A 230,686-nucleotide genomic window follows, 5' to 3' on the forward strand; every position below is an offset into this window, starting at 1 on the left:
GGCCGGATACAAGGCAGCAGCCGACTTCTTCACAAAGCATTGCGGGTTACTACTCATGGCTGGGAGGCATCCATACAAGGTAGTTCATGTACTCATACGCAGACAGGATTCGTGCAGTTGAGCTTTATATCAAGCTTGGCTTGCGTGTCAGAGCCACGATTCGCCAGTTGGGATACCCAACCAAGAACGCATTGAAAGGCTGGTATCAGCACTACCTGAAGCATCAGGATTTGCCAGCGAGCCAAGCACCAAGAGCACCAAAATATTCGCTACAGCAAAGACAGGTGGCGGTTGCTCATTACCTCGCCCACGATCGCTGTATTGCCGCCACGATGAGGGTTTTGGGTTACCCGGGTCGAGGAACGTTGACTGCGTGGGTTCGGCAAGACTGCCCTGAGATCAGTAAATCGATGGTCGGCAGGTCTTGGCCGACTACAAAGCCTGATGCCTTGATGTGCGAGGGCGTGGTGCAACTGTGTACCCGTCAATCAACTGCGCAGGAGATAGCGGTCAAGTTTGGGGTATGCAGAGGGACCTTGTACAACTGGAAAAATCAGTTGCTTGGCCCTTGTGCCCCCACCTCGATGAAACACAGTCCAAAGCGATCGCCTGTGTTGGATGCAGCAGCGCTCAGGCGCCAAGTTGAATCATTGCGCCAGGATATTCGGCGACTAAAGATAGAGCGTGAGCTTCTCAAGCAGGCCCATGAAGTCTTAAAAAATGGGGCTGGCATTGATCTGCATAGGCTGGCAAACAAAGATAAGGCTGTGCTGGTTGAAGCGTTGCGCGGTCAGTATGAATTACCAGAACTGCTTTCTCTTGTTGGCCTTGCTAGAAGCTCGTACTTTTACCATCGTGCCCGGCTGAAGCTGGCTGACAAATACTTGGATGTACGCCGAAGCATCACAGAGATCTTCGACAACAACTACCGTTGCTATGGGTACCGCAGGGTGCAGGCATCTCTGCTCAAGGAGTGCACGGGCATCTCAGAGAAGGTGGTTCGTCGGCTGATGAAGCAGGAGGGCTTGATCGTGGCCAAGCCCAAACGCCGCAGATATAACTCCTACCTTGGAGAGATAGGTGCCGCCCCGCAAAACCTCATCAATCGAGACTTCCGTGCCGCTGCGCCCAATGAGAAGTGGCTCACCGACATTACTGAATTCCAGATTCCTGCTGGCAAGGTTTACCTGTCGCCAGTCATTGATTGCTTTGACGGGCTGGTGGTGAGCTGGTCGATTGGGACTCATCCCAACGCACATCTCGTCAACACAATGCTGGATGCGGCCATTGATGCTGTTCAAGGCAGCGAGAGCCGCCCTGTGATTCATTCTGATCGTGGAGCTCACTACCGCTGGCCAGGCTGGCTCTCGAGGGTCCATGATGCAAAGTTGACTCGCTCGATGTCTCGCAAAGGGTGCTCACCAGACAACGCTGCGTGCGAAGGCTTTTTTGGAAGGCTAAAGATGGAGCTGTTCTATCCCAACAACTGGCAATCAACAACGATTGAGCAGTTCATTGAAGCTGTCGATGCGTACATTCGTTGGTACAACGAAAAACGTATCAAGGTATCTCTGGGACTTTTAAGTCCTGTGGAATACCGGCACAAGCTTGGCCTAGCCGCATAAAACCAGTCCAAGTTTTTATCCGCCCCCCCCCAACACAAGGACTCAGCCCTGCGAAATACAGACTGAGAAACACCTCCTGCTCGGCAGCACGGTAACCGTCCAACTCCTAGAACAGTTCAAATCCAGGGCGAATCGCTGCCACGGCATGAGATCAGGCAAGGGATGTAAAGTGAATTCGGCCCAGACGGCCAGCTTTCCTGATCATTCGATCAAGCTTATGGTGCTCAGGGCCGCGGCAACACATCGCCGCCTAGTCGCCGACAAGGACTGTCTGTTTCTCGACCAACCGCAGCGCGCTCGACAGTCGCCCCGCCTTTAGCAACTCCCGCGTGAGGCTTCGCGCGGCAAGGAGAACATCTCTTTGGCCGAGCCATATTCCGCGATTTTTCCACGCTACATGACCGGCACTTCATCGACAATCGACTCCATCACATTGAAGACGTGGCCGGTGAAGATCAGCATCAAGTCTCGCTCCTTGCACAGCTTGGTAAGCAAGGCCAAGACTTGATTACGCACTGTGGCGTCCAGAGCTGACACGAGTTCGTAGCAGACTGGCAGGCGCGGATTCATGGTCAGTGCGCGCGCAATGACTACACGCTACCGCTAGCCACCTGATACCTGATGCGGAAGTCGCGCCAGGAGGGCTGGATTCATGCCGACCTCTTCCAGCATATCCATGTAGCGGCGGGGCCGTGCGTGCTAAGTGGATCAAGTCGAGCAACATCAAGCTGGATTGCCAGCCTCTGATACAGCATCCCAAGCCCTTCCGGAGAATTTCGAGAGGGCTTTGTTTCATGTCTCTCAATCAAAGGTTTGTGATTGGCCACAGGCCGCCCCCATCGAAGCCACACAATCTTGTCAAACAGGCTTGTCAATATAACTAGATCTCTAATATAATTAAGTACCCCTACTGCTGAAGGCGAGTAATCGCCAGGAGACAACGATGCTGACTCATGAAGAAAACGAATTGCTGTGCCGCGTAGAAGGCGAAGCCCCCATGGGCAAGCTGATGCGCGAACACTGGACCCCGATCTGCCTGATTGAAGAGGTCCGTGAACCGGACGGCACGCCGGTCAAGGCACGCATCCTCGGCGAAGACCTCGTCGTGTTCCGCGACAGCGAAGGTCGCGTCGGCGTGGTTGGCGAGTACTGCCCACATCGCCGCGCCTCGCTGGTCTACGGCCGCAACGAAGACGGCGGCCTGCGCTGCCTGTACCACGGCTGGAAGTTCGACGTGCAAGGCAACGTGCTCGAAATGGTCTCCGAGCCCGCCGCCAGCAGCATGGCCGAAAAGGTCAAACACACTGCCTATCCGACCAAGGAATGGGGCGGCATGGTCTGGGCCTACATGGGTGCTCAGGACGCCATCCCCGAATTCGTCGCTCCAGCCTGGGCACCGACTGCAGACACCCGTGTGAGCATCGGCAAGGTACTGCTGCCATGCAACTGGGCACAGATCCTCGAAGGCGCCATCGATTCCGCACACAGCTCTAGCCTGCACTCGTCGGATTTTGTGCCGGCACGCGTGACCGGCGCCGAAGCCACGGACAATAACTGGCTGCGCCCCTCCACCGACAAGGCTCCCCGCCTGCAAGTCCAGCGCACCGAATATGGTTTCCGCTACGCCGCCCTGCGCCGCCCGATCTTCAATGCCTCCACGCACGACTATGTGCGCTCGACCGTGTTCGTCGCACCCGGCACTGTGCTGATTCCGCCGAACAACCTGTACAACGTCGCCAACGTCAACGTTCCGATGGACGACACCAATACGGTGTTCTACTTCATCGCCTGGGGTGATGCAGCTACCACGCCGGAAACCGAAACCTGGCGCAAGTTCCTGCATACTCAAGTCGGCCCAGACCTTGATGAACGCTACCGTCCTCTGCGCAATCACGAAAACCGCTTCTGGCAAGACCGCCAAGCTATGAAGGCCGGCAACTTCACCGGCATCACCGGCTTCCCGAACCAGGACATCGCCATGTGGGTCACGATGGGCCCCATCGCCAACCGCTCGGACGAACGCCTGGGTGCCAGCGATCTCGCCATTGTCGAGTTCCGTCGTCGCATGCTCGATGCCATCGCCGAATACAAGCAGGACGGCAAGGCCATCGGCACCGGTGCCAAGACAATCCCTGGCACGATCTGCTCATACCAGGCTGTGGTGCCGAAGGAAACCGACTGGCGTGAATACCAGGTCCGCTACGTGAGCGCCAAGCATGCCGTGTCGGACGAACAAGCCGCCGAGGCCGCGACCGACTACCAGGTCAAGCAGTAATCAACGGATGGAACTGGCCATGGAACAGCGCCGTTTACGGATCGGGGTTGCAGGACTGGGGCGGGCATTCTCGCTGATGCTGCCCACCTTCCTTCAGGACCCCAGGGTCCAGCTCGTTGCCGCGTGTGACCCGCGCGAGGAAGCTCGGCAGCAGTTCGCTGCCGACTTCAACGCAAGGACTTACACAGACGTGCAGGACCTGGCCGAAGATCCGAATGTGGAAGCCATCTACGTGGCCAGCCCGCACCAGTTCCACGCCCAACACACCGAGATTGCCGCAGCCAGGGGCAAGCATGTGCTGGTCGAGAAACCGATGGCGCTCAACGCGGCTGACTGTGATCGCATGATCGCGGCCTGCCGCGCCGCGAACGTGCATCTGATCGTCGGGCACTGCCACAGTTTCGATACGCCGTACCGGCGCACGCGCGAGCTAATCCGCTCGGGCGATTTCGGTGCGGTGAAGATGATCCAAGCTTTCAACTACACCGATTACCTGTATCGTCCGCGCCGGCCCGAAGAACTGATGACGGCCGAAGGCGGTGGTGCCGTCTTCAGCCAGGCTGCGCACCAGGTCGATATCGTGCGAATGCTCGCGAGCTCGCGTGCCACGCGCTTGCGCGCAAGCGTCGGTCGCTGGGATCCGCTGCGCCCGACCGAAGGCGCCTATTCCGCCCTGATCTGGTTCGAGAACGGCGCCTATGCCTCGCTCTCGTACAACGGCTACGGTCACTTCAACAGTGACGAGTGGACTGGCTGGATCGGTGAAATGGGCGATCACCTGAATCCGGATGCCTACGGGAGTGCGCGCAAGCGTCTGGCCACCATTGCCTCGGCAGAGGACGAAGCCAAGCTCAAGGCTGCCGGTACGTACGGTGGTGCCGCCTACAAGCAGCCCTCGTGGGCAGCAGAAGAGCCGGCACGCAGTCATCAGCATTTCGGCCCGGTGATCGTGTCCTGCGAACGTGCCGACCTGCGCCCCCTACCCGATTCCGTCGTCGTGTACGGCGACAAGCAGCGCGAAACGCTTGCGCTTTCGCGCCCGACCGTGCCGCGCGCCGAGGTGATCGACGAACTATACGATGCCGTCATCCTGGGCCAAGCCCCCCTGCATGATGGGGAGTGGGCAAAAGGCACGCTGGAAATCTGCATCGCGATTCTGAAGTCGAGCGAAACGGGTACGGACGTACTGCTCTGACAGCAGGCTCCAGGAAAGAAAAAACCTCGCAATGCGAGGTTTTTTCTTTCCTGGAGCCTGCTCAACAGTTTTCGCACTCCTCGCCGCGAGCGGCAATCAGGTGCCCCATTTCCCGGGTGGAAGGAATCCGCAGCACGGAGTCATGCACCTTCTCTGCTTCGTCGCGTGCCATGTTTTCGATGATCGTGAGCAGCACCTTGCGCGCGATATCGATCTCCGAGCCTTTCAGGCCCTTGACGCTGATCTCGTTCACTTCTTCGGCCAATGGAACCAGCTTGCTTTCCAGGCTGCGACCGCGAGGCGTGAGATACACGTGGGTATTCTTGCGATTGCCGGGCGCATAGCGGCGTTCGACGTATCCCAGCTTCTCCATCGCCGACACCGCACTGAAAGTGGTCGGCGTGGTGGTACCTGCCTCGTCACTTAGTTCCTTCTGCGTCAGTCCATCGGTGACCCACAGAATGCGCAGAAACGCCCAGTGACCGAAAGAAACTTCATACTGAGCCAGGCGCATCTGCAGCCCCCGAACCATCGCCCGGCCTGCATCCTTCACCAGGTGAGCGAGACGATCATCCGGTACGGCCTCGCGCCAATGCCGCAGGATCGGGTTCTCTTTGGAATCCGGTGCCTTGCTGGAAGAGGGTCTGGCTGTCATGCTTTCTCCTTCACGGCCATCGTCAGACTGCTTGAAATCATAGTGCCTTCACAAGTGCACGGACCGCTTCCCCGGTTCTGCACTCATGCTTTGTCAATTCAAAAGGTATGCCAACCACACCGATACGAACAAGCCGAGCACCACGGTATCGGTACGGATACCTTGCGCCATCGCAGGGCGAGTGCATTGTAGACGTGATGCTGCGGCTAACGGAAAAGCAGACTGTACATACAAAACGCCGCGCACTTGGTCGACCAAGTGCGCGGCAATATCCGCAGCAGCTGATGAGATCAGATCTTGAAGCTCTCCAGGCTGGCCGGGTGGAACAGCTCAGCAGGCTGGAGGCGGCGGCTCGACAGTCCTTCGGCATGGTGCTGCGCGAGGAAACGGTCAACCACATGGGCATTCTCGGCAAAACCATACGACCAGAAATCCTGGCCCATCAGGCGGCGCGCATTGCGCAGTTGGTCCTCGATGAACGGAAGCGTGACCTTGGTAGCCGAAGTGTCGCTCAGGCGCGTCAGTGCCACCGCCTTGGAATGCTCGAAGGCCTTGACCAGTGCGCCGGGCAGCCAGGGATGCTGCTCTGCCAGGGTCTTGCGCACGCCTAGCGTGTGCATGATCGGGAACAGCTTGCGACGCTCATACCATTCGGCCGCAGCCTTCTGCGGGTCCTCGAACAGGTACTTGACCTGCGGGTGACCGCGGTCGAAGCACGACGGGGCACGCGGCCCGATCACGCCATCGATTTCGCCATCGGCCAGCAGGTTCGAGATGGTACGGCCTTCCGGCGCATTCACCAGCGACACACCTTCGGGCAGCTTCAGCGAGATCTTCTCGATGCGGGTCGGATCTTCGTAGCCGCCGCGCACCCACTGGATGTCGGAGGCCTTCACGCCGTACTCCTCTTCCAGGAACATGCGCACCCACACATTGGCGGTCAGCTGGTATTCGGGCACGCCGATGCGCTTGCCCTTGAGGTCGGCCGGGCTGTTGATGCCGCGATCGGCACGCACGTAGACCGAGCTGTGGCGGAATGCCCGCGAAGGGAACACCGGCACGGCAATGTACGGCGAGGTGCCGGCTGCGGTCTTCACCGAGTAGCTGCTGAGCGACAGCTCGCAGATGTCGTAGTCGGCGGTGCGGAACGCACGGAAGAAGATTTCTTCCGGATCCTGCAGCATGAACACCGGGTCCACACCGTCGATCTGGACGTCGCCGTCGATCAGCGGACGCATCCGGTCGTAATTGCCCACCGCGATGGACAGTTGAAGCTTGCTCATGTTGATTCCTTTGTGACGATCAAAATCGATTCGGAGCGCATTGTCATGCGCCTGTTTGTGACGCCTGCTGGCGTGGCACGCCAAAGAAGACGGCAAGGCCTCCGATGAAGACCAGCGCAGCCACCAGCAAAATGCCAGCCGAGAAACTGCCGGTAGCGCTTTTCACCCAACCCAGGACGATGGGCGCAAAAAAAGCTCCGACCTGCCCCAGACTGCTGATGACGCCAATCCCGCCTGCTGCAGCCTCACCCGTGAGATAGTTCGGCGGAATGGTCCAGACAATAGCCGCCGCAGCGAAATAGCTCACCGAAACCAGGCTCAGGCATACAATCGCAGCCACCGGGCTTTCTGTAAACAACGTCAGCATCAACGCGCCAATGGCACCAGCGGTGGTCGACAGGGCGAAATGCCAGCGGCGCTCCAATCGCAGGTCGGAGCTGCGGGCAATAAACAGCATGGCAACGGCACCGACCAAGTAAGGCAGAGCCGACAGAAAGCCGATGTGCAGCATGTTGGAAACGCCCGTCTGCTTAATGATGGTGGGCGTCCAGTAGTTCAGGATCGTGCCGCAAATGGGTACCGTGGCCCAGCCTGCAGCAATCACATAGACGCGCGGATCACGCAAAGCGGCCATCAGGCTGCTCGGAGCGTTCTCCGGCTTCTGGCGGTTCTCTTCTTCCAGGGCGTTCAGGACGATGAGCTTTTCCTGATTGGTCAGCCACTTCGCATCCTGTGGTTTGTCGGTCAGGTAGAACCAAGCCACAATGCCCGCGACCACGGCCGGCAGGCCTTCTAAGAACAGCAGCCACTGCCAGTTGCGAAAGCCCCAGACTTCATGGAAGTTCTCGAGGATCAGACCCGACAGCGGACCGCCGATGATGCCGGCCACAGCAATCGCCAGCAGGAACCGCGACGTGATGCGGGCGCGGAGCTTGGCGGGATACCAGAACGAGAGATAAAGAATGATGCCGGGCCAAAAGCCTGCTTCCGCCGCGCCAAGCAGCGTCCGGGCCAGATAGAACTGCCACGGGGCGTTCATGAATGCCATGGCAGTAGAAATCCCCCCCCACAAAAGCATGATCCGCGTGATGGTCTTGCGTGCGCCGATGCGCCTGAGCAGCAGCGTGCTCGGCACCTCCAGCAGGATGTAGCCAATGAAGAACAGACTCACGCCCAGACCGTAAGCGGCATCGCTCAGACCAAGATCGTGCTTCAGATGCAACTGCGCAAAGCTGATATTGACGCGATCAAGATAGTTGAGCACCCAGCAGAAGAACAGAAAGCTCATCAGCCTGAGAGTGATCTTGCGATAGGTTGTCTCGACGGTTGCCGGGTCGGAAGTTTGATGCGGAAGCGCACCCACGTAGTTCAACGTGGAATCTGTCATTTCGGAGTCTCTTGGAGGCGTTTTGTCTGCTGCCGGCTTGAGCTGGCGGAGCAGCGAACACGTCTGAGTTCGCTTTACCGGCCGCCGCAATCAAGCCTTTATTGCTAGAAATCTATTCATTAGATATCTATTTATTAGATTACGAGGCTTCGAGAGTAGCGACAAGCAGGGTTTTCCCCTGGCGCGAAACCGTGCGCAAGTCAACTACTCCGCTTGCATAATTAGATCTCTAATAATAGAATTGCAAATATTGTCGAGCAAGTAAAGGAAGACAGGCATGACCACCCAGGAAAGCGGCTTTCTGCGTCTGAAGATCGCGGAGAAGGAAAAGATTGCACGCGACATCTGGCGCTTTGAACTTACCCATCCAGAGGGCGCGCCGCTGCCCCCGTTCGAGGCTGGCTCGAATCTGACGCTGGTGGCCCCCAACGGCATGCGCCGCAGCTATTCGCTCTGCAACGACTCGCAAGAGCGCAATCGCTATGTCATCGCCGTGAAGCGCGACAGCAATGGCCGTGGCGGCTCGATGAGTCTGGTCGACGACACATCCGCAGGGGATTCGATCGAAGCCTCTCTGCCGCGCAACGAATTTCCGCTTGATGAACGCGCCAAGTCGTTCATTCTCGTGGCTGGCGGCATCGGCATCACGCCCATGCTGTCCATGGCACGCCAGTTGAAGGCGGAAGGCCTGCGGGACTTCAAATTGTATTATCTGGCTCGGGATCCAGAGGGCACGGCCTTTCTCGACGAGCTCAGCAGCGACGAATGGCGCTCGTTGGTGAAGATCCACCACAGTTTCGGCGACCCGGCGAAAGCATTCGACTTCTGGGCCTTATTCGAGCGTCCCAAGGCTGCACATGTCTATTGCTGCGGACCGCAGTCGCTGATGGATACCGTTCAGGACATGACAGGCCACTGGCCGTCCGGCACCGTTCACTTTGAAAGTTTCGGCGCCGGCAATGCCAACACAAAGGAAAACACGCCATTCACGGTGCAGCTTAAGCGCACCGGCACCTCATTGGAAATTCCGAGCGACCGCTCGATTCTGGACGTTCTGCGTGCCTCGAACGTGCGCGTGGCAAGCTCCTGCGAAAGCGGTACCTGCGGCTCCTGCCGGGTAGGATTGTGCTCGGGCGAAGCGGACCACCGGGATCTCGTGCTACGGGACGATGAAAAGGATGCACAGATTATGGTCTGCGTATCGCGTGCAAAATCTGCGGAATTGGTACTGGACCTCTGAGCCACCAGCCACTTCGGTTGGCACGGCCAGGCATTGGCCTACCAACATAACAAGGGACATTGAACATGGATGAGCAGACTTCTACCTCAGCCACCAGGGCTCGGGATGCCAGTGCACCCACGCCGGTCGACGACAACAGTCTCGCCTGGACCGATGCACGCTTACTGGGATTTACGCCCATGGATGATGTGCATGAGGAGTTCTACGCGACTGCGCTGAAACTGGTGACCTGCACGGAGAAGAATGCCGCCCAGGCCATCGAACAGTTCGAGCAGCATGCCATCAGCCATTTCGAGCAGGAAGATGAATGGATGCGCACCACGAACTTCCCTCCTCGGGACTGCCATCTCGACGAGCATGCAGCAGTGCTGAAGTCGGTCCGCGAGGTCAAGGAAGCTGTTGCACAAGGACAAGCCGGCGCCGACATAGTCCAGGATATCGGCATGGCCCTCTTCCAGTGGTTCCCAGGTCATGCAGACTATCTGGATTCCGCACTGGCCGCCTGGATGACCAAGCTGAATATGGGCGGCAAGCCCATCGTGTTGCGACGCAAGCTTTGACAGTGCTCCAAGGAGCATCCGAGACACCCCTCTCCCCAAGCCAAGACCCAGATATCCCCACCAGAACGCGGGATCCATGCTCTATTTGATCCCAGGTTTTGATGGTGCAATCTTTTACCTTGAATGGAAGGAAGCACTATGGGCCAGGTTCTGCACGGGAGCGCCACAACGGCAGAGGCAGTCCGTCGAGCAATACAAAATAGTCAAGAGAGCCTGAGAGCGCTTTCTGCGCGCTATGGCATCAATCAGAAGACGGTGGCGAAGTGGAAGAAGCGGGCCTCGGTCACCGATCTACCAACAGGGCCGAGGCGGCCGCGCTCCACCGTTTTATCCGTTGAGGATGAGGCTGCGATCGTCGCCTTTCGCAGGCATACCTAGCTGCCACTGGACGACTGCCTTTATGCACTGCAACCGACCATCCCGTATCTGACGGCTCCTCGCTGCATCGATGTCTGCAGCGTCATGGCATCTCGCGGCTACCAGAGGTGGGTGGCGGCAAGCCTGCCAAGAAGAAGTTCAAGATCTACCCCATCGGCTACTTTCACGTCGACATTGCCGAGGTGCAAACAGCCGAAGGCAAGCTCTATCTGTTTGTGGCCAATGACCGAACTCCATGCCAAGGCCGGCAAGATGATTGCTGCACAGTTCTTGCGCAATCTGATCAAGGTAGTGCCATACGCCCTCCATACGGTACTGACCGATAACGGTATCCAGTTTGCGAACCGTGCCTGCGATCGGTACGCTGGCGATCACATTTTTGGCCGCGTCTGCACTGAACATGGCATTGGACATCGCCTCACCAAGATTAAGCATCCCTGGACTAATGGCCAGGTTGAGCGAATGAATCGGACCATCAAAGAAGCTACCGTCAAACGCTTCCATTACGACGATCACGAGCAGCTACGACAGCATCTGGCGGACTTCATCGATGCCTACAACTTCGGCCGAAGACTCAAGACGCTCAAGGGCTTGACCCCGTATGAATTCATTTGCAAGCAGTGGACATCCGAGCCCAAACGCTTCAGGATTGATCCAATCCATCAAATGCCGGGACTAAACAACTAGGACGTGTCATCTAATACGATAGTTGCTACGTTATCAGTAGCGTCATTCGTAGACATGCACTGACCAATGCCCAATGGGAGCAAATCAAAAGCCTACTTCTTGGCAGGGCCGGGCATGTGGGCGCTCCTGCCAAAAATAGCCGTCTCCTTGTTGACGCTGTGCTGTATCGCTATCGCTGCGGTATTGCTTGGCGCGATCTGCCCCAGCGCTTTGGCGACTTTCGAGTCGTTCACCTGCGCCACATGCGCTGGAGCCGCTCGGGCGTGTGGCTGCGGGTGTTTGAAGCACTCAGTGCGCTGCCTGATAACGAGTACGCCATGATCGATGCAACCATCGTGCGTGCCCATCAGCACAGCGCGGGTGCAAAAAGGGGGCAAAGCCAAGCCATCGGTCGCAGCCGAGGAGGTTTGAGCACCAAGATCCATGCCACCGTTGACGCTCTTGGCAACCCCACTGGTTTCCATCTCACAGCAGGGCAGGCATCGGATTTGGAAGGTGCAGATGTCTGGCTTGCGCGCACCGACGCGCAAGCCGTGATTGCCGACAAAGCGTATGACGCCCATGAACGCGTGGTTGAACCACTGCTGCGCCAGGGCAAGCAGGTTGTCATTCCCAGTATTCGGACGTGCAAAACTCAGCGCGGGTATGACCGCCATGTCTACCAAGAGCGGCATCTCATTGAGAACTTCTCTGCGCGGTTGAAGCAGTACAGGGGCATTGCCACGCGTTATGACAAAACGGCAGCGGCATTCTTGGGAGGGATCCACCTTGCGGCCGCTGTCGTCTGGCTCAATTGATGACGAGCCCTAGGGATATCACCGACCAAAAATCACGCTAGCCCTCTAATAATAATTTTAGACGTCTAATAAAATAGAGGTGAGGCATGTCAATGAAGAGAAGCAGTTGCGACGCAGAGAACAAGATTTTGTGCGCCGCAGCCGAAGCTGCCTCCACCATCTAGAAGAGGTGGCCAAGCCCGACTTCGCATCAATCTGCGTCGCCCGCATGCCGACATCGTTGCTGCTGGCTGCAAATGTGCATGTCATTTTTTAAACAGGAATTGTGCGGACATCTTAATGCCGGTACATGAGCGGATGGCGTCGGTGCCGTAAGAAATCACAAAAATCAGGAGACATGTCATGACAAGAGGAACTTTCTTGAAAATATCGGCTGCAATTGCCCTCCAGGCGTTGTCAATCTTTGCCTATGCTGATAGCGATTTCCCGAACAAGCCCGTAAAGCTGGTCATACCCTACGCTCCAGGGGGACTGCCGGACACCGTGGCCCGGGTTCTAGCCGAGAAAATGCAGGCAGACCTCAAGCAGCCGGTAATTGTCGAAAACAAGCCCGGCGGCGGCGGCGGCGTCGCCGTCACGGCCATCAAGCAATACCCTGCTGATGGTCATACCCTCCTGGTTACGGACGGCCCTCTGCTAGCGGTTTCTCCGATCATTATCAAGAACCTCAAGTACGATGCCCAGAGAGATCTGGATCCCGTTTCCCTGGTCGGTGTGGCCCCTCTGCTCCTGGTAACGAACTCTTCCGCCCCCTTCAAGAACATGCAGGATTTCATTCAATATGCGAAAGAGCATCCTGGCGAGTTGAATTACGGGTCTTCCGGAATCGGTTCAATCCACCACCTGACGGCAGAGGCCATGGCCCATTCGCTGGGCATCAATGTCAAGCATGTCCCATTCAAGGGTAGCTCCGCCTCCATTCCGGCACTGATCGGCAACCAAGTCGACATAACATTCGCCTCCCCCCCGAACCTGACGGGCTTCGTCCAAAGTGGCAAGGCCAGAATACTGGCGACCAACACCTTGGCTCGCAGCAAGGCCAATCCGGACATTCCTGCCATTTCCGAGTACGCCAAGAACTTCGACTTTGGCTTTACCGTGGTCATGCTGGCCAAGAAAGGAACGCCTGAGGCGTATCGGAACAGGATCAGCGATTCGGTCAAGAAAGCCGTCAACGATCCCGAAGTGAAGAGCAAACTGGAAAAAGCAGGAGTCGACTCCATTGCTGGAGGTCCTGCCGAGTTGGCGGCAAAGCTCGCATCTGAAAATAGCCGGGTCATTGCAGCGGCCAAGCTGGCCAACCTGAAACCGGAATAGAACCGGAAGCCTATTGCGACGACCTCGCAAACGCGGCTGTCGGGCCTGCTCAGGCTCATTCCGACCACCGCCGAGGGACGGGATCCGAGCGTGGCGACCAAGAGCATCTATGGCTTCTGGGCCACCAGGGATTTGCCTGCGGCGGAATTCGCCCATCTGAGCGATGCCCTGCGCAAAGTCACCGAACTGCCCGACGTAAAGCAGCGCCTGGAAACGCTGGGCGTGCTGCCGACCAGGGAGTCCCCAACAACCTTTGCCCAGAACATCGAAGAAGAGCTCAAACAAACTCGTGCGGTGCTGACACGGGCAGAAGTCCAACCAGAGTGATGAGCTAACAGCCACTCATGCGGATGCTGGAAGGTTGCGCGTAGGGCTGCCCGTAAAGAATCAAGCGCATTGTGAAGAAGAGGAATTGGGGCAAAGGCCCCAAACAAAATGAAGGAGGCACCAATGATCGGACTAGCCAAGCATGCTGTGGCATGCGCTGTGTTGCTCAACGTTTGCGGAGCTGCAAACGCGCAAGGAAATGTCACCATTTATGGACGCATGGACTCCGGCGTCGACTCGCCCCGCTCGGGCGGCTCCAGCATCAGTCGCGTGTATTCGGGCGGCAGTGCTGGTAGTAACCTAGGTTTCCGAGGTGTAGAGAACCTGGGAGGAGGGCTCTCCGCCGTTTTTCGCCTAGAGCAAGGCTTCTATCTCGATGAAGGTACATTGGCCCAAGGCGGCCGTGCGTTCGGGCGCGAAGCATCGGTTGGCCTCAGCGATACAAGGCTCGGTACCGTGCAGATGGGGCGCATTCCTACGCCCTACTATTCAGTACAGGGTAATGTGGATGCCTTCATCTGGGAGGGGGCGGGCGGGCTGCTGTCGCTCACCCGAAACATCAACACAACAACGCAGCGTCAGGTGTTGCCGATGGGGATAGCGGCGCGCCAGGACAACGCCATCAGTTATGTATCCCCACGTTGGGGTGGCCTTGAGGTGCGCGGGCAGTATTCCTTTGGCGAGAAGTCCGCGACGATCGGTCGCGGTTACGGAGTATCTGCACGCTATCAGGTTGATAGCTTTGACCTCAATGCTGGCTTCCAACAGCAGGATGGCGCGGACAACGCTGCTTCAGGCAAGGTCTCGGCAATGGTGCTTGGGGGGTCCTATGATGCCCGCTTCGCCAAGTTTTTCTTCGGTACGACGGTTGAAAAGAACTCCTGCAGCACCTGCACCGGCACCATCGCCCGAATGCCTGGGACTTCAAGGAGCGAGTTCAGGCTGACCAACGTTGGCGTACGCGTGCCATTCGGGCCGTTCACCGCCATTGCCCAGTTCACTCGAGTTAACGACCGTTCCGACTACACGACCTCGACTGGCAATCGCGATGCCAATTGGATTGCCCTTGGCGGTGACTATGACCTGTCTAAGCGAACGCGTCTCTACTTTGGCGCCGCACGGATTACCAACAAGAACGGATCGCAGTATGTACTGGGCACCGGAACTGCTCAAGCTCCAGCAACTTTAGTCGGCTCGGCGAACGGAAGCTCGCGCAATATCTACATGGGAGTCCGGCACAACTTCTGAGGGCCGCCCTAGGCGCAACAAAGCATCCTTTCAATGCTTTGTTGCGCCTAGAGGTGCGCCGTCCTGCACAGGGCATCCCGCCTCCTTAGCATGGCAAGAACAGGCGTGATGCCGATCCCTCCGGCCACCAACACGCTATGGGAGGCAGTCTCGACCAGGGGGAAATGATTGTGCTGTCCGCTAATCTGGATGACGTCCCCGACCCTCAGCTTTTGATGGACAAAGCGTGAACCGCCACGACTGGCTGGGTCCAGGGACACCGCCACCACATAGCGACGGCGTTCGCCGCCTGCGAGAACGCCAAGGTGACGCACATCAAAAAGACCAACGGCTATGAAGAGGATGGTCATTACCGTGTCGAATTCACGTACGACATCGAGCTCAAGGACCCCGACACCTTGAAGCGCATGCGCCAGACCTACCAGGAGGAGCGTGACCGCGTGAAAGCCTGGGAGGATGCCGGAAAGGCCGACCAGCAGCAAATCGCAACGCTCAAGACTGAGATCCTGGCGTTACGCAAGGAACACAACAGCAGCGCCCCCCGTCGCGAAGACTTCAACTTCAACAATCCACCGGGAATGGGTTTCCTGGAAGAAGACGCATATCGGAAAGCGCTGATCCAGTGGGAAAACGAGCATCCGCTGCCAAGCAGCCTGCGCCAGAAGATGCAGGCGCTCGATGCGATGGAGCAGGAAGCACGGCAAAAGCAAGAGCGCGACCAGCCCACGAACACCATCTACAACAAGGTGACAGACAGCGTCTGGTCCATGTACGTTGCAGGATGCCCGAATGGAGGCTCCACCAAGTTTTTGTATCCTGCGCTGCTTCAGATCCGCAACGATGCCGCCAAGGCACAGGACGTCCTGTACTGGCTGCAAGATCAGCAGCTTCAGATGAAGGGCAAGATCACCATGCGCAAGACTGAGAACGGTTGGCGAGCACTCAGCGAGGGCTGAGCCCTAAAGCACACCCGTTATGGATGCCCAGCGCCTAGTGCGCTGGGCATCCATGAATACACTTCTTTTTTTTTATATTAACGTGTGGCATGTGCGGAAACAGGTTCGCGCAACTGTCGATATACCTCTGCCACTAACAGATTCGCCAAGCCCTTGAACACCTTTTCATGTCGCAAAGCTTGATCGACCATACTGTAATGACTCTCTAAAGCGTCCACCACTGCATTATTGAGTTTGGTTTCGTATGCGCCATTAGCAAATGGCATCCACCGTATCGTTGGCCTGCGCTTGCTCCTGAAGGGATGGGTCATCAACCATCTTGCCGATCAACATGGTGATGTAGCCCTTGAAATCGGCATCTGAAAGGTTTCCCGAGAACACTTCGTTCATCTTTTGATGATGACGGAGAGTCGGTCTTCCGGGTCTTCCCAGGCTTGCCCCCGCCCGTGCCTATGGACTTCATCGGTTCGCCCGTGCCGGATTCCAGCCGCCGGGCAATCGGCATATGCCCGAGGCTTCCTGCCTCCTCGGTTGCGCACAATCGGTCCTCGAATGCAGGACCGCGCAATGCTCGACCCCAAGACGCTGCAGGCGATGGATTCCGCGGCGATGGCCGAGGTCCCCAACCGCATGCTGGCCGAGTTGGTCACCAAGAACCACCAGTTGCAGCCCAGTCGCTGGTCGCCGCGGGCTCCCATGAATGCGGTATTTGGTTTACAAAACGTCCAGCTAGATTCTGGCCGTTCCTAGTTGGAGGCAATGAGGATGAGGGTCTGTTACCTACTTGCAATCGCAGTATTGCTTTGGACCGGCTTACTAGTTCACGCATCCCCCTCAAATGACATTTCTCATGCGTCGCCTCACGGCTGCGAAATCATGGCCAAAGATTTGGAGGGAATGAATAGCCTTCCGAATACCCCTGAGGTAAACACTGCGCGTGCCGCGAAGTTGTACGCATACGCCAACAGAGGCTGCGGAAAAGCCACAGAGGCTCACAAAAAAGAATTTCTCGACTCGTATCGCCAACTTTCATCAGAATGCAAGCGAGCCCGGGGCAGAAACTGCGACCCGTTGAAAGACGCTGAACGCCCGTCAGCTCAGGCGAGCAGCGCGAATCCCCTCTCCCCGGATATCAACGGGAGCGGCCGCAAGGCCGCGCGCCCAGTGACAAATGCCAACGATAGCGTGCGCCCCATTTGGCCTTCGGACATGGAGCCCGGCAACATCTATTTCGTCGTTGAGAGCGGCTTCGAACAGGACGCTCCCATTATGGTTTCAGCCTCCAGTGGACAAGAGGCTGTGGCTCGGGTTCAAGCCGCTCGGGCAAACGACCGTTATCTGCGCCCCGCCACCTATCAACTCTTGGCAGGCCGGGAGTGCATTGGCCCGGCCTGGGGAGCTGTAGTTAGCAACGCGGGCGGTTCTCGTTGGGGTGGCGCTTGCGCCAAGACACCAGCCGCGGCCATCGAAGGGGCATTTGCCGGATGCCGGCAAGAGAACCCGCAAAGCCAGAATTGCGAGCTTGAAGTTTCCGTCGTGCTGGCACTGAGTGGCAATACCTCATGGAGCCCCGGAATCAGTTCCGGTGGTCACAATGGCCTACGCGGTAGATTTGGCTCATACAACGCACAGACCTGGATGGAGCAGTACACACAGAGTCCCGTCAAAAGCATGCAGCAGGCGCTTACGGGTTTTGACAAAGCATGCGCCGATGGACGGCCATGCTACAAGACCTCATCAAATATGGGCTGCATCCACACAACCCCACATTCAGAGACGCTCGAAAAGTGCATGGACAGGAAGCTGACACCTGCTGGATTGAGCGGCTCGATACGTAGCCGCATACGCTAAGAAAATTCTGAACGCAGAACTACTGGACGACCTGGTTCGCTATGTCACCCGGCAATCCCTCATTGAAGTGTGCACGGGCTACATAACCATTTCAGGCCGGGGCAGTAGGCTGTCAGCGCCGGTACCACCTCAGCTTCTACTGTTGCCTCCCAACCACGCAACCTTTGATTGCGAGATGGTGCAGTACAGTGGGAGAGCAAAAGGTGGCTTTGAATCACTCCGACCCGGGGCGATTCAGGGCTCACTTGCCACGCCATCAGCAAACATCGCCTCAATGACTGACTCATCCACCCCGGCCTGAGCGAGAAGCGCGCGCGAATCCGTTCCGCGGCGTACCGGGGTACGCAACTGGGGAGCTAAAAGCTCACTGGAGGTAACACCGACCCCGGGCACGGGTAGCCACGCAGCACGTCCAAGATGAACTTCTCTTCAATGGCTTGGCGCACAGAATACACATGGAAGGGCACGGGCGTGCCGTCCGTGCCCGTTCGCCCAAACAGCTCCATGATCTGGGGTTTAGGCGTCGCCGTAAAAGCGTAGTACGACACATTGATCGGTCGCGGGCGCAAAATCATGCTGCTAAAGCATCCACTCATAACACACAATCCAGTGCCCTATTCGCTGGCTTGTCTCACATAACTTTGTTTTTTTGTGGAAACTCGATCACGGCAGCACCCTCGCGCAAGCGATCCAAGTAATCAGCCCACTGCTGAACCTGATCGAAGCGCTTTGCCAAGTACTTCGTCCGGTTGTAGCTACGTCCGTTGGCATCCTTGACGGCATGCGCCAGATTGGCCTCAATCGCCAGCGGATCAAGGTCAAGCTGATCGACCAACATGGTTCTGGCACTCGCTCGAAAACCATGCCAGCTTTGCTCTTCGCCAACTCCCAGGCTGTACAGAGCTGTACGCACAGAGTTATCGGACATTGGGCGGTCGTGGTCACGTTGACCAGGGAATACATATCGTCCACGGCCACTAAGCGGCAGCAATTCACGCAGCATCGCCACAGCTTGCTTTGGCAGTGGCACCACATGCGGTTCCCCATTTTCTTTTTCCTGCACGCTACGCTTCATCTTGGCGCTAGGGATCTTCCAAAGCGCTGCATCCAGATCCAATTCTGCCCACTCCATCATCCGAAGATTACCTGGGCGTTGATAAAGCAAAGGAGCTAACAAAAGAGCTGTGCGTACAAAGGGTCCACCTTTATAGGCGTACATGGCTCGCAGAAGCTCCCCAAAGCGCTGGGGCTCCACAATCGCAGGAAAGTTCGTGCCTCGATATGGAGTCAATCGAGCTTTCAGGCCTTCGGTGATGTCACGTTGAGTATTGCTGGCTGTTGGTAGCCAGTAGCGCCAGACCTGCCGCGCCAACATCAGTGCACGGTCAGCGGTCTCCACAGCCCCGCGCGCTTCCACTTTCTGTAGCACAGCGAGTAACTCCATGGGCTGGATCTGCGCCATTTCCCGTTCACCAATCCACGGGAACAAGTCGCGCTCCAGTTGACGATGCATTCGCTCAGCATGACCTGGGCTCCAGCGCGGCACCTGCTTTTCGTACCATTCCAGCGCCACCGCTTTGAATGTGTCAGCTACCCCAGTTGGGTTGACCAATTTTTCCAGCTTGCGTGCCTTAGCGGGGTCGATGCCTTCTGACTTCTGCAACCGAGCAGCATCCCTAGCTTTCCGAGCAGCAGTCAAACTAACTTCCGGATAGCGGCCTAACGCCAGGCGCCCCTCTTTACCATCTTTTCGATACTTCCAGAACCAGCGTCGAGAGCCTGCAGGGCTGACCTCAAGGTAAAGGCCGCCTGCGTCAGAAAAACGCTCTCGCTTGGCACCGGGGGAACAAACTGCGTTTCGGCACTGTGCATCAGTCAACATAGGGGGAACAAATCCTCTCACAAAGGCCTCCCCCAGAGGGGAAAGGGGGAACAATAGTGGGTAAATTTACCATTACCCCCGCTTGTTCCCCCAACTGTTCCCCCTCTATGCATTGGCAGCAATGAAATCACTTAAGACATAAAAAGACGATAAGTCATTGATTTCTCAAAAGAAAAAGGGGTTCAATGAACTTCATTGAACCCCTTTGTACAGGTGGATGGTGGAGCTGGCGGGAATTGAACCCGCGTCCGTAAGCCTTCGCCGGACAGATCTACATGTTTAGTGCTCTGTTTTAAATCTCGCCACCCAAACCCCGCAGGCACACGCTGCTTGGGTAGCCAGCTTCCTAAAATCTCGCCAAATACCAAGAAGCCCGGTATCCAGCCAGCTAATGTAAATTCCCTTGCAGCCGGGAGGTATTGCTACCCCCTTGCCCAGCCCACTAGCGTGCTGTTGCAAGGCTCACCGGATTAAGCGGCGAGTGCGAAACGTTCGTCGTTTGCAGTTAGTTTTTTGAATGGAGATTTACGAGCGTCACTCAAGCTCGACATGCACCGCACCGGTCCCGAACCCACGTCGAAACCAGGACAGCCCCTTAGTTGCCTATTCTAGCCTCATCCCAGCAACTTCAACAGCTCAAGCGGTGAATTGATATGTGCATCGGCACCCCAGTGAACCGTATCTGCTGTCGCACCCAGGTAGCCATAGCGTGCAGCTACGGTTTTCATACCCGCTGCTGCACCGGCCTGGATATCGCGCTCGTCATCTCCGACATAGATGCAATGCTCGGGAGCAATCTGCATGCGTCGTGCGGCTTCAAACAGAGGCTCGGGGTGAGGCTTGGAATGCGGCGTCGTGTCCCCGCTCACCACGGCCGCAGCCTGAGCAAACAAAGGCATCTGACGGGTCAACGGGTCGGTGAAGCGCATGGACTTGTTGGTCACCACCCCCCACAACAACGGGCCGGCTTCCAATGCCCGGATCAACTCGGGCACGCCGTCAAATGCATAGGTGCGCTCGGTCATGCATTGCTCGTAATTGCGAAAGAACTCCTCGCGCATTTCCGCAAAGCCTGCAGACTCAGGCGTCATGCCGAACGCAATACCCAGCATTCCACGAGCCCCAGCCCCGGCCATATGGCGGTAGGCATGGAGCGGCAGAGATGGCATGCCGCGATCCACACGCATCTTGTCTGCTGCAGCTCCCAGATCAGGAGCGCTATCGATCAAAGTGCCATCGAGATCGAAAAGAACGGCTCTAACGTGCTTCCACATGGCTGTCACTCCTGAGGGCGGCGTGTCGCCAGCATGTAATTGACCGAGGTGTCGTTGCTGAGCCAATAGCGGCCCGAGATCGGGTTGTGCTCCATGCCTTTGCTGCCTTGCACATCCAGGCCGGCTTCGCGCGCAAAGCGAGCCAACTCGCTTGGGCGCAGCAACTTGGCGTACTCATGAGTCCCTTTGGGAATCATCTTGAGCATGTATTCGGCAGCCACGATCGCCAGCGCAAAAGCCTTGGCATTGCGATTGATGGTGGAAAAAAACACCCAGCCACCAGGCTTGACCAGCTGGGCACATGCCCGCACGATGGACGCAGGATCGGGCACATGCTCCAGCATTTCCATGCAGGTCACCACATCAAAACTGGCCGGCTGCTCCTGCGCCAGTTGCTCGACGCTGACCTCATGGTATTGAATATTGGGCGTTCCCGCCTCCAGAGCATGCAACTGCGCAACGCGCAAAGCCTTGGTTGCCAGATCGATACCCACCACCTTGGCCCCTTTGCGCGCCATGGAGTCTGCAAGAATGCCACCGCCACAGCCCACATCCAGCACACGCTGGTTCGCCAATGGGGCCTGGGCGTTGATCCAGTCCAGTCTCAGGGGGTTGATCTGATGCAGTGGCTTGAATTCACTCTCGGGATCCCACCAGCGATGGGCCAGGCTGGAGAATTTTTCCAGTTCTGCCGGGTCGGCATTGATAGTGTTGCTCATGGTGCAATTGTCCGCGATTACCGCAATGGATCAGGCATAAAAAAAGCCCCGTTGCCGGGGCTTTTTGTGTAGCAATCGAAAGATTACTGAGCAGCCTTGGTGCCCACAACTTCGATTTCCACGCGACGGTTTTGAGCGCGACCAGCAGCAGTCTTGTTGTCTGCCACGGGTTGCTTCTTGCCCTTGCCTTCGGTGTACACGCGGCTCTTTTCGATGCCCTTGGACACCAGATAAGCCTTCACAGCTTCAGCGCGACGCACCGACAGCTTCTGGTTGTAAGCATCGGAACCGATGGAGTCAGTGTGACCCACGGCGATGATGACTTCCAGGTTGATGTCCTTGATCTTGCCGGTCAGGTCATCCAGCTTAGCCTTGCCTGCGGGCTTCAGCACGGACTTGTCGAAGTCGAAGAAAGCGTCAGCAGAGTAGGTAACCTTAGATGCCACTGCAGGCTGGGGAGCCACAGGAGCGGGAGGCACAACGGCGGGAGCGGGAGCAGCAACCTGGGCCTTCAGAGCACCGTCGCAATCAACAGCGGCAGTAGCAGGAGTCCAGTTGGCATCGCGCCAGCACAGTTCGTTCGTGCCGTTCTTCCACACCAGTTCGCTGGTGCCGTTTTGCCAGTTGTCGATAGTCTTGCCACCGTCAGCAGCCTTCACTTGTGCGCCAGCGGCTGTCACGAGGGCAGCAGAGGCAAACAACATCGCCACTTTGTTCAGTTTCTTCATGGTTCTCCTCTTGGGGAAAAAGCCGCAGCAGGGCTGCGAATCTGTGGACGTCATCAGTGACCATCACCAAAAACGTTGAAATGATTGTGCCATACGTAACATGCAAGAGTGTTGTCAACTAGGCACCAACAAGTAGGACAGCTATGTAATTCCTCAGTTATGTTGCTCTGCTGCCACACGCCATTCGACCTAAAATGGCTGTTTTCCAGCCGTCAAAGTATCACTAGACATGACCCAGTTTGCTAAAGAAACTCTGCCCATCAGCCTTGAAGAGGAGATGCGTCGCAGTTATCTCGATTACGCCATGAGCGTGATCGTGGGCCGGGCGCTTCCTGATGCGCGTGATGGCCTCAAGCCCGTGCACCGCCGCGTTCTGTACGCCATGCACGAACTCAATAACGACTGGAACCGCCCTTATAAGAAGTCGGCGCGTATCGTCGGTGACGTGATCGGTAAGTACCACCCTCACGGCGACAGCGCGGTCTACGACACTATCGTGCGTATGGCGCAGGACTTCTCGCTGCGCCACATGCTGGTCGATGGTCAGGGCAACTTCGGCTCGGTGGACGGTGACAGCGCCGCCGCCATGCGTTACACGGAAATCCGCCTCTCCAAGATCGCTCATGAAATGCTGGGCGACATCGACAAGGAGACTGTGGACTTCGGACCCAACTACGACGGCTCCGAGAGCGAGCCGCTGGTGCTGCCAAGCCGCCTGCCTAACCTGCTGGTCAACGGCTCCTCGGGTATCGCCGTGGGTATGGCCACGAATATCCCGCCGCACAACCTCAATGAGGTGGTGGACGGCTGCCTGCATTTGCTGCAGAACCCCGAAGCTTCCATCGACGAGCTGATGGAGATCATTCCCGCGCCCGACTTCCCTACGGCCGGCATCATCTACGGCATCAACGGCGTCAAGGAAGGCTATCGCACCGGTCGTGGCCGCGTGGTGATGCGTGCCAAGTGCCACTTCGAGGACATCGACAAGGGCCAGCGCCAGTCCATCATCGTTGACGAGCTGCCCTACCAGGTCAACAAGAAGACGCTGCAGGAGCGCATGGCCGAGCTGGTGCACGAAAAGAAGATCGAGGGCATCAGCCATATCCAGGACGAGTCGGACAAGTCCGGCATGCGCCTGGTGATCGAATTGAAGCGCGGCGAAGTGCCCGAGGTGGTGCTCAACAACCTCTACAAGCTGACCCAGCTGCAAGACACCTTCGGCATGAACATGGTGGCCCTGGTCAACGGCCAGCCCAAGCTCTGCAACCTGAAGGATCTGATCCAGGTCTTCCTGGAGCACCGCCGCGAAGTGGTGACCCGCCGCACCGTGTTCGAGCTGCGCAAGGCGCGCGACCGCGGCCATGTGCTGGAAGGTCTGGCCGTCGCACTGGCCAATATCGACGACTTCATCGCCATCATCCGCAACGCTCCCACACCTCCCGTGGCCAAGGCCGCGCTGATGGAAAAATCCTGGGACAGCAAGCTGGTGCGCGAGATGCTCACCCGCACGCGCACCGACGGCGGCGTGGTCAATGCCGACGACTATCGCCCCGAGGGCCTGGAAGTCGAATTCGGTATGCAGCAAAACGGCCTGTACCGCCTGTCCGAGACCCAGGCCCAGGAAATTCTGCAGATGCGCCTGCAACGCCTGACGGGCCTTGAGCAAGACAAGATCGTGGCCGAGTACAAGGACGTCATGTCGGTCATCGAAGACCTGCTGGACATCCTGGCCAAGCCCGAGCGCGTCTCCATCATCATTGGTGAAGAACTCAACGCCGTGAAGGCCGAGTTCGGTCAGTCCAAGAAGGGCGAGCGCCGCTCCACCGTGGAGTACAGCGCGCAGGACCTGTCCACCGAAGACCTGATCACGCCCACCGACATGGTGGTGACGCTCTCGCACACCGGCTACATCAAGAGCCAGCCCCTGTCCGAGTACCGCTCGCAAAAGCGCGGCGGCCGCGGCAAGCAAGCCACGGCCACCAAGGAAGACGACTGGATCGACCAGCTCTTCATCGCCAACACGCACGACTATCTGCTGTGCTTCTCCAACCGCGGCCGCATGTACTGGCTCAAGGTCTGGGAAGTGCCCTCGGGTTCGCGCGGCTCGCGCGGTCGCCCCATCGTCAACATGTTCCCGCTGCAGGAAGGTGAGAAGATCAACGTGGTGCTGCCGCTGACCGGCGAAAACCGCAGCTTCCCCGAAGATCACTTCGTCTTCATGGCCACCAGCATGGGCACCGTCAAGAAGACGGCGCTGACCGAGTTCAGCAACCCGCGCAAGGCCGGCATCATTGCCGTGGGCCTGGACGAGGGCGACTATCTGATCGGCGCTGCGCTGACCGACGGCAAGCATGATGTGATGCTGTTCAGCGACGGCGGCAAGGCGGTGCGCTTTGACGAGAACGATGTGCGTCCCATGGGCCGCAATGCGCGCGGCGTGCGCGGCATGAACATCGAAGAACATCAGAACGTGATCGCCATGCTGGTCGCCGAGGCCGACGACGGCACGGGCAACGTGGTGGCGGGTTCGCAAAGCGTGCTGACCGCCACCGAAAACGGCTACGGCAAGCGCACGGCCATCAGCGAATACACGCGCCACGGCCGCGGCACCAAGGGCATGATTGCAATCCAGCAGTCCGAGCGCAACGGCAAGGTCGTGGCTGCGACCCTGGTGGCGCCCGAGGACGAGATCATGCTGATTACCGACACCGGCGTGCTGGTGCGCACCCGGGTTGCGGAGATCCGCGAGCTGGGCCGTGCCACGCAGGGCGTGACGCTGATCAACCTGGACGAAGGTGCCAAGCTCATCGGCCTGCAGCGCATCGTCGAAAATGATGCGAACGACAATGCCGGCGAGGACGGCGAAGCCGATGACTCCGGCAGCGCCGGCGCCGAAGGCGCGCCCGAGTCCGGCGACGCCTCCTGATCGGCCAGCCCCGGCTGCCCCGATACGGACCGGACGCCACGGGCATGGCCCCATGCCCGTGGCCCAATGTTTTGATAGCTGAAAGCGCAAGCCAGACAAGCGCTTTCACATGTTTTGAGCGTAAATCTGATGAACCGCCCTTTTAACTTCTCCGCAGGCCCCGCCGCCATCCCTGAAGAAGTGCTGCAAACCGCAGCCGCCGAAATGCTGGACTGGCACGGCTCCGGCATGGGGGTGATGGAAATGAGCCACCGCGGCAAGGAATTCATCAGCATTTACGAAGCCGCCGAAGCCGATCTGCGCGAGCTGCTGGCCGTGCCCGCGCATTTCAAGATCCTCTTCATGCAGGGCGGCGGCATTGCCGAAAACGCCATCGTGCCCATGAATCTGTCGCGCGCCGGCGTGGTGGACTTTGTGGTGACCGGCAGCTGGAGCCAGAAGTCGGCCAAGGAGGCCGCCAAGTACGCCAGCGATGCCAATGTGGCCGCCAGCGCCAAGGACAGCGACTACACCACCATTCCCGCCGCCAGCAGCTGGAATCTGAGCCGCGGCGCCAGCTATGTGCATATCTGCAGCAACGAGACCATTCACGGCGTGGAGTTCCACGAGCTGCCCGACCTCCAGGCTCTGGGCTCGGATGCTCCGCTGGTCATCGACTTCTCCTCGCATGTGGCCTCGCGCTCCATCGACTGGAGCCGCGTGGGCCTGGCCTTTGGCGGCGCGCAGAAGAACATCGGCCCCGCCGGCCTGACCATCGTCATCGTGCGCGAAGACCTGCTGGGCCATGCCCTGCCCGTCTGCCCCAGCGCCTTTGACTACCGTATCGTGGCCGACAACGGCAGCATGTACAACACGCCTCCCACCTGGGGCATCTACATGGCCGGCCTGACCTTCCAGTGGCTCAAGCGCCAGACCGAAGGCGGCCTCAGCGGCGTGGCCGCCATGGAAGCGCGCAACATCGCCAAGGCCAAGCTGTTCTATGACTATGTGGACCAGTCCTCGTTCTACGTGAACAAGGTGGCCGCGAACTGCCGCTCGCGCATGAACATTCCGTTCTTCCTTCACGATGAGTCGCGCAACGACGCCTTCCTGGCCGGCGCCAAGCAAGCCGGCCTGCTGCAGCTCAAGGGCCACAAGTCCGTGGGCGGCATGCGTGCCAGTATCTACAACGCCATGCCCATAGCAGGCGTGCAGGCGCTGGTCGACTACATGCGTGACTTCGAGCAACGTCAGGCCTGAGCCCCACCCTTAGCCTTGTAAAAAGATGAGCTGCCACCGCTTGATCTGCAAGTACTTCACCAAGGTATTGGTTTGAATTCCTTGTGCAAAAAGCGCCAGCAGCTACGACATTTGAGAGATTCATGAGCCAAGAACCCCAAGCCAGCCCCGAGCTGTTGTCGCTGCGCAACCAGATCGATTCCCTGGACCGCCAGTTGCTGGAGCTGGTCAATCAGCGCGCCCATGTGGCCGAGCAGGTGGGCGAGCTCAAGAAGAAGGAAGGCTCGGCCTTCTTCCGCCCGGACCGCGTGGCCCAGGTGATCGAGAAGATCAAGTCCAACAACCCCGGCCCGCTCAAGGGCGCGCATGTGGCCGCCATCTGGCGCGAGATCATGTCGGCCTGCCTGGCGCTGGAATCCCCCCAGCGCGTGGCCGTGCTCGGCCCGGCCGGTACCTTCTGCGAGGAAGCGGCGATCCAGTACTTCGGCGGCGCGGCCGACCTGATGTACTGCAACAGCTTCGAGGAAGTCTTTCACGCCACGGCCGCCGGCAGCGCCCAGTACGGCGTGGTGGGCGTGGAGAACTCCAACGAGGGCGTGGTCACGCGCTCGCTGGACATGTTCCTGCACACGCCCTGCCATGTGGTGGGCGAAGTCAGCATGCTGATCCGCCACAATCTGATGCGCACCAGCAACACGCTGGACGGCATCGAGGTCGTGGCCGCCCACCCCCAGGCTCTGGCTCAGTGTCAGGGCTGGCTGTCCAAGCACCTGCCGCATGCCGAACGCCGCCCCGTGGAGAGCAATGCCGAAGGCGCACGCCTGGCGGCCCTGCATCCCAACTGGGCCGGCATTGCCGGTGAGCGCGCCGCCCAGCAGTTCGGCCTGCACATCGTCAGCCACGCGATCCAGGACGATGCCTACAACCGCACGCGTTTTGCCGTCATCTGCCTGCCGCACACGCTGGCCACGGCCGCGCCCAGCGGCAGCGACTGCACCAGCCTGGTGGTCTCGGTGCCCAACACCGCAGGCGCCGTGCATGACCTGCTGGTGCCGCTCAAGAAGCATGGCGTCTCGATGACGCGCTTCGAGTCGCGTCCCGCCCGCACCGGCCAATGGGAGTATTACTTCTACATCGACATCGAAGGTCACCCAGCCCAGGCCAATGTGGCCGCCGCCCTGCAGGAGCTGCAGGGCCTGTGCGCGTTCTACAAGGTGCTGGGCACCTACCCGGTGAGCAAGTGATGGCAGCTCAGGAATTGCAGCCGTTCGAGCAGCTCGGCTTGATCGGCTGCGGATTGATGGGCGGCTCCTTCGCGCTGGCACTCAAGAAAGCAGGCCTGGTCAAGCGCGTGGTGGGCTACAGCAAATCGCCCTCGACCACCGAACGTGCGCGCCAGATGGGCGTGATCGACGTGGAAGCGCCCTCCGCCCTGCTGGCGGCGGCCGGCGCCGATCTGGTGCTGCTGGCCGTGCCCGTGGCGGCCACCGAGGCCACGCTCAAGTCCATCAAGCATCTGGTCACGCCCCAGATGATGATCATGGACGTGGGCTCCACCAAGGTCGATGTGGTGCAGGCCGCACGTTCGGCGCTGCGCGACCAGATCGGCAGCTTTGTGCCCGCCCACCCCATCACCGGCAAGGAAGTGGCCGGCGTGGAGCACGCCGATGTCAAGCTCTACCAGGGCGCCCAGGTCGTGCTGACCCCTACGGAGCGCACGCTGACAGCGCATCTGGCCAAGGCCCAGGCGCTGTGGCAGGCCCTGGGATGCAAGGTCACGGCCATGTCGCCCGAAGCCCATGACAGCGCACTCGCCACCGTCAGCCACCTGCCCCATCTGCTGGCATTTGCCATGATGCAAAGCGTGCTGAACCAGCCCGGTGCCGACGATATGCTGGCGCTGGCCGGACCCGGCTTTCGCGATTTCACGCGCATAGGCGCGGGCGACCCCAAGCTCTGGCGCGATGTGCTGCTGGCCAACCGCGATCAGGTGCTGGCCCAGTCACGTCAGTTTCGCCAGGCGTTGGAGCAGCTCGAAGGGCTGATGCAAGCCAACGACGGCCAGGGACTGCAGGACCGCCTGACCCTGGCCAGTGCCGCACGCGCCGAATGGACCATGGGCGGCAAGCGAGGCTCTTAAACTAGCGGCGTCGATCTATTCACCCAACCGCCAGAGACACCGGGCAGAGGCAGCCGCGCAGCCCTGGTGTCGAAGCAGCCAGGCTGCACAGGGGGTTACGAGAGTTTTATGTTCACCACTGAATTTCTGGACCTGCCCGCACTGGACTCCGCCAACGGCAGCGTCAGCCTGCCCGGCTCCAAAAGCATTTCCAATCGCGTGCTGCTGCTGGCGGCGCTGAGCCAGGGCACCACCACCATTCACGACCTGCTGGATTCGGACGACACCCGCGTCATGCTGGCCGGACTCAAGCAGCTGGGCTGCAGCATCAGCCCGGATGCCGTCACACCCGGCCAGGCGATTGACGTCACCGGCATCGGGGGTCAGTTGCCGGCCGGCACTGCGGCCACGCTGTTCCTGGGCAATGCCGGCACAGCCATGCGCCCGCTGACTGCGGCGCTGTCGGTGCTGGGCGGCGACTTCGAGATGACGGGCGTTCCCCGCATGTACGAACGCCCCATCGGCGACCTGGTCGATGCGCTGCGCCAGCTGGGCTGCAAGATCGACTATCTGAAGGATGAAGGCTTTCCGCCCCTGAAGATCGGCCAGCCCGACTTCAGCCAGTTGGGCAGCGAATCCATCAAGGTGCGCGGCGATGTCTCCAGCCAGTTCCTGACCTCGCTGCTGATGGCCTTGCCCCTGCTGGCCAATGTCCCCGGGGCACAGCGCGACATCACCATCGAGGTGGTGGGCGAGCTGATCTCAAGGCCCTATATCCACATCACGCTGGAGCTGCTGGCGCGCTTCGGCATTGCCGTGAAGAACGACCGCTGGCAGCGTTTCGTGATCCCCTCAGGCAGCCGCTATCAGTCGCCGGGCGCCATCCATGTGGAGGCCGATGCCTCGTCGGCCAGCTATTTCATCGCGCTTGGCGCGATTGCCACCGGCACCACCGATGACGCCGATGCCGACAACGTGCCGCAGCCCAAGAGCATCCGCATTCTGGGTGTGGGCCAGGATTCGATCCAGGGCGATATCCGCTTCATCGAGGCCGCCCAGGCCATGGGCGCACAAATCGAAAGCGGCCCCAACTGGCTGCAGGTCAGCTGTGGCAGCTGGCCTCTGAAGGCCATCGACCTCGATTGCAACCATATTCCCGACGCGGCCATGACGCTGGGCACCATGGCGCTGTATGCCGACGGCGTGACCACGCTGCGCAATATCGCCAGCTGGCGCGTCAAGGAAACCGACCGCATTGCCGCCATGGCGATCGAGTTGCGCAAGCTCGGCGCCTCGGTGGAAGAAGGGGCTGACTACATCCGCATCACGCCGCCCGCCGGCAAGACCACCTGGAAAGCGGCCAGCATCCACACCTATGACGACCACCGCGTCGCCATGTGCTTCTCCCTGGCGGCCTTCAACCCGGCCAAGCTGCCGGTGCGCATAGAAGACCCCAAATGCGTGGCCAAGACCTTTCCCGACTATTTCGAGGCGCTGTTCTCCGTCAGCGAAGCCGAGCGCGAGCATATTCCCGTGATCTGCATCGACGGGCCCACAGCCTCCGGCAAGGGCACGATTGCTGCAGAAGTCGCCAGGGCACTGGGCTACCAGTTGCTGGACTCCGGCGCGCTGTACCGCATCACCGGCCTGGCCGCATCGCGTGCCGGCATGACGCTTGACGAGTCGAACGAGGAAACCATTGCCGAGATGGCGCTGGACATGCCCGTGCGCTTCGATGCACAGCAGCGTGTCTGGCTCGGCGACGAGGACATCAGCCTGGCCATTCGCAGCGAAGAAGCCGGCATGAATGCCTCGCGCGTATCGGCCCTGCCTGCCGTGCGCACCGCGCTGGTGGATCTGCAGCTGTCCTTCCAAGCCCTGCCTGGACTGGTTGCCGATGGCCGCGACATGGGTACGGTCATCTTCCCTCACGCCCCGCTGAAGGTCTATTTGTGGGCGTCTGCGCAGTGCCGCGCCGAGCGCCGATATAAACAGTTGATTTCCAAAGGAATTTCAGCTAATATGTCCACCCTTTTGGCAGACCTTGAGGCGCGCGACGCCCGCGATATGAATCGCAGCACCGCTCCGCTCAAGCCCGCCGAGGATTCTTTGCAGCTCGACAGCTCCGAGATGACCATTGAAGAAGTGGTTGCCCAGGTGCTGTCGTGGTGGCAGGAACGCCAGCCGTTCGGTCGTCCTTGAAATTTCAAGCTTGAAGTTTCAAGGCCAGCCCTGCATCTGGCTTGTTGGCCCTTGATGTCAGGTTCTCGCAGACCGCGGACCGGCAGCAAGGTTGTTAACCTTTAACCCCCGTGGGCCTCAAACCCACAACCTCCGCAATCAGTCTTAAAAACGCTTGGCAATGGTGCCGACGGAAACCTGGTTGCGGGCAAGGAACTACATGTCTGAATCTTTTGCCGCCCTTTTTGAAGAGTCGTTGACACGCACCGAAATGCGTCCTGGCGAAGTTATCACCGCTGAAGTCGTGCGCGTTGAGCACAACTTCGTGGTGGTGAACGCCGGCCTGAAGTCGGAAGCCTACGTGCCCCTCGACGAGTTCAAGAACGACCAGGGCGAAGTCGAAGTCCAAGTGGGTGACTTCGTGTCCGTGGCCATCGGCTCCATCGAAAACGGCTACGGCGACACCATCCTGTCCCGTGACACCGCCAAGCGTCTGGCTTCCTGGCTGTCGCTGGAAAAGGCTCTGGAATCCGGCGAATTCGTGACCGGCACCACTTCCGGCAAGGTCAAGGGCGGCCTGACCGTTTTGGTCAACGGCATCCGCGCTTTCCTGCCCGGTTCGCTGATCGACACACGTCCCATCAAGGACCTGACTCCCTACGAAAACAAGACCCTGGAATTCAAGGTCATCAAGCTGGATCGCAAGCGCAACAACGTGGTGCTGTCGCGCCGCGCTGTGGTGGAAGCCTCCATGGGCGAAGAGCGCGCCAAGCTGATGGAAACCCTGAAGGAAGGCGCTATCGTTCAGGGCGTGGTCAAGAACATCACCGAATACGGTGCGTTCGTGGACCTGGGCGGTATCGACGGCCTGCTGCACATCACCGACATGGCATGGCGCCGTGTGCGTCACCCCTCCGAAGTGGTGACTGCCGGCCAGGAAATCACTGCCAAGATCCTGAAGTTCGACACCGAAAAGAACCGCGTGTCCCTGGGTCTGAAGCAAATGGGCGACGATCCCTGGATGGGCGTGGCTCGCCGCTACCCCTCCGCCACCCGTCTGTTCGGCAAGGTCACCAACATTGCTGACTACGGCGCATTCGTGGAACTGGAACCCGGCATCGAAGGCCTGGTGCACGTTTCCGAAATGGACTGGACCAACAAGAACATCGCTCCCACCAAGCTCGTGTCCCTGGGCGACGAGGTGGAAGTCATGGTTCTGGAAATCGACGAAGACAAGCGTCGCATTTCCCTGGGCATGAAGCAGTGCAAGGCTAACCCCTGGCAAGAATTCGCCCAGAACACCAAGCGCGGCGACCGCGTGAAGGGCCCCATCAAGTCCATCACCGACTTCGGCGTGTTCGTGGGTCTGGCTGCCGGTATCGACGGCCTGGTGCACCTGTCTGACCTGTCTTGGAACGAAGCCGGCGAAGCCGCTGTTCGCAACTACAAGAAGGGTCAAGAAGTCGAAGCCATCGTGCTGGCCGTGGACGTTGAGCGCGAGCGCATCTCCCTGGGCATCAAACAGCTGGACAGCGATCCCTTCACGACCTTCGTGACCGTGAACGACAAGGGCCAGGTTGTGACCGGCAAGGTCAAGACCGTGGACGCCAAGGGCGCTGAAATCGACCTGGGTGAAGACATTATCGGCTACCTGCGCGCTTCCGAAATCTCGCAAGACCGCGTGGAAGATGCTCGTTCCGTCCTGAAGGAAGGCGACGAAGTGACGGCCGTGGTGGTGAACGTGGATCGCAAGAGCCGCAACATCCAGCTGTCCATCAAGCAAAAGGATCACGCTGAACAGCAAGTCGCCATGGCTTCCCTGTCGGCTCAGTCCTCCAAGGAAAACGCTGGTACCACCAGCCTGGGCGCTCTGCTGCGCGCCAAGCTGGACGCTGACAAGTAAATCTTGCATCAGCCGGTCAGCCAGCTCGTCTGACTGACCGCCAAGCGTCAAAGACAACGGGCGCCCTGTGCGCCCGTTGTTGTTTTCAACCTAGAGCCTCCGTCACCCGATGACCCGATCCGATCTCGTCGAAGAACTTGCCGCCCAATTTGGCCAACTCAACCAACGTGATGCCGAGCAGGCCGTCAAAACCATTCTGGATGCCGTCAGCGATGCCCTGGTGCGCGGTCACCGTATTGAAATTCGCGGCTTTGGCAGCTTTGCCATCAATCACCGCCAGCCCCGCATAGGCCGCAACCCCCGCTCCGGCGAGTCCGTTCAGGTTCCTTCCAAGCGCGTGCCTCATTTCAAGCCAGGCAAGGCCCTGCGCGAAGCCGTGGACAATCTCAAGGCCGAAGACTCCGCTGCCCAGCAGCCGCAGATCGCCTGAAGTCCATGGGCACCGTCAGCCACATCAGGGCTGACCACGCCGTCCGTTTGCCAGTCCGAGCATAGGCTGGCCTAAAATCTTCCCGTCACACAAGGCGCATAAAGGGAAGCATGAAATACCTGCTGTGGCTGCTCAAGGCAGCCATTTTTTTCACTCTGTTCGCATTCGCACTCAACAACCAGCAAGACGCCACCGTGCATTTTTTCTTTGGCACGGCATGGACGGCACCTCTGGTTCTGGTGGTTCTGGCTGCTTTCGCACTGGGCCTTTTTGTCGGAGTGCTGGGCATGGTGCCACGCTGGCTCAAGCATCGCAGCGCAGCGCGCGAGGCACAGGCCACTCAACAGGCACCGAACGCCGCAGCCAGCGCCACCAGTGCAGCACCTGCGGTGAAGGAACAGAACTCTTCTTCGATCATTGCGCCGGGCGACGTGCATGGAATTTAATCTGACTTGGATTTTGCTGGGCCTGCCTGCAGCCTTTGTGCTGGGCTGGCTGGCCTCCCGCTGGGATTTGCGCCAGGTGCGTGCCGACAACCGCCAGGCTCCCAAGGCGTACTTCAAAGGCCTGAACTTTCTACTCAACGAGCAGCAGGACAAGGCCATCGATGCCTTTATCGAGGCCGTGCAGAACGACCCCGACACCACCGAACTGCACTTTGCACTGGGCAATCTGTTTCGCCGCCGCGGCGAATACAACCGAGCAGTGCGCGTCCACGAGCATCTGCTCAGCCGCGCCGACCTCACCCGCCCCGACCGAGACCGTGCCCAGCATGCGCTGGCACAGGACTTTCTCAAGGCCGGCCTGCTGGACCGCGCCGAGGAGGCTCTGAACCGCCTCGAAGGCACGCAGTACGAAGGCGAAGCACGCCTGGCGCTGCTGGCCATATACGAGCGCTCGCGCGACTGGGCCCAGGCAGCGGCCATCGTGCGCAAGATGCAGGCCGCCGGCCAAGGGGACTTCAGCACCCGGCTGGCCCACTATCTTTGCGAAGACGCGCAATCCCAGGTCGCCCATGGCCAGCTCGACAAGGCGTTTGCGCAGCTGCAACAGGCCCTGGAGACTGCGCCGCAAGCTCCGCGCCCCCGACTGGAGCTGGCCCAGCTCCAGCATCGACAGGGCCGGTCCGCACAGGCTTTGTCAAGTCTTCAGGCCCTGGCACAGAACAGCCCCGCAGCCCTGCCCCTGGCGGCCAGCCTGCTTGTGGAAGTGGCCGAGGCAACGGGCGCGCTCGCCGAGGCTCGCGATCTGCTGCTCAAGCACTATGAGCAGGCACCCTCGCTGGATCTGCTGCAGGCACTGGTCGCAGTCGATCAGAAAAGCGGAGATGCAGGAGCCCCCGGCCGCCAGCGCCTGGTGCAACACCTGGAGCATGAATCTTCCCTGGTGGCTGCTGCCCAATGGCTGGAAGGCGAGACCCTGACCGAAGAGCAGTACCATGCCACCGTGCAGAAGGCGCTGAACCACGCCACCAAGCCCCTGACCCGCTACCGCTGTGCGGCCTGCGGCTTTGAAGCCCGCACCCATTTCTGGCATTGCCCCGGCTGCCAGAGCTGGGACAGCTACCCGGCACGCAGGGTCGAAGAGCTGTAAAGCACTTCCAGAAGACAAAAGAGCGCCCTGGGCGCTCTTTTTCAATGCATGCAGGCGGCCCGGTTAATGGCCGACCCACTCATCGCCCGGCATATCCTGCTTGCCGATCAGCCAGGGCAGGCGCGAGGACACTCCGACCAGAACCCCCACGGCCCAGAACAGGGCCGAGACACCGACCACGGTGCCCAGCGAGCCGAACAGCACCGGCATCAGCACGCTGGAGCCATTGATGGCCATCATGCGCAATCCCAGCGCCTCGCCATGGCGCTCGGGTGGCGTGATCTGATGGATCATGCTCATCACCATGGGCTGCACCGATCCCAGCACCACGCCCAGCAAGACCGAACAGGCGCCCATGCTCCAGGCACCGGGCATGAAGGGATAGGCGATGAACAGGGCGCAAGCGGCAACCATGGCCCCCAGCACCACTTGCGATTCGGCCATATGGCGTGTGATGATGGGCATCAGCATGCGGATCACGGCTGCAGCAATCGCAAAGGCGCCCAGGATGCTGCCTATCACCGAGGCAGGCAGTCCGCGCTCATGGCCCAGAATGGGCACGACAAAGGTGTGCACGTCCCAGCAAGAGGAAAGCGCCCAGTTCAACAGCAACAGGCGCCTGAAGCCCCGGTTCTGCACCAGGTCCCAGGCCGTTGCCTTCTGGTTCGCACTCTCGGTCTGCAGTGCGGGCAACTCCTGCACCGTTCTTGCCCAGAACCAGGCCGCCAGAGGCATCAGGGTCAGCAGCAAAAACGCCGCCCTGAAGCCCGTGGTGCTGGCCGCTTCGCCGCCGGCATAGTCGATCAGCAACCCGGCCGCGAAAGGCCCCAAAAAATTGGAGATGGCCGGCCCGATCGCCAGCCAACTGAAGACCTTGCGCAACTCGTCCTTGTTGTGTGCCATGCGCCCCACATGGCGCTGCAGGGCGATCAGTGCCATGCCGGCGGCGCCGCCCGTCAGCAAAGCGCTCAGGCATAGCACCGGATAAATCGGGAACAGCACGGCCACTCCCGCTCCGGAACAGGCGGCCGCCACACTGATGATGAGCGGGCGCTTGAGCCCGTGACGGTCCGCATAGCGCCCCGCCGGCAGGGACAGGAACACCTGGGTCAGCGCAAACAGCGCCAGCAGCATGCCGACCGCAGCCGCGCTATAGCCCTCCTTGAGCGCCAAAAGCGGCGTGGCCATGCGCATCCCGGTCATGGTGCCGTGAATACAGACTTGCGCGAGGATCAGGCGCAGCAGGGCCGCATTCATTCTTCGTCCTCGCTGGCGGTCTGATCACCTCCAGACGAGGTGGCCGGAAACAGGGGCTGCTCCTGCCCGGCTTCATTCGGCAGCTCCTGCACATTGCGCAAATGGCGCTGAATGGCGCGCGTGCGCACACCCACCTGATCAAACTTGCGCGCAGCGGCATCGATGGACTTGCGCGTAGCCTCCACCACCTCGCCGAACTTGCCGAACTCGGTCTTGACCTGACCGAGCACGCCCCAGACTTCGGAGGAGCGCTTCTCGATCGCCAGCGTCTTGAAGCCCATCTGCAGGCTGCTGAGCATGGCGGCCAGATTCGCGGGACCGGTAATCACAATCCGATGCTCATTCTGCAGCGCCTCGACCAGCCCCGGGCGGCGCAGCACTTCGGCGAACAGGCCCTCGGTGGGCAGATACATGACGGCAAAGTCCGTGGTGTGCGGCGGTGCGATGTACTTGCTCGCGATCTTTTTGGCTTCGCCGCGAATCGATGTCTCGAAGGCATTGCCTGCTGCGGCAATTGCCACCCTGTCGGCACTGTCCTGGGCATCCTGCAGGCGCTGGTAATGCTCGACCGGATATTTGGCGTCGATGGGCAACCATACGGGCTGCTCGTCGTTGCGGCCCGGCAGCCGGATGGCGAACTCGACCAGCTCATCACTGCCAGGCACGGTCTTGACGTTTCTCGCGTACTGCTCGGGCGTGAGCACATTGTCGATAATGCTGCCCAGCTGCAGCTCGCCCCAGGTGCCGCGCGACTTCACATTGGTCATCACGCGCTTCAGATCGCCTACGCTGCCCGCCAGGGTCTGCATCTCGCCCAGCCCCTTGTGCACCTGCTCCAGCCGATCGCTGACCAGCTTGAAGGACTCGCCCAAACGCTGCTCCAGCGTGGCATGCAGTTTTTCATCGACAGTGCGGCGCATCTCGTCGAGCTTGAGGGAGTTTTCGCTCTGAATCGTGGCCAGTCGCTCGTTGAGCGTTGCGCGCAGCTGCTCGGCCGTGGTCTGCTGGCCCTGTGCCAGCGCAGCCAGTTGCTGGCTCACCGCATCCTGCAACACGGCAAACTGATGGCGCAGTTGCTCGCCATTGCTTCCCAGCTGATCCTTGAGCGCAGCCCCCATATTGGTACTCATATGCGTGAGCTGCTGCTGGATATCGCCCTTGAGCGAGTCCAGCGTACCGCGCGTCGTCTCGGCCAGGGCTTCGAAGCGCTGCTGGACATGGACTGCCTGCTCGGCACTGCTTTGGGCCAGTGCCGCGCGGGCTTGCTGGCTGTCGCCCGTCAGCCGCTGCGCTAGCTGGGCAACGTCTTCACGAAAAGATGCCAGCGCCGCCGCCTGCTCGCGCCGTGCGGCCAGTGCATCTTGCTGGGCCTGGGCCAACTGGGTCTGCACATGCTGGGTGACACGGTCCAGGGCTCCATCGCTCTTGGCCACCGTCATCTGGGTACTCTGGCTGCTGCGCTCCAACTGCTGCAGCCTGACATCCAGCGCCTGCAATCCCTGCAGCAGCTGGGCTTGCAGCCTCATCGCATCAGGGCCGAGAGCAAGTTCCGTCTGACGGCGCAGCCCCTGCAGCCACCACAGCAGCACCAGAAGCAGGCCCACCATCAATACGGCCAGCGCCGCCAACCCAAGCCACCACGTAGTCACTGTCTTGCCACGCCTTTCGCACTCTTTTTTTCATAGCTGCAAGCGCTTATCAGGAGATCGCCACAGACCTATTCATTGAATTTCCGCCCTGGGCATTGCAGACTGAAGTTTGCAAGCACTAGCGCGCAGGCAAATTATCAGTCCTCAGAGCCACGAAAAATTCAATGCGATCAAAAGTGCTGCTTCCGGTTGCAGCCTTGGTGACAGCTAGGCTGCAATCGGTTGACGCAAGAATCAGGCGTCGGGGCCCACTTGCTGGGCAATGGCCATGGCGAACTTGCCGCCGCCCACGGACCAGTCGGAATAGTCGTTTTCGTGCGTGAAGATGAACACATCGCTGGGTGCGACGTCCGCATCTTTCTCCAGATTGGCGGCGATGTTGGCATACAGCGCGCGCTTCATGGCATCGCTGCGCCCACGGCGCATGGTGATCTCGACCACGACCACGCGGTCCGAGCGCTTGTAGCCGTTGAAAGTGCGGCTGAAGAAGAACTTCTGCTCGTCATATTCCTCAACCATGTTGAACAGCTCATCGGCGGGCATGCCGATGCCGTCGATCAGGGCCTGATGAATACCGTTGACGATGGCCTGGCGCTGGGCGGGCATGGTGTCCTTGTGGACGCTGGTGCGGATAAAAGGCATTGCTGTCTCGCTTGATATAAAAAAGCCCGCTGTGCGCACAGACGCCAAGCGGGCAGAAATTATCAAAGCCGACAACGCACTCAGAGCACGTATTCGCCCTCAAACTGATATGACGTGATACGGCCTAATCGCGGCATCAGGCCAGCTGATTGACGGGCGTCAGCGGCCCCTTGCCAGCAAAGAACGAGATCAGGTTGTCAGCCGCCAGCCCCGCCATGGCCGTACGCGTACCCTTGGTGGCGCTGGCGATATGAGGTGTCAGCACCACATTGGGCACGGTCAGCAGATCGGGATGCACGACAGGCTCACCCTCGAACACGTCCAGCCCCGCTGCGGCAATGCGCTTATCCTTGAGTGCCTGGGCCAGAGCCGCATCATCGACGATGCCGCCACGCGCAATATTGATCAGCGTGGCTGTGGGCTTCATATGCGCAATTTCTCCCGCGCCTATGGTATGGCGGTTTTCGGGGGTGAATGGCAGCACCAGCATCAGATGGTCTGCACGCTCGAGCAGCTCCTGCTTGCCGACATAACTGGCCTTGCACTCGGCTTCCAGCGCAGCATCCAGACGCGAGCGGTTGTGATAGATCACCTCCATGCCAAAGCCGTAAGCCGCACGGCGTGCAATGGCCTGACCGATGCGGCCCATGCCCAGGATGCCCAGCGTGCTGCCATGCACCTCGGCACCCGCAAACAGGTCGTAATGCCAGTCCTTCCAGAGCCCGGCACGCAGATAGTGCTCGCTCTCGGCAATGCGGCGCGCCGTGGCCATCAGCAGGGCAAAGCCGAAATCAGCCGTTGTCTCGGTCAGCACATCGGGGGCATTCGTGCCCTGCACGCCCGCGGCCGTCATCGCGGGCACATCGAAATTGTTGTAGCCCACCGCCATATTGGCCACGATCTTGAGCTGCGGGCAGGCGGCCAGCAACTCAGCATCGATGCGCTGCGACCCCGTGGTCAGTACGCCATCCTTGCCCTGCAACTGCTGTGCCAGCTCTGCCGGAGACCAGACCACATCCTCCTGATTGGACTGCACTTCAAAATGCTGCTGCAACCGCTGCACCACCTCGGGTGAAATGGCGCGGGCAATCAAGATACGGGGCTTTTGACTCATCGCGTTGTCTCCTCATTCATCTTTTTAGAACATTTCAGCTCGCCCGGCACAGCCCGAGCTATCAAGCAAGAGCCGTCCCGCAGCAATGATGTCGTCCCCCTCAAGGGGAGAGCCATCACCTAAACCAAATCCAGGTAATCAAAACCAGCAGAGGTACCAGCACGCAGACCGACCAGAGCATATAGCCGAAAAAGCCCGGCATCTTCACGCCGCGATCTTCAGCAATCGCCTTGACCATGAGATTGGGCGCATTGCCAATGTATGTGTTCGCACCCATGAACACGGCACCGGCAGAAATGGCTGTCAGCGTCAGCGCCATCTCGGTCATGAGGTGAGCGGGGTCGCCGCCGGCGGTATTGAAGAACACCAGATAAGTCGGAGCGTTGTCGAGGAAGGAAGACAGCAGACCCGTGGCCCAGAAATACATGGCCGGGTTGGGCGTGCCATCGGCATTGGTGACTGCGCGCACCACGGCACCGAACGGGCCATCGACACCTGCCTTGAGCATGGCGATGACGGGAATGATGGTCAGGAAAATACCTGCAAACAGCTTGGCCACTTCCTGCATGGGTCCCCAGCCGAACTCATTGGCCTGATGCACACGAGCGGGTGTGAGTTTGAGCGAAAGCAGCACCACGGCAAGCAAACCCAGATCACGCACCAAACCGGGCAGGCCCACATGGGTCCCGGCGATCTCGATACCCGCAGGAGTGCGCCAGATGCCGCTGACCAGCACCAGAGCCACCACCACCATCAGCAGCACAAAGTTCACGCGGCCTTCAAAGCCCAGGCGGCTTTGAGCCCCGGTCACATCCATGCTGGGCGTGGGATCGGGCAGATCGGTCTCGCCCTTTTGCCCCATCAGCTTGTGATCTATCGCATAGAAGATGGCCAGCAGCGCCAGCGTGAGGAACAGCATAGGGCCCCAGATATGGCTCACCGTCCAGAAGAAGTCCACCCCCTTCAGAAAGCCCAGGAACAGCGGCGGATCTCCGAGCGGCGTCAACGCCCCCCCAGCATTGGAGACGATGAAGATGAAAAACACCACCACATGAGCCTGATGACGGCGGTTATCGTTGGCGCGCAGCAAGGGGCGTATCAGCAGCATCGAAGCCCCGGTCGTTCCCATGAAGCTGGCCAGCACCGCTCCAATGGCCAGGATGGCGGTATTCAACCCCGGCGAACCACGCAGATTGCCGCGCACATAGATGCCTCCGGCCACCGTGTACAACGCGGTCAGCAGGATCACGAATGGCAGATACTCGGCCAGCAAGGCATGCACCAGATTCACGCCCGCCGCGCCCAACCCGTAGACCAGCGCAAAAGGCAGCAGGAAGGCCAGCGCCCAGCCGGCAGTGACCTTGCCGAAATGGTGATGCCAGAATTGCGGAAGCAGCAGCGGCAGCAGCGCAATGGACAGCAGCATGCCCACAAACGGCAGGCCCCAGGCCACGGACATGGCTGCGCCGTCAATGTCTGCGGCCTGCGCGGTGGCCGCTGCCAGCGTCAGCAGCGCGGCCGCCGCGGCTTTCATAAAAGATTTGCTGTTCAAACGCCCATCCTCTCTGCTCTTTGCCCTGCAACAGGCATAACTCCCGCCAATGATTCTTTGATTTCTATGCCGGCGAAACCGGCGCCGGCGGCGCAATGCTGAACACCTGGCGCAGATAGGCCAGGTATTTTTCATCGTCACACATGCTCTTGCCCGGTGTGTCCGATAGCTTTGCCACGGGCTGGCCGTTGCAGCGCGTCATCTTGATCACGATCTGCAATGGCACATGCTCGGGGGGATTTCCCAAATCGTTGGTCAGATTGGTGCCGATGCCGAACGCCAGCTGGCAGCGACCGTTGAAGCGCTCGAACAGCCCGATGGTTTTGGGGATGGTCAGCCCGTCGCTGAAGATCAGCACCTTGCTCAGCGGATCGATCTTGTTGGCCTTGTAATGCGCGATCAGGCGCTCGCCCCAGTCAAACGGGTCGCCGCTGTCATGGCGCGCACCGTCAAAAAGCTTGCAGAAGTACAGATCGAAATCACGCAGAAAGGCCGACATGCCATAGACGTCGGACAGCGCAATCCCCAGATCGCCCCGGTACTCGCGCGCCCAGGACTCGAAGCCGAAGATCTGGCTGTCGCGCAGGCGCGGGCCCAGCGACTGGCAGGCCTGCAGATATTCATGGGCCAAGGTGCCCAGCGGGATCAGGCCCAGCTTCATCGCATACAGCACATTGCTGGTGCCCGCCAGTTGCCCCTTGCGCTGGCCGTTAACGCGCGCCGCCCCCGAATGACCCAGCCTGGCGCAAAGCACCCGCAGCACCTCTTCATGCCAGGCCCTGGAAAAGCGCCTGCGGGTGCCGTAATCGGCAATCTTGAGCGACTCAAGGCCAGGCGCCTGCAGCAGCGCGATCTTCTCGTCCAGGCGCTTGCGTCCTTCCAGAAAGTTGGGTACGGGCTGGGTATTGCGGAAATACACCTCGTTGACGATGGCCAGCACTGGAATCTCGAACAGGATGGTGTGCAGCCAAGGGCCCTGGATGGTGATGTCGATCTCGCCGCTGGCCAGGGGCGTGACCGTGATGTATTTGTCGTTGAGCTGGAACAGGCTCAGGAAATCGACAAAATCGCTCTTGATGAAGCGCAGCGAACTCAGATAGGCCAGCTCGGCATCTTGAAAGCGCAGCTTGCACAGAGAGCGGATTTCTTCACGAATTTCATTGACGTACGGAGCCAGTTGCACGCCAGGGTTGCGGCATTTGAAGCGGTACTCCACTTGCGCGCCCGGAAACTGATGCAGCACCACCTGCATCATCGTGAATTTGTACAGGTCGGTGTCTAGCAGACTGGTGATGATCATGGACGACGGTGGGCCTGACGGTCCGTTCAGTCATGGAACAAGGCTGGCTCAAATACAGGCTGCGCCAGCCTCAACAGAGACTGACGAGTGTAGGCTATTCCACACCCTGCACCGTACTCACGGCCCCTAAGCGCTTCTTGCAGATGCGGGCTTCGGATTTGCCGCCAGATATATCAATCGGATCAGAATCAAACCTTTGATACACATACGCGAGAAGCTATCATTTTTGCTATTCACCAGCAGGCTCTGCACGCAGCAGTGACTGTAGCGCCGCCCGCAAGGGCTCGGGCAAAGGCACAGGCCGGCGCGTCTGCCTGTCGACATAGACATGCACAAAATGCCCGGCAGCAGCCGACTGGCTCGCACCCCTGGCAAACAGACCCACTTCATAGCGCACGCTGGAGCTACCCAGATGGGCCACGCGAATACCCGCTTCCACGGCTTGGGGGAAAGCCAACGAGGCAAAGTAATTGCACTGGGTCTCTATCACCAGGCCAATCGTCTGCCCATCATGAATATCCAACGCGCCCTGCTCTATCAGATACGCATTGACCGCGGTATCAAACCAGCTGTAGTAGATGACGTTGTTCACATGACCGTAAACATCGTTGTCCGACCAGCGGGTGCTGATTTCACGAAACACGGGATAGGAGTCGCGCGCCTGCGGCTGGGCGCGCAAAGGTTTGCCATGAGATAACGATGCAGTCATGCAGTCATTTTGCAGAGCTGCCCCGGCGCCGCCAGCACCACCGCGACAGGGCTTGCAGGTTGTCACTCATCAACGCATGACGCACCGCACAAAGAAAACACGCCACTTCAATTTTTGTCAGTTATCAGACACAACAAAGTCTTTTAAAAATCAGATACTTATCAAAAACAAAGAGTCATTAATTTTTTTGCTGCAGCGCAACAAATTAAAGCTTGCATTGCCACAAATTCTCTTTCACAATGCACCCATGCTGCACTGCAACATGCGACTGACAAAGATAGCGGTCATGTCAGGGCAGACGTTTCCTCCGGTCCGATCCCTTTGTTAGATCCGTAATTTTGGAGAATTGCCATGAGCCTGACCCCTGACCAAATCCTGAGCGCACAAAAAGCCCACTTCGAGACACTGTTCGGCCTGACCAGCAAAGCTTTCGAAGGCGTGGAAAAGCTGGTGGAACTGAACGTCACCGCCTCGCGCGCCGCACTGGCCGAAGCTGCCCAGCACACCCAGGCCGTGCTCAGCGTCAAGGACGCCCAGGAACTGCTGACTCTGCAAGCAGGCCTGTTCCAGCCGCTGGCCGAGAAAACAGCTTCCTACAGCCGCCACCTGTACGACATCGCCAGCAACACTGCCGGCGAATTCAACAAGACGCTGGAAGCCCAGTCCACCGAAGCTCGCAAGAACTTCAATGCCCTGCTGGACAACACGACCAAGAATGCTCCTGCCGGTTCCGAATCCGCTGTTGCCATGGTCAAGAGCGCAGTCTCCGCCGCCAACAACGCTTTCGAATCCGTGCAAAAGGCGGTGAAGCAAGCCTCCGACATGGCCGAAGCCAATTTCAACGCAGCCACCAAGACAGCAACCGAAGCTGTCAAGGCCACGACCGCTGCCAAGCGTTAAGAACATGGTTATTGACATGCTTGGCAAAGACTAGGGTTTACCCTATAATCACCAGCATGTCAGGTCGGCATACATTGAATCAGATGCTGACCTTGCGCAAGTTGTCTCCTTGGATCCTCCTGAAACCCCCGTTTCATGGATCCCTTCAAAGCCCAATCTTCCCGATTGGGCTTTTTTTTATGCGCGCTTTCCTCAGGTCACCAGTTCCTTCACTCTGTGCATAATTGACGTTTACGTCAACGTCAACAGACATCGAACAAGGAGACAGTTCATGCAGATTCAGGATCGCGTATTCATCGTGACCGGTGGCGCTTCAGGCTTGGGCGAAGGTACGGCGCGCATGCTGGCCGCCAACGGCGGCAAGGTCGTGATTGCCGACATGAATGCAGAGCGCGGCGAGGCCGTAGCCAGTGAGATCGGCGGCGCCTATCTGCGCTGCGATGTCAGCAATGAGGCCGATGGTCAGGCCGTTGTCGCCAAAGCCACCAGCCTGGGCAAACTCGCCGGCCTGATCAACTGCGCCGGTATTGCACCGGCCGAGAAAACCGTAGGCAAGAGCGGCCCGCACAGCCTGGCCGTCTATACCAAGACCATCATGGTCAACCTGGTCGGCACCTTCAACATGATTCGCCTGGCAGCGGATGCCATGAGCAAGAATGAGCCAGAACCTACCGGCGAGCGCGGTGTGCTGATTTCTACCGCCAGCGTCGCAGCCTATGACGGCCAGATCGGTCAGGCCGCCTACTCAGCCTCCAAGGGCGGCGTGGTCGGCATGACGCTACCCATTGCTCGCGACCTGGCTCGCAACGGTATTCGCAATATGACGATTGCTCCCGGCATCTTCGGCACCCCCATGTTGTTCACCATGCCGCAGGAAGTTCAGGATGCACTGGCCGCCAGCGTGCCCTTCCCCAGTCGCCTGGGCAAACCCGAGGACTACGCCAAGCTGGTCAAGCAGATCCTGGAAAACGACATGCTCAATGGCGAAGTCATCCGCCTGGACGGCGCCATTCGCATGGCCCCGAAATAATGGGTAAATCAAAGGCCTTGCCGCAAGGCCTTTTCTCGGAATCCCGGGCAAAGAAAAAGCCGCAATCAATTGCTTGATTGCGGCTTTTTGAATCTGGCGGAGTGGACGGGACTCGAACCCGCGACCCCCGGCGTGACAGGCCGGTATTCTAACCAACTGAACTACCACTCCTGGCAGGAAGCTTTGCTACATATCATGTAGCTGCAAGCGCTTCAAACTTGGCGACCCTACGGGGATTCGAACCCCGGTACTCACCGTGAAAGGGTGATGTCCTAGGCCTCTAGACGATAGGGTCAATTCCTAGAACGATTCGAGTCTCGCGACTCGCCGTCATTAATTTTGGTGGAGGTAAACGGGATCGAACCGATGACCTCTTGCATGCCATGCAAGCGCTCTCCCAGCTGAGCTATACCCCCCAAAGCAATGAAACAGTGTTTCTCTGCTGCAATGCAAAAATTGTAGCACAGGGTTTTCGCCAGTTTTTCCAAACCTCCAACATTTTGTCGAAAGCATGAAAAAAGGGATGCAGAGAGCATCCCTTTTTCTTTCAGTGCCAAGCCTGATCAGCTCACGGCGCCGCCGTCACGGATACGGTGCATCTCGCCGATATCCACCGTCCAGACCAGACCGTCGCCGATCTGCCCGGTGCGGCAGGCCACGACGATGGCTTCGCGAATCGCCCCCACCATGGATTCCTCCACGATTACGCAGACCATGAGCTTGTCCGAAAAATCGGTCAGCTCATCCTTGACCGTACGCTTGTCCACGGCTGCGGGGGCCGTAAAGCCCTCGGCCTTGAAAATCGTCACACCCGGAAAGTTCGGAATCGCACGCAGCTCGGTACGTAGGCGCTCCAACCGGCTGGGACGCACGATGGCGCGGATTTCTTTCATCGTCATCGGATCACTCCTTTCTCAAATCAAGCCTCGGTCGGCTTCTCGTCAAACCAGCGGTACAGCGTGGGCAGCACCACCAGCGTCAACAAAGTCGAGGTAATCAAACCACCGATCACCACGATCGCCAAGGGACGCTGAACTTCGGAGCCAGGACCCGTCGCAAACAGGAATGGCACCAGACCCAGCAAAGCCACGGTTGCGGTCATCATCACAGGGCGGAAACGCTGAGTACAACCTTCGCGCACGGCTTCGGCCACGTCCATGCCGTCCTGACGCAGTTGGCGAATGCTGGATACAAGCACCACGCCGTTCAGCACAGCAATACCCCACAGGGCAATAAAGCCCACCGATGCCGGCACGCTCACATATTCGCCAGTGACAAACAAGCCAATCAGGCCGCCAATCGAAGCAAAGGGCAGCACCAGAATGATCAGGCTTGCCAGCTTGATGGAGTTGAACAGCAGGAACAGCAGGAAGAAGATGGCCACGATGGTCAGCGGCACGATCACCTGCAGCGTGCCCATGGCGCGCTCCATGTTTTCGAACTGACCGCCGAACTTGAAGTAATAGCCGTCGGGCAGCTTGACTTCCTTGTCCAGGCGCTGCTCGACCTCGGCAACAAAGCCAGCCAGGTCACGCCCTTCCACGTTCGCGCCCACCACCACGCGGCGCTTGCCACCTTCGCGGCTGATCTGCGCGGGGCCATCGACCAGTTCGATCCTGGCCAGACTGCTCAGCGGCACTTGCGCGCCAGCCGCCGTGGTCAGCAGCGTTGCGCCAATGGCTTCAGGCGATCCCCGATAGGACTCGGGGAAACGCACCACGACCGAGTAACGACGCTCACCCTCATACAAGGTCGTCACGTCCTTGCCGCCAATGGCGGACTCCAGCAGGCTTTGCACATCGGCAACGTTCAGACCGTGACGAGCAATCGCCTTGCGGTCGATATCCACCGTCAGAGCCTGCTGACCCGAGAGTCGCTCGATACGTATGTCCGTACTGCCGGAGACGCTCTTCAGAATGCGCGCCACCTGCTCGGAGACTTCCTTGAGGTCTTCAAGCTCGTCCCCGAACACCTTCACGGCCAGTTGCGAGCGCACGCCGGTCACCATTTCATCCACACGCTCGGAGATGGGCTGGGACAGCACAATCTGCACGCCGGGAATCTTGGACAGGCGCTGACGAATCTCTTCGTCGATCTCATCCTGGGTACGCTCGGACTCGGGGTCCAGCAGCACGATGGGGTCAGACTCATTGGGGCCAGCAGGATCGGCTGGCGATTCGCCACGTCCCAGCTTGGACACCACGGACTTCACGCCGGGCACCTGCGCCACTTCCTTCATGGCAGCCATTTCCATGCGAATGGATTCATCCAGGGAAATGCTGGGCACGCGGTTGATCTGCGGTGTCAGCGCGCCTTCCTTCATGGTCGGCATGAAAGACTTGCCCAGGAACGGGAACAGGCCCAGCGATCCGATCAGCAAAGCCACGGCCACGGCCAGCGTCAGGCGGTTGCGTGCAGTCGCACCGTCAAGCAGACGCAGATAGTGGCGCTTGAGGAAGCCAATCAGCTTGGTATCGTGATCGGCACCGCCCTTGAGGAAGTAGGAGCACAGCACGGGCGACAGGAACAGCGACACGGCCAGCGAGATCGCCAGAGCCATGGCAATGGTCAGCGCCAGCGGTCCGAACATCTTGCCTTCAATACCTTGCAGCGTCATCAGCGGCAGGAACACCAAGATGATGATGGCAATACCGAAGATGGTGGGGGTAGCAACTTCCACGGTGGCCGACAGCACGGTGCGAATGCGCTCGCCGCGCGAATTGCCCGCCTGCCCCAGCTTGTGGAAGACGTTTTCAACCACCACCACGGTGGCATCCACCATCAGACCAATGGCAATCGCCAAGCCACCCAAGGACATCAGATTGGCCGAAATGCCGTACTTGTTCATCATGATGAAGGTGGTCAGCGGCGTGATGATCAGCGTCGCCACCACAATCAGGCTGGAACGCACATCGCCCAGGAAGATGAACAGCACCACCACCACCAGGAAGATGCCCTCAATCAGCACCTTGCCCACGGTCCAGAGAGCGGAATCCACCAGATCGGTACGGTCATAGTAAGGAACGATCTGCAGGCCGCCAGGCAGCATGCCCTTGGAGTTGATCTCCTCCACACGCTCCTTCACGCGGGTCACGACTTCCTTGGCATTGCCGCCGCGCATCATCAGCACAATGCCCGAAACGCCCTCGGTATAGCCGCCCTTGATGATGGCACCCTGTCGCACCTCGGCATCAATCTGCACCTTGGCCACATCACGCACATAGACCGGCACTCCTCCCTGCTCCTTGAGCACGATGTTGCCGATATCGTCCAGCGTGCGGATCATGCCCACGCCGCGAATCAGATACTGCTCGGTCACCTGCGGCAGGATGCCGCCGCTGGCATTGGCATTGTTGTCCGCCACGGCTTGCACCACCTGACGCACGCTCAGGTTGTAGTGACGCAGGCGGGCAGGATCGACCAGCACCTGGTACTGCTTGACATATCCGCCCTGAGAGTTGATTTCAGCCACACCGGGAATGGATCGCAGCAACGGACGCGCCACCCAGTCCTGAATGGTGCGACGCTCCGTCAACTCGGCCTGGGTCAGCTCACGCTTGCCATCATCGGGGTGGTCCAACGTGTACTGGTAGACCTCACCCAGGCCAGTGGATACCGGCCCCAATACCGGCACGATGCCTTCAGGCATGCGTGGCGTGACTTCGATCAGACGCTCCGTCACCAACTGCCGGGCAAAGTACACATCGGTCGCATCGGTAAACACCAGCGTGATGATGGACAGACCGCTCTTGTTGAGCGAGCGCATCTCTGCCAGCCCGGGTAGCCCCGTCATGGCGATTTCGAGAGGCACGGTCACAAAACGCTCGATCTCCTCGGGCGAACGACCAGGGGCTTCGGTGGCAACCTGAACCTGCACATTGGTCACATCGGGGAAAGCATCCACCGACAGATTCATGGCGGCACGCAGGCCAAAGCCACACATCACCAGCGCCAGCACGACCACCACCAGCCGCTGCGATAGCGCGGCACGAATCATGGAGGCAATCATGGGCTTACTCCAGTTCTGCGCGCTTGCGCTCGTTGTTCAGGTGGAATGCACCTTCGACCACGATCTGGGAGCCTTCGCTCAACCCCTTGAGCACAGGTCGCAGACCACCGCTGGCCGCCCCCAACTCCACCGGAGTCAGGCGATAGTGGTTTTCGGCTTTCTTGACGTAGACATGATCCTTGTCGTTCTCGCGAACCACCGCCAGCGACGGGATTGCCAGAGTCTTCTCCATGGCCCCCTGGATCTTCATGGTGGCCAGCATCTGGGGCTTGAGCGCCAGATCTTTGTTGTCCACCTGAGTGCGAATGGTCACGGTGCGGGTTTCGGGGGACACGGTGTCACCCACGTAGATGATCTTGCCCGAGATGGGTGTCTCCTCGACGGTCAGCCCCAGCGCCGGCACATCGATCTGCACGTTCTGGCCAGTCTGCACGCTGCGCGCAATTTGCTCGGGCAGGGCGCCCACCACCCAGACATTGGAGAGATCTGCCACAGTGAACAGAGGGTCCCCCGGCTGCGCCACCTGACCCTGGCTGACCTGGCGCTCGATCACAATACCTGCAGCAGAAGCCGTGATGGCGGCATTCGGGGCCACATTGCCCTTGGCGCGCAAACTGCTCAGCGCATCGGCGGACAAGCCCATCAGCTTGAGCTGATCGCCTGCCGCCCTCAACTCTGCGCGCGCAATCTGCACTTCCGATTCGCGACGCAGCAGTTCTGCAGAGCCGATCACATCGGCAGCAATCAGCTGACGCGCCCGCTCTACGGAGCGCTCTGCCAGAGTTGCCGTGGCGCTGGCACGCATATAGGCCAGTTGAGCCGTGGTCAGCTCGGGGCTGGCGACGCGCGCCAGGGTCTGACCAGCTTTGACGCGATCGCCGGTTTCGGCCAGCACCTCAGTCACACGCCCTGTCACGGCCGCACCGATGCGGGTGACCTTGCGTTCGTTGGCTTCAATGCGACCGGCAACTTCCTGCACCGATGCAACCTCGGCCTGCGTTACCGCGGCGGTCTTGAAGTTGGTTGCCATTTCGGCTGAGACAACCACCTCCATGGGGTCAAGCTCGGCCTTGGTATCTGCTGCAGCAACCGCAGCAGCCGGCTCCTCCTTGCCGCAGCCAGTCAGGGTCAATGTTGTCAGCCCGGCCAACGCCAGTGCCAGAACCAGAGAGGCGGGACGCGCAGTCCTGGAGTGATGATGAGAAGACATAAAGCGAATTCAAAAAATACGAAAACGTGGTCTTGACTTTGAAAGCTCAAAGCGAGGAAGGCTGGGCATAGCGGCCAGCCAGAAAATCCAGTTCAATCCGGGCGGATTGCAGCTGATAACGGGCTTCAAGCAAATCGGCGCGTACCGTGCGCAGCACGCGCTGGGCGTCCAGCACATCCAGAATGCCGCGCTCGCCGAAGCGGTAGGCAGCCTCGGCTACGCGCAAGGCCGATTCGGCCTCGCGCACCGCGCCCTCGCTCAGGGCCTTGGTGCGCACCTGCGCCATTTCCATGACCTTCCAGGCCTGCAACATTTGCTGCTCAAGTTCGGCCTTGCGACCTTCCATGCGCAGGCGAGCACGCTCGGCTTCCGAAGCAGCCTCATCAATCGGACCGCGACGCTGGTCGAACAGCGGAATCTGCATGCTCACGCCGATGGTGTTATTGCGGATATCGGGCTCTCGCGTCTGCGCGTAACGCAGCTCAAGACCCGGCCAACGGCTGGCTTTGGCACCGTTCTTCTGCGCTTCGGCCTTGTCCACCTCGGACTGCAGCTGCAGCAGCTCCGGATGGGACTGCCAGTTGATGTTCTGCAACTGCACTGTCTCCACCGGATCCTGCAGAGACAGGGCCAGATCAAAGCGATTGGGCAACTGGCCTGCCGCCAGACGATTGAGCGTGAGCTGGGATTGCTCGGCCAGCAAACGGGCAGACTGCTCCTGCTGACGAGCGTTGATCAGTTCGGCATCGGCCTTGATGATTTCGTAACGCGCCGCCTCACCGCTGGAAACACGCACGCGTACACGCTCATGGGCCTGTTCCAGCAGCTTGACGGCATCGTAGGCGGCCTGTGCCTGCGCCTGTCGCAGCACCACCTCGTAGGCCTTGAGCTTGACCTGGGCCACGAGTGCATTGCGCGACGCAGCAATCTGGTGCACGGATGCTCGCTGCCCGGCTTGCGCCGCCTCGATACGAGCAGCGCGCACGGAAGGCATTTCTATGGGAACCGAGATCCCCATGGTCTGCACATTGCCGGGCGTGGCCGATGCCAGACGCGCCTTGTTGTCGCCGCGACTCCACTCCAGCTTGGGGTTGGGCAGCGCGCCAGCGCTGACCACGGCGGCCTGAGCCGTGAAGCTCGACTGCTGCACTGAGCGCAGTTCGGGATTGTTGTCCAGCACGGTCTGCACCAGCTGCGTCAAAGTCAGCTTGGGCTGCACCTGATCTGAAATGGTGCTGCTGATTTGTGGTGTGCCATGAGCATTGGTCTGAGCATGCGCAGCCAGAGCTGCAGCGAGACACAGGCCGAACACGGCCACGCGTTTGGGGCTTCGCAATGGTGTATGGCCAGAAGAATTCTTACTGGCCTTGGCCGGTAAAGAAGCCGGCACTATCGATCTATTGAACATAGAACACAGCTGCCTTCTTGAGGGCAGATAAAGTGAGGAAAGGGTCGGAAACCCGTCATGCACATGCGGCGGCCGCCGCATGCGATGCAGGATCAGTTACACCTGAGCAGGTGAAGCCGCCCCAGACCTGTCTCAGAGCCATGCTCTGCAGACAAGCACATTCCAGGCCAGCAGGCGCTGGAATAACGGGCGGCAGGTATCGGGGGTCTAAAAAGCCCAGCGCAAACGTTCTGACGTGATGACGTCAGCTGAGCTGGAGCTTGCCTGCCTGCGGCAGGCCGAGACTTGGCGGACGCAACATGCTTTCCGGCCAGGGATGAGTCGGGTGCACCACATGCCCCTGAGGAGGCACCCGGACATCGGCCACACCTACAGCTACCGCTTCAGGAGGGCCAAACAATTCATTGCGATCATCCTGGGCCGGATTGAGCTCGGCAGTGCGATGTGGACGGTGAATGGAGAACTCCACCGTATCTTCTTCCACATCGTCCTCGAACTCCTGCAGCACATCGACACCGTATTCGTGCGGCTCTGCGTCGAGTACATAAGCCATGGCCACCACATCTTGCGAACCTGCCGGCCACATGGCGATGAGTTGCACCCCGATGATGGAGGCAAACATCAACAGCGACAGCAGAAAGGAAGACGCCGGACGCATGGATCGAAGGAGCTGTGGTTAAACGAACAACAATGAAGGGATGAGACAGTCACCGGGAAGCAGGCCCAATGGTGACAAGATGGTGTACCGATTGGCAGCAAAAGTTCCCGCATGGAAAACTTTTGTCAACATCTGTAAGGGTGAACGATAGCGTATCGCCATAGCACTTGCATGGCAAGGGTATCTTGCTAGAAAGTCAGGAGCACATCAAATCTGCCAGAGCGCCACAGACAAGAAAAAAGCCGCAATCAATTGCTTGATTGCGGCTTTTTGAATCTGGCGGAGTGGACGGGACTCGAACCCGCGACCCCCGGCGTGACAGGCCGGTATTCTAACCAACTGAACTACCACTCCTGGCAGGAAGCTTTGCTACATATCATGTAGCTGCAAGCGCTTCAAACTTGGCGACCCTACGGGGATTCGAACCCCGGTACTCACCGTGAAAGGGTGATGTCCTAGGCCTCTAGACGATAGGGTCAATTCCTAGAACGATTCGAGTCTTGCGACTCGCCGTCATTAATTTTGGTGGAGGTAAACGGGATCGAACCGATGACCTCTTGCATGCCATGCAAGCGCTCTCCCAGCTGAGCTATACCCCCAAAAACTGTGGCGGAGTGGACGGGACTCGAACCCGCGACCCCCGGCGTGACAGGCCGGTATTCTAACCAACTGAACTACCACTCCTGGCAGGAAGCTTTGCTACATATCATGTAGCTACAAGCGCTTCAAACTTGGCGACCCTACGGGGATTCGAACCCCGGTACTCACCGTGAAAGGGTGATGTCCTAGGCCTCTAGACGATAGGGTCAATTCCTAGAACGATTCGAGTCTTGCGACTCGCCGTCATTAATTTTGGTGGAGGTAAACGGGATCGAACCGATGACCTCTTGCATGCCATGCAAGCGCTCTCCCAGCTGAGCTATACCCCCAAAAACTGTGGCGGAGTGGACGGGACTCGAACCCGCGACCCCCGGCGTGACAGGCCGGTATTCTAACCAACTGAACTACCACTCCTGGCAGGAAGCTTTGCTACATATTATATAGCTACAAGCGCTTCAAACTTGGCGACCCTACGGGGATTCGAACCCCGGTACTCACCGTGAAAGGGTGATGTCCTAGGCCTCTAGACGATAGGGTCATAACCTAGAATCTTTGCTTTCGCACCGATTAAAAAAGCGCCTTCTGAAAATAAAGGCGCTTTTTTAATCAAGCGACTAGCCAAACTGGCGGAGTGGACGGGACTCGAACCCGCGACCCCCGGCGTGACAGGCCGGTATTCTAACCAACTGAACTACCACTCCTGGCAGGAAGCTTTGCTACATATCATGTAGCTACAAGCGCTTCAAACTTGGCGACCCTACGGGGATTCGAACCCCGGTACTCACCGTGAAAGGGTGATGTCCTAGGCCTCTAGACGATAGGGTCAATTCCTAGAACGATTCGAGTCTTGCGACTCGCCGTCATTAATTTTGGTGGAGGTAAACGGGATCGAACCGATGACCTCTTGCATGCCATGCAAGCGCTCTCCCAGCTGAGCTATACCCCCAAAAACTCTCTGCAAGACAACCTTTTAATCAGTCGCGTTTTGCAGAGACTCGAATTATAGACAGGTTTTTAGCGATTTTTCAAACGCGCGATAACTTTTTCACGTCCGAGCAATTCCAGCACCGCATCGACCGAGGGAGTATGGGCCGTGCCCACGGTCAGAACACGTACGGGCATGGCCAGCATGGGCATCTTCACGCCCTGCGCCTTGAGCAGCTCCTTGATCGCAGCCGCAATGGCTTCCTTGGTCCATTCCACGTTTTCCACCACGGCCGCAAATGCATCCAGCACGGGGTTGGCCGCCTCGGTCACATGCTTGGCGTAGTCTTCCGCATTGCGCTCCACGCTGTCCGCATAGAAGACCTTGGCCCAGTTGGCCAGATCCACCAAGGTCTCGCAACGGTCCTTGAACAAGGCAGCAATGCGCACCAGACGGTCATCGGCATCGATCAGGCTCTCGGCCACACCCGCCTTGACGACAAAGGGCTTGACCAACTGGGCCAGCTCGGCGTCGTCCATGGCCTTCAGATGCTGGGCATTGACCCAGCGCAGCTTGGCTTCGTCAAACTGGCCGGCACTGCGGCCCAGGTGATCCAGGTTGAACCACTCCAGGAACTGGGCGCGACTGAAGATTTCGTCGTCGCCATGGCTCCAGCCCAGGCGGGCCAGATAGTTCACCATGGCATCGGGCAGATAGCCTTCATCGCGGTACTGGGTCACGGCCTTGGCACCGTTGCGCTTGCTCATCTTTTCACCTTGCTCGTTGAGCACGGTGGGCAGGTGGGCAAAGGTAGGCACGGTGGCACCCAGCGCTTCAAAGATGTGAATCTGGCGCGGCGTGTTGTTCACATGGTCGTCGCCACGGATGACATGGGTGATGTTCATGTCCATGTCGTCCACGCAGACGCAGAAGTTGTACGTGGGCGTGCCGTCGGGTCGGGCAATCACCAGATCGTCGAGCTCGGAGTTCTGGAACTCGATACGGCCCTTGCACTTGTCGTCCCAGCCCACCACACCGGTTTGCGGAGTCTTGAAGCGCAGCACGGGCTTCACGCCTTCGGGAATCGCGGGCAGGACCTTGCCCTCCTCGGGACGCCATGTGCCGTCATAGCGGGGCTTTTCCTTGGCAGCCATCTGCTTTTCACGCAGCGCGTCCAGTTCCTCCATGCTCATATAGCAGGGGTAGACATAGCCTTTTTCCTGCAAGGTCGCCAGCACCTGCTTGTAGCGATCCATGCGCTGCATCTGGTAGAACGGGCCTTCGTCATGGTCGAGCTGCAGCCACTCCATGCCTTCCAGGATCACGTCCACGGACGCCTGGGTGGAGCGCTCCAGATCGGTGTCCTCAATGCGCAGCACGAAGTCGCCGCCATTGGCGCGCGCAAACGCCCAGGGATAGAGGGCCGAACGAATATTGCCCAGATGGATGAAACCCGTGGGCGAAGGGGCAAAGCGGGTGCGAATTTTGTTGTTTGTCATATCAGAAATCCTTGTACGACATTCCTCGCGCCAAGGCTGCGGCGCTTGATACGCACGCAGTCTCGGCCAGAGATGCCGAGCAAGAGCCGCCTCGCAGCGCAGGCATAGTCCCCCAGGAAGGGGAAGGCTCGAAGCGACTCAGGGAGTGTTTCACAGCGTATCCAGTCCGCGAGCCAGGTCGACCTTGAGGTCTTCCAGATGCTCAAGACCCACGGAAATACGAATCAGACCCTGACCCACGCCGGCAGCCTGACGCTGGTCCTCGGTCAGACGACCATGCGAGGTGCTGGCCGGATGGGTGATGGTGGTCTTCACATCACCGAGGTTGGCCGTAATCGAGCACAGACGCGTGCTGTCCACGACATGGAAGGCATTGGCACGCAGTTGCTCGGCACCCTCGCCCACCACATCGAAGGCCAGCACCGCACCGCCCATGCCATTTTGCTGGCGCATGGCCAGCTCGTGCTGAGGATGGCTCTTGAGGCCCGGGTAGTACACACGCGCCACCTTGGGATGGGCTTCCAGCCAGGCGGCAAACTCCAGCGCTGCTGCGCTTTGCGCCTTGACGCGCAAAGCCAGGGTTTCCAGACCCTTCATCACCGTCCAGGCATTGTAGGGAGCAATGTTCAGACCGCCGCTGCGCAAGAAAGTGCCCATGACCTTGTCCACGAGGGCAATGGTGCCGCAAACCGCACCGGCCATGACGCGGCCTTGGCCGTCAAGGAACTTGGTGCCCGAGTGCACGACGAGGTCGGCGCCGAACTTCACGGGCTGCTGCAGCACGGGAGTGGCGAAGCTGTTGTCCACGGCCAGCAGCGCGTTGTTGGCGTGCGCCAGCTCGGCCAGTGCGGCGATGTCGCAGAGATCGGTCAGCGGGTTGGTGGGCGTCTCGGCAAACAGCATGCGCGTGTTGGGCTTGATGGCCGCCTTCCAGGCTTCGATATCGGTCTGCGAGACAAACGTGGTTTCCACGCCGAAGCGTGCCATTTCGGTTCCCAGCAGCTTGATGGTGGAGCCGAACATGGACTGCGAGCAGATCACATGATCGCCCGTCTTGAGCGCCGTCAGCGCCACCAGCAAGATGGCCGACATGCCGGTGGAGGTCGCTACCGCACATTCCGTGCCTTCCATGGCCGCCAGACGCTTTTCAAAGCTGGTGACCGTGGGGTTGCCAGTGCGGCTGTAGGTGAAGCCCGGCTCTTCATTGGCAAAGCGGCGCGCTGCGGTCGCCGCATCGGGCTGCACAAAGCTGCTGGTCATGTACAGGGCTTCGCAATGCTCGCCCCACTGGCTGCGCTCGACCGCTTCGCGCACGGCCAGAGTTTCAGGATGCAAACCTTCGGGTAATGTCTTGTTGGTCACAATCGTCAAATCCAGATGGTTGGTACCGGTCATGAGTCCGCTGCAGACCGCCAATCAGGCCCGCACGCATGCTGCTCTACCAGCTTGACCGGCGGCACTCGCCGTGCCGGTCTTTGAATATGCTTTGCTCGCACATCATGAAATTTGAGTCGTATCAGGCTCAAACCCTTAATGAGCATACGTCAACAGCTCACTTTTAAAGAGCACACCGACCGCACAGCTCTGCCATTGTCCTCCCGAATGAAAAGGGTTGCCTAAGCAACCCTTTCCGACTCGGTCATTCGCTGCGCTTTAACGCCAGCGCTCAGCTTTCCTGAGCATTCGGCAGGGACAGGCGCGAAGTGTCTTCGCTCTCCTCTTCGCTGCCGCGGTTGCGGCCTTCGTTGAGCGCCGTCACCTCTTCATCGGAGATATCACCGGTGATGTAGATGCCGTCGAAACACGAGGCCTCGAAACCGCTTACCTGGGCATTGATCTTGCCCACGGCCTGCTTCATGGCTTCCACGTCCTGATAGATCAGCGCGTCGCAGCCGATGACCTGGCGAATTTCCTCGACCGTGCGGCCGTGAGCCACCAGCTCGGAGCGCGTGGGCATATCGATGCCGTACACATTGGGGTGACGCACGGGGGGCGCAGCGGAGGCCAGATACACCTTGTTGGCACCTGCATCGCGCGCCATCTGCACGATTTCCTTGGAGGTGGTGCCGCGCACGATGGAGTCATCGACCAACAGCACATTGCGGCCCTTGAACTCGCTGCTGATGGCGTTGAGCTTCTGGCGCACCGACTTCTTGCGAGCGCCCTGACCCGGCATGATGAAGGTACGGCCCACATAGCGGTTCTTCACAAAACCTTCGCGATAGGGCTTGCCCAGCAACTGTGCCAATTGCATGGCGCTGGGGCGGCTCGATTCGGGAATGGGAATCACCGCATCGATTTCATTGGGCGGCACCATGGAGATCACGCGCTTGGCCAGCGTTTCCCCCATGTTCAGGCGAGCCTGATAGACCGAAATGCCATCCATGGTGGAGTCGGGACGTGCCAGATACACATACTCGAACACGCAGGGATTGAGCTGGGTCTTTTCAGCGCATTGCTGGCTCTCGACGCGGCCGTCGTTGTGCACGAAGATCGCTTCGCCGGGAGCGATGTCGCGCTCGAACTGATGGGTCGTACCTTCCAGCGCCACGGACTCGCTGGCCAGCATGATGGTGCCATCATTGCCGCACCCCATGCACAGCGGACGAATGCCGAAGGGATCGCGGAAGGCCAGCAGGCCGTAGCCGGCGATCAGCGCGATCACGGCGTAAGAGCCCTTGATGCGCTTGTGCACCGCACGCACGGCCTTGAAGATTTCCTCGCTCTGCAGCGGAGCGCCGCTGGAGGCGCGACCGATCTCGTGCGCCAGCACGTTGAGCAGGACCTCGGAGTCGCTTTCGGTGTTGGTGTGGCGGTGATCGGTATCCGCCAGTTCGCGGCGCAGCTGCTTGGCATTGGTGAGGTTGCCGTTGTGCACCATGACGATGCCGAAGGGCGCATTCACGTAGAAGGGCTGAGCCTCTTCCTCGCTGGAGGCATTGCCCGCCGTGGGATAACGCACCTGACCCAGACCCACATCACCGGGCAGAGCACGCATATTGCGGGTGCGGAACACATCCTTCACCATGCCCTTTGCCTTGTGCATGAAGAACTTGCGTTCCTGCTGGGTCACGATGCCGGCTGCATCCTGCCCACGGTGCTGCAGCAGCAGCAAAGCGTCATAAATCAGCTGATTCACGGGTGTGGTACTCACCACACCAACGATTCCACACATAGTTGCGTTCCATCTGTTCGCGAAAGTCGCCCTTCGCCACACTCGCCTGCTTCGCCACCCATTGGCTAGCCTGCGCTTTGATATCCGGCATGGCGGATCACGCCAACACCAAACTCTCGTCAGCACCCACTGCGTTTTACAGCAAGCACCTTAGCCACTTTCAACCCTTAGGTAAATTGCGGCAAAAAACTTCGCTTCAAGAGGAAGCCTTGGGCAGATACTGCCCCCACTCCTCTGGCAGAGCCGGCAGCACCCAGCCCAGCGCCTCGGTCAACCAGGGCGCCAGCATCGAGTCCTGCCACCACAAAGCCTTGTGCAACGGCGTGTACTGGATCACCAGAGCCAGCACCAGCAGCAGCAGGCCACCACGCAAGACACCGAACAATGCGCCCAGGGTGCGATCCACAGGCCTCAGACCCACGGCTTCAATCAACTGCTTGGACAGCCAGGAGATCACTCCCCAGGCAAACATGGACCCCACCAGCAGCAGCACAAAGCCCGCCGCATAACGCAGCTGCATGTCCCAGCCATCCAGCGGCAGCCACACCGCCACCTCTTGCGCCCAGGTCCGCGCGACCATGAAGGCTACCAGCCAGCCCAGCAAGGACAGGACTTCATAGACCAGACCGCGCCAGGCCCCCAGCAACAAGGAGCCCAGCACAACGACCACAAAAATCCAGTCCAGCGTGCTCATCAATCAAACCGTTGCCGGAAAACCGGTCTCAAGCCTTGAACACCGATGCCGGCAAACCCAGGGCCTTGGCTCTGGCGGCAGCCTTCTCGGCTTCTTCGCGGCTCTTGAAAGGCCCCATGCGAACACGTGTGCGCTTGCCGTCCTTGGTATCCACGGTCTGGGTAAAGGCTCCGGTCCCCAGCTTGCCCTTGATTTCGTTGGCCTTGCCGACTTCGGCAAAGGCGCCGATCTGAACGATAAAGCGCTCGTTAGTCGCTGCAGCCTCCTTGGCCGGTGCTGCTTCCGAGGTACTGCGCCCCTCCAGCAGTGCACGGGCACGAGCGGCTTCGTCCACCTTGGGCGCCTCCGGCTTGTGCTTGGGCTCGGGTTTGGCTTCCGGCTTCTTGATCTCGGGTTTGACCTCTGGCTTGACCTCGGCCTTGGGTTTTTCAGGCTTCGGTTCCGGCTTGCGCTCGGGCTTTACTTCCGGTTTGGGCTCCGGCTTGGGCTGAGGCTTGACCTCTGGTTTGGGCTCGGGCTTGACCTGAGATGCCACCGCAGCGGCAGTGCCGACGGCAGCAGCCCCGACCACCGGCGCAGCAGGCGCCACAGCGGCCGCCGCAGGAGCTGCAGGCCTGGCCGAAGGCGCAAGCACTTCTTCGCCATCATCCAGAGAAGCATTGGCAGCAACACGCCCTGACGGTGCAGCCGTCTGGCTCGCCACCTGAGTGCCAGGCACGACCTCGGGAGCCGAGTTGGCCTGATCGGGAATTTCAATCGGAATATTGACCGGAATGGGACGTGGCTGCGTATCGAACAGCAGCGGGAAGCCCACCACACCGATCAGCACCAGCACGGCCGCCCCGATGAGGCGATGACGTGCGCGGCGGCGCATGGCTTCCACGCTTTCGCCCTGGGCCAAGCGGCTGGGGCGCTTGGCTCCGGCCACGGACTCGGCTTCGTCTTTTTTGCCAGGCCAACGGAAATTGAAAAATGCCATGAGTGAGGACTTGTTGAGGCCTGCCACCCGACAAAAGCCGGGGCGGCAGGCCGCTGACTCAGTGAGTCAGGTGTTTGGCGTTCAGACGAGGCGTGCCGTTTTGCAACACTCCGCCCACAGTGAAGAACGATCCAAAGACCACGATTCTATCAGCCGCCTCCGTTGCCGCCACTGCGGCATCCAGGGCCTGCTGGGGATTGGCAAAGGTCTGCATGCTCACATCTTTGCGGACCACGCCCTTGGCCTGCAACTGCTGCAGCTTGGCCTTGAGGTTTTCTGCCGAATCCGCACGCGGCGTCGGCAGATCGGTGAAATACCAGCGATCAACCAGCGGACCCACCTTGGTGAGCATGGGCTCCCAGTCCTTATCGGCCATGGCACCGAATACGGCATGCGTGATCGGAAAGTAGCCCATGGCATCGAGATTCGCAGTGAGAGCTGCCACCGAGTGCGGGTTGTGCGCCACATCCAGCACCAGCGTAGGCTGGCCGGGAACGATCTGGAAGCGACCGGGCAGCTCCACCATGGACAAGCCCGTGCGCACGGCCTGTGCCGTCACCGGCAGCTTGCCGCGAATGGCTTCATAGGCGGCCAGCACGCCGGAAGCATTCATCAGCTGATTGGCGCCGCGCAGCGCCGGATAGGCCAGCCCCGCATAGCGGCGGCCACGGCCAGCCCAGCCCCATTGCTGCTTGTCGCCGTCGTAGTTGAAATCCTTGCCGAAGCGCCAGAGGTCGGCACCGATTTCGGCCGCGTGATCGATCACGCTTTGCGGCGGCACGGGGTCGCTGACGATGACGGGACGACCGGCACGCATGATGCCGGCTTTTTCCCGGCCAATGCTTTCGCGATCGGGGCCCAACAGTTCCATGTGATCGAGATCGATGCTGGTGATGATGGCGCAGTCGGCATCGATGATATTGGTGGCATCGAGCCGGCCTCCCAGACCCACTTCCAGAATCGCCACATCCAGCCTGGACAGACTCATCAGGCGCAATATCGCCAGCGTGGTGAACTCGAAGTAAGTGAGTGCAACCTCTTGCCCTTCCTTCACCCTGGCCTGCTCCACCGCCTCGAAATGCGGTATCAGCTCCTCGGCCTTGACGATCTCGCCGCCCACACGGCAGCGCTCTTCAAAGTGAACCAGATGCGGCGAGGTATAGACACCGGGGCGATAGCCGGACTGCAGGGCCACGGCCTCCAGCATGGCACAGGTCGAACCCTTGCCATTGGTGCCGGCCACCGTGATGACGGGGCAGTCGAATTGCAGGCCCATGCGCTGTGCGACTTCACGCACGCGATCCAGACCCAGGGCGATGTTCTGGGGATGCAGGCGCTCGCAATAAGCCAGCCAGGCATCCAAGGTGGGGAATATGGTGTGCATACTGGGCGCTATTGTCGCCCACTGTCAGAGGCCCTATGGCTGCCGGCACTTGGCAAATGCGTTACATCTGACTCCAACCGTTTCACCGCTACCGAACACCATGAGCAAGATCACCACCGTCTACGGCATCCCCAATTGCGACACCGTCAAGAAAGCACGCAGCTGGCTCAGTGAGCAAGGTATTACTTACCAATTCCACGACTTCAAGAAACAAGGCGTTCCCGCCGAGCGTCTGCCCCAGTGGATGCAGGCTCTGGGCTGGGAAAAGCTGCTCAACCGCCAGGGCACGACCTGGCGCAAGCTCGATGACGCGACAAAGGCCTCTGCCGTGGATGCGCCCAGTGCCGCCGCCGTGATGCAGGAGCACGCCAGCACCATCAAGCGACCCGTGGTGGAATGGGCCGACGGGAAAATCACCGTCGGTTTCAAGGCCGATGAATGGGATACGCTGCAAAACACATAAGCAACCGCTCACATTTACACATGGCTTTACCTAGTTTTACGGTGCCGAGTGCTGGAATTTACGCAGATCCCCTAAACTTTTCGGTGATCTGATGCGTTAAAGCTTCAGAGACAGGAGAGATGTTGATGAAAACTCTGGCAGTTTTGACTTTGACCGCCGTGGCCGCCACCGGGGCCTATGCCCAGGAGCGCGGTCGCGTGCTGTCCTCGACCCCCATCACCCAGCAGGTCGCCGTGCCGCAGCAGGTCTGCAGCGACCAGCCGGTGGCGGTCGCTCCTCGCCCCACCGGTGCAGGTGCCGTGGTCGGAGCCATTGCCGGCGGCCTGATAGGCAATGCCATCGGTGGCGGTGGCGGCCGTGCCGCTGCCACGGCAGCCGGCGTGGTCGGCGGTGCCATGCTCGGCAATCAGGCCGAAGCCTCGGGCCCGGTGCAGTACCAGAACATGCGCCAGTGCAGCACGCAGACCTTCTACCAGAACCGTACCGTGGGCTACAACGTGACCTATGAGTACAACGGTCGCAACTACACCACGCAGACCACCAACCCGCCCGGCCAATGGATTGCGCTGAATGTGCAGCCCGTGGCCAACGACCCGGTCTACAGCAACGACGGCTACTACAGCACCCAGACGCCTCCTCAGGGCGCCTACAGCACCAGCTATCCGCAAAACTACGACAGCGGCTATTACGCCCCTCAGCCCGTGGCGCCCACCTACTCGGTAGGCTCGACCTACTCGGCGTCTGACTATGTGGCGCCGCTGCTGATCGGCGCAGCCATTGGTGCGGGCGCCTATTACGCCACCCGCCCCCATTACTACCGACCCGGCTACCGTCCGGGCTGGCACGGTGGCCACGGCGGCCATGGCTGGCGCCGCTGATCCAAGCCGATCCGGCCTTGCGAGCCGCTCAGGAGCCCCGTCACGGGGCTCTTGTTTTTCCTGCCTTTGCTGGGCATTCGCGCAGGTGCAAATCCCGTGGCCTAAAATCAATGCTTTTGATCTTCGACCACGCACAGCGTACCTCTTCCATGACCACCGAAACCATCGCAGGCGTCAGCCTCACCACCAAGGCCAATGTTTACTTTGACGGCAAGTGCGTCAGCCACAGCTTCACGCTGGCCGACGGCACCAAGAAGTCGGTGGGCGTGGTGCTGCCTGCAACGCTGACCTTTGGCACCGCAGCCGCAGAAATCATGGAATGCGTGGGCGGCTCCTGCGAATACAAGCTCGACGGCAGCGACGAGTGGAAGAAGTCCTCGGCCGGCGAGAGCTTCCGGATTCCCGCGAACTCCAAGTTCGACATCCGCGTGACCGAGGCTTACCACTACATCTGCCACTACGCGTAATCCGCGCCTGGCCCGGCTTCGGGCCAGACCCGAGAATTTCAAGCCTTTTCAGCCCCAATCGTTTACCCATCAAGCGATTGCAGCTATCACTTTGAAGAGAAATCTCATGGAAACCATTCTGCAACATGTTCCCGTCGGCCAGAAGGTCGGCATCGCCTTCTCCGGCGGCCTGGACACTTCTGCCGCTCTGCGCTGGATGAAGAACAAGGGTGCCCTGCCCTACGCCTACACGGCCAACCTGGGTCAGCCCGACGAAGCCGATTACGACGAAATCCCCCGCAAGGCGATGGAATATGGCGCAGAAAAGGCCCGTCTGATCGACTGCCGTCCCCAGTTGGCCAACGAAGGCATTGCCGCCATCCAGTCCGGCGCTTTCCACATTTCCACCGGCGGCATCACCTACTTCAACACCACGCCCCTGGGCCGTGCCGTGACCGGCACCATGCTGGTGGCCGCCATGAAGGAAGACGACGTCAACATCTGGGGCGACGGCTCGACCTTCAAGGGCAACGACATCGAGCGCTTCTACCGCTACGGTCTGCTCACCAATCCCGCGCTGAAGATCTACAAGCCCTGGCTGGACAGCAACTTCATCGACGAGCTGGGCGGCCGTGCAGAAATGTCGGCCTTCATGACCAAGGAAGGTTTCGGCTACAAGATGTCGGCCGAGAAGGCCTATTCCACCGATTCCAATATGCTGGGCGCCACCCACGAAGCCAAGGATCTGGAGTTCCTGAACTCTGGCATCCGCATCGTGAACCCCATCATGGGCGTGGCTTTCTGGAAGCCCGAAGTTGAAGTCAAGGCAGAAGAAGTCTCCATCACCTTCGAAGAAGGCCGCCCCGTGGCCATCAACGGCAAGGAATACACCGATGCCGTGGAAGTCTTCCTGGAGCTGAACCGCATCGGCGGCCGCCACGGCCTGGGCATGAGCGACCAGATCGAGAACCGCATCATCGAGGCCAAGAGCCGCGGCATCTACGAAGCCCCCGGCATGGCCCTGCTGCACATTGCCTACGAGCGTCTGGTGACCGGCATCCACAACGAGGACACCATCGAGCAGTACCGCATCAACGGCCTGCGCCTGGGCCGTCTGCTGTACCAGGGCCGCTGGTTCGACCCCCAGGCCATCATGCTGCGCGAATCCTCGCAGCGCTGGGTGGCCCGCGCCGTGACCGGCACCGTGACGCTGGAACTGCGCCGCGGCAACGACTACTCCATCCTGAACACCGAGTCGCCCAACCTGACTTACGCTCCCGAGCGTCTGTCCATGGAAAAGGTCGAAGACGCGCCTTTCAGCCCCATCGACCGCATCGGTCAGCTGACCATGCGCAACCTGGACCTGATCGACACCCGCGCCAAGCTGGCCATCTACTCGCAAGCCGGCCTGCTGAGCGTGAGCAGCGCCAACGCCCTGCCACAGCTGGGCAACGACAAGAAGTAATTCGGTTCGCCTGCGTGAAAAAGCCGCTGCAGTGCAGCGGCTTTTTTCATGCCGAATACGCCTCAATCGCTTGTAGGCAAAGCGATTGAGGCTATCAGTATTGAGGCATCAGCGATTGATCTGGTGCACCTGCTGTTCCAGCTGCCCCACATAGGCTGCCGTGCTGTTGTCCGACTCCTGGGCGCGCTGCACCAGATGCGCTTCCAGCACATCGAGCCGAGCCATCACCTCTTCCTTGTCCCTAGCATGCAAGGCTTCGAGCACGCTGCGCAGCTCCGTGAAACGCGAAGCCTCGGCCTTGTCGGCCAGATCGCGCTGGGCCTGCATCTCCTTGGCGTGGCGGCGTGCCTCCAGCAGCACCGAGCCTTGCATCCACAGCACATAGGCGATGAAGAACACGCTCAGCAAAATCGTCAGCGCCAGCATGAGCACGCCCAGCGGTGCCTGGATTTCGGTCAGGCCCAGCGAAACCGTTGCAGGTGTGGACAGCGCCGTCCAGTTGAAGGCTGCCAACACGGCAATCAGGGCCACGATGATGGCAATGCAGATGGTGCGAAAGTTCATGCTCTTCTCCTTGTACTCCGGAATGCCTTGTTTTAACCCAAGATCGCATCGGCTTGCGTCAGCAAGCGCCAGAAATGGCAAAGCCGCTGTTGCCAGCGGCCCTGTCGTCATGATGCGTTCAGATCAGCGGCATGCGCCGGCTCAATTGGTCTCCGACAATTGCTCGAGGATCGCGGGATTCTCCAGAGTGCTGGTGTCCTGGGTAATCGCTTCTCCCTTGGCCAGCGAGCGCAGCAGGCGGCGCATGATCTTGCCGCTGCGGGTCTTGGGCAGGTTGTCGCCGAAGCGGATGTCCTTGGGCTTGGCAATCGGGCCGATCTCCTTGGCCACCCAGTTGCGCAGCTCGGTCGCAATCTGCCTGGCTTCCTCGCCCGTGGGCTTGCCGCGCTTGAGCACCACAAAGGCGCAGATGGCTTCGCCGGTCAGGTCGTCGGGACGGCCGACCACGGCGGCCTCGGCCACCAGATCGGTCTTGGCCACCAGGGCCGACTCGATTTCCATGGTGCCCATGCGGTGGCCCGAGACATTGAGCACATCGTCGATACGGCCCGTGATGCGGAAATAGCCGCGATCCTCGCTGCGCACGGCGCCGTCGCCGGCCAGGTAATAGCCCTTGAGCTCTTCGGGGAAGTAGCTCTTCTTGAAGCGCTCGGGGTCGCCCCAGATGGTGCGAATCATCGAGGGCCAGGGCTTCTTCACCACCAGGATGCCGCCGGCGCCATTGGGGATCTCGTTACCGGCCTCGTCGACGATGGCCGCCGTGATGCCGGGCAGGGGTAGGGTGCAGGAGCCGGGCACCAGAGGCGTGGCACCGGGCAGCGGCGTGATCATGTGGCCGCCGTTCTCGGTCTGCCAGAAGGTATCCACGATGGGGCAGCGCTCGCCGCCCACATGCTTGTGATACCACATCCAGGCCTCGGGATTAATGGGCTCGCCCACCGAACCCAGCAGACGCAGGCTGGACAGATTCCAGTTCTTCGGGTGGACGCTGGGGTCGGAGTCCGCCGCCTTGATCAGCGAGCGTATGGCCGTGGGTGCCGTGTAGAAGATGCTGCACTGGTGGCGCTCTATCATCTGCCAGAAGCGGCCCGCATTGGGGAAGGTCGGCACGCCTTCGAAGACGATCTGCGTGGCACCGGCCGCCAGCGGGCCATAGGCCACATAGCTGTGGCCGGTGATCCAGCCGATATCGGCCGTGCACCAGAAGACATCGCTGTCCCTGGCATCGAAAGTCCATTCGAAGGTCTGCTTGGCCCACAGCACATAGCCGCCGGTGGCATGCTGCACGCCCTTGGGCTTGCCGGTGGAGCCGCTGGTGTAGAGGATGAAGAGCGGGTGCTCGGCATTGACGGGCACGGCTTCGCACTCGGTGGACTGGCCGGCCAATGCCTCGGTGAAGCTGATGTCGCGGCCCGCGACCATATTGCAGGCAGTGGCCGTGCGCTCATAGACCAGCACGCTCTTGACGGCTTCGCAGCCGCCCAGCGCAAGCGCGTCGTCGACGATGGCCTTGAGCGGCAACTCCTTGCCGCCGCGCATCTGGTAGTTGGAAGTGACGACCAGACTGGCACCCACGTCCACAATGCGCTCCTGTACGGCCTTGGCCGAGAAACCGCCGAACACCACGGAATGCGTGGCGCCGATGCGTGCACAGGCCTGCATGGCTACCACACCCTCGATGGTCATGGGCATGTAGATCAGCACGCGATCGCCCTTTTGCACGCCGCGCGCCTTGAGCGCATTGGCGAACTGGCTCACACGGGCGAGCAACTCTTTGTAAGTGACCTTGGTGACCTCGCCGCCGTCGGCTTCAAAGATGATGGCCGTCTTGTTCTCCACGGGCGTGCCCATGTGCTTGTCCAGGCAGTTGGCGCTGGCGTTGAGCTCGCCGTCGGCAAACCATTTATAGAAAGGCGGGTTGCTCTGGTCCAGCACCTGGGTGAAGGGCTTGGTCCACTGCACGTTCTCGCGGGCCAGCCGTGCCCAATAGCCTTCATAGTCGCGCTCGGCTTCATCGCACAGGGCCTGGTATTGCGCCATGCCCGAGATGCGGGCCTTGGCGGCGAAATCCGCAGGGGGCGGGAACACACGGTTTTCCACCAGCACGGATTCGATGGTTGATGTCGCAGCGCTCATCGTTTTGTCTCCTGATGCATAAGCAATGAAATAATTGTGGGTGTACTGTCAAGGCTCGGTCTTACACCCCACTGACTGAAATTGAGAAGCGGCTTTTGCGCGCCGTCAAGCCCGTCATTCGCTCCCATTTTTGCAGCAGAAAGTGCCTGCTTGGTGTTGATTTGCTTGCATTTTTTCAAAACACCCTGGAACAAACCCTTAGAATCGCGCACCTGCTGCTGCAGAGGCCTGAGCCCACATTACGGCCTGCTCTCGAAGGCGCAGGCAGTCCGGGACGCGGCCCCAGCAAAACCAGTCTTACAAGGTGGCGGCATCCCGTTGCCCACCCATCGCATACAGTCCGCCCCGAGCACACATCATGAGCCGCACCCCTTCCGACGAAGCAGGCAACTCCACCCACCACACGCCGCATGGCGGCTTCCAGCCCTCCGGCGCATTGCGCCCCCTGCCCTCGCTGATCTTTGCCAGCCGCTGGCTGCAGCTGCCGCTGTACCTGGGTCTGATTGCCGCCCAAGGTGTCTATGTCTGGCACTTTCTGCTGGAGCTCTGGCATCTGGTGGAGGCAGTCTTCGGCAATCAGGAAGCCCTGCATGCCCTGATCACCAATATTGGCTACAAAAGCGATGTCCAGATCACCCATCTGAACGAAACCATCATCATGCTGGTGGTACTGGCCTTGATCGATGTGGTCATGATCTCCAACCTGCTGATCATGGTCATCGTGGGTGGCTATGAAACCTTTGTCAGCCGCATGGGCCTGGAATCCCACCCCGACCAGCCCGAGTGGCTGAGCCATGTGAATGCCTCGGTACTCAAGGTCAAGCTGGCGCTGTCCATCATCGGCATCAGCTCCATCCACCTGCTCAAAAGCTTTATCAACGCCGGCAGCTATGAAGTGCAGGTGCTGATGTGGCAGACCATCATCCACGTGGTCTTCCTGCTCAGCGCCCTGGCCATTGCGCTGACCGACAAGCTCACCCAAAGCGCTCATCATTGAGACAGCACGTCCTCCTCAAAAAGCCCCGCATGGTTGACCATGAAGGGGCTTTTTTCATGTCCATGGCAGCGGCAAAACGCGTCAAAAGCTGACAACCGGCAAAAAAAAGCCCTCGGTAGGCTGCCACGCCTTATCTATCAAGCACTTGCGCCTCCTGTTTTTGCGTATGCAAATGTTTCAATGGCGCGATTTCCGGCGGATGCGGGCGGCAAAGCTTACAGTTTGATTTGACGCATAAAACCCAATTCGATATATTAAAAAGTCATTTACAACCTGCCGTGCAGGTCGTCACCGCATTGTTGAGATGCGGTTGACTCACTTCCCGGCGGATCGTTGTGTCAATTCATGAGCGCTTGCCGCTCTTTGGCGCAGCCCCGTCAACCGGGCCGAAACACGGCCCTGATGTAGGGGGCTCTCCCCGGCCGATATTGCCGGGGTTGGCCTGACAAGAAGCCGTGCAGACGCGTGCCAGTCGGTACCCGCTCTGCCAGCCAGCTGCTTCTTCCAATTTGCCAGCTCTTGCGCACACCTGGCTGTGCCATCCGGGCTGAAAACTCGGCGCCATCGCTGCGCCATCTGCATTGCGCAGCCCTGTCCACAAGGCCGGGCTGAGCTGCGGCATCAGGGCTTTTATTTTGGCTTGTGCGCCAGCGCCCACCGGCATTGCCGGCTGTGAGCGCTGGACTGTGTTCCATCTCATCAAAAAGGAGAACGCCACAGTGGCCAAGCAAATCGCTATCGATCATGTCTTCAAGGTCTTCGGCAACGATCCGAAAACCGCGCTCAACCTGGTGAAACAGGGCCGGAGCAAGCAGGAGATCCTCGCCCAGACCGGGCAATCCATCGGCGTGTTCGACGCCGACTTCACCATCGAGGCCGGTGAAATCTTTGTGGTCATGGGCCTGTCGGGCTCGGGCAAGTCCACCCTGGTGCGCATGCTCAATCGCCTGATCGAGCCCACCAGCGGCCGCATCCTGGTCGACGGCCAGGACATCAATACGCTCAATGACAAGGAACTGCGGGCGCTGCGCCGCAAGGACATCTCCATGGTGTTCCAGTCCTTTGCCCTCATGCCCCACCTCACGGTGCTGGACAACACGGCCTTTGGTCTGGAGCTGGCCGGCGTGGACCGCGCCACGCGCCAGCAGCAGGCGCAGGATGCCCTGGAGCAGGTAGGCCTAGGTGCCTGGGGCGCCAGCTATCCGGACGAGCTCTCCGGCGGCATGCAGCAGCGCGTGGGCCTGGCCCGCGCGCTGGCCTCCGACCCGTCCATTTTGCTGATGGACGAGGCCTTCTCTGCACTGGACCCCATTATCCGCACCGAGATGCAGTCCGAACTGTTGCGTCTGCAGGAAATCAAGCGCCGCACCATCGTCTTCATCTCTCACGATCTGGACGAAGCCATGCGCATTGGCGACCGCATCGCCATCATGAAGGACGGCATGGTCCAGCAGGTCGGCACGCCCGACGAGATTCTGCGCAATCCCGCCAACGACTATGTGCGCACCTTCATTCAGGGCGTGGATGCGGCAGCCGTATTCAAGGCCTCCGACATCGCTCGCCAGGCGCTGACCGTGATTTCAGAGCACAGCGACCGCGGTTGCCGCGCCGCGCTTCGCCTGCTGGAGGACTCCGACCGCGATTACGCCTATGTGCTCAATGCACGCAAGCGCTTTCTGGGCGTGGTCTCGTCGCAGTCGCTGCGCGATGCGCTGCACGGCCACGAGGGAATGCTGGGCCTCAAGCACGCCTTTATCTCCGATGTGAAGCCCATCGCCAGCAGCACGCCGGTGGCCGAGCTGTTCGGCACCGTGGCCACTCCGGCCTACCCGCTGCCTGTGGTGGATGAAGAAGGCAAATACCTGGGCGTTATCAGTCGCACCACCATGCTCAAGTTCCTGGATCGAGCCACCCCGCCGGTGCCGCCACCCCAGAAGGAAATTCCGCCCATCAAGCTGGACCAGCACTTCCAGCCCAAGTCCAACACGCAAGCTGCCCAGCACGCAGCGCAATAAAAGAAGGGAGCCGATTTGAACGATAACGCACTGAACAACCCCAACACAGAAACCACCAGCACGGCTTTTGACGACCCGTGGGCCGCAGCCTCTGCGCCCGCCACCGAGCCAGCCAGCACCAATGTCACTAGCTCGGCAGCAGATGCCGATCCCTGGGCTGCCTCCTATGCCGATGCGGATGCCGGCTCAAGCACCGATGCCTGGAGCAGCGGCGATGCTGCCAGCCAGGCCAGCAGCACCGACTGGCTCAGCGCTCCCTCGCCCACCGATGTGCCCGAGCATGACGGCGGCATAGGCCAGCTCTGGCACCAGATCACCACCGAAGGCCTGCCCGTGCAGGACTCGATCAACAACGGCCTCACCTGGGTGGTTGATCATTTCCGCCCCTTCTTCCAGGCTGTTCGTACCCCCATCGACGCCACGCTCAACGGTGTGACCGATGTGCTGCAGACCATCCCCATGCCCGCACTGGTGCTGCTGATTGCCCTGCTGGCCTGGCAGTTTGCAGGCCGCAAGCTAGCCATTGGCTCGGCAGTTTCGCTGCTGATTGTTGCCCTGCTGGGCATCTGGTCCGAAGCCATGGTCACGCTGGCCCTGGTGCTGACCTCGCTGTTCTTCTGCATCGTGATCGGCCTGCCCGTCGGCATCTTGCTGGCCAGCAGCGACCGTGCCCAGCGCTGGACGCGCCCACTATTGGACGCCATGCAGACCACACCGGCCTTCGTGTATCTGGTGCCGGTGGTCATGCTGTTCGGCATTGGCAATGTGCCCGGAGTGATCGTGACGATTGTGTTTGCCCTGCCGCCGCTGATCCGCCTGACCAACCTGGGCATTCGCCAGGTACGCCCCGACCTGATCGAGGCAAGCCGTGCCTACGGTGCATCGCCCGCCCAGTTGCTGTGGAAAGTCCAGCTGCCGCTGGCCATGCCCTCCATCATGGCCGGTATCAACCAGGCGCTGATGCTGTCCCTGTCCATGGTGGTGATTGCTTCCATGATCGCCGTCGGCGGTCTGGGCCAGATGGTGCTGCGCGGCATCGGCCGTCTGGACATGGGTCTGGCCACCGTCGGCGGCCTGGGCATCGTGCTGCTGGCCATCGTGCTGGACCGCATCACCCAGGCCATGGGCGAGCCCAAGCGCGGCAGTGCCCGCTGGTGGGCCACCGGCCCAGCTGGTCTGGCCGTGCGTCTGCTGGGCAACAAGCGCTCGGCACCGGCTCCCAAGCCCGGCAGCGAAGCCACCAAGCCAGCAACGATCTGAATCAAGAACAAGGAGAACGCATGAATACAGCCACCAACACTGCCAGCATCCGCCATGGCCTGGGCCACTGGCTGCTTGCCAGCACAGCCGCAGCCTCCATGGCCCTGTCCATGGTGAGCACCGCTGCTTTCGCTGCCGACGAGCTTCCTGGCAAGGGCGTCAAGGTCCAGCCGCTCAAGAGCTCGATTGCCGAAGAAGCCTTCCAGACCCAGCTCGTCATGAAGGCCCTGGAGAAGCTGGGCTACGAGGTCCAGCCCATGAAGGAAGTGGAATACCCCACGGCCCATATTGCACTGGCCAACGGCGATGCCACCTTCATGGCCAATCACTGGAACCCGCTGCACGCCGACTACTACAAGAATGCGGGCGGCGACGCCAAGCTCTACCGCAAGGGCGTGTTCTCGGCCAATGCGGCCCAGGGCTATCTGATCGACAAGAAGACGGCCGATGCGTACAAGATCACGAATCTGGGTCAGCTCAAGAGCCCCGAAATTGCCAAGCTCTTCGACACAGACGGTGACGGCAAGGCCGATCTGACGGGCTGCACGCCGGGCTGGGGCTGCGAAGCCATGATCGAGCACCAGCTTGGCGCCTACAAGCTGCGCGACACCGTCATTCACAAGCAAGGCACCTATTCGGCGCTGATGGCCGACACCATCACGCGCTACAAGGCCGGCAAACCCATCCTCTACTACACCTGGACGCCCTACTGGGTGAGCAATGTGCTCAAGCCCGGCAAGGACGTGGTGTGGCTGGAGGTCCCGTTCTCCGCGCTACCCGGCGAACAGTCCGGCACCGACACCAAGCTGGCCAACGGCAAGAACTACGGCTTCATTGCCAACAACCAGCAAATCGTGGCCAACAAGGCCTGGGCCGAGCAAAACCCTGCGGCAGCCAAGCTGTTTGAAATCATCAAGCTGCCCGTGGGCGACATCAACGCCCAGAACTACATGATGAGCCAGGGCCAGAACAAGGCCTCCGACATCGAGCGTCACACCGACGGCTGGATCAAGGCCCATCAGAAGACTTTCGACGGCTGGATCAGCCAGGCGCTGGCGGCTGCCAAGAAGTCCTGATCACAATCCCCGAATCACGGCGACCGCTTGCGCGGCCGCCGTTTTTTTATCACCGGGCCGCCCCAAGATAAAACGCCCCTCCTGGAGGGGCCGCGAACCACACGCAGTGGGGAGCGTGGGGTGTCATTTGCAATCGGGCCGCAGGCCCACCCAAGCCAAGGAGAGACAAGAACAATGAGCAAGTCTGTGCAGACCCTGACCCCAAACCGACGCACCAGGCGCCAGCTGCTGCTGGGCACGGCCGGAGCCGCAGCGCTGAGTCTGGGCCAGTCACCAAGCTGGGCAGCCGGCCAGAATGTGTCTGGCGATGCGCTTCCGGGCAAAGGCATCACCGTGCTGCCCGTCAAGAGCGCTCTGGCCGAGGAGAACTTCCAGACACTGCTGGTGATGAAGGCGCTGCAGCAACTGGGCTACACCGTCAAGCCCTGGGAAGAGCTGGACTACCCGCTGATCCACGTGGCCGTGGCCAATGGCGATGCCAGTTTCATGGCCAACCACTGGAACCCGCACCACGCCGAGTTCTATCAGCAGGCCGGCGGCGACGCCAAGCTCTCGCGCAAGGGCGTGTATGCAGCCGGTGCGGCCCAGGGCTACATGATCGACAAGAAGACGGCCGACGAACACAAGATCACCCATCTCGACCAGCTCAAGGATCCTGGACTGGCAGCCCTGTTCGATATCGACGGCGACGGCAAGGCCAATCTGATCGGCCCCAACGCCGGCTGGGGCGGCGAGGCCGTGGTGGCCCACCAGATCAAGGCTTTCGGTCTGGAAAACACCGTCAGCTACACCCAGGGCAACTATCCGGCCCTGATTGCCGACACGCTGGCGCGCTTCAAGGCCGGCAAGCCCGTGCTGTACTACGCCTGGACACCGTACTGGCTCAGCAATGTGCTGCGCCCCGGCCAGGAAGTGGTGTGGCTGCAAGTACCGCGCTCCTCCATGCCCGGCGTGCAGGCCGGCACCGACACCCGGCTGCCCAATGGCCGCAACTACGGCTTTCCGCTCAACAACGAGTACATCGTGGCCAACAAGCTCTGGGTCGAACAGAACCCCGCTGCCGGCAAGCTATTCGAGATCATGCAGATTCCCATCAGCGACATCAGCCGCCAGAACCAGCTGCTGCGCGAAGGGGAAAGCAAGCCCGCCGATATCCACCGCCATGTGGACGCCTGGATCAAGGGCCACCAGAAGACTTTTGACGCCTGGATTGTCCAGGCCAAGGCCGCAGCCCTGAAATCCTGATTCGCCAACGGCGCACCGAACCGGGTTCGGGCGCCGTTTCTTTCATCAACCCTCTCGCTTTTTTCATGCTGATTTCGGGGTAGGCACCCAGCATCCAAGGAGTACTCATGCACCGCGACACGCCCGCACATTCCCCTCTCCCAACCCTGCAGCCCCGATACCGCTATCTGGTTGCCATCGCCTTGCTGAGCTTTGGTGCTGCTGCCGCTCAAGCACAAACGAGCTCTGGCGATCTGCCCGGCAAAGGCGTCTCGGTGCAACCGCTCAAGGGCACGGTGGATGAGGAAATGTTCCAGACCCTGCTGGTTTCGCGTGCTCTGGAGAAGCTGGGCTACCGGGTACAGCCCGTCAAGAGCCTGGAAAACGGCACCCAGCATGTGGCCGTGGCCCAGGGCGATGCCACCTTTACCGCGACTCACTGGATGCCTCTGCACCGTGCCTTCTATGAGAACAATGGCGCAGACAAGGCCTTCTATCGCTCTGGCACCTATTCGCGCAATGCGGTCCAAGGCTATCTGATCGACAAGGCCACGGCCGAGAAGTACGGTATCACCAGCATCACGCAGCTCAAGGACCCCAAGCTGGCGGCGCTGTTCGACACCGACGGCGACGGCAAGGCCGACCTGACGGGCTGCAACCCCGGCTGGGGCTGCGAGCTGGCCATCAACAAACATCTCAAGGGACTGGATCTGGAGTCCAGCATCACCCACAGGCAAGGCAATTACCAGGCCTTGATTGCCGACACCATCACCCGCTACAAAAGCGGCAAGCCCATTCTCTACTACGTCTGGACCCCGTTCTGGGTGAACACCGTGCTGCGCCCGGGCAAGGAGGTCAGCTGGCTGGAGGTACCCAATGTCCCCGGGGCACAGGGCGAGGACCAGACCCAGCTACCCAATGGCAAGAACTACGGCTTCCAGCTCAATCAGCAATACATCCTGGCCAACAAGGCCTGGGCCGAGAAAAATCCGGCCGCTGCCAAACTGTTTGCCGTGATGCAGCTGCCCATCGAGGACATCAATGCCCAGAACATGCGCATGCGCCAGGGCGAGAGCAGCTCGGCCGACGTCAGCCGCCATGTGGACGGCTGGATCAAGGCCCATCAGCAGACTTTTGACAGCTGGCTGGAGCAGGCGCGCGCCGCTGCCAGATAAGGATCAAAAACGGCTACAGCGCTTTATGACAAAGCGCTGGCAGCTATCAAAAGTGCTTTCGGCAGCGGGCCGCTGCCTACCAGTTGGCCTTGGCATTGCGGCAGGCCGCCTGGCTGGACAGGGCGACAAAGCGCTCCACCCGCAGCGCCAACATCTTGCGCCCCTGTCGAGCCAGCACCGGATCAGCCACGGCTCGCTCCACCACCCTGCCCTGTACCTCGGCCAGCATGGCGACAGTGGCGCTGCTGCGCGTGTTCAGATAGGCCTGCTCCAGCAGCACGCTGTCTCCCTCGGGCAGCACGCCGATGATCTGGCCGCTTTCGCATTCCTGAAACCGGGCCGTCTCGCCGTCCAGGCTGTACAGCCCCTGCCAGCGCCCGCTTTCCTCGCTAGGCTTGAGGCCTGCGGCGGCAGGGCCGGCCTGCCTGACCTCGGTCTGGGCCTGGGCCTGCTTCTTGCCCGTCAGACCGGTCCAGGTCTTGTCCCAGGTCTGGGAAACCTTGTCCGTCATGCCGGACAAGCTCGAACAGGCGGTCAAACCCGTCACCACAATGACACTGGCCGCCAGGCGCCACAGCTTGCTCTGCATGAATACCTCTGATTTTCCAAAAGCAGGCACGTTAACAGACAGCGGCAGCCTTCAATTGCTGCAGATATCTCTATGCAACAAAGTGTTGCATACATAATCAGCGATCTCTTGAACCAATGCAGCCATGAGCCAACCCACCGCCCCCATCGTCCACGGCACCGAAGATGTGCTGATTGCCCTGTGCAACTCCGTCTCGCGCGTGCTGCAGGTGGCCACCCAGTGCCCGATCCAGTACTCGGGCATGGTGCAACGCATCACCAAGACCAGTCTCAAACCCGATATCGGCTGCTTTGTGCTGATCGATGGCGGCTTTTCTGCGCTCATCATCATCAACTTCTCGGCCGATGCGGCCATGGAACTCTACCGCAGCTATCTGCTGTCCATGGGCATGGCCGAGAGCGATCTGGCCAGTTCCTATACCTCGGACGATGTGAGCAACGTCATGGGCGAACTGATGAACCAGGTCGTTGGCGACTTCACCAGCAAGGTGCAGCGCGAGCTGCAGACCCATATCGCGCAAAGCCAGCCCAAGATGATCCGCCTGAACAAGCAGGTCAATCTGAGCGTGGATGCCAATCTGGATGCCCCGGAAGCGCGCCGCGTGACCTTCTACACAGGCAACAACAACATCTTCTATCTGGAGATGGCGGTGGATCACATGGAGTTCATCAAGATCAAGGACTTCGAGGCCCAGGAAAAACCGGACCCTGATCTTGTCATGGCCCAGGCCCGTGAAGCCCAATCTGGACAAGCACCTGCCGCTATCAATACTGCTGTAGCCTCCAGCGACACCGACGACCTGCTCAAGTCGCTGGGCCTCTAAGGCAAGAGCGACGGCCCGGGAGCTCGCGTTTGCACGTGATCGGTCCTGCGTCGGCGGCGCTTACCTGCCTTTTTCTGCCGGCAGGCCCGGTCTTACCGCATCGGCCATTGCGAGAATAAAGGCGCGTAGCTTTTGCACATCGTCGTCGCTGAGCTTGCCCGCAAAATCGGGCATGCCACGCGAGGTGGCCGGGCCGTTGATGATGAAGCTGCCCAGATTGTCAATCATGGCCGCAGGCAGATAGGTCAGGCTGGGAAGGGCTCCGCCCTTGCTGATGCCAGGATAGCCGTGACAGGCAATGCAGTTGCTGTTGTAGAGTGCGGCACCGGCCGGCACCAGTTGCTGGTCGTACTTGAGCCCACCGATCAGGGCATTCATCTGATAGGCCACCCGTTCCGGCATCGGGGCCTTGCCTCCCAGCACAAAGGTATAGACCGTGCCGGGGCTCTTGAAGTCGGCCACGCGGTCACCCAGGCCAAAAGCACCACCCCAGCCCACTGCAATCGAGACATATTGCCGGCCGTCCAGTTCATAGCTCACCGGTGCCGCAATCACGCCGCTGCCCATGGGAGCCGCCCAGAGCTTTTTGCCGCTTCTGGCGTGATAGGCCACCAGCCGCGCGTCGGCCGTTCCCTGAAAGACCAGATCGCCGGCCGTCGCCAGCGTTCCGCCATTCCAGGGCGAGACATGCTTTTGATGCCAGGCTTCCTTTTGCCGCACCGGATCCCAGGCGATCAGGCGGCCAAAGGGCAGGCTGCTGGGCTCCAGCATCACACGCCCCGTATTCCAGCCGGTATTGCTCATGAGCTGGCCCGGCGTATTGCTGTTGAAGCCGATCCAGTTCGGATCGTCGGCCATGGCCGTGGGAATATGCTGGGCCGGAATATAGGCCAGCCCTGTCTGCGGGCTATAGGCCATGGAATGCCAGTTATGCGCCCCCAGAGGGCCGGGAATGATCTCGGCCTTGCTGGCTCTGCGCACGGCCTCCTCCATGATGGGACGGCCGTTGCCGTCATAGCCCCTGGCCCAGTTCACGGGCACAAAGTTCCTCGCGGAGATGAATTTTCCGCTCTGGCGGTCGATCACAAAAAAGTAGCCGTTCTTGGGCGCATGCAGCAATACCTTGCGCAGCTTGCCGTCAATTCTGATGTCAGCCTGCACGATATCCTGGGCAGAAGTGAAGTCCCAGTTATCGCCCGGCGTTTCCTGGTAGTGCCATTTGTAGGCACCCGTGTCCGGGTCCAGCGCCACGATGGAGCCCAGATAGAGGTTGTCTCCCCCCGCAGGACTGCGCTTGCGGTGCGCCCAGGGTGAACCATTGCCCACGCCGATATACATCTGATCGAGTTCTGGGTCGAACACCAGCGAGTTCCAGACCGTTCCGCCACCGCCGCTCTCCCAATACCTGCCTGCCGGGTCCCAGGTTTTGGCCGCCTCCTCCAGCGCCTTGCTCTCATAAGCCCGAGCCGGATCGCCTGGCACGGTATAAAAGCGCCAAACCTGCTTGCCGGTCTCGGCGTCATAGGCCGTCACATAACCGCGAGCACCATATTCGGCGCCGCCATTGCCGATATAGACCTTGCCCTTGAACACTCGCGGAGCGCCCGTGATGGTGTATGAAAAATTCTTGTTGTCTATGGTGTCCGTGGACCAGACCTGCCGGCCCGCGGCAGCGTCCAGCGCAATCAGCCGCCCGTCGAAGGCAGCCACAAACACCTTGCCCTTGTAGACGGCCACCCCGCGGTTGACCACATCGCAGCAGCCCTTGTAGGCCATCTCGCGCGGCACCTGTGGGTCGTAGGTCCATAGCGCCTTACCCGTGCGCGCATCCACCGCATGCACCACGCTCCAGGGGGCGGAAACATACATCACGCCGTTCACCACGATGGGGGTGGCTTCCACGCCGCGCGACGAATCGAGCTTGTACGACCAGGCCAGGCCCAGTTGGTCCACATTGCCACTGTGGATCTGCTTGAGCGGGCTGAAGCGATTTTCCTGATAGTTCAGCCCATGGCTGGGCCAGTCCTTGCCGGTCCTGGCATTGGCTTCGATATGAGCGTCATCCACCTGCTCCGCAGCCAGCGCCAGTATGGACAGCCAGCCCAGCAATCCTGCAACGGCCAGGCTCATCAAACGCCGGTTTGGCCGGTGGTGGGATCGAATGCATGCAGGGCTTTGCATAGGGTCTGTCTCCTGTGGTGATTTGTCGTTTTGCCGCAGCGCTCCCGTCAGCAATCAGGAAATTGTTGAACAAGCAGGAGCAGCTCGCAGCACAGGCAAATCCGCACTCCGTTTGGACGATGCGTCGCACGCCTGACAAGGTGCCATGTCCGACGACAGCAGGTCACAGCATCCTTGCCTAAAACCCTGTTAACAAGATAAATACTGTTTGCGCAATAATTTGAATACCAACTATTTGAATGCATTCGGAATGTCCAGCACCGCCTCACTGTCCAGTCGTCAGCGCCAGCTCATGTTCGTCATGGCGCAGGTCAACAAGCAATGGCGCCGCACGCTGGACAAGGTCCTGGCACCCTTGGGTCTGACGCAGGCGCTGTGGCTGCCCCTGGTCCACCTGGAGCGCAGTGCGGGTGCCATGCGGCAAAAGGACCTTGCTCTGGCGCTGGCGTTGGACAGCTCTTCCATCGTGCGACTGATTGACGGCCTTCAGGCCCAAGGCTGGGTGGAGCGCATCGACGATGCCGATCGGCGCGTCAAGCGCATACAGCTCACGGCGGCCGGACTGCTTCAGGTCGAGACCGTCAAGACCATCGTGGCGGATGTCCGCAGCGAAGTCATGCAGGAGCTGCCCCCCGATCTGCTGGACGCCACACTGGATGCACTGGAAACCATGCTGGAAAAGATGGCTGCGCTGGAAGCAAGCGCCAGCGAGGGCTCCCAGCCCGAAAGCTGAACTAGCGCCGCACGCAACAGAACCCTCACAGCCAGTTCCGGATTTCACTTGTATGCAAAGTCCCGTCACCCCTGTACGCAAAGCGCCGCTCTGGCTGCTGGTCATGGTCACCATTGCCGGCACCATGGCCATGCATATGTTCATCCCGGCTCTGCCCGATGCTGCTCGCCACTTCGGCGCCAGCAGCGGACAGATGCAGCAGACCATCACCGTCTACATCCTCGGCCTGGCACTGGGCCAGCTGATCTACGGCCCCATGTCGGATGCACTGGGTCGCCGCCCTCTGTTGCTGGTCGGACTGTGTCTCTACACCGTCGCCAGCCTTGCGGCCTTTCTGGCCCCCAGCGCGAATATGCTGATTGGCGCGCGCCTGATTCAGGCTCTGGGCGGCTGTGCCGGCCTGGCACTGGGCCGCGCCATTGCCCGCGACACTGCGACACCGGAAACCGCCGTGGGCAGTCTGGCCTTGCTCAATCTCATGATGATGATTGGCCCGGGCATCGCCCCCTCCATAGGCTCGGGGCTGGATGCCCTGTTTGGCTGGCGCATCATTTTCGCGGTGCTGGCGCTCATGGGCGCGCTGACGGCCATCGGAGTCTGGCGCCTGCTTCCTGAGACCGGTCACCCCACCGGCAAGCTGAACTGGCGCACCGTGCGCAATGACTATCGAACCTTGCTGGGTTCCCCCCAGTTTCTGGGCTTCGCCATAGGCGGCGGTAGCGCCACCACATCCATGTACGCCTTTATTGCTGCAGCGCCGTTCATCTTCATCGAGCAGTTGCACACCAGCAAGGCGCAGCTTGGAATCTACCTCGGGGTGCTGATGGCCGGCATGGCAGCAGGCAATGCGCTGGCACGCCAGCTCATCAAACGCTGGCCACTGGAGCGGCTGATACTGGGCGGCAATATGTTGAGCCTGGGCTGTGCGGCTGCACTGGTAGTCCTGACGCTGCTGCAGCTGATCAACGTACCCGCTGTCGTGACATTGATGCTGCTGTTTACCTTGGGTTCCGGCATGACCAGCCCCGCCGCACTCTCCAAGGCTCTGGGCGTGCACAGCGATTTGACGGGATCGGCCGCCGGAGTCTATGGCTTCACGCAAATGGCCGTGGGCGGTCTGTGCACGCTGGGAGCCAGCCTGGGTGGCAGCCCGGCGCTATCGGCTTTTACAGTGCTGCTGATTGCCTGCATCGTGGGTCAGCTGGGCTTTCGCAGCGCGCTCAAGATGAAACCGGCCTCTAGCGCTTGATGGAAAATCGTAAACAGCTATATATTCAGTAGCAAACAGATTCAAGGAGCACCATGTCATCCATCGCCCAAAGCTGGCAGCGCATCGGCGCCTGGTATGCCCAGAACACACCCAAAGACACTCTGGTCTTGGCCGATGGCGCCAGCGAGGCAGAAATTGCCGAGCTGGAAGCCGCCCTGGGTCAGCGCCTGCCGGACGATGTGCGTGAGTCACTGGCCCTGCACAACGGCGCGGCCAATGAGGCCTATCTGCTGTACTTTGGCGAGCTGCTGTCCACACAGCGCATGCTGGAGGTCTGGCAGATGTATGCGGACATGCAAAAGAGCGAAGGCTGGGGGCTTGGCCCGGACTACAACCCCGACTATCTGCAAGGCCCCCTGCGCCCCGTGTACTGGGATGCACTGCGTATTCCCCTGACCGACAACTGCGGCGATGGCGCCATGCTGGACCTTGCGCCAGCGGCTGGTGGCCATGCGGGCCAGATCATCGAGTTTGATCACGAGGGCGGCCCCAAGGGCGTGTTTGCACCCAGCTTCTCAGCCTGGCTGGCGCTGCTGGCCGACGAGCTGGAGCAAGGCAAGCATGTCTATATCGAAGACGCAGGCTGTGTGGCACCGCCGGGCACCTGGTGAAAATCGGCGGTCAAGGCCTGCACGGCATCGTCCACGCTCCAGGCTGAATAGCAGTCGGGGTTGAGCCCCGGCATCTGCACGCGCTGCAGCAGCTCGCGCAGACTGTCCTTGACGCGGGCCAGCCGCAGCAGCACCCCGGCTTGCTGCAGCTGACACGCCAGCTCGCCCATTGCCTCAATGCCGGTGCTGTCGAGATCAGGGCTTTCTTCCAGACTCAGCACCACGGCATGCACATCTGCAGCTTGCGCCACGCGCGCGCGGATATCGCTCATCACAGCCTCGGCATTGCCAAAGAACAGGCTTTCCTCGGGCCGCAGAATCAGCAGACCCGGCACAGGTTGCGCTTCTGGGTGGCGCTGGCGGTCCACAAAATCATGGCTGCCCACCAGCCGCCCTAGCTCGCTGACATGGGACTGGGCCATGCGCTTGAGCAGCATCACAATGCTGACCACCATGGCCAGCAGCAGGCCATCAAGCACACCCAGCACAATCACGGCAGCAAAAGCTGTGAGCGCCACGGCGCGATCACGCTGCCAGATGAAATAAGGCTGCAGCGTGCGCCAGTTGAGCGAATGTGCCACCGCATGAATGACGATGGCGGCCAGCAAGGGCTCAGGGATTCGCTCCATCCAGGGCAGCAACTGCCACACCAGCACGGCCACCACGGCGCAAGCAATCAGGCCTGCGGCCTTGGTCTGCGCGCCAGCCACCTCATTGGCCGAGCTGGCCGAAAACCCTGCACCCACAGGCAGGCCCTGAAACAGGGCCGAGGCCATATTGGCGCCGCCCAGCGCCAGCAGATCGCGGTTGCTGTTCACCCCATCGCCATGGCGCAGCGCCAGCGAGCGGATGGAGCTGTATGACTCGGCATACAGAATCAGGGCCAGCGCCACAGCCAGCTGCCCCACGCGCAGCCAATCGCTCCAGTCCAGCGCAGGCAGGGCCAGATGCGCAGCACCCAGTTGCAGCGAACCCACAGGCGCTATGCCCCAGCTCCTGCAAAAGCCCAGTGCATCGAGCGCAATGCCCGCCGCAATCACCAGCAAAGCACCGGGCACGGCTTTCCACCGCGCCAGAAGCCGCAGCGCCAGCAAGGCCACAAGCAGCATGGTCAGGCCATACCAGTTCCAGCGCGGTAGCAGCGCGATCAAGTCCCAGCTGAAATGCAGAAAGTCGCTGTGCGCGGGATGCACGCCCACAGCCAGTGGCAGTTGCTTGACCACAATGGTCAGCGCCAGACCAATGGCAAAGCCGCGCAGCACGGGCTTGGCAATGAATTGCGAGATGCCGCCCAGCCGCAGCAGGCCCGCCAGCACAAACATCACCCCAGCCACCAGCACCATGGCCACACCCATGAGCGCGCGATGATCGGCCGAGACATGCAGCACCGAGCCCGTGGCCGCCAGCAGCACAGCCGCTGAGGATGAGGTCGACGACACAATCGCAAAGCGGCTGGTACCGAGCAGCCCATAGACCAGCAAGCCCGCAAACAGCGCAATCACCCCGGCCTGGGGCGGCGCACCGGCAATGCCAGAATAGGCCACGGCCTCGGGCAGCAGCAGCCCCGCGATAGACAGGCCCGCAATCCAGTCCGCGCCCGCAAGCATCCAGCGTGCAGTCATAAAGGCTTGTGCAGATTGCTGGTCACACCTGACCAGCCGGGCAAGAACTGCGCCTTGACGCTACGGGCCAGCGCAACAGCCTCCACGACCGCAGACTCAGGCAAGCCCAAACCGCCACTGCTGCGCAAATCCGCCTTGCGAAACAGAGGCCGGTAGAAATCAGCCCAGAGGAACTCGGCATAAGGCGAGGCATCCTTGGCATAACCACCGGCCTTGCGCACCTCCCCCGCCAAGCTGCGATACGGGTCATCCCTAAGCTGGCTCAGTTGCTGGGGGATCTGCGAAAACTCGCAACGCCGCCCCTTCTCGTCATAAGGGTGCGCCCAGTGGTGGAACTCCATGACGCGCCAAAACATCTCCGCGCCCTGTTCGCTCAGATCGGCCAGTTGCATGACCCAGACGGTTTTGACCGCTTCATGCATCAGCGCCAGTCCCAGATGATGGTGATCCACGATGAAAAACCGGCCCTGAGGACCTTTCACGGCTGGAAACCAGTGACTGAGCAACAGTTTGTCGCGAGCCTTGGATTTCAGCTGAGCCCATTGAGAGCGTTTGAGCGACACTTCGGCAGCCCCCACCGTCATCTGCGTGGGCCGTAGATCCGAAACCGAAACCTGCTCCAGGTGCTGCTGTGCGGGCATGCCGACTCCAGTCATCAACGATGTCGCATTGTGTGCAAACCCTGGGCAAAAAGAAAAGAGCCCGGCAGGCGGGCTCTTTTCAGTACGGAAACGGCTTACAGATTGCCGACCATCTGCTCGGGCACGACCCACTGGTCGAACTGCTCGGCCGTCACATGGCCGCTGGCAATGGCCGCGTCTCGCAGGCTGCTGCCCTCCTTGTGCGCCTTCTTGGCAATATAGGCTGCCTTGTCGTAACCGATATGCGTGTTGAGCGCTGTCACCAGCATCAGCGAACGGCCTACCAGTTCGTCAATGCGCGCACGGTTGGGCTCTATGCCCACGGCGCAGTGATCGTTGAAACTGACCATGCCGTCGGCCAGCAGGCGCACGCTTTGCAGGAAGTTGTGCGCCACCATGGGGCGGAACACATTGAGCTCGAAGTTGCCCGAGGCTCCGCCGAAATTGATGGCCACATCGTTGCCGAACACCTGGGCGCAAAGCATGGTCACGGCTTCGGACTGCGTGGGATTGACCTTGCCCGGCATGATGGACGAACCCGGCTCGTTCTCCGGGATCGAGATTTCGCCCAGGCCGCTGCGCGGCCCGGATGCCAGCCAGCGCACGTCGTTGGCGATTTTCATCAGGCTTGCAGCCAGCGTCTTGAGAGCGCCATGTGCATAAACCAAGCCGTCGCAGCTCGCCAGAGACTCGAACTTGTTGGGCGAGGTGACAAACGGGGAGCCTGTCAGTCTGGCCAGTTCCGCCGCCACGCCTTCGGCATAGCCCTTGGGGGCATTCAGCCCCGTACCCACGGCCGTCCCCCCCAGGGCCAGCTCATACAGATGCGGCAATGCAGCCCGCACATGGGCTTCGCCATGGGCCAGCTGGGCCACCCAACCGGATATTTCCTGACCCAGCGTCAGCGGCGTGGCATCCTGCAAATGCGTGCGACCGATCTTGACGATATCGGCAAAGGCTTCGCTCTTGGCCAGCAGCGTGACACGCAGCTTGGCGATGGCAGGCAGCAACTTGTGCTCGATGGCCGTCACCGCCGCCACATGCATGGCCGTGGGATAGACATCGTTGCTGGACTGGCTTTTATTCACGTCGTCATTCGGGTGCACCAGACGGGCTTCACCGCGCTCGCCGCCCATCAGCTCGCTGGCCCGATTGGCCAGCACCTCGTTGACGTTCATATTGGTCTGGGTGCCGGAACCTGTCTGCCAGACCACCAGGGGGAACTCATCGGGGTGCTTGCCCGCGAGCACCTCATCGGCGGCCGCATTGATGGCTCTGGATTTTTTCTCGTCCAGCAGACCCAGCGCCTGGTTGACGCTGGCGGAGGCCTTTTTGACCTGCGCCAGCGCAGCAATGATTTCACGCGGTTGCTGCTCGCCGCTGATGTCAAAATTCTGCAGCGAGCGCTGCGTCTGCGCGCCCCAGAGCTTGTTGGCGGGTACATCGATCAGGCCAAAAGTGTCTTTTTCCTGGCGGGTGACTGTCATGGAATCGCTCCTTGCAATACAACTCGGCGCAGCTGGCTGGAGAAATCTGGCTGCCGTTGGCCGCAAACGGAAGTCGACCCACCGCCAGGCAGGCCACTCCCACAACCGGCCCATGCTAGCTCAGCCCGGCAGGCGGCAAGCACAATCGAGGCAACACCCCTGCGCCGGCAAGGCCAGAAATACATAGTTACATTAAATCAATGTCGGACAAAGAATCCGACCGGCCTTGCTGGCCCGCCACATCAATGTTCACTGATCTTTCCACCCCCATCGCCACCACCGTCATGACATCAAGTTACAGCACGATGATGGTGTGTGTCTCCATCGTCATCGCGGTATTTGCCTCTTTTGTGACGCTGGGTCTGGCCCGTCGCATGCGCATGGCCTCGGGCAGAATCGGACGCATCTGGTGGGCCATCGGCGCCATGGTGATGGGCACGGGGGTCTGGGCCATGCACTTCATCGGCATGCAGGCGTTTGAGCTGCCCATCACCCTGGGTTACAGCGGTGCTCTGACGCTGGCATCCTGGGTCGCGGCAGTCGCGGCATCGGCATTGGCCTTTGGAGTGGCAACCAGGGCCGAATACCGCTGGCCTCATTTTCTGGGCGCCTCGCTGCTCATGGGCGGCGGCATCTGCGCCATGCACTATCTGGGCATGCTTGCCATCGAGATGTCCATCCCGATTGCCTGGGACTGGCCGCTGGTGGCGGCCTCCGCTCTGATCGCAGTACTGGCCTCGGCCACGGCGCTGACTCTGTTTCGCGCGCTGTTTTCGCTCTCCGGCAAGCGGCTATGGCTGTTCCAGACATTGGCGGCACTGGTCATGGGCTTTGCAATCTGTGGCATGCACTACACCGGAATGTCGGCAGCCAGCTTTGCCAGCGGCTCGGTCTGCCTGAGTGCGGAAGCCCTGAGCGGCCCCGAGCTCACCACCATCATCATCATCACCACGGTCATGCTGCTGATTGCGGCGATGTTCAGCACCTTGCTCGATGCGCGCCTGCAAAGCACTGCCTTCAAGCTCAATCAATCGCTGCAGGAAGCCAATGCCAAGCTGCAGCTGGCCAATACCGAGCTGCGCCAGCGCGCCTTTGCCGATCCGCTGACCAATCTGCCCAACCGGCTGCTGTTCGAAGACCGCCTCATCCATGCCCTGCTGCGCCTGGAGCGCGCCAACCGCTCGCGCACCAAGGAGAGGCTGGGAATCTTGTTTGTGGATCTGGACGGCTTCAAGCCCATCAACGACTCCTTCGGTCATGCAGCAGGCGACCAGATCCTCGTCAGCGCGGCCGAGCGCCTCATGGCGGAAGCCCGCAGCAGCGATACCGTGGCCCGCGTGGGCGGGGATGAGTTCCTGGTGCTGCTGGAGGACACCCAGGACGTGGCCGCCTGCATGGCGGTGGCCAATCGCATTCTCAAGGCGCTTAGTCAGCCCTTTCGCCTAGGCAACAAGGAGCTGCAGATCACCTGCTCCATCGGCATCGTGGCCTTTCCCGACCATGGTGACCGCGACCACCTGATCGCCAACGCAGACGCCGCCATGTACGCAGCCAAACGCAATGGTGGCAACGGTTTTGCAGTGTTCGAGCCGCATATGGGCAGCGATGCATCCGAGCAGCTGGAGCTGCAAAACGACCTGCGCCACGCCATTCAGCGCGGTCAGATGGAGTTGCATTACCAGCCCAAGATCGACAGCGAGCGCGGCAACATCATCGGGGTCGAGGCGCTGCTGCGCTGGGCTCACCCCGAACGCGGCATGATTGCCCCGGACATCTTCATTCCCCTGGCCGAGCGCTTCGGCATCATCAACAGCCTGGGCAACTGGGTGATCGAAGAAGCCTGCCGCCAGCTGGCCCTGTGGCGCGATATGGGACTGCAGATGCGGGTGGCGATCAATCTTTCCGTGCACCAGCTGCGCGAAAGCGGCCTGGCAGATCGCATCACCCAGACGCTGCTGCGCCACGACGTACAGGCCAGCCAGCTGCTCTGCGAGATCACCGAATCCGTGGCCATGGAAGACACCCAGGCCACGCAGCGCGCAATCGAGGAGTTGCGCGACATCGGCATCTTTCTCTCTATCGACGACTTTGGCACCGGCTACTCCAGCCTCAACTATCTGCGTCAGTTGCCCGCGCAGCAGCTGAAGATCGACCGCAGCTTCATCCGCGACCTGGAAACCGAGGAAGATGCCCGCGCCGTGGTCCATGCCGTCGTGCGCCTGGCCCATGCCCTGGGCCTGCGCGTGGTGGCCGAGGGTGTGGAAACTGCGGGTCAGCGGGACATCCTGATCGACATGCAATGCGATGAGCTTCAGGGCTACTTCTACGCGCGCCCCATGCCGGCGGACAGCCTGCTGGCCTGGGCAAGAGGCGATCGCCGAGGTGGTCAGGCCGATTTCTCGGCCTCCATCCTCGGCGCACTGACCGGCTGAACGCCACACAGCCCCCACCAGTCATATATAAGACCGGTGGGTTATGGCTGCAAGAATTGTCGTCTGGACCGATAATCGATGGGTTTACCGTGCGCGCCCCACGCGTACAGATTGCAACCCCCGAGAAGCTTCACGATGACCACCTCCATCCGCCAGCAGGACCTGATCGATTCGATCGCAGGTGCCCTCCAGTACATCAGTTACTATCACACACCGGATTTCATCCAGCATCTGGCCCGCGCCTATGAACGCGAGCAAAGCCCTGCGGCCAAGGATGCGATGGCACAGATCCTGACCAACTCCAAGATGGCGGCCACCGGCCAGCGCCCCATCTGCCAGGACACCGGCATCGTCAACGTGTTCCTGAAAGTGGGCATGGACGTCAAGTGGGAAGGCTTCACCATGGGGTTGGAAGACGCCATCAATGAAGGCGTACGCCGTGGCTACAACCACCCCGACAACACGCTGCGCGCCTCCGTCGTGGCCGATCCCCAGTTCAAGCGCAAGAACACCAAGGACAACACCCCCGCCGTGATCAATGTGCAGATCGTGCCCGGCGACAAGGTGGACGTGACCGTGGCCGCCAAGGGCGGCGGCTCCGAGAACAAGTCCAAGATGATCATGATGAACCCTAGCGACAACATCGTGGACTGGGTTCTGAAGACCGTCCCCACCATGGGCGCAGGCTGGTGCCCGCCCGGCATGCTGGGTATTGGCATCGGCGGCACGGCTGAAAAGGCCGTCCTGCTGGCCAAGGAAAGCCTGATGGAAGACCTCAATATGTACGAGCTGCAGCAAAAAGCTGCCAGCGGTGCAGAGCTCGATGACGTGGAAAAGCTGCGCCTGGAACTGTTTGAAAAGATCAACGCCCTGGGCATAGGCGCCCAAGGCCTGGGCGGCCTGACCACGGTGCTGGACGTCAAGATCAACATGTACCCCACGCACGCGGCCTCCAAGCCCGTGGCCATGATTCCCAACTGCGCCGCCACGCGCCACGCCCACTTCGTGATGGATGGATCAGGCCCCGTGCACCTGGATGCCCCCTCGCTGGACACCTGGCCCAAGATCGACTGGCACCCCGACTACAACAAGTCCAAGAAGGTCGACCTTAACAATCTGACCAAGGAAGAAGTGGCCAGCTGGAAGCCCGGCGACACACTGCTGCTCAATGGCAAGATGCTGACCGGCCGCGACGCCGCCCACAAGCGCATCCAGGACATGCTGGCCAAGGGCGAGAAACTGCCTGTGGACTTCACCAACCGCGTGATCTACTACGTAGGCCCCGTGGACCCCGTGCGCGACGAAGTGGTCGGCCCAGCAGGCCCCACCACGGCCACCCGCATGGACAAGTTCACCGACATGATGCTGTCGCAGACCGGCCTGATCTCGATGATCGGCAAGTCCGAGCGCGGCCCCGTCGCCATCGAGGCCATCAAGAAGCACAAGAGTGCCTATCTGATGGCCGTGGGCGGCGCCGCCTACCTGGTCTCCAAGGCCATCAAGCAAGCCAAGGTCGTTGGCTTCGAAGACCTGGGCATGGAAGCCATCTATGAATTCGACGTGGTCGACATGCCTGTGACCGTGGCCGTGGATGCCGGCGGCACCAGCGCCCACATCACCGGCCCCGCCATCTGGAAGGAAAAGATCGCGACCGGGGAATTCAAGGGCATTGAAGTGGCCGGCGTGTAATCACCCGTCAGGCCCTGCCTTGAAGAACCGCCTTCGGGCGGTTTTTTCATGCCCGATCGCCTGGACAGCGGCTGCAGCAGGGCCATTGGCCGTTTCCCCGGCTCTTTCTCTGTTTGCGGCATAGTCGAGGCAGAATTTTTGTGAACCCATTCCAAGCCATGCAAATCCGAGCAGAACTCCCCGCCGACGCCCAGGCCATCGAGCAAGTGACGATACAGGCCTTCAAGGACGCACCGCATACCGACCACACCGAGCAATTCATCGTGCGTGAGTTGCGCGCAGCCGGGGCGCTTGCCCTGTCCCTGGTCGCAGAGATTGACGAGCAAATCGTCGGGCATGTCGCCATCTCTCCCGTCACCATCAGTGACGGCAGCCTGCACTGGTTTGGCCTGGGCCCCATCTCCGTCATTCCCCAAGAACAGCGACAGGGTATCGGCAGTGCACTCATGCAGGCAGCCATCAGCGCTCTGCATGCGCAGTCTGCGCGGGGATGCGTGCTGATTGGCGATCCGGACTACTACCGGCGCTTTGGTTTCCGGACGGTGCCGGGCCTGGTGCTGCCCGGAGTGCCTGCCGAGTACTTTCAAGCCCTGACTTTCGAAGGCCTGCCGCCGCAAGGCCAGGTGAGTTATCACAGGGCCTTCAACGCCCGGGACTGAGCCTGCCGGTTTTTACCGTCTGTCAGCTCGGCGGCGAGGCGGCATCCGCTCTCGGCCATCGGCGCAGCACCGATGACAAAGCCGATGTGCTGGCCAATCCGACATTGGGCACACAGCCGCCATCAGCAAGCAAAGCTTTCGGGGTTCACGGCAACGCGATGCCTAGTCTTCATCGAAATCAGGGCTTCTTGGTAAATACGAGACACAGATACCAAGCATGCTAATTAAGATATGCGACAGAGTGGGTATTTGTCTGACGCCGTCCAGAATGATTTGCATCGCAAGCACAAGGAGTTCAGCATGAGCCATGTCGCAGCAAAGATGGTGACCGGTGCGCTGGTGGCGCTCTCGGGCTTTGCTTCCGCACAGACTCAGCAGCCATCGGCTGCGCCCAAACCGCTGCCCTCCCCTGCGACTCAGGTACTGGTCCCCCAGGGAGTCTATGCGCAGATCGACACCAGACTGGGGCAGGAGGCTCTTCGCTTGCTGTCGCAGGGGACGCCTCAGCAGCAGCAAGCCGTGCTCGAGCGCGTACGCGCCGCGCCCGAGCGCTTTCAACCGCCCGTGTTCTATGTGCTGTCGCAAATACTGTTCAAGGCAGGTCTGCGGGACGAGGCTGCCTTCTGGTTCTACGCCGGCCAGCTGCGTGCCCGCTTCGACGCCAATCGCTGTACCGACGCCACTGCCAGACAAGCGGTCGATGTGATGAATCAGAGCTATGGAGCCCCCATCAACCGCCATCTGTTTCAGGATCTGGACAAGGCTCAGGAGTTGATCGCCAAGGTTGTGGACTGGGATCGCCGCACACCCCACGCCTACGACCCGCACTGGATCAATCTGCACGGTATGCAGGCGGTGCAGGCCTCCCGGGACCCGCAACTGGCCGCCAGGCTGACGATGGAATCGCTGAGCCTGCCAGCCGCGCAGTGGCCTAGCCTGGCCGAGCAGACGCGCACCAAGTATCTACAGGGCTTTCAGGAAGCCATCAGCCAGCTCAAAGCCGAATCAAAATCCAAGTGAACGATCGCTGCCGACCCGCCGAAATCAAAGTCCAAGGGCCTATATCCCTTATGTAGAAATCGCTTGCGGCCACTCTTTTTGAATAATCTTCCGGCAAGACTCCACGCAGGCTTGATAGCGCCCCCTATTGGCGCATGCCCTGTTTGCTCTACGATGACTCAGACCTCTGCACCCAGGGCCACTTCAATGCCACTCAAAAGGAGTCCTCATGCACAAGCTTTTTGCGCTGTCGACGACCACCGCCCTCGTCGCCTTGCTGACCGCCTGCCTGGTACCTGAGCGCTTCTCCGCCAACGTGGAAGTGCAGGCCGATGGCAGCTACAGCTACCGCTTTGACGGCACGGTGGTGAATGCCCTGGCCGTGATGAAGCTCAGAAAACAAGGTGTGCTGAGCGAGAAAGACCACCAGGAGCTGGCGGCGCAAGCGCAGCAACTGAGCAGCGAACCCGAGGTCAGGAAAGCCGTCTACAAAGGCAATGCGCGCTATGCGCTGGAGATTGCCGGCCAGCGAAAGCCCGGTGAAGGTCTGCGATTGCTGGACATGTTCACCGTGCAGATCGACAGGAATGGCGTGATGACGATTGCCGCCAAACCGCTCAAGGACAAGGAAAAGAGAGACTTCGCGCAACTGGGTATCACCATGAATGGCAGCCTGAAAGTCAGCCTGCCCGGCAATGCCGAGGTGCTCTCGCAAAACGCCAGCTCCACCCCCATGCTGGGCATGGGCGCATACAGCTGGAAAATCGGCGGCCTGAACGTGCGACCCGAGATCAGGCTGCGCTTCAGGCCGTGAAGGCTGTCGCAGTGCTCGGACTTGGCATTTCGGGAGAAGATGCCTGTACGATTTCCCGTGTCTGCCCGCCAAGACCCTCATGACCCCAAACCCTCCATCGACAGCCCCGCAACGGCCTTTTTCCCAGGCCTGCGAAAACAATCAGGCCCCTATTTTCGAGGTGCTGAAGTCCGCTTTTCAGCACAGCCGGCATGTGCTGGAGATAGGCTCCGGCACCGGGCAGCACAGCGTGTACTTCGCTCCGCGCCTGCCGCAGCTGATCTGGCAGACCAGCGACCTGGCCGACAGTCATGCAGGCATCCAGGCCTGGCACGCCGCCCATGGAGCACCCAATCTGCTTGCTCCGCTGGAGTTCAACCTGGCGACCGATGCCTGGCCCGCAACCAAGAATCCATCAGGCTTTGATGCCGTCTTTACCAGCAACACATGCCATATCGTGGCCTGGCCGCTGGTGCAGCGCATGTTTGATCTGGTGGGCTCGCACTTGCCCGAAGGCGGCGTGTTTGCCATCTATGGCCCGTTCAACTACGGCGGCCACTTCACCAGCGACAGCAACCGTGCCTTCGACGCCTGGCTGCGCCAGCGTGATGCGCGCAGCGGCCTGCGCGACTTTGAAGCCATCGTGGCGCTGGCCGCAGAGCACGGCATGGAGTTGCAGCTCGACCAGGCCATGCCGGCCAATAACCGTACGCTGGTATTTCGCAAACGCTGAACTCCTACACCATGGCCGCCATCTTTGCCTACCAATGCAGCAACTGCGATCAGATTCACGAAGGATCGCCGAGCTTTGCTTTCGATGCCCCAGCACCCTACCGACGCCTGAGCGAGCAAGAACGCGAGGCATGGGCCGAGCTGACCGACGAGCTCTGCGTCATCGCCCACCCCGAAGGCACGCAATACTATGTGCGCGCCATTCTGGAAGTGCCGATCCATGGCCTGGACGAGCCCTTTCTCTGGGGCATCTGGGTGTCGGCCAGCGAAGCCAGTTTTCACCGCTATCTGGACTCCTTCGACAAACCTCCCGAAGACCCGATTTTCTTTGGCTGGCTGTCCAATCTGATTGCCGTCTACCCCACGCAGGAATCACGCCCGGCCGATGTGCATATCCAGGCCGACGGCACACGCCCGCGCGTGGTGCTGCACCGCTGCGATGAGGGAAGCGATGCACTGGTCGTCGATCAGCATGAAGGCATTTCGATCGCGCGTGCCCAGCAACTGGCCGAGCAGTCGCTGCATGGCATTTAAGCCGAACCAGGCCCAAGCACTGGCTCATCAAGAACTATCTTCATGCATTGATGGGCAACAAAAAACCGCCAGAGGAAAATCTTCTGGCGGTTTCTGGCCGTTTGGTGATCAGGCGTGACTGCTTATCCGTTGTTCCAGCCGGTCTGGTAGAACTGCTGAATGAAGGACCAGGCCTCGGCCGGATCGTCGGTGTAGCGGAACAGGTTCAGATCCTTGGCAGAAATGGTGCCCTCTTCCACCAGCACATCGAAGTTCAGCACCCGCTTCCAGAACTCCGTGCCGAACAGGATCACGGGCACGGGCTTGCTCTTGTGGGTCTGCACCAGCGTCAGCACTTCAAAAAGCTCGTCCATGGTGCCGAAGCCGCCAGGGAAGGCCACCAGCGCCTTGGCGCGCATCATGAAGTGCATTTTGCGCAATGCAAAGTAGTGGAACTTAAAGCTCAGCCCCGGCGTGATGTAGGGGTTGCCATGCTGTTCATGCGGCAGATAGATGTTCAGCCCCACATTGGGAGCACCCGCATCATGCGCGCCGCGGTTGGCCGCCTCCATGATGCCGGGGCCGCCGCCCGTGCAGATGTAGAAGCGCTCGCTGGGCGCCTGCTTCATGCCTTCGGTCGCCACGATGCGCGCGAAGGCGCGTGCCGCCTCATAGCGCTCGGCATTGCGCATGCCGCGTTCGGCCAGCGCCATGCGCTGGGTATCGCCGCTGGCCTTGGCTTGCGCAAGCTGCTGACGCGCCTGCTCCATATCCACAAAGCGCGCGCTGCCGTAGACAACCACAGTGTGCTCGATGCCGCGCTCGATCTGGGTCAGATCTGGCTTGAGCATTTCCAGCTGCATGCGGATGCCACGGGTTTCGCGGCGGAACATGAACTCCGGATCGGCGAATGCAAGGCGGTTGGATTGAGGTTCCAGCTCTTTGCCGTTATGGGCCTGGTTGTGCAGCTCGGCCCAGGCATTGGCCAGATCGGTATCGGACAGGGGTGAAGAAATTTGCATGGACCCTCGGTTCTTAGAATGCTGAGCAGCACGGACTACAGCCATCCCTAAAGATTTCGTAGCGCTGACCGCCCATCCGTCAAGTACTTCAAGCTCAAATGCACCTGTAGTGCAGATGATGCTTGCACTATACGCTCACAAAGCTATAGCCCTGGAGAGTATTTCGCCTCTAAACGCTGAAGCAGTTTGCCGCAATAGTGGCAAATGGTCTGCCAGCTTAACGGCTGAACCCGATGCTCCAGCTGAGCATACCCATGTAGGTCATGAACAGAGAGCCGACCAGATGCACACAGGCCCAGCCCAGAGCAGCGACCAGGCGCTGCTGCTGCAGCAGGCCGATGACCTCGGCCGAGTAGCTGGAAAACGTGGTCAGAGCACCGAGAAAGCCGGTGATGATGGCCAGTTTCCAGGCCGGATCCAGCTGGGGCATCGCCTGAAACAGCGCGATGAAGACGCCGATCAGATAGCCGCCGATCAGATTGGCGGCAAGAGTGCCCCAGGGCATGCTGGCTCCGGCGCTCAGCCACAGTCCCAGCCCCCAGCGCGACAGGGCGCCCAGGCAGGCACCGATGCAGATGGCAACAATATTGAGCATGGCTGCCAATCTAGCGCAAGACGGCCGCCCTGAAGGGCTTGGACTCCAAGGATTTCAGACTTTGTTCGCCACCGGCTTTTCGTCGGCCTCGGCGGCCTCTTCTTCGTCCAGGGGTTCGTTGCGCACCAGGTTGCTGAGCGTGGGCGGTACGCTCTCTCCTGCCCGGCGCGAGCGAAACAGCGCTGCGCGCATGAGGAAGATGGTGGTGATGGGCACGGTCACGGCAATGAAGATGGCAATCAGCACCGAGTGCATGACAAAGCCCTGGCCGCTGACGGAAAAGTAGATCCAGGTGGCATGCATGATGAGCCAGCAGCCCATGGTGGCGATGATGGAGGGCGCATGCACGCGCTCGAAATAGCTTTTGAGCCGCAGCAGTCCTACGGAGCCCATGAGAGCAATCAGCGAACCACCGAAGACCAGGGCCGCCACCAGAATCTGGGCCCACAGCGGCAGATCCACGCCAATGACCTCGGTACTCATTCGATCACCTCGCCGCGCAACAGGAACTTGGCCATGGCCGTGGAGCCGACGCAGCCGAACAGAGCCACCAGCAAGGCCGCCTCGAAATAGTTGGTGCTGTCATACAGAATGCCCATGACCAGCATGGCCAGCATGCCGTTGAGATACATGCAGTCCAGCGCCAGCACGCGATCTTGCGCATGCGGCCCCTTGAGCAGGCGCAGCACCGAGCAGCCCATGGCCGCCAGCAGCATGACCAGAGATGCCATCAGCACCCAATAAAACCAGGGATTCATTCAAAAATCTCCATCAGCAGGCTCTCGTAGCGGGACTTCACAAAGTCGGCCAGCTGCTTGGCATCCTCCACCTCCAGCGCATGCAGCAGCAGCATGGAGCGGTCACGCGAAATTTCGGCCCAGGACGTGCCCGGCGTCAGGCAGACGATCATGGCCAGTACTGCCAGCCCGTTGGGATCGCGCAGCTCGAGCGGAATATGGACAAAGGCCGCCGGGTGCTTGCGCATGCGCGGCAGCAGCAGAAAACGCACCACATTGAAATTGGAGACCGAGGTGTCGCAGACCACACGGAATGCCAGCTTGAGAATGCTCAGCGGGTGGCTGACCCGCACCGGCAAGGGGCGCAGGCCGCGCAGCAGCACGGGGATCAGCAGGCCCAGGATCAGGCCCAGCAAGATCTGGCCGGCACTGACCGAGCGGTTGAGCAACAGCCACAGCACCAGCAGAGCTACCGACAGCAGCGGTGCCGGGAAGATGGATTTCATGATGTTCTTCATGGGCGGCCCTCCTCTTTCTGAGCCGAGGCTGCGGTCTGGGTAGCAGCCTCCTGTGCAGCTTCGCTTTCATCGCCGATACCGGGGACGGGCTCTGCCTGCATTTCCAGTGCTGCAGCACGTGCCGCCGCCTCGGGACCCGCAGCCTCCTGAGCCTTCTTCTCCTTGGGCGCAGGTACCGGAGCAAGACCCAGGACGGTACGCACATAGACATCGGGCGAATGCAGTGCATTGGCCGCTCGCTGGGTATAGCGCATCACATCATCGGCCTTGACCGTCAACACCACACAGCACAGCAGCAGTGCAACGATGGGCAGGCCTTCCGCCACCTTGAGTGATGGCGCGCTCTGCTCCGGATTGGCCCAGAAATGTCGGATGCCGGCGCGCGTGAGTGCCACCAACGCCATCAGACCGGTGATGATGAGCAAGGCCACCATGCTCCAGCCCAGCGGACCGGCCTTCACACCACTGGATGTCCCCATGCCCAGCGGGTTGAGCAGGCTGGTCAGCATGGCGAATTTGCCGAGAAAGCCGGACAGAGGCGGCAGGCCCGAGATCAGCAAGGTGCAGGCCATGAAGCTCAGACCCAGAAAAGCCGCCGCTGCCGGGAAGGCCCGGCCGATCATGAGCTCTTCATCATCGTCGAGATTGAAGCCTTCGGTGGGCAACAGCTCTGCATTGAGGAATGGCGCTTCATCGTCCTCATAGGGCTCGCCCGCGTCATCATCCACGCGCCAGCGGTCCACCACATCGGCGATCAGGAACAGGGCCGCCACGGCCAGCGTGGAGCCCGGCAGGTAATACAGCAGGCCGGCTGTCAGCAGATTCTGGCCAAAGCCCGTTGCGGCCAGCAGGGTGCCGGACGAAAGAATGGCAGCGAAGCCCGCCAGATGGGTCAGCCGTTGCGAGCCCAACATGCCTATCGCACCAAAGGCCATGGTCAGCATGCCGCCCACGATCAGCCAGGTACTGCCAAACAGGGCAGATGCCCCGGCTTCCGAGCTGAACAGCAAGGTCCACAGGCGCAAGATGACATAGACCCCCACCTTGGTCATGAGCGCAAACAAGGCGCCCACCGGCGCAGTCGCCGCACTGTAGCCAGGCACCAGCCAGAAATTCAGCGGCCACAGCGCTGCCTTGATCAAAAATGCCGTTCCCAGCACGCCTGCAGCCGCATGCAGCAGGCCGCGGTCGGCGTCCTGCACTTGCGGAATGGCGCGGGCCAGATCGGCCATATTGAGCGTTCCGGTAATGCCGTAGAGCATGGACACGCCGATCAGGAACAGCGAAGACGCGGCCAGATTGATGGCGATATAGTGAAGACCGGCCTGAATGCGCGTGCTGCCGGAACCATGCAGCAGCAAACCGTAAGAGGCTGCCAGCATGATCTCGAAGAACACAAACAGATTGAACAGATCGGCCGTGATGAAGGCACCGCTGAGCCCCATCAGCTGCAGCTGGAACAAGGGGTGGAAGTGCACCCCGGCCTTGTGCCAGCGCGCAGCGGAAAACACCAGCGCAGCCAGTGCCACCACATAGGTGACCAGCAGCATCAGAGCAGTCAGCCTGTCCAGCGCCAGCGCGATGCCAAAGGGCGCCGGCCAGTTGCCGGGCATATAGACCGACATGGTGACGGCAGAGCCCGCCTGGTTGGTCCAGCCCAGCAGCATGACCACGATCACCAGACTGATCGTGGTGGACAGGATGTTCATGCCCAGCTTCAGGCGCTGACGCTCTTCACGCAAAAACAGCATCAGCGCTGCCGTCAGCATGGGCAGCATGATGGGAGCCAGCATCAGGTGCGGCATCAGATGCTCAATCCACCCGGTCATAGCATTTCCTGTTCGGTACGCGAGTGCACGCCATCCACATGGTCGTTTCCAGAAGCGCCGCGCGATGCCAGCAGCACGACCAGGAACAGCGCCGTCATGGCAAAGCCGATGACGATGGCGGTCAGCACCAGGGCCTGAGGCATGGGGTCTGCATAGTGCGACAAATCGGTCGGTACACCGTTTTGCAGCACCGGCACCTTGTTGATCGACAGGCCCTGACGCCCCATGGAGAAGATGAACAGATTGACGGCATAGGACAGCAGCGCCAGCCCCATGATGACCTGGTAGCTACGCGGGCGCAGCAGCAGCCAGACGCCCGAGCCGGTGAGCACACCGATGGCAATGGCCAGAACGATTTCCATTACATACCTCCCCTTGCCAGTGCTGCAGCTGTGGCTGCCTGCACCTCGGCCTCGGCCTTCTTGGCCTCTTGTTCCTGCTCTTCCAGCAAGCGCGCATGAAAGCGGTGTCCGCGCACCGATTGGTGGGCTATCGCCGTCAGGATCAGCATGGTGGAGCCCACCACCAGCGCAAACACGCCAATATCGAAGAAGGTGGCGCTGGCGAGATGCACATGCCCCACCAATGGCAGCGAAAAGTCAAAGCTGTGGCTGGTCAGGAAGGGGTAGCCAACGGCCACCGACCCCAGGCCCGTGCCCAGTGCAAAAAGCAGGCCCGCGGCAATCCAGCGACGCGGATACAGCGGCAGATGCGCCTCCACCCAGTGCGTGCCCGAGATGATGTATTGCATCAGCAAGGCGACCGAAAACACCAGCCCCGCCACAAACCCGCCGCCGGGCTGGTTATGGCCGCGCACAAAGATATAGGCCGCCACCAGCGTCGCAAACGGCAGCAGCAGTCGCACCAGCACGGCTGGCACCATCAGGTAGCCCACGGCTGTATCGCTGGCATTGCGCGGGTTGAGCAGGTCGGTCTGCAAATCGCCAGGCACATAACGCTGCTGCTCCGGGATGTCCATGGCCTCGCGTGCCGGACGGAAGCGGCGCAGCAGCGCATAGATGACGATGGCCACAATGCCCAGCACCACGATTTCGCCAAAGGTGTCGAAGCCGCGGAAGTCCACCAGCATCACATTGACCACATTGGTGCCGCCACCGCCGCCCAGCGCGTTTTCGAGGAAGAAGGTGGAGGTGCTTTCATAGAAAGGCCGGCTCATCATGGCAAATGCCAGCCAGGCCATGCCGCCGCCGGCAATCAGCGACAGCACCAGATCGCGCAGGCGGCGTGCCTTGGCCCTGGCATCGGCGTTATCGGCCGTGCGCATATTCTTGTCCCGCTTGGGCAGCCAGCGCAGCCCCAGCAGGATCAGCACCGTGGTGGCGACTTCCACCACCAGTTGAGTCAGAGCCAGATCGGGGGCCGAGAACCAGAGGAAGGTCAGCACCGTGCACAGGCCCGTGCCGCCGAGCATGATCAATGCGGTCATCCGGTGGTACTTGGCTTTCCAGGCCGTGCCCAGCGCACACAGGCAGCCAATTGCCCAGAGCAGGACAAAAGCCGAAGACACGGGCAAAGTGCCGCGATTGCCCAGCTTCATGCCCCATAGCCACATTGGCAATGCTGCCGCCACAAGAGCAACGCAGACCAGCCACAGCATCTGCCACTGCAGGCGGCGCGTGGACAGATTGCGGCGCCCCGCCCGGCCCAGCCAGGTGATGCGAGCCAGCAGATTCTCAAAAATCCTGCGACCGCTGACACGGCCCAGCACGGGCGTCGTATCAAAGTGTCCGACCGTGCGCTGCCAGCGCAGCATGGTGTAGAGCAAGATACCACCGGCCAGCGCCACCAGACTCATGATGAGCGGCATATTCCAGCCATGCCAGATGGCCAGGCTGTACTGCGGCAAGTCACCTCCTACGACTGGAGTTGCAGCGACAGCCAGAAAACCGCCCACCGCCCAGGCCGGGAAAATGCCGACGATCAGGCAAGCCAGCACGAGCAGCTCCACCGGTACACGCATCCAGTGCGGCGGCTCGTGCGGCTCGTGAGGGAGATCGTTTGCCTGGGGCCCAAAAAAGACATCGAACGTAAAGCGCAGCGAATAGGCCACGCTGAACATGCCCGCCACGGTCGCAACCACGGGCAGCACAGTCTTGACCCAGGGTGCGGCATCCAGATAGACGGTCTCGGCAAAGAACATCTCCTTGGAGATGAAGCCGTTGAGCAAGGGCACACCGGCCATGGCGGCACTGGCCACACAGGCCAGCGTGGCCGTGATCGGCATCATGAAGCGCAGACCCGACAGGCGCCGGATGTCACGCGTGCCGCTTTCATGGTCCACAATGCCCGCCGCCATGAACAGCGAAGCCTTGAAGGTCGCATGGTTCATGATGTGAAACACTGCCGCCACGGCAGCCAGCTTGCTGTTCAGGCCCAGCAGCAAGGTAATCAGCCCCAGATGCGAGATCGTTGAATAAGCCAGCAAACCCTTGAGATCATGCTGGAACATCGCGCAATAACCGCCAATCAGCAGCGTCATGGCGCCGGCTCCACCAACCAGCCAGAACCATGCATCGGTGTCTGCCAGCACCGGCCACAGCCGTGCCAGCAGAAACACGCCGGCCTTGACCATGGTGGCCGAGTGCAGATAGGCCGACACGGGCGTGGGAGCCGCCATGGCGTTTGGCAGCCAGAACTGAAATGGAAATTGGGCACTTTTCGTTAGTGCACCAAGCAAAATCAGCACCAATGCCAACAGATAGAGGTGACTATCGCGAATCTGCTGCCCTGCCGCCAGCACGTTGTCGAGGTCATAGCTGCCTACGATATGACCCAGTACCAGCATGCCCACCAGCATGGCCAGCCCGCCCGTTCCCGTGACCGTCAAAGCCATGCGTGCCCCCCGGCGCGCATCCTTGCGGTGATACCAGTAGCCGATCAGCAGGAACGAAAAAAGACTGGTCAGTTCCCAGAAAAATACCAGTTGAATGATGTTTCCCGAGAGCACCACCCCCGCCATGGCCCCCATGAAGGCCAGAAAAAACGAGAAAAAGCGCGGTACAGGATCAGTGGGCGACATGTAGTAGCGCGCGTAAAGCACCACCAGCGCACCAATGCCGAAGACCAGCATGGAGAACAGCCAGGCGAACCCGTCCATGCGGATCACCAGATTCAGCCCCAGCGCCGGCAGCCAGGAAATCTCCTGCCTGAGCACCGCTCCATCGGCCATTTCCGGGAACAGCATCCCTACCTGAATTGCGCATATCAGCGCAATGACACCCGCGAGTGTTGATTCAGTATTGCGCGCATTCGCCGGCAATAAAGCAGCCAGAAGGCTGCCTGCAAAAGGTAGGAGGATGAGGTATATCAAGGGCATGGGCGGATCATTCTAGAGGTTGACGTTATTTTTTCCGCTATAAAAACCTGAGCATTTCACAGACTTTAGACCACCGTTCATCCTTAATTGATGACAGAAAATTCATCAAAACAGCGGGTTGCATGCAGATAAAGAAGTGCTTCCACAGCCGCCCTTGCGCGCTGCACCGATGTCATACCTCTGCTGCTGCAAAACATTTTTGCCAAACTCAATCAATCTGCCAACCCATGCATGTACGCAGCTATCGTCCCGGAGATGAAATCGCGCTATGGCAGGTGTTTCACGGTGCTGTTCATCAGCTGGCAGTGAATCACTACAGCCAGGCGCAGCTTGACGCCTGGGCGCCCCAACATCCCGACTGGATGGAGTGGCGCCAGCGCATCCAGGCACTCAAGCCTTTTGTCGCCGTCTGCGCCAATGACTTACCCATGGGTTATGCCGATCTGCAGACCAATGGCTATATCGACCACTTTTTTGTAGCTCCGCAATACGCGCGCCAAGGCGTGGGCCGATTGCTGCTTGCACATATCGAACTAGCAGCACGGCAAAACGGCCTGCCTGAGCTGACCGCCGATGTCAGTCTCAATGCCCAGGCTTTCTTCGCACATTTCGGCTTTGAGCTACAGCGCCGTCAAACCCCTGTCGTACGTGGCATTGCCCTGAGCAACGCGCGTATGCGAAAAACTCTTTGAGCCTGGCTCAGATCAAACTACCGACAGCACCCCAACAGATGCAACAAGCATGAACTGGCTCTGGAAACCTGAAACCTCCAATCCACAGAAATGGCTGATCGTCGCTTTCATGGCGGTGATGATGGGCGCACTCGCCCCCATTTTCTGGCGCAGCTTCATACCCGATGCGCATTGGCAACTGATCGCGCTGTATCTGGCGCTGGCATTTACCGCAGCAGCCGGCATCTGGTTGCGACGACTCCATAGGCTGGGACTTTGGCAACCCGCAGGCCCCTGGCTCAGCTACGGCCCCATCAAGCGCTGGCTGATGGCCTTGCTATGCACCGCTTTCATGGCTTTCATGCTCTGGCTCAACCTGGCAGCCACCCTGCCCATGGCCTACACGGCGATCCTGGGAAGCAATATCAGCATGCAGACCATGGCCGAAAAAAAACGGGGCTCGGGCCGCCACGCCTGCCGCCATCAGCTCAAGCTACCCGAAGTTGACTACCTGTTTTTCGAATTCTGCATTGATGAAGATGGCTACGACAGCCTGCCATCTGCCCCATTGCCCGCTTCGCTGTCCATGCGCAAAAGCTACTTTGGCAGGCTTGTGGACAGCATTCGTCTGGCGGCCTCACAGCAAAAAAGATGAGCACTGACCGCTGTGCCACAATAGAAAAACATCTTATTTAATGCTGAAACCATCAGTAAATAAGCGCTTTCAGCTCCTTTTTTCTTCTCAAGCCGCCATGCAAATTCTTCTGCCACCACTGATGCTGATTTCCGGAATGGGCTTTGCACTCAGTGCAATCACACATTTGGCAGCATTTGCAGGGCAGATCGATGTACTTGAAACACACTTACCTCAAGATGTCCTGGAGACATTCACAAGCGCCATGACCATCGGGATTTTTGCCGTCTGGATGCCTGCGGCACTGATTGCTCAGCGCATCAACAACGGCAATCGCCTGCAGTTTTCCTGGAAGAAGGTGCTCGCAGGCTGCCCCTCCTGGATGCGCAACACTGCCTATGCGGTCTTCATTTACGCTTTTGCCAACTTTTTTCTCGGCATTGCGGGAGGCATGGCCGAGCAGCAGCACGGCTTGCGCGTGTTCTCGGGCCACTGGATGATCTTCTACGGCATGGCGTTTTGCATCTTCTTCTCGAGCTGGAACCTGCCTGCCATGCTCAAGATCCGCCACTGCCCGGCCGGGCATAAAGTCGGTCATGGTGATAATTTCTGCCCGGTCTGCGGCTTGCCTGCAGACCAGGACAGCCCGAATCCCTGATAAACCATAGCCCTGGAGGCGCCGCCGGCACCCAAAGCGGCGCATACTGACGGCCGCACCATCGCCTCCACCTACCTCTTGCACCATGCCCACTCCTCACTCCCCCATCGGTATTTTTGATAGCGGTGTGGGCGGCCTCAGCGTGCTGCAGGCACTGCGCCATGAGCTGCCGCACGAGCAGTTTGTCTATCTGGCCGACAGCGGCAATGCACCCTATGGCGATGCACGCGGCGATGCGTTTGTGCAGGAGCGCAGCCTAGCCATTGCGAAATACCTGCTGGAGCAGCACGACATCAAGATTCTCGTGATTGCCTGCAATACTGCCACCGCTGCGGCCGTGGAACTGTTGCGCGAACGCCTGCCGCAACTGCCCGTCATTGGCGTGGAACCGGCTATCAAACCTGCCTCTTTTTCCAGCCAGACCCATCATGTGGGAGTGATGGCCACCCGGGGCACCATCTCCAGCCAGCGTGTGGCACGCCTGGTGTCGGAGCATGGGCAACGCGCCGAGTTTCACCTCCAAGCCTGCGACGGCCTGGCCAGGGCGATCGAGCAAAGCACGGAGCAGGCATTGCCCGAGGATGCAAGCGCCACGGAAATCAGAGCGCTGTGCGCAAAGTACACAAGCGCTTTAGGGAGTTTCGGCCTTAAGACAGGACAGATGGATACGCTGGTGCTGGGCTGCACCCACTATGTGTTCGTCAAGGATGATTTGCGTGCCCTGCTGGGGCCCGATATTCAGCTCCTGGACACGGGTGCCCCCGTGGCACGCCAGACCCGGCGCATGCTGGAGCAGCGCAATCTGCTGGGAGCCGAGACCGATGGATCGCTGCAGCTGGCCCAGGCCGATCAGATTCAGCTCATGACGACCGGCCGCCTGACGGCCATGCAAGCCGCAGCCCAGCGTTGGCTGGAGCTACCCGAAGGCTGCAGCCTGGCCGTCAACGTGTGCTCGCCCAGCGCAGTGCCCACCCCCGCCTGATCTGCGCCATCAGCTCCAGAGCAGCTCGCCGCCCTGATCCAGATAACTGAGATAAAAACGCACATCGAACTCCAACTGATGGTAATCAGGCTCCATATGCGTGCATAACTGATAAAAAGCCTTGTCGTGATCCATGATGCGGATATGCGCGAGCTCATGCACGCAAATCATGCGCAAAAAGGCATCTGGCGCCTGCTTGAACATGGCCGCCACATGAATCTCGTGCCGAGCATTGAGCCTGCCGCCATGCGCAATCGCACGCCGCGTATGCAGACCCAGGGCATTGCGCACCACATGAATCTTGCTGTCGTAGGCCACCTTGTGCAACTGCCCTGCATTGCGCAGATATTGCGCCTTGAGCGCATCGACATAGTCATAGAGCGCCCCGTCCGTGCGAACCGCGTGGGCCTGCGGATATTTGCGCAGCAGCCAGTCAGCGGCCCTGCCCGCGAGCAGCCAGTCGCGCACCTGATTCTGCAGCGATGGCGCGTAGCCCGAGAGATAGGGCAATGCCAGAGGCATGGATGCATTCACCCCTTCTTCGCCCATGCTGGCGCGCGCAGCCCTGTCCTTGCGCAACTGCTGGGTCACGGCTCCTGAATACTTGGGTGTAGGAATGGGCTTCATGACAAAAGACAAGCCCTCTGCCACAGTCTCGGGACTGCAGCACAGAGGGCTTTGACAGCAGATGATCGAAGGAATCAATGCAGATGGCGCGGGCGGCGATTGCCGCCATGACCGGAGGCCGAGCCCCCCGATCCACCACGCGGCGGCTTGCCCAGCTCCAGCGAGCTGACCAGGGCTTCGAAGCGCTGCGAGAACAGCTTGTCGATCTCCTGCACCACTCCGCCGAGCTCTGCACCGTCAAAGTGACGCTCCATCATGTTGATGACATCCTGCACCAGCAGATCGCGCTGCACCTGCATGATGGCTGCGGGATTGGGACCGACAAACAGCATCAGGAAGTCATCGCGACTCTGGGCCTCGGCAGGAGCCTCTTCCTCGTCGAACTCGGTGTCATAGAAGGTCACCTCGATGGGCGAGCCCTGCTCGGCCAGCTCGTTCAGGCCCATGCACATATCGTCCAGGGACTGACGAAAATCATCGTCACCACGCACGGTCCAGCACATCTGCAGCAGATGCTCCTTGGCGTCGAACTGAATGCCGGGCTCTTCTTCATAGAGACTTCCCTCGCCGTCGGTCAATGAGCGCGCACCAGCATAGGCCCACAAGGGACGCAATGCATCTTGCAGCTGCTCATACGTAACATCAGCACGGAGCAGAACCTGTCCGTGGACATGAATTTCAAAAGCAGCGTTGTAACTAGACATCTTTTTTCTCTGGGAGTGCAGGCCTCGTCAGCATGACAGAACTGCAAGCCATATTGCATCGAAGCCAGGACTTTTCCAAGCGCCTTGGCCAAGCCTTGACGCCCACAGCCCTACGGCATCGCAGTGAGTGAATTTTCCCACCTTCAGCAAGACTGCGGGCAGCAACGGCTACTCAAGTCACAAATAAAAAAGCCCGCTACACAAGATATAGCAGGCTTTTCAATTCTGGTGCCCCGAACCGGAATCGAACCGGTACGCTTCGTTAAAAGCGGCAGATTTTAAGTCTGCAGTGTCTACCAATTTCACCATCGGGGCCCACTTCACAACCGGCGCAGGGCGCCAGCGAGAAGTATTGCATCAGCCATGCGACCAAAGCAATAAAAAAGGGAAGCTTTTGCTTCCCTTTTCAAAATCTGGAGCGGGAAAACGGGTTCGAACCGTCGACCTATACCTTGGCAAGGTATCGCTCTACCAACTGAGCTATTCCCGCATTTCTGCAAAGCCGTTCGCCTTACAGAGCAGACTTGAATTATAGCCACGATTTTGAGCCGGTTTTCGAAAACCGTATGGCTTTTTCAGATAGCCCTGTTCAGGCAGGCTGAGGTACAGACTCAAGCCTGCCCTTGACGATCTGCAGCAGATCGCGCTTTTGCACCTTGTTGGATGCGTTGACGGGCAGGCCATCGAGCTGGAGGACAAAGCGCGGTACCTTGTAGTTGGCCATATTGGCGCGGCACCAGGCGATGAAGGCCTCCTGGTCCAGTGTCACGCCGTTGCGTGTCACCACGCAGGCACAGCCTACCTCGCCCATGCGCTCGTCGGCCACCCCGACCACGGCAACCTGTGCCACATCGGGGTGGTTGGACAGCATGCGCTCGATTTCTGCTGGGTAGCAGTTGAAGCCGCCCACGATGAACATATCCTTGAGGCGGTCGGTAATACGCAGATAGCCGCGCTCGTCAAGCACTCCCACATCGCCTGTATGCAACCAGCCATCGGCATCAATGGTTTCTGCCGTGGCCTTCTCATCCTCGAAGTAGCCCTGCATGATGTGGTAGCCGCGCAGCAGCACCTCCCCCGCTTCACCTGGGGCAACAGGCTGCCCTTGCTCATCCACACAGCGCACCTCGGTCCCCGGCAGGGCCTTGCCACAGGTATTGGCCACGGTTTCCACATTGTCGGAGGGCTCGCAGAGCGTGGCACAGCCACCGCACTCCGTCAGGCCGTAGGCCGTGGTGACATTCACGATGCCCAGCTCCTCGCGCATGCGCTTGATGAGAATGGGAGGTACCGTGGAAGCACCGGTCACGGAGGACTTCAGCGAACTCAGATCGAAATTCTTGAGCCCCGGATGCGCCAGCATGGACAGAAACAGAGTGGGCGGCCCGGGCAGAAAGCTGATACGGTCGCTCTCGATGCGATGCAAGATCGCTTGCGCATCAAATACCTGCTCGGGATAGACGGTAGAGCCCTGCAGCAAGGCTGCCACCCAGCCGGCCTTGTAGCCAAAGGTGTGAAAGAACGGATTGACGATCAGGTATCGGCTGCCTTCGGTCAAACCCACCACATCCGACCAGGCCTTGAAAGCCAGGATCGTCGGGCGGTGCGCGCACATCACTCCCTTGGGGCGTCCCGTGGTGCCGGAAGTGAACATCAGATCGGCCGTATCGTCAGGCTTGATCCGGGCTTCACGCTGCTGCTGGGCTTCGGCAGTCGTGTCATCGGCCCTGGCCATGAACTGCGCCCAGTTCATATCCGCGCTGGGCAGCACCTTGTCACCGAGTACCACCACCTGCTGCAATGTGACAGGACGCAGGCCGTTCAGCAGATCCGGGTAGTAGTTGTTCAGAAAGTCGCCCACGCACACCAGCACCCTGGCACGGCTGCGCTCGAGAATATCGGCAGCCTCGGCGCCCTTCATGCGGGTGTTCAAGGGCACCAGCACGCCGCCCGCAGCATGCACACCGCAGGCGGCAACGATCCACTCGCTGAGATTCGGTGCCCACAGAGCCACACGATCGCCAGCCTGCACGCCCAGACTCATCAAGGCACGTGCGGCCAGGCGGCTCAGCTGCTGCAGCTGGGCATAGCTGATGGATTTGCCGTTTTCGACAATCGCCGCGCGACCGGCAAAGCGGCTGACCACGTCAGCCAGCATGCCGGGCAAGGTCAGCGAAGACTCGGGCATCGCGTTCTGGTTGGTATTCGACATAAGTTACTCCGGAAATTTGACGCGCAGCTTTTCGCTGGTGGGCACGGATTGACAGGCCAGCGTCCACTTCTTGGACAGATCCTTGGCATCCAGCACTTCGTTGTGTCGCAGATGTACGCTGCCGTCCTGCACCTGGCACATGCAGGATGCGCACATGCCGGCCTGGCAGGAGTAGGGCACATTGATGCCGGCGCGCAGTCCGGCCTCCAGAATGGTCTCCGTGCCACTGCAGTTGAATTCGTATTCCTCGCCGTCCAGACGCAGCTGCACCAGTGCCTGGTCGACAGCAGCCTCCACGGGAGCAGTTGCCTCCTGCATCAGATGCAGAGTCTCCTCGTCAGGCAGAGAGACAAAGCGCTCCACATGTACCTGCTCGGCAGGCATGCCGGCCTCGATCATCGCGGCCTGCGCGGCATCCATGAAGGGGCCCGGCCCGCAGATAAAGGCCTGACCTGCATCGGCCACCCAGGGCGTGGCCCAGGCTGCGAGCTGCTTCTGCGAAGGCGCGCCTTGCACAGAGTCCAGCCAGTGAATGACCTGTAGGCGATCCGGATACTCGGCCGCCAGCTGCTGCAGGTCCTTCTTGAAGATCACCGAGCGCTCATCGCGGTTGGCATAGAACAGCACCACATTGCCCTGATGCTGCTTGAGTACGGTGCGCAAGATGGAGAACACCGGTGTGATTCCGCTGCCACCGGCCAGCAGCAAAAAGTTCTGAGACAGATTCCGGGGCGAGAACAGGCCCGAGGGAGGCATCAGCTCGATGGAGTCACCCACCTGAACCCTGTCGCAAACCCAGTTGGAGCCTCGTCCCTTGTCGACGCGCTTGACAGTCACCCGCAAGGCATCGTCGAGCATCGGGGCACTGGACATGGAGTAGCAGCGAGGCACATAGCGGCCCTCGATAGGCAGTCGCAGAGTCAGAAACTGGCCGGGACGATAGCTGAATTGCTCAGCCAGAGCCTCTGGCACCTCGAACACAATTGACTTGGTATCGTGCGTCTCGTCAATCACCGCGCGCACGCGCAGCGGGTGATACCGCGATGCGGTTGTTGTGGCTTCACTGCTCATTTCTTCTTACCCCTTACTCACTCACTCTTTTGTGCAACCTTGCACTGGCGCCCCGGCACAAGATCGTCCCCAATCCACGGGGTCAGGAACTGACGCTCTCCACAGCGCTTGCCTGCGGACACGCTGCCTGGGCAGCAGGGGGCTCGCCCCCTTCCAGTGCAGCCGCCTTGCCCGCTCGGCGGCCCGAGAACACGCAGTCGGCCAGGGACAAGCCGCTCACATAACGCGAGGAAGCCACACCAATGGCGGTGCGCCCCGCGGCATACAGCCCGGGAATGTCATAGCCGGCACCGTCAATCACTGCACCGTTGTCCTCGTTGACCTTGAGGCCCCCCAGGCTCAGGACGGCCAGCGGGAACATCTTCTGGCTGATGGAGATATCGATGGCAAACAGCGAGCCGCCCTTGAACTCATGGCGCATGTCCTGGGACTTGCCCAACGGGTCTTCGATCTCACCGCGTGCAGCGGCATTGGCGCGATCGAACTGGAGCTGCAGCACTGTTGCATCCATGCGAAGCTTTTTGGCCAGATCGGCGACAGATTTGCCCTTGATCGCGACCTTGTACATCAGCGCCAGCGCGGGCATGGACTGGAAGGCCCACAAACCGCCAAACAGGCACTGCCACGCAGCCTGCCTGCGCAGCTTGCTATCAATGATGAGCCAAGCCTGTCCCCCCTGCTTTTCCATCATCTCGTAGCCGAGCTTGGCACCGTAGACCTGTTCATTGCAGAAGCGCTCGCCTTTGGTGTTGACCACCAGACCCTTGGGCCAGACCGAGGGTGGGGTGATGAAGCGCCAGGCCGAGATATTGTTCAGATCCTGAGCGATCCCTCCCACGGATTGCCCGAGGCGCAGACCAGAGCCATCGCAGCCCGCAGCACCGGTCAGCCAGCCGGGCTTGTAAGCCGGCGCATGCCGTTCCAGCAACTCCGAATTGAAGATATAGCCGCCAGTGGACAGCACCACACCTTTGCGAGCACGGATGTAGCGCTTCTCGCCGATCTCGCTTTCGATCTGCGCAGCTTCACGACGACCCGCCTGGGCACGTGGTGCCTGATACAAACGCCACTTGGCCACCAGCTCATCGAGCTTCTTGTGGCGTTCGGTACGTGGATCGCCTTCGGGCAACACCATCACCTCCACGCCCAATACACGGCCACTGTCCTTTTCGCGCACCAGACGCTGGACGCGGGCCTGCGTCAATGTGCGGGCTCCGTGCGCCAATGTGGATTTTTGCAGCGCGGCAAAGAACGTCGCTCCCGACTGCCCCTTGGCCACCACGCGATGACCGCGCGGAGCAGGCTTCTTGACCAGTTGCGGGTTGCCGTAGGCGGGCACCACCTCGTTGCCCGAGTAGTACAGATACAGGCCATCGGTCGGATAGGAGGTCTTGTACGCAGGCATGGTCGACGCAAAGGTAGCGCCCTGCTTTTCCAGCCAATTCAGGTTGGCCACGCTGTCGCGGCTGAAGCGAGCCAGTGTCTCGTCACTGACCACACCATTGACCTCATGCTTGAGGTAGGCAGTCATGGCTTCGGGTGAGTCCTCGAAGCCCGCCTCCTTCTGGTACCTGGTACCGCCACCGGCATAGACCACACCACCTGACAGCACACTGGCACCGCCGCCGCTGAAGCGGTCTATCACCAGAACTTCGGCCCCCTGCTCGCGCGCCTCAATCGCTGCACTGGCACCTGCGCCTCCCCAGCCGACCACCACCACATCGCTGGCATCGGACCACTGAACCTCATCGGCCGACCGCACATCCAAGACTGCACCCACAGGATTGATGGTGCTGACATGCTTTTTGAAATTGGACATTTCCGCGCCTCCTGATCAAACCGTCTTGCCCAGCAGATGCGGGTTCTCAAGCGGCAAGGGTTTGCCTAGCATGTCGGCCACGGCGCGAAAGGCAAAAGTCATGGCAGGCCCCAGGGTGGAGCCAGCGCCGGCGTAGGCCGGCCCCATGACGGAGGCGGAGTTGTTGCCCACGCAGTACAGCCCCTCGATGATCCTGCCTTGCGTGTCGAGCACACGCCCCTCTCTATCGGTAAGCAGCCCCCCCTTGGTGCCGATCTCGCCGGGCCACAGGCGCATGGCGTAGAACGGACCTTTCTCGATGGGGCCGAGGTTGGGATTCTTGAGACGCGGATCGCCGTAGTAGCGGTCAAACACATTGCCGCCCCGGTCAAAGTCCAGATCCTTGCCAGCTCTGGCGTATTCGGTCATGCGGCGCGCACTGTCCTGCAGGCCAGCGGCGTCCACGCCGATCTGGCGCGCCAGATCCTCCAGCGTCTCGCCCTTCCAGTAGACATTGTTCAGCCAGCTCTTGCGCACCTTGCTGTCCGGCACGGCCGAGCCAGGCATCAGCGGCCCCATGGGGTTTTGCGCGCGGAAGCTGGCGTCGAACACAATCCATGCAGGCACGCCGCCATTGCCCTTGGCATGTTCGGCCAGCATGGCCTGCTGAAACTCCGGATAAGGGCCGGACTCGTTGAGAAAGCGCTGCCCCCTGCTGTTGACCACCATACACCCCGGCAGCGAGCGCTCCACGAAAATGCCGCGAAAGGCCGGCTCCTTGGGAACATCCATGGTGGGCACGCCCCAGGACCAGTCCATCAGCGCCAGCTGCGCGCCCACGGCCTGACCGGCCCGGTGAGCATCGCCGGTATTGCCTCCCACTGGAGTGGCCGTCCACTCTGCCTTGGTGGGCTTGTTCAGATACTGGTCGCGCATCTCCTGATTGCGCTCAAAGCCACCAGCACCCAACAACACGCCACGTCTGGCGTTGATCTGCTGGCGCTGACCATTCCTTTCAACGATGACACCCGTCACACGGCCCGATGCATCCTGCACCAGCTCCCTGAGCGGAGAGTTGCGCCACATCTCGACACCGACCTTGTTGGCAGCAGTCAGCAGGCCTGCCACCAGCGCCTGGCCGCCCGTCATGCGACGATCGCGCCTGGTCTTGTTGCGCCAGGGGTAGTCCAGAAAATACTTGAGCATGATGCCCAGGATGGTGAAGCGCGACTTGAGCTCGCGCGAGAGCATGGAATGCGCCTCGAAGGCACTGATGCTCATGCGGCCGAACAACTGGTTGCCGGGAGGGCCGGGGCGCATGGTTTCCAGCGCCGCCAGACCTAGTCTGGCGGCATTGAAGTCAACCGGATCCATGGTGCGGCCGCCGGGCCTGGAGCCTTCGATATGGGGGTAGTAATCCGCATACTTGGCCATGGCGCGATAAGGGATGCCGATCTGGCGCAGGTACTCGGCCATCTTGCTGGCGGTTTCCACATAGGCCAGCACGCGGTCGTCCGTCGCCATGCCGCGCACACAGCGCTTCATATAGCCAAATGCGGTTTCCAGATCGTCCTTGATGCCAGCGGTCTTCTGATCGTAATTGAGCGGGATCCAGATGCCGCCCCCCGACAGGGCCGAAGTGCCGCCAAACAGCTCTGTCTTCTCCACCACCAGAGTCTTGAGGCCCTGCTCCTGCGCGCGAATGGCGCCCAACATGGCACCTGCCCCCGACCCCACGACGATCAGGTCATATTCTTGTTCTGCCATACCTTGTCTCCGTCAATCTTTTGTTCTATGGATGGACTGTCGCAAATACACGCTGGCGGCAGCCTCCGTTGTGAGAGCGCTGCCGCAGCCTGGCCTGAATTCAATCAGACAAAGGGTTCCTGGTTGGGAATGCCCAGCACATGCGAGCCATAGGCGCGCACATAGGCATCCGTGTTGTTCGCAATGTGGGTACGTCCCTGATGGATGTCGCGGAAGATGCGCTCGATGGGATTGTTCTTGAAAGTACCGCTGGCTGCGCAGGCACGCATCAGCTCATTGGCATGAAAGCCCGTCAGCTTGGGAACGTATGACGCCTGAGCACGCTGCAGCAGACGCTCTTCCAGCGTCAGCTGAATACCAGTCTTGGCCGCATCCACAATGCGTGCGTAATTGCGGAACAGCACCATCTTGAGCTGGTCCAGCGCAATCGTGGCTTCGGTCACGGCCGTCTGGGCGTTCACGTCCTCGGCCATCCTGTTGCCATGCTTTCCAATGTGCGCCGTCGCGCGCTCGGTGAACGACGCGATGGCGCTTTCCAGCGCGCCCAGGCAGGCGGTGGACACCGCACGCTGGAACACATGGGTAAAGGGGATGCGGAACAGCCAGCTGGTGTTTTCGGTGCGGCCGGGGCAGCCCACATCGCTGTGGTCGTTGGTGTACTGGATGCGATGTGCCGGGACAAACGCGTTTTCCACCACGATGTCATGACTGCCTGTGCCGCGCAGGCCCAGCACATCCCAGTTGTCCTCAATGCGGTAGTCCGCCTTGGGCACCAGAAAAGTCACATGCTCCAGGCCAGGCGTGCCATCACGCTTGGGCAGCAGACCGCCTAGAAACAGCCAGTCGCAATGCTTGGAGCCGGTGGAAAAGCTCCAGCGACCGTTGAACCTGAATCCGCCTTCCACGGGCTCGGCCTTGCCAGTAGGCATATAGGTCGAGGCGATGCGCACGCCGTTATCCTTGCCCCACACATCCTGCTGGGCCTGGTCGGGGAAGAGCGCCAGCTGCCAGGGGTGAACGCCGACCACCCCGTAAATCCAGGCCGTGGACATGCAGCCCTTGGCCAGCTCCATCTGCACGCTGTAGAACACACGGGGATCCATTTCATAGCCACCCCAGCGCTTGGGCTGCAGCACACGGAACAGACCCGCCTCAGCCATCTCCTGAACGGTTTCGTCGCTGATCTTTCCTTCGCGATCCGCCTGCTGCGCGCGCGCCGCCAGCTTGGGCGCCAGGGCCTTGGCACGCTCGATCACGGCCAGCGCATCAGGGGTGAGGTAGTTATCTGTCATTGTGTTCATTCAGGTCTCCAGTTGCCGCTCCACCGGACGGCTTGTGGTGTGGTGGGCAAGGCCTTTTCGCCTATGACAGAAATGCTCTCACCATGCAATTTTCCGTTCATCGTCCGATCAGACTAACGATGAAGCAGGCGTTTGCGGACTTCTCCAAAGCCTGATCCCGCACAGCAAAAACACGGAGCCTAGGACAAACACCAAGCCCTGTTTTGCGCTGCTAGTCCATGTGAAGGATTCATAAAAGCCCTGTTCGCAGCACTCTTGCACCAAGGAGACATTCACCCCATGCAAAGCACTGCAGCAACCTTCGACCCCAAAGACTTTCGCCGCGCCCTGGGCATGTTTGGCACCGGGGTCACCATCGTCACCACCCGTGCAGAGAATGGCGAGCCTGTAGGAATCACGGCCAACAGCTTCAACTCGGTTTCGCTGGAGCCCCCCATGGTTTTGTGGAGCCTGGCCAAGAACGCCCGCAGCCTGCCTGTGTTCCAGAACGCCGACACCTGGAATGTGCACATCCTCTCCAACGAGCAAGAGGCCCTGTCGAACCGCTTTGCCCGTGCTGGCGAAGACAAGTTCTCCGGCCTGCCGCTGGACTCCGAGGCGGCCCATGCCCCGCTGCTGCAGGACTGCAGCGCGCGCTTCAGGTGCAAGACGGCATTTCAGTACGACGGCGGCGACCACATCATCTTTGTGGGCGAGGTGACCGACTACGACGCCAACCCACACCCTCCCCTGCTCTACGTGACCGGCGGTTACGCCCTGGCTTCACGCAAGGCCAACGCCGTGGCCAGCGAACCGGCCGCAGACACCAATACCGCCTACTCGGAAAACCTGATCGGATATTTGATGGGCCGCGCGCACTTTCAATTCCTGAGCGGCTTGCGCAAGCCCATGGCGGCTTACGGCATGACCGATGCCGATTTTTACGTGCTCTCGCTGCTGAGCATCCAACAGCCTCAGTCGCCTGCCGAAATTGCGTCTCACATGGCCTACACCGGCACCGACATCGGAGCCGTGGCCCTGCAGTCGCTGATCAGCAAGGGCTGGGTGGAAGAAAGCCGCGAGCGCGCCGAGTCGCTGCAGCTCACGCCCCTGGGCAACGAAGCCATCTTGCGTGTGCTGGCCGCAGCCAAAGCCGTGGAAACCGATTTGATAGCAAGCCTTGGCGAGATGGAAGCAGCCACGCTGCGCAATCTGCTCAAAAAGGCGATTGCCGCCACCGATCCCGGCCTGCCCAAGCTTTGGCAAGCCAGGGCTTGATAAGCCTCGTCATCCAAGATTCCTCACCCGAAGGCAGGAGACAGCCTTCGTCTATCCACTCCAAGCATAAAGAACAGAGATGAGCCAATTTTCCATCCCAGAAGGCAAGTATGTGGACATCGGCAATGTGGCCGGTCAACCTCAGCGCGTTCACTACCATGAGCAAGGCTCTGGCGATCCCGTGATCTTTTTGCACGGCGCCGGCACTGGTGCCAGCGGCTACAGCAACTTCAAGGGCAACTACCCCGAGTTTGCTGCGGCCGGCTTTCGCTCCATCGTTCCCGACCTGCTCGGTTACGGCCTCTCGTCCAAGACCGAGGAGCCCAGGCAGTACGACATGGATTTCTTCATCGCCGGCGTCAAGGGACTGGTGGAGCAGTTGGGCCTGAAAAACATCACCCTGCTGGGCAACTCGCTGGGCGGTGCGGTGGCGCTGGGCTATGCGCTCAAGTACCCCGAGGACGTCAAGAGCCTGATCCTCATGGCACCCGGTGGCGTGGAAGAGTTTGAAGCCTATATGGCCATGCCCGGCATTGCCAATATGTTCAATGTCTACAAGTCGGGCAAGACCGGCCCCGAAGCCATGCGCGCCGTCATGAGCATGCAGGTGGTGGACCAGTCGCTGCTGACGGACGAAATCATCAATGAACGCGCCCCGATTGCGTTGACCCAGACCGAGGCCTCGCGCCAGCGCCTGTACATCCCCAATATGACCGAGCAGCTGCCTGAACTCAGGTGCAATGTGCTGGGGTTCTGGGGCATGCAGGACGCCTTCAACCCCGTGGGCGGTGCCGACAAGCTGGCCAAGGGCATCAAGAACTGTCGCGTGGTGCTGGTCAACCAGTGCGGCCACTGGGTGCAGGTCGAGCATCGCGAGATGTTCAACCGCACCTGCATAGACTTCATGAAAAACGGTTGAATCCATGAGCACCACCGAACTTGATCTGTCATTCACCGAAACCCAGGGTCGGCGCCTGTATGACGCGCTGCGCACCGCCAGGACACTGGCACCGCTGACCGACAGCCACCCCGAAATGACGGTGGAAGACGCCTATCACATCTCCCTGCACATGCTGCGCCTGCGCGAAGCATCGGGCGAACGTGTGATCGGCAAGAAGATAGGCGTGACCTCCAAGCCCGTGCAGGACATGCTGAATGTGCACCAGCCCGACTTCGGCTTTCTCACAGACAGCATGCAGTTTGAAGACGGCGCAGCCGTCTCGCTCAAGGCATCCGGCCTGATCCAGCCCCGCGCCGAGGGCGAGATCGCCTTCATGCTCAAGAAGGATCTGCAAGGCCCGGGGGTGACCAAGGAAGACGTGCTGGCCGCCACTGAGTGGGTCGCCCCCTGCTTCGAGATCGTCGATTCGCGCATCAAGGACTGGAAGATCAAGATCCAGGACACCGTGGCCGACAACGCTTCCTGCGGCGTCTTCGTGATCGGCAAGCAGCATACAGATCCGGCTTCGCTGGATCTGGCCGCTGCCGCCATGGAGATGCGACGGAACGGCCAGCCAGCAGGCTCTGGCCTGGGCAGTGCCGTGCAGGGCCACCCTGCTGAAGCCGTAGCCTGGCTGGCCAACACATTGGGCGCTTTTGGCATTCCTTTCAAAGCCGGTGAAGTGATTCTCTCTGGCTCTCTCGCCCCCCTGGTGCCCGCCGCCGCCGGCGACCGTTTCGACATGGTCATCGAAGGCATGGGTACTTGTTCCATTCAATTCACCGAGTAAGAAACCATGACGCAAAAAAAGATCAAGTGCGCACTGATCGGCCCCGGCAATATCGGTACCGATCTGCTCATGAAACTGCAGCGTTCCCCCATACTGGAGCCTGTGTGGATGGTCGGCATCGACCCTGAGTCCGATGGTCTCAAGCGTGCCCGCGAGATGGGCATCAAGACCACTGCCGACGGTGTGGACGGCCTGCTGCCCTTCGTCAAGGAAGACGGCATCCAGATCGCCTTTGACGCTACCAGCGCCTATGTCCACGCCGAAAACAGCCGCAAGCTCAACGAGCTGGGCGTGCTGATGATCGACCTGACGCCTGCAGCGATCGGCCCCTACTGCGTGCCCAGCGTGAATCTGGCCGAGAAGGTTGCGGAAAAGGCCATGAACGTGAACATGGTCACCTGCGGCGGCCAGGCCACCATCCCCATGGTGGCGGCGGTTTCGCGCGTGCAGGCCGTGAGCTATGGCGAAATCGTGGCCACGGTATCGAGCCGCTCGGTCGGCCCCGGCACGCGCAAGAACATTGACGAGTTCACGCGCACCACATCGGGTGCCGTGGAAAAGATTGGCGGCGCGCAAAAGGGCAAGGCCATCATCGTCATCAACCCCGCCGAGCCGCCGCTGATCATGCGCGACACCATCCACTGCCTGACGGTGGATACGCCCAAGCCTGCCGAGATCGAAGCCTCGGTGCACGCCATGATCAAGGAAGTGCAGAAATACGTGCCCGGCTACAAGCTGGTCAACGGTCCCGTGATCGACGGCAACCGCGTCTCCATCTATATGGAAGTCGAAGGCCTGGGCGACTACCTGCCCAAGTACGCGGGCAATCTGGACATCATGACCGCCGCTGCGGCGCGCACGGCCGAGATGTTTGCCGAAGAAATCCTCGCCGGCCGTTTCGAGTTGGCCGAAGCCGCTGTTGCTGTCTGATCCAGGAGAAGAACATGTCCCTCAAAGGTAAGAAGATCACCGTTCACGACATGACGCTGCGTGACGGCATGCACCCCAAGCGCCACCAGATGACCCTGGAACAGATGAAGTCCGTGGCCACGGGACTGGACGCCGCTGGTGTGCCCCTGATTGAAGTGACCCATGGCGACGGCCTGGGCGGCAGCTCGGTCAACTACGGCTTTCCTGCTCATACGGACGAGGAATACCTGTCCACCGTCATCCCGCTGATGAAGCAGGCCAAGGTCTCGGCCCTGCTGCTGCCCGGCATCGGCACCGTCGACCACCTGAAGATGGCCCACGAGCTGGGCGTCTCCACCATCCGCGTGGCCACGCATTGCACCGAGGCCGATGTCTCCGAGCAGCACATCGCCATGGCCCGCAAGATGGGCATGGATACCGTGGGCTTTCTGATGATGGCGCATATGAACAGCGCCGAAGGTCTGGTCAAGCAGGCCAGGCTAATGGAGAGCTATGGCGCCAACTGCATCTACATCACGGACTCGGCCGGCTACATGCTGCCCGACGACGTGAAGGAACGCCTGTCCGCCGTGCGCCAGGCTCTGAAGCCCGAGACCGAACTGGGCTTCCATGGCCACCACAATCTGGCCATGGGCATCGCCAACTCGCTGGCCGCCATCGAAGTCGGAGCCAACCGCATCGATGCGGCAGCCGCAGGCCTGGGAGCCGGTGCCGGCAATACCCCCATGGAGGTGCTGATCGCCGTGTGCGCACGCATGGGCATTGAAACCGGCGTGGACGTGTTCAAGATCCAGGACGTGGCCGAAGACCTGGTCGTGCCCTTGATGGACTTCCCCATCCGCATCGACCGCGACGCGCTGACCCTGGGCTATGCCGGCGTGTACGGCAGTTTCCTGCTGTTTGCCAAGCGTGCCGAAGCCAAGTACGGCATCCCCGCGCGCGAGCTGCTGCTGGAGCTGGGCCGCCGCGGCATGGTGGGTGGCCAGGAAGACATGATCGAAGACACGGCCCTGACCATGGTGCGCAAGCGCCAGAAGCAGGCTGTGGCGGCCTGATACGTATCACTTCAGGTTCTTATTGCCACTTTGTTCGGGTTCAGCGGCTGCTTGGGGCGGCTGCTGAACCCTTTTTTGCGGCATCGGTTTGAGCATCAGGCCTCTATCCATCCAGGCCGTCGCCACTGGCAGCGGCTGGAGTCAAGGTCCGCCTGCCCGAACCCCCATGGCACACCTTTTCTAGAAGCGATAGCGCGCCACCACCTGGGCCGAGCGCGGTGCGCCCGGCAGATTGAGGTTGGGCACACTGCCATGACCGGCCACGATGTAGCGACGATTCAGCAGATTGTTGAGCTTGAGCTGCACATCCCAGGGGCCCACGCGGTAGTAGGCCATGGCATCCACCGTGGTATAGCCCGGCAAGGTCACGGTATTGCCAGGATTGGCGAACCGGGCACCGACATAGTTCAGCCCCCCGCCCAGGCCGAAGCCGTGGCCCAGTGCCTTGGTCACCCAGAGGTTGGCACTTTGCCTGGGCGTCAGCGTGGGGCGCTTGCCCTGGACCGGCTGGCCGGCATCGACGGCTGGCGATGTGGTCATCTCTCCATCGAGGAATGCATAGCCAGCCCAGACCTGCCAGCTCGGAGCAATCTCTCCGGCAAAGGTCAGCTCCAGCCCGTTGGTGCGCTGCACACCCAGAGGCACCACGGTGTTGCTTGTGGAATCGACGCTCTTGATATTGGTGCGCTCGAGCTTGAACAGCGAGGCCGTGACCGAGGCTTTGCCATCAGGCAGATCCCATTTGACGCCGACTTCCTGGCTGGTTGTTTTCTCCGGAGCCAGCTGTGCATTGTTGGCCGCCAGCGCAAAGGTTTCGCCCGAGGGCTGGAAGGACTTGCTCCACGACGCGTAGTAGGACCACGCCGACGAGGGCTGATAGACCAGCCCGACGCGCGGACTCCAGGCCGTGTCCGTACGGCTCAGATCCGGCTTTCCGGGCTGGCGCTCATGCGTTTCCTGCTGGAAGCGGTCGTAGCGCACACCGGCCAACGCCTTCCACTGAGGACTGATGGTGACCAGATCCTGCAGGTAGGCGCTGGCCACCTTGAAGACGCTGTGATTGTCCGCCGCAGGCTTGCCGTCGATGCGCAGCGGCAAAGTCGGCAGCACCGGATTGAAGAGCGAGACCGTTGCCACATTGGCTCGGCTGTATGACAGCAGATCCTTGCTCTGTCGGCCGAATTCAAAGCCGTACAGCAATTGGTGCTTCATCCCTGCAAGCTCAAGCTTCTGGGTCAGCTCGGTCTGGTTGAAAAAGCCGTTCTCGTCGCGCTGGACATTGCCCCGGGTCAACGATGCGGTCAGGGCCTTTTCGTTGACCGATCCAACGAGCGTGTTGTTTCTATCCAGCGAGTAATCGTAGAAACGCAAGGCATTGCGCAAGGACAGGCTGTCGCTGATACGGTGATTCAGTGTCGCACCCAGCGATGCCACTTCGGCACGGCTGACATCCACATCCCTGGCATTGGCCGCACCGTAGTAGGTGCCGGGCGACACATTGACGGGTCGGCCCTGGTACGCGGGGATACCGAAGTCCGTCAGGCGGCTGTCCTTCAGATAGTCGGCCTGCAACAGCACGCTGGTATCCGAGCTGGACTTGATCAGCACCGATGCCGCAAGCGCCTTGCGATCGAGAAACTGCTGGTCTCGGTAGCTGTCGGCGCGCTCTATGGCGCCGGTCAGACGATAGGAGACCACACTGTCCTGCGGCGCACGCGCCAGGTCGAACTCGCCACGGCGCTGGTTCCAGCGTCCCAGAGTCAAGCCCACTTCGCTGAGATTGACGCCGGGCTTCTTGGTGATGCGATTGATCAGGCCGCCCGACGAGCCGCGCCCGTACAGCACCGATGCCGGGCCCTTGAGCACTTCGATCTGCTCGATATTGGACAGATCGCGAAAATACAGCGCGTCATCGCGCAGGCCGTCCACGAACTGGTCGGCAATCGCCGAGAAGCCGCGAATGGTGACCTGATCGCGCTGACCGTCACCATGAGAAAAGCCCACGCCGGGCACGGCCTTGAGAGCATCCTGCATGGATTGAGCGACCTGATCGCGCAGCAGGCTCTGCGGCACCACATTCACGGTCTGAGGAATATCACGCAACGGTGCCTCGATCTTGGTGGCGCTCGTTGCCGTGGGTGGGTTGTAGCCTGAATCGGGCTGGCGATCGCTGCGGACCTGTACTTCGTCCAGCACCACCTCTGAAGCTTGCTGCGCCCACGCTGCACCGGAAAAAGCCAGCCCCAATGCCGCTGCCAGCGGCGAATACCTCAATGCCATGAATGCCTCGTTATACGGAGTTTTAATTCGGCTTGGCGGGTATCGTCCGCAGCAGGGACTACGGCATCAATTGGCTACAACCTGTGTGCTGTGCAAAAGCGTGCGCATCATAATCGAGAATCAGTCTCATTTACATATACTTTACAGTACAGAAATTATCTGGAGATCAAAGTCATGTAGATGCTTTGAAAGCGGCAAGAGTCCATGGCTTAACAAGGCCGTATCCGCCCCTCCGAGGCGGACTGGAGGCGATGCCGATGCAACGGCAACTCGCTGCCATCAGGCCGCCGATTTCAGGACCGATCAAGGGAAAACGAGAGGGCCCGACCGGCAGAGCTTTCAGCCCAGGGTTCAATAGCCCGATGCAAAAACTGCGTTCCAGGAGGTCTGGGCACTGGCCAGCACGATGCCAGCGGGCAGCTTGACCTCAGACTCCGCCTGCCCTGCCACAGCGGTACCCTGCGGCAGATCCATGGCAGGCAGGTACAGCGCCAGTGCGGCAGCCACCAGCGACACTGCGCGAAGCGCATTCATCCAGCGAAAAGAGGTTTTCATGCTTGTCTCCTTTACAGGCTCTATGGCCTTTCTGGTTTGCAGTATGGCCTGCACGGAAAACGCAACATCGTCCATTTTGATGAGCAGGTATTTACTTAGGTGGCAACCCCAGATCGCCGACCCGATGGCGCCGCCGCACGGCTTTGACTCCTGCCAGGCAGAGTTTCAATAATTTGATAGCTGCCAGCGATTTTCAGACATAGGTATAAAGCCAATTTGACTGATATTTCTCGCATTCCAACAGAGCCAGGATCCCATCTGTGAACGGTCGCAAAAAAAGGGCTTTGCTTGCGCAAAGCCCCAACCCTTGAAGAAACTGAAACACCCGCCTTCACCGGGCGGGCAACGGCGATTACATGTAGAGAATCACCAGGTCGTTGATAACTGCAGGACGATCCTGGCCGACCACATGGATGTTGAGCTCCATCGTGGCCTGCATGCCGCTCTTGACCTGCTCCACAGCCTTGATGCGAGCCCGCGCACGGATCTTGCAGCCGGAGGGCACGGGGGTCGGGAAGCGCAGGCGGTCCGAACCATAGTTGACCATGTTGTTGAAGTCCACCACCTCGTAGTCCAGCGGAATCCTGAGCTGACTGGCCAGCACCTGCACCAGAGCGCCGTGGGCGATGGTGGTGCCGAACGGGCTTTTCTCGCGCGCCTGCACGGGGTCGGTGTGAATCCAGTAGTCGTCGCCGGAGAGCCTGGCAAACTCGTTGATGACTTCCTGGCTTACAGTGAACTCGTTGGACCAGGGGCTGTACTCCTCGGACACCAGCGACTTCATGGCCTCGATGTCCTTGACGGAAATCCTGCGCTTGGCTGCGGCAGCCTCCTCCACCACGGCAACCGCAACTGCGGCCTCGGCGTCGGCCTTGATGACGGTCGGGTGGCTGCCCGCGTGGGCGGTAAAACGCAGCAGGGTGACCTCGCCGGGGCGCTCGTCAAACACGGGACGCACCTCCATGCCCACCTTCAGCGCCTCGGGATCCACGCCGACCATGGTGGTGTTGATGCGCACGCCTTCACGGAGTTCGACCACGGCCAGGGCCTGGGGCATCTCGTCCGTGAATTCGGGCATGGTGGGAATGCGCGCGATGGTGAAGCTGTAAAGCGTGCCTTCGCCCGACACTTTGCTCCACTTCAAGGAGCGCGATCCGCAAGTGGGGCAATGGGTCCGCGGAAAAAACAGCGAATGTCCACGATCACATTGCTGAATGCGCACTTCGTGGGCCTTGAGACCTTCCCAGTACGGCGCAGAAATTTCCGTGGGATGGGGCAGAGGTTTGTTCCAAGCCATGTTCTTATGCTCCCCGCAGGATCAAGGCGCCCTGCTCGCTCATCACGCCACCGGTGCCGGACACATAGGCCAGATCGTTGCGACCCAGCTGCCTGTCGCCGGCACGCCCCTGAATCTGGTGCACCGCTTCAATCACCTGGGACATGCCGCCCGCCGTGCCGGACTGACCGAAGCTCAGCTGGCCACCATGGGTATTCATGGGGAAGTTGCCCTTGAAGGTGAAGTCGTTGTTGCGCAGAAAGTCCATGCCTTTGCCCTTCTCGCAAAAACCCGCGTCTTCCAGCGTCAGCATCACGGTGATCGTGTAGCAGTCATAGATCTGCGCCATATGCATGTCTGAGGGACGCATGCCCGCCATTTCGAAAGCCTTGGCAGAAGCCAGGCCGATGGGGGTCTGCAGCATGTCGGCCATATAGGTGGGCGACTTGCTGCTCACATGCTCGCCGCAGCCGACGATGCTGACGGGGCGGTGTCTGGTGGTTTTGGCGCGATCGGCGCGCGTGACGATCATGGCGCCGCCGCCCGCAGCCGGCAGCACGATTTCCAGCACATGCAAAGGGTCGGCCACCATGCGCGAATTCAGCACGTCATCCACCGTGATGGGCTGACCGTAGAACATGGCGTCGGGGTTGTGGCAGGCATTGAAGCGCTGGTCCACGCTGATGCGTGCCAGAGCGGCCACGTCGTAGCCATGGACCGCGCCATAGCGCTGGGCAATCATGGCATAGCCGGTGTTCTGCGCCATATGGCCATAGGGCAGGTCCATCTCGGCCTCGGGCGCTCCAAAGCGAGTGCTGTGGCCGCCGAAGCGGCTGGCCTTCATGACTTCCTTGATGTGGTCGTCATGTTCGGAGATCGGTGCCATGCGCGACGGCAGCACGCAGACCACGGTGTTGCACAGCCCCAGCTCGACCGCCGCCGCCGCGCGCCAGACCATGGCCACGGAACTGGCTCCCCCCAGGTCCACGACTTCGGCAAAGTTCAGGCGCACGCCCAGGTATTCGCCGGCCATGGCGGGCACAAAACAGCTGGCTTCATGAAAGTGCGGAGCGCTGGTGATCAGACCGTCCACCTCGGACAGCTCCATGCCGGCGTCCTCCAGAGCCTGCAGCGTCAGGTCGGCCACCTGTTCCAGATGGAACATGCGCGGCGCCGTTGCGTACTTCTCCGGCTTGTACTGCGCGACGCCAACCAGCGCCGCTTTTCCTTGCAAACCCATATGTCTCCCTTACCAAGAAAGTGTGCATTCATTGTGTAAATGAAGCAGACCGAATCCATCGTCTGTAGAGACTAAAAAGCCGGCCCCGTACATACCCCTAATTCTCCAGGCAAACGTCCATTCGGACGATGTTGCAGAAGCTCCAAATCAAGAACCTGCACCCGTGTTTGCAATACATGCACAGCGTGTACGAATCAATAAGGAGACAACGTGAAAACAGCCGTCGGTATAGGCGCAGCAGCATTGGTGGCCTTTGCCTCAGCGCTCGCCTTTGCACCCCGCACACCGCCCCCCCTGGCCCCTACCACCATTGGCATCGAGCGCAGTCACTTCAACACCATCACGCAGGCGGGCGATCGTCTGCTGACAGCCGGCGCACTCGGTGAAATCCTGTACTCGGACGACAAGGGTGCTCACTGGCAGCAGGCACAGATCAAGGAGCAGCGTCAGGCGCTCATCGTCAGCATGGCTTTTGCGCCCGACAGAAAAACCGGCTTTGCCGTGGGGCACGAAGGCTGGATTCTGCGTACCAAGGACGGAGGCAGCACCTGGGAGGAGGTCGCTTTCTCCAAGGAAAACGGAGAGCCTCTGATGTCGATCGCGCGCCTTCCTTCGGGCGACTGGATCAGTGTCGGCGCCTTCGGCCGTGCCATCACCTCCAGGGATAACGGTCAGACCTGGGAGCAGTTGCCCCTGCCCTCAGAGGTGGAGGACAAGCACATGAACCGCATTGCCAGCTCCGAAGATGGCAAGCACTGGCTGATAGTGGGCGAGCGCGGCCTGGTCATCAAGTCCGAGGACTCCGGCGCAAGCTGGCAGATCGAGCCCGGGTTCTACAACGGATCTTTCTACAACGCCATGGCTACACGCGACGGCGGCTGGCTGATCTATGGCATGCGCGGCAACGCCTTTGTGCAGGCCGCGCCGGGCGCGCAATGGGTCAAGTCGACGATTCAGGCTCCGGTCTCCTTCTTTGGCCATGCCCAGGAAAAGGACGGAACCATCATCCTGGTAGGACAGGGCAGCATGCTCGGCCTGAGCAAGGACGGCGGCAAGAGCTTCAGCCTGCAACGCGCCAAGGGCCGCGCCACCCTGACCGACATTGTGCTTACCGGCCCCGACAGCGGATGGATGTCCAGCGACGCAGGCCTGCAACCCTTTCCCCCACCACAACAAGCCAAGGCAAACGCTCAGGCTGCCCCAGGAGCGACTCAATGACTCTGAGCGAACCCATCAGCCGGCTGGACCGGTTTATTGCATCCACGGCACGCTGGCTGATCTCGTGGAGCAAGTCCATAGTCGTGCTGACGCTGATTGCCACGGCACTGCTGGCTGTCTCGGCCATGCGCACGCACCTGGATCCGGGCTTCAACAAGTTGATCCCCATGCGTCATGAGTACATGACGGCATTTCTCAAGCATTCAGCCACCTTCTCCGGAGCCAACCGCATTCTGGTGAGCGTGGAATGGAAGGGCCGGCAAGGCGATATCTATAACAAGGAATTTCTCGAAGCCCTGCGTGGCGTGACGGACGAGGTCTTCTTCACGCCCGGCGTCAACCGCGGCCAAGTGTATTCGCTGTTCACACCGAACGTGAAATACATCGAGATCACCGAAGACGGCTACGTGGGCGAGGTGCTGATTCCTTCGCGCTTCGAGGCCAACGAACAAGGCCTGGCCCAGGTACGCTCCAACGTGGCCAAGTCCGGTCAGATCGGCTCGCTGGTCAGCAACGATCTGAAGTCCGCCATGGTGCGCGCCGACCTGCTCGAGGTCGACCCAAAGACCGGAGAAAAACTCGACTATCACAAGGTTGCGCAGCGCCTGGAAGAGATCCGCAGCAAGTTCGAAGGCAAGGACATCTCCATCCACATCATTGGTTTTTCCAAGGTGCTGGGCGATGTGATGGACGGCCTGACCACGGTGATGACCTTTTTTGCCATCGCCTTTGTCATCACGGCCATCATGCTGCGCCTCTACACCAAGTCAACCAACATCACGGTGGTCGGCTTGGCCGTGGCACTGCTGCCCGTGATCTGGCTGCTGGGCATTTTGCCGCTGATCGGCTACGGCATCGACCCCATGTCGATCCTGGTTCCCTTTCTGATCTTCTCCATCGGTGTATCCCATGCGGTGCAGATGACGGGAGCCTGGAAGCATGATGTGCGCGCCGGCCTAAGCTCCAGGCTGGCTGCCGAGAACGCGATTCGCAAGCTGGCCATTCCCGGAGCTCTGGCGCTGCTGACCAATGCTCTGGGCTTCATGGTCATCATGCTGATCGACATCCCCATCGTGCACGAGTTGGGCGTGACCGCCTGCATGGGCGTGCTGCTGATGATCATCACCAACAAGGTGTTCCTGCCCGCGGTGCTGGCCAATCTGCGCCTGGAAAAAAAGGCCATGCAAGCCCCCTCCTCCTCAGCCAATGGCCGTAACCCCATCTGGTGGAAGCTGTCGGCACTGGCCGAAGGCAAGCCCGCCATGCTGACTCTGGTGGTATCGCTGCTGCTGGCCGCCGGCACCTACGAATCGCGCAATCTGCTGACAGGTGATGTGGGCACGGGCGCTCCCGAGTTGCGCGCCGAGTCGCGCTACAACCGTGATAACGACACCATCATCGGCAGCTATTCCATAGGCATGGACGTGCTGTCCGTCTTCGTCGAAACCTCCAAGCTCGACGAAGGCTGCCTTAACTGGCAGGTGATGAACGCCGTGGAGCGCTTTGAGTCGCGCATGCGCCGGGTTGACGGCGTGCAATCTGTCTCCACCGTCTCCGGTCTGGCCAAGATCGCGGCCTCCAGCAACAACGAGGGCAACCCCCGTTGGGCAGCTCTGCAGCGCACCGAAGCCGCGTTGCGTTCGGGCGCCAAGGCACTATCTCCCGATCTGGGCCTGAACACAGAGGGCTGCAAGGTCATCAATCTGCAGGTCTTCCTCAAGGACCACGAAGGCGCCACGCTGACCCATGTCGTCAATGAAGTGCGTGATTTCATCGCCGCAGACAAGACGCCCAACGTCAAGTTCCTGCTGGCTGGCGGCAACGCCGGCGTGGCGGTCGCGACCAACGAGGCCGTGGAACATGCCGAAGTGCAGATGCTGGGCTCCATCTTCGGCGCCATCACGCTGCTGTGCTGGCTGACCTTCCGCAGCTGGCGCGCCGTGCTGTGCATCGTCGTGCCCCTGGCCATCGTCTCCATACTCTGCAATGCCTTGATGGCCATGCTGGGCATAGGTCTCAAGGTCCCCACACTGCCCGTGGTGGCGCTGGGCGTGGGTGTGGGCGTGGACTACGGCATCTATCTGTTCGAGAGCATGCAGCATGAGCTGCGCGAGCGAGACATCACGCTGCGCGAGGCTTTCTATGAAGCCATGCGCCAGCGCGGCAACGCCGCCATCTTCACGGCGCTGACCATGTCCATAGGCGTGGGCACCTGGGCGTTCTCGGCACTGAAGTTCCAGGCCGACATGGGCATCTTGCTGGCCTTCATGTTCCTGGTGAACATGCTGGGCGCGATCTTCCTGCTGCCTGCCATGGCCTATTGGCTGAATGTGGGCGCGGCGGAAGCCAGGGCACGCGTCAAGCGCCTGCACCGGCAGCCCAGACACGCCCATGCGACAGGCAGCGCAGGCGGCATCAGCCACGCGGGCGGCATGCTCAAACCCGAGCCCCAGTCATCCGTGAACGGCAAAGTGTGATGCAGACCGCCGCAAGCACGCTGGAGCAGGTTCTTCTTGAACATGCTCTGGCCCAGACCCTGACCCGCTACGCCACGGCCTGCGACACCCGCAACTGGGACTTGCTGCAGCAGGTGTTCACACCTGACTGCACCACGGTCTACGGTGGCAGCTACATCTGCGAAGGGGTTGCCAAGGTCCGCCGCATGATCAGCACCCACCTTGACGGCTGCGGCCCCACCCAGCATCTGCTGGGCAATCTGGAAGTCGATGCAGCCGACCCGCAGCGCCCGCGCAGCAGGATTCAGGTGCGAGCCGCGCATCAGGGACTGGGCGAGCGCAGTCATCTGCGCTACGACGCCATCGGTTTCTATGAAGACGAATGGGTAAGGCTGCCCGAAGGCTGGCGCATCCAGAAGCGCAGCATGACCATGTTGCTTGAGGTCGGTGAGCGCTCCGTGCTGCAGCCCGGCACCTGAGCAGCCACACTCCATCAATCAAGCCGCGCGGCCACGCTGCGCGGCTTTTCTGTTTCCGGACGATTCAATTGACAAAAGCCTACGCTCCATCAAGAAACGAACTTTGGGCAAATTTGACACGTGAAAAAGGCCAGCATTTGCTGGCCTTCTGCTTTTCCGCCGAGTCCTGTCTACTGCTCGAACTTCACCTTAAGAAACTGCAGCAACTGCTTGCCGGCCAGACTGCGTGCGGTTTCATCACGTCCGGCGATATAGCCCACCTTGACGCAGTCCCTCAGCGCTTTGCCGCTCTGCACCCGAATTCTGTAGCGGGTCTGGCGATCGGACTGGGCCCCGGCGGGAATCAGCGGCTGGCCGTTGAGGACGGGGAAGTCCTTGTCATTGAACTCTATCGTGCAGCCGGACAGGTAGGGGCGATTCGTCATCTCTCGTGGCTTGTCGCTTTCCCAATCATGGCCTGCTCTGGCATAAACCACGGTACTGACTTCGGAGCCCGCCTCACGCAGGATTTTTTCCTGCTGCGCACAGGCCACCAGATCATTCGATGCATCCTCCCCCGCTCTGAAGCTGAGCAGAGGCGAACCCGTGGTTTTGCGTGACTGCAGCAGCGCATAGCAAGGCCCGTAAAAGTCCACATGCAAGGCAAAGGGCTGAATGAAAGGCGCCAGCTTGTCGCGAATGCGCGCATCCAGGCTCATGCGTGCCGCAATTCCGCCTTTGGAAAACCCCATCACCCCGATACGCCAGCCATCGATGGCCGGGTGCTTGTTCAAGGCCTTGAGGGCGGCATAGGCATCGGCCACGGCATCGAACTCGGAGGTACCCATGATCTTGAGCGCATAAGGCATGTCTTCGCTGATGCCACGCGGCTTGAAGTTATCGACCAACAGCGCAGCTATGCCGTTGTCGGCCAGCATCTGGGCCGTTTCGCTCTCGCGCCCGGGGATGGCCCCCGCGCCACCTGGCAGGACAACCATGGCCGGCACCTGCTTCTTTTCGCTGGCCCCCTTGGGCAGGAACAGCTTTCCCATACCCATGGTTGCCTCTGCCTTGGCAGGCTGACTGAGCAGCACATCGAGGTCGTACGGACTGCTGGACTTGAAGCGGATATCGCCCTGTGTATCACCATGCAGCTCCGTGGGGGCCATCAAGGGAGCCACCTTGGGCAAAGGAGGCAAGGCGTCCAGCAGATACTGCCCCGATGCGGCACTGCTCATCAATCCCAGCGCCATGGCCCTCAAAGGGGTGATCCATTTTCCGGTCGTTATTTGCATGTACTCAGACCTCTTTCAAACACAAAAGCCCGGAGAGCCGGGCTTTTGTGGTGTTGGCTCGTTGGTGTGGTTCAGAACGAGTACTTGGCGGTAACAGACAGCTGGTCGCGGTCGGCCAGCGGGCGTGCACGCAGGGAATCGGCAGAAGGATTGCCCAGGTAGTTGATGTAGGCCACGTTGATCGAGAAATTGCTCTTGCGAACAAAAGTCGCGCCAATGCTCAACCGGCTGTCGCTCTGGCCGCCGCCGAAGGTGCCGACCAGAGAACGGCCGCGCAGTTGCGACTGGTAGCTGATGGGGATGCTCAGATCCCAGCCTTCGAAGATGCCGGGGTAGCCCAGCGTCAGGGTCGCACCGGCCACCAGGGAATTACGGGTCTTGAAGCTCAGGTTATCGGTAGAGCTGCCATCGGCCACACTGATCACGCGAGAGCCGGAAATTTCGGCAGCCAGGGACATGTCGTCCGCGATACCGGTGCGGCCGATATTGAAGATACCGCCGACGTTGCCCTGCACCACATCGCCACGCACCGCCACACCATTGCCGTTGAGCACCGGCGTACCTTTTCGATAGCTCGCTTCACCAAATGCAGAGAACTTACCGAAGGTCGTGCTGACCGTCGTTCCCAGCATCTTGATGTCGTCGAAATAGCGAACCTGATAGCCGGTAGGTATCGCACCATTCATGTTCACGACCAGCGATGGAGTGCGGTCGTTGTAGTTCAGGTAGTACAGACCGACTTCCGTCTCGTCGGTGACGCGGTAGCGACCGCCGATACCCCACTGACCCGAGCTGCTGGGCCGGATGTCGGTACCGCGTCGCAGGCCGCGACAGGTCGCACCGTTGTAGACGCCAAGACAGGAGGCGCCGGGACCCAGGGCATTGCTGGTGCTGGTGTACATGCCGGGAGCCGGCAGCAGCGTTTCATGGAAGCCGAACTGGTAGTGGCCCAGCAGCGAGAGTTTGGGACTGACTTCCAGCGAAGCCGAGATCTGATCTTCCGGCAGAAGGATTTCCTTGACCTCAGCGCCAGGCGAAGCTGCCTTTGCTGCATCGCTGGGTCCCTGGGCCGCAGCGATATTGGCAAAGTACATGGACTCGCCCCAGTTCACCACCTGCTTGCCCAGGCGTACCGTGGCGCGGGCCTCGCCCATGTTGAAGCTGGTGTAGGCGTAGGTATCCAGAAGGCGCGAATAGCCGCCACCATAGCGTTTGGCAGCAGAGTTGAACTCATTGACGGGACCTGCCGTGCTGATCGGTCCCTTGTTGTCGTTGCGCTGGTGATATACATCGTCATAAAAGGTGCTGGCATTCAGCACAAAGCCGCTGTCACCTTTTGACAGCTTGCTTTCCCAGACGGCACCCAGTCGGTTCGCCGTCAGAGCACCTTTCTTGAAATTGTTGTTGCCGTCTGTGTTCAGCACCGGAGACGGGTTATCCAGACGAACACCCAGGCCATAGCTCACGTTCAGACGCCAGTCGAACTTGAGGCCATCTCCCAGCTCGACAGTCTCCCCCGCCTGAACTGCTCCCATACCCAAGGACAGCAGCGCCGCCACTGCGATGGGCGTGAGTTTCTTCATATTGTTTTTCATAATGAGTCGCTCGTTGATAAAACTTAGTTGCCCGCGTTGCGTGCGGCTTCTGGTGTGAACATGGCGGGCACGAGATCACCCTTGTTCAGGATGGGGCCCTGGGGACGCTCCTGAAAAAGGTTGTAGCCCATGTAGCCGCCGGAATTCAGGTCGTGATAGAAGGACGTGCCTGCATGCCAGGCCTTGATGTCAAAGGAGTAGTAGTAGTTGATGAAGGCGTGCTGCCACAACTGGCCACGCGCGTCGTACATGTCCGCGGCCACGGCCTGGCCGGTGTCCTCGTCCACGAACAGCACACGCTTGCCATAGACATGCCGGAAACCGTCCTTCAGCGTGCCTTCCACCGCCCAGACTCTGCGCAACTCGTAGCGCATGAAGTCGGGGTTGGCATGACCGGGCTTGAGCAGGTCGGCATACTTCACCGTGGGCTGATGGATCTTGTAGTTGTTGGCGGGGATATACATCTCCTTCTTGCCCAGCAGCTTCCAGTTGTAGCGCTCTGGCGAGCCATTGAAGAGACGATCCGAGTCGATGGTCATCTTGCCGCCGGTGCCAGCCATGGGCTGGTCAAAGCCATACTCGGGCACCTGGCGCACGCGGCGTGTACCGGGGTCATAGCTCCAGGCCAGACGCTTGTCCTTGCCGAAATTGACGGGCTCCACCGAGTGGGTCACACCGCCCTTTTCACGCTCGGGAGCCAGCGTTCTGGTGCGGGTATAGGCCATCACGCCCTCGACCGGCTTGCCAAGCATTTCAGGCTTGTTGACCATGTCCAGGTTCAGGTTCTGCATACGGCCAAAGCTCATGCTGCCGTCTGACAGCACATTCGCCATGTCACGCGTGATGGCCTCGGTGTAGGCACGCGTGGGCAGCAGGTTGTTCCAGATCACTTCCTGCCCGGTCTTGGGAATCGGGAAGTTGATCGCACCAAAGCTGCCCTTGATTCCCATGCCGTTATCGACGACCTCGGACTCCAGTGCATTCTTCTTCAACACTGCGCAGACCTCATCGGTGTAGCGGAAATCGCGATGTCCCTTGTAGACCGGCATCTGCATGGTCTTGGAATACTTCTGGAACATGGCTTTCTGACCAGCACTGAGCTTGTCGCCATACTTCTCCATGTTCTCTGCAGTGATCACGAACAGTGGTTTTTCATCGGCATAGATATCCACGGGGTGCTTGCCGCTGGATTGCACATGAGCCACGCCAGCAGGGGCTCCGACCCATTTGCCTGTGAACTCTGGAATCGTGCCTTCCTTGTTGCCGGCCTTGATGGCACCCACGCATGTCAATTCCTTGCCCAGCTGTTCTGCCTCGTTCGCCGGCACCTTCGCCCATACCGACGTCGCCACCATCAAACCCACTGCCGCTGCGAGTGGAGTCTTGGCTGTCACAAACTTCATCTCTGTCTCCTAGGTTCTAGAACTTATTTTTGGCGGGTGCTACAAACGAGGTACATTGCCTCGCATCACCCCATTGGTTTTGCCGTTTGCAGGCAGTTGCATACTGCGCCAGCAGGTCTCTTCAACCATCGTCTGAGTTGACTACTGACAGACCCTAGCGACCTAGTCCACATGGGTCACCTGAAGCGCCGCCCCGAATGAAAAAAGCCTGCTGGTGCACGAAGCAGCAGCAGGCTTTCGGAGCGTGATCGGGAAAGTCCCAGGACCACCCAATTCCGTGAATCAGGTCAGCAGGTGAGCGCACTCCTTGCGAATCGATGCCTTGAGCATCTTGCCTGCGGGATTGCGAGGCAAAGGCTCGGCACGAACAACGATCCGACTGGGAACCTTGTAGCCCGCCAGGCGCTGTGCCACGAACTCGCGAAGCAGCTCGGGAGTCACCTGACTCCCGGTCTTCCCGACCACCACGGCAACGACCTGCTCGCCCGTTACCTCATGCGGCATGGAGAACACAGCAGCCTCCTCCAGTGCCTCATGCTGCAGCAGACAGGCCTCGACCTCCGCCGCAGCAATCTTTTCACCGCTGCGGTTGATCACGTCCTTGATGCGATCGACGATGGTCAAAAAGCCTTCATCGTCCAGAACTCCTATGTCTCCGGTGTGGAACCAGCCGCCCTGCATGGCTTTGGCTGTGGCCTCTGCATCACCGCAATAGCGCTCCATCAGGGTCACGCCACGCAGCCAGATCTCACCGGGCTCACCGATAGGCAAGGCTGTGCCATCCAGGTCTGCGATTCGTACCTCGATGATGGGCGACAGCACCCCCGAGCTGCGCGGATGCGCCTCGAACATGCGCCCCGAGCTGCCTGCGCAGACGCCATTGGATTCGGTCAGTCCAAATCCAATGCCTGACATGCGCCCCTTGAACTTGGCCAACACCTCATCGATCAGGCGCGGGTGCAGGCCCGCTCCGCCAAAGCCCACACCGGAGAGATTGCCAGAGCTTTCAGGCTGCTCGAAGCCGGGCAGTCCAATGAGCTGCTGCACCATGCTGGGCGCACCATTGAACTGCGTGACCTTTTCCTTGCGAATCAGCTCGGCAGCCTTCTCTGGCTCCCAGCGGTGCACGAAGATCAGGCGGCGACCATGGCGCAGGCTGACCAGCAGCTGGGCATGCAGGCCGCTGACATGAAACAGAGGAACTGCCGACAAGATCGTGGGCTGCAGCTGTCGCGCCATGATGGCGGCGATGGCATCCGGCGAAGTCATGGCTGCCACTGCACCGATGAAGTCAATATTGAAGATGCCCTGGCAAACGGCGCGGTGGGTGGATTCCACGCCTTTGGCTCGGCTGGTGGCGCCCGAAGTGAACAGAATCAGCGCAGGCTCATCGGCACTCAGCTGCGGCGACACAAAGCCATCATGACCGCCTGCGGTCAACTCCGACCAGCTGATATCGCCCCCCTCGCCATCCACCACCACCACCTTGATAGCCGTCTGCGCAATGGCCTGGCTGATGCGAGCATGGCGGTCCGCGTCACAGATCAGCATCACCGGCCGGGTGTCCTCCAGATTGGCCATCAGCTCGCTGCTCAGGCCAAAGCTGTTCAAAGGCACCGGCACTGCGCCAAGCAAGGCAATGGCAGCAAAAGCCACGGCCCATTCGGGACGGTTGCGCATGGCAATCGCCACCCGGTCGCCGGGCTTGATACCGCACTGCTTCTGCAAACGACTGGCCAGTGCATCGGCTGCTGCAAAGAACCTGTCAAATGTCCATCGATCCTCGCCATAGACCATGAACTCGGCCGCACCATGAACCCGACCGGCGTCAATTACCTGTGCCAGATTCTGAAAGGCGTTGCGATAGGCTGCCACGCTGCGCCCATCGGACAGCGTGACCTGCTGCACTTCAAAAGGTGCGCCCTGCGAAGTCAGCTGCGCACGAATGTTCCTGATCTTTTCACCCATAGAAACCAAGGCATCGCTCATCTCAGAAACCTTTCAGTTGTGCAAAGCGGTTGCGGTGATAACCACCGTCGCCCAGCAGGCGTTGCAGAACGCGTGCCCGCTTGAAGAACAGGCCAATATCCAGTTCATCGGTCACCCCGATGCCGCCATGCAACTGGATCGCCTCGTTGCACAGCTTCTCGCACAAGTCAGATGCCTTGGCCTTGGCTGCGCTGACCAGCTCGGGCACCTTGGCTTCCAAACCTGAATCAATGGCTTCGAAAGCTGCCAGCACACAGCTCTCCAGCAGCTCAAGCTCCACATACAGACGTGCAGCACGGTGCTGCAACGCCTGGAATGAGCCGATCTGTACGTCGAACTGAACGCGCTCCTTCAGATAGCTAACCGTACGATCAAACACCTCACGCATCAGACCCAGAGACTCTGCGGCCAGGCAGGCACGGGCTCGGTCCAGCACTTCATCAAGCACCTGAGCAGCGGGCCGGGCCACCAACGCCATATCGGCGCTCAGCTCCACCTTATCGAACTGCACGCGGGCCATGTTACGGCTGTCAATCATGCACATGGGTTTGATGCTGACGCCTGGTGCATCAGCTGGCACCAGCCACAAACCGGGAGCACCTTCGCCAGACGCCGCCAGCACCAAAAAGCCATTGGCGCCCACTCCATCCATCACAAAGGCTTTCTCACCGCTCAGGCACCAGCCCGTGCTGGTCTGCTCGGCTAACGTGCTCAATCTGGCTGAAAGATGCTGGCCGGACTTTTCATCCAGAGCCAGTGCCAGCCTGGCCTGCCCGCTGCCCAGCAGGGGCAGCCACTGCGCCTGCTGAGCTTCGGAGCCGGCGCGAATCAGCAGCTCAGGTGCGATCACGGCCTGACTCAGCAGCGGCTGTGCCGACAGGTTTCGGCCGATGGCTTCAAACACGGCGCCCATGCCCAGATAGCCCGCAGCCAGCCCGTCATGCGACTCGGGCAGCACCGCCACGGGCCACCCCATCTCCACCATCTGCTGCCACAGTTGTGTATCAAAGCCCTGTTCCACCTTGTCATCCCGCAGACGGCGCTGCTGGGCCACGGGTGCTTCCTGCGCGAGAAAGGCAACAGCACTGTCCTTGAGCAATTCCTGCTCTTGCGACAAAAGCATGGTCATATTCTTGTCTCCATTTCAATTCGTTATCCTCAGCCTGCGCGACCACCACTGCCCAGCTCAGAGACGGCAAGCAAGAGCCCAGACAGCCCCTCCTCCCGCAGCGAGGCTGTCGCCGCACAGCGGCTCAGGGGGTCAAGGCAATTCCAGCACTCGCTTGGCAATGATGTTCAGTTGCACTTCCGAACTTCCGCCTGCAATCGTGTAGCTCTTGGAGCGCAGCCATGCACGACCTATATCGATCTCATCGGCTGTGAAATCATCGCCAGCCTCCCAGCCCAGACCGCGTAGGCCCAGCACCTGCTCCAGCAGTTCGTACTTGGCAACTTCCTGCTCGGTCTGCACCAGCTTCATGATGCTGGAGGGGCCTGCAACGTCCTGACGCGCCAGAGCCTTCTCGGTCACCCGACGATGGGTCAGGGCGAAAGACTGTGCATCCATCAGCAGTCCTGCCAGCTTCTCGCGCAGCACACCATCGCTGATCCGCCCCTGCTCGTCCACCATGTAGGGCAAGGCGGTCTTGAGTGCATCGTGCGACGGCGCACCACCTTCCGTGAACTTGGACATGGCTGCACGCTCATGCTGGAGCAGCTTTTTGGCCAGCGACCAGCCTTCGCCTTCCTTGCCCACAAGCTGTCGCACAGGCACCCGCACATCGTCGAAGAAGACCTGACAGAAACTGGACTTGCCGCTGATCAGTTCTATGGGCTTGACCGTGACGCCGGGACTCTTCATGTCGATCAGCAAAAAGCTGATGCCGTCTTGCTTCTTGCCTTCGCTGCTGGTGCGCACCAGCGCATACATCCAGTCGCCCTTGTCTCCGTCCGAGGTCCAGATCTTGCCCCCGTTGACGATATAGGCCTCGCCCTGCTCGTCCGTCACGCGCCTGGCCGAGGTCTTGAGGCTGGCCAGATCCGAACCGGCATTGGGCTCCGAAAAGCCCTGACACCAGCGCTGCTCGCCGCGCATCATGGGAACCAGATGCTCAAGCTTTTGCTCATGCGTCCCCACCTCCACCAGAACCGGCCCCAGCATCCACACGCCCAGGTTGTACTGGGGCTGACGGCAGCCAAGACGGGCCATCTCCGTGTCCAGGATACGGGCTTCCCTCGGGGAGAGTCCACCGCCGCCGTATTCACGCGGCCATGACGGTGCAAACCAGCCACGGTCGCGCATGCGCTCGAACCACAGCTTCTGATCCTCGTTCAGAAACTGCAGCTTGGAGCTGCCCCAGACCATCTCCTCTGAAACAATGGGCCGGCGCATGCTCGCAGGACAGTTCTCCTCCAGCCACTGCGCCACTTCTTGTTTGAATGTTTCGAGTTCCGTCATGGCTTCCTTACCTCAGGCCAACGAGAAATATGCAATCTTGCCCTCACCCGGGGTACGCAGCAGCGTTCCATCCTGGTGAAGCAGGTTCAAATGGGCTATCGTTTCCCCTAGGGCCATCAGGCGATCCACGGGGCTGCGCAGCCTGGGAAAGAGCACGGGCACCAGCTCGGCAGCCGTTGCCCGTCCTACCTGGCCCAGATGTCCGGTCAGCAGTGCAAACTGCTCGGCATGGTGCTCGAGCACCTGCACCAAGCGCTCATGCAGGCCGTAGAAAACGCCCTGGTGCGATGGAAGCACCAAGGTCTCGGCCGGCAGCTCACGCAAACGATGCAGCGAATCGATCCAGAGTTTGAGCGGATTGCCTTCGGGCTCGATGGGGCTGACCATCACATTCGAGGTGATGCGCGGCAGCACCTGATCACCGGCCAGCAGAATGCCGTCTTCCTCGCAATACAGACAGGCATGCTCGGGCGAGTGCCCCTCGCCCAGCACAATGCGCCACCGACGCTCCCCGATCTGCAGCACCTCACCCGGATGAATGCGCTGGTAATGGCTGGGCTGCCTGGGCATGAACGGATCCTTGCGCATGGCAGCCAGCATGTCGTCCAGCTCTTCGCTGCTCACCCCGGCACGCGCATAGAAATCGCGATGCGCCTCGGGCAGAGGATCGGGCGGCGGCCCCATCAGCGAGCGCAGCATCATGAACTCGCCATAGCTCATGAGCAGCGGCACGCCAAAGCGCTCCTGCAACCACCATGCCGCACCCGCATGGTCATAGTGACAGTGGGTGCAGATCACACGGGTCAGCGGCTGGCCGGCCAATTTCTCCGTGAAGATCTTCTCCCACAGCTCGAAGGTGCCGGGAATTCCCAGCCCCGTATCGACCACCGCCCAGCCGTCGCCGTCCCTGAGCAGATAGACATTAATATGGTCCAGAGCCATGGGCATGGGCATGCGCAGCCACAGCAGACCGGGGACGATCTCCACATGGCTGCCATCGGCTGCAGGCGCCGCAAAGGGATAACGCAGCACATCTGCGGGCTTGGCCCGTACGCGCTCCTGCGCGACGGCGCTATCCACGCAGAGCCTCTTCAAGCGTTGCAGCGGTCAGCGGCACATAGGTCTGCAGCTTGTCATTGCGTATAAACAGCGGGTCGCCAGTCTGAGCGCTGTCATAGCCCTGCTTTTGCAGATCCACCTTGCGCAGCTTGTAGTTGCCGGTCATGTCCGGCGTATCCATCAGACGCACGAACAGTGGTGCCGCATAGCGCGGCAGACGAGCGATGGCCATCTTCCAGAAGGCCTTGGGATCGAATTGGGCTCCCTCATGCATCACCAACGCTGCCATGCCCGCACGGCCACCGTGACCGGGAACCTGCACACCATAGACGGTAATCGCATCCAGCCCCAGGTAGTCTCCGAGTGCGTCGCTGACTTCCATGGTCGAGACGTTCTCGCTCTTCCAGCGGAAGGTATCGCCGATACGGTCCACAAACCAGCAGTAGCCGTCTTCGTCGCAGCGCAGCAGGTCGCCCGATGTCCACCACACATCGCCCTGCTGGAAGACATTGCGCAGCAGCTTCTTTTCGGAGGCCTCCTCGCTGGTATAGCCTTCAAAGCGCCCAGCAACCACACCGGGATACTGGATGACCATGCCGATGGCCTCGCCGGGCTCGTTCACGCCGGCCAATTGCAAGAAGCCGTTTTCATCTCGGATGTAATCGCCTTTTTCCTGGTCGTAGCGAACCAGGCGCAAATTGGTTTTTTCCCAGAAGGGAACGCGGCCGCAGGAGCCGATGCGATTGTCCAGATTGATGGTATTGGTGTTGGACTCCGTGCCTCCCCAGCCTTCATAGATCTGGAATACGGCGCCAAAGCGCGATGTCCATTGCTGCCAGATCTCCGGCGTGAGACCGGTTCCGGCCATCTTGCGCAAGCTGTGCTCCCGGTCGCAGTCCGTCGCGGGCACGCTGAGCAGGAAGCGGCAGATCTCCCCCACATACTGGCAAAAGGTAATGCCATGTGCGCGGATATCGCGCCAGAACTCGCTGCGGCTGAACTTGCGGCGCACCACGATGCGCGCTCCTGCAGCCATGGCGGTTGCCGTCAGCGACATGGAAGCCGCGCCGTGGTAGAGCGGCAAAAAGCAGTAGAAGCAGTCATCCTGGGTGATCTCCCACAGCAGCTGCATGGAGTCCCCCGCCATCAGCCAGCGTGCATGGCTGATGACCGCGGCCTTGGGCAGGCCGGTGGTGCCGGAGGTGAATATGTACTGCGCCGTATCGCCGGCCACCACGCCCTCGCGCCATGCAAGCGGTACGGGGGAGCCGTCCTGGCTCATGGCCAGTGCCTGCAGATCCGGTCCGAATTGCGACAGGACTTCCGCTGCCGCGGGCCTGTCCTCATCCGGCCAGTGCCAGTAGCTCAGCGCGGTATTCAGCCCTTCGGTCTGCGCAAAGCGCTCTGCACACTCCTCGCCCACGATCACATGGCTGGCGTTGGTCACCTCCAGTGCATGCGTCAGAGGCTTGCCCATCACATGGGTGTTGATGAAGGCCACCACGGCACCCAGCTTGGCCACGCCAAACCAGGCAAAGAAAAAGGCTGGGCGATTCTCGATGGCCATGGCCACCACATCGCCCTTTCTCACACCCTGCTCGTGCAACGCACGTGCCACTTGATTGGCGCGCTGGTTGAATTGCGCATAGGTGTAGCGCACATCGCCTTCGATCAGAAAAATGCGCTCGCCGAAATCTCGCGCACAGTCCTCCAGACGATCAGCCATGGTGTAGGGCGTATCGGCCAGGTACTTGGCCGCAATGGGCGCGCGACGATCCAGCTTGAGCTGGGTCTGCTCGCGCGACACCACAGTCGTGTCGCTCATCACATGTCTCCTTGGTATTTGTTATGTGTGAGATGTCTTCGATCAGCGCTGGGGGCGCGGCATGCCGAGTCCGAACTGGGCAATCAGCTCGCGCTGAATCTCGTTCGTGCCGCCACCGAAGGTGTTGATGGTGGAGGCGCGCAGCTCATACTCCAGCTCGCCCATCAGATAGGAAGCCGCCGAGCCACCACGCACCAGAGCGCTGCTGCCCACGATGTCCATCAATCGATGCAGCACCTCGACCACGCCTTCCGAGCCATAGACCTTGGTGGCAGATGCCAGGCTCACGTCCATGGCACCGGCTTCCAGACTGGCCGCGATGCGGAAGTTGGTCAGTCGCATGGCTTCAAGGCGGGCATAGCACTCCGCAAGACTGCGTCGCACCCAGGCCTGATCGACAGCGCGACGGCCCTGCTCATCCTTGGCCTTGGCCCATTGCAGCACCTTGACGAAGGGAGCAAACACCTTGTCCGACCAGGCCCCCAGACCCAGGCGCTCGTGGTTGAGCTGTGCAGTGATCAGCTTCCAGCCCCCATTGAGCTCGCCGATCAAACGTGCTGCCGGCACTTCAACGTTGTCGAAGTACGTGGCTGCCGTGTAGTTGCCCACGGTCTGAATCAGCGTATGCGAAAAGCCCTTGTCCCTGGTATCCACCACCATGATGGAAATACCCTTGTGGCGAGCCAGTTCCTGGTTGGTACGTGCGGCCAGCCACACATAGTCGGCAGATTCGATGCCCGAAGTCCACAGCTTCTGGCCGTTGACCACGAAATGCCCGGTCTGAAGATCGCCCTGCAGCTGAGCCTGTGTCTTGAGCATGGCGAGGTCGGAGCCAGCACCGGGCTCGGAGTAGCCAATGGCGAAAATGATGTCGCCGCTGGCCATGCCGGGCAGAAACTCCTGCTTCTGCGCCTCGGTGCCATGCTCCATCAGCGCGGGGCCGACGGTGCTGATGGTGACGAAAGGCAGGGGCGCTCCGGCAATATTGGCTTCTTCAAAGAAGATCAGCTGCTCGGTGGCCGACAGGCCCTGGCCGCCGAATTCCTTGGGCCAGCCTATGGCCAGCCAGCCGTCGCGCCCCATCTTGCGGATCAGTTCGCGGTATTCGTCGCCGCCCTCGGCACCGCGCATGCGGGCCTTGAGCTCGGGCGTCATCAACGCCTGAAAGTAGTCACGGCACTTCAGGCGCAGCGCATGCTGCTCGGGAGTCAGGTCAATGAACATGAATGTCTCCCTTGCCATCAGGCCTCGTCGCCCAGAATCAGGCCGCTGGTGGGCACGCCGGTACCGGCGGTCACCACCATGTTGTGCACGTCCTTGACCTGATTGACGGAGCTGCCGCGGATCTGGCGCACGGCTTCGGCAATGCCGTTCATGCCATGGATATAGGCTTCGCCCAGCTGGCCGCCATGGGTGTTGATGGGCATGGAGCCGCCGCGTGCATGCTCGCCGGAGCGAATGAAATCCTTGGCCTCGCCGCGCTTGACGAAACCGAACTCCTCGAGCTGAGGCAGCACAAAGGGCGAAAAATGGTCGTACAGCACTGCGCTTTGCACATCCTTGGGAGTCAGGCGGCTTTGCTGCCACAGCTGGCTGGCGACATGCCCCATTTCAGGCAGGCCGGTGATGTCCTCGCGGTAGAACGAGGTCATGGACTGCTGACCGTCAGAGATGCCCTGGGCCGCCGCCTTGATGTAGACCGGCTTGGCCTTCATCTCACGGGCACGGTCGCTCGATGTGATGACCATGGCCACGGCCCCGTCGGACTCCTGACAGCAGTCCAGCAGGTGCAGCGGCTCGCAGATCCAGCGGCTGGCCTGGTGCTCCTCCAGTGTGATGGGCTTGCCGTAGAAGAATGCGTTGGGATTGGTGGCGGCAAAGTCGCGCACGGCCACGGCCACACGGCCGAAGTCCTCGCTGGTCGCACCGAAGGCATGCATATAGCGGCGGGCAAACATGCCCACCCAGGATGCCGGCGTGTGAAAGCCGTGGGGCATGTACCAGCCATAGTTCACATTGTCAAAGAATGGCGCGCTACCAAAACCATAGCTACCGGTGCCAAAGCGGTACCAGCTGCGCTCATTCATGGCGCGGTAGACCACGACGGTCTTGGCAATGCCCGTGGCCACGGCCATGGCCGCATGCAGCACGGGGCCGCAGGCCGCGCCACCACCATGCGGAACCTGCGAGAAAAAGCTCACATTGCGAGCCCCGAGCAGGCGGGCGATTTCATACTCGGGGACCTTGTCAACGGAGTACGAGGAAAAGCCGTCCACCTCCTTGGGGTCGATGCCGGCATCGCTCAGCGCAGCCAGCGTGGCTTCCATGGCCAGACGCAGCTCGGTACGGCCCGAGTTCTTGGAAAATTCTGTTGCACCCAGACCCACAATGGCGGCGCGACCGGAAATATTCATATCGTTCACAGGAATGTCTCCGCTTGTTGTTCTTAGGCCAGGGCCACTTGCACAGTGCCGCTGACGTGAGAGCCCATGGAATTGCTGCCCTTGAGCGTGATCTGAACGCTGCGCGTGGCCTCGTTCTTCTCGGTCACGGAGCCCGTGAATTTCATGGTGTCGCCGGGATAGTTGGGTGCGCCCAGGCGAATCTTCAGATCCATGAGGCGCGCATCGTCGCCAGCCCAGCTCTCGACAAAGCTCTGCACCAGACCGTTGGTGGTCAGGATGTTCATGAAGATATGGGGCGAGCCCAGCTCGCGCGCGGCATCGCGGTCATGATGTCCGGGGAAATAGTCACGCGTGGCGATGGCACCGCCGGCAATCAGCGGCACGGTAATGGGCACGCTGACAGGCTGCAGTTCGTCACCCACGTTCACCGACTCGAAGCGAATAGATTGGTTTGCCATGTTGTTGTCTCCTTAGCGGTCTTCGGGCAGGTCGTACTTCCAGCCGAGCGTGTCGTTGTCTGCGAGCCACTGGCCCAGCGCTTGCAGGTGCTGCTCGGCGCTGCCGAGCTCGGCAGCCAGCGCACGGCACCAGAACATGAAGCGGTGAATGTGATAGGTCACATCCACGCCCATGCCGCCATGCACATGCTGTGCAACGCGGCCTACCTTCAGGCCCAGCTCGTTGGACTGGGCGCGCACCGCGCGGGCCTGCGGCGTGCAAGGCAGGCCGGCATCCAGACGCCAGACCAGTTGGCTCAGCGCGCTGCGCTGCACCTGCATGAGGATGTAGCCGTCGGCCATCTGGCCCTGTACCAGCTGGAAAGTACCGATGGGACGGTCGAACTGCTTGCGCTCGCTCACATACTCCACGGTGCGGCGCAACTGCTCCTGTGTCACGCCCTGCTGCAGGCTGGCCAGGCAGGCGATTGCCATTTCGTTGACCCAGTCCAGCGCACGGCCGCCCAGCACGGCCAGCACCGGCGTGTTGCGAAAGCTGATGTCGGCCACCGCACAGTAGTCTTCGCGCATGCCGGCCACGCGGCTGACACCATCCGCCTGCAGGCTCACCAGCACCAGCTTGATCTCATCGCCCGCCGCCGCGGCCACCAGAGCCACCCGGGCCTGCTCGCCCAGTGGCACGGCTTGCAGCTGGCCTTTGAGTCGCTCACCCTGCAGCTCAAGCGCCGGCCCGCGTGTAGCCACGGCAGCCTGCAGCGACAGAGCCAGCAACTCGCCCTGCATGGCTGACTGAACGACTGCACCCTGTCCCTCGGCAAACCTGGCAATCGCGGCCGCAGCGACCTGCTGCTGCCACAGCGGAACCTGCGCCAGCGCACGGCCTTGCTGCTCCAGCACAGCCAGCATCTCGCTCATTCCCAGACCCAGGCCGCCTGCAGCTTCCGGCACCAGGATGCTGTGCAGGCCCGCAGCCACGCACTGCTGCCACAGATCCTGCATGAAAGGCTGGCCCGAGGCATCGTGCTCGCGCAGCTTGTCGTCGGTGCAATAGTCTGCAAACAGGCTTTGCGCCATGTCTGCGAATGCACGTTGGTCTTCACTGAGTTGAAAGTCCATGACGGTCTCCTCGCATCAGCCCACGGGACGGAACTGGGCCAGAGTCAGATCACCGTCGAAGGTGTTGAACTCAACCCGCACCTTCTGACCGATCTGCACCTCGCCGGGCTTGACGCCGACCAGCTGGGCAATCAGACGCACGCCCTCCTGCAACTCCACCAGACCGATGGGATTGGGGTGATCGAAAGGCGGTACTTCGGGGTAGTGCATGACCACGAACGAGTACACCGTGCCCTTGCCGCTGGCCTCCACCGTGTCCCAGTCGAACGAATGGCACTTGGGGCAGACGGGACCCGGTGGATGGTGCAGATCGCCGCAGCTCTTGCAGCGCTGAATCAAGAGCTTGCCTTCCTTCAGGCCTTCCCAGAAGAAACGGTTGTCATCGCTCACGCCTGGTGCGGGTCGCTTGATCTTCGGGGCGGCAGCCTGCGCGGGATCGGCCTTTTGCGCATTGGCGGGGCGGAACTTGAAGACGCGGAACATCAACTGGCCGACCTTCTCGTCTTCGCCGTTCGCTGCCTTGATCGAGAAGTACTCCATGATCTGCGTGACAAAGTAACCCGTGCCCAGGGCCGTGGTCTTCTCTTCGCTGATGGCTTCCAGGCGTGTCGTGTAGTACAGGTCTTCACCTTCGAGCACATCGCGCTCGAAGCTCAGCTCGGAATTCACCGCCACGGTGGAAGGAAAGTCGTGCGCTTCGATCAGCTTCAGAACTTCATAAGGATTCTCTGTCGTGGAGCCTGGCGGGTAGTTGTTCTGCACCGGCCCTTCCATGCACCAGACCTGCAGCATCGCGGGAGGTGCAATGGTCTTGCCATCCTTGTTAGTCTTTACGGCCACCCCCATCAGCTCGCTCCACTGACGAATCATGGGGCTGTTGACTTTGTCCCAGGCATAGACACGCCCGTATTGCTTGCCCACGTATGCGCGGACCCCTGCCATCCAGTCTTGATCGGTCAAGATTGTCTCCTTTGAAATTCAGTGTTTTTGTTGCACGGATTCCGAGTTCGATGCGCTCAGAAATGCGGGGCGCTCACCACCGCCATGCAGCAGCAGATTGGTACCGCTCATGTAAGAGGCGTTTTCGGAAGCCACATACAGACAGGCATTGGCAATGTCCTGCGGCTCGGCCAGGCGACCCGCAGGAATGGTCCCGGCGACAGAGGCAATTCCAGCCTCATCCCCGAAATGCAGGTGTGACTGCTCGGTGCGCACCAGGCCGGGGCTGACTGCCACCACACGCACCTTAGGCGCCCACTCCACGGCCAGAGAACTGACCAGGCTCAGCACCGCCGCCTTGGCCGCGCCGTAGGCTGCCGTACCGGGGGAAGGACGCAGCGCGCTGATGCTGCCGATGCAGACAATCACGCCACCGCCGTCCTGCTGCTGCATCACGGCATTGGCGGCCTGCGAGGCATGCAGGGTCGAGAACAGATTCAGGCGCAGCACGCTTTCGTGAAAGCGCGGCGACACCGTGGCGGCATCCACATGGGGAGCGCCACCGGCGTTGTTGACGAGAACGTCCAGACGGCCATGGCGGCGCTGCACCTCATCGACCATGTCCTTGACGGCCTGGGCCTCGCGCACATCGCATGCAACGAAGTCTGCGCTGCTGCCATTGATGCTTGGCAACGCTTCAGGTTGCTGACGGCCGCACACCACCACCGTGGCACCTGCCGCGAGAAACGCCTGGGCAATGCCCTTGCCGATGCCCTTGGTGCCGCCAGTGACCAGCACTACCTTGTCTTGAAAGCTTTTGTTCGTATCCATGCCTGCCAATTTAGGTTTCGGCACCGGCAGCAGATACGTCCAAAAGGACGATGTTGGTCCATCCCTTGAAAACGACCATCGTCCCTGTTCAACTCCCAGGGAATCCTTATGTCGGCATCGCTTTCCGCTATTGAAAACATGGACACCGCGCAGCGAGAGCTACTGGTTCGGCATCAGGACCATGGCGTGGCCATCGTTCAGCTCAACCGCCCCGAGGCAACGAATGCGCTGAGTCTTTCTCTGCAGGCTGCGCTGTCCAGAACCTTCGCTGAGCTGAGCGCAGACGCCAGCGTGCGCTGCATCGTTCTGACCGGCGGCGACAAGGTATTTGCGGCAGGCGGGGACATCAAGAGCATGGACTCCTGCGGCCCCATAGAGATCATGAAGCGCCACACCGAGCGCGTCTGGGCCCCCATTGAGAAGTGCCCCAAACCCATCATTGCAGCGGTCTGCGGCTATGCCTTTGGCGGCGGGGCCGAGCTGGCCATGCATTGCGACATCATCATTGCCGGGCAAGGGGCCAGCTTTGCACAGCCCGAGATTCGCATCGGCATCATGCCCGGTATCGGCGGCACCCAGCGGCTGGTGCGCGCCGTGGGCAAGTTCCAGGCCATGCGCATTCTGCTGACCGGCAAGCCCGTCAGCGCCGACGAAGCCTATGCCATGGGTCTGGTCAGCCTAGTCTGTGCAGACGATCAGGTAATCCCTGAGGCGCTGAAAATGGCAAAACTGATTGCCAATATGCCGCCACTGGCCGTGGAGCAGATCAAGGAAGTGGTGATTGCCGGCATGGACGCGTCGCTCGATGCCGCCCTGATGCTGGAGCGCAAGGCCAACCAGATCCTGTTTGCGACCCGCGACCAGAAGGAAGGCATGAATGCGTTTATTGAGAAACGCCAGCCGGTGTTCAAGGGGGAGTGAACGCATCAACATCGCCTTGCACGAGGCCGGTGCAGCAGCCCGAGGGGCTAAGGCGGCCCTCATTCATTGCGCATGCAGCCACCGGCAAAGCTTGACCACAAAGGCTGCGACTCCAGATGCGCATGCTTTTGCTTGAGCGCCGAAAAAGGCGAGTCCAGCGTGCCCAGTGCGATACATATCCAGTCGGCCCAGTCACCGGCCTGTCTGGACCAGAACAGGGATGAACCGCAGTGCTGGCAAAACTGCCTGTGCACGGAAGCCGACGATGCATAGGACTTGATATCGCTTTGCCCGGAGACTATGCACAAATCCTTGCGCGGCACGGCGCCATAGCTCGCGAACGCGGAGCCATGGCTTTTGCGGCACTGCCCGCAATGGCAGTGGGTCACGGCCCTGGGCGGCGACAGCAGCCGATAGCCGACTCTTGCACATAAACAGCTTCCCAGATAGTTCTCCGGCACGACTCAGTCTCCAAATCCTCTATCCCCAACACCTGGTCCGCAGGCATCGAATATCTGCCGCTGCGTGTCTGCATGCATCCCTAATATGCCTTGACCGCCCCGGCGCTGCCGGGCAAGGCCGCGTTCCGAATGGAGTTGCCCAGCATACGCTCAGAGCATCATGCCACCAGAGACTTCAATGCGCTGGCCCGTGACCCAGTTGTTGCCATCGGCAAGCAATGCGGCAACCGCGGCACCCACATCGTCGGGGCGCCCCGCCCGGCCCATGGCGGTCAGGCCGCTGATATGGGCGTTGAGCTGCGCGTTGTCGCGCACCACGCCGCCACCGAAATCAGTCTCTATGGCGCCGGGTGCAATGGTGTTCACGGCGATGCCGCGTGCGCCAAGCTCCTTGGCCAGATAGCGCGTCATCACCTCAATGCCGCCCTTCATCACCGCATAGGCGGCGTAGCCGGGGAGGCTGAAGCGTGCCAGCCCGGACGAAGTATTGATGATGCGTCCGCCGTCCCGGATCAGGGGCAGCAGTGTTTGCGTCAGAAAGAACGTGCCCTTGAGGTGAATATCGACGAGCAGATCGAACTGCTCTTCCGTGGTTTCGGCAAACGGCGCCACCAGGCCGATACCGGCATTGTTCACCAGATAGTCCAACTGTTCGCGCTGCCAGGTATCGGCCAGCACGCGCCTGACGCTGTCGGCAAATGCGGCAAAGCTCTTGCTTTCACCAACGTCCAGGCGCAGCGCCACGGCGCGACTGCCCTGTGCCTCGATGCGGGATACCAGCTCCTGCGCATCGCTTTCGCTGTCCTTGTAAGTGATGATCAGATGAACGCCGAGCTCGGCCAGCTTGAGGGCTTCGCTACGGCCCAGGCCACGGCTTGCGCCGGTGATCAATGCGATACGGGGTGCAGATGCTTGCATGTCGGTCTCATGGAGGATGTCAACAAGCCAGCACTTTAGGTGTTCTCCATTCATGAATAAACACTTTGAAAAAGATCGCACTGTTCACTTTGAAAATACAATAAAGCCATGGATTTCAATGCGCTTCATGTGTTCACCCGCGTTGCCGAACTCTCCAGCTTCACCCAGGCCGCAGAGCAGCTCGGGCTGACCAAAAGCCGTGTGTCTACCGTGGTGCAGCAGCTGGAAAAGCAGCTGGGAACCCGTCTGCTGCAACGCACCACGCGGCATGTCCGGCTGAGCGCCGATGGCGAGCAGTTCCTTGAGCGCAGCAAGGAACTCATGGCCGACCTGGAACAGCTGCAAGCCATGTTCCAGCCTGCCGCCAGCGGGCTGCGAGGCAGTCTGCGCATCGATATGCCCAACTCTCTGGCCCGGGATGTCGTCATTCCGAAACTGCCCGAATTCCTCTCGGCCCACCCTTTGCTGGAAGTAGGCATCAGCACCAGCGACCGCCGCGTGGATGTGGTGCAGGAAGGCTTTGACTGTGTGGTGCGCATTGGCCCGCTGGCAGATACCGACCTGATCGCCCGCACCATCGGTGCAATGGAGATGTGCAATCTGGCCAGTCCCGCCTATCTGGAGCGCCACGGCACGCCCGCAACACTGGCCGATCTGTCACGGCACTGCATCATTCACTATGCGAACCAGCTCGGTCGGCATGGCGCGGGCTGGGAGTACCAGCGCGGCAAGGAGATCGCTCTACATCCCGTGCGCAGCGCCCTGGTGGTCAATGGCACGGATGCCTATCAAGCCGCCTGTGTTGCCGGTCTTGGCATGATTCAGGCACCCGTCCGGGGTGCGCGCCATCTGCTGGATCAGGGCCTGCTGGTCGAGGTCATGCCCGACTTCAGGGCGGCGCCCATGCCGGTGTCCCTGCTGTACCCGCATCGCAGGCATATCGCGCCACGGGTCACCGCCTTCCTGAACTGGATCACCGAGGTGCTGGCGCCCCATCTGACAGGCATGGACCGCTCTTGATGCCAGTCCCCGGGACAGGCATGCTTGATGTACATAATCCGGCGATGACTTCCATTCGAGCTTCCCGCCCCGACGAAGGGGCACGAGCGATCGAGATCTGGCGCCAGGCCGTTGATGCCACGCATGACTTTCTGAGCCCGCAGGATCGCTTCGAGATTGATGAGATGGTGTGCGGATTTCTGCCACACGCCCCGCTGTGGTTCGCCGTCGACGAGCAGGACCATCCCCTGGCCTTCATGCTCATGGACCAGGGCCATATGGAAGCGCTGTTTGTGGACCCCGCTTTCAGACACCGGGGCCTCGGTGCGGCGCTGGTGCGCCACGGCCTGGCACTGCATCCCGAGATGAGCACCGATGTGAACGAGCACAACGCTCAGGCAGTGGGCTTTTACGAGCGCCTGGGCTTCAAGCGCACGGGCCGCTCCCCGCATGACGGACAAGGCCGCGCCTACCCGATCATCCATCTCAAATACGCCGATCCCTGAATGGCCGGCCTGGCTGGACTACGCGCGTCGACCCGGCACGGATCGCAATATTCAGCGCTTCAAATGCTATCTAAATAAGAGCATCTTGCGCCTGTCTTTTATTGATCATGACCATAAAGCATTCGAAGTTCGAATGCAGTCAAGCGCAAGCAGCTTCTGAATACAGAGCATCGACAGCCGTCGGCAGTTGCTGTGTTGCAGCGCCGGCGCCATGGCTTCTCCGGCTCCGGGGCAAGCACCGCACGCCACACCGCTGGCTTGCCATAGACCGAGCAAAGAGATGCGAGATCAGCGCTGCGCCTGCGCAGCAGAATCTGCTTGCCTAGAATCGGCGACTGTGTCGAAAGAACCGTCATGGCCCGCGCCGTGGCCATGAAAGGCTTTCATTCTTGCAACCGACGGTGTTGAAGATGAGCAAGCCTTTCATATCCCTGTGCCCGGAAATCACGCGGGCCAATGCACTGAATCTGATGGACTGGCTGAGCGACGAAGACGTCGTGCGCCACCTCAGCGATTCGCGCCATGTCTCACGTCACATAGAGCAGCTCATCGACCGGGTTCAGCTGCCCATACTCACCCATCTCTTCAATCAGGGCGGCCGCTTCTTCATGGCCTACGACCGCGACGACCTGCCCGTGGGCTTCGTGCGCCTGATCCGCAATGGACCGGACTGCGAAATCGTGCTGGTCATCGGCAAGCGCGACAACTGGGGGCGCAAGCTCGGCGCCAGCGCCTTGCACGAGGGCATGAAGCTGGCCTTTTTCGACATGCGTGCCGAAAGACTGATTGCGAGGATCCATGCCGACAACACGCGCTCGCTCAAAGCCTTTGCGCACAACGGCTTTGTGCTGGAGAGTGAAACGCCTGCACTCAAGTCCTATGCGATGACGGCGCAGCGCTACCTCCAGCGCTTGCGCGCCGGGCTACCGGGAGCGGCGGGCGGCATTTGCATCACCGCCGTGGATCAGGCACGCCTCAGAGATCTGCTCGCCCTGGAATGGGAGTCGCAAGCGGTCGATCTGGAGCATGAAATCGAGCGTGCCGCCGTCGTCGATGCCCGGCAGGTGCAGCGCAATGTGGTCACGATGAACTCCAAAGCCTTGCTGCGCCTCGATGAGATGGCCGTCGAAGTGGCTCTGGTCTACCCCGAGGATGCCGATGACAGTGCAGGAAGGCTCTCGGTTTTCTCGGGCGTGGGCACGGCCATTCTGGGCTGTCGGGAAGGAGACCGCATCGACTGGCGGATTCTCGATCGCACCTGCCATATCCGGATCGAGAAAGTGCTCTACCAGCCCGAGGCAGCCGGGCACTTCCATCTGTAAGCCGGCTCAGGCTGGGGCATTCGCTGCACCGCCTTGAACAACAAAATCAATAGCATCTCCCGCTGTATATCAATGGATTTCAGATTCAAAGAGTCTTGTAATCCTTTTAAATCAGGCGAAGACAGCTTCCATATCCGAAGCAGTCAAGCGCCTGACTCTCATCAGATGGCGGCGTGAATATTCTTCTCGCCAAACAAGGCGCGCATGCTCACCACCTTGCCCGCGCCATTGAAGCGAAAGTGATCGATGGGCGCAATCACGGTCTTGCGGCCCTGATACTCGAAACTGACGGTGAAAGCGAAGGCCGCCTCGTCGGCAACCGCGCGCACCTCCTGCGTCAGCTCCACCGCTAGCGGCAGCTTGAGCGAGTTGGCGTAAAACGCACGAATCGCAGCCGTGCCACGCCTGGGTTCGGAGCCCACGGGGTCTTCCACCGTGGCGTCATCGGCAAACAGCGCGACGATGCCGTCCAGATCGCCGGCATTGAGCGCAGCCACATAGTGCTGCACCACGGCTGTCATATGTTCTGGAGTATTCATCTCAAATCATCCTTTTAGCAAGTGCCGTTGAAAACCGGCAATGCCCAAACGGGGGCAGCAAGCAAAAAAACCGCCTTGCGGCGAGGCCGTCGTTGCCCTCCTGCAGAGAGAGGAAAGGCGCAGGAGCACCAAGGCAAAGCGCCTCAGGAGATGTCAGAACTGTGTCGGACGCATCACAGCATCAATGCCGCCATCAATGACGATCTGCGCGCCATGCACATAGCTTGCGGCCGGGCTCATCAAAAAGGCGATGACCGACGCCATCTCGGACGGCTCGGCTCGGCGGCCCATGGGAGGCACAAACTTGGCAATGGATTCGCCATAGCGAGGATCCTGCAGGCCCGCCTGCAGCAAGGGAGTCTCGGTCGCGCCGGGGGCGATGGTATTCAGACGCACGCCGGCCTGGCCCCAGGCTGCGGTGCGTTTGCGCACAGCCACCGTCAAGGCATTCTTGCTGCCCGCATAGGCCAGATTGCCGCCCTGCTCTCCCGCTTGTTCGACAATGGCGCGGGCCTTGGCTTCCTCGCCGGCCTCCAGTGCCGGTGCCAGTGGGTTCTTGTCAAAAGCCAGATGAGCGGAAGCCACGGACGAGATGACGACGGCTGCGGGCTGATGGCCTTTTTTCAGCTCTGGCAGAAAGGCATCCAGCAGCTCGGTCGCGCCAAAATAATTGACCGAAACCACATTGCCAAGCACCTTGGTCTGCGGTCCCAGGCCGGCGCACAGCACCAGGCCGTCCATGCCCTTGCTGCACTTCGCCAGTACATCGGCAATCGCCTGCTTTCGACCTTCGGCCGTCGAGAGATCGGCAATCACTTCCGCATCGCGTATATCGATGCCTACGATCTGGTGACCGGCCGCTTCCAGGACCTTGCGCGTAGCGGCACCAATGCCGGTGGCGCAGCCGCTCATCACGATGATGGACATGTCTTGTCTCCTTTTGTCTGGGTGGTGATGGCGCACATCAAAGCCCATCATGAACAACCAGACTACATGCAAACGGACGATGTAATTCCCCTAGGGAAAATTTACCGTGGCCCTTCCTACACTGGCGCAACGTTTGCGTGTGAGGAAACCAGCCATGTACCCCCATCTCTTCCAGCCCATCACCATTGGCCACATCACCCTGAAGAACCGGATTCTGATGGGCTCCATGCATACCGGGCTGGAGGATCAGGCGCAGGGTTTCGAGAAGCTAGCCCTCTTCTATACCGAGCGTGCCCGGGAAGGGCTGCAGCTCATCGTCACCGGCGGCTTCGGCGTCAACGAGTGGGCGCTGGGCATGCCCGAGCATGCCGAGTTCTCGACGCTGTGCACGCCCGAGCAGGCGGCCCGGCACCGCCTCATCACCGACGCCGTGCATGCCGAAGGCAGCCATATCCTCATGCAGGTACTGCATGTGGGCCGCTACGACCACGGCAGCGGCGGCGTCTCGCCCAGCAGCGTGCTGTCCAGGCTCAGCAACCGCAGCTCGCGCGAACTCAGCGCGACCCAGATCGAGCAGATCATTGCCGACTATGTGCGCTGCGCCTGCCTGGCCCGCGAAGCCGGCTATGACGGCGTGGAAGTCATGGGCGGCGAGGGCTATCTGATCAACCAGTTTCTGGCGCCGCTGACCAACTTCCGCACCGACGAATGGGGCGGCGATGCCGCCGGCCGCAGCCGCTTTGCGCTGCGCATCGTGCAGGGCATACGCGCGGCTGTGCCCGAGAACTTCGTCATCAGCTTTCGCCTGTCTCTGATGGACCTGGTCGAGCATGGCAGCCACTGGAAGGAAGTGCTGGACCTGGCCCGCCAGCTGGAAGCCGCTGGCGTGAACCTGTTCAACACCAGCGTGGGCTGGCATGAGGCGCGCATTCCCACCATCGCCATGATGGTGCCGCGCGCTGCATTCAGCTGGGCTGCCGAGCAACTCAGGCAGGCAGTCAGTGTCCCCGTGGCGGCCAGCAACCGCATCAACACCCCCGAAGTGGCCGATGACCTGATTGCCCAGGGTCATGCCGACATGGTGGCCATGGCTCGCCCCTTTCTGGCCGACCCGGCCTTTGTGCGCAAGGCGCAGGCGGGCCAGAGCAGCGCCATCAACACCTGCATTGCCTGCAATCAGTCCTGTCTGGATCGCATCTTCACGCGCCAGCAGGTCAGCTGCCTGGTCAACCCCAGAGCCTGCCGCGAATGGGAATGGCCGCAGGAAAAAGCCGCAGTTCCGCGCAAGATCGCCGTACTCGGTGCCGGACCTGCAGGACTGGCCTGCGCGCGCGAGGCGGCCGACCGAGGCCACAAGGTGACGCTGTTCGAGCCCGGCATCCGCGTCGGCGGCCAGTTCTTTCTGGCGCAGAAAGTGCCCGGCAAGCAGGAGCTGGGCGAGACGCTGCGCTATTTCGAGCATGAAATCCAGCGCCTGGGCATAGAGCTGCGGCTCAACACCACACCGGACATCGACACCCTGAGCGGATTTGATCATGTGGTCGTGGCCACGGGAGTGACACCGCGACGCAGCGGCATCGAGGGCGAGAACAGCTCCAAGGTGGTGGACTATATCGAGGCCTTGCGCAGCCCCCGCTTTGTCGGCGAACGCGTGGCCATCGTGGGCGCAGGGCCTCTGGGCTTTGACATGGCCGAGCTGCTGGCCCATCACAAGTCCGACGACGGCAGCGTGGCCGCCTTTGACCGCGAATGGGGCATCGATCCCGAACGCGAGCTGCGCGGCGGCATCAAGGCCAGCAAGAAAGCCGATTCGCCACGTCAGATCTGGCTGCTTCAGCGCAGCAAGGCCGCCATGGGCAGCAGCCTGCCCACCACCACGGGCTGGATTCGCCGCACCCGGCTCAAGAACAAGAGCGCACGCATGTTCAACGATGTGGAGTACATCCATATCGACGACAACGGCCTGCACCTGCGCATACGCGGAGAGCAGCGCTGCCTGAGCGTGGACAACATCGTGGTCTGCGCCGGCCAGGAATCACATGACCCCTGGTCATCAAGGCTTCAAGCACAAAACATTGCGCACACTGTGATTGGGGGCGCGCGCAATGCTCACAAAATTGATGCAGCGCGCGCCATCGAAGAAGGGGCCGAACTCGGCCGAAAACTATAGGAGACAGCGAAACAAAATGAGCAATCCCCACGCATCAATGCTGGAGCCGGGCCGTATCGGCACCATGGAGCTGAAGAACCGCATCATCATGGCCCCCATGGGCGAGAACTACGGCGGCATCGACGGTATCTGCGGCGAACGCGCCCAGGACTATTACGAAGAGCGTGCCAAGGGCGGCACCGGCCTCATCATCATGGGCACGGCCGCCATCTCCTGGCCCACCGGCACCAGCGAGCCGCACCAGCTGGGCATCTCCAATGACAGCTTCATCCCCGGCCTGGCGGAAGTCACGCGCCGCGTTCACTCGCACGGCGGCAAAGTCGCCATCCAGATCAATCACAGCGGCAAGGTCGCTGCCAATGACCGCACCCACGGGCGCGAGATGTGGGTGTCCTCGATTCCGCCCGACGGCCCTGTGGCCGAAGCCATGCGCACCGTCACGCCCAAGGAGTTCTCGACCTTTGTGGGGGTTAGCCCCTACCCCGACCGCTACCGCGTGATGGACAAGGCCGATATTGCACAGATGGTGGAATGGTTTGCTGCGGCCGCCCTGCGCGCCAAGCAGGCCAACTTCGATGCTGTGGAAGTGCACTGCGCGCACAACTACATGATCGCCAACTTCCTCTCTCCCTTTTTCAACAGCCGCAGCGATGAATACGGCGGCAGCTATGAAAACCGCAGCCGCCTGCTGCGCGAGGTGCTGACTGCCGTGCGCGAGCGCGTGGGCGCTGACTTCCCCATCTGGGTCCGCATCGACGCAGAAGAAATGCACACGCCCGGCGGCATCACCATGGACGAGGCGCTCAAGACCGCCAAGCTCTGCGAAGAGCTGGGCGTGGATGCCATCAACGTCTCGGCCTATGCGCGCCTGCCCACAGGCACGGCCTTCACCGATGCACCGATTCCGCAAAAGCAGAATGCCTATCGCGAATTTGCCACCGGCATCAAAAAGGCCGTCGGCATTCCCATCATCTCGGCCGGCCGCTGGGAGCTGGATGCCGCCGCCGCCGCCATCAGCAATGGCGAGATTGACTTTGTGGCCATGGGCCGCAAGCTGCTGGCCGACCCCGACCTGGCCAACAAACTGCAAGCCAACGCCGCCCAGAGCGTGCGCCCCTGCATTTATTGCTATGCCTGCGTGAGCGAGATTTTCATCAACAAGGGCATCAAGTGCGCGGTCAACGCACAGACCGGCCACGAGGCGACCAAGACCATCACCTTTGCCGAAAAGCCCAAGCATGTACTGATCGTCGGTGGCGGCCCTTCGGGTATGGAAGCCGCCCGCGTCGCCGCCCTGCGCGGCCATCGCGTGACGCTGGTCGAGCGAAGCGACCGCCTGGGCGGCACGCTGTTCTTTGCCGCACTGGCCTATCCCGAGAACGGCCGCCTGCTCGACTATCTGGTGCGGCAGATGGACCACCCGAACATCCAGCTGCGCTTGAACACCACAGTCGATGCCGGGCTGCTGGCCGAGCTGCAGCCTGACGAAATTCTGGTGGGCACCGGCGCCAGGCGTGCCGCGCCCGCCATCGAAGGCGCGCAGCAAAGCCATGTCTGGAGCGGCGACGAACTGCGCCGTCTGATGACGGGCGATCGCGCCGAAGAAATTGCCAAGGCCAAGCTGAATCTGGCCGAGCGCGCGCTGTTCAAGGCCGGCGGCATGTTCAAGGTGACGGACAGCACGGCAGCGATCCAGAACCTGTCCAAGCTGTGGATGCCCCTGGGCAAGCGCGTGGTCATCATCGGCGCAGGCCTGGTCGGCCTGGAACTGGCCGAGTTCCTGCTCGATCGCGGCCGCGAAGTCACCGTGCTGGACCCTGGCACCCATCCCGGTACCGAACTGGCCATCGTGCGCCGCTGGCGCGTGTACGACGCCGTGAAGAAGCACGGCAAGCTGCTGATGCAGTCCAACGTCACGCGCATCGAGCGCAAGGAAGTCGTCTGGACGGACAAAAAAGGCGAGGAATACCGCACGCCAGCCGACTCCGTGGTGCTGGCCATTGGAGCCGAGGCCGACTCCGCCGTTGCCGACCAGCTGCAATCCCTTACCCGGACTCCCGTGCGCCGTATCGGCGACTGCCAGGATCTGGGCTATATCGAAGGCGCCATGCATTCAGGCCATCAGGCCGGGCGCGAAGTCTGAAGATACTCCTTGATAGCTGAAACCGCCTGCGTGCATGGAGCGCACAGGCGGTTTTCCATTGGCATCACAGTATTTCGGCAGCACCAGGCCCTTTGCCGATTGCCGGCATGCAGCCAGCCGGAGCGAGAGGCTTCCTTTGGCCGGAAGCGGGTTTTCGCAACCGAAGCAAAATAGGCTCGAACCTGCCTCTCACTTTTGCTCCACCAAGGATTGACTGTCCCGATGCCTACGCCTGAGCGCTTCGTTGCGGATGTCCTCCAAAATAGCAACAATCGTACGATTCTTGAACGCTGGGATGATTTGAATCTTCCAGACGGCTGGCTTGTTGCAGGCTGCTTATTTCAGACAGTTTGGAATTTGCAGGCGCAGCGGAATCCAGAGGATTCCATCAAAGACTACGATCTCTTCTACTTTGATCCATCGAGCACCACTGACGGTGCGGAGCAGAAGATGCAAGCACATGCCGATCGCGTTTTACGCGACCTTGGCATCAAGATTGAAGTCACGAACCAAGCTCGGGTTCACCTGTGGTACGAGTCATATTTCGGTCGCCCATATGAGGCACTGCGAAGCTCTTGCGAGGGAATAGACCGGTTCCTGATCCCAGCTACCTGCGTGGGTCTTCGCCCAGGCGGCCTCTATGCACCGAACAGCCTGGATCTGATCTATGACGGAGTTTTGGCACTCAATCCATTGACGCCGCATCGTGAGCTTTTCCAACAAAAGGCCGAGTCTTACCAAGCGCGTTGGCCATGGCTGCGAATCGTTGCCCAGGGTCATCAGCCTCAGAGAATTGTTGCACGCTGATGTGTGCATGCATGTCCGCCCTGGATCGTGCCGGGACGGTGGCCTAGCGGCCACGAGCAGACCTTACACTTCGGTGCAGACCGTTCAATTTACTCACGGCTCGTACTATGAAAAGTCTTTCCCATGTCTAAAAGTAACGCTGCAACAACTGTAGTAGTAAGAGAAGTCCAACCACATGACTTTGAAGCCTGGCTTTCGCTCTGGGATGGCTATAACGCTTTCTATGGAAGGTCCGGAGCTACCGGACTGGCGAAGGAAATTACCCAAAAGACCTGGGAGCGATTCTTCAATCCCATCGAACCTGTATTTGCGCTGGTCGCTGAAGATGCAGGAGAAGTGGTTGGCCTAGCTCATTACATTTTTCACCGTAGTACTACGAGACTTGGTCCGGTCTGCTATCTGCAGGATCTTTTCACGGCCCCGAAAAGGCGTCAGCTTGGAGTTGGCAAGGCCCTGATCAGCAGCGTCTATAAGCAAGCAATACTGGCTGGCTCAAATCGCGTCTATTGGCAAACACAAGCAACCAATGAAGCCGGCCGAGCGCTCTACGACAAATTAGCCAAACATAGCGGTTTCATCGTGTATAGCCATGAACTGTAGTCTCTCACTCCAAATGGACGAATGAGGTTCGTCAATTGATGGTGGCTTTGGGTTGACTCGATGCTCGAATGCAGCCGCTGCTTTCAACCTGGATGGTCTTGCCCAATGCCGGCCTCCGCATCGACCTGGTCAGGGCAGGCATGGCCCACAGCGCCCAAGCTTGAGATAAACCCAGCCTCACAAACTGTATAAAGAAACAGTAGACTTTGGACTTGATAGCTCCAGGAAAAGTCCAGACATGCCAGCAGAACTCGAACCAGAAGACGTATCCATCTTCGAAGACCGCCTTTGGCACCACAAGGGCTGGGAAGCCCGCGTCATCAAGAATGAAGACGACGATGGCTGGGCAGTGTCAATGACCCAAGACGGCCAGGCGGAACCAGCTCTGGTCGGCCCATGGACCATGGGGCGCGACAAGAAGAATCCCAAGCCTCTTGATGTGTCGGCCTTCAACACGCTGGTAAAGACTGCCAGCGAAGTGATACGTCGCCATGAGCAGCACCAGGCGGCGCTGTTGCACAAAGCCATACAGATTGAAGTGCGCGGATTGCGCGTGACGGTAGCTCTCGATATTGAGCCCGATGAGGACAATCCCACGGCGACTCTCACTGCCACCGCGGCGGACGGCAGCGAATTGGCCAGGGTACGAGTCCGGCCGGACCATAGTCTCACCCGTGCGTCTGCACAGCGCTGGGCAGACGCAGGCTACCCGCGTGAGAGCGAGGACTGAACCTCAGGACAAGACCCTTGCTCAGAAGTCGAGGGGACCTTTCAGGGCAACCAATGTCCGTAGCATGGCCTTGGCTGCTTGCGGAAGCTGGCTTGAGCACCGGAAGAAAGTAATGCCGGAGAAATTGAGCACACCACCCAGCCAGCCTTGATAGGCATGCCCGACACTCCGGAGCCCCGGTCAAGGAGCTGCATTGAGCAGTTGAAGCCACAGTCGTCAGCGGACATTGGATACCGCACCACACCTTCGGATTGCATGAGTTAGCTCGAAAATCAGCCAGATGCCCCACCTCGACCTGTTTGATATCCATCTCCACCGCTGGAGTGCGAAGGCGGCTGGTGACCCCTTCACAACTCATACAAGTGACCTTCTGCCAGTCATCCTTGCAAGGAACTTGGCAGATCTTCCAGCGATGATCAAGATCACGCGAAACCTTGACGAGCGCATCGGCGGCAGAGTGCTTCAATGGTGGGACGGCAATGGAGCAGCGCGAGTCTATGCTTGCGACCAAGATTCAGGAGCGCTACTGATGGAGCGCGCAACCGGCTCCAAGCATTTGCTGCACATGGCTAGAGAAGGCGAAGATGATGCAGCGACAAGCTGTATCTGCCACACCATCGAGCAACTGCATTCAAAGAGATCCTCCGCACCACCTGAAGAACTGCTGACGCTGACGGATTTTTTTAGGTCACTCGCGTTGATGGCGCAGCAGGAAGGCGGCTTGATGGCCGAATGCGCAACGGTGGCAGCTGAGTTGCTGAATGAGCAGCGCGAGCCTGTCGTCCTGCATGGCGATACGCACCATGGCAACATACTCGATTTCGACAGACGTGGATGGCTGGCGATAGATCCAAAGCGCGTCACAGGTGAGCGGTACTACGACTACGTTAGCGTGCTGTGCAACCCCGACCTGGAGACTTGCACCGACCCGGGGCGCTTCGCGCGGCAGCTTGCAGTAGTCATCAATGTCACGGGGCTGGAACGTCGGCGTTTACTCAAATGGGTTATGGCTCACGCCGCTTTGTCGGCAGCCTGGTTCCTGGAGGACGGAGAGCGCACCAGGGCCAACAGGCAGCTGGCCGTTGCGCATCTTGCGAGGCAGGCACTGGGATGAGGCTTCCAGCTCTGCCGCCAAAAGGCCGGCTCTCGGACGGCCGGCCTCGGGTTCACGCGCCGGACCGAGCGCGCAGCGCCGCTTCGAACCGGGCCAGCTCCTGCTGCAGCGTGCCGCGCTGCCTGAAGCGCAGCCCTGCCCGCTCATACCAGTTCTCGGCGTCCTCCAGATCGCCTTCCTGCAGATGCAGCAGTCCGTGCAGCCAGGCCGCGAGCAGGCCTTCATGTCGCTGCACGGCATCGTGCGCGGCATTCCATTGCCCGGCCCGCATCAGCGACAGAATGGCTTGCAGCTGCGCATTGACTTCGCTCATGGCAGGACTCCGTCGCGCTCAGGCCAGCAGCGCCTGCTGCACCAGGTGGCTGTCCACATACTGCTCCATGCTCGTGATCCTGCCCTCCTTGAGCCGGTACAGGTGAGCGAAGCCCGCCGTCATCGCCTTGCCCGTCTTGCGGTAGGTTCCCGAATAGACGCCGAAGGCTGCCACACGGTCGCCATCGGCCAGGTAGGTGTGGACCTTGGCGCTGTAGCCGTCCCACTCCGTCGCCAGCCGCTGGAACACGCCCGAGGCAATCTGCTGCGGGCCGACATAAGTTCCGGCATAGGGAAAGCCGGCGGCCTCGGTCCATCTGGCATCGGGCGCCAGTGCCGCCAGCAGATTCCTGCCGTTCTCCTCGGACGAACCTTCGTAGGTCGCGCGGATGATATCCAGATTGGTGGTCATGGTGTGCATCCCGGGCTTCAGCCCCACTTCATCTCACCCGTGGCCACCTTGGCGCCGATCTGCAGCGCGGCGGCCAGGCCGGCGTCAGGATAGCGCTTGTTAATGGCTGCGATCAGCGCGTCGCCATTGGCCGCCCTGGCCAGCTCCTGCTCGAAGGCCAGCAGGTACTCGCGGGTGTAGTTCACTGCCGAAACATCCAGCGCTCCATGGGCGCCCAGGTGGCCCGGCACGACCACGGCCGGATTGCGCGCAGCGATGGCTTCCAGGTTCTTTACCCAGGCCGCGCGAGAGGCTGCCGTCGGGGTATCGGCCGTCCACACATGCAACCCGGAGAAGATCAGCACGCCACCGAAGACTGCATTCAGCGAGGGGACCCACAGGTAGCGGCGGTTCTCCAGTCCTTGTGCGTTGACGATTTCGATGGTGTTGCCTTCCAGCATCAGTGCAGGGCCGTCATAGGCTTCAGGAAAGACGATGTCGACGAGCTTCTGCGGACCGTTCTCCTTGAGCTGAGGCGCCCAGGTAGCTATCTTCTTTTGCACGTTGGCGCGGATGGCGGCAATGGTGTCGGAGGCGGCCAGCACCCTGGCAGCGGGGAAGGCTGCCTTGATCGGGCCCAGGCTGAAGTAATAGTCCGGGTCGCTCTGGCTGACGTAGATGGTGGTCAGCTGCTTGCCCGATGCCTTGATGGCTTCGGCCACGGCACGGCCATCGGGCAGGGAAAAGCCGCCGTCGATGAGCATGGCCTCCCTGTCGCCCGATAGCAGCACGGGCGCACGGAAAAAGCCCTTGTCGCCTGCGGGAAAGTGCTTCCATTGCAGCCTGGAATGGCCGCTCACAGCTGCGGCGCAACCAGCCAGGCCTGTGGCAATGCCGGCAGCGGCGGCGGCTTGGACAAAGTCTCGGCGATTCATCATGATGGTCCTTCAGTGAATTTCAAGAATGGCAGGGGTCAGACGCGAAAGGTTCAGGCCGCGCTGAGTTGCTCGGCAAAGGCCTGCGGGTTGGAGTAAGCGGCACTGGAGTTCAGCAATTGGCGCTGGCCATTGGTTTCCAGGATGAAGCTTGGAACGCCACGCGCGCCAAGCTGGCTCTGCAGCGCCTTTGCGCCTTCGATGCGGGCGCGATTGGCAGCCAGCAGCTCGCCATCGGACCGGAGCAGGCTTGCAGCAGCCTGCTCCAGCCCCAGGGCCTGCAGAACCGCCATCAGTGTGTCCGGTTGCGTGATGTCCTCGCCATTGACGTAGCGGGCATGCTGAATGGCCTCAAGGGCGTCAAGCTCACGCTCTGGGGTGCACAGACTGACAGCGCTCAGCGCAAGGGTGGCCGGGCCGCTGTCGAACAGTTGCTGACGATCCGACAGCACATGGCTGCGGTAGCGCTCGCTAAAGCGCTGGCCCGTTAGGCGCTCGATGCGCTGATCGTTGCTCCAGGCATAGGCGGCAAAGCCATCGTCCATGAGACGTGCACCCGCGCCTGCGAAAAGGCCGCTGGGCAGCAGCCGCAGTTCGACCTCAGGCACTTTGCCCAGAGCCGCCACCGCTGCGGCGGCACCGTAGCACCAGCCGCACAGAGGGTCGAATACGTAATGCAGGGTCTTGGTCACCGAGGGCTCCGTTGCTTCAATACCGTGATCGTAGGAACAAAGCATTGACAGAAAAAGCCTGATCGAATAGATAAACTGTATGTCAATGGCAAACAATTTAGAAGAATCCGTCGCCGGCAGGCTTGCCAATCTCAAGCGCCTGGCCTACTTCGCGGCCGTGGTGGAAACCGGCAGTTTCACGGCTGCTGCGGACCGGCTGAGCATCACCAAGGCCGTGGTCAGCCAGCAGGTCGCAAGGCTGGAGCGCGAATTCCACACGACGCTTCTGACCCGCACCACCCGCAAGGTCGTTCCCACCGATGCAGGCCGGATCTTTTATCAACGCTGCGCATCCATCCTCAAGGAAGCGGGCGATGCTTTCGACGAGCTGGGGGAAGTGGCGGCCGAGCCTTCGGGAACCTTGCGTCTGACCGCCCCGCTGGACTATGGCATCACGGCAGTGGTGCCAGCCATCACCGAGTTCACGCGGCACTATCCCCAATGCAAGGTGGACGCAGTGTTCAGCGACCAGCCGCTTGATCTGATGTCGGGGCAGGTCGAGCTGGCAATCCGCGTCGGCTGGCTTTCCCACTTGAATGTGCAGGCCCGTCAGATCGGGAGCTTCAGGCAATTGCTGGTCGCAGCTCCCTCATTGCGCCGGCAAGTGACGCAGCTCAAACAGCCACAGCACATCAGCGAGCTGCCCTTTGTCGCGAACACGGCCTTGCGTGAACCCTGCAACTGGAGCTTCTCGCGAAGCGAGCTGGAGTGCCAGAGCGTGACGGTACACCCTGCGATCTCGCTTGATGCGACACTGGCCGTGCGCGAAGCCGTGCGTCATGGGGCGGGCTTGTCGGTACTGCCCGACTTCGCCGTGGCCGATGATTTGAAGAGCGGCGCGCTGATACAGGTGCTGCCCAGTTGGTCGCTGCCATCGGGGGGCGTTCATGCCGTGTTCCCGACTGCACGATTCCGACCGGCAAAGGTCAAAGCCTTCGTGGACCTGATGCAGGAGCAAATCCGCTCCAGGGCATGACCAGGGCAGGCCATCAGGCAGCTGACAAGCGGCTCGGGCGATGGCATGCTGAAGCCACACCGGACCACTACCGCACAGCAGCCACGCCATCCGGGCAGCAGCTTGCAGACCTTGCCATTGCGCTTGACCGGGAACGCAGCGGCTCGATTCCTGCTGCGGATCGAGCTCAAGCGACATCGTCAAGAGTGCATAGAAAAAGGGAGCCGAGGCTCCCCTTTTCCTGAGCAATGCCATCAGACTCAGAAGTTGGGCGCCTCCACACCTCCGTCCACCCCCAGCACTTTGCCAGTCACCCAGCTCGATGCGGGGCTGGCCAGAAACAGCGCGGCACTGGCAATGTCTTCGGGCTGGCCCATGCGTGCCATGGGCGTGGTTTTTTCCATGCGTTCCTTGCGATCCGGCGTGAGAAACGGTGCCAGTGCATCGGTCATGATGGTGCCGGGCTCGATGGCGTTGATACGCACCCAGGGACCGAAGTCCTGCGCCAGGCAGCGTGTCATCTGGTTGAGAGCGGCCTTGGCTGCACCATAGGCGCTGAAGTACTTTTGCGAGTAGCGTGCCGCCGTCGACGAGATATTGACCACGGCTCCGCCGCCCGCAGCTTCCATGGCCGCAGCCGCCTTCTGGATCAGCGTGTATGCAGGCACCACATTGAAGGCCAGCATGTCGCCCACGGCCTTGCCCGCCACCTTGCGCGGGTCGTTGGGGCCGCCACCGCCCACATTGTTGATGAGCACATTGATCTTGCCCAGCTCCTCCACAGTGCGGACGATGAGCTTGTCCAGATCTTCTTCCTTGTTCACATCGCCCTGCACGGCAATGGCGCGGCGGCCCAGCGCTTCAATTTCGGCCTTGACGGCCTGCAGATCCGCCTCGGTGCGCGCAAACAGCGCCACATCGGCACCGGCCTTCGCCAGCGTGACAGCGCATGCACGACCGATACCCTTGCCCGCGCCGGTCACCACGGCCACCTTCCCCTCCAGCGAAAACTGGCGAAAAATCTCGTTCATGTCTCTTCCTATGATTGCGTTCAGACCCGCCCATGCTCTGTACGAAACGCTTTCAGGGCATCAGCCAAACAGACCATGGGACAAGCCCCATGGCCAGCCCCTGCAGCTTGCGTCAACACGCAAGAATTGAGCCCTTGAAATGGATAGCGCTGCACCAGGGCAGAGCCGCGAATCAGGCAAAGTCCAGATCAGGGACAGCGAGCAAGGGCCAAAGCTGCCCCGCAGCGAGGCTGTCGTCTTCCTCAGCGAAGCACAGCGGCTCAGGGGGTGACTGCGGCCTGCAGCATCTGTTCGAACTGCGGGTTGTAGGGCGGCAGCATGCCCCACTCGCGGCGCGGGTCGTGGTTGCCGGCCTTGTAGACGGAGCGGGCATGGCTGAACTCGAGAAAACCCTCGCGGCCATGATAGTGGCCCATGCCCGAAGCGCCCACGCCGCCAAACGGCGCATCCTCCAGCGCCGGATGCATGACCACATCATTGATGGAGACACCGCCGGACAGCGTGTTGTCCAGCACCCAGTTCTGCTCCGTCTCGTCGCTGCCGAAGTAGTACAGGGCCAGCGGGCGCTCACCGGCATTGATCGCGGCCACGGCGTCGCGGATGTTCAGGAAGCTGCGCAGTACCACGGCCGGGCCAAAGATTTCGTGCTGAGAGATTTCAGCTTCGGCTGGCGGGTTGACGACCAGCGCCAGCGGCAGGCGGCGGTCTGCGCCGGCTTGCGCGGCGCCGACTTCCAGCACGGTCAGACCGCGCGCCTTGGCATCATCGACATAGGCTTTCACACGTGCGTGGTGGCGCTCGTTGATCACGGGCGTCATATCTGCGTTGCCTGTCACCGAGGGATACAGCGCCTGGTATTGCGAGGCAATGCCATCGGCCAGCGCCTGCAGGCGCGATTCATGGACCCAGACCACATCGGGTGACACGCAAAGCTGGCCGGAGTTGAGCGATTTGCCTACGGCGATGCGTTCGGCCGCATTGGCGATGTCGGCGGAATCACCCACCAGCACGGGAGACTTGCCACCCAGCTCCAGCGTCACGGGCACCAGGTTTCTGGCGGCTGCAGCCATGATGAGCTTGCCCACGCTGGTGGCGCCCGTGAAGACCATATGATTCCAGGGCTGCTCGGCAAATGCCGCAGCCACTTCGGGGCCTCCCTGCACCACGGCCAGCACCTGGGGATCAAAGCGCTTGGCCACGGCCTCGGCCAGCACCTGGGCCGTACGCGGCGCAATTTCGGAGGGCTTGAGCACGGCCCGGTTGCCCGCCGCGAACGCGCAGGCCAGCGGCGACAGCAAGGTGAACAGAGGTGCATTCCAGGTGCCGATGATGCCGATCACGCCCTTGGGCTGGTATTTGACCCAGGCCGTGGCGCCAAACATGTCAAAGGGTTTGACGCTGGGGCGTTCGGAGTCACCCAGCCAGTCCCTGAGGTGATCGCGTGCATGCTTGAGCGAGGAGAGCGAGCCAAGAATGTCATTGGCCAGCGAGAACACGGCGGGGCGGCCACCAAAGTCTTCGCCCATGGCCTGGCAAAGTTCCTCCTTGTGCTCCACCAGCATGTCGATGACTTGCTGAATGCGCTGCATGCGCACATCGGCGCCGACCGCAGCCTCTTCGATAAAAGCCTGTTTTTGCATGTCCAGCAGCTGGCGAATGCCGATGGACGAATTCGTCTGGGTCATTTTGTCTCCTCGATATTTCTCTTGAAAGCCATGAACGGAAGGCACATGCTCAGACCTCCGGATTTCGTGGTCGTCGTCCAAAAAGACGATGGCATAACCCTAGGCCCCTCGCACGATGCAGCGCATGCACACCCATCAAACCCCGCCTCCCGCCGTCAGCTGGCGCACTCATCTCAGCCTCGCCCTGCTGGCGCTGGTCTATATTTTCTCCTTCATTGACCGACAGGTTCTGTCTATTTTGCTGGAGCCCGTCAAACAGGAATTCAGCGCCTCCGATACCGAGATGGGTTTGCTCACGGGGCTGGCCTTCGGTCTGATCTATGCCATGCTGGGTGTGCCTGTGGGGCGTCTGGCCGACACCCGCAACCGCCGCAACATCGTGGCCCTGTGCTGCGGGATCTGGAGCCTTGCCACCGCTGCCTGCGGCGTGGCCACCCAGTACTGGCACATGCTGCTGGCCCGCATGAGTGTGGCCGTGGGCGAAGCCGGCGGCATGGCGCCCTCGGTGTCCATAGTCTCGGACCTGTATCCTCCCAAGATGCGTTCGTTTGCCATCAGTCTTTTCATGATGGGCCCCAACCTGGGAACGCTGCTGGGACTGGTCATAGGCGGCATGGTGGCCCAGCATTACGGCTGGCGCTCCGTGTTTCTCGCCTTTGGCATTCCGGGCGTGATTCTTGCGCTGCTGGTGTATTTCTTTGTCAAGGAACCGGCACGTGGCGCCTATGAAAGCATCAAGCCCGCAGCTCAAGACAGCGCTCCGCGCGAATCCATGTTTCGCCAGCTCAGGCGCCTGCTGGGCATGGCGTCGCTGCGCTATATCTGCATCGCATGCGGCGTGGCCGGTATTGCAGGTTATGGCTACGGTGTCTGGGCGCCGAGCTTTTTCATGCGCATTCACGGCATGAGCATCTCTCACGCCGGCCTGGTGTTCGGCCTGGCCAGCGGCCTGGGTGCCGTGTTCGGCGCCATGTTCTGCGGCTGGCTCAGCGACAGATTGACCCAGCGCGACTCGCGCTGGCAGCTGCGCCTGGCTGCCATGGGCACCTTGTGCGCCGTGCCTGCAGGCGTCGCCGTGTTTTTCTGGCCCGTATCCGACTTCTGGACGGTTGCCGGCATCAAGGTCCCCTATGCCATGGCATTTGCCCTGCTGTTCGGCTTTTTTGCGAGCTGGTTTGCCACGCTCTCATACAGCGCCGTCAGCCAGATGGTGACTGCAGCCGAACGCAGCGTCGCCTCGGCACTTCTCAATCTTTTCATGACCTTGCTGGGCGTGGGCCTGGGGCCTCTGGTAACCGGCATTCTGTCGGACTACTTTGCCCGGACCCACGGCTCCGAAGGCCTGCGCTGGGCGCTGATGGGCGTGACCTCGCTGCTGGTCATCACTTCGCTTTTCTTCGCGTTAGCCATCCGCCCCTATAAGCAGCGCCTGCAGCAGTTACAGATGAATGCCGCCTGATCATCAAAAATTGGAGACTCTCATGAGCCGACCCGTAGTTCTCATCACCGGTGCCAGCCGCGGCATTGGCGCTGCAACCGCCGTCTTCTTTGCCATCAAGGGATGGCGCGTGGCCATCACTGCCCGCACGCTGACCGACGGTGCGCAGATGGAAAACCAGCTGCGCCTGCCAGGCGGCCAGCTTCTGTCCGGCAGCCTGGAGTCCACAGCCAAGGCCATTGAGGCCGCTGGCGGCGAGGTGTTTCCGCATGTCATGGACCTGATGGACCTGAGCAGCCTGGACAAGGCCGCCGACGCTGTGCTGAAACGCTTTGACCGTGTCGATCTGCTGATCAACAACGCCGTCTACCAGAACCGCGAGATCAACCATCTGATCCCCGAGATAACGGCCGAGTCGCTGCAGCGCTCCATGCTGGGCAATGTCATCGCCCCTTTCCATCTGGCTCAGCGCCTGCTGCCGGCCATGGCGGCACAAGGCGGCGGCCGCATCATCAATGTGTGCTCGGCTGCGGGCCAGTACAACCCGCCCGTGCCGGCCGACCAGGGCGGCTGGGGCTTTGCCTACGGGGCTTCCAAGGCCGCCATTGCGCGCCTGGCCGGCTGCATCAACACCGAGTACAAGCAGCAGAATGTACGCGCCTTCAGCGTCAACCCCGGCGTGGTGACGACCGAGGCCGTCAAGGCCACGCTGGGCGACGATGGCCTGCTGGCTCAGCGCTATGGTGCCTCCACCCCCGAAGAAATTGCGGCGGCACTGTTCTGGCTGGGCACTGAGAAAGACGCTCTGCCACTGGCCAAGAGTCACACCATGATTGACCTGCAACCACTTCACAAAGAGCGCGTGGCTGCGACAACGTGAGCAGCAGGTAAGCGTGCGCAAACACCCAAGCAAGGGCAAACCCTGTGCGGTTTGCGCCAGATCAAAGCCGCGCCTTCACTCGTCCAAACAGAGTATGCGCGGCAACGCCGCTTGCCAGAAGATTCATCCGTCCAAAACTAAATACGGAGACCTCTGCAATGGCAACCACGAAGGACTACCGCCTCGGTGAATTCACCTACCCACGTGGCTGGTTCATGATTTCCGAGGCCAAGGCGCTCGACACCCACAAGCCCGTGGCCGTGCGCTTCTTCGGCCAGGATTTCGCGCTGTACCGTGGCCGCGAAAGCGGCAAGGTCGTGCTGCTGGACGCTTACTGCCCTCATATGAAGACCCATCTGGCAGCGCCCAATGCCACCAGCTATGTGGTGATCGACGGAGGCGGCAGCAATGTGGAAGGCGACGGCATCCGCTGCCCCTATCATGGCTGGCGCTTCGGAGCGGACGGCAAGTGCAACCACATCCCCTATCACGACGGAGCCATCCCGGCTGCGGCCGCGGTCAAGAGCTGGAAGGTGGTCGAGCAATACGGCGCCATCTGGGTCTGGTTCGATCCCGAAGGCGGCGAGCCCGACTACGATCTGCCCACTTTTGGCGACTGGTGTGACGAGACCTATGTCAACGGCCAGTGGGATTACCTGGGCGAGCTGAACCAGCATCCCATGGAGGTCGTGGACAATATTGCCGACTATGGTCATCTGAGCCCCATCCACGGCTCCACCGTGGCGCGCTTCGAGAACGAGTTCAAGGGCCACAACGCCATCCAGCGCCAGTGCGGCGGCCATCGCACCCTGGTGGGCGAAGGCGGCGCCAGCGCCGATCTGCACACCGACACCTGGTACCACGGCCCCGCCATCCTGGTCTCCAAGGTCAGCGGCATGTTCAACTCCTTCATGATGATCATGCATACCCCCATCGAGGACGGCAGGATCAAGGTCTGGCACAACCTGCTGGTCAAGACTGCACATGGCGGCCTGCCCACCAAGGCTGACGAAGTCGCAGCCAAGCAGTACCAGGAAGCCAGCCGCCTGGCCTTTGCCCAGGACTTCGAAGTCTGGTCTCAGAAGGCGCCCTGCCTGAACCCTCTGTTCATCCCCAGCGACGGAGCCTTCCTCAAGGCCCGCATCTGGTACAAGCAGTTCTACAACCCGCGCGCCAAGGCGGGCGAGTATCTGGACCAGTGCGAAGGCAGGTACATTCCTCGCGGCATGGTGGCCTATACCCAGGAAACCGAGGAAGCGACGGCCTGATCCCGTGAATCTCCAAGGCCAAAGGCCCATGCGCTTGCATGGGCCTTTTTGTCGAGGTGAAGGTCTGCCCTATAAAACCATAGCTTCCAACGCTTTATCTCCATGGAAATTCAATACAAAACATATTGAAATCCTTATTCATAAAGCGCAAGCAGCTACTATCTTTTCAAGTCCTCAAGGTCTGGCATGCGTCACCTCAGTCAGCATGAAGACATGCACGCCCCAGCCGAACTCGCCGTCCTGCGCACGGGCCGAAACATCGAGTGAAGCCGCTGCCGCCTGCGCCTGCTCCACCGAGTCAAACCACCACTCGACCACATGGCGGTAGCCGTAGCCGAAAGGAGGCTGCTCATCGATGGTGTTGCAGACAATGCGGCTGGCCAGGCCCAGAGCAAGGCTCTGCCACTGCGGCGGACAAATCTCCGGCAAGACCGCAGCCCCGCGCCAGACGTCGCTGCGCTGCAAAAAGCCGATCAGCATGACTTGTTTGTGCTGCGGCAGGACATCTACGCTCAGGCTGCCACGCAACACCTGCTGACGGCACAGCAGCGAGAAATTGCGAACATAGTCGGCAAACACGCGCGGCTCGTCGGGGCGCATGACAGCCAGGGTTTCGGGGTCGCTCCAGATCGCAGAGCCTGCTTCGCGCTCGGCCAGCACCATGAGGTTGACGCCGTCATAGTCCTTGCTCAGCTCTGCGGCATCTGCCTGTAGGTGGCGTGAGCACTGGGCCACGGCCTTGACGCGCTGGCCCACGTTGCGGCACTGGCGGCCCAGCGCGGAATGCTCGCGCCAGGCCTGCGCGAACTCCTCCGGGCGCAGCGCCGGGTTGCGCCGCGCCAGATAGATCATCTTCCAGACGACGCAAGAATCCTTCCCGGTCACTTCTTCCGCCTTCATGCGGCAACTGCCACGGGGGCGTGGGCCTTGCGATAGGCGCCGGGGTAATGCTGCAGAGCACGGTAAAACGCCCATACCGCGGGCAACAGCGTGCACATCATGATCGCCATGGCATAGCGCAGGCCTTCGCCGGGCGCAACGGTGTTGAGCACATCACTGAGCCAGCCCGCCACGATAGGCCCCACTCCGTTGCCCAGCAGGGCTCCGGCCATCAGAACCATGGCGCTGGCCGTGGCTCGCCGCTCGGTCGGCACGACCAGGCTCAGGGCTGCGTAGGTGGCCGGAGCCCACCAGGATGTGAAGAACGAATAGATCAACATGCAGGCCATGGACAGCATGAACATGTCCGAGCCCACCAGCAGATAGCCGAAACCCAGCACCATGGCCACGCTGGTGCCGATCACGGGGATGCGAATCTGCCAGCGGACATCGCTGCGCGCCAGCCGGTCCGTCAACCAGCCAGAGAACAGGCTGCCCGAGACCGAGAGCACAGCGGCCCCTGCAGAAATTGTCCCCGCCTGTTTGAGACTGAGATCGAAGCGCCGCGCAAGCAAAGCCACATTCCAGGCGCCGATCGAGATTCCCGCGATCAGGACACAAGCAGCGCCCACGATCAGAAACCGGGTCACGGGCTCTTTCCATATCAAGGCGACGGCAGATTTGGCCTGCTGCCCGCCGTCCTGCGGGTCGGAGATCATCTGCGCGATGGTACGAACGGGTTCGCTGATGCTCAGGCGCAGCACCAGGGACAGGACCATGATGGCCACACCGATGATGACCATGGTCACACGCCAGCCCCACCACTCGGCAAACAACGGCCCCAGCAGCAAGGCCAGCAAGGCGCCCATCGCATTGCCGACACCAAAGACACTCATGGCACGCGAGCGCTCATGGGGCTTGTACAGATCGGCCAGTATGGACATGGACGCAGCGCCGCCACCGGCATCCCCCAATGCGGCACCGGCGCGCGATGCAGTCAGTCCACCCGAACCAGTGGCCAGCGCTCCCAGCGCCGCCACGCTGCCACCAACGCCACGGCACCAGGCAATCAGGCTGCGGCGCTCTTGTCTATCTGCCAATCGTCCCAGAGGAATGCCCAGCACTGCGAACGTCAGCGCAAAACCGAGTCCGGTGATCAGGCCGATCTGCAAGTCCGAGAAGCCGAACTCCTGCTTGATGGGCTGCAGCAGCACAGCCAGGATCTGCCGGTCCATGAAGGTCAGAGCAGACAGGGCCGTCAGCAGCACCAGCACATACACTCTGGATGAGCTTTGATGATTTTTGTTTGTCATTGTTTTCTTGGTTTTTTGCATCACGTCATGGCTCTCGCCGCTGCTCACGCCTCAGCAGCGCTGTCTGCCCTCGGGCGCAAGGAGCGCGAGAGCAGGTCTTTGCGCACGTCTCGCATCGCGGCCGCATCCATGTCCAGTCCGATGGCGCCGCCTTGAGCATCGTGGTCATGAGCAGCCGCCCTCACATCGTCCCAACGGACGATTCCCTAACCCTGATTGGCCTTGGGTGCGGATTGCCTCTTAATGGAATGCGGCTGCGGGCTCGACCGCACACCAGAACCTCAAGGAGACTGACACATGCAGCAATTCGACTTGCTGATCCGCAACGGCCGCATCGTGGACGGCACCGGCGCCCCCGCTTACCGCGCAGACCTCGGCGTGCGCAACGGGCGCATCGCCGCCATCGGCCAAGACCTGGGCATCGCCGCGCAGCAAATCGATGCCGACGGATTGCTGGTGACGCCGGGCTTTGTGGATGTGCATACCCACTTTGACGGTCAGGCGACCTGGGATGAAAGGCTTTGGCCAAGCTCCCAGCAGGGCGTGACCACCGCAGTGATTGGCAACTGCGGCGTGGGATTTGCCCCCTGCCGTCCCAAGGACCGCGACACGCTGATTGCGCTCATGGAGGGCGTGGAAGACATCCCCGACACCGCGCTGCATGAAGGCCTGCCCTGGAACTGGGAAAGCTTTCCTGAGTATCTGCAAGCCTTGGCAGGGCGGCGCTACGACATCGATATTGCAGCCCTGCTGCCTCACGGTCCGCTGCGCGTCTATGCCATGGGCGAGCGCGCCATACGGCGCGAGCAGGCCAATGCCGAGGACATCGGCACCATGCAGGAGCTGATCAAGCAAGGTCTGGCCGCCGGAGCCGTTGGTCTGTCAACCTCGCGCACCATGGCCCACCGCTCCAAGTCGGGTGACTTCACCCCCATGTACCAGGCCGTGAGCGAGGAGTTGCTGGAGCTGGGACTCTCGCTCAAGAGCTATCCGAACAGCGTCTTCCAGATGATCTCGGACTTCGAGCACATCGAGGACGAATTCGGCATTCTCACCCGCGTCAGTCAGGGCACGGGCTGCGCCGGCACGCTCACCGTGCTTCAGTATCCGCACCGCCCGCAGCTGCACCGAGAGCTGCTACAGCATATTGAAACAGCCAATGCCGGCGGGCTGCGCATCATGGGCCAGGTGCTCAACCGCCCTGTGGGCGTACTCATGGGGTTTGAATGCAGCCTGAACCCCTTTTCCAGCAAGCCCAGCTATGAAGCGCTGGCGCAGCTCAGTCCGGCAGAACGCATCAAAGAGCTGTCCCGACCAGGCACGCGCAGCGCCATCCTCGGCGAGAAGGACCGCAATCCCCATTTGTTCATGGAGTACTTCGGCCAGAACTTTGCGGGCATGTACCCCTGGAGCGGCCAAGAGCCCAACTATCTGCCGCAAGAAGGCGATTCGGTTCAGGCTCTGGCCGACGCAGCCGGCCTGCCACCGCTGGATTGGATGTATGACTTCATGCTGGGCAATGAAGGCCAGGCGCTGGTCTATCTGCCCATGGCCAATTATCTGGACCATGACTGCAGCGCCCTGCACGAACTGCTCGGCCATCCCCACACCGTACCCGCCTTGGGCGATGGCGGCGCCCATGTGGGCACCATCTGCGACGGCAGCGCCACGACCTTTCTGCTCACAGAATGGGTACGCGAGCGCGGCCTGTTCAGCATCGAGCAGGCCGTCCATATGCTGACGCAGCGGCCGGCTTCGCTCTACGGCTTTGCCGACCGAGGGGTCCTGCAGGTCGGCAAACTGGCGGATCTCAACCTCATCGATCTGCAGGCGCTCAAAATTCTGCCGCCGCACATAGCTCGCGACCTGCCCGCCGGCGGCAAGCGCTTCCTGCAAGGCGCGCAGGGCTATCGCTACACCATCAAGTCCGGCCAGATCACCTACCGCGACAGCATGGCCACCGATGCATTGCCGGGCCGCTTGCTCAGGCGCAGCGAGCACAGGGCCAGCTGAACGCTGCCGGTCCTCCCCACCAGGCCTCGAAGCAAGCCGGGCTCTTGAAGCCTGCGCTCGTTTTTCATCCCCCCTCATCCAAAAACGGACCCAATCCGCCAGGCCCGCCTGCTTGCGAGCAGCCATCCTGGCCTCCTTCGCAGAGATCGGGCGCCTCGACCAAGCGCCTTGAGCAGATCGTGTTCACGCCATGCGGATGCCAGCGATATAGTGACCCCGTCATCTTCCACGTCCATGCCCCATGCATTTGCGCAAGTTCCGTATCCCGCTTCAGACCTGGCTCATGCTGTTGAGCTTTTGCGTCATGCCTTGCAGCGCGCAGGAAGCTGCGGCCTGGGAAAAACAGGTCACGGGCCGCACTTCCATCACCAGGCTGGGCACGATTGACTACGAGGTGGGCTACAGCAGCGCAGGCTTTGACCATTTCTCTTCTGAAATCGTGGCCAGATGGAATGACGGGGGAGCGCAGGAGCAGACGCTGTACGAAGGCATTTACGACCGGCCGCCCGCCAAGGTCTGGGGGAACGGGCCCCATCTTTGCATTGCCATGCAGGCCTGCGCGCGCTATTCGGATCGCTGCAGCCGGTATGTGATTGCACACCGCTATGACACGCAAGCCAAAGCCTTTGTGGCGCTGAAGTCCGAGAAGACTGCGCGCCGGATCTGCGCTGCGGCACGCTGAAGATAAAAAAAGAAGGAGGCCGGGGCCTCCTTTAAATCCCGTCGTCAGGCGCGACGAACAGGGTATCCGTTGTGCTGTCTGTAACTGTTTTTTCCTCCGGTTCAGGCCTCTATGGCGCTCAGCGGTTCATGCTCCGCCGCATAGGCCTTGGCCCAGCGGTAATCCGCCTTGCCTGCCGGGCTGCGCTTGACTTCAGTGGCCAGATACACGGCGCGCGGCAGCTTGTAGCCAGACAGATTGCTGCGGCAGATCTTTTCGAACTCCTGCAGATCGAACTCGTGGCCCTGCTGCACCTGCACCACGGCCACCACCTTGCTGCCCCAGCGTTCGTCAGGAAGGCCCACGACCACCACATCCTGAACCGGCGGGTAGCGGCGCGCGGTTTCCTCCACCTCTTCGGGGTAAACCTTCTCGCCTCCTGTGTTGATGCACTGCGAACCACGGCCCAGCACCACATATTCACCCGTGGTGTCGATGCGGGCCCTGTCCCCTGTCAACACCCAGCGGCTGCCCTTGACCATCACAAAGGTCTCGGCCGTTTTCCTGGGATCTCCGTAATAGCCCAGGGGCATGTGGCCACGGCGCGAAAGAATGCCTTCCTCACCTGGCTGCGTCAGAATGCGCAGATCTTCGGAGATCACGCTGAGGTCGGGACGCGGCGCGATGCGCATAAAGCCTTCGCCCTCGGGCGTTTTCTCCCCCCCGCCCAAGACTCCGGATTCGGAGCTGGCCATGCCGTTGTTGAGCACCAGATGAGGCACCTGCACCAGCAGCCGCTCCTGCAGGTGACGCGAGAACACGGCACCGCCGTTGCCGAAGATCATCAGTGACTTGAGAGGCCAGCGCCCGGGGTTGTTCTCCAGCGTCTGGATGATGGGCAAGGCCATGGCATCGCCGACCACGGCCATCACATTGATCTGGTGATGCTCGATCAGATCCAGCATGTGTACGGGATCAAAGTTCTTGCGATCGTTCACATAGACCGGATGTCCGGAAAACAGGCTGATCAGGGTGGCCCACATGGCTGCGCCATGCATGAGCGGTGCCGCCGCCAGATAGGCCAGCGCCGGGCCGTTGGGCACCAGTTGCAGCAGCTCCTCCGGCCTTTCGATGGGAGGTCTGCGGAAGTAATAGCCGCCACCGCCCAAGGCCCCCATGAACAAGGATTTATGCGGCCACATCACGCCCTTGGGCAGCCCCGTGGTGCCGCCGGTACAGAGCATGAAGATATCGTCATCGCTGCGCTCGGCGTCCGTGAGTTCCCGTCCACCTTCGGCCAACACGCGCTCGTAGGATTGCACTGTCCTGGGCAGGCCATGACGCTCCTCGCCAACCCGCAGCGCCAGGCGCAAAGTGGGCACCAGGGCAATGACTTCCAGCACCGACGCATCGAAGTCCGCTCCATAGACCAGGCCGCGCAGGTCCAGGCTGTTGAACAGCCCCTGAAGCTCATCGGCCACGTAGCGGTAGTTGACGTTGACCGGCACGGCACCGATCTTGCTGCAGGCGAAAAAGGCCTCCAGATACTCGGCGCAGTTGTAGAGCTGGATGCCGACGTTGTCGCCCCGTCCTATGCCGCGCGCGCGCAGCGCATTGCCCAGCTGATTGGCTCGCTCATCGAGCTGTTTGAAGCTGAGCTTCTGCCTGCCGCAGCCAAAGGCAATGCGATCCGGCACAGCTTGCACCACCAACTCAAAAATATCCGCCAGATTGAAGGTCCGTGTCATCTCTTGTCTCCGTCTGTCTTCCCGTTTTACGAATCCACTTGTCCCGCAGGTGCTGCAATGCTCGACGACGGCCTGTCCACATTCATCGTCTGCTTGAACCTGGTGCAGACCCTTGTGGTTTCGAGGGTGCATGCTCGCAGATAGGCAAGCAGCTCCCAACAGCACCTACCCTTAAAAAACTTCCGCCAAGGCATTTCCCAAGACTTGGTCGAAGAAAGCACAATCTCAGTGGAAACTCTCTCCATCGTCTGTTTCCAAATCGCTTCAAGCGATCTTTTTCGCGGTCACCATCGATGCATAGGGCTTGATGGTCCAGGCATAGATCAGCAGCGCCAGCGCATAAAAGGCGAGCATGCAGACCAGCGCCCAGCGCAGCGATTCACTGCCCGCCCGAACGATGAATGCATCGCTGAACAGACCCACCGTCAGAGGTCCCAGACCACCGCCAACTGCAGTCAGCAGCAGGTTGTAGATGGACAGAGAAGTCGCCAGACGGCTGGAAGCAATCACATTGGTCAGTGCAGCAAACACCGGCGCAGCCCAGAAACTGGAGAAGATGGAAAACAGACCGTAGTAGACAATCGCGTGCGGAATCTGCAGGCCGGCCAGCGTCCACTGTCCCGCAGAGTCATTCAGATAGAAAGCCAGCCCCAGCGGAATCGAAATCAGCGTCCCCAGAACCGGAACGCCAATTTGCCAGCGTACATCCCTCCTTGCCATCAGATCGGTGACCCAGCCGCTGAGCAAAGCCCCGAAAATCGCCCCCGGCCCGCCGATGAATCCCATGATGGCGCCCGCGTCCTTGAGCTGAAGACCATGGGAGCGCACCAGAAACGCGGTATTCCACATGCCGATCGCATAGCCCGAGAACGCCATCAGCATGCTGGCCAGCCCCAGGCCCACAAACGCCTTGTTGCGCACCAGGGCTGACATCACCTCGCTGAACTTCTCTGTTGCGGCCTGCACCACGGCACGACCTTCCTGCGCGCCGCGCAAAGGCTCGCGGCAAGTCATGCGCAGCACCAAAGCGATCAGCACGCCGGGCACAGACAGCCACAAAAAGGCCGCACGCCAACCATGGTGCTGGGCAATCCAGGCTCCCACGCCCAGACCCACCAGCGAGCCCAGATGCGGGCCCAGGCTGAATACGCTCATGGCTCGGCTGCGCTGCTCGGGCGGGTAGATGTCAGCGATCATGGTGGTCGATGCCGCCGTGCTGCCCGCCTCGCCCACCGCCACACCCACACGAGCAGCCGTCAGGCTCCAGAAGCCCACCGCCATGCCGCAAAGACCCGTGGCAACGCTCCAGCCGGCGCAGCACCAGGCAATCAGGTTGCGGCGGTTGGTACGGTCGGCAAAGCGGCCAAAGGGGACGGCCAGAATGCTGTAAAACAGAGCAAAGGCCAGACCCGTGAGCAGGCCCATGGCACTGTCCGAAACCCCCATCTCCTGCTTGATAGGCTGAATCAGCACCCCCATGATCTGACGGTCTATCATGCTCACGCCATAGACGAGCAACAGCACCAGCAGCAGATAGTGACGACGCCAGCCCGTCACATTGCTGACCGGCATCACCCTGGCCGAAGCGGCTTGCGGCACACGGGCCACAGCAGATGCGCTCATTTCCTGTCTCCTGAAAAACGTGATATCCGCCACGTGGATTGAATGGAGGCTTGTATGCCCAGTAAAAAGGACGCGGCACATTGCGGTGTGCCGCGCCAAGTCACTAGGCAAGCAGTTCGCAGAAGGGCAGGTCCTTGTCCGCACGGGGCTCGGCAGCCAGCCCCAGCACGCGTTCGCCAATGCTGTTGAGCACCACCTCGTCGGTACCGCCGGCAATGCGCATGCCGGCAGAGCCGAACCACAGACGCTCCACCATGGCAAAACGCTCGCCAAGTTCGCTGGCGGCCAGCACGCCGCGCTCGCCCAGCAAGTCGATGGCGAAGTAGCTAAAGGACTGCAGCGCGGCAGCGGCCACGTTCTTGGCACCGCTCATTTCGGGGCCGGGCTGGCGGCCCTTGCTCAGCGCCGTCAGCGCGCGGCACTGCAGCAGCCATAGCGCCTGCTCCTTCAGATAGAGGTCGGCCCAGCGCTCGCGCAAGCGACCGTCCTGCAGCGCCGGCCTGCCGTCAAAGCGATGATCGGCCAGCAAGCCAGCCGTGGTGCGCCACAGCTCGGCGGGCATCACGCCGCCAATGGCCAGGCGCTCTGCCATCAAGCCTGTCAGCGTGACCTTCCAGCCACTGCCCAGCTTGCCCACCATCTGACTATCGGGCACGAACACGTCCTCGAAGAAGACTTCGTTGAACTCGGACTCGCCCCCTGCCTGGCGAATCGGGCGCACGGTAATGCCGGGCGACTTCATGTCGAGGAAGAAGGTGGTCAAGCCTTCAAACTTGCTGGCTTGGGGATTGGTACGAGTCAATACCAGACCAAACTGGGCAAACTGCGCGAGAGAGGTCCAGACCTTTTGCCCGTTGACGATCCAGCCCTCACGGCCATCGGTGGCACGCTCGGCACGTGTGCGCACCATGCCCAGATCGGAGCCGGCACCCGGCTCGCTCAGCAACTGGCACCAGAGGTTTTTTCCGCCCAGTGCCGGGGCCACATGCAGGGCCAGCACTTCGGCGCTGGCGTGCGCCATCACCGATGGCAAAACCATGCCCAGGCTGACGTTGAACATGCCCGTGGGCACCTTGACCTTGCCCTCTTCCTGGCGCCAGATCAGCTCCTGCATGGGCGTGCCGCCACGGCCACCCAGCATCTTGGGCCAGGTAATCGCACCCAAACCCGCTGCAGCCTTCTTGCCCTGCCAGACCCGGGCTGCCTCCATGCGCTGCTCGGCAGTCATGTCACGACCGAAATAGTCGTCGGCACTTGCCTTGGGCACGGCATTGGCTTGCAGCCAGGCGCGGCATTCGGCGCGGAAGGCGGCTTCCTCGGGCGTGTCCCCAAAGTCCATGGACTGGCGGTCAGCCGCGGTCGAGCTCTGCACAATCGTCTCTTTCGCAGGAGCAAGCAATCGTTTTTGCAACTCGGCCGCCACCTGCTCGCGCCAGGCGTGGATACTGCCCAGCTCCACGGCCTGCTGGCGCGCACGGCGGTAGAACAGATGGCAATCCATCTCCCATGTATAGCCCATGCCGCCGTGGGTGTGCAGGTTTTCCTGTGCAGCATCCGACAGCACCTGAGTGCTGCTCACGCGCGCTGCGGCGGCTGCGCCTGGCAGCTCGGGCGCACCATCAGCCAGAGCCATGTCTGCCGTCAGCGCCCAGGCTCCGTAATAGCAATGCGCACGGGCCAGCTGGTTGTTGGTGTAGAGATTGGCCAGCTTGTGCTTGATGCCCTGATAGGACCCAATGGGCCGGCCAAAGGCCTTGCGCTCCCTGGCGTAGCTGCAGGCCATCTCCAGCGCGGCGTCGGCCGCTCCCAGTTGTTCGAAGGCCAACATCACGGCAGCACGATTGCGCACGCGTGCCAGCACCTGGGCAGCGCTGCTGGCTCCGTCAAGCTGCTCGGCCGCCGTGCCGTCAAAGCGCAACAAGGCATAGGGCTTGGAAGGATCCAGCGTCTTGAGCTTCTTGCGCTGCACCGAGCCGTCACACCTGAAGGCCACCAGCACATCCGCCCCCGTCTCATTGCGCGCCAGCGCCACACCCCATTGCGCGGCCATGCCGTCGGCCACCAGCGGACATTCCCCCTTCAAGGTCTTGCCGTCAAACAGGGGCAGACCGGATGGCGGTTCCTGCCCGTCCGTCGGCGCTGCCAGACAGCCAATGCTTCCACCCGAAACCGGCAGCAGCCATTGCCGGCGTTGCGCAGACTGCTCCTGTGTAGATAGCAGGACGGCCTGCACCGCCAGATACATGGTCGAGGCCAGAGGCACGGGACTGAGCTGGCGGCCCACTTCCTCGGCCACCACGCACATTTCCATGGCACCGAGGCCTATACCGCCACAGTCCTCCGGCAGCATCAGGCTGCTCACACCCAGCTGGGCCATGCCGCTCCATACGTCCTGGGCATGGTGACCCTCGCCCTCGAGCAAGGCACGCGGCTGCGTCAGCGGCGATTCCCTGGTCAGGAATTTTCGTATTTCGTTGCGCAATGCGTTCTGGTCGTCACTGAAATCGAAGTTCATCTTTTTTGTCTCCACCCATTCTTCCCAAGCTCAAACCGCGGCGGCGGCGCATGCGCCATCCGGCAGCACGGCTGCCACATTCCACCGCCTTGCAGCAGGCGGGGCCAGGCCCAGCACCAGATCTGCGCCCTTGTCTCCGATCACCACCGATGCCGCATTCGTGTTTCCCGACACCAGATGCGGCATGACCGAGGCATCGATCACGCGCAGGCCCTGCACGCCCTTGACCCGGAGCTCGGGCGTGACCACGCTTCGCGGATCGGCCGCATGGCCCATGCGGCAGCTGCCGCTGGCGTGGTGGCCCGAACCCATGTACATGGAGATCCAGTCCAGCAGTTCCTCGTCGCTTTGCAGGCCAGGTGCCGGGCGCGTCTGCGTTTCGATCAGGCCGGCCAGCGCGGGCTGCTGCGCAATCCTGCTGGCCATGCGTACTCCATGGAGCAGCGCCTTGCGGTCACGCTCGTCGTGCAGAAAGTTCATGCGAATGCTGGCCAGCTCCTCGGGCTTGCTGCTCCTGAGCCTGAGCTGGCCGCGTGAATAGGGCCGCACCTGATAGGGCGCCATCGTCATGCCGGGGAAGGCCTCGGTGCGGTAGTTCTTGCCGCCCTGCATATAGCCCTCGATATCGCCGGTCACGGGCAGGCCGTGAATCTGGATGTCGTTATAGGGCAGGCTGGAGTCACTGCGGAACCAGGCGGCAAACTCCGAAGCCGGCATGGCCATGGCGCCCTGCCTGGTCAACAGGTACTGAATGAGCGAAGCGCCAATCCCCAGGCCGCGCAGCGAGCGGTTGAGGCTGGGCGTTCCGGCCTTCATGCGCCAGGACATGGGGACAATCGCATGGTCCTGCAGATTGGCGCCCACCCCAGGCAGATCCACCTTGACCTCGATCCCCATCTCCTGCAGGTGCGCTGCCGGGCCGATGCCCGAAAGCATCAGCAACTGGGGCGACTGCAGAGCCCCTGCACACAGCAGGACTTCCTTGCTGGCGCGAGCTGCATGGCTTGCGCCGGCCTTGTCCCTCCAGTGCACCGTGCTGGCGCGCAGCCCGTCCAGACCTATGCGGGTGACCAGCACCTGCATGCGCACATCCAGATTGCGCCGTTGCATGGCGGGCTCGATGGCGTTTTTGGCCACCGACGAGCGCTGACCATTCTTGAGATTGACCTGAAACAGCCCTGCCCCGTCGGGATGGCCGTTGTTGAAATCCTTGCATGCGGGCATGCCGGCTTGAATGGCGGCCTGTACCATGGCCAGCGATACGGGATGTGGGTTGTGCAGATTGTTGGCCGTCAGCGGCCCGCCGCGCCCATGCCAGGGCCGGGTGAATTCTTGTTCGCTGCGCTGCTGGTCTTCGGTGCGCACAAAGTAGGGCAGCAACTCGTCATAGCTCCAGCCCGCCGCCCCTTGCTCAGCCCAGCTGTCGAAGTCCGCGCGATCGCCGCGCACATAAATCATGCCGTTGATGGAAGATGAGCCTCCCAGGCGCTTGCCTCGCGGCAGGCTAATGCGGCGCTTGGCTGCGTACTGCTCGGGCTCTGTTTCGTGCCCCCAGGAATAACGGGAACTGTTGACCATCTGGCCCCAGCCAGAAGGCATGGAGACCAGCAAATCCTTGTGGCTTGCGCCGCCTTCTAGCAGCAGGACCTTGTGCTGCCGGTTCTCGCTCAGCCGTGCAGCCAGTGTGCCCCCCGCCGAGCCCGCGCCTATGACGATGTAATCGAAGACTTCATCCATGCCTTGTCTCCATTGATGTATTTATCGGATGAGTGTCTGCACATGGGGCGAGCCCTGGCCCGCCCCTAGCGGCACATTTGTGCTTTTGTCAGGCTCTTGCGCTCTTGCCGTAGAAGGTCTGGCCCTTGGCCGCCATATCCCGCAGCAGCTGTGGCGGGCGCAGTTGCTCGCCAAACAGATCTGCCAGGCGATCGGCCTCGGCCACGAACTGCGCCAGACCTATGCCGTCGATAAAGCAGAAGGGGCCGCCGGTATAGGCGGGAAAGCCCACCCCCAGAATCGAGCCGATGTCGCCGTCGGCCGGCGCCAGCAGCACGCCCTCCTCCATGGCACGCGCTCCTTCGACGGCCTGCACATAGAGAATGCGCTGCTTGAGGTCATGCGCACTGGGCTGCGGGGCTTTCAGCGGGTAATACTCGGCCAGGCCCGGCCAGATGCGCTTGCCGCTTTCATCGTAGTCATAGAAGCCCTTGCCCACCTTGCGGCCCAGGCGGCCCAGCTCGAACAGCTTGCCGATCACCGGCACGGAGCGACCGGGCTTGTATTCCTCTGGGAACTCCTTGGCCTGGGATTCGCCCGCATGCTTGGACAGATCAATCGACAGCTCGTCGGTAATCGCCAGCGGCCCCACGGGCATGCCCGCATGCTTTGCACAGTTCTCTATCAATGCAGGGGCAATGCCTTCTGCCACCATGCCGATGGCGTCATCCACAAACGCGCCGATGAAGCGGCTGGTAAAAAAGCCGCGCTTGTCGTTGACGACAATGGGCGTCTTCTTGAGCTGAGCCACGAAATCCAGTGCCTGCGCCAGCGTGGCATCCGATGTCTGCTTGCCGCGAATGACTTCCACCAGCGGCATCTTGTCGGCCGGCGAGAAGAAATGCAGACCGATGAAGCGATCGGGCCTGTCGCTCGCCTGCGCCAGCAGGCTGATGGGCAGTGCCGAGGTGTTGCTGGCCAGCACGCAGCCAGGCGGCAGCACGGCGTCCAGCTTGCGGGTCACTTCAGCCTTGATGGCACGGTCTTCGAACACGGCTTCGACCACCATATCGGCATCGCGCAGCAGCTCGTAATCGGTGCCAGGCGTGATGCAGGCGAGGATGGCATCGGCCTTCTCGCGGCTCTGGCGCCCCTTGTCCACCTGCTTGGCCAGCGTCTTCTCGGAGTACTGCTTGCCCTTGTCCGCTGCCGCCTGATCCCGGTCTATCAGCACCACCTGAATACCGCGCTGGGCGGCCACCAAGGCGATGCCCGCGCCCATCATGCCTGCGCCTATCAGACCCAGCTTGCGGCATTGGAAGGGCTCCAAGCCTGCAGGACGGTGCATGCCTTTCTCGGCCTTGGCCTTGTTGACGAAGAGCGTGCGAATCATGCCGCGCGCCACGGGACTGCGCGACAGCGTGGCCATGTACTTGCTCTCGATGCGCAGGCCCTTGTCGATGGGCAGCTGGCAACCTTCGTAGATGCAGCTTTGAATGCACAGCGGCGCTGGCATATTGTGAAAGGTCTTGGCCTGCAGCAGGGTGTTGCCCACCACGAAGGCCGGGGCCACACGCGGGTCCAGCGGGCCGCCACCGGGGATGCGAAAGCCTTTCACATCCCAGGGCTGCAGCGCCGTGGGCCTGGCCAACAGCCAGGCCTTGGCAGCACTGAGCAACTGCCCGGGAGCCACCACTTCGTCCACCAGACCGGCTTCCCTGGCCTTCACTGCCCGCAACTGCTTGCCCTCCATGAGAAAAGGCATGGCGGCCAGAATGCCGATCATGCGCGGCAGACGCTGGGTGCCGCCGGCGCCGGGCAGCAAGCCCACTTGAGCCTCGGGCAGGCCGACCATGACCGTGGGTGCATCGGCGGCAATGCGGTGGTGGCAGGCCAGGCAGATTTCATAGCCGCCGCCCAATGCCATGCCGTTGATGGCCGCCACCAGCGGCTTGCCCAGGGTCTCCAGTTTGCGCAGCAGCCGGGACAGCGATGCGCAGGAGGCGAACAGTTCCTCGATGGGCATGTCCGCCATGGCGTCGATATTGGCCTCCATGCCCATCAGGTCGGCCCCCGCGACAAAGCTGTCCTTGCCCGAGGTAATGATGCCGCCGCGCACCCGGTCGTCGCCGTGCATGCGTGCGATACAGGCCTCCAGGCTGTCCATGAAGGCCTGGTCGATCACATTCATGGTCTTGCCGGGGTAATCCAGCGTCAGCATGGCAATGCCGTCCTCATCTACGGCGTAGCGAATGATTTCCGTTGTCATGACTTCTGCTCCCTCACTCACACGCGTTCGATGATCATGGCCGAGCCCATGCCCGCGGCCACGCACAGGCTGATCAGCGCCGTGCGCTTGCCGCTGCGCTCCAGCTCGTCCAGCACCGTGCCCAGAATCATGGCGCCGGTGGCCCCCAGCGGGTGGCCCATGGCAATCGCTCCGCCGTTGACGTTCATGCGCTCATGGGGAATGTCCAGCTCCTCCATCATGGTCAGCACCACCGTGGCAAAGGCCTCGTTGAGCTCCCACAGATCGATGTCCGAAGCCTGCATGCGCGCCCTGGCCAAAGCCTTGCGTGCGGCATGGGCCGGGCCGTCCAGCATCAAGGTCGGCTCGGAGCCGATGCTGGCAAAGGCGCGGATGCGGGCCCTGGGTTTCATGCCCTGCCTGGCACCGGCCTCGGCCGTGCCGATCAGCACGGCAGCCGCACCGTCGACAATGCCCGAGCTGTTGCCTGCATGGTGATGATGGTGAATCTGCTCGACCTGCGGATAGCGCTGCAGCGCCACGCTGTCATAACCGTATTTCTGGCCCATCTCGGTGAAAGCGGGCTTGAGGGCGGCCAGCGAATCGGCGGTGGTCTCGGCTCGAATGGTCTCGTCCTTTTCCAGCAGCGTCATGCCCAGGAAGTCTTTGACGGGAACGACAGACTGGTCAAAGCGACCTTCCGTCCAGGCCTTGGCCGCGCGGCGGTGGCTTTCGGCCGAGTACTCGTCCAGATCACGGCGACTGTGGCCGCGCAGCGATGCCAGCAAGTCTGCCGAAATGCCCTGCATCACGAAATAGGTCTTGCTGGCCAGCTGCGGGTCCTGCGCCCAGGCGCCGCCATCGGAGCCCATGGGTACGCGGGACATCATCTCCACACCGGCGCCAATCGTCATATCGGCCTGGCCGGCCATCACCTTGGCTGCAGCAAAGCTCACCGCCTCCAGGCCCGAGCCGCAGTAGCGATTGAGCTGCACGCCAGCCACGCTCTGCGCATAGTCGGCCTGCAGCACCGCCATGCGGCCCACATTGCCACCCTGCTCGCCCACGGGCACCACGCAGCCCATGACCACGTCGTCCACCACCGCCGTATCGAGCCGATTGCGCTCACGCAGCGCCACCAGCGGCTGCGCGGCCAGCCAGACCGGCGTCACCTCATGCAGTGCTCCATCCGGCTTGCCCTTGCCTCGGGGGGTTCGGACATGGTCGAAGATCAATGCCTCCATCTGCTTTCCTCACATCACCAGGTTGTTATCGAGTTCTTATTCAGATTGCCATACGGCTTTTGCCCAAACCTACCTGATTCGGACTAGGGGCAGACTATGAGAAGAACCGGTCGAAACCGAACTTTCCGGCACATGGCTTTCGGTTCAGAACGGGAAAGCAGTTGATGCCGCCAGAATGTCCGTCGCCAGGGCTTGGCAGTCTCCCGTTCGACAGTTCTTCAGTCTCTTGAGTGACAAAAAAGCCTCCCGGCTTGAACCACCGGAAGGCTGTTGAGGACGGCTGCTGAACTCAGGCAACCAGACCACCGCCGTTGACCGGCAGCACCTGGCCGTTGACCCACTCAGCCTCGGTCGATGCGAGATAGCTCACGGCCGCACCCACATCCTGGGGCGATCCGGCCCGGCCCACGGACGTGCCCTTTCTGGCAATCTTCTCCGAGCCTTCCCAGTTGTTCATGGTGCCCAGCGACAGAGCGTTGGCCGTCACCCCGTGCGGGCCCACTTCGCCCGAGAGATTGCGAATGAAGCCAATCGCTGCCGCCTTGGCCGCACCATAGGCACACAGCCCCATGCCCGTGGCCGTGCGCGCCGCGTCGGAGTTGATGGCCACAATGCGCCCCCAGCCCTGCTCCTGCATGGCGGGCAGCAGAGTCTGGCAGGCATGCATCAACCCATGCAGATTGAGCTGCAGCCAGGCGTTCCATTCGGACTCGGGCGACTGCAGAAACGGCGTGTAGCCCCAGCCCTGGGCCGGGATGCCGGCGTTGTGCACAAAGATATCGACGACACCGACCTCGGCCTGGATGCGCTCGACCATGGCAAAGATGGCGGCGCGATCCGTCAGGTCCGCCGCCTGGGCCGATGCCTTAAATCCCGCTTCGCACAATTGACGTGCCGCACTCTCGGCACGGTCCTGATGAAAGTCGTTCACCACCACATGTGCGCCCTGCGCAGCCAGCGCCTGCGCGATGCCGAACCCCATGCCGCGCCCGCCGCCGCTGACCAGCGCCACTTTCCCATCCAGCCTGAACATGTATTGCTCTCCTTTTTTTATGGAATGTCCAGTGTTGGCCTGGCTTTCACCCTGGACATACTCCAAACGGACGGGTCCAAAACCGGCAGGATCAACAAGATAGAAAAGTCGCAGACAAAAACAGGAGACCGACTTGAGTACAGAACACCCTTTCCAAGGCCAGAGCCCAGGGCCTTTGAGCGGAATGCGCGTCATCGAATTTGCAGGCATCGGCCCTGCCCCCTTTGCCGGCATGATGCTGGCCGATATGGGTGCCGAAGTGATTCTCATCGAGCGCAGCGCAGACCATGCTGCGGCATCCCGCTACCCGCGCATGGCGCAGAACCGGGGCAAGAAGTCCATCGCGCTGGACCTCAAGTCCGAGGGCGGACGCGCCGCCGCCTGGAAGCTGATCGAGTCTGCCGACGCGCTCATCGAGGGCTTCAGACCCGGCGTGATGGAGCGCCTGGGCTTCAGCCCCGAGGAAGTCGCCCGCCGCGCGCCCCGCCTGGTCTTTGGCCGCGTCACCGGCTGGGGCCAGACCGGCCCCCTGTCCCAGGCCGCAGGCCATGACATCAACTATGTGGCGCTGACGGGCGTGATGTCCACCTCCATGCGCCCCGGCCAGGCGCCCGTGCTGCCGCCCACCATCGTGGGCGATATGGCGGGCGGTGCCATGTTCTTGCTGTTCGGAATCATGTGCGCCATGCACGAGGCACGTCAATCCGGCAGGGGTCAGGTGGTGGACGCAGCCATGATCGACGGAGTGAGCGCCATGAGTGGCCTGATGCACCAGATGCGCAGTGGCATGGGCTACTGGAAGGACGATCCCGCGCAGAATCACTTTCTCAACACTTCACCCTTCTATGAAGTGTTCGAGTGCGCAGATGGCAAGCACATCACCCTGGGCGCCATCGAGCCGCCGTTCTATGCCCTGCAGCTGCAGAAGCTGGGCCTGACCGATGTGGACCCCAGGCGCCAGTACCAAAGCTCCGACTGGCCCGAAGTCAAGGCCCGCGTGGCCGAAATCGTGCGCAGGAAGACGCAGGCACAGTGGAGCGAAGAGCTCGAAGGCAGCGATGTCTGCTTTGCCCCGGTGCTGAGCCTGGCCGAGGCACCCGCTCATCCGCACAACGCCCGGCGCAATCTGTTCGTCGATCTGGAAGTGGACGGCAGTATCCAGTGCCAGCCCTCGCCGGCCCCACGCTTTTCACGCACCCCTGCGCGCAGCCCCACACCGGGAACCAGAATCGGCCAGGACACCGATGCCGTGCTCGCGTCCCTGGGCTATGCCCAGGCCGATATAGCGGCGCTGCGCGAGAGCAAGGCCTGTGCCTGAGCAGCCGGCGAGGCGACCAAGCGGTTCACTGGATGGAAGCTACTTAAAATATAGCTACTCTCGCTTTATATGACTAGATTTCAGATATTTTTCATATTGAAATCCATGTATATCAGGCGATAGCAGCTATCACTATTCAGGCAACTTGCTTTGCCGGGGTGGACGCTGCCATGCAGGCCAAGCCCCAAGTCACCAGAGCGGCTGCGGCGCTATGCCGCAGACGAGCTGGATAGAACGACCTTGTTGCGCCCGGTCATCTTGGCGCCGTACAGTGCCTTGTCGGCCGAGCGCAGCACCTCCTGCACGTCCAGATCCTTGCCCGGCACCCAGGCCGCACAACCGATGCTGACCGTGATGCAGCCGAATTCGCTTCCGGTGTGCGCAATCGCAAGCTCGGAGACTGCCTCCCGGATGTTCTCGGCAATCAGCGCGCCTCCATCCAGGGTCGTGTCCGGCAGCACCACGATGAATTCCTCCCCCCCATAGCGGGCCGCACTGTCCTCGGGGCGCCGGATATTGCTGGCAATGCATCTGGCCACGGTCGCCAGAACCATATCCCCGGCCTGATGTCCGTAGGTGTCGTTGTAGGCCTTGAACCAGTCGATATCCACAAACAGCAGCGAGAAGGCGCTGTGACTTCTTTTGGCCCTGTGCCACTCGTGCTCGATGATCTCGTCGAGCTTGCGGCGGTTGTTCAGGCCGGTCAGTCCATCGGTACGCGCCAGCAGCGCCAGTTCGGACTCTGCGCGCATGCGGCGCTTGAGCTGCACTCCGAACGCAAAGGACAGACTGATGAAAGCCATGGTGAGCGTTCCCATGACGGAGGTAATCAGCAAGGCGCGCTGGCGCCAGACTGCGTAGATATCGGAATGCGCTTTCGCCACCATGATGATGAATGGCAAGCTCGGAAGATTCTTGAAGTAGTACGCGCGCTGCGCGCCATCCAGGTACGACGTATCCGAAAAGCTGCCTTCGGGTGCCGACATGAACTGCTGGAACGTGCTTGCATTGCGGATATTGCGCCCGATGACCTTGGCATCGAAGGGCTGACGCATCATCATGGCGCCATCTTTTCTGATCAGGGCCAGCGATCCATGCTTGCCCAGCGAAAGCGCGGAGAACAGCTTCTGAAAGTACTCCAGCTGAACATCTATCAGCACAATGCCGGCGAAAGAGCCGTCCGCATGGGAAATCCGACGACTCAGAGGAATGCTCAGGGAGCCACCATGCAGCGTGGATGAGTAAGGGTCGCCCACGTAGAGCCCGATGCTTGGGCTTTCCTTGTGCACCTTGAAAAAGTCATGATCCGAGTAATGCTCATTCACCGAATCCGCGCCCCCTGCATTGAGGGCAATTTTTCCGTCTGCGTCAAGAACCAGGATGGATCCCAGATAGGTCGCGGTCGCGGCCTTGTCGAACAAGGCCGCATTACGCAAATGCGGCGAGGCAGCCATCACTTCGGAATCGTTGAGTCCATCGACTACGGCTTGCAACGACAGTGCATAGAGCTCGAAGTTCCGAACCACGTCATTTTCAGCAAGAAGGGCAACATTGCGCGATGTTTCTATCGCATGCTCCATCGTATCCAGCCGGCTCTGATAGAGGACGACGGTACAGATCACTGTCATCGACAGCGCAATAACCCCTCCCACCAAGAGCATTGCATAGGGCGCACTAGAAACGAAGTTGAAGTGATCAAAAGCAGGCTTGCGAAATAGTTTCATGTCGTTGCTGTATTTGAGCGAGCCGGTCACATTTCTTCTGTTGAGCCATGCAAGTGCTTTCTTCCGTAGGAACACCGGATACTCACCCCCGCGCCCGTCATTCTGCCTTGGTTTCTCTCTAGCGAGGGGCGGGGGTATCTTGCTCTGGCAGGCATTTGCACCTCGACCGCCAGCTTGCTTTCAAACGATTGAACTGGCGTGGATGGAATCTATGAGAAGCAAGCCTGGGAGACCACATGACCATGCTGCACGGACAAGCTGTGCGCAAGCAAACTCCAGGGCCTGGAGATTTCGCCAGGGAGTGCATGGAGCACATTCGCTGGGCTTGCCTGCAACCGTACAGTCATTTCTGCATAGGCGCCATTTCGGCCCGGTCTGGCCTTCAATGAGTCGAGGCTGCTCCACACCCGATCACAAGCGGCCTGAATCCGGGCCTCCCATCGACATGCTGCGCGAGGAATTTTCCACGGTCAGGATTGAAAGCAGACTGCCCAGCTCTGCTCCATATACAAAAAAACGGGCCGAAGCCCGCTTTTTATTTCCACCAACCGTCGTCACTTGTTCCCCAGCCAGGCCACGCTGTTGAGGAAGATGCGCACCAGCTCGGTCTGGCGGCGCACCCCCGTCTTGGAGAAGATGGAGCGCAGATGGGCTCGCGCCGTGTTGCGGCGGATGTTGAGCGCTTCGGCGGCCTCTTCAAGCGACAGGCCATTGGCCAGTTGAATGGCCAGCGAAGTCTCGGCCGGCGTCAGCTGGAACAGCTGCTGAGCCAGCTTCACGGGAGGGTCTGCCTTGCCGCCGGTGTCGCGTACAAAGACGGCGACACTGGGGCGCTGCTTGCCCTCGGTCCACTCGTCGGGAGAAATGCTTTGCACCACCACGCCCCAGTTGAGCTGGCCGGACTGCCGGCTGACCGACATGCCTTCGGTCATGGACAGGCGCGAGACCTGTGTATGCATGAGCGCATCCTTGATCAGGCGCTGCAGCTTGCGGTTGTCATTGGCGTAGTTGGCCTCCAGCATGCCGCCGGAGATCTTCAGACCGTCCTGCATGTCCAGAATGCTGGCCGCGGCGGGATTGCACTCCAGCACATTGCCGTTCTGATCGAGGATGACCACCCCCACCATCAGCTGGGCCGTGGCCTTGCTGTAGAGGGAGATGACCTGACGGTCCTGGTTCACCGACAGATGCAGGTTCAACGCGCGCTTGATATGCGGCAGCATCATGGAGCCAAAGGCACGCTCCTGCTTGTTGAAAGCCGGGGCACCTTCGGGCCGCGTGATGCGCAGACCGTAGACGCAACTGTCCTTGGTGACGATGTCGGCTGCCATCACGTGGAACACCTGCAGCTGCTTGCACCAGTCGTTGTAGTAGCTTGAAGCGCGCCACTCGGACTCGGGCATCACATCCCCCACGGTCACGATACGATCGGTAGGCATGCTGCGAAACGGGCTCATGCTGATCTTGGGGCAGTTCGGCATCAGATCGCGGCGGTCGCCTGCGGCCGAGACGATCAGCCCCACATCATCGGCGGAGCCTGGGCGCACTATGAGCGAGGCGTAATTGCCTCCCAGTTGCAGACGCAGAGTCTCCAGAAAAGGCTTCCAGCCTTCCGGATCCATGGCAGCTTCATAGAGCTGACTGATCAGCGCACTGAACTGCTCGGCGCTCACGAAGGGTGCATCGGCCGATGCGCGCACGGGGGTCGGGGTGTCGAATATGGGCACATCCTTGATCACGCAAGCGATGGAACTTGGCGTGTAGGTGGAAAAACCCATCTTGGCGAAAGCGCTGTCCATCATGTTCAACTCCTTGGTTGAAGGTTGGTTGCAGACAGATCGGATCAGCTCAGCTCAAACAGGCCGGCAGCGCCCATGCCGCCGCCAATACACATGCTCACAACCACAAAACGCACGCCGCGGCGACGCCCCTCCAGCAGGGCGTGACCAACCAGACGTGCGCCCGACATGCCGAAGGGGTGGCCGATGGAGATCGCGCCGCCGTTGACGTTCAGGCGCTCATCGGGAATGCCCAGTTTGTCGCGGCTGTAGATCACCTGGCAGGCAAATGCCTCGTTGATTTCCCACAGGCCGATGTCGCCAACCGTCAGCCCATGCTGCTTGAGCAGCTTGGGGATGGCATAGACGGGGCCGATCCCCATTTCATCGGCACGGCAGCCTGCCACGGCCACGCCGCGATAGATGCCCAGAGGCGCGAGGCCGCGACTGCGGGCTTCGTCGGCACTCATCACCACACAGGCGCTGGCACCGTCGGACAGCTGGGATGCATTGCCGGCCGTGATGAACTGGCCTTGCTCCACCCACTGGCCGCTCTTCCATACAGGCTTGAGCTTGGCCAGATTCTCAAGCGTGGTGTCGGCACGGTTGCCCTCGTCGCGGGTCAGCGTGACTTCCTCGCTGCCGGTGACATTGCCTTCCTTGTCAAACAGCTGCTTGACCGTGGTCAGCGGCACGATTTCATCGTCGAACAGGCCACGAGCCTGTGCGGCGGCCACGCGCTGCTGGCTGCGCAGCGAGTACTCGTCCTGGGCTTCACGACTGATGCCGTAACGCTGGCTGACCAGCTCGGCCGTCTCTATCATCTGGATGTAGGCTGTGGGCTCTGCGGCCAGCACAGCCTTCGATTGGGCGCGGTACGAGTTCTTGTACTTGTTCTGAACCAGGGAAATGGACTCCAGCCCGCCGGCCACAGCGATATTCATCTCGCCGGTCATGACACCCTTGGCAGCCGTGGCAATGCTCATCAGGCCCGATGCGCACATGCGATCGATCACCATTCCGCCCACGGATTCCGGCAGGCCGGCGGTATAGCCGCACAGACGCCCCAGGTTGTAGCCCTGCGTGCCCTGCTGCGCGGCAATGCCCAAAATGACATCATCCACATCCGCACCAGCCACGTTCGCCTTGTTGAGCGCCGCGCGAATGACGTGTCCGCCCAGCACCGGAGCTTCGGTGTCGTTGAAGGCACCACGGTAAGCCTTGCCTATGGGGGTACGTGCCGTCGAAACGATGACTGCGTCTTTCATGTCTTTGTCTCCTAACTTTCTTTTCGTCGCGCCCTGGGCAGCTTTTGCTGCCGTATCGAGGTCGGCCACTCTGTCGGCAGCTCATCCCTCTTCACAAAAAATGCAATCTCCCGCCGAAGCAGGCGCTTGCACACACTCAATTTTCCCGGATAAAGAACAGCCTGCTGATGGTTTCAACCACACAGCCGGGTTTATCCTGATTCCTGACCTGTACGGTGATTCGGATCGTGACCTGTACGCCGTCTTCTCCGATAGGCGTCGCCGCCACCACCTCGCCGCTGCCACGCACGAAGCTGTTCACCAGCACCGGAGCCGGAAAACGCACCTTCTCGCAACCATAGTTGACGCCCATCTTCAGCCCCTGATAGCTGACCAGCTGAGGCAAAAACAGATTGGCCAGAGACAGCGTCAGATATCCATGGGCCACGCAGGCGCCGAACGGACCGTTCCTGGCCTGCTCGGGGTCCACGTGAATCCATTGGTGATCGCCCGTGGCATCGGCAAACTGATTGATGCGCTCCTGCGTGATCTGCACCCATTCGGTCTCGCCCAGTTGACGCCCCACCGATGCCTGCACCGAGGCTGCCGAGTCAAACAGCATCTTGTCTGCGACTGCATTCATGCTCAGGCCCTCTGCGAGCTGACGGACACCACTTCACCCGTCATGTACGAGGAGTAGTCGCTGGCCAGGAAGATCATCACATTGGCTACTTCCCAGGGCTCGGCACCCCGACCAAAGGCTTCCTTCTCGGACAACTTGGCCAGCAGCTCTTCAGAGGCCGACTTCTTGAGGAAGGCGTGAATGGCGATGGAAGGCGCCACGGCGTTGATGCGGATGCCGAATTCGGCCGCTTCCAGCGCCGAACAGCGTGTGAGGGCCATCACGCCCGCCTTGGCTGCCGCGTAATGAGCCTGCTCGGTCTGGGCGCGCCAGCCCAGCACCGAGGCGTTGTTGACGATCACACCCTTGCCGCGTGGCTGCATCAGCTTGAGCGCTGCGCGCGTCATGCGGAAGGTGCCGGTCAGCGTGATGTCGATGACCTTGCTCCACTCGTCATCGCCCATGTCGACGACCTTGCAACTGGTGCCCAGACCCGCGTTATTGATCAGCACATCGATACCGCCCATGGCGCTGTCGGCTTCGGAGATCAGCGCCTGCACCTGCTCTTCCTTGCTCACGTCGCAGAGCTTGCCAAAGACCTGGGACAAACCCGTATCTTTTTTGATCTGCTCCACGGCTTCGGCCAGCCGACGCTCATGCACGTCGGAGATGAACAAGGCCTTGCAGCCCTCCTCTGCTGCTCGTTTTGCAGCTGAAAAGCCGATACCGGCGCCAGCAGCAGCGGTAACGAGCACAGTTTTGTCTTTGAGCAGGCCGTGGGGAGCAACGTAAGAGGGAGCGCTAGTCATTTGTCATTCAAAAGTAGTTGCCTCGATCTTCCGATCGCCGCTGCGCTGCAGCATCGTCACTTTGGACGATAGGTCATTCCCTAATGTCGCTGGGAGGACATTTCAAAGGAGAAAATGCTGCAAACCACCAGGGAGAACCCGCGGTTCACAGCATCTTCTTTGGAGCCACTCAGCGTATTCACCTACTCCAATGACCAAGGAGCAGGCGCGTTCGATCAGCGCGGCATGCCCAGTGCACGTTCGGCCATGAGGTTCATCTGAATCTCGTTGGTGCCTGCATAGATGGTGTCGGCACGGCTGACCAGCCATAGCTGCTGCAAAGCGCTGAACGCGGGATCCCTGAGCACCAGTTCGCCCTGCTCGCCCAGCACATCCATGGCCAGCTCGCCCAGATCACGGTGCCAGTTGGACCATGCGTATTTGGATACGGAAGCCACACGGAAGGGCGTGCTCACATCGCTTGCGCGCAGCGCATGGGCGCGCAGAGTCTGCAGACCCATATCGGCCTTGGCCAGGCGCTGGCGGATCAGCGGGTCGCGGGCAGCGCCATTGCGCCTGGCCAGGTCGATGATCAGGTCCAGCTCATAGCGGAAATGTGCCTGCTGGCCCAGAGTGGACGCACCGCGCTCGCAGCCCAGCAGATACATGGCGACCTTCCAGCCATCGCCCACGGGGCCCAGATGCAGCGCGCCTTCGGTGCGTGCGCCATCAAAGAAAACTTCGTTGAACTCCGAAGTGCCGGTGATCTGGCGAATCGGACGCACCTCCACGCCGGCCTGCTTGATGGGCACCAGCAGCAGCACCATGCCCGCATGGCGGGGGCTGGCAGTGCTCGCTCCGACCTCGTCGGTGCGAGCCAGCACAAACACCCATTCGGACTCATGGGCCCAGGAAGTCCAGACCTTCTGACCGTTGATCACCCACTCGCCCGTGGCCGCATCGCGATGGGCTTTGGTACGAATGCCCGCCAGGTCGGAGCCCGCGCCGGGCTCGGAGTAGCCCTGAGCCCAATAGTCGGTACCGGCCAGAATGCCGGGCAGAAAACGCTGTTTCTGCTCGGGCGTGCCAAAAGCCATCAGCGTGGGGGCCAGCAGGGTCTCGCCGATATGACCGATGCGGCCGGGACCGCCGCAGCGTACATACTCCTCGTGGAAGATGACTTGCTGGGCCAGCGGGACGTTGCGGCCGCCGTACCGGGTCTCCCAGCCCAGGCCGGTCCAGCCGCCCTTGGCCAGCTCCTGCTCCCATTCCTTGGCCAGTTGCGCGTCATAACCTTCAGCACCCAGACCGCTGGCATGCTTGAGCGGGGCGAACCGCCCTGTCAGATGTTGGGCCATCCATTCACGCACTTCAGCGCGAAAGGCTTCATTGATTTCCGACTCCTGCATCTTCATGCTGCCTCCGTCACGCTCTCGTCCAACAAACGCGCAGCCACCAGCTCGCGCCACTGCTCCACCGTGCCCATGCGCTGGCTGGATGCCTGCGCGCGGCGGAAGAACAGATGCGGATCAAACTCCCAGGTGAATCCCACTCCGCCGTGCAACTGAATGCTTTCGCGCGTGGAAAAGAGAGCAGCCTCCGTTGCATCTGTGCGAGCTTGAGCCGCGAAGTAGCTCAGATCGCTCGTGACGTCGGCGCCATCAGCTATGAAAGCTGCAGCATAGACGGCAGAACGAGCGGTCTCCACCTTCACCAGCATCTGCGCTGCCCGGTGCTTGACGCCCTGAAAACTGCCCACGGCCTTGCCGAACTGCTGACGCTCCTTGGTGTATTCCACGGCCAGATTCAGCGCGCGCTCGGCCACACCGACTTGTTCAGCCGCCAAACCGATGGCCGCCAGATTGCGGGTCTGCGCCCACAGGCTCCTGAGCGCCTCGCCATGCATCAACACGGCAGCGCCAGTCAATCTCACATTAACGGCCATGACATCGGCACTGCTGCGTGTGGCGTCCACCGTAGTCAGCGCCTGCACGCTCAAACCTTCTTCCTTGGCATGCACTTCCAGCAGGGCCAGCGAGCCGCAAGGCAGAGTAGCGGGCAGCAGGAACACATCGGCATGTGCTCCGGATCCCACCTGACTCCACTGGCCATTGAGCACCAGCGCATCGCCTTCGAGCTTCACGGTCGCGGCCGCGGGCAGCTCACCACGCACCGTCATGCCCAGAACGCAGATCCGGCCCGAGGCCGCCAGGCGCTCCACCACGCCCAGACCCTGCCCGGTCTGGCTCAACGCTTGCCACAACGGCGTCACTGCGACGACAGCGTCAAAAAATGGCACGCAGGCCAGGTGATAGCCCATCTGCTCCTGAAGCAGCACCAGCTCGCGCCAGCCCAGACCCATGCCACCTGCGGCTTCGGGCAGGGCCACGCTGCACCAGCCCATGTCCAGCACTTCCTGCCACAGGGCACGGTCCAGCCCGCCCTCGGTTTCAGAAACCTTGCGCACCTGCGCCGTGCTGCTTTTTTCCTGCAGAAACACCGCGGCGCTCTCGGCGATCATTTTTTGTTCTTCGTTCAGACTTAAATCCATGATGGCTCGCGTCCTGAGTTCTTCATCGAATGGGAAGGCCGGGCCCATGCCCCGGCTGATTCTTCTGCTTAGGTCCCGTAGACCTTCTGAGGAGCCTTGCCCTCGGCGATCAGCTGATCGACCACACCTGACAGCTCGGCAGGCTCCCAGCGCGCCTGCTTGTCATTGATCTTGCCGGTGAACCAGCCGTCGGCCACGGACAGCTCGCCGCCCTTGGCTTCGAAGCAGCGGCCCGTCACATGCCTGGACTGGCTGCTGCCCAGCCAGACGACGATGGAGGCCACGTTCATGGGGTCCCAGACGTCGAAGCCGGATTCGGGCTTCTTGACCATATCGGGCATGGCGCCTTCGGTCATGGAGGTGCGCGCAGCAGGTGCCAGACAGTTGGCTGTGATGCCGTAGCGCGCCAGCTCCGCGGCCTGCACCAGTGTCAGACCGGCGATGCCGGCCTTGGCTGCAGCATAGTTGCTCTGGCCTATGGAGCCTTGCAGGCCCGCGCCGGAGCTGGTGTTGATGATGCGCGCATCCACGTCCTTGCCGGCCTTCTTCTGATCGCGCCAGTAGCCGCCAAACACCTTGGCCATGCAGAAATGTCCGCGCAGATGCACGCGCATGACCATATCCCAGTCCTCTTCGGACAGGCTCAGGAACATGCGGTCGCGCAGCACGCCCGCGTTGTTGACGATGACCTGCACATCGCCAAAGGCGGCCAGTGCCGCATCGAGAATCGATTGCGCTCCGGCCACCGTGGTGATGTCACCCGTGTTGGCCAGCGCCTTGCCACCAGCGGCCTTGACTTCCTCGGCCACGGCCTGGGCGGCTTCGGCACGGATGTCGTTGACCACCACATTTGCACCTTCTTGCGCGAAGGCCAGCGCATAAGCGCGGCCCAGGCCACCGCCTGCACCGGTGATGACGACGGTTCTCTGGTTGCAAATACCCATTTCTTTCCCCTTTTGCTTGCAATGCAGACAACCTCATGGCCGTCTGCCTTCTTGAAATTACGCTTTGAAGACCGACAGATCAGGCTGACGATGTGCCCAGGGAACGGCTTGTTCCAGCTGCGCGGCCAGCGCCAACAAGCGCCCTTCGCGACCGAACGGCGCAGCGAAGTGCGCGCCCACAGGCAAGTTGTCCCTGGTCCAGTGCATGGGCACAGACATGGCGGGCTGGCCTGTCATATTGAAAAGCGCGGTATAGGGCGAAGCCTTGACGGCTTCGCGCGCGAATGAGTCATAAGGCTGGTCCAGCGTCAGCACGCCCAACAGCGGTGGCGGCACAGCCATCACCGGGGTCAGAATCAAGTCGTACTTCAGAAAAAATCGGTCCAGAATCTGGCCCGCCGTATCGAAGTTGGTACGCGCCATCAGCATCTGCTCGGCGGTATAGGACTTGGCCTTTTCCAGATACAGCCAGTCCATCTGCTCTACCTCATCCTGGCGCACGGCGCGACCCAGCAGCTTTTCGCGGGCGCGGATGCTGGCCATCATGCCCACGGATGTCACCACGCCCAGGCCCGAGAACACCTCAGCCACAGGCAACTCCGGCATGTCCTCCACGATTTCATGCCCCAGCGCCAGGCAGGCCTTGATGGCCTTGTCCACCGCAGCCTGACAGTCCGCATGCACGGGAATGCCAAAGTAGTTCCTGGACCAGACGGCGATCCTGAGCTTCTTGGGCGACTGCTTGAGGGCGTCCAGATAGCTGCCCTCCACGTCGCGCGGCGGCACGGTGCGCGAGCCCGGCTCGCGCCCCTGCGTCAGATCGAGCAGGTGAGCGCTGTCGCGCACGCTGCGACTGATGACATGGTTCATGGACAAGCCCATCCAGCCTTCCATATTGGCCGGACCGGCGGGCAGACGGCCGCGGCTGGGCTTGAGGCCAAACAGGCCGCAGTGCGAAGCGGGAATGCGAATGGAGCCGCCTCCGTCGCTGGCATGGGCCACGGGCACAATGCCTGCGGCAACCACCGATGCCGCACCACCCGAGGAGCCGCCCGTCGTGTGGGCAGCATTCCATGGATTGGGCGACTTGCCGTAGAGCAAGGACTCGGTCGTGGGCGTCTGGCCGAACTCGGGCGATGCCGTCTTGCCAAAGATATTGAGACCGGCCGCCTTGTAGCGTGCCACCAGGGTACTGTCGTACTCTGCCACGGCCCCCTTGAAAAAGCGGCAGCCGTTGGTAGTGACCGTTCCCTTCAGATACTGGTTCAGATCCTTGAGCAGAAAGGGCACGCCCCACATGGGCGCCCTGGCTGTGGCTTCGGCACGTGCAGCGCTGCCCAGAGCCGACATCTGCCTAGCCTGATCACGTGCCAGATCGTAGTCCTTGATGACCACTGCATTGAGCTTGGGCAAGGCCTCGGTGCGTGCAATCGCCGCTTCCAGCGCTTCCAGCGGCGTGATATCGCCCCGGCGGATCTGTTCTGCCCAGGCGTAGCCATCCACCGCCGTCGCCTCATTTTTCTTCTGTGCAGCCATTGTCGGCATGGCTGTTGCTGCGGCCACGGCACCTGCGCCCTGAATAAAGCCACGACGATCCACACCTTGATTCACTGATTCCATGCTCTCCTCCTTCTTGTTGCCGGACATTCAAGCCTTGAGTGCGGACAGGTCCGGCACGCGATGTGCCCATGGCAGGGCTTGCTCCAGCTGCGCCGCCAGACGCAGCAAGCGGCCTTCGCCACCAAACGGTGCGACAAAGTGGGAACCCACAGGGAGGTGGTCCGCCGTCCAGTGCAGCGGCACGGACATGGCCGGATGACCGCTGATGTTGAACAGCGAGGTAAACGCGGAGGAGTTCATGGCCTCGGCGGCATAGCTTTCATAGGGTTGATCGAGTCGCAGAGCGCCCAGCTTCTGTGCAGGCACCACGGTGGTGGGCGTCAGAATCAGGTCGTACCTGGACAGGAATGCATCGATCAATTGCCCCGCCTTGTCGAAGCCTGCGCGGCTGCGGTACAGATCCAGCGCCGAGGCCTTCTTCGCGGCCTGCAACGCAGCCCAGTTCAGCGGCTCCATCTCGTCTTCGCGCACAGCGCGGCCCAGCTGCTTTTCACGGTATTCAATGGCGCTGAGCAGACCTGCCGACATGCCTGCACCCATGCCACCAAAAATTTCGTTCACCGGCAGCTCCGGCATGGCCTCTTCAACAAAATGTCCCATGGCCTCGCAGGCCTTGGCCGCTTTGTCCACGGCCTCCAGGCATTCGGTATGTACGGGAATCCCGAAGTAGTTCTTGCGCCAGACGGCAATACGCAGCTTGCGCTCGGGCTGGTGCATCGCTTCAAGGTAGCCCCGAGAAACATCAGAGGGAGGTCGCACTCGCGAGCCGAACTCGGGCCCAGCACTCAAGTCCAGCAGCAAGGCTGTGTCGCGCACGCTGCGGCTGATGACGTGGTTCACCGACAAACCTGTTGCGCCATCCAGCGCTCCTGGCCCTGCAGGCACACGTCCACGACTGGGCTTGAGTCCGAACAGGCCGCAATGTGCGGCCGGTATGCGGATGGAGCCGCCACCATCGCTGGCATGACCCACGGGCAGAATGCCGGCCGCCACCACAGCGGCAGTCCCACCGGAAGAACCGCCCGTGGTATGCCCGGTGTTCCAGGGGTTGGGCGTGACGCCGTAAAGCTTTGACTCCGTGGTAGTCGTCATGCCGAACTCGGGAGATGCCGTCTTGCCAAAGATGTTGAGACCCGCAGCCTTGTAGCGCATCACCAGCGTGGAGTCCTGCGAAGCGACAGCATCCTTGAAGAAGCGGCAACCATTGCTGGTCACGGTTCCTGCCATGCTCAGACCCAGGTCCTTGAGCACAAACGGCAGACCCCACAGCGGGGCTTTGTCAGTCGCCTGTTTGCGTGCATCGCGGCCCATGGTCGAGAGCTTCTTGGCATGCTCGCGGGCCAGTTCGTAGTCTTTGATGACCACGGCATTGAGCTTGGGCAAGGCTTCAACGCGCGCAATGGCGGCATCAAGAGCCTCCAGCGGCGTGACATCGCCTTTGCGCATCTGCGCTGCCATGGTGATGGCATCGGCCTGCGCAACGGTCCTGGTGCCGACTTGAGCTTGCGCTGCTGGCAGACCCAGCGCTGCCGCCGCGGCAGTTGCTCCGGCCAGGAATGCTCTGCGATCTGAATCCGTCGCTTTGTCTTGCATGTCTTTGTCTCCGTTGATATTTTTGTGGATGACTTGCTAAGCCGCCAACACCGGAGCTCCAACGCAATACAGGCACCCAGGGGTGCCTGCATGTCTGCCGTCAGAGTCTCTCGATGATGGTCACATTGGCCTGTCCTCCACCTTCGCACATGGTCTGCAAGCCGTAGCGCCCGCCGGTGCGCTCCAGCTCGTGCAGCAGCGTGGTCATGAGCTTGGCGCCTGAGGCTCCCAGTGGATGACCGAGCGCAATCGCACCGCCGTTGACGTTGGTCCTGGCATGGTCGTAGCCGGTCTCCTTGAGCCACGCCATGACCACGGAAGCAAAGGCCTCGTTGATCTCGACCAGGTCGATGTCGGACATGGTCATGCCCGCCTTCTTGAGCGCATATTCCGTGGCTGGAATCGGCGCGGTCAGGTGCCAGATGGGGTCATCGGCGCGCACGCTCATATGGTGAATGCGAGCGCGTGGCTTGAGGTTGTAGCGCTTGAGTGCTGCTTCGGACACCACCAGCACGGCAGCCGCCGCATCGCAGGTGGAGCTTGAGACGGCTGCAGTGATGGAGGGATAGTCGGGGTCCACCGGCTCCAGCGTGGCCATCTTCTCCAGAGTCGAGAGGCGAGCGGTCTCATCCATCATGAAAGCGCCAAAGGGAACGATTTCACGGTCGAAGCGGCCCTCGGCAATCGCATTCAAAGCGCGGTCGTGGCTTTCCTTGGCAAATACTTCCATGTCGGCACGACTCACGCCCCAGTGGTCTGCAATACGCTGGGCGGCGTAGAACTGGTTGACGGGTGCGTTACCGAAACGCGCCTGCCAGCCTTTGCTCTCGGCAAACGGCGTGGTAAAGCCCAGGGGCTGGCCGGCGAGCATGGCCGAGGAAATGGGAATGGCGGTCATGGTCTGCACGCCACCGGCCAGCACCACGTCCTGCGTTCCACTCATCACGGCCTGGGCCGCAAAATGAATGGCTTGCTGGGACGAGCCGCACTGGCGATCAATCGTGGTGCCCGGCACGTTCAAGGGCATGCCGGCTGCCAGCCAGGAAGTCCGGGCAATGTCGCCAGCCAGAGAACCTATGGTGTCCACGCAGCCAAAGATCACGTCGTCGTAATCGGCTGCGGGAATGTCGTTGCGCTCAACCAGCGCTTTGATCACATGGGCGCCGAGGTCGGCACCGTGCACGGTGGCAAGAGAGCCCTTGCGCTTTCCGGTAGGAGAGCGCAGCGCATCAACGATATAAGCCTGGGCGCTCATGCGGCCACCTCTTCAGCAACGTTCTTAATAGCATCTTGCGCAGAGCAGGAGGCACATGAATCGATTTCTCGATCAAAAGTCGATCCGGGGCCCACCGGGGCATTGGGACTGCGCAGCAGGCCCTGAGTCAGGCGGGCCGCGTGGTATGCCTTGTCGCCCCAGGCAGCGTCCAGCACCCAGGCGCGCTTCATGAACATCTGCAGATCGACTTCCCAGGTGTAGCCCATGGCGCCATGCACCTGCAGGCTGTTGCGCGCGGCAAACCAGCTCGCTTCGCTGCACTGAAGCTTGGCGTGCGAGATACGCACGGCCAGATCGGGTTCACCGTGCTGCAGCGCATAGAAGGCACGGTAGAGAACGGGTTTGGCAAACTCGATCTTGGTGACGATGTCCGACAGGTGGTGCTGCACGGCCTGAAAACTGCCTATGACCTTGTCGAACTGCTTGCGCTGTGCCACGTAGTCCACCGAGAGATCCAGCATGCGCTGGGCCAGGCCCAGCATCTGGGCAGCAGCGGCGAGTGCACCGCGCTCGCCGGCTGTGTCCCAGACCTTCTGGCCCTGAGTGCCGTCGAGCAAACGGGTGGCATCGGATGCCGTCCAGCGTACCCGTGACAGACGGCGCGAAGAGTCGATACTGCTCAGTGCCGTGATCTCGCACTGTGCAGGCCTGACCAGGTGCAACTCCAGGCCGGTGGCCGTGGCATGGGGCAGCAACAGCACATCGGCCAATGCCGCGTCCGCCACATTGAGGTTGACGGGATGGCCCACGGCCACGCGGCAGCTGCCTTCGGCAATCCTGGACAGCCAGGCACGGCTCTCATGTCCTTGCGGCAATGCACACAGCATGCCCACGGCCACATAGGCGGTGTCGGTCAGGGAATCGGGCAGAGCGTAATAGCCCACCTCCTGCAGCAGTAGTGCCCAGTCCACATCGGCCATGCCCATGCCGCCATCGGCTTCGGGAGCGGACAGACCCATCAAGCCTTGTTCTGCAATCTTGGCCCACAGCTCGGGACTGCGACCGGTCGGGGTTTCCCAGATGTCGCGCAGCAGCTCGGGGGCTGCTTCGGTCATCAGAAAGCGGCTGATCGAGTCACGGAATGCGATTTGATCTTCGGTAAAGGTGAAGTCCATGGTTGTCTCCCTGCCGATCAGGATTTAGGCAGGCCCAGCATGCGCTGAGCGATGATGTTGCGCTGGATCTCGTTGCTGCCCGCGTAGATGGGACCAGCCTGCGAGAACAGGAAACCTTCCAGCCATTCGTTGGCCTCGGCGTCATCGATGAGCTCGGCACGCGCGCCCAGAATGCGCATCGCGGTTTCGTGAATCATGATGTCCAGCTCGGACCAGACAATCTTGTTGGTGCTGGCTTCGGCGCCAATCTGTGCGCCCTTGTTAAGGCGGCCTACCGTGTGATAGGAAGACAGCGTGTATGCCTCCGCCCCCTGCCAGGCACGCAGCACGGCATCGCGAATCGAGTGATCGCGGTCGGCATCGACCTGATTGCGCAGATACAGGTCCACCAGCTTCTGCGCACTGCGCTGATAGCGGGCGGGAGAGCGCAGCAGCAGGCCGCGCTCAAAGCCGGCCGTCGCCATCGCCACATGCCAGCCCTTGCCTTCTGCACCCAGCAGGTTCTCCACGGGTACTTCGACATCGTCGAAGAAGATTTCGGCAAAGTGCTCACGACCATTGATGGCACGAATGGGACGCACGGTGATGCCGGGCGTATTCAAGGGCACCAGTATGTAGCTCAGACCATGATGGCGGCTCGATGTCGGATCACTGCGGAACAGGCCGAACACCCAGTCGGCAAAGATCGCACGGGTAGACCAGATTTTCTGACCGTTCAGGATGAATTTGTCACCCATGCGTGTGGCGCGGCTGCTGATGGCAGCCATGTCCGAGCCGGCGTTGGGCTCCGACCACCCCTGGGCCCACATATCGTCGCAGCGGGCCATACGGGGCAGAAAGCGGGCCTTCTGCTCGGGCGTGCCGAATTCCATCAGCGTGGAGCCTAACAGCAGAATGCCGTTCTGGTTCACGCGGGATGGAGCATCGGCTGCCCAGTACTCTTCTTCAAAGATCAGCCATTCGGTCAGGTCGCAGCCGCTGCCGCCCAAGTCCTTGGGCCAGGTCACGGCGCTGTAGCCGGCGCTGGCCAGCTTGGCTTCCCACTGGCGGTGCTGCTCGAAACCCTCTCGAGTGTCATAGCTCTGCAGTCGTTCCTTGGGCACATTGTTCTTGAGCCATTCACGTACCTGGGCACGGAAGGTCTTCTGCGCTGGGGTGTATGTCAAATCCATGGTTGTCTCCTCTTCGCGCTAGTGATGCTCAGAATTTGGCGTCGCGCTTTTCCACAAAGGCGCTGCGCGTCTCGGCGGAATCTGGACTCATATAGGCTTGCAGGGTGAATCCCTGCTCCCAGCGGTATTTGTCTTCGAGATTGCCGTCTTCGATGCCGGTCAGCGCCTCCTTGGCGATGCGGATCATGGCGGGGCTCTTGGCGGCAATCTTGTTGGCGATTTCCATGGCGACGTCGCGCAACTGCTCACGGGGAACAACACGCTCGATGGCCCCCAGGCGCAGGGCTTCCGCCGCAGCGATCATCTCGCCCGTAAAGAACAGATAGCGGGTCTTCTGCACGCCGAACATGCGCTGCAGATGGGCGGCACCGCCCATGGCTCCGCGGTCCACTTCAGGCAGGCCGAAAGTGGCGTCTTCCGCGGCGATCACGATGTCCGATGCCCCGCAGATACCGATGCCGCCGCCCAGCACAAAGCCGTGCACGGCCGCAATCACAGGCACCTTGTTCAGGTGCACGGCCTTGAACGTGGCGTAGTTGCCTGCGTTCACGTCGATGATGAGCTTGTCGTCGGTAGCCAGCTCCTTGATGTCCACACCCGCGCAGAAACCACGGTTCTCGGCACGGATGACGATCACGCGCACCTCGGGCCGGTCGCCCAGCGCCTGGATTTCCCGGGCCAGGCCATTCCAGCCGGCTGCATTCAAGGCATTCACGGGAGCACGGTCTATCACCAGCTCCGCCACGCCGTTGTCATGAATATTGGAGTGAAATTGTTGAGTGGACATATCCGGTCTCGTTGGCTTGTTGTTATGCGGGAGTCAATGCGTTCAATGCGTTGCGACGGTCCATGGCCTGGCGGACAATTCCGCCTATCACTTCCTCACAGCTGTCGAGCCGGCCAATCAACGCGGCCACCTGGCCGGCAGACATCACACCCTCTGCGGGATTGCCATCGACCATGGAGCGCTGCAACAACATGGGGGCATTGGCAGCCATCACGGTCTGGGCGACGGAAGACGAGTCTTCGCGCATGGCCTTCATGAAGATGCTCAAGGCCTGACCCGTGGTCATGCCGGTCTCGGCCTTCCACTGCAATGCCAGACCCAGGGCGATGCGCAAGCGCTTCATGGGGCTCGCTTTTTCGAGCATGGCCAGGTATTCGTTGGGAATCATGCGCTGGGGCATGCCATCGACCAGATGCGAGATGGCGATCTTTTCCGCATCCCTTGCAGCCAGATAGCGCTGCAACGTGGCGGCGGGCACCTTGGAATCACTGGTCATCAAGAACCGCGTGCCCATGGCAATACCCGATGCGCCATAGGCCAGAGCAGCCAGCAGGCCACGGCCGTCATAAAAGCCGCCTGCGGCAATCACGGGCACATCGACCGCATCCACTACCTGAGGCAGCAGCACCGTGGTGGGAACGCTGCCGGTATGGCCTCCCCCTTCACCGCCTTGTACGGTGATGGCATTGGCGCCCATCTCGATCGCCTTCTGAGCATGCTTCAAGGCCCCCACTGTGGGCATGCAGACGATGCCGGCATCACGCAGACGGCCGATCACCTTCTTGTCCGGACCTCGGCCGTAACTGACGGCACGCAGACGATGCTTCACAGCCAGGTCCAGCAACTGCTGAGCGTTGGGCTGGAACATATGGAAATTCAGGCCGAAAGGCTGGTCATCGGTCTCGCGCTTGACACGCAGAATTTCGGCTTCGATCCTGTCGGCGGGAATGGTGGCGCCGGCCAGAAAGCCGAAGCCGCCGGCGTTGGTAGTACCTATCACCAGATCAGCGCCCGCCACATAGCCCATGGCCGTCTGGATGACGGGGTAGCGGCACCCCAGCAGGTCGCAGATAGGAGTGCGCAGACTGCCCATATCGTTCATATTGCTCATGCCTTTGACTCTTCTTTATTGGCCTTTGCCATGGACCTGGCATCCTGGCCGCCCAGTTGCCCCATGCCCATCGCCTGACTGTGCGCGTGAGCAAAGTGGTGGTAGCCAAAAGCCATGTCCATGGTGGAACGCAGGCCCTGCAGCTCCTCGGCCTTGTTGACGACCATCTTGGTCAGCGCCAGGCCAAGACGCGGCTGGGCCGCCATGCGCTGGGCCATGGCATAGACCTGATCCTCAAGCTCGGCACGCGGAACCACGCGGTTGACCATGCCCATCTGATAGGCGCGCTCTGCCGGCATGCGCTCGCCCAGCAGCAGGAACTCCTTGGCAATACGCGGATGCAGTTCGTGGGCGTGGGCGAAGTACTCCACACCGGGGATGCCCATGCGCACCACGGGATCCTGGAAAAACGCATCGTCGCTGGCCACGATCAGGTCGCAGACCCAGGCCAGCATCAGACCGCCCGCCACGCATGCCCCCTGCACCATGGCAATCATGGGCTTGGGGATGTCGCGCCAGCGCCGGCACATGCCCAGGTAGACCTCCTGCTCACGGGCAAACAGCTGCTCGCCGCCGGGCTTGTTGGTGTGATCCCACCACAGGTGTGCACGGTCAAAGGACTTGTTGATGTCTCGGCCGGGCGTGCCGATATCGTGACCCGCACTGAAGTGCTTGCCTTCGCCGCGCAGCACGATGACCTTGACGCGATCGTCATCGGTCGCCTTGCGAAATGCAGCATCCAACGCATAGGTCATCTGCGAGTTCTGCACGTTGTTGAACGTGGGCCGATTCATGGTGACCGTGGCAATGCCGTTGTCCACGCTATAGAGAACGGGCTCGTCCGTTTCATAGACGGCTTTGTCCTCGCGTGTCACAAATTCGCTGGATGCATCATCCATATCAGACTCCCATGGCCGTAGCGCGCAGATTGTGCGGATCGAGCTGAGCCAGCAAGGCCAGTTGCTCGGGCGTGGGATCAGGTGTCACACCCACACTCTCGGGAACATGGATCGGAAAGCCCGTGGCCTCCTTGACCTGCACCGCCGTCACGCCGGGATGCAGCGACACCAGGCGCACTTGATGACTGGGTCCGCCAAAGTCCATCACACACAGATTGGTGAAGATGAAGCGAATGTCGGTGGTCTCCTCCAGCGTCCAGCCCTTGGCCAGGCGTGCAGGGTTGTAGCCCACGCTGCCCACGGCATCGACCTCACCCGGGACAAAAACCTTGGTGCTGTGGTTGGGCACAAAGAAGGAATTCGCGTGGTTGATCGAATTGCCGGGGAAGCCGCGCACCCCCAGCATCATGGACTTGGGACGAGCGTAGTCGCTGCCCACCATGGAAATATTGCCCTGACCGAAGCGGTCCACCTGCACGGGACCCACCATGGCGTGGCGCTTGCCTCCCCAGACGTTGTCGAAGATGCGCGAGAAACCCATCCAGCTTTCACGCTTGATCTTGTATTCACCTCGTGGACCTACGGGCACGGGTTCATTGACCACCCAGGCTTCGGAGTCCGTCATCATCAGATCGGTGTTGATGGAACGCATGCACAGCGAAGCCGCCAGACGTGGCACCAGGCCAATGCCGGTGGCCAACACCTCGCCGTCGTTTTCCCAGGCACGTGCCGCGGCGCAGATGACGCGATCTACCAATGCAATTTCACTCATCTCTGTGCCTCCTCAGAACACGGGCAAGGGCAGGCGCTTGATTGCTTCCATGCCACCCACTTTTTCCAGATATTCCTGCTCCGTGCACTGCACGTATTTCTGCTGGTAGCTGCTCCAGCCGCCCTCCTCCTTGCTGCTGGCCGCGTATTCCTTGAAGTGCTTGACATCAAAGCCATACAGAGGAGCGCAGGACGATGGGTGAGCACCGCCGGGCAGATGCACGACACCTGTGGTTTCAGAGCGCTCCCAGAACACCAGGCGAGCGGCTTGCTCCGACTCGAAGCTGCTGGACTCGACCAGTTCGTCGCAGCTCACAAACGTATTGGTTGCGGCTCGCGCAAACAGGTCGTCCATATAGATATCGGGACCGGCAATCTGGCAGACACCGCGAAGGTCCGCGCGATCCACGTGCAGCAGGGCCACATCCAGATTGATGGCGGGCATCGCCACCCACTCCTTGCCGTCGTAGGGCGATTCGATAAGGCGAATGGAGCTGTTGTGCTTGAGCACATCGGTGCCCAGACCGACTCGGGTGGGAATATAGGGAATGCGCATGCCGGCAGCCTTCAGGCCCAGCACCATATGACCTTCGTCAATTTCCATGACCTCGATCTCACCACTCTGGCGGGCCTTGCGAAAGTACGGCTCCAGCGGGATGAAGTCCAGCGACACGAAGGCGAAGATCAACTTCTTGACCTTGCCTGCCGCACACAGCATGCCCACATCGGCACCGCCATAGGCCACCACGGTCAGATCCTTGACGGGGCTGCGCAGCAGCTCGCGCACCAGGGCCATGGGCTTGCGCCGGGGCCCCCAGCCACCAATCCCGATCGTCATGCCGTCCTTGATGGATGCCACAACGTCCTTCGCTGTCATCAATTTATTGGCCATGTCTCCAAGCCTCCTATCAGTTGTTTTCAGGGCGGCCCACGCTGAAGTCGTGCCCCCAGAGGCTTACGGTCGTGAACTCGTGCGTGATGTGGTGTTCCCAGTCGATGATGGCGCCGCCATAGCCGAACTCCAGGTCGAAGTTGGAGGGCGTCTTCATGTAGAACGAGATCATCTTGTCGTTGGTGTGCTGACCCAGAGTGGCAGAGAGCTTGACCTGGCTCTTTTGCATGCGGTCCATGGCACGGCCCACTTCGGGCATGTTGTCCACCTCCACCATCACGTGCACGCAACCCGAGGGAGAAGGGAATTCGGCCAGCGCCAGGCTGTGGTGACGAGCGTTGGCGCAGTGGAAGAAGTGGATTCGGACCGTAGGGCCGGCATCGCCTGCGGGCTTGAAGTTGTAAATATCCGAGAGGCCAAAGCCCAGCACATTGCGCACAAAGGCCACGGTCTTGTCAAAGTCGGGAGCAGGCAGCACGGTGTGGCCCAGACCATAGTCACCGGTGATGAAACGCGACACGCCCTGGGGCGATGCGAAATGGCTGAAGTCGGACTTGAAGCCCCAGACGATCTCATGACGGTTTCCGGACGGATCCATCACGATGGCCAACTCCTGCACATGGCGCTTGGCACACAGCTCGGGGCGGCCCATTTCGTAGTGCACATCAGCGGCCTGCAACACCTCGAGCGCCTGCTCGAAGGCTTGCTTGTTGGCCACCTCCCAACCGGATGCGGAGTATCTGTCATTGCTGCCAGGCTGAACCTGGAAGCGGAACTGACGCTCATCCATCTTGATCAGCAGATCGCCATCGGCAGTGGTGCTCGGCATCATGCCAAGCACGTCACGTGCGTAGCTGACCCAGCGATCCAAATCAGAGCTCTCGGCAACAACGTACGCTAGTCCACGTATTTCCATCATGATGTCGGGGCCTCCAACCCAAATCCTTTAGTGATGCAGAGGATTCTGAAGAGGAGAGCCTTTGCAAACATCGTCCATTGAGACTAACGATTTGCCGCTTCATCACCCAAATTTAATAGCACTCATACAAGAATCAGCATGTATTTCAGCGGAATAGACTAGATTGCTTTCAACCTTTTGAAACAGGCCGAACCGACACCCTTGCGACAGCCGTGAAAACCCTCGGTACAAAAAAAAGGCCGCACCCCCATGCGGGAATGCGGCCAACACGATGAACTCAGTTTCTTGATGGATCAGACGGTCTGCACTTCCTCTGCAGACGCATAGTCGTTGTAGCCCCTGGCACCAGGGGTGTAGAGCGTGTTGCGGTCAAACCTGGCCAAAGGCAGGCCCTGGCGCATGCGCTGCACAAGATCGGGGTTGGCGATGAAATGCCGCGCAAAAGATACCGCCTTGCCCTCGCCTGCCTGCAACGCGGCTTCGGCGCTTTGCGCATCAAAGCCATCGTTGAGAATCAGGTTCTCGCCAAAGTTCTCACGCGCCAGCTTGAAGGCATCGATTGAAGGATCGAAGACTGCACGCATCACATGCAGATAGGCAATGCCCAGCTTGGCGGCCTGACGCATCAGCTCGGCATGGGTTGCCGCGGAGTTTTCATCCGCTGTGTCATTGAAGGTGTTGCCGGGGTTCAGGCGCAGCCCCACGCGATCGATGCCGATGGCCTCTCCCATGGAGCCCAGGCATTCCACGGCGAAACGTGAGCGGCTGCTGGCGTTGCCACCATATTCATCGGTACGCTGATTGGTACTGGAATGCAGGAACTGCAGACTCAGATAGCCGCTGGTGCCATGCAGCTCGACGCCGTCAAAGCCCGCATCCATGGCGCGCCGAGCAGCCGCAGCATGCCCGGCAATCGCCTTGCGCACTTCTTCGGTGGTCAATGCCTGGGGCTGGTCGAAATCCTGCATGCCTGCCGCATCGGTCCAGATCTTGCCCTGAGCCTGAATGGCGGACGCCGATACGGAACGCACACCAGCGGGTTTGATATGGCTGCTGCCGATACGACCGGAGTGCATGATCTGCAGCACGATGGATCCGCCACGCGCATGCACGGCGTCCGTCACACGGCGCCAGCCGCGCACATGAGCGGCAGTTTCGATGCCGGGCTGACGACAGTAGGCTTGACCCGTGACCTCGGGCCAGGCCCCTTCAGCCACGATCAGGCCGGCATCAGCGCGCTGGCCATAGTGCTCGGCCATGATGTCGGTGGGCGTGCCATCGGCATCGGCGCGGTTGCGCGTCATGGGGGCCATGACCACGCGGTTCTGCAGAGCAATCTTGCCCAGCTGGATGGGAGTGAAAAGCGTTTGACTCATGCCGGCTCCTTAGCGCACACGCATGCGCGGCGCAGGTGTGCCACGGCGCATGCTTTCGAGGAACTGCTCCAGCGGCGCGGGCGCGGCCACTTGCGGCAACTCATCCTTGTCGGGGCGCTGGGCCCAGAACTCCTTCCAGCTCGGAAACAGGTCGTGGAAAGCGCCATGGTAGGGCTCACGACCGGGCCAGCGCATCTTCATGTCGCCAATCGGTGGCTTGTTCAGATCCGTGGCATACCAGTAACAGGGCAGACGACGACGGAAGTACCACTGGCCGTCAATGCGCTCGTAGTCGTCCCAGTACAGCATCTGCATGATGACCCACTCGGCACCGCATTCATGCTCGTTCTTGGAGTAGACCACGCCGGTGGCGTGATCTCGATCCACAAACTCGATGATGTGCTGGCCCAGATGGTGCGAGGTTCCCGTGAACTGGTCACGCAGCGTGCTGTCCTGCCAGGCCATGAAATGCGCCCGCCCCACTTTTTCCTTGCCCACCTTGATATCGGGAGCGAACAGGTTCACATGGGCGTCCATGTCGCGCATGTCCAGCGACAGGGAATACTTGCCAGCCAGTTGACGAATCGCATCCAGCGACTCCAGCCTGTCGATACGCTCTTCCAGCGTTTGTGGCCACTGATTCACGGGTTCACTCATCTCTTCAGCCTCTTTCTTACAGTGCCGTCACCAGCACCGCGGAGCGGCCGCCATCCACGGGCAAGGCGGCACCTGTCACATAGCTGGCCTCGTCGCTGGCCAGAAACAGCACGGCATTGGCCAGCTCGCCGGACTGACCCACGCGCCCCATGGGAATGAGTTTTTCGGTGTTCTTGCGCGATGCCTCATCAGCCAGCATGCCGGCCGTGGCAGGCGTTTCCACCACCGCCGGGATCACCACGTTCACGCGGATGCCTGCTGCAGCACCTTCGGCAGCCGCTGCACGCGAAAAGTTGATGATGGCCGCCTTGGCTGCCGAGTAACCCGACATAAAAGGTGTGCCCAGCGTGCCGCAGATGGAGCTGATATTGACGATGGAACCACCCTTGGGCCCCATCAGCTTCAGCGCAGTACGCGTTCCCCAGAAAGTGCCGTCCACCGATGTGCTGAAGTTGGCATGCCAGTCCGCCGTGGTCATGCCGTCGATGCCACCCCAGGTGTAGGCCATGGCGTTGTTGACCAGAATGTCCAGGCTGCCATGCTTTTTGGCAGTCTGCTCCAGCGCTCCGACAAACTGGGCTTCGTTGCCCACGTCGGCCACGATGGCCTCGGCACTGCCGCCTGCAGCCTTGATCCTGGCCACGACTTCGTCGAGAGGCTGCTTGCGGCGGCCGCAGATCACCACGGTTGCCCCCTCCTGTGCGAAACGCTCAGCCGTTGCGGCGCCGATACCGGAACCACCACCGGTCACAAACGCAATCTTTCCTTCCAGACGCTTGCTCATGCTTGTCTCTCCTTAGAGGAAGGCGCTGCCGCCGTTGACTGCCACGTTCTGCCCCGTCACAAAGCCGCTGTCGTCGCTGGCCAGGAACACTGCCACCTTGGCGATGTCTTCTGGCTCAGCCATGCGGCCCATGGGCACGCCGGCGATGATGGCATCGGCCCACTCCTGGGGAATGCCCTGCATCATGGGCGTGTTGGTGGGTCCGGGAACCAGTGTGTTCACACGGATCTTCTTGGACGCCAGCTCCTTGGCCATGCCACGGGTCAAGCCCATCAGGGCGGCCTTGGAAGCGCAATAGTGCGCCGGACCGTCACCGCTGACAGCCGAGGTGCTGGAGATATTGACGATGGCACCGCCCTTGCCTTCCTGCATCTGCTTGACGGCGGCACGGGCGCAGTAGAACGCGCCGTTCAGGTTCACGCCAATCACGCGCTCCCAGGTCGCGTCAGGAATATCGGCAAACTGGTCCACCGAGCCTACGCCGGCGTTGTTCACCAGCACGTCGACGGCGCCCAGCTTTTCGCGGATTTCGACAAACAGCGCATCAACCGCAGCGCTGTCAGCCACATTGGAGGAACGGGCCAGATGCTTGCTGCCCTTGCCTTCCAGGGTCTGCCTGGCTGCTTCTTCATTCAAGTCCACGGCCACCACAGTGGCTCCTTCATCGGCAAAACGCTGTGCAATCGCTCGCCCCATGCCCTGGCCCGCCCCCGTGACCACGGCAACTTTTCCGGCTAAACGCATTCTTGTCTCCTTGTTGATGTGCAATCAAAACTTGGAGACAGCGTATGAAGAAATCGCCCTCAGCCCATCGTCCAAGAAGACTAAGCAAATTTTCTCGGAAAGCTATCAAATAAATAGCAATAAATACAATACAGATTTCTGCTCCAATGCATTTTCACACCTGTTAATCAGTTGGTGACAGCAATCCAGCGTCAGATGCATCCTCTCAACTTCACCACACATGGCAGCAGCAACTAACCGCCATAGGGGACAAATCCGCTCTCGTTTTCATTGACTTTGAGCGGTTTGGCTACGTACGGAAAAGCACGTTGCGGGCAAGCGCTGCGCTCGCATACCTTGCAGCCCATGCCGATAGGTGTGGCCGCTCCTATATTGCGCAAATCCATGCCTTGGGAATACACCAGCCGCGCGGCGTGCTGCAAGTCGCAGCCCAGGCCGATGGAGAAGGTCTTGCCTGGAGCCCCCCAGCCCTGGCCAGCATGGCTGATGGTGCGAGCAATCCACAGGTAGACGCGCCCGTCCGGCATGCTGGCGAGCTGGGGCACTATGCGGCCCGGCTGGGTAAAAGCCTCGTACACCACCCACAACGGGCAGGTGCCGCCTGTCTTGGAGAAATGAAAATGCGTGGCCGACTGGCGCTTGCTGATATTGCCGGCCCGGTCCACTCGTATAAAGAAGAACGGCACACCCGGCGCATCGCTTCGCTGCAGGGTTGAGAGACGATGGCAGACGGTCTCGAAGCCCACACCGAAGTGCCTTGCCAGCAAGTCTATGTCGTAGCGCAGGCCTTCGGCTGCACGCAAGAACTCCCCATATGGCAGCACAAATGCCCCGGCTACATAATTGGCCAGCCCCATGCGTGCCAGCCGGCGCGTGGCCTCGTCCTGCCAGGGAACGCTTTGCAGCTCCCTTTCAATCAGTGAATCAAACTCCAGCAGCGCCAGTTGCGTAGCCAGCTGAAATGCCTGCTGCATGGGGCTCAGCTGCGGTGCCACATACAAGGTGCGCGTGAGAGCATCGTAGCGCCTATGGCTGCCCGCTTTCTCAGCGGTCCCGACATGAGCACGCAGAACCAATACCCCATGTCGTGCCTGCAACCGGTACTGCAGCCAATCATGCAGATGACCACCTTGCTCTGCAGCCTGCCGAGCCAGCGCTTCAGCTGCACGATCAAGCGCATCAAGGTAATTGCGGTGGGAAAAGAAGAAATCACGCACCGCCTCGAACGGCATCTGGCGCAATGGCTCAGCCAGCAGGCCTGCCATTGCACCATTCCCGGCGACATCTCTGTGAACTGAGGTGTCGGCATCCGGCCCCACGCGGCCATCACCCAGATGGGCGGTCAAGGCCTCCAGCCGCTCGGCGTCCGCCAGGTGACGCTGGTGCATGGCCAGCAGCATCCGTGCCAGCTGCGGCAGCTTGGCTGCGACCTCGCGCAGCTCGGGAAGCGGCACCGAACCTTCTGGCTGAGGCATGGCGGCGACTGCATCGCGCAACTGCGCCAGCAAGCGGGCCTCCTCATCCTCGGAGAACTGCTGAATATCGACGCCCAGCACCCTGTGAATCTTGAGCAGCACGGCCACCGTGAGCGGGCGCTGATCCTGCTCGATCTGATTCAGATAGCTCGGTGACAACTCCAGCGCCTGGGCCAGCGCAGCCTGCGTAAGACCACGCTCGGCACGCAGGCTGCGCAGACGCACGCCCATGAATGTCTTGGCCACTTACCTGCTCCCTATTGCCGCTCCAAAGATTCGCAAAATTTGCAAATACATGCAATCACCTTCGCAAGCATTCACCAATTCAGCTCTGTACGCATAAAAAACAAATGCGTAGATTGCGAAGTATCGCAGACCGGCAAGGACCTGCACTGCACATCCAAAGGAGACACCCATGAGCACTGTGACAGCCCCAACATCCCCAATATCTTCAACCGCCATTAACCACGCCGCCGCAAGCTTCAGGCCAAAAAAGTCCGTCGCCCTCTCCGGCGTGACAGCAGGCAACACGGCACTGTGCACCGTGGGCAGGAACGGCAACGACCTGCACTACCGCGGCTACGACATTCTGGACATTGCCGAGGTCTGCGAGTTTGAGGAGATTGCCCACCTGCTGGTACACGGCAAGCTGCCCACCCACGCCGAACTCAGGGCCTACAAAGCCAAGCTCAAGGCTTTGCGCGGCCTGCCCGGCAGCGTGAAGACTGCGCTGGAACATCTACCCGCCGCCAGCCATCCCATGGACGTGATGCGCACCGGTGTCTCCGCCCTGGGCTGCGCGCTGCCGGAGAAAGACGACCACAATCTTCCTGGCGCCCGCGATATCGCCGACCGCCTGATGGCCTGCCTGGGCAGCATGCTGCTTTACTGGTATCACTTCAGCAACTCGGGCCGCCGTATCGAAGTTGAAACAGACGACGACTCGATCGGTGGGCACTTTTTGCATCTGTTGCATGGTGCCAAGCCGTCCGAGAGCTGGGTACGTGCCATGCATACCTCGCTCAATCTGTATGCCGAGCATGAGTTCAATGCCTCGACCTTCACGGCCCGCGTGGTGGCAGGCACGGGCAGCGATATGTATTCGGCGATAACCGGGGCGATCGGCGCGCTGCGCGGACCCAAGCATGGCGGCGCTAACGAAGTGGCGTTCGAGATCCAGAAGCGCTATGACAACCCGGCCGAAGCCGAGGCCGACATCCGCCGCCGCGTGGATGCCAGGGAAGTCGTGATCGGCTTCGGCCACCCGGTCTATACCGTGAGCGACCCCCGCAATGTGGTCATCAAGGGCGTGGCCAAGAAGCTGTCGGACGAAGCTGGCAGCAGCAAGATGTACGACATTGCCGCACGTCTGGAGTCGGTGATGTGGGAAGTCAAGAACATGTTTCCCAACCTCGACTGGTTCAGCGCCGTCAGCTATCACATGATGGGCGTGCCCACCGCCATGTTCACGCCGCTGTTCGTGATTGCCCGCACCAGCGGTTGGGCGGCGCACATCATCGAGCAGCGCCAGGACAACAAGATCATCCGTCCCAGCGCTAACTACACAGGCCCGGACGACCTTCATTTCGTGCCTATCGAGGCACGCCAGTAAGCTCCAGCAATGTCTGCCCAGCCCATGCAAGCCCATTCCCTGTGCATTGCCATCGCCGACAAGCTACGCGAGCGCATTCTTAGCCATCAGTTACCGCCCGGATCGGACATCAATGACGGAGCACTGGCGCAGGAGTTTGGCGTGAGCCGCACTCCTGTGCGCGAGGCCATGAAGCTGCTATGCCATGAAGGACTGCTGAGCGCACAGCCCCGGCGCGGCATGAGCGTGACCTGCCTGAGTGCAGCCCAGGTGGCCGAGGCTCGCTTGCTGAGCAGCCTGCTGGCTGGCCATCTGGCGCGGCAACGCCAGATGCAGACTGCCAGCACGCAGCTTTGCGAGCAGTTGCTGCGCGTGTCGCAGGCCCGACTCCAACTCGCACTGGGTACACAGCTCGCCATGCAGCCGACAAGCCAAGCGCCGATGCGTGCACCATTGCCTGCAGCCCTTTCACAATCCCCGCACAGTCACAGTGCCGGCAACGCAGAAGCCTCACGCTCGGCTCTGGCCTATTGAGACTCCTAAAAGAATCCCCGAGACAATGACTCACCACCCCTACCGTAAACCCTTGCCCGGCACTGCGCTGCATTACTTCGATGCCCGGTCCGCTGTGGAAGCCATCCGCCCCGGCAGCTGGACCACACTGCCCTATACCAGCCGCGTCCATGCCGAGAACCTCGTGCGGCGCAGCGATCCGGCCCACCTGACCGAATACCTCGCGCAAATCGTTGAACGCAAGCGCGAACGCGATTTTCCCTGGTTCCCGGCCCGCGTGGTCTGCCATGACATCCTGGGCCAGACAGCGCTGGTCGATCTGGCCGGCCTGCGTGATGCGATTGCCGAGCAAGGTGGCGATCCGGCCGCTGTCAATCCCGTGGTGCCCGTGCAGTTGATCGTCGATCATTCGCTGGCCGTTGAGTGCGGTGGCTACGACCGTGAGGCCTTCGAGAAAAACCGCGCCATCGAAGACCGGCGCAATGAGGACCGCTTTCATTTCATCGACTGGTGCAAGCGAGCCTTCAAGAATGTGGAGGTGATTCCACCGGGCAACGGAATCATGCACCAGATCAATCTGGAGCGCATGAGCCCTGTGATCCACGCTATCGATGGTGAAGCATTCCCAGATACTCTGGTAGGTACCGACAGCCACACGCCACATGTCGATGCACTGGGAGTGATCGCCGTGGGCGTGGGCGGTCTGGAGGCAGAAAACGTGATGCTGGGCCGTGCCTCGTGGATGCGCCTGCCCGAAATCATTGGCGTACAACTGGCCGGCACGCGCCAGCCGGGCATCACTGCCACCGATATCGTGCTGGCCTTGACGCAATTCCTGCGTCGACAAAAAGTGGTGGGGGCATATCTTGAATTTTTCGGGGAGGGCGCACGGAGTCTGACGATTGGCGACCGCGCCACCATCTCCAATATGGCTCCCGAATATGGAGCCACGGCGGCCATGTTCGCGATCGACGAGCAGACGATCGACTATCTGCGTCTGACGGGGCGCGAGCCCGCACAGGTGCAACTGGTCGAGAACTACGCCAAACAGGCAGGTCTGTGGGCAGACAGCCTGGAGAATGCCGAATACGAACGTACGCTGAGCTTTGACCTGTCCAGCGTGGTGCGCAATATAGCCGGCCCTTCCAATCCGCATGCTCGCCTGGCAACCAGCGAGCTTGCAGCAAGAGGCATTGCCGGTGAGTGGACGCAGACCGAAGGGCAGATGCCAGATGGAGCGGTCATCATTGCAGCCATTACCAGTTGCACCAATACCAGCAACCCACGCAATGTGATCGCGGCCGGCCTGCTGGCGCGCAATGCGCGCAATCTGGGCCTGGCGCGCAAGCCCTGGGTCAAGACCTCGCTGGCCCCCGGCTCCAGAACCGTGCCGCTGTATCTGCAGCAAGCCGGCCTGCTACATGACTTAGAAGCGCTGGGCTTTGGCGTGGTGGCCTTTGCCTGCACCACCTGCAACGGCATGAGTGGCGCACTCGATCCGGCCATTCAGCAGGAAATCGTGGATCGCGACCTCCACACCACAGCCGTGCTTTCGGGCAATCGCAACTTCGATGGCCGCATCCACCCCCATGCCAGACAGGCATTCCTGGCCTCGCCACCGCTGGTCGTGGCCTATGCGATTGCAGGCACCATGCGCTTCGATATCGAGAACGATGTGCTAGGCGTCTTCCAGGGCCGCGAAATCCGTCTCAAGGACATCTGGCCCGGCGATGAGGAAATCGACGCCGTGGCCAAGGCTGCCGTCCAGCCCGAGCAGTTCCGCGCGGTCTACGAGCCCATGTTTGCCATCCGCTCAGACCAGGGCGGGAAGGTCGAGGCACTGTATGACTGGCGCCCGCAGAGCACCTATATCCGCCGTCCGCCCTACTGGGAGGGGGCGCTGGCCACAGAGCGCACGCTGCGCGGCATGCGCCCTCTGGCCATCCTGCCCGACAACATCACCACCGACCACCTCTCGCCCTCCAATGCCATCCTGATGGACTCGGCCGCAGGCGAGTATCTGCACAAAATGGGTCTACCCGAGGAGGACTTCAACTCCTATGCCACGCATCGCGGCGACCACCTGACCGCGCAGCGCGCCACCCTTGCCAATCCCAAGCTCCTCAACGAAATGGTGGTGGACGACCAGGGCAAGGTGCGCCAGGGCTCTCTTGCCCGCGTCGAGCCCGAGGGACTGACCATGCGCATGTGGGAAGCCATAGAGACCTATATGCAGCGCAAGCAACCGCTGATCATCATCGCCGGCGCCGACTACGGCCAGGGATCGAGCCGTGACTGGGCCGCCAAGGGCGTGCGTCTGGCCGGTGTGGAGGTCATCGTGGCCGAGGGCTTCGAGCGCATTCACCGCACCAATCTGATCGGCATGGGGGTGTTGCCGCTGGAGTTCCTGCCCGGCACGAGCCGCCACACACTGGGGTTGAATGGCACCGAGAGCTTTGATGTCATCGGCCGGCGCAGCCCCCAGGCCACGCTTACACTTCATATCCACCGAACGACAGGTGTCCGCACTGAAGTGCCGGTACTGTGCCGCCTCGATACCGCGGAAGAGGTCTCGATTTACGAGGCCGGTGGCGTGCTGCAGCGCTTTGCCCAGGACTTCCTGGCGGACAGCGCAGCGGCCGATTCCACATCGACGGCTGAACTTGTGAGCTAAGGAGCAGCTATGAGCCAGGCACGCATACTGATTGTCACCCAGCCCAAAAGCCCGGTACGTCATCGCCTGCGTGCCCGGATCAGCGCTTTGGGCCTTGATAAAGAACTGGGCGAGCGCCTGTTCTCTCCAGACAACTGGCACCAAACCTGGTGTGGCCCGTTTGACTCCGGGCAAGAGGCACTGCTCGCCTTGCTGGCCGCAGGCAATGCCGTGCAAGCGGCGCAGCTGAAGGCCTTCGAGCTCAGCTTCAACCGCATTCGCGGTGAGGAGGGCGAGCGCATTCACTGGTCTTTGCTAACCCGCGGACGTCCGGAGCCTTTCAACCAACTGCTGGCAACGCTACAGACCGAGTTGAAATCCCACGGTTTCAAGGATGACGGCCATAGACCGCACATCACCATCAGCTACAAAGCTCTACATGCCCTGCCCACTCGGCGTATCGATCCCGTCGACTGGCTGATCGATGAGATCCAGCTGGTCGAGCGAACCGGCACAGGCAAGCAGTTACGCTACCAGCTACTGCATCGCTGGCCATTGGCTTCCGGCTCTCCGCCTCGTCCTCAACAGCTACGCCTGTTTCACTGATTCAAGGCTCAAGCCCTGGCTTGAGCCTTGAATACCTTGTTTGTTTGCCATTCCATGTCCCTCACTTCGCAAATCCGCATTCCCGCCACCTATATGCGCGGAGGCACCAGCAAAGGTGTGTTCTTCAAGCTTCAGGATCTGCCCGAGGCGGCCCGGCAGCCCGGCCCTGTTCGCGACGCCATCTTTTTGCGCACTCTGGGTAGCCCCGACCCTTATGGCAAACAGATTGACGGCATGGGCAATGCCTCATCCTCCACCAGCAAAGGCGTGATCCTCAGCCGGAGCGCAAGCGCCGATCACGATGTGGACTATCTGTTCGGCCAGGTCTCCATCGATCAGCCTTTTGTGGACTGGAGCGGCAACTGCGGCAACCTGAGCGCTGCCGTCGGCCCCTGCGCCATTCACATGGGTCTGATTCCGGCCGAGCGCATTCCGCAAAACGGCGTGGCCGTCATTCGCATCTGGCAGGCCAATATCGGCAAGACCATCATCAACCATGTGCAGATCCGCGATGGTCAGGTGCAGGAAACCGGGGACTTCGAACTTGACGGCGTGACCTTTGCCGCTGCCGAAGTGGCCCTGGAGTTCCTGGACCCCGCCGATGAAGGTGAGGACGGAGCTGCCATGTTTCCCACCGGCAATGTCTGCGACGAGCTGGATGTGCCCGGCGTCGGCCACTTTTGCGCGACCCTCATCAATGCCGGCATTCCGACCATCTTTCTCGATGCCAGAGAGCTGGGCTATACCGGCTGCGAACTGCAGGATGCCATCAACAGCGATAGCCCCGCCCTGGCCAGGTTCGAAGCCATCCGCGCCCATGGCGCACTCAGGATGGGTCTGATCAAGGATCTGGGTGAAGCTGCCACACGCCAGCACACGCCCAAGATAGGCTTTGTGGCTCCTGCGCAAAGCTATATCGCCTCAAGCGGTAAAGCCATTGCAGCCAGGGATATTGATCTGGTGGTTCGGGCGCTGTCCATGGGCAAGCTGCACCACGCCATGATGGGCACGGCCGCCGTCGCCATTGGCACGGCTGCCGCCATTCCCGGCACGCTGGTCAATCTGGCGGCGGGCGGCGGCGAGCGCCAGTCCGTACGCTTTGGCCATCCCAGCGGCACCCTGCGTGTGGGGGCCGAAGCCAGGAGCGACCAGGGTCAATGGCAGGTCACCAAGGCCTTGATGAGCCGCAGCGCCCGCATTCTGATGGAAGGCTGGGTACGGGTGCCTGGCGAGGTGCTGCAGGCCTGACACCGGGTATTGCCCTGCCGCACGCAGGCCTGGGCAGGGTTCAAGCGCTCAAGATGACGCTTTCAATCCGGTGGCGGCCTTTGTTCTTGGCCGCATAGAGCTGCCGGTCCACGGCTTCGATAAAGCTGGCAGGTCGATCATGCTCTGCCGGCTGCACCGTCCCCGCACCAATGCTCATGGTGACCCGCCTGCCATGGGGCGACAGTGCATGCACGATGGACTGCTTCTGGATCAGGCGCTGGCAGCGCTCGGCCACTTTTTGCGCAGTTTCGGCATCGGCTTCGGGCAGCAGCACCACAAACTCCTCGCCACCGTAACGCGCCACTAGGTCACGCTGTCCGTCCAGCGCCAGGCTCAGGGTCTGGGCAATATCCACCAGACATTTGTCGCCCTGGATATGACCGTATAAATCGTTGTATTGCTTGAAGAAGTCGACATCGAACAGCAGCATGGACAGGGGCTTGCCATCGCTGCGCGTGCGCTCCCATTCCTGCTCGAAACTGGTATCGAAGCAGCGCCGGTTGGCAATGCTGGTCAGACCATCCTTGAAGGAAAGCACCTCCAGCTCCTTTTGCAGACTCAGCAGCCTTTCCTCGGTCTTCTTGCGCTCGCTGATGTCGAACATGAAGCCGATCAGCGCTTCGGCCTCGCCTTGCGCATTGCGCACCACATGGACCACATCGCGAATCCAGACATAGCCGTTGTCCTTGGTCAGCGCGCGATAGTCAGCCTCATGGTCCACGCCCGCCTGGGACTGGCTCACGCAGAAATTCACCACATATTCACGGTCCTCGGGGTGCATACGCATGGCCCAGTCTTCGACACTGACCCAGCTTTCACGGCTCCAGCCAAGCAGGCTCTCGATCTGAGGGCCGATATAGGCGAACTTCATGGTCGCCCAGTCGATCTTCCAGGGAATGGCCTTGGTGGATTCCAGCAAGGTTCTATAGACCGCACTCTCGTTCTCGAGCTCGCTCACGTCGGACATAACCCGTCTCTCTCCCGATCTCAATCGATAAAACATCAGGCTGGCTGTGGTGCTGGTCTTGACCCGGCCCACCAGACAGCGGAGCCTGCAGTCTTTCACACCCAGAAAGCCCGAGGCACAGCCCAATCTCCGCTTGCTGGTGATTGTTGCGCCGGATGCCGCAATTCACGCTATGCACTCACGATATTGGCCGAAATCATACGCATGGTGCACTGCAGGCGCTCAAGCAGTGTTGCTGCTAAGCCTTCATGCGCCGCCACAAAGTGGCCCGGCTGATGCCGAGAATTTCACAGGCCTGGCGCTGATCACCTCCGACCGACTCCAGCACTTCGCGCAATCGCTTCTGTTCGGCAAGGCGACCCGCGTCTCTGAGCTGTGCCTGCCGAGCCGCGGCAGGCTCGGCCAGAGCCAGGCCGTCGGCGCACTCCGGGAAGACTTCAAGCAAGCGCGCCATATCCAGAAGGCCACCCCGGCCTGAGTCCAGATAGTCGCTGCAGGCCAGCAGGCGCTCCACCCAGTTGTCCAGTTCACGGACATTGCCGGGCCAGTCATGCGCCGCAGCCCTGGCCAGCAGTGCATCGAGCTGCTGCTCCACTTTGTCATGCAGTGCGCGAGGCAACCCGCTTGCAGCGCTCAGGCGCTGAGCCAGCATGGCGCGGCCCAGTTCAGCAACATCGGCACCACCTCGCATTTGCAGCGAAGGCGTGCTCAGGCGCAGCACCGCCAGCCGGTAGTAGAGATCGCGCCGGAACCGGCCGCGCTCCACCTGATTCGCCAGATCCGCATGGGTGGCGGCAATCACGCGCACATCCACGGGAATCGGCGTGGTGGAACCTACGCGCAATACTTCACGCTCCTGCAGCACACGCAGCAGCCGCGATTGCAGCGCCAGCGGCATGTCGCCGATTTCATCGAGAAACAGGGTCCCGGTATGCGCAGCCTCGATTAGCCCGGTCTTGCCGCCGCGCCTGGCCCCGGTAAAAGCGCCTTCCTCGTAACCGAAAAGCTCGCTCTCCAGCAGGCTTTCGCTGAGCGCCGCGCAGTTGACCGCCAGAAATGGCTGCTCCGCACGCCGCCCCGCGCTGTGAATGCCTTGCGCCACCAGCTCCTTGCCGGTCCCGCTTTCGCCCAGAATCAGCACCGTCGCATCGCTGTTCGCGTACTGCCTGGCCAGCAGCCGCACGCGCTGGGCAGCGGGGCTGCTGCCCAGATAGTCCTCAATGCGCCAGCGTACACCGGCGGCTCTTTGCCGCTGACTGGCGCGCAGGCTGCGATCGGCCCGCTGAATGACGGCTGGATCGCGGCAGACCAGCAAAGCGCCGGTCACCAGCCCGTTCTCCACAATTGGCGCACGTCGCACCACCAGGGTACGCAGAGCCAGTTGCACCACCTCTTCTCCGCCCTCCTCGCCAGCGAGCGCCCGAGCCGTGCCCAGGGCCGGAGCCACCTCTTCCAGCATGCGGCCGTGCAAGGCATCGACCGGGGCTCCGAGCAAGGCGGCCATTCGTGGGTTCAGCGCGCAAATACGGCCACGCTCGTCCACGGCAGCCACACCATCCTGCAGTTGATGCAACACGGTTTCCAGCCGTTGATGCCGGTCGCGCTCGGCACGTCGATGACGGGCCAGCAGCATGGCGTCGCTGAGTGCCTGACGCACCGAAATATCGGAATACAGCAACACGCTGGCCATGCCCGCCTGCTCTGCCAAATCGGCCACCAGGCCCGGCGCAACCACGGCGCCAACGCCCGACGCCTTGAGCTTTTGCACGCAGGCCGGCGCGTCATGCGGACCTTGATAGGCAATCTGGACCAGGCCCAGGCCGAACAGGCTGTCGAACTGTGCCACCACGGGAGACGGCACCTCGAAGTTGACCAGACCCACGCGCGGAGCTTCTTCTGTGGTCTGCAACTTGGCCTGGCGCAGCGCCTGCAGCAAATCCAGGCCACGCACTTCGACCATGGCCATTGGAATGTCCACGCGCTCTCGAATCCAGGCACCACTGGCCCCCGCCCCCACAAGGGCATCGATGGGCTGGCGCAGATTGAGCGCCTGCACCTGGGCCACCGCATCGTCGAAAGAAGCCGAGATGTGCGAGAACCTGGCCTCACCCGACCAGAGCTGTGCCAGCCGCTCCAGCACCCGCCCCACACGGTAGCGGCCTACGGTGACGATGTGGGGCAAATGCGGCTGGCCAGCTGCCGGCAGACGTTTGACGCCATGATTCGATATCGCATTTGCTTCATTCATGAAAATTATTATTTCATCATCGAAACAGAAGCCATACACAACCGCAGATGGACACTCCACAAAACTCCAGAAATTCCAATGATTTCAAATGCTTGGAGAACAAAGGGTTTTCCCTAGATACGTCTGGCACAGTGCTTGCGGCAACAGCCCATACCAATAGGGATTTGGATCCAGGAGATATCCATGTTTTTGAACCGTCGCAATCTTGTTGTCCAGGCCTTGACTCTTTCCGTGCTGGGCGCAGCTGGCCTGGCCCAGGCCGCCGACTGGCCCACGCGCCCGATTCGCCTCGTGGTACCGTTTTCCGCAGGCGGCGCCAATGACTTGATGGCCCGTTCGGCGGCCGAAGGCGCTTCCAAGATCCTCGGCCAACCCGTGGTGATCGACAACCGCCCCGGCGCAGGTGGCACAGTGGGTGCCGATATCGTGGCCAAGGCCCAGCCCGATGGCTACACGCTGCTGGTCAGCGCGGCAGGCGTCATCTCCAACAGCATGATCAAGAAGACCATGCCTTTCAAGGATGATGCACTGCAGCCCGTGGTGATGATTGGCCTCGCACCTTCGGTGATCGTAGTGCCCAAGAACGCGCCCTATAACAATCTGCGCGACTTCGTCGAAGCTTCGAAGAAGGGCGCAGGCTTCAACTTTGCCACCGCCGGCACGGGCAGCACGCCTCACTTCGTGGCCGAGATGCTGAATGTGAAATACGGTGCCAAGCTGCAGCCCGTGCCCTACAAGAGCGGTTCGGAGAGCACCACGGCCGTGCTGGGCGGCCAGGTCGAAGGCACGTCCGAAGCCAGCATCATCGCGCTGCCGCACATCATTCACGAGGGCAAGTTCAAGCCTCTGGCCACGACCTGGACCCAGCGCATCTCGGCCTACCCCCAGCTCTCCACTGCTGTGGAGCAAGGCTTTGCGGATCTGCAGATCGCGCACTGGGCCGGCATTCATGCCCCCAAGGGCACACCGCCCGCCATTCTGGACAAGCTGGCAGCCGCCGTGGACAAGGCCATGAAGGAGCCTGCCACCGTCGAAAAGCTCAAGGGACTGGGCATCGAGCCGGTCGGCGGCACACGTGCGGAATTCGTGAAGTTTGCCGATGCCGAGCGCAAGCGCCTGGGCGAGATCGTCAAGGCAGCTCATATGCAGGAAAAGTGAGATTCACAAAAAACATAGCATCCAGCGTATACCCCATATACGCTGAAGCCTGAAAATAGTACTGAGAGCTGATTCATGATTTCCCGTAGAAACGCCTTGCTGCGCGCCACTGCCTGCGCTGCCGCCACCACCGCCTTGCTGGGCGGCCCCTCTGCCGCTCTGGCCCAGGGCTCTGAAGCCTGGCCCACCCGTACCGTCAAGCTCATCGTGCCCTATGCGGCAGGCGGCTATGCCGACACCCGCGCACGCCTGATTGCCGACTCGCTGGGCAAGGTGCTGGGCCAGCCCGTGATCATCGACAACCGCGGCGGTGCCGGTGGCGTAACGGGCACGGACGCCATCGCCAAGGCCAACGACGGCCACACCTTCGGCTTCGGCTCACCCGGCCCTTTGGTCACCAACCCCATGCTGATGAAGAAGATGCCTTATGACGCCAAGACGGCGTTCAAGCCCATCATCCTCATCGAGCAAGCCCCCCTGTTTCTGACCACCGCTCCCAATCAGCCTTTCAAGAGCGTGCAGCAACTGCTGGCCCATGCCAAGGCCAAGCCTGGCGATCTGACCTATGGATCCTCGGGCGTGGGCGGGGCCCATCATCTGTCGGGCGAGCTGCTGGCCTACCAGACCCAGACCCAGCTGACCCATGTGCCCTACAAGGGCGGCTCGCTGGCAGCCACCGACCTCATGGGCGGCCATCTGGCCATGATGTTCGAGATGGGCTACTCGGCCCTGCCCTCCATCAAAGCCAAAAAGATCAATGCCCTGGCCGTCTCCAGCAAGACACGCCTGGCCGTGCTGCCCGAGGTGCCCACGCTGGACGAAGCCGGGGTCAAGGGCTTTGAGTCGTACAACTGGCTGGGCATGATTGCGCCGGCCGGCACGCCCGACGCCGTGGTGGCCAAGCTCAACCAGGCCGTCAACGAAGCGCTCAAGACCGACAAGTCTCTGCGCCAGATGATCGAAAGCAGCGGCGGCCAGATCATGGGCGGCACACCCCAGGCCTATGGCAAATATCTTGAAGCCGAGCGCGCCAAGTGGGGGCCCGTGATTAAGAACGCGAATATTTCGCTGGACTGATTCCCCCTGAGCTGCTTCGCCGCCCTGGGCGCGAGGCAGCTGCTGCCAGGCAGCGCCCTGACTCGTCAAGGCTGACAGCCGGCCGCGCAGGGCAGATAAGCATCAGAGTCTTTTTTATCAAGAAATCTCATGAACCCCAAACAACAACTCAAAGCCCTGGCCGATGCCCGCCGTGGCGTCATCGTTCCCGGTGCATTCAACGCCATGTCGGCGCGGCTGATTGCCGATCTGGGCTTTGAAGCCATCTATGTGACCGGTGCCGGCGTGACCAATATGTGGTTCGGCATGCCCGACCAGGGTTTCATGGGTCTCGGCGATATCGCCGACCATACGGCCCGCATCCGCGACGCCGTGGAAGTGCCGCTGCTGGTCGATGCCGACACCGGCTTCGGCAATGCCGTCAACACCTACCACGCCGTGCGCACACTGGAGCGCGCCGGTGCCGACTGCATTCAGCTCGAGGACCAGGTCAGCCCCAAGCGCTGCGGCCACTTCAATGGCAAGGCCGTGATCGAAACCGACGAAATGCTGGGCAAGATCAAGGCCGCCGTCGATGCGCGCCGCGACAGCGGCACTCTCATCATGGCCCGTACCGACGCGGCCGCCATCCACGGCTTCGAAGCCGCCATCGAGCGTGCCCAGCAGTTTCAGGAAGCCGGCGCCGACATCCTGTTTGTCGAGGCCGTCACCCAGGCCGAAGAAGTGCGCGCCCTGCCTCAGCGCCTGCAAGCTCCCCAGCTCATGAATATGGTCATTGGCGGCAAGACCCCCATCTTCAACGCCGATGAACTGGGCGAGCTGGGCTATGGCTTTGTGCTCTACGCCAATGCCGCACTTCAAGGGGCCGTGGCCGGCATGCAAAAGTGCCTGACCCTGCTGCGCGACGATCACAAGGTCGATGAGGACCCTGCCATCGTCGCCCCCTTCCTTGAACGCCAGCGGCTGGTGAACAAGGACTTCTGGGATGGGCTGGAGCAAAAGTACCAGTAATCCGGTCTCCGGACCCAGCGCCTGAATCGCGTGCAGCATTGATACATCAGGCGCCGCACGCCATGTTTTCAGGCCGGTGTGACCATGGCCGGCAGCATTCACTCCCTCGACTACGGCCTCGAAACCGGATGCGCAGGGAGCTCTGGGCGTCATCCTCTAGCGCAGCGTGGCCCCATCGAGCACCAGCCTGACCCGCATCAAGGCATGCCGAAGTTTTTCGAGCGACACCGAACCCAAGGCCAGCCGCAGTGCTTGCGGCACTTGCACGCCAGTGGCGAAGGGTTCGGCCGTTGACACGGAAATTCCTGCCGTCTGCAGCGCCATCGCGACCTGATCAGCCCTCAGCTCGTCAGGCATGGGGAGCCAGACAAAATACGAACTGGGGTGGCACATACAGGGCAGCCCCTTGAAGACCTGCGTCACCTGTTTCTGACGCATCTGGGCGTCCTCTCGCTTCTGAGCTTCCAGCCTGGCAACCGTCCCGTCTCTCAGCCAATTCACAACCATGGCGGTCATGACGCCGGGGGTGTTCCAGGTCGTTGCGCGTATAGCTCGTTCTATCCGAGATATCCAGGCTGCCGGCGCAGCCACAAAGCCCACCCGCAAACCCGTGGCGACACTCTTGGAAAAGCCTGAGACATATACCGTGGACTCAGGCAGCAGTGCGGCCATGGGCAGTGGTGCATCCGGAGCAAGAAACGCATACGCGGCATCTTCGATCAGCAACAGGCCATGGCGACGGATCAACGCTGCAAATGCATGACGTCGGTTGATGCTCATCACCCATCCAAGCGGGTTATGGAGAGTCGGCATTGCATAGACCGCGCGCACCTTGCGGCGTTGGCACAGCAACTCCAGCGCATCGAGATCCGGCCCCGAACCAGCTGCCGGAATGGCAATCAGCTCAAGCCTCAGCTGTTGCGCCAGCACCTTGAAGCCCGGGTAACTCAAAGCATCAACAGCCACTACATCGCCCGGTTGCAGCAATGCCATGGCCGTGCTTGCGAGTCCATGCTGCGCTCCATCCACGATAAGCACCTGCTCGGCAGGAACCGTCAGCCGACGGTTTTCAAGGTATAGGGCGATAGCAGCTCGCTCATGGGCCCGGCCTCCGTGCGGCTGATAGCGCAGCAGTGCCTCCAAATCTCCACTGGCGGCAAGTTGACGCAATGCGGAGCGCAACAACTCGGCTTGGCCAGGAAGAGCAGGAGCGTTGAAGTTCAGGTCCAGCATGCCTACCGCAGCGGCATGCTGGTCGATACCGAGGCCACGTGGCAGCGCGGTTTCGCGCACAAAAGTTCCTCGCCCCGTTTCGCCGCTGACCAGGCCCATGGCCTGCAGTTCGGCATAGACACGAGTCGCCGTAACCAGGGCCAGTCCCTCCCGGGATGCCAGTTGCCGGTGGGTGGGCAGGCGTGTGCCCGGTGCCAGCCGGCCTTCGCGAATTTCCGAGGCTAGCTGGTCCACCAGCTGCTTGTATCGGGCAATCGGCATATAGAACCTGTATCCATGACAATTATTTGAGTGTATTGGACCTCATCTCTAGCATGAGCATTGATACAAGTTCACATCCGGAACATCCCAATGCATATCGCAATCCTGACTTTCGAAGGCTTTAACGAGCTCGACTCACTCATTTCTCTAGGCATACTCAACCGCATCAAGCGACCCGGCTGGCGGGTGTCGATTGCCTGCCCGAGCGCACGCGTCAAGTCAATGAACGGAGTGGTCATCGAAGCCCAGGCCACTCTGGAGGACGCGAGTGCTGCAGATGCGGTCATCGTGGGCAGTGGAATGCAAACGCGTGAGGTCGCGCGCAATGCCGACCTCATGTCGAGACTCAGGCTGGACCCTGCACGGCAACTGATTGCTGCACAGTGCTCCGGCACGCTGATACTGGCCAAGCTCGGCTTGCTGGATGGCGTGATGGCGTGTACCGACCTGACAACCAGGCCCTGGGTTGAAGAGGCTGGCATTCGCGTACTGGAGCAACCATTCTTCGCAAACGGCAATGTGGCTACCGCTGGAGGTTGCCTGGCTGCGCAATACCTCGCCACCTGGCTTATTGCCCGTGTCGAGGGGATCGAGGCCGCCAGGAGCGCATTGCATTACGTGGCCCCTGTGGGTGAAAAAGATGTCTATATGGCCCGGGCCATCGCCAATATCTCGCCTTACCTGCCGGCCTGACTTGCTGCATCAGCGTGATCGCGGAAGCGCGCTGAAGACCTCAGACAACTCGAATGCGGCCGGTCGCCGGTCCCGGTAAAGCCTCCGAGCCCGGACTCTTTGCAAATTCCGGATTGTTCGCTTGCACAAAATCGCTGATGTCCTCAGCTTGAGAACACCCTGGCAGTCAAAACGATCCTCATTCTGGCTGCTGCAGGCAAGGCACAGCAGGCACGGCTCTGACAATGGCTCAGGCCGCCTTCCAGCCTTGCAGCATCAAATCCAGCGCCTGCAAGGACTCGTTCAGGCGCTCGGGTGGAGCACCCTCCTCGGCAATCCAGAAAGCCGCTTCAATCAGGCAGCCGTTGAGTAACCTTGCCAGCGCCGCTGCACTGGCATTCACGATCACCCCCTCGTCGATGAGCTGCTGCAAAAAACCGGCGATAAAAGCAATGCATTGCTGGTGCTGCTGACCTTGGTCGGTGCCAGTGAGCACAGAGCGTGCATCCTGCAGCACGATGCGACGAATTTCTGCCTCCTGCGCCATGGCCAGATAGGCGCGGCAATAGGCCAGAAAGCCTTCCCATGGATCGTCATGGCCTCGCAGCACAAGCTCCAGCCGCTGGTCCATTTCTTCATCCATCTGGGCCACCACGGCAGCCAGCAGGCCGGGCTTGCCACCAAAGTGGTGATAGAGCGCGCCGCGCGTCAAACCGGCCTGCGCGGTCAGCTCGTCCATGGCGGCCTGGGCGTAGCCATGCTGGGCGAAAGCGCTGCGCGCAGCACTGATCAGCTTGGCCCGCGTGGCTTCGATCATGCTGGCACGACTCTGGCGAACTTGGGTCACTGCGAACTCCCGGCAATATTCACATACAAAGCGTATGCCAATCATACGCGCTACATCCCAAGCTCCTAGAATGTCACTCGCATACACGATGTATGCAAATGAATCTATTCAAGGGTTTCCATGTTGAATGCTTACCGCAAGCTGTTTACGGCGCCGGGCAGCACGGGCTTTGTGCTGGCCGGGCTGCTGGCGCGACTGCCGCTGTCGATGACAGGGATTGGCTTGATCACCATGCTGTCGCAGCAGCGCGGCGCCTACACGCTGGCAGGCATGGTGTCGGCCTGTTTCGCGCTGTCGATTGCCGTTCTGGCACCGCGCATCTCGGCGCTGGTTGACCGTTACGGCCAGTTCAGGGTGCTGCCGTTTGCGGCCGCCAGCAGTGCGCTGTCGATGCTGGCCCTTCTGGCCTGCGCCCACTGGCAGGGGCCGGACTGGCTGCTGCTGGTACTG

198 protein-coding genes, 16 tRNA genes, 1 other RNA gene and 1 pseudogene (1 of these 216 cut by a window edge) are annotated in these 230,686 nt (G+C 60.9%); 84 read left to right on the forward strand and 132 right to left on the reverse strand.

The features are described 5' to 3' along the window. The first annotated feature begins 86 nt into the window (after window positions 1-86). A complete protein-coding gene (locus FSY45_RS13980; protein ID WP_034358991.1) occupies window positions 87-1,625 on the forward strand; it encodes an IS3 family transposase in 1,539 nt (512 codons plus the stop codon). A 393-nt stretch (window positions 1,626-2,018) separates the two neighbouring features. Here FSY45_RS13980 and FSY45_RS28255 read toward each other — a convergent pair whose 3' ends face one another. Beyond that, a complete protein-coding gene (locus FSY45_RS28255) occupies window positions 2,019-2,141 on the reverse strand; it encodes a hypothetical protein (RefSeq protein ID WP_255443327.1) in 123 nt (40 codons plus the stop codon). 427 nt (window positions 2,142-2,568) lie between these two features. On the opposite strand from FSY45_RS28255, the gene FSY45_RS13985 reads away from it, so the two are divergent. Both FSY45_RS13985 and FSY45_RS13990 read left to right on the forward strand, forming a co-directional pair. Further along, window positions 2,569-3,900 (forward strand): Rieske 2Fe-2S domain-containing protein, encoded by a 1,332-nt coding sequence (locus FSY45_RS13985; protein WP_012837653.1) that lies wholly within the window; start codon window positions 2,569-2,571, stop codon window positions 3,898-3,900. Between the two features lie 19 nt (window positions 3,901-3,919). Continuing rightward, the gene (locus FSY45_RS13990) at window positions 3,920-5,095 is read left to right on the forward strand and encodes a Gfo/Idh/MocA family protein (protein WP_029158425.1); all 1,176 of its coding nucleotides are present in this window, start codon (window positions 3,920-3,922) and stop codon (window positions 5,093-5,095) included. A gap of 61 nt (window positions 5,096-5,156) precedes the next feature. On the opposite strand, the gene FSY45_RS13995 is transcribed toward FSY45_RS13990, so the two are convergent. The 3 genes from FSY45_RS13995 to FSY45_RS14005 all read right to left on the reverse strand — a co-directional run bounded on the left by FSY45_RS13995 (window position 5,157) and on the right by FSY45_RS14005 (window position 8,420). Further along, the gene (locus FSY45_RS13995; RefSeq protein ID WP_012837651.1) at window positions 5,157-5,750 is read right to left on the reverse strand and encodes a MarR family winged helix-turn-helix transcriptional regulator; all 594 of its coding nucleotides are present in this window, start codon (window positions 5,748-5,750) and stop codon (window positions 5,157-5,159) included. 290 nt (window positions 5,751-6,040) lie between these two features. After that, window positions 6,041-7,033, reverse strand: coding sequence for an ABC transporter substrate-binding protein (locus FSY45_RS14000; protein ID WP_012837650.1), 993 nt, complete (start codon window positions 7,031-7,033; stop codon window positions 6,041-6,043). 43 nt (window positions 7,034-7,076) lie between these two features. Continuing rightward, window positions 7,077-8,420: an MFS transporter gene (locus FSY45_RS14005; protein WP_012837649.1), complete on the reverse strand. Its 1,344-nt coding sequence runs from the start codon at window positions 8,418-8,420 to the stop codon at window positions 7,077-7,079. A 277-nt stretch (window positions 8,421-8,697) separates the two neighbouring features. Here FSY45_RS14005 and FSY45_RS14010 point away from each other — a divergent pair, with 277 nt between their 5' ends. From FSY45_RS14010 to FSY45_RS14050, 8 genes and pseudogenes are all read left to right on the forward strand, one after another. Then, window positions 8,698-9,660 carry a PDR/VanB family oxidoreductase gene (locus tag FSY45_RS14010; protein ID WP_012837648.1) on the forward strand — a complete coding sequence of 321 codons (963 nt, stop codon included), beginning with the start codon at window positions 8,698-8,700 and terminating at the stop codon, window positions 9,658-9,660. Between the two features lie 65 nt (window positions 9,661-9,725). Further along, window positions 9,726-10,220, forward strand: a complete 495-nt coding sequence (locus tag FSY45_RS14015) for a bacteriohemerythrin (RefSeq protein ID WP_012837647.1) — start codon at window positions 9,726-9,728, stop codon at window positions 10,218-10,220. 138 nt (window positions 10,221-10,358) lie between these two features. Further along, window positions 10,359-11,285 (forward strand): annotated as a pseudogene (locus FSY45_RS14020) (IS481 family transposase). A 44-nt stretch (window positions 11,286-11,329) separates the two neighbouring features. Next, entirely contained in the window at window positions 11,330-12,082 is a 753-nt protein-coding gene (locus tag FSY45_RS14025; RefSeq protein ID WP_034358988.1) for an IS5 family transposase, read from the forward strand. A gap of 342 nt (window positions 12,083-12,424) precedes the next feature. Beyond that, entirely contained in the window at window positions 12,425-13,399 is a 975-nt protein-coding gene (locus FSY45_RS14030) for a tripartite tricarboxylate transporter substrate binding protein (RefSeq protein ID WP_012837644.1), read from the forward strand. Window positions 13,400-13,411: 12 nt separating this feature from the next. Next, window positions 13,412-13,726 (forward strand): tripartite tricarboxylate transporter substrate-binding protein, encoded by a 315-nt coding sequence (locus FSY45_RS14035; protein WP_122974738.1) that lies wholly within the window; start codon window positions 13,412-13,414, stop codon window positions 13,724-13,726. A gap of 123 nt (window positions 13,727-13,849) precedes the next feature. Then, window positions 13,850-14,974 (forward strand): porin, encoded by a 1,125-nt coding sequence (locus FSY45_RS14040; RefSeq protein WP_012837642.1) that lies wholly within the window; start codon window positions 13,850-13,852, stop codon window positions 14,972-14,974. Between the two features lie 305 nt (window positions 14,975-15,279). Further along, the gene (locus tag FSY45_RS14050) at window positions 15,280-15,930 is read left to right on the forward strand and encodes a hypothetical protein (RefSeq protein WP_012837641.1); all 651 of its coding nucleotides are present in this window, start codon (window positions 15,280-15,282) and stop codon (window positions 15,928-15,930) included. 252 nt (window positions 15,931-16,182) lie between these two features. Here the strand turns inward: FSY45_RS14050 and FSY45_RS27840 are convergent, their stop codons facing one another. Then, a complete protein-coding gene (locus tag FSY45_RS27840) occupies window positions 16,183-16,320 on the reverse strand; it encodes a hypothetical protein (RefSeq protein ID WP_019043395.1) in 138 nt (45 codons plus the stop codon). A 177-nt stretch (window positions 16,321-16,497) separates the two neighbouring features. Here FSY45_RS27840 and FSY45_RS14055 point away from each other — a divergent pair, with 177 nt between their 5' ends. Beyond that, complete coding sequence (locus FSY45_RS14055; protein WP_123974922.1) at window positions 16,498-16,680, forward strand: hypothetical protein; 183 nt, start codon at window positions 16,498-16,500, stop codon at window positions 16,678-16,680. Between the two features lie 1,732 nt (window positions 16,681-18,412). Here FSY45_RS14055 and FSY45_RS14070 read toward each other — a convergent pair. The 5 genes from FSY45_RS14070 to ompA all read right to left on the reverse strand — a co-directional run bounded on the left by FSY45_RS14070 (window position 18,413) and on the right by ompA (window position 22,384). Beyond that, on the reverse strand, window positions 18,413-19,663 hold the full coding sequence (locus FSY45_RS14070) for an integrase arm-type DNA-binding domain-containing protein (RefSeq protein ID WP_012837638.1): 1,251 nt from the start codon (window positions 19,661-19,663) through the stop codon (window positions 18,413-18,415). Between the two features lie 218 nt (window positions 19,664-19,881). Then, window positions 19,882-20,258, reverse strand: a transfer-messenger RNA (tmRNA) gene (gene ssrA, locus FSY45_RS14075). 19 nt (window positions 20,259-20,277) lie between these two features. Continuing rightward, window positions 20,278-20,937 (reverse strand): HAD-IA family hydrolase, encoded by a 660-nt coding sequence (locus tag FSY45_RS14080; RefSeq protein ID WP_003067658.1) that lies wholly within the window; start codon window positions 20,935-20,937, stop codon window positions 20,278-20,280. A 5-nt stretch (window positions 20,938-20,942) separates the two neighbouring features. Beyond that, complete coding sequence (ubiG, locus tag FSY45_RS14085; RefSeq protein WP_003067659.1) at window positions 20,943-21,656, reverse strand: bifunctional 2-polyprenyl-6-hydroxyphenol methylase/3-demethylubiquinol 3-O-methyltransferase UbiG; 714 nt, start codon at window positions 21,654-21,656, stop codon at window positions 20,943-20,945. Window positions 21,657-21,739: 83 nt separating this feature from the next. Beyond that, window positions 21,740-22,384, reverse strand: coding sequence for an outer membrane protein OmpA (gene ompA, locus FSY45_RS14090; RefSeq protein ID WP_003077020.1), 645 nt, complete (start codon window positions 22,382-22,384; stop codon window positions 21,740-21,742). 229 nt (window positions 22,385-22,613) lie between these two features. Here ompA and gyrA point away from each other — a divergent pair, with 229 nt between their 5' ends. From gyrA to lapB, 9 genes are all read left to right on the forward strand, one after another. Beyond that, window positions 22,614-25,310 carry a DNA gyrase subunit A gene (gyrA, locus tag FSY45_RS14095; protein WP_046462753.1) on the forward strand — a complete coding sequence of 899 codons (2,697 nt, stop codon included), beginning with the start codon at window positions 22,614-22,616 and terminating at the stop codon, window positions 25,308-25,310. 129 nt (window positions 25,311-25,439) lie between these two features. Further along, entirely contained in the window at window positions 25,440-26,549 is a 1,110-nt protein-coding gene (serC, locus tag FSY45_RS14100; RefSeq protein WP_046462754.1) for a 3-phosphoserine/phosphohydroxythreonine transaminase, read from the forward strand. Window positions 26,550-26,671: 122 nt separating this feature from the next. Next, on the forward strand, window positions 26,672-27,772 hold the full coding sequence (gene pheA / locus FSY45_RS14105; protein ID WP_003067663.1) for a prephenate dehydratase: 1,101 nt from the start codon (window positions 26,672-26,674) through the stop codon (window positions 27,770-27,772). Continuing rightward, window positions 27,772-28,668, forward strand: a complete 897-nt coding sequence (locus tag FSY45_RS14110; protein ID WP_003067664.1) for a prephenate dehydrogenase/arogenate dehydrogenase family protein — start codon at window positions 27,772-27,774, stop codon at window positions 28,666-28,668. Before pheA ends, FSY45_RS14110 begins: the two co-directional genes overlap by 1 nt. A 108-nt stretch (window positions 28,669-28,776) precedes the next feature. Beyond that, window positions 28,777-30,849: a bifunctional 3-phosphoshikimate 1-carboxyvinyltransferase/cytidylate kinase gene (locus tag FSY45_RS14115; RefSeq protein ID WP_046462755.1), complete on the forward strand. Its 2,073-nt coding sequence runs from the start codon at window positions 28,777-28,779 to the stop codon at window positions 30,847-30,849. Between the two features lie 199 nt (window positions 30,850-31,048). Beyond that, complete coding sequence (gene rpsA, locus FSY45_RS14120) at window positions 31,049-32,731, forward strand: 30S ribosomal protein S1 (RefSeq protein WP_003057144.1); 1,683 nt, start codon at window positions 31,049-31,051, stop codon at window positions 32,729-32,731. Window positions 32,732-32,840: 109 nt separating this feature from the next. Continuing rightward, entirely contained in the window at window positions 32,841-33,161 is a 321-nt protein-coding gene (locus FSY45_RS14125; protein WP_003067668.1) for an integration host factor subunit beta, read from the forward strand. Between the two features lie 110 nt (window positions 33,162-33,271). Beyond that, window positions 33,272-33,607, forward strand: a complete 336-nt coding sequence (locus FSY45_RS14130; protein ID WP_003067671.1) for a lipopolysaccharide assembly LapA domain-containing protein — start codon at window positions 33,272-33,274, stop codon at window positions 33,605-33,607. Beyond that, window positions 33,597-34,754: a lipopolysaccharide assembly protein LapB gene (gene lapB / locus FSY45_RS14135; RefSeq protein WP_012837596.1), complete on the forward strand. Its 1,158-nt coding sequence runs from the start codon at window positions 33,597-33,599 to the stop codon at window positions 34,752-34,754. Before FSY45_RS14130 ends, lapB begins: the two co-directional genes overlap by 11 nt. 63 nt (window positions 34,755-34,817) lie before the next feature. On the opposite strand, the gene FSY45_RS14140 is transcribed toward lapB, so the two are convergent. From FSY45_RS14140 to FSY45_RS14170, 7 genes are all read right to left on the reverse strand, one after another. Continuing rightward, the gene (locus FSY45_RS14140; RefSeq protein ID WP_046462756.1) at window positions 34,818-36,011 is read right to left on the reverse strand and encodes an MFS transporter; all 1,194 of its coding nucleotides are present in this window, start codon (window positions 36,009-36,011) and stop codon (window positions 34,818-34,820) included. After that, entirely contained in the window at window positions 36,008-37,618 is a 1,611-nt protein-coding gene (gene rmuC, locus FSY45_RS14145) for a DNA recombination protein RmuC (RefSeq protein WP_080944579.1), read from the reverse strand. Before rmuC ends, FSY45_RS14140 begins: the two co-directional genes overlap by 4 nt. Before the next feature lie 276 nt (window positions 37,619-37,894). Continuing rightward, the gene (locus FSY45_RS14150) at window positions 37,895-38,302 is read right to left on the reverse strand and encodes a tautomerase family protein (protein WP_003067678.1); all 408 of its coding nucleotides are present in this window, start codon (window positions 38,300-38,302) and stop codon (window positions 37,895-37,897) included. Between the two features lie 136 nt (window positions 38,303-38,438). Beyond that, window positions 38,439-39,416: a D-glycerate dehydrogenase gene (locus FSY45_RS14155; protein ID WP_046462757.1), complete on the reverse strand. Its 978-nt coding sequence runs from the start codon at window positions 39,414-39,416 to the stop codon at window positions 38,439-38,441. 115 nt (window positions 39,417-39,531) lie between these two features. Beyond that, the gene (locus FSY45_RS14160) at window positions 39,532-40,950 is read right to left on the reverse strand and encodes a sodium:proton antiporter (RefSeq protein WP_003067682.1); all 1,419 of its coding nucleotides are present in this window, start codon (window positions 40,948-40,950) and stop codon (window positions 39,532-39,534) included. A gap of 82 nt (window positions 40,951-41,032) precedes the next feature. Further along, the gene (pncB, locus tag FSY45_RS14165; RefSeq protein ID WP_046462758.1) at window positions 41,033-42,268 is read right to left on the reverse strand and encodes a nicotinate phosphoribosyltransferase; all 1,236 of its coding nucleotides are present in this window, start codon (window positions 42,266-42,268) and stop codon (window positions 41,033-41,035) included. Between the two features lie 229 nt (window positions 42,269-42,497). Beyond that, the gene (locus FSY45_RS14170; protein ID WP_012837589.1) at window positions 42,498-42,977 is read right to left on the reverse strand and encodes a thioesterase family protein; all 480 of its coding nucleotides are present in this window, start codon (window positions 42,975-42,977) and stop codon (window positions 42,498-42,500) included. Between the two features lie 351 nt (window positions 42,978-43,328). Between FSY45_RS14170 and FSY45_RS14180 the strand changes: the two genes are divergently transcribed. Both FSY45_RS14180 and FSY45_RS14185 read left to right on the forward strand, forming a co-directional pair. Then, window positions 43,329-43,877, forward strand: coding sequence for a phasin family protein (locus FSY45_RS14180; RefSeq protein WP_003067688.1), 549 nt, complete (start codon window positions 43,329-43,331; stop codon window positions 43,875-43,877). 271 nt (window positions 43,878-44,148) lie between these two features. Continuing rightward, the gene (locus FSY45_RS14185) at window positions 44,149-44,907 is read left to right on the forward strand and encodes a 3-hydroxyacyl-CoA dehydrogenase (RefSeq protein ID WP_046462759.1); all 759 of its coding nucleotides are present in this window, start codon (window positions 44,149-44,151) and stop codon (window positions 44,905-44,907) included. Between the two features lie 94 nt (window positions 44,908-45,001). Here FSY45_RS14185 and FSY45_RS14190 read toward each other — a convergent pair. From FSY45_RS14190 to folC, 26 genes are all read right to left on the reverse strand, one after another. Further along, a tRNA-Asp gene (locus tag FSY45_RS14190) sits at window positions 45,002-45,078 on the reverse strand. A 48-nt stretch (window positions 45,079-45,126) separates the two neighbouring features. Further along, window positions 45,127-45,202, reverse strand: a tRNA-Glu gene (locus FSY45_RS14195). 45 nt (window positions 45,203-45,247) lie between these two features. After that, window positions 45,248-45,323, reverse strand: a tRNA-Ala gene (locus FSY45_RS14200). Window positions 45,324-45,470: 147 nt separating this feature from the next. After that, entirely contained in the window at window positions 45,471-45,806 is a 336-nt protein-coding gene (locus FSY45_RS14205; protein WP_046462731.1) for a P-II family nitrogen regulator, read from the reverse strand. 20 nt (window positions 45,807-45,826) lie between these two features. Further along, on the reverse strand, window positions 45,827-48,916 hold the full coding sequence (locus FSY45_RS14210; protein ID WP_003061132.1) for an efflux RND transporter permease subunit: 3,090 nt from the start codon (window positions 48,914-48,916) through the stop codon (window positions 45,827-45,829). A 4-nt stretch (window positions 48,917-48,920) separates the two neighbouring features. Then, on the reverse strand, window positions 48,921-50,126 hold the full coding sequence (locus tag FSY45_RS14215) for an efflux RND transporter periplasmic adaptor subunit (protein WP_003061135.1): 1,206 nt from the start codon (window positions 50,124-50,126) through the stop codon (window positions 48,921-48,923). A gap of 46 nt (window positions 50,127-50,172) precedes the next feature. Further along, window positions 50,173-51,444, reverse strand: coding sequence for a TolC family protein (locus FSY45_RS14220; RefSeq protein WP_046462730.1), 1,272 nt, complete (start codon window positions 51,442-51,444; stop codon window positions 50,173-50,175). A gap of 334 nt (window positions 51,445-51,778) precedes the next feature. Beyond that, window positions 51,779-52,192 carry a hypothetical protein gene (locus tag FSY45_RS14225; RefSeq protein ID WP_039050538.1) on the reverse strand — a complete coding sequence of 138 codons (414 nt, stop codon included), beginning with the start codon at window positions 52,190-52,192 and terminating at the stop codon, window positions 51,779-51,781. 277 nt (window positions 52,193-52,469) lie between these two features. Beyond that, window positions 52,470-52,546: transfer RNA gene (locus tag FSY45_RS14230), tRNA-Asp, on the reverse strand. 48 nt (window positions 52,547-52,594) lie between these two features. Beyond that, window positions 52,595-52,670, reverse strand: a tRNA-Glu gene (locus FSY45_RS14235). A 45-nt stretch (window positions 52,671-52,715) separates the two neighbouring features. After that, window positions 52,716-52,791 (reverse strand) — tRNA-Ala (locus tag FSY45_RS14240). A gap of 8 nt (window positions 52,792-52,799) precedes the next feature. Continuing rightward, window positions 52,800-52,876 (reverse strand) — tRNA-Asp (locus FSY45_RS14245). A gap of 48 nt (window positions 52,877-52,924) precedes the next feature. Continuing rightward, window positions 52,925-53,000: transfer RNA gene (locus FSY45_RS14250), tRNA-Glu, on the reverse strand. 45 nt (window positions 53,001-53,045) lie between these two features. After that, a tRNA-Ala gene (locus FSY45_RS14255) sits at window positions 53,046-53,121 on the reverse strand. 8 nt (window positions 53,122-53,129) lie between these two features. Beyond that, window positions 53,130-53,206 (reverse strand) — tRNA-Asp (locus tag FSY45_RS14260). A gap of 48 nt (window positions 53,207-53,254) precedes the next feature. Continuing rightward, window positions 53,255-53,330: transfer RNA gene (locus FSY45_RS14265), tRNA-Glu, on the reverse strand. Between the two features lie 86 nt (window positions 53,331-53,416). Next, window positions 53,417-53,493: transfer RNA gene (locus tag FSY45_RS14270), tRNA-Asp, on the reverse strand. A gap of 48 nt (window positions 53,494-53,541) precedes the next feature. Beyond that, a tRNA-Glu gene (locus tag FSY45_RS14275) sits at window positions 53,542-53,617 on the reverse strand. A gap of 45 nt (window positions 53,618-53,662) precedes the next feature. After that, window positions 53,663-53,738 (reverse strand) — tRNA-Ala (locus FSY45_RS14280). 68 nt (window positions 53,739-53,806) lie between these two features. Further along, window positions 53,807-55,216: a glutamate--tRNA ligase gene (gene gltX, locus FSY45_RS14285; RefSeq protein WP_046461392.1), complete on the reverse strand. Its 1,410-nt coding sequence runs from the start codon at window positions 55,214-55,216 to the stop codon at window positions 53,807-53,809. Window positions 55,217-55,366: 150 nt separating this feature from the next. Then, the gene (locus FSY45_RS14290; RefSeq protein ID WP_003061097.1) at window positions 55,367-56,578 is read right to left on the reverse strand and encodes an O-succinylhomoserine sulfhydrylase; all 1,212 of its coding nucleotides are present in this window, start codon (window positions 56,576-56,578) and stop codon (window positions 55,367-55,369) included. Between the two features lie 304 nt (window positions 56,579-56,882). Next, entirely contained in the window at window positions 56,883-58,391 is a 1,509-nt protein-coding gene (purF, locus tag FSY45_RS14295) for an amidophosphoribosyltransferase (RefSeq protein WP_046461391.1), read from the reverse strand. Then, the gene (locus tag FSY45_RS27845; protein WP_187427563.1) at window positions 58,336-58,482 is read right to left on the reverse strand and encodes a hypothetical protein; all 147 of its coding nucleotides are present in this window, start codon (window positions 58,480-58,482) and stop codon (window positions 58,336-58,338) included. Before FSY45_RS27845 ends, purF begins: the two co-directional genes overlap by 56 nt. A 105-nt stretch (window positions 58,483-58,587) precedes the next feature. Continuing rightward, a complete protein-coding gene (locus FSY45_RS14300) occupies window positions 58,588-59,085 on the reverse strand; it encodes a CvpA family protein (protein ID WP_003061092.1) in 498 nt (165 codons plus the stop codon). A 28-nt stretch (window positions 59,086-59,113) separates the two neighbouring features. Beyond that, window positions 59,114-60,064 (reverse strand): SPOR domain-containing protein, encoded by a 951-nt coding sequence (locus FSY45_RS14305; RefSeq protein WP_046461406.1) that lies wholly within the window; start codon window positions 60,062-60,064, stop codon window positions 59,114-59,116. A gap of 58 nt (window positions 60,065-60,122) precedes the next feature. Further along, window positions 60,123-61,448, reverse strand: coding sequence for a bifunctional tetrahydrofolate synthase/dihydrofolate synthase (folC, locus tag FSY45_RS14310; protein WP_046461390.1), 1,326 nt, complete (start codon window positions 61,446-61,448; stop codon window positions 60,123-60,125). A gap of 100 nt (window positions 61,449-61,548) precedes the next feature. Here folC and FSY45_RS14315 point away from each other — a divergent pair, with 100 nt between their 5' ends. From FSY45_RS14315 to argG, 4 genes are all read left to right on the forward strand, one after another. Further along, complete coding sequence (locus FSY45_RS14315) at window positions 61,549-61,911, forward strand: ArsC family reductase (protein WP_003061086.1); 363 nt, start codon at window positions 61,549-61,551, stop codon at window positions 61,909-61,911. Window positions 61,912-62,036: 125 nt separating this feature from the next. Then, the gene (locus tag FSY45_RS14320) at window positions 62,037-62,789 is read left to right on the forward strand and encodes a glycine zipper 2TM domain-containing protein (protein WP_046461405.1); all 753 of its coding nucleotides are present in this window, start codon (window positions 62,037-62,039) and stop codon (window positions 62,787-62,789) included. Window positions 62,790-62,938: 149 nt separating this feature from the next. Next, entirely contained in the window at window positions 62,939-63,256 is a 318-nt protein-coding gene (locus FSY45_RS14325; protein ID WP_046461389.1) for a pyrimidine/purine nucleoside phosphorylase, read from the forward strand. A gap of 106 nt (window positions 63,257-63,362) precedes the next feature. After that, the gene (argG, locus tag FSY45_RS14330; protein WP_003057205.1) at window positions 63,363-64,700 is read left to right on the forward strand and encodes an argininosuccinate synthase; all 1,338 of its coding nucleotides are present in this window, start codon (window positions 63,363-63,365) and stop codon (window positions 64,698-64,700) included. 108 nt (window positions 64,701-64,808) lie between these two features. On the opposite strand, the gene FSY45_RS14335 is transcribed toward argG, so the two are convergent. Next, window positions 64,809-65,264: a hypothetical protein gene (locus FSY45_RS14335; RefSeq protein WP_003057208.1), complete on the reverse strand. Its 456-nt coding sequence runs from the start codon at window positions 65,262-65,264 to the stop codon at window positions 64,809-64,811. Window positions 65,265-65,405: 141 nt separating this feature from the next. After that, window positions 65,406-67,400 (reverse strand): acetate--CoA ligase, encoded by a 1,995-nt coding sequence (acs, locus tag FSY45_RS14340; RefSeq protein ID WP_003061081.1) that lies wholly within the window; start codon window positions 67,398-67,400, stop codon window positions 65,406-65,408. Window positions 67,401-67,758: 358 nt separating this feature from the next. On the opposite strand from acs, the gene FSY45_RS14345 reads away from it, so the two are divergent. The 6 genes from FSY45_RS14345 to proX (FSY45_RS14370) all read left to right on the forward strand — a co-directional run bounded on the left by FSY45_RS14345 (window position 67,759) and on the right by proX (FSY45_RS14370) (window position 75,147). Beyond that, the gene (locus FSY45_RS14345; protein WP_012837574.1) at window positions 67,759-68,397 is read left to right on the forward strand and encodes a YqhA family protein; all 639 of its coding nucleotides are present in this window, start codon (window positions 67,759-67,761) and stop codon (window positions 68,395-68,397) included. 719 nt (window positions 68,398-69,116) lie between these two features. After that, a complete protein-coding gene (proV, locus tag FSY45_RS14350) occupies window positions 69,117-70,412 on the forward strand; it encodes a glycine betaine/L-proline ABC transporter ATP-binding protein ProV (protein WP_145914893.1) in 1,296 nt (431 codons plus the stop codon). A 15-nt stretch (window positions 70,413-70,427) separates the two neighbouring features. Further along, entirely contained in the window at window positions 70,428-71,672 is a 1,245-nt protein-coding gene (gene proW / locus FSY45_RS14355; protein WP_080944451.1) for a glycine betaine/L-proline ABC transporter permease ProW, read from the forward strand. Between the two features lie 20 nt (window positions 71,673-71,692). Beyond that, complete coding sequence (gene proX / locus FSY45_RS14360) at window positions 71,693-72,748, forward strand: glycine betaine/L-proline ABC transporter substrate-binding protein ProX (RefSeq protein ID WP_046461388.1); 1,056 nt, start codon at window positions 71,693-71,695, stop codon at window positions 72,746-72,748. Window positions 72,749-72,922: 174 nt separating this feature from the next. Further along, window positions 72,923-73,993 carry a glycine betaine/L-proline ABC transporter substrate-binding protein ProX gene (gene proX / locus FSY45_RS14365; protein ID WP_052951077.1) on the forward strand — a complete coding sequence of 357 codons (1,071 nt, stop codon included), beginning with the start codon at window positions 72,923-72,925 and terminating at the stop codon, window positions 73,991-73,993. Between the two features lie 107 nt (window positions 73,994-74,100). Continuing rightward, the gene (proX, locus tag FSY45_RS14370) at window positions 74,101-75,147 is read left to right on the forward strand and encodes a glycine betaine/L-proline ABC transporter substrate-binding protein ProX (RefSeq protein ID WP_052951076.1); all 1,047 of its coding nucleotides are present in this window, start codon (window positions 74,101-74,103) and stop codon (window positions 75,145-75,147) included. A gap of 76 nt (window positions 75,148-75,223) precedes the next feature. On the opposite strand, the gene FSY45_RS14375 is transcribed toward proX (FSY45_RS14370), so the two are convergent. Beyond that, complete coding sequence (locus tag FSY45_RS14375; RefSeq protein ID WP_034378541.1) at window positions 75,224-75,736, reverse strand: hypothetical protein; 513 nt, start codon at window positions 75,734-75,736, stop codon at window positions 75,224-75,226. Window positions 75,737-75,860: 124 nt separating this feature from the next. Between FSY45_RS14375 and FSY45_RS14380 the strand changes: the two genes are divergently transcribed. Beyond that, window positions 75,861-76,559: a DUF3334 family protein gene (locus FSY45_RS14380; protein ID WP_003061066.1), complete on the forward strand. Its 699-nt coding sequence runs from the start codon at window positions 75,861-75,863 to the stop codon at window positions 76,557-76,559. A gap of 60 nt (window positions 76,560-76,619) precedes the next feature. Here the strand turns inward: FSY45_RS14380 and FSY45_RS14385 are convergent, their stop codons facing one another. Next, entirely contained in the window at window positions 76,620-78,689 is a 2,070-nt protein-coding gene (locus FSY45_RS14385) for a PQQ-dependent dehydrogenase, methanol/ethanol family (RefSeq protein WP_046461387.1), read from the reverse strand. Between the two features lie 301 nt (window positions 78,690-78,990). Here FSY45_RS14385 and FSY45_RS14390 point away from each other — a divergent pair, with 301 nt between their 5' ends. Genes FSY45_RS14390 through FSY45_RS14400 form a run of 3 tightly spaced genes read left to right on the forward strand, consistent with a single transcriptional unit; the run spans window position 78,991 to window position 81,354 of the window. Continuing rightward, on the forward strand, window positions 78,991-79,473 hold the full coding sequence (locus FSY45_RS14390; RefSeq protein WP_003061063.1) for a MarR family winged helix-turn-helix transcriptional regulator: 483 nt from the start codon (window positions 78,991-78,993) through the stop codon (window positions 79,471-79,473). 52 nt (window positions 79,474-79,525) lie between these two features. Beyond that, window positions 79,526-80,722, forward strand: a complete 1,197-nt coding sequence (locus FSY45_RS14395; RefSeq protein WP_046461386.1) for a multidrug effflux MFS transporter — start codon at window positions 79,526-79,528, stop codon at window positions 80,720-80,722. Window positions 80,723-80,775: 53 nt separating this feature from the next. Beyond that, window positions 80,776-81,354, forward strand: a complete 579-nt coding sequence (locus FSY45_RS14400; protein ID WP_003061059.1) for an SMI1/KNR4 family protein — start codon at window positions 80,776-80,778, stop codon at window positions 81,352-81,354. On the opposite strand, the gene FSY45_RS14405 is transcribed toward FSY45_RS14400, so the two are convergent. The 3 genes from FSY45_RS14405 to fumC form a co-directional block, all read right to left on the reverse strand. After that, window positions 81,309-82,976: a SulP family inorganic anion transporter gene (locus FSY45_RS14405; protein ID WP_046461385.1), complete on the reverse strand. Its 1,668-nt coding sequence runs from the start codon at window positions 82,974-82,976 to the stop codon at window positions 81,309-81,311. The two genes, FSY45_RS14400 and FSY45_RS14405, sit on opposite strands and share 46 nt — an antisense overlap. Next, entirely contained in the window at window positions 82,973-83,617 is a 645-nt protein-coding gene (locus FSY45_RS14410; protein WP_046461384.1) for a ParB-like protein, read from the reverse strand. Before FSY45_RS14410 ends, FSY45_RS14405 begins: the two co-directional genes overlap by 4 nt. Window positions 83,618-83,712: 95 nt before the next feature. Then, on the reverse strand, window positions 83,713-85,104 hold the full coding sequence (gene fumC, locus FSY45_RS14415; protein ID WP_003061054.1) for a class II fumarate hydratase: 1,392 nt from the start codon (window positions 85,102-85,104) through the stop codon (window positions 83,713-83,715). A 245-nt stretch (window positions 85,105-85,349) separates the two neighbouring features. On the opposite strand from fumC, the gene FSY45_RS14420 reads away from it, so the two are divergent. From FSY45_RS14420 to FSY45_RS28265, 8 genes are all read left to right on the forward strand, one after another. Beyond that, window positions 85,350-87,536: a bifunctional diguanylate cyclase/phosphodiesterase gene (locus tag FSY45_RS14420; protein ID WP_012837559.1), complete on the forward strand. Its 2,187-nt coding sequence runs from the start codon at window positions 85,350-85,352 to the stop codon at window positions 87,534-87,536. A 135-nt stretch (window positions 87,537-87,671) separates the two neighbouring features. Next, window positions 87,672-89,225, forward strand: coding sequence for a fumarate hydratase (locus tag FSY45_RS14425; RefSeq protein WP_003061052.1), 1,554 nt, complete (start codon window positions 87,672-87,674; stop codon window positions 89,223-89,225). 158 nt (window positions 89,226-89,383) lie between these two features. Further along, window positions 89,384-89,884, forward strand: coding sequence for a GNAT family N-acetyltransferase (locus FSY45_RS14430; RefSeq protein ID WP_046461383.1), 501 nt, complete (start codon window positions 89,384-89,386; stop codon window positions 89,882-89,884). A 300-nt stretch (window positions 89,885-90,184) separates the two neighbouring features. Further along, the gene (locus tag FSY45_RS14435) at window positions 90,185-90,904 is read left to right on the forward strand and encodes a hypothetical protein (RefSeq protein ID WP_046461401.1); all 720 of its coding nucleotides are present in this window, start codon (window positions 90,185-90,187) and stop codon (window positions 90,902-90,904) included. A gap of 208 nt (window positions 90,905-91,112) precedes the next feature. Then, a complete protein-coding gene (locus FSY45_RS14440) occupies window positions 91,113-91,697 on the forward strand; it encodes a hypothetical protein (protein ID WP_046461382.1) in 585 nt (194 codons plus the stop codon). Between the two features lie 79 nt (window positions 91,698-91,776). After that, the gene (locus FSY45_RS14445) at window positions 91,777-92,409 is read left to right on the forward strand and encodes a DUF938 domain-containing protein (protein WP_046461381.1); all 633 of its coding nucleotides are present in this window, start codon (window positions 91,777-91,779) and stop codon (window positions 92,407-92,409) included. Between the two features lie 11 nt (window positions 92,410-92,420). After that, window positions 92,421-92,942, forward strand: coding sequence for a DUF2199 domain-containing protein (locus FSY45_RS14450; RefSeq protein ID WP_046461380.1), 522 nt, complete (start codon window positions 92,421-92,423; stop codon window positions 92,940-92,942). Beyond that, window positions 92,932-93,060, forward strand: coding sequence for a hypothetical protein (locus FSY45_RS28265; protein ID WP_255432077.1), 129 nt, complete (start codon window positions 92,932-92,934; stop codon window positions 93,058-93,060). The genes FSY45_RS14450 and FSY45_RS28265 overlap by 11 nt, the downstream gene beginning before the upstream one ends. A gap of 4 nt (window positions 93,061-93,064) precedes the next feature. Here the strand turns inward: FSY45_RS28265 and FSY45_RS14455 are convergent, their stop codons facing one another. The 8 genes from FSY45_RS14455 to FSY45_RS14490 form a co-directional block, all read right to left on the reverse strand. Further along, on the reverse strand, window positions 93,065-93,943 hold the full coding sequence (locus FSY45_RS14455; protein ID WP_012837553.1) for a TIGR00730 family Rossman fold protein: 879 nt from the start codon (window positions 93,941-93,943) through the stop codon (window positions 93,065-93,067). Window positions 93,944-94,160: 217 nt separating this feature from the next. Beyond that, a complete protein-coding gene (gene crcB, locus FSY45_RS14460) occupies window positions 94,161-94,538 on the reverse strand; it encodes a fluoride efflux transporter CrcB (RefSeq protein ID WP_003061043.1) in 378 nt (125 codons plus the stop codon). A 54-nt stretch (window positions 94,539-94,592) separates the two neighbouring features. Continuing rightward, a complete protein-coding gene (mnhG, locus tag FSY45_RS14465; protein WP_012837551.1) occupies window positions 94,593-95,021 on the reverse strand; it encodes a monovalent cation/H(+) antiporter subunit G in 429 nt (142 codons plus the stop codon). Further along, window positions 95,018-95,296 carry a K+/H+ antiporter subunit F gene (locus tag FSY45_RS14470; RefSeq protein ID WP_003057255.1) on the reverse strand — a complete coding sequence of 93 codons (279 nt, stop codon included), beginning with the start codon at window positions 95,294-95,296 and terminating at the stop codon, window positions 95,018-95,020. Before FSY45_RS14470 ends, mnhG begins: the two co-directional genes overlap by 4 nt. Then, window positions 95,293-95,793, reverse strand: coding sequence for a Na+/H+ antiporter subunit E (locus FSY45_RS14475; RefSeq protein ID WP_003061039.1), 501 nt, complete (start codon window positions 95,791-95,793; stop codon window positions 95,293-95,295). Before FSY45_RS14475 ends, FSY45_RS14470 begins: the two co-directional genes overlap by 4 nt. Continuing rightward, complete coding sequence (locus tag FSY45_RS14480) at window positions 95,790-97,622, reverse strand: monovalent cation/H+ antiporter subunit D (protein ID WP_003061037.1); 1,833 nt, start codon at window positions 97,620-97,622, stop codon at window positions 95,790-95,792. The genes FSY45_RS14475 and FSY45_RS14480 overlap by 4 nt, the downstream gene beginning before the upstream one ends. Continuing rightward, window positions 97,619-97,984 carry a Na+/H+ antiporter subunit C gene (locus FSY45_RS14485; protein ID WP_003061035.1) on the reverse strand — a complete coding sequence of 122 codons (366 nt, stop codon included), beginning with the start codon at window positions 97,982-97,984 and terminating at the stop codon, window positions 97,619-97,621. The genes FSY45_RS14480 and FSY45_RS14485 overlap by 4 nt, the downstream gene beginning before the upstream one ends. After that, entirely contained in the window at window positions 97,984-100,959 is a 2,976-nt protein-coding gene (locus tag FSY45_RS14490) for a monovalent cation/H+ antiporter subunit A (RefSeq protein ID WP_034361100.1), read from the reverse strand. The genes FSY45_RS14485 and FSY45_RS14490 overlap by 1 nt, the downstream gene beginning before the upstream one ends. Window positions 100,960-101,186: 227 nt before the next feature. On the opposite strand from FSY45_RS14490, the gene FSY45_RS14495 reads away from it, so the two are divergent. From FSY45_RS14495 to murI, 4 genes are all read left to right on the forward strand, one after another. After that, on the forward strand, window positions 101,187-101,651 hold the full coding sequence (locus FSY45_RS14495; RefSeq protein ID WP_046461379.1) for a GNAT family N-acetyltransferase: 465 nt from the start codon (window positions 101,187-101,189) through the stop codon (window positions 101,649-101,651). A 49-nt stretch (window positions 101,652-101,700) separates the two neighbouring features. After that, entirely contained in the window at window positions 101,701-102,285 is a 585-nt protein-coding gene (locus FSY45_RS14500; protein ID WP_046461378.1) for a hypothetical protein, read from the forward strand. Window positions 102,286-102,325: 40 nt separating this feature from the next. Next, complete coding sequence (locus FSY45_RS14505) at window positions 102,326-102,922, forward strand: hypothetical protein (protein ID WP_223305666.1); 597 nt, start codon at window positions 102,326-102,328, stop codon at window positions 102,920-102,922. 85 nt (window positions 102,923-103,007) lie between these two features. Continuing rightward, the gene (gene murI, locus FSY45_RS14510) at window positions 103,008-103,904 is read left to right on the forward strand and encodes a glutamate racemase (protein WP_012837546.1); all 897 of its coding nucleotides are present in this window, start codon (window positions 103,008-103,010) and stop codon (window positions 103,902-103,904) included. Window positions 103,905-103,913: 9 nt separating this feature from the next. On the opposite strand, the gene FSY45_RS14515 is transcribed toward murI, so the two are convergent. From FSY45_RS14515 to FSY45_RS14555, 9 genes are all read right to left on the reverse strand, one after another. After that, complete coding sequence (locus FSY45_RS14515; protein WP_003061019.1) at window positions 103,914-104,531, reverse strand: M48 family metallopeptidase; 618 nt, start codon at window positions 104,529-104,531, stop codon at window positions 103,914-103,916. A gap of 74 nt (window positions 104,532-104,605) precedes the next feature. After that, window positions 104,606-105,235 carry a DUF6806 family protein gene (locus FSY45_RS14520; RefSeq protein WP_003061017.1) on the reverse strand — a complete coding sequence of 210 codons (630 nt, stop codon included), beginning with the start codon at window positions 105,233-105,235 and terminating at the stop codon, window positions 104,606-104,608. 226 nt (window positions 105,236-105,461) lie between these two features. Beyond that, a tRNA-Leu gene (locus tag FSY45_RS14525) sits at window positions 105,462-105,550 on the reverse strand. A 99-nt stretch (window positions 105,551-105,649) separates the two neighbouring features. Further along, window positions 105,650-105,725, reverse strand: a tRNA-Gly gene (locus FSY45_RS14530). Between the two features lie 99 nt (window positions 105,726-105,824). Then, window positions 105,825-107,447: a FadD3 family acyl-CoA ligase gene (locus FSY45_RS14535; protein ID WP_046461377.1), complete on the reverse strand. Its 1,623-nt coding sequence runs from the start codon at window positions 107,445-107,447 to the stop codon at window positions 105,825-105,827. 3 nt (window positions 107,448-107,450) lie between these two features. Further along, the gene (locus FSY45_RS14540; protein ID WP_046461376.1) at window positions 107,451-108,518 is read right to left on the reverse strand and encodes a ferredoxin--NADP reductase; all 1,068 of its coding nucleotides are present in this window, start codon (window positions 108,516-108,518) and stop codon (window positions 107,451-107,453) included. A gap of 82 nt (window positions 108,519-108,600) precedes the next feature. Then, window positions 108,601-110,337, reverse strand: a complete 1,737-nt coding sequence (locus FSY45_RS14545) for an FAD-binding protein (RefSeq protein ID WP_003071332.1) — start codon at window positions 110,335-110,337, stop codon at window positions 108,601-108,603. A gap of 15 nt (window positions 110,338-110,352) precedes the next feature. Continuing rightward, complete coding sequence (locus tag FSY45_RS14550) at window positions 110,353-112,083, reverse strand: FAD-dependent oxidoreductase (RefSeq protein ID WP_003071335.1); 1,731 nt, start codon at window positions 112,081-112,083, stop codon at window positions 110,353-110,355. A 104-nt stretch (window positions 112,084-112,187) separates the two neighbouring features. Then, window positions 112,188-113,375 (reverse strand): acyl-CoA dehydrogenase family protein, encoded by a 1,188-nt coding sequence (locus tag FSY45_RS14555; RefSeq protein ID WP_046461375.1) that lies wholly within the window; start codon window positions 113,373-113,375, stop codon window positions 112,188-112,190. A 288-nt stretch (window positions 113,376-113,663) separates the two neighbouring features. Here FSY45_RS14555 and FSY45_RS14560 point away from each other — a divergent pair, with 288 nt between their 5' ends. The 5 genes from FSY45_RS14560 to tesG all read left to right on the forward strand — a co-directional run bounded on the left by FSY45_RS14560 (window position 113,664) and on the right by tesG (window position 118,356). Continuing rightward, window positions 113,664-114,641: a flavin reductase gene (locus FSY45_RS14560; RefSeq protein WP_003071341.1), complete on the forward strand. Its 978-nt coding sequence runs from the start codon at window positions 113,664-113,666 to the stop codon at window positions 114,639-114,641. Window positions 114,642-114,720: 79 nt separating this feature from the next. After that, window positions 114,721-115,560, forward strand: coding sequence for an alpha/beta fold hydrolase (locus FSY45_RS14565; protein WP_003071344.1), 840 nt, complete (start codon window positions 114,721-114,723; stop codon window positions 115,558-115,560). Between the two features lie 4 nt (window positions 115,561-115,564). Then, the gene (tesE, locus tag FSY45_RS14570; protein WP_003071347.1) at window positions 115,565-116,371 is read left to right on the forward strand and encodes a 2-hydroxyhexa-2,4-dienoate hydratase TesE; all 807 of its coding nucleotides are present in this window, start codon (window positions 115,565-115,567) and stop codon (window positions 116,369-116,371) included. A 6-nt stretch (window positions 116,372-116,377) separates the two neighbouring features. Continuing rightward, a complete protein-coding gene (gene tesF, locus FSY45_RS14575) occupies window positions 116,378-117,301 on the forward strand; it encodes an acetaldehyde dehydrogenase TesF (protein ID WP_004341179.1) in 924 nt (307 codons plus the stop codon). A 14-nt stretch (window positions 117,302-117,315) separates the two neighbouring features. Continuing rightward, window positions 117,316-118,356: a 4-hydroxy-2-oxovalerate aldolase TesG gene (tesG, locus tag FSY45_RS14580; RefSeq protein WP_046461374.1), complete on the forward strand. Its 1,041-nt coding sequence runs from the start codon at window positions 117,316-117,318 to the stop codon at window positions 118,354-118,356. Between the two features lie 180 nt (window positions 118,357-118,536). Here the strand turns inward: tesG and FSY45_RS14585 are convergent, their stop codons facing one another. From FSY45_RS14585 to FSY45_RS14600, 4 genes are all read right to left on the reverse strand, one after another. Then, complete coding sequence (locus FSY45_RS14585; RefSeq protein ID WP_046461373.1) at window positions 118,537-120,636, reverse strand: TonB-dependent siderophore receptor; 2,100 nt, start codon at window positions 120,634-120,636, stop codon at window positions 118,537-118,539. A 351-nt stretch (window positions 120,637-120,987) separates the two neighbouring features. Then, window positions 120,988-121,191, reverse strand: a complete 204-nt coding sequence (locus FSY45_RS14590; protein WP_046461399.1) for a hypothetical protein — start codon at window positions 121,189-121,191, stop codon at window positions 120,988-120,990. Between the two features lie 352 nt (window positions 121,192-121,543). After that, on the reverse strand, window positions 121,544-122,488 hold the full coding sequence (locus FSY45_RS14595; protein WP_046461372.1) for an OB-fold domain-containing protein: 945 nt from the start codon (window positions 122,486-122,488) through the stop codon (window positions 121,544-121,546). Between the two features lie 4 nt (window positions 122,489-122,492). Next, a complete protein-coding gene (locus FSY45_RS14600) occupies window positions 122,493-123,707 on the reverse strand; it encodes a thiolase family protein (protein WP_046461371.1) in 1,215 nt (404 codons plus the stop codon). 210 nt (window positions 123,708-123,917) lie between these two features. Here FSY45_RS14600 and FSY45_RS14605 point away from each other — a divergent pair, with 210 nt between their 5' ends. Genes FSY45_RS14605 through FSY45_RS14615 form a run of 3 tightly spaced genes read left to right on the forward strand, consistent with a single transcriptional unit; the run spans window position 123,918 to window position 127,860 of the window. Beyond that, window positions 123,918-124,925, forward strand: coding sequence for a YCF48-related protein (locus tag FSY45_RS14605; protein ID WP_046461370.1), 1,008 nt, complete (start codon window positions 123,918-123,920; stop codon window positions 124,923-124,925). Beyond that, entirely contained in the window at window positions 124,922-127,402 is a 2,481-nt protein-coding gene (locus FSY45_RS14610) for an RND family transporter (protein WP_148748108.1), read from the forward strand. Before FSY45_RS14605 ends, FSY45_RS14610 begins: the two co-directional genes overlap by 4 nt. Further along, window positions 127,402-127,860 (forward strand): nuclear transport factor 2 family protein, encoded by a 459-nt coding sequence (locus FSY45_RS14615; RefSeq protein WP_046461368.1) that lies wholly within the window; start codon window positions 127,402-127,404, stop codon window positions 127,858-127,860. Before FSY45_RS14610 ends, FSY45_RS14615 begins: the two co-directional genes overlap by 1 nt. A 170-nt stretch (window positions 127,861-128,030) precedes the next feature. Here the strand turns inward: FSY45_RS14615 and FSY45_RS14620 are convergent, their stop codons facing one another. From FSY45_RS14620 to FSY45_RS14685, 14 genes are all read right to left on the reverse strand, one after another. Then, window positions 128,031-129,134: a dienelactone hydrolase family protein gene (locus FSY45_RS14620; RefSeq protein ID WP_223305665.1), complete on the reverse strand. Its 1,104-nt coding sequence runs from the start codon at window positions 129,132-129,134 to the stop codon at window positions 128,031-128,033. 71 nt (window positions 129,135-129,205) lie between these two features. Beyond that, window positions 129,206-130,717, reverse strand: coding sequence for a DUF1302 domain-containing protein (locus FSY45_RS14625; protein ID WP_004341209.1), 1,512 nt, complete (start codon window positions 130,715-130,717; stop codon window positions 129,206-129,208). Between the two features lie 35 nt (window positions 130,718-130,752). Next, the gene (locus tag FSY45_RS14630) at window positions 130,753-132,132 is read right to left on the reverse strand and encodes a DUF1329 domain-containing protein (RefSeq protein ID WP_004341210.1); all 1,380 of its coding nucleotides are present in this window, start codon (window positions 132,130-132,132) and stop codon (window positions 130,753-130,755) included. A 282-nt stretch (window positions 132,133-132,414) separates the two neighbouring features. Continuing rightward, entirely contained in the window at window positions 132,415-134,121 is a 1,707-nt protein-coding gene (locus tag FSY45_RS14635) for a class I adenylate-forming enzyme family protein (RefSeq protein ID WP_046461366.1), read from the reverse strand. Between the two features lies 1 nt (window position 134,122). Continuing rightward, window positions 134,123-135,250 (reverse strand): acyl-CoA dehydrogenase family protein, encoded by a 1,128-nt coding sequence (locus FSY45_RS14640; RefSeq protein ID WP_046461365.1) that lies wholly within the window; start codon window positions 135,248-135,250, stop codon window positions 134,123-134,125. Between the two features lie 132 nt (window positions 135,251-135,382). After that, window positions 135,383-136,579, reverse strand: coding sequence for an acyl-CoA dehydrogenase family protein (locus FSY45_RS14645; RefSeq protein WP_004341213.1), 1,197 nt, complete (start codon window positions 136,577-136,579; stop codon window positions 135,383-135,385). Between the two features lie 12 nt (window positions 136,580-136,591). Further along, on the reverse strand, window positions 136,592-137,659 hold the full coding sequence (locus FSY45_RS14650) for an MBL fold metallo-hydrolase (protein WP_046461364.1): 1,068 nt from the start codon (window positions 137,657-137,659) through the stop codon (window positions 136,592-136,594). Continuing rightward, window positions 137,652-139,463, reverse strand: a complete 1,812-nt coding sequence (locus tag FSY45_RS14655; RefSeq protein WP_046461363.1) for a long-chain-acyl-CoA synthetase — start codon at window positions 139,461-139,463, stop codon at window positions 137,652-137,654. The genes FSY45_RS14650 and FSY45_RS14655 overlap by 8 nt, the downstream gene beginning before the upstream one ends. 42 nt (window positions 139,464-139,505) lie before the next feature. Then, on the reverse strand, window positions 139,506-140,687 hold the full coding sequence (locus FSY45_RS14660; RefSeq protein ID WP_034396832.1) for an acyl-CoA dehydrogenase family protein: 1,182 nt from the start codon (window positions 140,685-140,687) through the stop codon (window positions 139,506-139,508). 17 nt (window positions 140,688-140,704) lie between these two features. Further along, window positions 140,705-141,877 carry a lipid-transfer protein gene (locus FSY45_RS14665; protein ID WP_046461362.1) on the reverse strand — a complete coding sequence of 391 codons (1,173 nt, stop codon included), beginning with the start codon at window positions 141,875-141,877 and terminating at the stop codon, window positions 140,705-140,707. A 32-nt stretch (window positions 141,878-141,909) separates the two neighbouring features. Then, window positions 141,910-142,326, reverse strand: coding sequence for a MaoC family dehydratase (locus FSY45_RS14670; protein ID WP_003078281.1), 417 nt, complete (start codon window positions 142,324-142,326; stop codon window positions 141,910-141,912). A 12-nt stretch (window positions 142,327-142,338) separates the two neighbouring features. Next, complete coding sequence (locus tag FSY45_RS14675) at window positions 142,339-143,442, reverse strand: acyl-CoA dehydrogenase family protein (protein ID WP_046461361.1); 1,104 nt, start codon at window positions 143,440-143,442, stop codon at window positions 142,339-142,341. A 15-nt stretch (window positions 143,443-143,457) separates the two neighbouring features. After that, window positions 143,458-144,402 carry a Zn-ribbon domain-containing OB-fold protein gene (locus tag FSY45_RS14680; RefSeq protein WP_046461360.1) on the reverse strand — a complete coding sequence of 315 codons (945 nt, stop codon included), beginning with the start codon at window positions 144,400-144,402 and terminating at the stop codon, window positions 143,458-143,460. A gap of 18 nt (window positions 144,403-144,420) precedes the next feature. Next, on the reverse strand, window positions 144,421-145,212 hold the full coding sequence (locus FSY45_RS14685; protein WP_034360305.1) for an SDR family oxidoreductase: 792 nt from the start codon (window positions 145,210-145,212) through the stop codon (window positions 144,421-144,423). Window positions 145,213-145,320: 108 nt separating this feature from the next. Between FSY45_RS14685 and FSY45_RS14690 the strand changes: the two genes are divergently transcribed. Next, a complete protein-coding gene (locus tag FSY45_RS14690) occupies window positions 145,321-146,133 on the forward strand; it encodes an enoyl-CoA hydratase (RefSeq protein ID WP_012837522.1) in 813 nt (270 codons plus the stop codon). Window positions 146,134-146,192: 59 nt separating this feature from the next. On the opposite strand, the gene FSY45_RS14695 is transcribed toward FSY45_RS14690, so the two are convergent. Both FSY45_RS14695 and FSY45_RS14700 read right to left on the reverse strand, forming a co-directional pair. After that, the gene (locus FSY45_RS14695) at window positions 146,193-146,594 is read right to left on the reverse strand and encodes a GFA family protein (RefSeq protein ID WP_046461358.1); all 402 of its coding nucleotides are present in this window, start codon (window positions 146,592-146,594) and stop codon (window positions 146,193-146,195) included. 150 nt (window positions 146,595-146,744) lie between these two features. Further along, on the reverse strand, window positions 146,745-147,512 hold the full coding sequence (locus tag FSY45_RS14700; protein ID WP_046461357.1) for an SDR family NAD(P)-dependent oxidoreductase: 768 nt from the start codon (window positions 147,510-147,512) through the stop codon (window positions 146,745-146,747). A 108-nt stretch (window positions 147,513-147,620) separates the two neighbouring features. Between FSY45_RS14700 and FSY45_RS14705 the strand changes: the two genes are divergently transcribed. From FSY45_RS14705 to FSY45_RS14715, 3 genes are all read left to right on the forward strand, one after another. Then, the gene (locus tag FSY45_RS14705) at window positions 147,621-148,532 is read left to right on the forward strand and encodes a LysR family transcriptional regulator (protein ID WP_012837519.1); all 912 of its coding nucleotides are present in this window, start codon (window positions 147,621-147,623) and stop codon (window positions 148,530-148,532) included. Window positions 148,533-148,576: 44 nt separating this feature from the next. Next, a complete protein-coding gene (locus FSY45_RS14710) occupies window positions 148,577-149,017 on the forward strand; it encodes an acetyltransferase (protein ID WP_046461356.1) in 441 nt (146 codons plus the stop codon). Window positions 149,018-149,427: 410 nt separating this feature from the next. Beyond that, on the forward strand, window positions 149,428-150,339 hold the full coding sequence (locus FSY45_RS14715) for a bifunctional GNAT family N-acetyltransferase/nucleoside diphosphate kinase regulator (RefSeq protein WP_046461355.1): 912 nt from the start codon (window positions 149,428-149,430) through the stop codon (window positions 150,337-150,339). Window positions 150,340-150,500: 161 nt separating this feature from the next. Here FSY45_RS14715 and FSY45_RS14720 read toward each other — a convergent pair whose 3' ends face one another. Together FSY45_RS14720 and FSY45_RS14725 are read right to left on the reverse strand one after the other, a co-directional pair. Further along, complete coding sequence (locus FSY45_RS14720; RefSeq protein ID WP_034363650.1) at window positions 150,501-150,878, reverse strand: steroid Delta-isomerase; 378 nt, start codon at window positions 150,876-150,878, stop codon at window positions 150,501-150,503. Window positions 150,879-151,031: 153 nt separating this feature from the next. Further along, window positions 151,032-151,805 carry a 3-alpha-hydroxysteroid 3-dehydrogenase gene (locus FSY45_RS14725; RefSeq protein WP_046461354.1) on the reverse strand — a complete coding sequence of 258 codons (774 nt, stop codon included), beginning with the start codon at window positions 151,803-151,805 and terminating at the stop codon, window positions 151,032-151,034. 154 nt (window positions 151,806-151,959) lie between these two features. Here FSY45_RS14725 and FSY45_RS14730 point away from each other — a divergent pair, with 154 nt between their 5' ends. The 6 genes from FSY45_RS14730 (at window position 151,960) to FSY45_RS14755 (ending at window position 159,369) form a co-directional block, all read left to right on the forward strand. After that, the gene (locus FSY45_RS14730) at window positions 151,960-153,975 is read left to right on the forward strand and encodes an NADPH-dependent 2,4-dienoyl-CoA reductase (protein WP_046461353.1); all 2,016 of its coding nucleotides are present in this window, start codon (window positions 151,960-151,962) and stop codon (window positions 153,973-153,975) included. 16 nt (window positions 153,976-153,991) lie between these two features. Continuing rightward, complete coding sequence (locus FSY45_RS14735; protein WP_046461352.1) at window positions 153,992-156,118, forward strand: NAD(P)/FAD-dependent oxidoreductase; 2,127 nt, start codon at window positions 153,992-153,994, stop codon at window positions 156,116-156,118. A gap of 222 nt (window positions 156,119-156,340) precedes the next feature. Beyond that, window positions 156,341-156,925: a nucleotidyltransferase family protein gene (locus FSY45_RS14740; protein ID WP_046461351.1), complete on the forward strand. Its 585-nt coding sequence runs from the start codon at window positions 156,341-156,343 to the stop codon at window positions 156,923-156,925. Between the two features lie 123 nt (window positions 156,926-157,048). Next, window positions 157,049-157,525, forward strand: coding sequence for a GNAT family N-acetyltransferase (locus tag FSY45_RS14745; protein WP_046461350.1), 477 nt, complete (start codon window positions 157,049-157,051; stop codon window positions 157,523-157,525). A gap of 238 nt (window positions 157,526-157,763) precedes the next feature. Beyond that, the gene (locus FSY45_RS14750; RefSeq protein ID WP_004341242.1) at window positions 157,764-158,255 is read left to right on the forward strand and encodes a hypothetical protein; all 492 of its coding nucleotides are present in this window, start codon (window positions 157,764-157,766) and stop codon (window positions 158,253-158,255) included. Between the two features lie 280 nt (window positions 158,256-158,535). After that, window positions 158,536-159,369, forward strand: coding sequence for an aminoglycoside phosphotransferase family protein (locus FSY45_RS14755; RefSeq protein WP_080944450.1), 834 nt, complete (start codon window positions 158,536-158,538; stop codon window positions 159,367-159,369). Between the two features lie 52 nt (window positions 159,370-159,421). On the opposite strand, the gene FSY45_RS14760 is transcribed toward FSY45_RS14755, so the two are convergent. Genes FSY45_RS14760 through FSY45_RS14775 form a run of 4 tightly spaced genes read right to left on the reverse strand, consistent with a single transcriptional unit; the run spans window position 159,422 to window position 161,699 of the window. Further along, window positions 159,422-159,682, reverse strand: a complete 261-nt coding sequence (locus tag FSY45_RS14760) for a hypothetical protein (protein WP_034360276.1) — start codon at window positions 159,680-159,682, stop codon at window positions 159,422-159,424. Between the two features lie 18 nt (window positions 159,683-159,700). Continuing rightward, window positions 159,701-160,093 carry a nuclear transport factor 2 family protein gene (locus FSY45_RS14765; protein ID WP_046461397.1) on the reverse strand — a complete coding sequence of 131 codons (393 nt, stop codon included), beginning with the start codon at window positions 160,091-160,093 and terminating at the stop codon, window positions 159,701-159,703. A gap of 17 nt (window positions 160,094-160,110) precedes the next feature. Further along, window positions 160,111-161,010 carry an MBL fold metallo-hydrolase gene (locus FSY45_RS14770; RefSeq protein ID WP_046461349.1) on the reverse strand — a complete coding sequence of 300 codons (900 nt, stop codon included), beginning with the start codon at window positions 161,008-161,010 and terminating at the stop codon, window positions 160,111-160,113. 50 nt (window positions 161,011-161,060) lie between these two features. After that, window positions 161,061-161,699, reverse strand: a complete 639-nt coding sequence (locus FSY45_RS14775; protein WP_046461348.1) for a DsbA family protein — start codon at window positions 161,697-161,699, stop codon at window positions 161,061-161,063. A 79-nt stretch (window positions 161,700-161,778) separates the two neighbouring features. Between FSY45_RS14775 and FSY45_RS14780 the strand changes: the two genes are divergently transcribed. Beyond that, window positions 161,779-162,714: a LysR family transcriptional regulator gene (locus FSY45_RS14780; RefSeq protein ID WP_046461347.1), complete on the forward strand. Its 936-nt coding sequence runs from the start codon at window positions 161,779-161,781 to the stop codon at window positions 162,712-162,714. Window positions 162,715-162,953: 239 nt separating this feature from the next. Here the strand turns inward: FSY45_RS14780 and FSY45_RS14785 are convergent, their stop codons facing one another. Further along, window positions 162,954-163,724, reverse strand: coding sequence for a glucose 1-dehydrogenase (locus FSY45_RS14785; protein WP_046461346.1), 771 nt, complete (start codon window positions 163,722-163,724; stop codon window positions 162,954-162,956). Window positions 163,725-163,984: 260 nt separating this feature from the next. Next, window positions 163,985-165,409 carry a coniferyl aldehyde dehydrogenase gene (locus tag FSY45_RS14790; protein WP_046461345.1) on the reverse strand — a complete coding sequence of 475 codons (1,425 nt, stop codon included), beginning with the start codon at window positions 165,407-165,409 and terminating at the stop codon, window positions 163,985-163,987. A 124-nt stretch (window positions 165,410-165,533) separates the two neighbouring features. Between FSY45_RS14790 and FSY45_RS14795 the strand changes: the two genes are divergently transcribed. From FSY45_RS14795 to FSY45_RS14805, 3 genes are all read left to right on the forward strand, one after another. After that, the gene (locus tag FSY45_RS14795) at window positions 165,534-166,868 is read left to right on the forward strand and encodes an MFS transporter (RefSeq protein WP_223305664.1); all 1,335 of its coding nucleotides are present in this window, start codon (window positions 165,534-165,536) and stop codon (window positions 166,866-166,868) included. 22 nt (window positions 166,869-166,890) lie between these two features. After that, a complete protein-coding gene (locus tag FSY45_RS14800; protein WP_004341260.1) occupies window positions 166,891-167,727 on the forward strand; it encodes an SDR family NAD(P)-dependent oxidoreductase in 837 nt (278 codons plus the stop codon). Window positions 167,728-167,885: 158 nt separating this feature from the next. Next, complete coding sequence (locus FSY45_RS14805; protein ID WP_046461343.1) at window positions 167,886-168,995, forward strand: Rieske 2Fe-2S domain-containing protein; 1,110 nt, start codon at window positions 167,886-167,888, stop codon at window positions 168,993-168,995. A 174-nt stretch (window positions 168,996-169,169) separates the two neighbouring features. On the opposite strand, the gene FSY45_RS14810 is transcribed toward FSY45_RS14805, so the two are convergent. Continuing rightward, window positions 169,170-169,895 (reverse strand): EthD domain-containing protein, encoded by a 726-nt coding sequence (locus FSY45_RS14810; protein WP_046461342.1) that lies wholly within the window; start codon window positions 169,893-169,895, stop codon window positions 169,170-169,172. Then, the gene (locus tag FSY45_RS14815) at window positions 169,892-171,187 is read right to left on the reverse strand and encodes an MFS transporter (RefSeq protein ID WP_223305663.1); all 1,296 of its coding nucleotides are present in this window, start codon (window positions 171,185-171,187) and stop codon (window positions 169,892-169,894) included. Before FSY45_RS14815 ends, FSY45_RS14810 begins: the two co-directional genes overlap by 4 nt. 297 nt (window positions 171,188-171,484) lie before the next feature. Here FSY45_RS14815 and FSY45_RS14820 point away from each other — a divergent pair, with 297 nt between their 5' ends. Both FSY45_RS14820 and FSY45_RS14825 read left to right on the forward strand, forming a co-directional pair. Beyond that, on the forward strand, window positions 171,485-173,200 hold the full coding sequence (locus tag FSY45_RS14820; protein ID WP_046461341.1) for an amidohydrolase family protein: 1,716 nt from the start codon (window positions 171,485-171,487) through the stop codon (window positions 173,198-173,200). Window positions 173,201-173,483: 283 nt separating this feature from the next. Continuing rightward, window positions 173,484-173,882, forward strand: coding sequence for a hypothetical protein (locus tag FSY45_RS14825; protein WP_223305662.1), 399 nt, complete (start codon window positions 173,484-173,486; stop codon window positions 173,880-173,882). Window positions 173,883-173,983: 101 nt separating this feature from the next. Here FSY45_RS14825 and FSY45_RS14830 read toward each other — a convergent pair whose 3' ends face one another. From FSY45_RS14830 to FSY45_RS14860, 7 genes are all read right to left on the reverse strand, one after another. Continuing rightward, window positions 173,984-175,609, reverse strand: coding sequence for an AMP-binding protein (locus FSY45_RS14830; RefSeq protein ID WP_046461339.1), 1,626 nt, complete (start codon window positions 175,607-175,609; stop codon window positions 173,984-173,986). A gap of 264 nt (window positions 175,610-175,873) precedes the next feature. Continuing rightward, a complete protein-coding gene (locus FSY45_RS14835; protein ID WP_046461338.1) occupies window positions 175,874-177,232 on the reverse strand; it encodes an MFS transporter in 1,359 nt (452 codons plus the stop codon). A 103-nt stretch (window positions 177,233-177,335) separates the two neighbouring features. Continuing rightward, the gene (locus FSY45_RS14840) at window positions 177,336-179,747 is read right to left on the reverse strand and encodes an acyl-CoA dehydrogenase (protein WP_046461337.1); all 2,412 of its coding nucleotides are present in this window, start codon (window positions 179,745-179,747) and stop codon (window positions 177,336-177,338) included. 30 nt (window positions 179,748-179,777) lie between these two features. Then, window positions 179,778-181,484, reverse strand: a complete 1,707-nt coding sequence (locus tag FSY45_RS14845; protein WP_046461336.1) for a GMC family oxidoreductase — start codon at window positions 181,482-181,484, stop codon at window positions 179,778-179,780. Window positions 181,485-181,572: 88 nt separating this feature from the next. Continuing rightward, complete coding sequence (locus tag FSY45_RS14850; RefSeq protein WP_046461335.1) at window positions 181,573-183,732, reverse strand: 3-hydroxyacyl-CoA dehydrogenase NAD-binding domain-containing protein; 2,160 nt, start codon at window positions 183,730-183,732, stop codon at window positions 181,573-181,575. Window positions 183,733-183,749: 17 nt separating this feature from the next. Further along, complete coding sequence (locus FSY45_RS14855) at window positions 183,750-184,955, reverse strand: acetyl-CoA C-acetyltransferase (protein ID WP_004341287.1); 1,206 nt, start codon at window positions 184,953-184,955, stop codon at window positions 183,750-183,752. A 289-nt stretch (window positions 184,956-185,244) separates the two neighbouring features. Beyond that, window positions 185,245-185,988: an SDR family NAD(P)-dependent oxidoreductase gene (locus FSY45_RS14860; RefSeq protein ID WP_148748109.1), complete on the reverse strand. Its 744-nt coding sequence runs from the start codon at window positions 185,986-185,988 to the stop codon at window positions 185,245-185,247. Between the two features lie 184 nt (window positions 185,989-186,172). Between FSY45_RS14860 and FSY45_RS14865 the strand changes: the two genes are divergently transcribed. Further along, on the forward strand, window positions 186,173-187,306 hold the full coding sequence (locus FSY45_RS14865) for a CaiB/BaiF CoA-transferase family protein (protein WP_004341290.1): 1,134 nt from the start codon (window positions 186,173-186,175) through the stop codon (window positions 187,304-187,306). A 209-nt stretch (window positions 187,307-187,515) separates the two neighbouring features. On the opposite strand, the gene FSY45_RS14870 is transcribed toward FSY45_RS14865, so the two are convergent. From FSY45_RS14870 to FSY45_RS14985, 24 genes are all read right to left on the reverse strand, one after another. Next, complete coding sequence (locus FSY45_RS14870) at window positions 187,516-188,934, reverse strand: sensor domain-containing diguanylate cyclase (RefSeq protein WP_255443332.1); 1,419 nt, start codon at window positions 188,932-188,934, stop codon at window positions 187,516-187,518. A 650-nt stretch (window positions 188,935-189,584) separates the two neighbouring features. Further along, entirely contained in the window at window positions 189,585-190,832 is a 1,248-nt protein-coding gene (locus FSY45_RS14875) for a LuxR C-terminal-related transcriptional regulator (protein ID WP_004341294.1), read from the reverse strand. A gap of 41 nt (window positions 190,833-190,873) precedes the next feature. Further along, a complete protein-coding gene (locus tag FSY45_RS14880; RefSeq protein ID WP_004341296.1) occupies window positions 190,874-192,076 on the reverse strand; it encodes an acetyl-CoA C-acyltransferase in 1,203 nt (400 codons plus the stop codon). Window positions 192,077-192,212: 136 nt separating this feature from the next. Further along, window positions 192,213-192,698, reverse strand: a complete 486-nt coding sequence (locus tag FSY45_RS14885) for a MaoC family dehydratase (RefSeq protein ID WP_004341299.1) — start codon at window positions 192,696-192,698, stop codon at window positions 192,213-192,215. Between the two features lie 2 nt (window positions 192,699-192,700). Next, window positions 192,701-193,486: an SDR family oxidoreductase gene (locus FSY45_RS14890; protein ID WP_012837482.1), complete on the reverse strand. Its 786-nt coding sequence runs from the start codon at window positions 193,484-193,486 to the stop codon at window positions 192,701-192,703. Between the two features lie 215 nt (window positions 193,487-193,701). Continuing rightward, window positions 193,702-194,880 carry an acyl-CoA dehydrogenase family protein gene (locus FSY45_RS14895; protein ID WP_046461333.1) on the reverse strand — a complete coding sequence of 393 codons (1,179 nt, stop codon included), beginning with the start codon at window positions 194,878-194,880 and terminating at the stop codon, window positions 193,702-193,704. Then, window positions 194,877-196,016, reverse strand: a complete 1,140-nt coding sequence (locus FSY45_RS14900) for an acyl-CoA dehydrogenase family protein (RefSeq protein ID WP_223305661.1) — start codon at window positions 196,014-196,016, stop codon at window positions 194,877-194,879. The genes FSY45_RS14895 and FSY45_RS14900 overlap by 4 nt, the downstream gene beginning before the upstream one ends. A gap of 68 nt (window positions 196,017-196,084) precedes the next feature. Beyond that, on the reverse strand, window positions 196,085-196,960 hold the full coding sequence (locus FSY45_RS14905; RefSeq protein WP_004341307.1) for an SDR family oxidoreductase: 876 nt from the start codon (window positions 196,958-196,960) through the stop codon (window positions 196,085-196,087). Window positions 196,961-197,017: 57 nt separating this feature from the next. Beyond that, window positions 197,018-198,607 (reverse strand): amidase, encoded by a 1,590-nt coding sequence (locus tag FSY45_RS14910; protein WP_080944449.1) that lies wholly within the window; start codon window positions 198,605-198,607, stop codon window positions 197,018-197,020. After that, entirely contained in the window at window positions 198,608-200,173 is a 1,566-nt protein-coding gene (locus FSY45_RS14915) for an amidase (protein WP_046461332.1), read from the reverse strand. It lies immediately after the preceding gene. Window positions 200,174-200,273: 100 nt separating this feature from the next. Then, a complete protein-coding gene (locus FSY45_RS14920) occupies window positions 200,274-201,428 on the reverse strand; it encodes an acetyl-CoA C-acetyltransferase (RefSeq protein WP_012837476.1) in 1,155 nt (384 codons plus the stop codon). Further along, complete coding sequence (locus FSY45_RS14925) at window positions 201,425-202,564, reverse strand: acyl-CoA dehydrogenase family protein (RefSeq protein ID WP_046461331.1); 1,140 nt, start codon at window positions 202,562-202,564, stop codon at window positions 201,425-201,427. Before FSY45_RS14925 ends, FSY45_RS14920 begins: the two co-directional genes overlap by 4 nt. 17 nt (window positions 202,565-202,581) lie before the next feature. Next, window positions 202,582-203,736 carry an acyl-CoA dehydrogenase family protein gene (locus FSY45_RS14930; protein ID WP_004341316.1) on the reverse strand — a complete coding sequence of 385 codons (1,155 nt, stop codon included), beginning with the start codon at window positions 203,734-203,736 and terminating at the stop codon, window positions 202,582-202,584. Between the two features lie 28 nt (window positions 203,737-203,764). Continuing rightward, a complete protein-coding gene (locus FSY45_RS14935) occupies window positions 203,765-204,523 on the reverse strand; it encodes an enoyl-CoA hydratase family protein (RefSeq protein WP_004341319.1) in 759 nt (252 codons plus the stop codon). A 22-nt stretch (window positions 204,524-204,545) separates the two neighbouring features. After that, complete coding sequence (locus tag FSY45_RS14940; RefSeq protein ID WP_004341321.1) at window positions 204,546-205,634, reverse strand: nitronate monooxygenase family protein; 1,089 nt, start codon at window positions 205,632-205,634, stop codon at window positions 204,546-204,548. Beyond that, the gene (locus FSY45_RS14945) at window positions 205,631-206,533 is read right to left on the reverse strand and encodes an enoyl-CoA hydratase (protein ID WP_012837473.1); all 903 of its coding nucleotides are present in this window, start codon (window positions 206,531-206,533) and stop codon (window positions 205,631-205,633) included. Before FSY45_RS14945 ends, FSY45_RS14940 begins: the two co-directional genes overlap by 4 nt. 1 nt (window position 206,534) lies before the next feature. Continuing rightward, a complete protein-coding gene (locus tag FSY45_RS14950) occupies window positions 206,535-207,305 on the reverse strand; it encodes a CoA-transferase subunit beta (protein ID WP_004341328.1) in 771 nt (256 codons plus the stop codon). Between the two features lie 12 nt (window positions 207,306-207,317). Next, window positions 207,318-208,196 carry a CoA transferase subunit A gene (locus tag FSY45_RS14955; RefSeq protein ID WP_046461330.1) on the reverse strand — a complete coding sequence of 293 codons (879 nt, stop codon included), beginning with the start codon at window positions 208,194-208,196 and terminating at the stop codon, window positions 207,318-207,320. Between the two features lie 16 nt (window positions 208,197-208,212). Then, window positions 208,213-209,115 carry a VOC family protein gene (locus FSY45_RS14960; protein WP_046461329.1) on the reverse strand — a complete coding sequence of 301 codons (903 nt, stop codon included), beginning with the start codon at window positions 209,113-209,115 and terminating at the stop codon, window positions 208,213-208,215. 293 nt (window positions 209,116-209,408) lie between these two features. Beyond that, a complete protein-coding gene (locus tag FSY45_RS14965) occupies window positions 209,409-210,491 on the reverse strand; it encodes an alkene reductase (RefSeq protein WP_004341337.1) in 1,083 nt (360 codons plus the stop codon). Between the two features lie 9 nt (window positions 210,492-210,500). Beyond that, a complete protein-coding gene (locus FSY45_RS14970; protein WP_046461328.1) occupies window positions 210,501-211,148 on the reverse strand; it encodes a nuclear transport factor 2 family protein in 648 nt (215 codons plus the stop codon). Between the two features lie 16 nt (window positions 211,149-211,164). Continuing rightward, window positions 211,165-211,932 (reverse strand): SDR family NAD(P)-dependent oxidoreductase, encoded by a 768-nt coding sequence (locus FSY45_RS14975; RefSeq protein ID WP_004341345.1) that lies wholly within the window; start codon window positions 211,930-211,932, stop codon window positions 211,165-211,167. Window positions 211,933-211,944: 12 nt separating this feature from the next. Beyond that, entirely contained in the window at window positions 211,945-212,676 is a 732-nt protein-coding gene (locus FSY45_RS14980; RefSeq protein ID WP_004341349.1) for an SDR family NAD(P)-dependent oxidoreductase, read from the reverse strand. Window positions 212,677-212,909: 233 nt separating this feature from the next. Further along, entirely contained in the window at window positions 212,910-214,397 is a 1,488-nt protein-coding gene (locus FSY45_RS14985) for a short-chain fatty acyl-CoA regulator family protein (RefSeq protein WP_046461327.1), read from the reverse strand. A 169-nt stretch (window positions 214,398-214,566) separates the two neighbouring features. Between FSY45_RS14985 and prpC the strand changes: the two genes are divergently transcribed. From prpC to prpF, 5 genes are read left to right on the forward strand one after another with little or no spacing between them, the layout of a single operon-like run. After that, window positions 214,567-215,763, forward strand: coding sequence for a 2-methylcitrate synthase (prpC, locus tag FSY45_RS14990; protein WP_080944447.1), 1,197 nt, complete (start codon window positions 214,567-214,569; stop codon window positions 215,761-215,763). Window positions 215,764-215,787: 24 nt separating this feature from the next. Beyond that, entirely contained in the window at window positions 215,788-216,276 is a 489-nt protein-coding gene (locus FSY45_RS14995; RefSeq protein ID WP_223305660.1) for a GntR family transcriptional regulator, read from the forward strand. A gap of 25 nt (window positions 216,277-216,301) precedes the next feature. Continuing rightward, window positions 216,302-218,929: a Fe/S-dependent 2-methylisocitrate dehydratase AcnD gene (gene acnD / locus FSY45_RS15000; RefSeq protein ID WP_046461325.1), complete on the forward strand. Its 2,628-nt coding sequence runs from the start codon at window positions 216,302-216,304 to the stop codon at window positions 218,927-218,929. 9 nt (window positions 218,930-218,938) lie between these two features. Beyond that, window positions 218,939-219,514 (forward strand): 2'-5' RNA ligase family protein, encoded by a 576-nt coding sequence (locus tag FSY45_RS15005; RefSeq protein ID WP_004341364.1) that lies wholly within the window; start codon window positions 218,939-218,941, stop codon window positions 219,512-219,514. A 54-nt stretch (window positions 219,515-219,568) separates the two neighbouring features. Further along, on the forward strand, window positions 219,569-220,762 hold the full coding sequence (gene prpF, locus FSY45_RS15010) for a 2-methylaconitate cis-trans isomerase PrpF (RefSeq protein ID WP_046461324.1): 1,194 nt from the start codon (window positions 219,569-219,571) through the stop codon (window positions 220,760-220,762). 40 nt (window positions 220,763-220,802) lie between these two features. Here the strand turns inward: prpF and FSY45_RS15015 are convergent, their stop codons facing one another. Next, complete coding sequence (locus FSY45_RS15015; RefSeq protein ID WP_004341372.1) at window positions 220,803-221,750, reverse strand: sensor domain-containing diguanylate cyclase; 948 nt, start codon at window positions 221,748-221,750, stop codon at window positions 220,803-220,805. Between the two features lie 238 nt (window positions 221,751-221,988). Further along, complete coding sequence (gene prpR, locus FSY45_RS15020; RefSeq protein WP_046461323.1) at window positions 221,989-223,998, reverse strand: propionate catabolism operon regulatory protein PrpR; 2,010 nt, start codon at window positions 223,996-223,998, stop codon at window positions 221,989-221,991. 183 nt (window positions 223,999-224,181) lie between these two features. Between prpR and FSY45_RS15025 the strand changes: the two genes are divergently transcribed. The 3 genes from FSY45_RS15025 (at window position 224,182) to FSY45_RS15035 (ending at window position 227,223) form a co-directional block, all read left to right on the forward strand. Beyond that, window positions 224,182-225,156, forward strand: coding sequence for a tripartite tricarboxylate transporter substrate binding protein (locus FSY45_RS15025; protein ID WP_004341375.1), 975 nt, complete (start codon window positions 224,182-224,184; stop codon window positions 225,154-225,156). A 75-nt stretch (window positions 225,157-225,231) separates the two neighbouring features. Continuing rightward, a complete protein-coding gene (locus FSY45_RS15030) occupies window positions 225,232-226,233 on the forward strand; it encodes a tripartite tricarboxylate transporter substrate binding protein (protein WP_034363672.1) in 1,002 nt (333 codons plus the stop codon). Between the two features lie 129 nt (window positions 226,234-226,362). Continuing rightward, entirely contained in the window at window positions 226,363-227,223 is an 861-nt protein-coding gene (locus FSY45_RS15035) for an oxaloacetate decarboxylase (RefSeq protein ID WP_004341379.1), read from the forward strand. A 156-nt stretch (window positions 227,224-227,379) separates the two neighbouring features. On the opposite strand, the gene FSY45_RS15040 is transcribed toward FSY45_RS15035, so the two are convergent. Continuing rightward, window positions 227,380-228,717 (reverse strand): PLP-dependent aminotransferase family protein, encoded by a 1,338-nt coding sequence (locus FSY45_RS15040; RefSeq protein WP_004341380.1) that lies wholly within the window; start codon window positions 228,715-228,717, stop codon window positions 227,380-227,382. 90 nt (window positions 228,718-228,807) lie between these two features. Between FSY45_RS15040 and FSY45_RS15045 the strand changes: the two genes are divergently transcribed. Further along, on the forward strand, window positions 228,808-229,410 hold the full coding sequence (locus FSY45_RS15045) for a DJ-1/PfpI family protein (RefSeq protein WP_004341382.1): 603 nt from the start codon (window positions 228,808-228,810) through the stop codon (window positions 229,408-229,410). Between the two features lie 229 nt (window positions 229,411-229,639). Here the strand turns inward: FSY45_RS15045 and FSY45_RS15050 are convergent, their stop codons facing one another. Continuing rightward, entirely contained in the window at window positions 229,640-230,206 is a 567-nt protein-coding gene (locus FSY45_RS15050) for a TetR/AcrR family transcriptional regulator (protein WP_004341384.1), read from the reverse strand. Window positions 230,207-230,356: 150 nt separating this feature from the next. On the opposite strand from FSY45_RS15050, the gene FSY45_RS15055 reads away from it, so the two are divergent. Next, window positions 230,357-230,686, forward strand: the start of a protein-coding gene (locus FSY45_RS15055; protein ID WP_004341387.1) for an MFS transporter. It continues 888 nt past the right edge of the window; the window shows 330 of its 1,218 coding nt (coding positions 1-330); the start codon lies at window positions 230,357-230,359; its stop codon lies beyond the right edge, outside the window.

The sequence above is a fragment of the Comamonas sp. Z1 genome, from assembly GCF_008121555.1.
GTDB lineage: Bacteria > Pseudomonadota > Gammaproteobacteria > Burkholderiales > Burkholderiaceae_C > Comamonas > Comamonas thiooxydans.

Excerpts from the sequence above, each read along its gene's own strand:
- prpF (WP_046461324.1), top strand. The coding sequence starts at position 219,569 with ATGTCCCTCACTTCGCAAATCCGCATTCCCGCCACCTATATGCGCGGA.
- FSY45_RS14750 (WP_004341242.1), top strand. The coding sequence starts at position 157,764 with ATGCCAGCAGAACTCGAACCAGAAGACGTATCCATCTTCGAAGACCGC.
- FSY45_RS14770 (WP_046461349.1), bottom strand. The coding sequence starts at position 161,010 with ATGATGAATCGCCGAGACTTTGTCCAAGCCGCCGCCGCTGCCGGCATT.
- FSY45_RS14995 (WP_223305660.1), top strand. The coding sequence starts at position 215,788 with ATGCAAGCCCATTCCCTGTGCATTGCCATCGCCGACAAGCTACGCGAG.
- FSY45_RS14400 (WP_003061059.1), top strand. The coding sequence starts at position 80,776 with ATGTCATCCATCGCCCAAAGCTGGCAGCGCATCGGCGCCTGGTATGCC.
- murI (WP_012837546.1), top strand. The coding sequence starts at position 103,008 with ATGCCCACTCCTCACTCCCCCATCGGTATTTTTGATAGCGGTGTGGGC.
- FSY45_RS14975 (WP_004341345.1), bottom strand. The coding sequence starts at position 211,932 with ATGAGCAAGCGTCTGGAAGGAAAGATTGCGTTTGTGACCGGTGGTGGT.
- FSY45_RS14785 (WP_046461346.1), bottom strand. The coding sequence starts at position 163,724 with ATGAACGAGATTTTTCGCCAGTTTTCGCTGGAGGGGAAGGTGGCCGTG.
- FSY45_RS14345 (WP_012837574.1), top strand. The coding sequence starts at position 67,759 with ATGAGCCGCACCCCTTCCGACGAAGCAGGCAACTCCACCCACCACACG.
- FSY45_RS14555 (WP_046461375.1), bottom strand. The coding sequence starts at position 113,375 with ATGACAGATAACTACCTCACCCCTGATGCGCTGGCCGTGATCGAGCGT.
- FSY45_RS14535 (WP_046461377.1), bottom strand. The coding sequence starts at position 107,447 with ATGTCGAATACCAACCAGAACGCGATGCCCGAGTCTTCGCTGACCTTG.
- FSY45_RS14755 (WP_080944450.1), top strand. The coding sequence starts at position 158,536 with ATGCCCCACCTCGACCTGTTTGATATCCATCTCCACCGCTGGAGTGCG.
- proX (WP_046461388.1), top strand. The coding sequence starts at position 71,693 with ATGAATACAGCCACCAACACTGCCAGCATCCGCCATGGCCTGGGCCAC.
- FSY45_RS14890 (WP_012837482.1), bottom strand. The coding sequence starts at position 193,486 with ATGACTAGCGCTCCCTCTTACGTTGCTCCCCACGGCCTGCTCAAAGAC.
- argG (WP_003057205.1), top strand. The coding sequence starts at position 63,363 with ATGGAAACCATTCTGCAACATGTTCCCGTCGGCCAGAAGGTCGGCATC.
- FSY45_RS14305 (WP_046461406.1), bottom strand. The coding sequence starts at position 60,064 with ATGGCATTTTTCAATTTCCGTTGGCCTGGCAAAAAAGACGAAGCCGAG.
- FSY45_RS14110 (WP_003067664.1), top strand. The coding sequence starts at position 27,772 with ATGGCAGCTCAGGAATTGCAGCCGTTCGAGCAGCTCGGCTTGATCGGC.
- FSY45_RS14935 (WP_004341319.1), bottom strand. The coding sequence starts at position 204,523 with ATGTCCACTCAACAATTTCACTCCAATATTCATGACAACGGCGTGGCG.
- FSY45_RS14550 (WP_003071335.1), bottom strand. The coding sequence starts at position 112,083 with ATGGCAGAACAAGAATATGACCTGATCGTCGTGGGGTCGGGGGCAGGT.
- FSY45_RS14640 (WP_046461365.1), bottom strand. The coding sequence starts at position 135,250 with ATGACCATGCTTTTGTCGCAAGAGCAGGAATTGCTCAAGGACAGTGCT.
- FSY45_RS14490 (WP_034361100.1), bottom strand. The coding sequence starts at position 100,959 with ATGCCCTTGATATACCTCATCCTCCTACCTTTTGCAGGCAGCCTTCTG.
- FSY45_RS14915 (WP_046461332.1), bottom strand. The coding sequence starts at position 200,173 with ATGCAAGACAAAGCGACGGATTCAGATCGCAGAGCATTCCTGGCCGGA.
- FSY45_RS15025 (WP_004341375.1), top strand. The coding sequence starts at position 224,182 with ATGTTTTTGAACCGTCGCAATCTTGTTGTCCAGGCCTTGACTCTTTCC.
- FSY45_RS14875 (WP_004341294.1), bottom strand. The coding sequence starts at position 190,832 with ATGATGGACAGCGCTTTCGCCAAGATGGGTTTTTCCACCTACACGCCA.
- FSY45_RS14375 (WP_034378541.1), bottom strand. The coding sequence starts at position 75,736 with ATGCAGAGCAAGCTGTGGCGCCTGGCGGCCAGTGTCATTGTGGTGACG.
- FSY45_RS14590 (WP_046461399.1), bottom strand. The coding sequence starts at position 121,191 with ATGAAAACCTCTTTTCGCTGGATGAATGCGCTTCGCGCAGTGTCGCTG.
- FSY45_RS14430 (WP_046461383.1), top strand. The coding sequence starts at position 89,384 with ATGCAAATCCGAGCAGAACTCCCCGCCGACGCCCAGGCCATCGAGCAA.
- FSY45_RS14595 (WP_046461372.1), bottom strand. The coding sequence starts at position 122,488 with ATGGCTTGGAACAAACCTCTGCCCCATCCCACGGAAATTTCTGCGCCG.
- FSY45_RS14130 (WP_003067671.1), top strand. The coding sequence starts at position 33,272 with ATGAAATACCTGCTGTGGCTGCTCAAGGCAGCCATTTTTTTCACTCTG.
- FSY45_RS14435 (WP_046461401.1), top strand. The coding sequence starts at position 90,185 with ATGAGCCATGTCGCAGCAAAGATGGTGACCGGTGCGCTGGTGGCGCTC.
- FSY45_RS14015 (WP_012837647.1), top strand. The coding sequence starts at position 9,726 with ATGGATGAGCAGACTTCTACCTCAGCCACCAGGGCTCGGGATGCCAGT.
- FSY45_RS14210 (WP_003061132.1), bottom strand. The coding sequence starts at position 48,916 with ATGATTGCCTCCATGATTCGTGCCGCGCTATCGCAGCGGCTGGTGGTG.
- FSY45_RS14585 (WP_046461373.1), bottom strand. The coding sequence starts at position 120,636 with ATGGCATTGAGGTATTCGCCGCTGGCAGCGGCATTGGGGCTGGCTTTT.
- FSY45_RS14420 (WP_012837559.1), top strand. The coding sequence starts at position 85,350 with ATGTTCACTGATCTTTCCACCCCCATCGCCACCACCGTCATGACATCA.
- FSY45_RS14155 (WP_046462757.1), bottom strand. The coding sequence starts at position 39,416 with ATGAGTCAAAAGCCCCGTATCTTGATTGCCCGCGCCATTTCACCCGAG.
- FSY45_RS14320 (WP_046461405.1), top strand. The coding sequence starts at position 62,037 with ATGAAAACTCTGGCAGTTTTGACTTTGACCGCCGTGGCCGCCACCGGG.
- FSY45_RS14160 (WP_003067682.1), bottom strand. The coding sequence starts at position 40,950 with ATGAAAGCCGCGGCGGCCGCGCTGCTGACGCTGGCAGCGGCCACCGCG.
- FSY45_RS14515 (WP_003061019.1), bottom strand. The coding sequence starts at position 104,531 with ATGAAGCCCATTCCTACACCCAAGTATTCAGGAGCCGTGACCCAGCAG.
- purF (WP_046461391.1), bottom strand. The coding sequence starts at position 58,391 with ATGTGTGGAATCGTTGGTGTGGTGAGTACCACACCCGTGAATCAGCTG.
- FSY45_RS14660 (WP_034396832.1), bottom strand. The coding sequence starts at position 140,687 with ATGTTCATTGACCTGACTCCCGAGCAGCATGCGCTGCGCCTGAAGTGC.
- FSY45_RS14825 (WP_223305662.1), top strand. The coding sequence starts at position 173,484 with ATGCTGTTGAGCTTTTGCGTCATGCCTTGCAGCGCGCAGGAAGCTGCG.
- FSY45_RS14780 (WP_046461347.1), top strand. The coding sequence starts at position 161,779 with ATGTCAATGGCAAACAATTTAGAAGAATCCGTCGCCGGCAGGCTTGCC.
- lapB (WP_012837596.1), top strand. The coding sequence starts at position 33,597 with ATGGAATTTAATCTGACTTGGATTTTGCTGGGCCTGCCTGCAGCCTTT.
- FSY45_RS14760 (WP_034360276.1), bottom strand. The coding sequence starts at position 159,682 with ATGAGCGAAGTCAATGCGCAGCTGCAAGCCATTCTGTCGCTGATGCGG.
- FSY45_RS14030 (WP_012837644.1), top strand. The coding sequence starts at position 12,425 with ATGACAAGAGGAACTTTCTTGAAAATATCGGCTGCAATTGCCCTCCAG.
- FSY45_RS14440 (WP_046461382.1), top strand. The coding sequence starts at position 91,113 with ATGCACAAGCTTTTTGCGCTGTCGACGACCACCGCCCTCGTCGCCTTG.
- FSY45_RS14615 (WP_046461368.1), top strand. The coding sequence starts at position 127,402 with ATGCAGACCGCCGCAAGCACGCTGGAGCAGGTTCTTCTTGAACATGCT.
- FSY45_RS14000 (WP_012837650.1), bottom strand. The coding sequence starts at position 7,033 with ATGAGCAAGCTTCAACTGTCCATCGCGGTGGGCAATTACGACCGGATG.
- FSY45_RS14380 (WP_003061066.1), top strand. The coding sequence starts at position 75,861 with ATGAGCCAACCCACCGCCCCCATCGTCCACGGCACCGAAGATGTGCTG.
- FSY45_RS14170 (WP_012837589.1), bottom strand. The coding sequence starts at position 42,977 with ATGACTGCATCGTTATCTCATGGCAAACCTTTGCGCGCCCAGCCGCAG.
- FSY45_RS15035 (WP_004341379.1), top strand. The coding sequence starts at position 226,363 with ATGAACCCCAAACAACAACTCAAAGCCCTGGCCGATGCCCGCCGTGGC.
- FSY45_RS14185 (WP_046462759.1), top strand. The coding sequence starts at position 44,149 with ATGCAGATTCAGGATCGCGTATTCATCGTGACCGGTGGCGCTTCAGGC.
- FSY45_RS14880 (WP_004341296.1), bottom strand. The coding sequence starts at position 192,076 with ATGAAAGACGCAGTCATCGTTTCGACGGCACGTACCCCCATAGGCAAG.
- FSY45_RS14450 (WP_046461380.1), top strand. The coding sequence starts at position 92,421 with ATGGCCGCCATCTTTGCCTACCAATGCAGCAACTGCGATCAGATTCAC.
- FSY45_RS14325 (WP_046461389.1), top strand. The coding sequence starts at position 62,939 with ATGACCACCGAAACCATCGCAGGCGTCAGCCTCACCACCAAGGCCAAT.
- FSY45_RS14850 (WP_046461335.1), bottom strand. The coding sequence starts at position 183,732 with ATGACAACGGAAATCATTCGCTACGCCGTAGATGAGGACGGCATTGCC.
- FSY45_RS14485 (WP_003061035.1), bottom strand. The coding sequence starts at position 97,984 with ATGGAAATCGTTCTGGCCATTGCCATCGGTGTGCTCACCGGCTCGGGC.
- fumC (WP_003061054.1), bottom strand. The coding sequence starts at position 85,104 with ATGACAGTCACCCGCCAGGAAAAAGACACTTTTGGCCTGATCGATGTA.
- FSY45_RS14140 (WP_046462756.1), bottom strand. The coding sequence starts at position 36,011 with ATGAATGCGGCCCTGCTGCGCCTGATCCTCGCGCAAGTCTGTATTCAC.
- proX (WP_052951077.1), top strand. The coding sequence starts at position 72,923 with ATGAGCAAGTCTGTGCAGACCCTGACCCCAAACCGACGCACCAGGCGC.
- tesE (WP_003071347.1), top strand. The coding sequence starts at position 115,565 with ATGAGCACCACCGAACTTGATCTGTCATTCACCGAAACCCAGGGTCGG.
- FSY45_RS15015 (WP_004341372.1), bottom strand. The coding sequence starts at position 221,750 with ATGTCCGACGTGAGCGAGCTCGAGAACGAGAGTGCGGTCTATAGAACC.
- FSY45_RS14765 (WP_046461397.1), bottom strand. The coding sequence starts at position 160,093 with ATGACCACCAATCTGGATATCATCCGCGCGACCTACGAAGGTTCGTCC.
- FSY45_RS14115 (WP_046462755.1), top strand. The coding sequence starts at position 28,777 with ATGTTCACCACTGAATTTCTGGACCTGCCCGCACTGGACTCCGCCAAC.
- FSY45_RS14600 (WP_046461371.1), bottom strand. The coding sequence starts at position 123,707 with ATGGGTTTGCAAGGAAAAGCGGCGCTGGTTGGCGTCGCGCAGTACAAG.
- FSY45_RS15005 (WP_004341364.1), top strand. The coding sequence starts at position 218,939 with ATGAGCCAGGCACGCATACTGATTGTCACCCAGCCCAAAAGCCCGGTA.
- FSY45_RS14445 (WP_046461381.1), top strand. The coding sequence starts at position 91,777 with ATGACCCCAAACCCTCCATCGACAGCCCCGCAACGGCCTTTTTCCCAG.
- FSY45_RS14965 (WP_004341337.1), bottom strand. The coding sequence starts at position 210,491 with ATGAGTCAAACGCTTTTCACTCCCATCCAGCTGGGCAAGATTGCTCTG.
- FSY45_RS14625 (WP_004341209.1), bottom strand. The coding sequence starts at position 130,717 with ATGAAGAAACTCACGCCCATCGCAGTGGCGGCGCTGCTGTCCTTGGGT.
- FSY45_RS14955 (WP_046461330.1), bottom strand. The coding sequence starts at position 208,196 with ATGGCCAATAAATTGATGACAGCGAAGGACGTTGTGGCATCCATCAAG.
- FSY45_RS14150 (WP_003067678.1), bottom strand. The coding sequence starts at position 38,302 with ATGCCTTTTATCCGCACCAGCGTCCACAAGGACACCATGCCCGCCCAG.
- FSY45_RS14940 (WP_004341321.1), bottom strand. The coding sequence starts at position 205,634 with ATGAGCAATATGAACGATATGGGCAGTCTGCGCACTCCTATCTGCGAC.
- FSY45_RS14830 (WP_046461339.1), bottom strand. The coding sequence starts at position 175,609 with ATGACACGGACCTTCAATCTGGCGGATATTTTTGAGTTGGTGGTGCAA.
- FSY45_RS14425 (WP_003061052.1), top strand. The coding sequence starts at position 87,672 with ATGACCACCTCCATCCGCCAGCAGGACCTGATCGATTCGATCGCAGGT.
- FSY45_RS14665 (WP_046461362.1), bottom strand. The coding sequence starts at position 141,877 with ATGAATATTTCCGGTCGCGCCGCCATTGTGGGTCTGGGTGCAACAGAA.
- pheA (WP_003067663.1), top strand. The coding sequence starts at position 26,672 with ATGAGCCAAGAACCCCAAGCCAGCCCCGAGCTGTTGTCGCTGCGCAAC.
- FSY45_RS14125 (WP_003067668.1), top strand. The coding sequence starts at position 32,841 with ATGACCCGATCCGATCTCGTCGAAGAACTTGCCGCCCAATTTGGCCAA.
- FSY45_RS14690 (WP_012837522.1), top strand. The coding sequence starts at position 145,321 with ATGTCGGCATCGCTTTCCGCTATTGAAAACATGGACACCGCGCAGCGA.
- FSY45_RS14565 (WP_003071344.1), top strand. The coding sequence starts at position 114,721 with ATGAGCCAATTTTCCATCCCAGAAGGCAAGTATGTGGACATCGGCAAT.
- FSY45_RS14645 (WP_004341213.1), bottom strand. The coding sequence starts at position 136,579 with ATGACGGAACTCGAAACATTCAAACAAGAAGTGGCGCAGTGGCTGGAG.
- FSY45_RS14845 (WP_046461336.1), bottom strand. The coding sequence starts at position 181,484 with ATGGATGAAGTCTTCGATTACATCGTCATAGGCGCGGGCTCGGCGGGG.
- FSY45_RS14715 (WP_046461355.1), top strand. The coding sequence starts at position 149,428 with ATGAGCAAGCCTTTCATATCCCTGTGCCCGGAAATCACGCGGGCCAAT.
- FSY45_RS14945 (WP_012837473.1), bottom strand. The coding sequence starts at position 206,533 with ATGGATGATGCATCCAGCGAATTTGTGACACGCGAGGACAAAGCCGTC.
- FSY45_RS14225 (WP_039050538.1), bottom strand. The coding sequence starts at position 52,192 with ATGCGTCCGGCGTCTTCCTTTCTGCTGTCGCTGTTGATGTTTGCCTCC.
- pncB (WP_046462758.1), bottom strand. The coding sequence starts at position 42,268 with ATGATCATCACCAGTCTGCTAGACACCGACCTGTACAAATTCACGATG.
- FSY45_RS14805 (WP_046461343.1), top strand. The coding sequence starts at position 167,886 with ATGGCAACCACGAAGGACTACCGCCTCGGTGAATTCACCTACCCACGT.
- FSY45_RS14475 (WP_003061039.1), bottom strand. The coding sequence starts at position 95,793 with ATGAAGAACATCATGAAATCCATCTTCCCGGCACCGCTGCTGTCGGTA.
- FSY45_RS14925 (WP_046461331.1), bottom strand. The coding sequence starts at position 202,564 with ATGGACTTCACCTTTACCGAAGATCAAATCGCATTCCGTGACTCGATC.
- FSY45_RS14840 (WP_046461337.1), bottom strand. The coding sequence starts at position 179,747 with ATGAACTTCGATTTCAGTGACGACCAGAACGCATTGCGCAACGAAATA.
- FSY45_RS14300 (WP_003061092.1), bottom strand. The coding sequence starts at position 59,085 with ATGAGCACGCTGGACTGGATTTTTGTGGTCGTTGTGCTGGGCTCCTTG.
- FSY45_RS14705 (WP_012837519.1), top strand. The coding sequence starts at position 147,621 with ATGGATTTCAATGCGCTTCATGTGTTCACCCGCGTTGCCGAACTCTCC.
- rpsA (WP_003057144.1), top strand. The coding sequence starts at position 31,049 with ATGTCTGAATCTTTTGCCGCCCTTTTTGAAGAGTCGTTGACACGCACC.
- FSY45_RS14960 (WP_046461329.1), bottom strand. The coding sequence starts at position 209,115 with ATGATGGAAATACGTGGACTAGCGTACGTTGTTGCCGAGAGCTCTGAT.
- FSY45_RS14685 (WP_034360305.1), bottom strand. The coding sequence starts at position 145,212 with ATGGATACGAACAAAAGCTTTCAAGACAAGGTAGTGCTGGTCACTGGC.
- FSY45_RS28265 (WP_255432077.1), top strand. The coding sequence starts at position 92,932 with ATGGCATTTAAGCCGAACCAGGCCCAAGCACTGGCTCATCAAGAACTA.
- folC (WP_046461390.1), bottom strand. The coding sequence starts at position 61,448 with ATGCACACCATATTCCCCACCTTGGATGCCTGGCTGGCTTATTGCGAG.
- FSY45_RS14610 (WP_148748108.1), top strand. The coding sequence starts at position 124,922 with ATGACTCTGAGCGAACCCATCAGCCGGCTGGACCGGTTTATTGCATCC.
- FSY45_RS15030 (WP_034363672.1), top strand. The coding sequence starts at position 225,232 with ATGATTTCCCGTAGAAACGCCTTGCTGCGCGCCACTGCCTGCGCTGCC.
- FSY45_RS14505 (WP_223305666.1), top strand. The coding sequence starts at position 102,326 with ATGCTGAAACCATCAGTAAATAAGCGCTTTCAGCTCCTTTTTTCTTCT.
- FSY45_RS14855 (WP_004341287.1), bottom strand. The coding sequence starts at position 184,955 with ATGGAGGCATTGATCTTCGACCATGTCCGAACCCCCCGAGGCAAGGGC.
- FSY45_RS14070 (WP_012837638.1), bottom strand. The coding sequence starts at position 19,663 with ATGTTGACTGATGCACAGTGCCGAAACGCAGTTTGTTCCCCCGGTGCC.
- FSY45_RS14905 (WP_004341307.1), bottom strand. The coding sequence starts at position 196,960 with ATGGGTATTTGCAACCAGAGAACCGTCGTCATCACCGGTGCAGGCGGT.
- FSY45_RS14730 (WP_046461353.1), top strand. The coding sequence starts at position 151,960 with ATGTACCCCCATCTCTTCCAGCCCATCACCATTGGCCACATCACCCTG.
- FSY45_RS14740 (WP_046461351.1), top strand. The coding sequence starts at position 156,341 with ATGCCTACGCCTGAGCGCTTCGTTGCGGATGTCCTCCAAAATAGCAAC.
- FSY45_RS14800 (WP_004341260.1), top strand. The coding sequence starts at position 166,891 with ATGAGCCGACCCGTAGTTCTCATCACCGGTGCCAGCCGCGGCATTGGC.
- FSY45_RS14885 (WP_004341299.1), bottom strand. The coding sequence starts at position 192,698 with ATGAATGCAGTCGCAGACAAGATGCTGTTTGACTCGGCAGCCTCGGTG.
- crcB (WP_003061043.1), bottom strand. The coding sequence starts at position 94,538 with ATGCTCAATATTGTTGCCATCTGCATCGGTGCCTGCCTGGGCGCCCTG.
- FSY45_RS14520 (WP_003061017.1), bottom strand. The coding sequence starts at position 105,235 with ATGTCTAGTTACAACGCTGCTTTTGAAATTCATGTCCACGGACAGGTT.
- FSY45_RS14385 (WP_046461387.1), bottom strand. The coding sequence starts at position 78,689 with ATGAGCCTGGCCGTTGCAGGATTGCTGGGCTGGCTGTCCATACTGGCG.
- FSY45_RS14335 (WP_003057208.1), bottom strand. The coding sequence starts at position 65,264 with ATGAACTTTCGCACCATCTGCATTGCCATCATCGTGGCCCTGATTGCC.
- FSY45_RS14470 (WP_003057255.1), bottom strand. The coding sequence starts at position 95,296 with ATGAATCCCTGGTTTTATTGGGTGCTGATGGCATCTCTGGTCATGCTG.
- FSY45_RS14390 (WP_003061063.1), top strand. The coding sequence starts at position 78,991 with ATGTCCAGCACCGCCTCACTGTCCAGTCGTCAGCGCCAGCTCATGTTC.
- FSY45_RS14950 (WP_004341328.1), bottom strand. The coding sequence starts at position 207,305 with ATGAGTGAAATTGCATTGGTAGATCGCGTCATCTGCGCCGCGGCACGT.
- FSY45_RS15050 (WP_004341384.1), bottom strand. The coding sequence starts at position 230,206 with ATGATCGAAGCCACGCGGGCCAAGCTGATCAGTGCTGCGCGCAGCGCT.
- FSY45_RS15040 (WP_004341380.1), bottom strand. The coding sequence starts at position 228,717 with ATGCCGATTGCCCGATACAAGCAGCTGGTGGACCAGCTAGCCTCGGAA.
- FSY45_RS14670 (WP_003078281.1), bottom strand. The coding sequence starts at position 142,326 with ATGGCAAACCAATCTATTCGCTTCGAGTCGGTGAACGTGGGTGACGAA.
- FSY45_RS14205 (WP_046462731.1), bottom strand. The coding sequence starts at position 45,806 with ATGACGATGAAAGAAATCCGCGCCATCGTGCGTCCCAGCCGGTTGGAG.
- FSY45_RS14720 (WP_034363650.1), bottom strand. The coding sequence starts at position 150,878 with ATGAATACTCCAGAACATATGACAGCCGTGGTGCAGCACTATGTGGCT.
- FSY45_RS14630 (WP_004341210.1), bottom strand. The coding sequence starts at position 132,132 with ATGAAGTTTGTGACAGCCAAGACTCCACTCGCAGCGGCAGTGGGTTTG.
- FSY45_RS14010 (WP_012837648.1), top strand. The coding sequence starts at position 8,698 with ATGACCACCCAGGAAAGCGGCTTTCTGCGTCTGAAGATCGCGGAGAAG.
- FSY45_RS14635 (WP_046461366.1), bottom strand. The coding sequence starts at position 134,121 with ATGAGCGATGCCTTGGTTTCTATGGGTGAAAAGATCAGGAACATTCGT.
- FSY45_RS14040 (WP_012837642.1), top strand. The coding sequence starts at position 13,850 with ATGATCGGACTAGCCAAGCATGCTGTGGCATGCGCTGTGTTGCTCAAC.
- FSY45_RS14080 (WP_003067658.1), bottom strand. The coding sequence starts at position 20,937 with ATGTGGAAGCACGTTAGAGCCGTTCTTTTCGATCTCGATGGCACTTTG.
- FSY45_RS27840 (WP_019043395.1), bottom strand. The coding sequence starts at position 16,320 with ATGAACGAAGTGTTCTCGGGAAACCTTTCAGATGCCGATTTCAAGGGC.
- prpC (WP_080944447.1), top strand. The coding sequence starts at position 214,567 with ATGAGCACTGTGACAGCCCCAACATCCCCAATATCTTCAACCGCCATT.
- FSY45_RS14480 (WP_003061037.1), bottom strand. The coding sequence starts at position 97,622 with ATGACCGGGTGGATTGAGCATCTGATGCCGCACCTGATGCTGGCTCCC.
- gyrA (WP_046462753.1), top strand. The coding sequence starts at position 22,614 with ATGACCCAGTTTGCTAAAGAAACTCTGCCCATCAGCCTTGAAGAGGAG.
- FSY45_RS27845 (WP_187427563.1), bottom strand. The coding sequence starts at position 58,482 with ATGCCGGATATCAAAGCGCAGGCTAGCCAATGGGTGGCGAAGCAGGCG.
- FSY45_RS14895 (WP_046461333.1), bottom strand. The coding sequence starts at position 194,880 with ATGAAGATGCAGGAGTCGGAAATCAATGAAGCCTTTCGCGCTGAAGTG.
- acs (WP_003061081.1), bottom strand. The coding sequence starts at position 67,400 with ATGAGCGCTGCGACATCAACCATCGAATCCGTGCTGGTGGAAAACCGT.
- FSY45_RS14180 (WP_003067688.1), top strand. The coding sequence starts at position 43,329 with ATGAGCCTGACCCCTGACCAAATCCTGAGCGCACAAAAAGCCCACTTC.
- FSY45_RS13985 (WP_012837653.1), top strand. The coding sequence starts at position 2,569 with ATGCTGACTCATGAAGAAAACGAATTGCTGTGCCGCGTAGAAGGCGAA.
- FSY45_RS14655 (WP_046461363.1), bottom strand. The coding sequence starts at position 139,463 with ATGAGCGACACGACTGTGGTGTCGCGCGAGCAGACCCAGCTCAAGCTG.
- FSY45_RS14410 (WP_046461384.1), bottom strand. The coding sequence starts at position 83,617 with ATGCCCGCACAGCAGCACCTGGAGCAGGTTTCGGTTTCGGATCTACGG.
- gltX (WP_046461392.1), bottom strand. The coding sequence starts at position 55,216 with ATGACAAACAACAAAATTCGCACCCGCTTTGCCCCTTCGCCCACGGGT.
- FSY45_RS14710 (WP_046461356.1), top strand. The coding sequence starts at position 148,577 with ATGACTTCCATTCGAGCTTCCCGCCCCGACGAAGGGGCACGAGCGATC.
- ompA (WP_003077020.1), bottom strand. The coding sequence starts at position 22,384 with ATGAAGAAACTGAACAAAGTGGCGATGTTGTTTGCCTCTGCTGCCCTC.
- FSY45_RS14395 (WP_046461386.1), top strand. The coding sequence starts at position 79,526 with ATGCAAAGTCCCGTCACCCCTGTACGCAAAGCGCCGCTCTGGCTGCTG.
- FSY45_RS14215 (WP_003061135.1), bottom strand. The coding sequence starts at position 50,126 with ATGTCTTCTCATCATCACTCCAGGACTGCGCGTCCCGCCTCTCTGGTT.
- FSY45_RS14970 (WP_046461328.1), bottom strand. The coding sequence starts at position 211,148 with ATGAGTGAACCCGTGAATCAGTGGCCACAAACGCTGGAAGAGCGTATC.
- FSY45_RS14860 (WP_148748109.1), bottom strand. The coding sequence starts at position 185,988 with ATGTTCAGGCTGGATGGGAAAGTGGCGCTGGTCAGCGGCGGCGGGCGC.
- FSY45_RS14835 (WP_046461338.1), bottom strand. The coding sequence starts at position 177,232 with ATGAGCGCATCTGCTGTGGCCCGTGTGCCGCAAGCCGCTTCGGCCAGG.
- FSY45_RS14735 (WP_046461352.1), top strand. The coding sequence starts at position 153,992 with ATGAGCAATCCCCACGCATCAATGCTGGAGCCGGGCCGTATCGGCACC.
- FSY45_RS13990 (WP_029158425.1), top strand. The coding sequence starts at position 3,920 with ATGGAACAGCGCCGTTTACGGATCGGGGTTGCAGGACTGGGGCGGGCA.
- serC (WP_046462754.1), top strand. The coding sequence starts at position 25,440 with ATGAACCGCCCTTTTAACTTCTCCGCAGGCCCCGCCGCCATCCCTGAA.
- ubiG (WP_003067659.1), bottom strand. The coding sequence starts at position 21,656 with ATGAGCAACACTATCAATGCCGACCCGGCAGAACTGGAAAAATTCTCC.
- FSY45_RS14900 (WP_223305661.1), bottom strand. The coding sequence starts at position 196,016 with ATGGATTTAAGTCTGAACGAAGAACAAAAAATGATCGCCGAGAGCGCC.
- FSY45_RS14055 (WP_123974922.1), top strand. The coding sequence starts at position 16,498 with ATGCTCGACCCCAAGACGCTGCAGGCGATGGATTCCGCGGCGATGGCC.
- tesG (WP_046461374.1), top strand. The coding sequence starts at position 117,316 with ATGTCCCTCAAAGGTAAGAAGATCACCGTTCACGACATGACGCTGCGT.
- FSY45_RS14540 (WP_046461376.1), bottom strand. The coding sequence starts at position 108,518 with ATGAGCAGTGAAGCCACAACAACCGCATCGCGGTATCACCCGCTGCGC.
- FSY45_RS14675 (WP_046461361.1), bottom strand. The coding sequence starts at position 143,442 with ATGGACTTTCAACTCAGTGAAGACCAACGTGCATTCGCAGACATGGCG.
- FSY45_RS14545 (WP_003071332.1), bottom strand. The coding sequence starts at position 110,337 with ATGTCCAATTTCAAAAAGCATGTCAGCACCATCAATCCTGTGGGTGCA.
- FSY45_RS14980 (WP_004341349.1), bottom strand. The coding sequence starts at position 212,676 with ATGCGTTTAGCCGGAAAAGTTGCCGTGGTCACGGGGGCGGGCCAGGGC.
- proX (WP_052951076.1), top strand. The coding sequence starts at position 74,101 with ATGCACCGCGACACGCCCGCACATTCCCCTCTCCCAACCCTGCAGCCC.
- FSY45_RS14405 (WP_046461385.1), bottom strand. The coding sequence starts at position 82,976 with ATGACTGCACGCTGGATGCTTGCGGGCGCGGACTGGATTGCGGGCCTG.
- FSY45_RS14560 (WP_003071341.1), top strand. The coding sequence starts at position 113,664 with ATGCAAAGCACTGCAGCAACCTTCGACCCCAAAGACTTTCGCCGCGCC.
- FSY45_RS14500 (WP_046461378.1), top strand. The coding sequence starts at position 101,701 with ATGAACTGGCTCTGGAAACCTGAAACCTCCAATCCACAGAAATGGCTG.
- FSY45_RS14745 (WP_046461350.1), top strand. The coding sequence starts at position 157,049 with ATGTCTAAAAGTAACGCTGCAACAACTGTAGTAGTAAGAGAAGTCCAA.
- FSY45_RS14620 (WP_223305665.1), bottom strand. The coding sequence starts at position 129,134 with ATGCAAATAACGACCGGAAAATGGATCACCCCTTTGAGGGCCATGGCG.
- FSY45_RS14910 (WP_080944449.1), bottom strand. The coding sequence starts at position 198,607 with ATGTCCGGCAACAAGAAGGAGGAGAGCATGGAATCAGTGAATCAAGGT.
- FSY45_RS15045 (WP_004341382.1), top strand. The coding sequence starts at position 228,808 with ATGCATATCGCAATCCTGACTTTCGAAGGCTTTAACGAGCTCGACTCA.
- FSY45_RS14870 (WP_255443332.1), bottom strand. The coding sequence starts at position 188,934 with ATGACAGTGATCTGTACCGTCGTCCTCTATCAGAGCCGGCTGGATACG.
- FSY45_RS14930 (WP_004341316.1), bottom strand. The coding sequence starts at position 203,736 with ATGGATTTGACATACACCCCAGCGCAGAAGACCTTCCGTGCCCAGGTA.
- FSY45_RS14005 (WP_012837649.1), bottom strand. The coding sequence starts at position 8,420 with ATGACAGATTCCACGTTGAACTACGTGGGTGCGCTTCCGCATCAAACT.
- FSY45_RS14810 (WP_046461342.1), bottom strand. The coding sequence starts at position 169,895 with ATGAAGGCGGAAGAAGTGACCGGGAAGGATTCTTGCGTCGTCTGGAAG.
- FSY45_RS14725 (WP_046461354.1), bottom strand. The coding sequence starts at position 151,805 with ATGTCCATCATCGTGATGAGCGGCTGCGCCACCGGCATTGGTGCCGCT.
- mnhG (WP_012837551.1), bottom strand. The coding sequence starts at position 95,021 with ATGAGTACCGAGGTCATTGGCGTGGATCTGCCGCTGTGGGCCCAGATT.
- FSY45_RS14815 (WP_223305663.1), bottom strand. The coding sequence starts at position 171,187 with ATGACAAACAAAAATCATCAAAGCTCATCCAGAGTGTATGTGCTGGTG.
- tesF (WP_004341179.1), top strand. The coding sequence starts at position 116,378 with ATGACGCAAAAAAAGATCAAGTGCGCACTGATCGGCCCCGGCAATATC.
- FSY45_RS13995 (WP_012837651.1), bottom strand. The coding sequence starts at position 5,750 with ATGACAGCCAGACCCTCTTCCAGCAAGGCACCGGATTCCAAAGAGAAC.
- FSY45_RS14495 (WP_046461379.1), top strand. The coding sequence starts at position 101,187 with ATGCATGTACGCAGCTATCGTCCCGGAGATGAAATCGCGCTATGGCAG.
- FSY45_RS14795 (WP_223305664.1), top strand. The coding sequence starts at position 165,534 with ATGCACACCCATCAAACCCCGCCTCCCGCCGTCAGCTGGCGCACTCAT.
- FSY45_RS14820 (WP_046461341.1), top strand. The coding sequence starts at position 171,485 with ATGCAGCAATTCGACTTGCTGATCCGCAACGGCCGCATCGTGGACGGC.
- FSY45_RS14920 (WP_012837476.1), bottom strand. The coding sequence starts at position 201,428 with ATGAGCGCCCAGGCTTATATCGTTGATGCGCTGCGCTCTCCTACCGGA.
- FSY45_RS14865 (WP_004341290.1), top strand. The coding sequence starts at position 186,173 with ATGCGCGTCATCGAATTTGCAGGCATCGGCCCTGCCCCCTTTGCCGGC.
- acnD (WP_046461325.1), top strand. The coding sequence starts at position 216,302 with ATGACTCACCACCCCTACCGTAAACCCTTGCCCGGCACTGCGCTGCAT.
- FSY45_RS13980 (WP_034358991.1), top strand. The coding sequence starts at position 87 with ATGTACTCATACGCAGACAGGATTCGTGCAGTTGAGCTTTATATCAAG.
- FSY45_RS14315 (WP_003061086.1), top strand. The coding sequence starts at position 61,549 with ATGAGCAAGATCACCACCGTCTACGGCATCCCCAATTGCGACACCGTC.
- FSY45_RS14700 (WP_046461357.1), bottom strand. The coding sequence starts at position 147,512 with ATGCAAGCATCTGCACCCCGTATCGCATTGATCACCGGCGCAAGCCGT.
- FSY45_RS14790 (WP_046461345.1), bottom strand. The coding sequence starts at position 165,409 with ATGACCCAGACGAATTCGTCCATCGGCATTCGCCAGCTGCTGGACATG.
- prpR (WP_046461323.1), bottom strand. The coding sequence starts at position 223,998 with ATGAATGAAGCAAATGCGATATCGAATCATGGCGTCAAACGTCTGCCG.
- rmuC (WP_080944579.1), bottom strand. The coding sequence starts at position 37,618 with ATGGTGGGCCTGCTTCTGGTGCTGCTGTGGTGGCTGCAGGGGCTGCGC.
- FSY45_RS14455 (WP_012837553.1), bottom strand. The coding sequence starts at position 93,943 with ATGCAAATTTCTTCACCCCTGTCCGATACCGATCTGGCCAATGCCTGG.